This is a genomic window from Microcella frigidaquae, from assembly GCF_014200395.1.
Taxonomy (GTDB): Bacteria; Actinomycetota; Actinomycetes; order Actinomycetales; family Microbacteriaceae; genus Microcella; species Microcella frigidaquae.
The window spans coordinates 786,415-1,015,093 of the sequence record NZ_JACHBS010000001.1 but is presented as its reverse complement, the minus strand read 5'-3'; the positions used below and the strand labels follow the sequence as shown (position 1 = coordinate 1,015,093).

The window sequence follows — 228,679 nt, the reverse complement described above, 5'->3', positions numbered from 1 at the left end:
GCCGGCTTCGCCCACCTGCTCGGCGCAAGCAACGAGCAGATCGAGAACGCCGCCGAGATCGCCATGGAGCACTCGCTCGGACTCACCTGCGACCCCGTCGCCGGGCTCGTGCAGCTGCCCTGCATCGAGCGCAACGCGATCGGCGCGGGCAAGGCCGTCGCTGCCGCGCGCCTGGCGATGCACGGCGACGGCACGCACCTCATCAGCTTCGACACCGTGGTCGAGACCATGCGGCAGACCGGTGACGACATGTCGCGCAAGTACAAGGAGACCAGCGAGGGCGGCCTCGCCGTCAACGTGGTGGAGTGCTGAGGCGCCCGACGGCGTGTGGCGGTGAACCCCGGCGGACGGGCGACCCGCGGCGAGCATCCGCCCCTGCCACAATGGGGGCATGACCGACTCGCGCCTCGCCGTCGTCGTGCTCGCCGCTGGGCAGGGCACGCGCATGAAGTCGCAGACGCCGAAGGTGCTGCACCGGCTCGCGGGCGTTCCGCTGATCGGGCACGTGCTCGCCACGGCGCGAGCCCTCGACCCGGCGCACGTCGTCGCCGTCGTGCGGCACGAGCGCGACGTGGTCGCCGCGGCGATCGCCGAGCTGGATGCGCACGCGATCATCGCCGATCAAGACGAGATCCCCGGCACGGGACGGGCGGTCGAGGCGGCGCTCGCCGCGCTGCCCGCCGACTTCGACGGCGATGTACTCGTCGTCTCGGGCGACGTGCCGCTGCTCGACGCCGACACTCTCGCCGGCCTGCTCGCCGAGCACCGCGCTCGCACTGCGGCCGCGACGGTGCTCAGCGCTGAGCTCGACGACGCGACCGGGTACGGCCGCATCGTGCGCGGCAGCGACGGCGGTCTCGACCGCATCGTCGAGCAGAAGGACGCCTCCGACGACGAGCGCGCCCTCACCGAGGTCAACTCGGGCACCTACGTCTTCAGCCTCGCCCCACTGCGGCAGAAGCTCGCCCTCGTCTCCACCGACAACGCGGCGCAGGAGAAGTACCTCACCGACGTCATCGGCCTGCTGCGCGGCGACGGCCACGCGGTCGCGGCCCTGCCCGCCGGCCAGAGCTGGATCGTCGCCGGGGTCAACGATCGCGTGCAGCTCGCCGATGCGGCGCTGCGTCTCAACGCGATGATCGTCCGCGGATGGCAGCTCGCCGGCGTGACCATCAGCGACCCGGGCAGCGTCTGGATCGACCGCACCGTCACCCTCGAGGCCGACTCCGAGGTGCTGCCCGGCACGCAGCTGAAGGGCGCCACCACGGTCGCGACCGGCGCCGTCGTCGGCCCCGACACGACGCTCGTCGACACCGAGGTCGGCGCGGGTGCGCGCGTGAGCCGCACCGACGCGACGCTCGCGGTGATCGGGGCGGGAGCATCCGTCGGGCCCTTCGCCTACCTGCGCCCCGGCACCGTCATCGGCGACAAGGGCAAGGTCGGCACCTTCGTCGAGACGAAGAACACGACCCTCGGGGCGGGCGCGAAGGTGCCGCACCTGTCGTATATCGGCGACACGACGGTCGGTGAGGGCAGCAACATCGGAGCGGGCACCATCACCGCCAACTACGACGGGGTCAACAAGCACCGCACCGAAGTCGGAGCACACACCCGAACGGGGTCTCACAACGTCTTCGTCGCCCCCGTTACGATTGGCGACGGAGCGTACACGGGAGCCGGAACGGTCGTCCGCAAGGATGTGCCCCCCGGTGCCCTGGCGGTGAACGTCGCCCCGCAGCGGAACGTCGAACGCTGGGTGGCAGCCAACCGTCCGGGCACGGCGGCGGCGGAGGCGGCTGCGGCCGCATCCGACCCGGTACCGGATGGCGGCGCCGCCGGCGCCGCTCCCGACCCGCAGTAACGCGACCAGCACACGATCGTCGCCTCGGCGGCAGAAGGCGGGACCTCATGGCCAGCATCAAGATCACCGGCCAGAAGCGCCTCGTCATCGTGACCGGTCGGGCGCATCCCGCCCTCGCGGAGCAGGTCGCGGCCGAGCTCGAGACCGAGATCGTTCCCACCGATACCCGCACCTTCGCCAACGGCGAGATCTACGCCCGGTACGAGGAGAGCGTGCGCGGCTGCGATGCCTTCGTGCTGCAGTCGCACGCGGCGCCGATCAACGAGGCGCTCATGGAGCAGCTGATCATGGTCGATGCCCTCAAGCGTGCCTCGGCCAAGCGCATCACCGTCGTGGCACCCTTCTACCCCTACGCCCGCCAGGACAAGAAGGGGCGCGGCCGCGAGCCCATCTCGGCCCGCCTCGTCGCCGACCTGTACAAGGCGGCGGGCGCCGACCGCATCATGAGCGTCGACCTGCACGCCGCGCAGATCCAGGGATTCTTCGACGGACCGGTCGACCACCTGTTCGCCATGCCCGTGCTGCTCGAGCACTTCCGCGCCCAGCTCGACCCCGCGACCCTCACCGTCGTGTCGCCCGACATGGGCCGCGTGCGCGTCGCCGACATCTGGAGCGACAAGCTCGGTGCGCCGCTCGCCATCATCCACAAGCGCCGCGATCCGATGGTGCACAACCAGGTCTCCGTGCACGAGATCGTCGGCGAGGTCGAGGGCCGCGTCTGCCTGCTCGTCGACGACATGATCGACACCGGCCGCACGATCGTGAAAGCCGCCGAAGCGCTCAAGAAGAACGGCGCGATCGGCGTCGTCGTCGCCGCCACCCACGCCGTGTTCAGCGACCCGGCCTTCGAGATCCTGCAGAGCGAGGCGGTCGACCAGGTCGTCGTGACCGACACCCTGCCGGTGCCGGAGGACAAGCGCTGGGACCGCCTCACCGTGCTGCCGATCGCCCCGCTCATCGCGCGGGCGATCCACGAGGTCTTCGACGACGGCTCGGTGACCAGCATGTTTGATGGCGCTGCCTAAGGACAGCGCCCCGTTCGGACGTGCTGCGTAGCGGAGCGCACTCTCCGCCTGTTTCCCACCGGAACTGCTCACTGAGCGCGCACTGGCGGCCTCACTGCGTCGCTGTCGCGCCGGTACCCGGATAATTCCTCGGATATTGAGCGCTTGTTCACCATGCGTTCAGGTGATGCATCGTGCTTGGTCACGTGTGAGCGCACGGTGGGCAATGTTCTCGTTGCTTGATGGTTCTGTCGGCGGGGGACCAGGAGAAAACGAAGGGCGTCCATGTCGCGAGAAGACCGCATCATGTTCGTCGTCGTGCCCGCTGGCGGGCGTCAACACGTGTCGTGGATCGAGCACTCCGTCTCTGTTGTGGGGCACTCCGTACTCGGTGCTCCTCATTCCGGCAACGTCGTCGGCTGGCAGCTCGTCACGTCCAACGGCCGGTCGATCTGCCGGTCCGTCGCATTTCAGGCTGACTTCGATGGTGCACTCCGGGCGCTGGACGATCTTCGGGTGTCGATCGCTGAGCTCGACGTATCCGCGACGATACGGCCGTCTGATCACCTCTATGGGTGGTGGGCGCGGCTCGACGGTCGGCCGGCAATCGTGGGCGCTCGGTGGTACTCCTCGATCCGAGACAACCGCGCCGCCATCGAGGTGGCGCTCCGCTCTCTCGTGTCCGCCCGACTGGAGACGGGCAAGGCGGCTCTCGGTGAGACGGGTCATCACAACGAACAATCTCGTTCTCAGTCAGTTCCCGTTCATGTCGATGCCGCCGTGGATTCATCGCTGCCCCCAACTCTCGGAGCATCATGACCGCGGCACCGGGAAACGTCGAACTGGCGGACGATCGACCGATCGCCCTGACGGTTCATCGTGCGCGCCCTGACCGCATTTTTCGGCGTCTCGCCTTCGCAGGCGGCGTTTCGGTGCTCGCGATCATGCTGCTGGTTGGCATCTTCTTGGCGATTCGTGCGTCTGACGCGCTGTCCGTCGCCGGGTGGAGCTTTTTCACCGAGCAGGCCTGGGAGCCGGACACGGGCCGTTTCGGCATCGTCGCCATCATCGTCGGCACGATCCTGATCGCTCTCGTCGCGATCATCGTCGCGGTGCCGCTTGCCTCTGCTTGCGCGCTCTACATCACGCAGTTCGCTCCGCAGCGCATTCGGGGGACCCTGATCTCGTTGGTCGACCTCATGGCGGCGATCCCGAGCATCGTCTTTGGGCTGTGGGGCTTCTTCTGGCTGCAGGGTGAAGTAGTTCCGGTCGCCAAGTGGATCTCGCAGAATCTCGGCTTCATTCCGATCTTCGCCGTCCGCGGTGCTGACCCGAACGACCCCCTCGCCCCGACGACCGTCTTCACGTCCTCGACCTTCATCGCCGGTCTCGTGGTCGCGATGATGGTGACCCCCATCATCACCTCGATCATGCGCGAGGTTTTCGATCAGGCACCGATCGGCGAGCGTGAGGGTGCGCTGGCGCTCGGCGCGACGCGGTGGTCGATGATCACGTCGGTGATCCTGCCGTTCGGTCGCGCCGGGATGATCGGCGGAAGCATGCTGGGGCTCGGGCGTGCTCTCGGGGAGACGATCGCTGTGTACATCATCATCTCCCCCGTCTTCGAGATCCAGCCGCGCATCCTCGAGAACGGGGCTATGTCGGTCTCGTCCCTGATTGCTCTTCGCTACGGCGAGGCGACACAGTTCGGGATGTCCGCTCTCATGGCCGCGGGCCTCTCCCTGTTCCTGATGACTCTCGCCGTCAACTTCGCCGCATCGTTCATCGTCGCCCGCTCGCGATCGGGGGCGAGCAGCTGATGACCACGACACTCGAACGCCCGGCGGCGCCGGCGGCCGTGCCAGCCCCGGTCGAGGTGGCAGCAGTCCCCTCCGTGATTCGGGCGGAGGTACGCCGGCAACTCGGTGGCGCGCGACTCGGAGAGTTGTTCTCTCTCGTCGGCGCGGTCACCGCCTCCCTTGCGACGACCTGGCTTCTCTCCAGTCAGCTGCTTCCGATCACCGGTGTCCTGCCCGTGCTCCTCGTCGCGTACGTGCTGTTCCTCGTCTACTACGCGTTGCTGCTGTCATTCACCGAGCCAGCAATGATCGTGAAAGACGCGGTGGCCACGGCGGTCATTCAGACCTTCGCCCTCGTCGTCGTCGGCACGCTGCTGTTTATCGTCGGGTTCACGATCATTCGGGGTGCCGAGGCGCTGCGGTTCCCGAACTTCTTCGTACAGGACATGTCGCTGGCCGGGCCTCTCGATCCGCTGAGCCAGGGCGGCATCCTCCACGCCATCGTGGGCTCCCTCATCCAGATTACGATCGCGCTCGCCATCACGATTCCGCTCGGTATCCTCACTGCCCTCTACATGAACGAGATGCCCGGGCGCTTCGCCAGTTTCGTCCGCACCGTCGTCGAGGCGATGTCGGCGCTTCCCTCGATCGTCGCCGGCCTCTTCATCTATGCCACCGTGATCCTCATTCTCGGGCTCGAGAAGTCGGGCCTGGCTGCGGCCTTCGCCATCAGCGTGATGATGCTGCCGATCATGATCCGATCGTCGGACGTCGTGATCCGCATGGTGCCCGCGACCCTGAAAGAGGGAGCGATCGGTCTGGGTTCCGGCCAGTGGCGGACGGTGTGGCACGTCATCCTTCCGACAGCTCGGTCGGGGCTCACGACCGCGATCATCCTCGCGACCGCGCGCGGCATCGGTGAGACCTCCCCGGTTCTTCTCACGTCCGGTTTCACCGCCGCTCTGAACCTCAACCCCACCAGCGGCCCCATGATCTCCTTGCCGCTCGCGGTTTTCCAGTTCGTGAAGTCGCCCGAACCCACCATGATCGCCCGCGGGTTCGGTGCGGCTGCTGTTCTGATGGTGCTGGTGCTCGTTTTGTTTGCCGTCGCCCGCTGGCTCGGCGGTCGCACGATCGAGAAGCGCGAGCGTGCTCGACTTGCCCGCATCCGCCGGCGTCAATGGTGGGCCGCCGTGCTCGCCCCGTTTGGTCGTCTGCTGGCCCCTGTGGGTCGTCGTCTCGCCGCGGCAGGAAGAGCAGTGGGTGCCACATTCCGCCGAGCCGAGCCGCCACGGCGCGACAGCCTCATCCTCCGCGGGGTTGACATCGTCCGCGTTGCGCTCGTTCGGCTGAGCAGAACCCTCCGGGAATGGGTGCGACGCACATGGGTGGATGCCTCCAGCCGTGCATCCGAGCCCGACGCTCCACCTGCCCCTGCCGTCGCTACCGACGCTCCGCGTCCTGAAGGAGACAAGTCATGAAGCGCTGGAAAGCGAGTCTCGTTCTGACGCTGGTCGCCGCTGCCGTGCTCGCTGTCGGCTCCTCGCCGGTCGTTGCGTCGACCCCGGACGACACCAGAGCTACCTCGACCTCCAGCTCGTCAACCTCGTACGTTCCCATCAGCGGGGCCGGGTCGTCGTGGAGCGCCAACGCCATCGATCAGTGGCGTCGCAACGTGCAGCAGTTCGGCATGCGGGTGAACTACGCAAGTACGGGTTCCTCGGACGGCCGCAATCAATTCCGCACCGGCACGGTCGACTTCGCCTCGTCGGAGATCCCCTACGGACTGAGCGATTCCGGTGTCGTCGACACCCCCCCGAGTCGGAAGTTCGCCTACATGCCGATCGTCGCGGGCGGCACCTCGCTGATGTACAACCTCACGGTCGGGTCGCAGCGCATCACCAATCTGCGCCTCTCAGGAGAGACGGTCGCGCGGATCTTCACCGGCGACATCACCAGCTGGGACGACGCCGCGATCAAGGCCGACAACCCCGGGATCACGCTGCCGGCCCGCCGCATCGTTCCCGTCGTGCGGTCTGACGGCTCCGGGACTACCGCGCAGCTCACCGCATGGATGGCTTCCGAGCACCCGCGCATCTGGGATGCTTACTGTGCACGGGCGGGCCGTCCGACTCCCTGCGGTCAGACCTCGAATTTCCCGGTCATCTCCGGCACGGGTTTTGTGGGGCAGCCCGGATCGCAGGGCGTGTCGGGCTACGTTGCCCAGCGCGCGAACGTCGGAACCATCACCTACGTCGAGTACTCGTACGCGATCAAGACCGGTTACCCGGTCGCCAAGCTGCTCAACAAGGCGGGCTACTACGTCGAGCCCACCGCGTCGAATGTCGCGGTGTCACTCCTCGGCGCGCGGATCAACAACGACCCGTCCTCACAGGCCTACCTGACGCAGATCCTCACGGGCGTCTACCGCAACGCCGATCCGCGCACCTACCCGCTCTCGTCGTACTCGTACCTCATCGTGCCGACTGCCGTCGAGGGCAACTTCACGACCGCCAAGGGGTCGACTCTCGGCGCGTTCGCGTACTACTTCCTGTGCGAGGGGCAACGGCAGGCCGAGACTCTCGGCTACTCGCCGCTGCCGATCAACCTCGTCAAAGCGGGCCTCGAGCAGGTGCGCAAGATTCCGGGGGTCCAGGCCCAGTCGATCGACATCCGGAGCTGCAAGAACCCGACCTTCTCCTCCGATGGCACGAACACCCTCGCGAAGAACGCACCAATGCCGCCGGAGTGCGATCGCCGAGGGTCGACCGTGCAATGCTCCGACGGAACGGGCGGAGCGGCGGAGCAGCCGACGCAGCCCGGTCCTGGGGCCAGCGATGGCGGCGCGACCGACGGCTCCGGAACGGGCACGGACACGGGTGTCGACGGCTTGCCGGTCGACGGCGGAGGCATCGGAGGCGACGGGGGAGCGACCGGTGGTGGCCCGGCCATCTGCGAGATCGATACCGGAGCGTGTCAGACGGTCGCGGCGATCCCTGTCGAGATTGAGCGGGTCGACGCGGGATGGACCCGTGAGAGCACCTACATGGCACTCGCTCTCATCGCGGTGCTGTTGACAGCGCTCGCCCCGCCGGCACTCGCGCGCTGGGTGCGCGCCACTCGGAGCGGTTCGTGAGCGCCGCGCGTGCGCTCCGCTCGACGGGTCGCTTCCTGATGGTTGGGGGCATTGTCGCCAGCCTGGTCGGCGGGTGGGGCCTCAGCCTTCCGTCAGCGTCGGCCACGACCGACGACTCCTCGGTCACCGTCCGATGGGCCGACGCGCACCCGGGCGCCACGACGCCAGGGGCGGCAGCGCTGGAGAACCTCGCGGTCACCGTCAGCCAGACCCGTGACCTGACCAGCCAGGGTGTGCGGATTAGCTGGACAGGCGGCACGCCCACATCGCTCGGCGAGTTCGCGACCAATTACCTGCAGATCATGCAGTGCTGGGGTGATGACGTCGCCGGCCCCCGCCCCGACCAGTGTCAGTGGGGTGCAACCAGCCCGTCCATCGCGACCCTTCTGGGACTGCGCGCGGGAAGCCGCGATCTGGTGAGGAACGAGGACCCGGCGCAGGTCTACAACGCCGCTGTGCGCATTCCGCCGCCGCCGGATAACCCCTTCCAGAACGCCTTCCGAGTTCCCTTCCAGCCCGTCGAGGGTGCATCGACCTTCACACCGGCGGACTACTTCGATGCCAACACCTCCAACGAGATTTCCGCGGTGCGCACGGGTGCCGACGGCTCGGGCTCGATCGTTTTCGAGGTGCAGACCGCTCTGGAGGCTCCGCACCTGGGCTGTGGGGCGGCAACCGCGAGCGGCCCCCGCGGATGCTGGCTCGTCGTCGTCCCGCGCGGCGCGGTCAACCTCGACGGGCGCGACGCCGCGACGGCGACGGCCGCAGGTCGTGTGACGGGCAGCCCGCTTTCCGCCACCGCCTGGGCGCAGCGCATTGCCATTCCGCTCACATTCCAGTCGCTCGCCGTCTCCTGCCCGATTGGGCAGGACGAGGAGCGGGTCGCGGGCGCAGAGACCATCGCTGCTGCCATTGTGCGCTGGCAGCCGGTGCTGTGCGGCAAGGGTGTGACTCTCGGCTTCACGCAGGTCGGTGATGGAGAGGCGCGCCGGCTCATTGTGAGTGGGCGAGAAGGCGATTCAAAGCTCGCTTTCGTCACGCGACCGCTCAACGAGGAGGAGCGAGCCGACCAGGTCATCCGGTATGCGCCAGCCGCTCAGAGCGCTCTCGTCGTGGCCTACAACATCGATTACGCAGTGAACTCAGAGTCGCCTTTGGCCAGCCGCAACGGCACGCCCGTCAACGATCTGGTGCTCAACGCCCGTCTCGTCGCCAAGCTGCTGACGCAGTCATATCGCAACGACACTCCCGATGGTGGGGTGCTGGGTGGCATCACGAGCAATCCCGTGTCGATCGTGAAAGACCCGGAGTTCCTGCGTCTCAACCCCGACTTCCGTGATTTCGGTATCAATGCCTTCCCCCCGGGCATGCTCGTGACGCTCGGCGGTAGCGATGCCAACGCCCTGGTGTGGGAGTGGTTGCAGTCCGATCAATCCGCGCGCGGGTTCCTCGCCGGAATCCCCGACGAGAGCGGGATGACGATCAACCGGGCGTACCTGGCCCTCGAGCTGGCGACCACCCCGACGGATTCGTTTCCCAAGGCCGACCTGTCGACTCTCCAGCAAGACGGCGCGCCGCCGCCGGGGTTCGGGACGCTGGACATGCGCCCGTACATGAACGACTACGCAGAGGCGGCCCTGCGCGCCCTCCGCGGTGACGCGAACGCTCGCATCGTGTGGGACCCGACCCGGCTCCCACCGTCGTACGTGACGACCGGGGCGCAGCGACCCGGTGCCCGCTTCATGATCGCGCTCGTCGACGCGCCGAGCGCCGTGCGCTACGGGCTCAAGACCGCGCGCTTGGTCAACGCCGCCGGACAGCCGATCGCGCCAACCGCGGATGCCATTACAGCGATGCTCGCTGCTTCCCCCACAGACGAAACCACGGGGACCCGGTCTGTTGACCCGGGCCTTGTCACGGCCGGGGTCTATCCCTTGGCTTACCCGGTCTATGCCGCTGTGAACGTCTGCGATCTCGACGCAGAGACCCGGAGCAGCTACAGCACGGTTCTCAGCTACGCGACGACCGCCGGGCAGTCGCCCGGGAGTGCCGCCGGCGAGCTCCCCGCGGGGTTCGTGCCTCTCGCCGAGGCTGACCGCACGGCCGCGGCAGCCGTCATCGCGGGCTTGGGGTCTGCCTCCAAGGAATGCCCCACGGAGGAGGCCATGATCGAGGTCGTCGTCGACGAACCTGACGTCGAGTTCCCCGTTGATGATCTGCCTCCCGTCGATACCGAGGTGGCGCCGCCCTCCTTCCCCGAGATTGACAGCACCCGCGCTCTCTCGCCGGTGCCCGCTGGCATCGGCCCTGTCGGTTTCGGAGCCGTCCTGGCCGTCGGCGTGCCGAGCATGCTCGCCGGAGCCCTGCTCAATCGCCGCGCACGCCGCTTGATCGAGAGCGAGGAGGACTTCTTTCAGCCCGCCGCATAGTCCATTCACGTCTCCCCTGAACTCTTCACAATCCACGCCCCTGAGACGGGGCGCTTCATCGAAAGACGAGAAAACAATGCAGAACAGTCTTTTCGCCCGAGGGCTCGCACTGACGAGCATCGGCGCGATCCTCGTGGGTGCCGCCGTTGCGGCCCCGGCGGTAGCTGATCCCGCTGCTGACCAGTACGGCCAGCTCCGGATCTTCGGATCGGACACGACACAGGACGTCATGCAGGGGCTCGCCAACGCCGTGAACACGGCCGCGGATGAGAACCTGCTGGCCAACTACCTCGCGGTCGGCTCGTTGACCGTTCAGATTGACGCTGGTGGCACGATGGCGCCGCGCGCCAATGGCTCCAGCGCGGGTCGTGACTTCCTTCGGGTTGCCATCGGCCAGACAGCGACCGCGAACGTCGCGCGTCCCGGCGGTGCTGGCAACACGATCGCTGTGGGCTCCGACGCCATCGGCAAGATCGATGTCGCGCGCAGCTCGAGCGGTCCGGGCGCGAACGCGGCAGCTAACGGCGTCCTCGCTTACGTGCCGTTCGCCAAGGATGCCCTCACGATGGCGGTCAAGGACGGCAGCCCCCTTGCTGTCGTACCGTGGTACATCGGCAAGGGTGAGGACACCACATCCAAGCCCAATCTCGCCGCGGTCTACAAGGGCTCGGTCAAGTACGCGTACGTCGCCGGCTCCGTCGGCTCTTACACCTACGTCGGTGTTGGTCCGGATGCAACACTCCCGGTGGATGCCCCCGAGGGGACCGTCGCTTACCAGCTGCGCCCCGTCCTCCCTCAGGCCGGTTCGGGCACGCGTTCCTACTTCATCGTCGATGTGCTGGGCCTCGCGGACAACAACACCAGCATCCCGGCGGAGATCCGCAGCGCGTCGATTGTGATCGACGGTACGACCTACTCGGTGCAGGAGCACGACGGAACGGTCATGGGCCTCGACCAGACGGTCATCGGTCCGTTCTCGATCGGGCAGTACGTCGCATTCGCCAACAATGCGCCGGGTGTGACCGACCGCCGCAACGGCGCTGTCCTCCTGCCGCTCAAGGCGACGGAGGGAGCGACGGCCGCCGAGCCCTACGTGACTGTCGGTGACGGCCCGCTCGTCAAGGCGAACCCTGCTTTCACGGCCGCGACCCGCAATGTGTTCAACATCGTGCCGTCGCGACTGCTCGATGACCCCAGCACGCTCATCCACGAGGTCTTCTACGGTTCGACGTCGCTGCTCTGCGAGCAGACGGCGACGATCGAGCTCTACGGCTTCCTTCCGATCGGCTCTGAGTGTGGTGACGACAGCATCCGTGCGTACGCTCCCACCGCCGACAACACGAGCACCGTCACGTGGACCCCGCCGACCGCGATCGAGGTCGGTGCGTCCACTTCGGTTGAGGTCGTCGTCGACTCGAAGGTGCACCGTCAGGGTGGCACGGTCCGCATCCTGAACGGTGACACCGTCGTCGGGCAGGCCGCGGTCGCGCCGCACGTCGCGACGGCCACGGCCACTGTCCAGGTGCCGGTGACTGTCACGACGGATGCCACGAGTGCCTCGCTTCGCGCCGTCTTCATCCCGACCCTGCCCGGCATTGTCGGTTCGCAGACCGCCGTGGCGTCGGTGCCGGTTTCGGCCCCGACCGCGTCATTCGTCTCGACCAAGTCGACCGCCACCATCGGCGGCGTGATGACGGTCGTTGGATGGGTCACGGGCGCGGAGGGCGGCACCGTGGAGCTCTGGGACGGTGCTACGCGCCTGCAGGCCTACACCCTGGACGAAGGCGAGAACGGGTTCGGCTTCCGCGTCACGGCAGCCAAGCTCAGCTACGCGTTCCAGGTGCGGTACGTACCGCCGACGGGGAGCAACCTGGCGCCGAGCAGCTCGGTCGAGCGCCCGGTTACGGTGGCCAAGGCCACGCCGACCATCAAGGCATCTGCGGCGACGGTCAGCGCGGGTACCCGAGGCAAAGTCAAGGTCACGGTTGCCGCTATCAATGGTGTGACCCCCACCGGTCGGGTTGAGGTCTACCGCGGCAGCACGCGGGTCGGCTCAGGAACCCTCTCGCGAGGGGCCGTGACCATCACGCTCTCGTCGATTCCGCGCGGCACCCACACCCTGTCGGTCCGCTACCTGGGTGACACGAAGTTCAATGCGGTGCGCACCACCGCACGTTTCGTCGTCCGGTAAGGATCACCCTTTCCTCGCGGGTGCCATCCCCAGATCGTTGGGATGGCACCCGCGAACCCGATGCAAGAAAGTTCCCGGTGACCTCCACTCCTTCCGTATCGTGGCGCGATCGCGTCCGCGTGTCCGTGACGGCCACGCGCACCAGAATGCGATCAGCGGTGGCGGGTGCGCTCGATGCCGTTGCCCGCGAGTCGAGCGATCTACGCCCGGCGACCGCGTCGCGCGCGATTCCGGCTCTGACCCCGCTTGATCGAGCACGATTCGGGTCGACCGCGCTTCTGCTCGTCGGCTCCATCTTGCTGGGATTCGCGGCCTACCTCGTGATCGCGAGCCCTGTGACATTTCTGCGCGATCAGGCGCTGTTGCGCGAAGAGCTCCGATTCGAGCTCGCGAACTCCACGGCTCCTGTGTCGCAGTTTGAGAGCACTGGTGAGCTTCTCACTCCTGGCCAGCCAGTCGCCCTGCTCGAGATCGATGCGATTGACCTGAGCACCGTCATCGTGGAGGGCACCGATGCACGCGCCCTCCAGTCCGGTCCGGGTCATCGTCGCGACACGGTGATGCCCGGCCAGGTCGGTGCCTCGGTCATTTTTGGTCGCCAGGCAGCGTTCGGCGGCCCCTTCTCCCGTCTTTCCGAGCTGGACGAGGGCGATCGCATTGTCGTCACGACCGGGCAGGGTCGCTTCGTCTTCACGGTCGCAGGCGTCCGCACTGGCCAAGAAGCGCTTCCCGACCGCCCCGCCTCGGACAGCACGTTGACGCTTGTCACGGCAACCGGGATTCCCTACTTCGCGGAAGACGTGCTGCGGGTAGATGCGGTGCTGGCTGGCAACGCCGCCGAGGCCGGTGCTCGAGCTTTCGGCTACTCCGCGCTTCCTCGTGACGAATTGGCGATGGCGTCGCGATTCTCCACCGGTTCGGAGGTGGCGATCTGGGCACTGCTTCTTCTGGCCGCCGTTGCCGCGATGCCGGTCATGCGTCGCGCGTGGGGGCGGTGGCAGGCCTGGGCCGTGGGAGTGCCCACCACCGTGTTCCTCGGTTTCCTGTTGTTCCGCGATCTTTCGACCTTGCTCCCCAACCTCACGTGATTGGACCCCGATTGTGCTGACGACATCCGACGACAGGCAGCAACCCGTGACCACCGAGGCAATGGGCCTCGCTTCCCTCGACGCGCGCGGAGTGTCGGCGTGGTTCGGTGACCGCAAGGTTCTCGACCGCGTTGATCTGACGATGCACGCGGGAGAGGTGACCGCGCTGATTGGACCCTCCGGCTGCGGCAAGAGCACGTTCCTTCGCGTGCTGAACCGCATGCACGAGCTCGTGCCGGGCGCGAGTCTCGCTGGCTCCGTCAGCGTTGACGGGCTCGACATCTACGACTCGAGCATGCGCATCACGGATGCTCGCCGCGCGATCGGCATGGTCTTCCAGAAGCCCAATCCCTTCCCGGCGATGTCGATCGCCGACAATGTGGTCTCCGGACTCACGCTGACGGGCCAGAAGATCAGCAAGTCAGATCGCGCCGACCTCATCGAGGAGTCCCTCACCATGGCGGGCCTGTGGAACGAGGTGAAGGACCGTCTCTCGGCAGCCGGCGGCGGTCTCTCGGGAGGTCAGCAGCAGCGTCTCTGCATCGCACGATCGTTGGCGGTGAAGCCCCGCGTGCTGCTGATGGACGAGCCGTGTTCCGCTCTCGACCCCACGTCGACGCGTCGAATCGAGCAGACCATCCTCGAGCTCAAGGAGCAGGTGACGATTGTCATCGTCACCCACAACATGCAGCAGGCTCAGCGGGTTTCGGACCGTTGCGCCTTCTTCCTCGCGGAGGCGGGAACCCCGGGCCAGATCGTCGAGCACGGGTTCACCGAGCAGATGTTCTCCACGCCCGAAGACCCGCGCACTCTCGACTACGTGAACGGTCGGTTCGGATAGCCGTCGGCGCAGGAGGCTAGGCCCCGACGAGCTCCTTGATCGCCGCCTCGAACACGGTGTGGTGGGCATCCACGTCGGCCCGCGTCGTCATCGGCGCCATGAGAGCCATGTTGTGGAACGGCGTGAGCATGATGCCGCGGTTCGCGAGGTAGAGGTGCAGGAAGTCCTCGAGCTCCGCATCCGCCGCGGCCGCCGCCTCGGTGCCGTTCTTCGGGTACGGGCGCGCGAAGCGGTACTCGGCGCGCGCGCCCAGCTGGTTGATCGCCCACGGCAGGTCGTACCGGTCGAAGAGCGCGTTCACGCCGTCGGTGAAGTACGTCGCCGTGTCGATCATGGTCGCGAAGGCCTCGTCGGTGAGCACCTGCTCGAGGGTCGCGCGCATCGCCGCGACCGAGAGCGGGTTGCCGGCGAGGGTGCCGCCGACGCCGCCCATGTCGACGAGGTCGAGGTCGGTGCGCGCCAGCGCCCGCTCGGCGAACTCCGCCGACAGCCCGTAGGCGCCGGTCGGGATGCCCCCGCCGATCGCCTTGCCGATGACCACCAGGTCGGGCTCGATGTCGTAGGCGGTCGTCATGCCGCCGGGCCCGGCCGAGAAGGTGTGCGTCTCGTCGATGATGAGTAGCGCGTCGTACTTCCGGGTCAGCTCGCGCACGCCCTCGAGGTAGCCCGGCTCGGGCAGCACGATGCCGATGTTGGTCAGCGCCGGCTCGATGAGCACCGCGGCGACGTCGCCGTGCGCGAGCGCCCGCTCGAGGCCCGGCAGGTCGTTGTACTCGGCGGCGCGCGAGGTCTCGGTCACCGGCACGGGGGCGCCGACGTTGCCGGGGCGCGGCATGCTCTCGCCGTCCGGCCCGACGACGACGAGCGACTCGTCGACTGAGCCGTGGTAGCAGTACGAGTGGAAGACGATCTTCGACTTGCCGGTGATCGCGCGCACCAGGCGGATCGCCCAGCGGTTCGCATCCGTGGCCGTCAGCGAGAAGCTCCAGCGGTCCATCTTGAAGCGGCGCGACAGTTCTGCGCCGACCCACTCGGCGTCCTCCGTCGGCAGCATCGTGGTCAGACCGCCGAGCTCGCCGATGCGGCGCTGCACGGCCTCGACGACGGCGGGGTGCGAGTGCCCGGCCATCGAGCCGGTGTCGCCGAGGGCGAAGTCGATGTACTCGTGCCCGTCGATGTCCCACACGCGGTTGCCCTGCGCGCGGTCGAGGTAGATCGGGAAGGCGCCCGATTTCTTGTTCATCCAGGTCATCGGCACGCGGCCGAACAGGTGCTCGGCGCGCTCGTAGGCGGCCTTCGACTTCGGGCGGGCGGCGATGAACGCCGCGCTCTCGCGCTCGGTGAGCTCGGCGAGTCGGGTGCGATCGATGGAGATCATGATGGGGTCCTCACTGTTCGTCGACGATGCGGATGCGGGCTCCGGGTACGCCGGACGACCGCACAACGGCATCGGCCCCGCGCGGATAGGAATGCGACTGAGGTGACCGGAAGCGATGACGGCAACCACCGCTCCTCGACGGGTCACGCCGCCCGCGGGAGGAAACCCGGGGGCGCCGTTCGCATGCGCGGAACCCTTCCAGTGTGGCACGAGCCCCCGGGGGGCCCGCAACCGCGCGGCGCTGCGGTCAGCTCAGGCGCGTCGGCGGCACGAGCCGCGGCTCACCGGGGATCAGCCCGAGCACAGCGATCAGTACCTCACCGCCAGGGGTGGCGGCGTAGCAGGTCCACCCGACGGCTTCGGGCGACAGGAGCTCGAAGGCGACCCGGCTCGGGGTGCGCTCGCTGGCGACGGTGTCGACCGCGAGGCGGCACGACTGCTCGGCCGTCGAGCGGGCGAGCGCATAGGTGCTGAGGGCGCCCGGCAGCACCATCCCGACCAGCGCGATGAGGGCGACCCACCGCATGACGCGCGCCCGCCGCTCCCAGGAGGTCGGTCGCGCATCATCGCGTTCGTCGTCGGGCCACTCGCGCAGCTCGATCGGGTCGTCGTCGCTCATGTCATCTAGTGCGAGTCTTCGGCGCGAATCTCGGTGCGGTCGCCGCTCCAGAGGGTGTGGAACGTGCCCTCCTTGTCGACGCGCTTGTAGGTGTGCGCGCCGAAGAAGTCGCGCTGGCCCTGCACGAGCGCGGCCGGCAGACGGTCGGCGCGGAGGCCGTCGTAGTACGACAGCGACGAGGCGAACGCGGGGGTCGGGATGCCCGCCAGCGCCGCACCGGCGACGACGCGCCGCCACGATGGCAGCGCGCCGGTCACGGCCTCGGCGAAGTACGGCGCGGTGACGAGGGCGACGAGGCCGGGGTCGGCGGCGTAGGCCTCGGTGATGCGGTTGAGGAAGCGCGCGCGGATGATGCAGCCCGCCCGCCAGATCTTGGCGATGTCGCCCTTCTTGATGTCCCAGCCGTACTGCTCGGCGCCGGCGACGATCGCGTCGAAGCCCTGGCTGTAGGCGATGATCTTCGAGGCGTAGAGCGCGCGGCGCACGTCTTCGACGAAGGCGCCGCGGTCGGCAACCTGCCACTCCTGGGTGCTGCCGGGCAGGCTCGCGGCGGCCGCGCGCTGCGCGGGCTTCGACGACAGCGAGCGGGCGAACACGGCCTCGGCGATGCCCGACACGGGCACTCCGAGGTCGAGGGCGGTCTGCACCGTCCACGCGCCGGTGCCCTTGGCGCCGGCCTGGTCGAGGATCACGTCGACGAGGGGCTTGCCCGTCGTCGCGTCCACCTGGCGCAGCACCTCGGCTGTGATCTCGATGAGGTAGCTCTCGAGCTCGCCGGTGTTCCACTCGGCGAACACCTCGGCGATCGCGGCGGGCTCGAGGCCGCCGACGCGGCGCAGCAGGTCGTAGGCCTCGGCGATGAGCTGCATGTCGACGTACTCGATGCCGTTGTGGATCATCTTGACGAAGTGCCCAGCGCCGTCGGTGCCCACGTGCGTGACGCACGGCTCGCCCTCGGCGACGGCGGCGATCGACTCGAGGATCGGCTTGAGGGTGACCCACGCCTCAGCCGAGCCGCCGGGCATGATCGACGGGCCGTTGAGCGCGCCCTCCTCGCCGCCAGAGATGCCGGCGCCGACGAAGTTGATGCCCGTGGCGCGCACGGCCGCCTCGCGGCGGATCGTGTCGGTGAAGAGCGCGTTGCCGCCGTCGACGATGATGTCGCCCGGCTCGAAGACCTTCACGAGCTCGTCGATGACGGCGTCGGTGCCGCGGCCCGCCTGCACCATGATGATCGCCGTGCGCGGCTTCTGCAGGGCCGCGGCGAACTCCGCGTAGTCCTTCGTGGCGATGAAACCTGCCTCGGGGTGCTCGGTCACGAGCGTCTCGGTCTTCTCCCACGAGCGGTTGAAGACGGCGACGGTGTTGCCCTCGCGGCTGGCGAGGTTGCGCGCGAGGTTCGAACCCATGACGGCGAGGCCGACGACCCCGATGTTGGCGATACCGGTGGTGGCGGAAGACGTGGTGGTCATGGCCTCCAGCCTAGAGCGCGGCAGGGCCCGGACCTGCGCCCGGGTGAGTAGCCGCATCCGCCGAATTGAGCAACGGATGCTCAGCCGCGGTCGCGACCGCCCGCGAAGCATGGAGGCATCAGGTTCCACCCCGAACGCCACCACCCCGGCGACCACCGGCTCCACTGACAGGAAGGCACCACCATGAACATGTTCAAGTCGATGATCGACACGATCAACGCCGCCCCCGCCCTCATCGAGAGCGCGAACACTCTCGCCGCGCAGGCGCAGACGCAGGCCGCCATGGCCCCCACCGTCTCCGCCGGCTTCCCCGGCACGGTCGGCTCGCAGGCCGCCGTGAACCTCGCCAACCAGCAGGCGCACGGCGCCCCGAGCGCCGAGGCGCTCGCGCCGATCGCGGGCGTCAGCCTCGAGCAGTACGCGCAGGTCAGCAAGGGCATCGCGGCCTTCGGCTACGACACGACGAAGCTCGTCGATGTCGCCGCCGGCCTCGGCATCTCCGCCGCCGACTGGGCCGTGGCGCAGGAGGGCTGGGGCGCTCGCATCCAGGCCGACCGCGCGGTCGGCTCGCGTTTCAACGAGCTGTACACGGCGCTGTAGCCATGGGTGTGCTCACCAACCTCGCCAAGCTCACGGTGATGGGCATGGACAACCTGGCGACCATGAACGTCGCCGACCGACTGGCGCAGGCGCAGGCCACGATGGATTCGCTCATCGTGCAGAACGACCTCGCCGCGGCCGCCGCTGCGGGCGACTCCTCGCTCGCCCCAGCGACCGCGACGGTTACCGGGCTCGCCTCGACGGGCGTCATGGTGAACGACGGCGTGCAGGTCGTGCTCGAGCTGCTCGTCATGCTCCCGGCCGGTGTGCCCGCGCCGGTGCGGCACACCACGGTCGTGCCGATGGCCTTCCTGCCGCAGGTTCAGCCCGGTGCGAGCGTGTCGGTGCGCGTCGACCCGGCAACGCCGAGCCGACTGCTGCTGGTGCTCGGCTGACCCGCATCGGCCGCGACCCGAACGCGGTCTGCGCGGGGCTACGGTGGGCGGGTGAGTGATCACCCGCCCACTGCCGTCGGCAGCGTCGTCGTGTGCGGGGTCTCGGGTTCGGGCAAGTCGACCGTCGGCGCGGCCGCCGCGGCGCTCGCCGGAGTGCCGTTCATCGACGCCGACGACCTGCACCCGCCCGTCAACATCGCGGCGATGGCCGCCGGAGTCGCTCTCACCGACGCCGACCGGGAGCCCTGGCTGGCCGCGGTCGGAGCGGCGCTGCGCGACGCGGCCCCGTGCGTCATGGCCTGCAGCGCCCTGCGCGGCGCGTACCGCGAGCGGCTGCGGCGGGATGCTCCCACCGCGCGCTTCGTGCTGCTCGACGTGCCCCGTCCCGAGCTGGAGCGCCGCATCCGCCAACGCTCAGACCACTTCATGCCGGCGAGCCTGCTCTCCTCGCAGCTCGCGACGCTCGAGCTGCCCGACCCGGCCGAGGAGGTCGTCGTGCTCGACGCCACCCGGCCGCTCGACGAGCTCGCGGCCGCCGTCGCCGCGCTGCTCGGGCCTCGGGTAGACTGAGCGACTGTACTTCGGCGAGGGAGCGATTCGTCGCTCCGTGATCGACGCGGTGGGCAAGGCATCAGGTCTTTCCTCACGCGCTCGCGCGTTCGAGTTGACACCCAGACCGGGCCACCAGGCCCCCGACATCCCAGGAGATCCGTCATGGACGAGAACAAGCTCAGTGCCGCCAAGCGCACGTCGTTCGGAAAGGGCGCGGCCCGCAAGCTGCGTGCCGCCGGCCACATCCCCGCCGTCATCTACGGCCACGGCGGCGAGCCGCAGCACGTGAGCCTGCCCGGTCACGAGACCGCGCTGCTGCTGCGCAAGGCCAACCTGGTCATCACGCTCGACATCGAGGGCAAGAACGAGCTCGTGCTCGTCAAGGACGTCCAGAAGGACCCGGTGCGCCAGATCATCGAGCACGTCGACCTCATCGTCGTCCGCAAGGGCGAGAAGGTCACCGTCGACGTGTCGGTGCACGTTGAGGGCGAGTCGTTCTCGGGCACGATCGTCATGGTCGAGAACTCGACCGTGTCCGTCGAGGCCGAGGCCACGCACATCCCCGAGTCGATCACCGTCTCGGTCGAGGGCCTCGAGGAGGGCGCGCAGATCCACGCGCGCGACCTGGCGCTGCCGAAGGGCACCACCCTCGTCACCGACCCCGACGCGCTCGTCGTGCACATCACCGCCCCGCGCGGCTCGGCCTCGGGCTCGGCGGAGTCGGAGGGTGGCGAGGCCGCCCCGGCGGAGGCCGCTGAGGCCGAGTAGTCCGCGCGGCGCTGCGCGGGAATCCCGCGCGTCGCCCGCACGAAGCTGAACCGAGGGGGTCGCCCGTGGCCGGAATCTTCCGCCGCGCAGCGGCCCCTTCGGCGTCCGCGGCCGGCGCTGCCGGTGGAGCAGCCGATGCCGCCGGTGCGTGGCTCGTCGTCGGGCTCGGCAACCCCGGGCCGCAGTACGCGGGCAACCGGCACAACGTCGGCGCCATGGTCGCGGAGCTGCTGGCCGAGCGCATCGGCGCGCGCTTCTCGCGCCATCGCACCACGACGATGCTCGCCGAGGGGCGCCTGCGGCCGGGCGGCCCGAAGCTGATCGTCGCGCGGCCGCTCAGCTACATGAACACCTCCGGCGGACCCGTCTCGAGCGCCGCCGCGTACTTCGGCGTGCCGCCCGAGCGCGTCATCGTCATCCACGACGACCTCGACCTGCCGTTCGAGACCATCAAGCTGAAGGCTGACGGCGGCCACGGCGGGCAGAACGGCGTGCGCGACGTCATCAAGGCCCTCGGCACGCCCGAATTCGTGCGCGTGCGGGTCGGCATCGGGCGGCCGCCCGGGCGGCAGGACGCTGCCGACTACGTGCTGCGCGACTTCGGCGGTACCGAGAAGACGCGCCTGCCGTTCGTGCTCGACGACGCGGCCGACGCGGTCGAGCTCATCATCGAGCAGGGTCTGCTGGCCGCGCAGCAGACGGTGCACGCGCCGCGCGCCTGAGCCCGCATCCCTCGCCCCGCCCGCCTCTCGTGTCACAAATCACGGAACATCCGAGGTCGACAGCGCCTGCAGCCGCATGAACTCGTTCGCGTGAGCCGCAGACTCCGTGATTTGTGACACGTCGTCGGGGCTGAGCGCTCAGGGTGAGCGGCGTACGCTTGTGCGACGTGAGTCTCGAGCGGTTGATCCCGGCGCTGTCGCGCGCCCGCACGCTGTCCGACGCCCTCGAGAGCGCGCGCGGCTCGGCCGACTTCTCGGTCGTCGAGGGTCTGCGCGTGCCGCTGCTGGCGGCGGTGCTGGATGCCCGCCCCGGCCCGCAGTGCCTGCTCGCCATCGTCGCCACGGGCCGGGAGGCCGACGCGGTCATGGAGTCGCTCGCCTCGGTCGCGCCGGGCGCGACCGTGCTCGACCTGCCGGCGTGGGAGACCCTCCCGCACGAGCGGTTGAGCCCGAGCGCCGAGACCGTCGGACGTCGCATCCGCACGCTGCGGGCTCTGCGCGCCTGGGCCGATGCGCCCGCCGTCGACGCGAGCGGCACGCCCAAGCCCGACCTCGTCGTGGTCGCGTCGGTGCGGGCGGCGCTGCAGCCCCTGGTCGAAGGGCTGACCGACGTCGAGCCGGTCGTGCTCGAGCGCGGCGGTCGCGGCTACGACCTGGCGCAGGTGACGACCCGGCTCATCGAGCTCGCCTACACGCGCGTCGACATGGTGACGCGGCGCGGAGAGTTCGCGGTGCGCGGCGGCATCCTCGACGTCTTCCCGGCGGTGGCCGAGCACCCGGTGCGCGTCGAGTTCTTCGGCGACGAGGTCGAGCAGCTGCGGCCGTTCTCCGTCGCCGACCAGCGGTCTTTGCCGGGCGGGGCGGGGGAGGACGACGTCACCCGCGTCGAGCTGCCGCCGACCCGCGAGCTGCTGCTCGTGCCGAGCGTGCAGCAGCGGGCGCGCGAGATGCAGCACGAGTTCCCGAGCCTGGCGCCGCTGCTGGCGAAGATCGGCGAGGGGATCCCGGTCGAGGGCATGGAGAGCCTGGCACCGGCGCTGGTCGAGCGGCTGGTGCCGCTGACCGACTACTTGCCCGCATCCGCCGCCGTCGCGGTGCTCAGCCCCGAGCGGGTCGCGAGCCGCGCGGTGAACCTCGCCGAGACGAATCGGGAGTTCCTGACCGCCGCCTGGCACGCCGCGACCGCCGGCGCCGAGGCCCCGATCGACCTCGACGCGGGCGACTTCGTGACGGTGACCGGCCTGCGCGAGGCGGCCGGCGGGCGCGACTGGTTCACGATCAGCGCCTTCGACGCGGACGACCCCGACGTCGTGCGCATCGACGCCGCCGAGCCCCCGGGATTCGCGGGCCGCAGCGAGGGCGCCGTGCAGCACGTCGTCGACCGCGTGCGCTCGGGCTGGACGATGGTCGTCGTCGCTGCCGGCCACGGTCTGGTCGAGCGCGCCGCCGACGTGCTCGGCGAGCACGAGGTGGCCGCTCGGATGGTCGACGAGCTGCCCGAGACCCTCGAGCCGGGCCTGGTCTATCTCGTGCAGGCGCAGATCGAGCACGGCTTCGAGGTGCCCGAGCTGCGGCTCGGCGTGCTGAGCGAGACCGAGTTCTACGGCCGGGCCGTCGGCTACGACTCGCGCCAGCCGAAGAAGCTCGCGAGCCGCCGCACGAATGTCGTCGACCCGCTGCAGCTGAAGGCGGGCGACTACGTCGTGCACGCCACCCACGGCATCGGCCGCTTCATCGAGCTCGTGCAGCGCGAGGTCAGCACGGGCGGCCGCAACCCGGTGAAGAGCACGCGTGAGTTCCTGGCGATCGAGTACGCGCCCAGCAAGCGCGGCTACCCGGGCGACAAGCTGTTCGTGCCCACCGACCAGCTCGACCAGCTGAGCCGCTACGTCGGCGGCGAGGCGCCGCAGTTGAGCAAGATGGGCGGCAGCGACTGGGCGGCCGCGAAGGGCCGCGCCCGCAAGGCCGTGCGCGACATCGCCGTCGAGCTCGTGAAGCTGTACTCGGCCCGCATGTCGAGCAAGGGCTTCGCCTTCCCGCCCGACACCCCGTGGCAGCGCGAGCTCGAGGAGGCGTTCCCCTATGTCGAGACGCCCGACCAGCTGACCACCATCGAGGAGGTCAAGCGCGACATGGAGTCGCCGATCCCGATGGACCGCCTGCTCGCGGGCGACGTCGGCTACGGCAAGACCGAGGTCGCGGTGCGCGCCGCCTTCAAGGCCGTGCAGGGCGGCAAGCAGGTGGCCATGATCGTGCCGACCACCCTGCTGGTGAAGCAGCACCTGGAGACCTTCGCCGAGCGCTTCGCCGGGTTCCCTGTGCACCTGCGCGCGCTCAGCCGCTTCCAGTCGGACAAGGAGGCGAAGGAGACGCTCGACGGCCTCGCGCGGGGCACCGTCGACGTGGTCATCGGCACGCACCGCATCCTGAGCCAGGGGGTGCAGTTCAAAGACCTGGGCCTCGTGATCATCGACGAGGAGCAGCGCTTCGGCGTCGAGCACAAGGACGCCCTCAAGAAGCTCAAGACGAACGTCGATGTGCTCGCGATGTCGGCCACGCCGATTCCCCGCACGCTCGAGATGGCCGTGACGGGCATCCGCGAGATGTCGACCCTGGCGACCCCGCCGGAGGACCGCCACCCGATCCTGACCTTCGTCGGGCCCTACAGCGACAAGCAGGTGGCGGCGGCGATCCACCGCGAGATGCTGCGCGAGGGCCAGGTGTTCTACGTGCACAACCGTGTGTCGAGCATCCAGCGCGTCGCCAGCCACCTGGCTGAGCTGGTTCCGGATGCCCGCATCGCGGTCGCCCACGGCCAGATGAGCGAGTCGCTGCTCGAGCAGGTCATGGTCGACTTCTGGGAGCGCAAGTTCGACGTGCTCGTCTCGACGACGATCATCGAGACGGGCCTCGACGTCGCCAACGCGAACACGCTCATCATCGACCGGGCCGACAAGTACGGGCTCAGCCAGCTGCACCAGCTGCGCGGGCGCGTCGGCCGCGGGCGCGAGCGCGCCTACGCGTACTTCCTCTACGACGAGACCAAGCCGCTCACCGAGACCGCGCATGACCGGCTGCAGACGATCGCCGCGAACACCGACCTCGGCGGCGGCATGCAGATCGCGCTGAAAGATCTCGAGATCCGCGGCGCGGGCAACCTGCTCGGTGCCGAGCAGGCCGGCCACATCGCGGGCGTCGGCTTCGACCTCTACCTGCGCATGATCGGCGAGGCCGTCAGCGTGTTCCGCGGCGACGCTGCCGAGGAGCAGACCGAGCTGCGGCTCGAGCTGCCCGTCGACGCGCGCATCCCCGAGGACTACATCGCGAGCGAGCGCCTGCGCTTGGAGGCGTACCAGAAGCTGTCGACGGCGAGTGCGCCGGCCAGCGACGAGACGGCACTGGATGCGGTGCTCGAGGAGCTCGCCGACCGCTACGGCGACCCGCCCGCCCCGGTCGCGACCCTGCTGGCAGTGTCGCGCCTGCGCCGCCGGGCGCAGCAGCTCGGCCTCAGCGACGTCGTCGTCATGGGAACGAACCTGCGGCTCGTCGGGCCGATGCTGCCCGACTCGCGGCAGCTGCGCCTGCAGCGCATGTATCCGGGGTCGAAGTGGTTCGGGCAGCAGCGGGCCGCGACGGTGCCTCTGCCGACCGGAGCCAGCGACGACGACCTGATCGTCTGGGTCGGGCAGGTGCTCGACGCGCTCTACGCGCCCGAGGCGGCTCCTGCATCTGCTCCGGCCTCCGGGGCGCCCTCAGCCTGAGTCTCGGTCGGCGGCACGCGGCCGGTCAGCGGCTTCGGGAAGAGCACCGAGCCCGGTACCTCGTGCACGCGGTAGACCGCCATGGGGATGACGACGAGCGTGCGCAGGTCGAACAGGGCGTGCACGAGCATGGCGAGCCCGATGCTGCCGCTGACCACGTAGAGGGCCGTGAAGAGCAACCCGACGACGGTGGTGGCGAGCACCCCGACCCAGCCCTGGTACGCGTGGAGTGCCCCGAACAGCAGCGCCGCGAGCAGGAAGGCGCTGATCGGCTCGCCGGTCACCACCACGAGCAGTGCCGGCAGGGCGAGCCGGAAGAGCAGCTCCTCCACGACGCCCGCGTTGACCGAGAGCGCCGCGCCCCAGCCGAGCTCCGGGCGATTGCGGGGCAGCAGCGCGGCGATGTCGCCGACGATCACGATGCCGCCCTCGCGGCGGGCACCGCGCGCGCCGATGGCCGTGAGCACGGCGACCCCGAGCAGGGTGCCGAGCAGCAGGGTCGTTCCGAGGCCGCCGGCGAGAGCATCCCGCAGCCAGGCGATCGGCGGCAGGGCCTGCGTCGCGGCGAGCAGCGGCGTGACCACCGGCTGCACGAGCACCAGCAGCACGACGCTGGCACCGCCGAACAGCACGAGCGACTCGAGCAGCCAGCGCCGCATCATCGCCTGCCGTCGCGCCGTCGAGCGGTAGCGGCGGAACCGGCGGTACTCGCGCTGATCCTTCCGTGCCGCACGCACGATCAGCAGCACCACCAGCCCGAGGGCCAGCAGCGCTGCCGCCACACGCGGCACCCAGCCGAGTTCCGGGAGCATCCGGCTATGGTCGCACGCATGACCTCGACGACCGCCGTCGGCCTGCGCAGCGAGCGCGGCCCGATCCTGCTCGCGATCATGGTCACGACCGGCCTGGTCGCGATCGACGCGACGATCCTCGCCACCGCGGTGCCGACGTTGGTCGCCGAGCTCGGATCGTTCGAGCTGTTCCCCTGGCTGTTCTCGATCTACCTGCTCGCGCAGGCCGTCTCGACCCCGTTGTTCGCGAAGTTCAGCGACATGATCGGCCGCAAGCCGATCATCCTGATCGGCATCGGCCTGTTCCTGCTCGGCTCGATCCTGTGCGGTCTGGCCTGGAGCATGCCCGCCCTCATCGCCTTCCGCGCCGCGCAGGGCATCGGCGCCGGGGCGATCGGGCCCATGGCGATCACGATCGCCGGCGACATCTACACCGTCGAGGAGCGCGCGAAGGTGCAGGGCTACATCGCGAGCGTCTGGGCCGCCTCCGCCGTCATCGGCCCGACCCTCGGCGGCCTCTTCGCCGAACTCGACGCCTGGCGCTGGATCTTCTTCATCAACATCCCGCTGTGCGTGCTGGCGGCGTGGATGCTGATCCGCTCGCTGCACGAGACCGTCGAGCATCGCCCGCACCGGGTCGATGTGCTCGGGGCGCTGCTGTTGACGGCCTCGCTCGGGCTGCTGCTCGTCGGCGTGCTCCAGGGAGGCGTCTCCTGGGCGTGGGCCTCCTGGCAGAGCGCGGTGGCGTTCGGTGTCGGGGCGGTGCTGCTCGTCGCGTTCGTGGCGGTCGAGCGCCGGGCGGCCGAGCCGATCCTGCCGGGGTGGGTGTTCTCGCGGCGGCTGCTGCTGGCGACGACGCTCGCCTCGGTCGGGGTCGGGGCGATCCTCATCGGCCTGGCCTCCTACGTGCCGGTCGCCCTCGAGGGGTCGCTCGGGGTGTCGCCGCTCGTCGCCGGTCTCGCCCTCGCGGCGCTGACGATCGGCTGGCCGATCTCGGCCGCGCTCTCAGGCCGGCTCTACCTGCGGCTCGGCTTCCGCATCACGGTGCTGATCGGAATGGTGCTCGTGCTGGCCGGCACCGGCCTGCTCGCCGCATTCGCCTCGACCCCGTCGGTCGCGATCTCGGCGGTCGCCTGCTTCGTCACCGGGCTGGGGCTCGGGCTCGTGGCCACCCCGTCGCTCATCGCGGCTCAGGCCAGCGTCGAGTGGAACGAGCGCGGCGTCGTCACCGGCACCAACCTGTTCGCGCGCGCCGTCGGCCAGGCGGTGGCCGTCGCGATCTTCGGCGCCGTCGCGAACACCATCTACCGGGCCGCGGGCGGCGGGGGAGTGCTGGGCGAGGGCGCCGGCGCGGCCGTCGACCCGATCGCGATCGTCCCCGCCTCGCAGGCGGTCTTCGTCGGGGCGCTGCTGTGCACCGTCGCCACGATGGCCCTCGCCACGACCATGCCGCGCGACCGGCCGCGCTCCACCGCCCCCTCGGAGGCCACTCCGGCCGCCACAATGGGGGAATGACCGAACCCGCGTCGCCCGCGCTGCCGCCCGCCGAGCCCCATCCCCAGCTCGATCAGCTGATCGCGGTACTCGCTCACCTGCGCGCTCCGGGCGGCTGCGCTTGGGATGCGGAGCAGACCCACGAGAGCCTGACCCAGTACCTCGTGGAGGAGGCCCACGAGCTCATCGACGCGATCGAGCACGGAACGCCCGACGACGTGCTGGAGGAGCTCGGCGACGTGCTCTACCAGGTGCTCTTCCATGCCGACATCGCCGCCGCCCGGGGGGCCGACGGCTTCACGATCGAAGACGTCGCCGCGCGTTCGATCGCGAAGATGGTCGGCCGGCACCCGCACGTCTTCGGCGACGTCGTCGCCGACACGGCCGACGAGGTCGCCGCCAACTGGGACACCTGGAAGCGGCAGGAGAAGCCCGCCCGCACCTCGGTGCTCGACGGTGTGCCGCGCGGCTTGCCTGCGCTCCAGCGTGCCGAGAAGCTTCTCGGTCGCGCCGATGACGTCGGGTTCGCCCCTGTGCTGCCCGCGGTCGACGCGCCCGCCGACGAGCGCGTCCTGGGGGCCGAGCTGCTCGCCCTCGTCGCGGCCGCCCGTGCGCGGGGTCTGCAGCCCGAGCGGGCGCTGCGGCTGGCGCTTTCCGAACTCGAAGCGGACATCCGCCACGCCGAGCAGCGCGACGGGTCTGCTCGTGGCGGCGCCGACCTGCTTGACTGACCCTCATGAACTCCACCGCGGCTGAACCGACCGCACTCCCGTCCGCCCCTGCCGCCCCCGGCGCAGCCATCGAGGTCGAGGGGGTCGCCCGGTCGTTCGGCGACGTGCACGCCGTGCGCGACGCGAGCTTCACCGTGCAGCCCGGCTCGGTCACCGCGCTTATCGGGCCCAACGGCTCGGGCAAGACGACCCTGCTGCTGATGCTCGCCACCCTTCTGCGACCCGACACGGGCACGATCCGCATCGCCGGCCACGATCCGGTGGCCGATCCGCGGGCGGTGCGGCAGGTGATGGGCTGGATGCCCGACGTGCTGGGCTCGTGGGGCAGTGTCACCGTGCGGCGCACCCTCGAGATCACCGGGCGCCTCTACGAGCTCGGCCCCGAGCAGGCGCGGGCACGCGCCCAGCAGCTCATCGACCTGGTCGGGCTGGAGGCGCTCGCCGATCGCCCGACCCGCGTGCTCAGCCGCGGCCAGAAGCAGCGGCTCAGCTTGGCCCGGGCGCTCGTGCACCAGCCGCGCGTGCTGCTGCTCGACGAGCCCGCCTCGGGCCTCGACCCCGCCGCGCGCGTCGAGCTGCGCGTGCTCGTCCGCCGCCTGGCGAGCGAAGGTGTCGCCGTGCTCGTGTCGAGCCACGTGCTCGCCGAGCTCGACGAGATGGCCGATGCCGCCGTCTACCTCGACCGCGGGGCCACGGCCTCGGCCGAGCGCATCGAGCAGAGTCGTGCCCGGGTGCGCGACTGGCGCGTGCGCGCCATCGACCCGGTCGCTCTCGCCGCCGCGCTCGAGCGGCTGGGCGTCCCGGCCGGCGAGCCCGACCACCTCGGCACGACGGTCGCCGTCGCCGGCGAGCAGGAGGCCGCATCCGTGCTGGCCCGCCTCGTCGCCGAGAACGTGGCGATCACCGCCTTCGGCCCCGCCGTCGGCGAGCTCGAGGCGACCTTCCTCGACCTCGCCCGCAGTGCTGATGGCCGGGCTGACGGCACCGCCGACACGGTCCCCGACGCTGGAGCCGCCGGCGCTGGAGCCACCGACGCCGGAGCCGCCGACCCGGCATCCGCCCCGACGGAAGGGAGCGCGCGATGAGCCGCTACCTCGACACGCTCGGCACCATCGTCCGGCTCGAACTGCAGCAGCGCATCCGCTCGACAGCGTGGGTGGTGCTGGTGAGCGTCGTGTTCGTGCTCGTCGGCATCGTCACGGCGCTGCTCTGGGCATCCCTCGCCGCCTTCGACAACGGCGTCGCCGAGTCGGCCGGCGTCTACTCCACGATCATCTTCTTCGTGCTGCTGGTCGGCACCCTCGTCACCCCGGCCATCAGCGGCGCCGCCATCAACGGCGACCGCGATGCCGGAACCCTCGCGACCACGCAGGTCACCCTCGCGACGACGGGGCAGATCGTGCTCGGCAAGTTCCTCGCCGCCTGGACGGTCGCGCTGACCTTCCTGGCCGCGTCGCTGCCCGCCCTGCTGTTCACGCTCATCGCCGGGGGCGTGCGCGGTGACACCCTCGCCGCGTCGCTCGGGGTGCTCGTGCTCGAGCTCGGGGTCGTGGCGGCGGTCGGGGTGGGCCTGTCGGGCCTCATCACGCGGCCGCTGTTTTCGGTCGTCACGACCTACCTGGTCGTTGCGGCGCTCAGCATCGGCACGCTCATCGCCTTCACGCTCGGCGGCCTCGCCTTCCAGACCGAGCAGAGGCAGACCTACATCGGCATCGACTACTCGCAGGGCGGGGAGTTCGACCCGGAGACGGGCCTGCCGGAAGAGATCATCTGCGAGCAGCCGACGACCTTCACCGCCTCCGTGCCGCGATTCGACCTGGTCTGGGGCATCCTGGCCGCCAACCCCTACGTCGTGCTGGCGGATGCGGCGCCGACGACCTTCGACCGGTACGGGTTCCCCCAAGACCTGTTCGGGCAGATCGCCCTCGGCCCCCGCAGCGCCCAGCTGCCCGTCGAGAGCGAGGTCGTGTACGACGAGTGCGGTGCCGCGCTCGCCGGCGACCCGAGCCTCGGCTACCAGGGCGACACCCCGGAGGAGATCTTCGCGCGCACCGTGCCGAGCTGGTTCGTGGGCCTGGGCGTGCACCTGCTGTTCGCCGGTGCGGCCCTGGCGGCCGCGATCGCCCGCACGCGCACGCCGGCGGGAGCGCTGCCGACCGGCAGCCGCGTCGCCTAGCCGGGCCCGGAGTCGCGCCCGGCGCGGTGCGAGCGCCGCCCGCAGAACGTGAAGCGGGCGCCCTCCGACAACCCGAATGTCGGAAGGCGCCCTGCGCCGCGCGTCACTCGTGGAGGACGCGTGCGACGCACGGGTCGCGCATCCCCCGATGCGCAACCCCGTCGATGCCCGGCGGCCGTGCCGGGGCAGAGGGAGCGGGGCGTCAGCTGCCTCCGGTCGACCTCTCGGTGAGATATTACATAACAGTTGTTCTCATAGCAACCGTTTGTTATGTTTATTTCATGGCCCGTCGCACCGACCCCCACCGTAAGCCCGAGCTGCTCGCGGCGATCGTCGCGCACCTGCACGGGCATCCGCTCTCGGGTGTCACGTTCCGCAGCCTCGCCGATGCGCTCGGGGTCAGCCCGTTCACGCTCGTCTACCACTTCGGAACCCGCGATCAGCTCATCGCCGAGATCATCCGAGCGGTGGCGGCGCGGCAGGACGCGGTGATCGCCGCCGAGCTCGCCGACGCTCCCTCGCTCGAATCCCACCTCGCGGCCATCCGCGCCTCCTGGCAGGGGTTTCTGCAGCCCGACACCCGTGCGTTGCTCCGCCTCGAGTTCGAGGCGGCCCTCATGGAGGTGACCGACCCTGCGCTGCGTTCCGGGGGTCGCGACGTGCACGCGCGCTGGGTCGAGTGGGGAGCCGAGGCTCTCGAGCGCCTCGGCGTGGACTCCGTCGAGGCGCGCATCGAATCGCGCATCCTCGTCGATCAGCTCTACGGATTCCAGCTTGATCTGGTCGTCACCCGCGACGACGCCGGCGCCACCGCCGCGTTCGAGCGTGCCCTCGCCGCCTACGGTGAGCGCGTCGCCGCCCTGCTCGCGGCACCCGTCGCCTGAGTGCACCGTGACAGAATCGAGGGCATGGCCGCCCCCGTGACACCCCCGCGCGGCATGCGCGACATCCTGCCGGCCGACAAGGCCCGCCGCGAGCGGGTTCTGGCCCGCATCCGCTCGGTGTACGCCGCGCACGGCTTCGACGAGATCGAGACGCCGGTCGTCGAAGACACCGCGCGCCTGTTCTCGGGGCTCGGCGGCGACAACGAGAAGCTCGCCTACGCGGTCATGAAGCGCGGTCTGACGACGGATGATCTCCGGGCCGCCGCGACCCCCCTCGACCTCGCCGACCTCGGCCTGCGGTTCGACCTCACCGTGCCGCTCGCGCGCTTCTATGCGAGCAACCGCGGCGCGCTGCCGGGCGTCTTCCGCGCGATCCAGATCGCGCCGGTGTGGCGGGCCGAGCGGCCGCAGAAGGGCCGCTACCGCCAGTTCGTGCAGTGCGACATCGACATCATCGGCGAGCCGGGGGTCATCGCGGAGGCCGAGCTCATCACCGCGACGGCGGCGACGCTCGACGCCCTCGGGATCCCCGGCTGCAGCATCCGCCTCAATGATCGCCGGCTGCTCACCGCGTGGCTCACCGCCGCGGCGGTTCCCGAGGCCCTGCAGCCGAAGGCGCTCATCACCCTCGACAAGCTCGACAAGATCGGGCTCGATGCGGTCGTCGCCGAGCTGACCGAGCTGGGCGTGGCCGATGCGGCCGCGATGATGCGTTGGATCGACCTGGACGCCGATGCCACGGCTTCGTGGAGCATGCTCGAGCGTGTGCCGGGCGACACCGCGGCGGCGGTCGCCGACCTGCGTGCACTGCGCCGGGCCCTGCCGGGCATCCCGCTGCGGTTCGACCCGCTGCTCGTGCGCGGTATGGGCTACTACACGGGCCCGATCTTCGAGGTCGCCCACCCCGAACTCGGCTACTCGCTCGGCGGCGGCGGACGCTACGACGGGATGATCGGCCGCTTCCTCGGCGCCGACGTGCCCGCCACCGGCTTCTCGCTCGGCTTCGAGCGACTCATCGACCTCATCGATCTCGGCGACGACGGCCGCGCCGACATGGTCGCCCTCGTGCACGATGCCGACCTCGACCTCGGCAGCCTGATGACGCTCAAGACCGCGCTCGTCGCCGACGGCGCCCGGGTGCGGCTGCTGAAGCGCCCGAAGAACCTCAAGGCGGCGCTCGACCAGCTCGCCGCCGAGGGCTGCACGCGCTTCGCCCTCGTGCCCGCCGACAGCGCGGCCGATGTCGCCGCCCTCGACTGGCGTAGGCTCGACAGCGCTCCCTGACCGCCCCTGACCACCCCGGCGGTGTCCGCTCTGGAGCACCGACCACCACGTCTGTAAGGAGACCCCCATGGCTGCAATCGAGGCCGTTGGCGCCCGCGAGATCCTCGACTCGCGCGGCAACCCGACTGTCGAGGTCGAGGTGCTGCTCGACGACGGCACCGTCTCGCGCGCCGCGGTGCCCTCCGGCGCTTCGACCGGCGCCTTCGAGGCCTACGAGCTGCGCGACGGCGACGCACAGCGCTACCTCGGCAAGGGCGTGCAGAAGGCCGTCGACGCCGTGCTCGACGTGCTCGGCCCGGCCATCGAGGAGATGGACGCCAGCGACCAGCGGCTCATCGACGCCGAGCTGATCGCCGCCGACGGCACCGACAACAAGTCGAAGCTCGGCGCCAACGCCATCCTCGGCGTCTCGCTCGCCGTCGCCAAGGCTGCGGCCGACTCGGCCGACCTTCCGCTGTTCCGCTACCTGGGCGGCCCCAACGCGCACGTGCTGCCCGTGCCGATGATGAACGTCATCAACGGCGGCGCCCACGCCGACACCGGCGTCGACGTGCAGGAGTTCATGATCCTGCCGATCGGTGCCGAGACCTACAGCGAGGGCCTGCGCTGGGGCGTCGAGACCTACCACGCCCTCAAGGGCGAGCTGAAGAAGGGCGGTTTCGCCACCGGCCTCGGCGACGAGGGCGGCTTCGCCCCCGACCTGGCCGGCACCAAGGCCGCGCTCGACTTCCTCATGGCCGCCATCGAGAAGGCCGGCTTCACGCCCGGCACCGACATCGCGCTCGGCCTCGACGTCGCCGCGACCGAGTTCTACCGCGATGGCGCGTACCGCTTCGAGGGAGGCGAGCACAGCGCCGCGGCCATGGCCGCGTTCTACGCCGACATCGTGGGCGCCTACCCGCTCGTGACGATCGAGGACCCGCTGTCGGAGGACGACTGGGAGGGCTGGGCCGCGCTGACCGCCGACCTCGGCGCCAAGGTGCAGCTCGTCGGCGACGACCTGTTCGTCACCAACCCCACGCGTCTCGGAGACGGCATCGCCCGCCGCACCGCGAATTCGCTGCTGGTGAAGGTCAACCAGATCGGCACGCTCACCGAGACGCTCGACGCGGTGTCCCTCGCGCAGCGCAGCGGCTACACGGCGATCCTGTCGCACCGCTCGGGCGAGACCGAAGACACCACGATCGCCGACCTCGCCGTCGCCACCAACTGCGGCCAGATCAAGACCGGTGCCCCCGCCCGCAGCGAGCGCGTCGCGAAGTACAACCAGCTGCTCCGCATCGAGGAGGAGCTCGGCGACGCCGCGGTCTATGCCGGTCGTGGGGCCTTCCCGCGCTTCACCGCCTAGGTCCGAACGGCCTCGGGAGAGCATCCCGAACCGCACCGCGCCCGCCGCCCCTGCCCGGGGTCGGCGGGCGCGGCGCTTAAGCTGGGGGCATGGCCCGAGCACCGCGTCCGCCGGCGTCGCGCACCGCGCCCGTCGCGCTGCCCGACGGTGCTCCGGCGACGATGCCGTGGTTCCGGTCGCTGCAGGTCTCCGGCTTCACCGTCACGGTGCTGCTGCTGATCGTCGGCGCGCTCATCGTGCTCGCGCCCTCGCTGCGGGTGCTCGTCGAGCAGCAGAACGAGATCGCCGAGCTCGAGCGCCAGGTCGCCGAGCAGCAGGCGATCGTCGACGGGCTGCAGCGCGACATCGACCGCTGGCAGGATCCCGCCTACATCGAGGCGCAGGCCCGCGACCGCCTGCTCTACGTCTACCCGGGCGACATCACCTACCTGGTCGTCGATGATGGGCTGACCCTCGACGACGGCGACGGCACCCCCGTCAGCGACGAGATCCAGACCACCCGCGTCGACTGGACCCGGGCCCTGCTGTCGTCGATCGTCACGGCCGGCCTCACCGACCTGCCGGCCGACCAGCTGCTCGCGCCCGGGTTCGGGGGCGTCGAATGAGCCGCCCGCCGTTCGCCCCGTTCACCGATCGCGATGTCGAGCTCGTCAGCGCCCAGCTCGGCCGCCCGGCCCGTGACGTGATCGGCATCGCCGCGCGCTGCGTCTGCGGTGCTCCGACCGTGGTGGCCACGCGCCCGCGGCTCGCCAACGGCACGCCCTTCCCGACGCTCTACTACCTGACCCATCCGGCCGCGACGGTCGCCGTGTCGCACCTCGAGGCGAACGGGCGCATGGCCGAGCTCGCCGCCGAGCTCCAGGCGGATCCGGCGCTCGCCGAGCGGTACCGGGCCGCGCACGAACAGTACCTGGCCGACCGCGAGAGCGTGCTGGCGGTCGAGGAGATCACCGGCTACAGCGCCGGGGGCATGCCCACGCGCGTCAAGTGCCTGCACGCCCTCGTCGGGCACAGCCTCGCCGCCGGCCCCGGCGTGAACCCGATCGGCGACCGTGCTCTGGCCGAGTGCGGCTGGAGCCCCGAGGTCTGCGCGTGCGCGCCCGACCAGCGCGGCGCCTGACCGCTCGCCCTGCGGCGGCGCTCGCCGCCGCCCTCGCCGTCGCCGCGCTCGCACTGGTGCCCGCCGCGGCCCCGCCGCTGACAGCCCCCGCCGCGGCCGACGCGGTGCGCGACCAGCAGTACTGGCTCGACGACTACGGCATCCGCGAGGCCTGGCAGGTCACCCGCGGCGAGGGGGTCGTCATCGCCATCCTCGATTCGGGGGTGGATGCGAGCCACCCCGACCTCGCCGGCGTCGTGCTCGGCGGCACCGACGTCTCGGGTCGCGGCAACGCCACGGGCACCCTCCCGCTCGGCCCGGTCGGCATCACCCACGGCACCATGGTCGCCTCGCTTGCGGCGGGGCGCGGCAGCGGCCCCGCATCCGGGGTCATCGGGGCCGCCCCGGCCGCGGGGATCCTCAGCATCTCGCTGGCCTTCGGGCCGACCGAGCGCAGCGGCGACGACCAGATCGCCGAGGGCGTGCGCTGGGCCGTCGACAACGGGGCCGACATCATCTCGCTCTCACTCACCCGCAATCAGCTCGACTGGCCCGCGTCGTGGGACGACGCCTTCCTGCACGCCGAGCGCAATGACGTCGTCGTGATCGCTGCGGCCGGCAACCGGGGCAGCGGCACCGAGCAGGTGTCGGCGCCCGCCACGATGCCCGGCGTGCTCACCGTCGGCGGCGTCGACCGCTTCGGCCGGGCGAGCGGCGACGCGTCCTCCCAGGGCATCACGATCGGCGTGATGGCGCCGAGCGAGGCGCTGATCGGGGCGATCCCCGGCGGCGGCCACCGCTTCTGGCAGGGCACCAGCGGCGCGACCCCGATTGTCGCTGGCATCGCCGCCCTGGTGCGTGCCGCCCACCCCGAGCTCGACGCCGCCAACGTCGTCAACCGCATCATCAGCACCGCCCGACCGGTGACCGCCGCCGTGCCCGATCCGCTCTACGGCTACGGCCTCGTCGACGCGGCCGCTGCGGTCAGCGCCGACGTGGATCCGGTCGCCGAGAATCCCCTCGGCTCGCTCGCCGACTGGGTCGCGCTCAACCGCCGCGCCGAGGCCGAACCGCTCGCGGCTGCCCTGCCCGAGCTGCGCGCGGCCATCGGCCGCCATGCCGACCCGGCACCGTTCGGGATGCCCACCGCGGGCTCCGCCCCGCCCGAGCCGATCATCCCGATTGCCCTCATCGTGACCGGCGTCGGCACCGCGCTCGCGACCCTCGCGGCGGCCGGGGTGCTCCGGTTCGTGACGCGCACGCGTACCGAGTAGATTAGGGCAGTCCCCTCTACCACCTAGGAGAGCTTTTCCCGTGCCCAGAATCCTCATCGTCGGTGGCGGCTACGCCGGTTTCTACACCGCTCTGAAGCTCGAGAAGCACCTGCGCCGGGGCGAGGCCGAGGTCGTCATGGTCGACCCGCTGCCCTACATGACCTACCAGCCCTTCCTGCCCGAGGTCGCGGCCGGGTCGATCGAGCCCCGCCACGCGGTCGTGTCGCACCGACGGCACCTGAAGCGCACCACCGTGATCACCGCCCGAGTGACCGGCATCGACCACGCGAAGAAGACCGCGACGATCACGCCCGAGGTCGGCGAGCCCTACGAGCTCGAGTACGACCACGTCGTCGTGACCGCCGGCTCGGTGTCGCGCACCTTCCCGATTCCGGGGGTCGCCGACGAGGCCATCGGCATGAAGTCGATCGAGGAGGCCGTCGCCGTACGCGACCGCCTGATCGACAACTTCCACCGCGCGGCCCTGCTGCCGGCTGGCCCCGAGCGCGACCGTCTGCTGACCGTCGTGGTCGTCGGCGGCGGCTTCGCCGGCATCGAGACCTTCGCCGAACTGCGCAGCCTCGCCAGCTCGCTGCTCGCGCAGTACCCGGGCCTCACGATCGACGACACCCGCTTCCACCTCATCGAGGCGATGGGGCGCATCATGCCCGAGGTGTCTCTGAAGACCAGCCACTGGGTGCTGAAGAATCTCGCGCAGCGCGCCGCCACCGTGCACCTCGACACCCAGCTGACGAGCGCCGTCGGCGGCCGCATCGAGCTGTCGACCGGCGAGACCTTCGAGAGCGACCTCATCATCTGGACCGCCGGCGTCATGGCCAACCCGGTCGTGCGCAACACCGACCTCCCCGTCGAGGAGCGCGGTCGTCTGCGTGCCCAGGCCGAGCTGCGCGTCATCGACGAGGGCGGCGCCGTCGTCGAGGGTGCCTGGGCGGCCGGCGATGTCGCGGCCGTGCCCGACCTCACCGGGGGCGGCGTGGGCGGCTTCTGCGTTCCCAACGCGCAGCACGCCGTGCGCCAGGGCAAGCAGCTGGCGAAGAACCTCGCCGCCGCGGTGCGGGGCGAGGCGCCGAAGCAGTACATCCACAAGAACCTCGGTGCGGTCGCCGGCCTCGGCCTCTGGGTGGGCGTCTACCAGTGGCGCAACCTGGCCATCAAGGGCTGGATCGCCTGGATCATGCACCGCGGCTACCACGGCCTCGCCGTGCCGATGTGGGAGCGCAAGCTGCGCGTCTTCAGCGGCTGGATCGGCCACTTCTTCCTCCGCCGCGACATGGTGAGCCTCGCCGCGCGCGAGACGCCGAAGGCCTACTTCCAAGAGTTCGCCTCGCGCCCGAAGGCCTAGCGAGAACCCTGCGAGACTCCCGGTCGCCCTCGTGGCCCGGGGGTCTCGTGCATCCGGCCGCCGTAGGCTGGCGGCACGCCCCGGTAGCCCAATGGCAGAGGCAGGCGACTTAAAATCGCCCAAGTGTGGGTTCGACCCCCACCCGGGGTACGCGTGCACGCGCGTACGCAGCTGCCCGGCGCTGGTCATTCTCCCAGCGCAGGCCCTGTCGGCGCCGACGGGCCGGCCCTATGCTGTGGGGCATGGAAATCCTGGTGATCATCGGTGTGCTCGTCCTGCTCGTCGTCATCGCGGGCATCTACCTGTGGGCGACGTACAACTCGCTCGTCACGCTCAACGTGCGCGTCGACGAGGCGTGGAGTGACATCACGGTGCAGCTGAAGCGCCGCGCCGACCTGCTGCCGAACCTCATCGAGGCGGTCAAGGGGTACGCCGCGCACGAGAAGCAGGTGTTCGAGGCCGTGACCAAGGCCCGCGCCGAGACGCTCGGTGCGCAGGGCCCGGCCGACGCGGCCGTCGCCGAGGGGCACATGCAGCAGGCGCTGAAGAGTATCTTCGCCGTCGCCGAGGCGTACCCGCAGCTGCAGGCCAGCCAGAACTTCCTGCAGCTGCAGGGCGAGCTGGTCGACACCGAGGACAAGATCCAGGCCTCGCGCCGCTTCTACAACGGCGGCGTGCGCGAGCTCAACGTGAAGATCAAGCAGTTCCCGAACACGCTGTTCGTGCGCGGCCTGGGCTTCACGGAGCGCGACTTCTTCGAGGTCGCCGACGCGGCCGCGATCGCTGAGCCGCCGCGCGTGCAGTTCTGATCGATCCCACCCGGGCTCGCCCGGTCCTGTTCCGTCCGGCCCCGACCGGGCCGCGCTCGTCGACCCACCCGGAGGTCTAGGTGTATCGCGCCATCGCGGCGAACAAGCGCAACACGGTGTTCATCATCCTGCTGTTCATCGTCATCATCGGGCTGCTCGGCCTGCTCGCCGACTACCTCTACGGCGGCGGGTTCGGCATCTTCATCGGCACCCTGATCGGCGCCGGCGTGTACACGCTGTTCCAGTACTTCGCGGCGGGCTCGCAAGCGCTCGCCCTCGCGGGTGCGCATCCGATCACCAAAGCCGACAACCCGCGGCTGTACCGCATCGTCGAGAACCTGGCGATCACCGAGGGCCTGCCCATGCCGCGCGTGTACGTCATCGACGACCCGGCCCCGAACGCCTTCGCGACCGGTCGCGACCCGAAGCACGCGAGCGTCGCGGCGACCACCGGCCTGCTCGAGATCATGACCGACCGCGAGCTCGCCGGCGTCATGGCGCACGAGATGGGGCACGTCAAGAACTACGACATCCGGGTGTCGACCATCGTGTTCGGCCTCGTCGTCGCCGTGGGGTTCATCGCCGACATCCTGCTGCGCATGGCCTTCTGGGGCGGCAACCGCAACAACAACGGCAACCCGATCATGCTCGTGCTCGGGCTCGCCGCGATGGTCATCGCGCCGCTCGTCGCCGCTGCCGTGCAGGCAGCCATCTCGCGGCAGCGCGAGTACCTCGCCGACGCAACGGGGGCCCTCACCACGCGCGACCCCGAAGCCCTCGCGAGCGCGCTGCAGAAGCTCGGCGACTACGCCCGCCCGATGCGTCGCCAGAACTCGACCATGGCGCACCTCTACATCTCCGACCCGATGAAGCCGGGCGTCATGGACCGCATGTTCGCCACCCACCCGCCCATCCCCGAGCGCGTGAAGCGCCTCATCGAGAACTCGACGCGGTTCTAGGGCCAGGGCTGCCGCGCGGCACACGCGGCGTGCCCGCCGAGTGTGCCCGAAAGTGTCATGAGCGGTGAAACTTTTCACCACTCGTGACAGAAACGGTGACTATCGGGTGCGCGGCGGGCTACAGGGCCGCACGCACGGCGGCCGCCGCATCGCCCCAGAGCGGATCGGTGACTCGCACGTCGGCAAGGCCCTGCCAGGCGGCCGCGCTGCGCAGCAGTGGCACGAGCCGCTCGGCGAAGGCCTCGGCCGCCGTGGCCCCCGACCCGGTCGCCTCCGACCCGGCAACCGTCGATCCGGCGCCCGCGGGCGCCCACCCCGGCTCGACCCACGCGCTCTGCACGCGCAGCACTCCCGCCGCGCGGTCGCTCTTGAGGTCGACGCGGCCCGCGAGCGCGTCGTCGACGAGCACGGGCAGCGTGTAGTACCCGTACTGCCGCTTCGGCGCCGGCGTGTAGATCTCGATGCGGTAGTGGAAGTCGAACATCCGCAGGGCGCGGTCGCGGCTCCACACCACCGGATCGAACGGCGACAGCAGGGCGGTCGCCTCGATGCGGCGCGGGATGCTCACCCCCGGCACCACGAACGCCTCACCGTCGCGGCCCTCGCGCCCCCACCCCTCGACCTCGACCCGCTCGACCTCCCTGGCCTCGAGCAGCGAGCGGAGGGCATCCCGCGTCGGGGTGATCTTCAGGCGGTGGTAGTCGGCGATGTCGGCGACGGTGCCCACGCCGAGGGCCTGCACGCTGCGGCGCACGAGCTCGCGCTGGGCCTCGGCCCGCGGCACCGCCTCGGCGTGCAGGTCGGCCAGCCCGACCTGGTGGGGCAGCGCGTAGACCCGCGAGAAGCCGCGGCGCCCGCCGCTGACGACATCGCCGAACGCGAAGAGGTACTCGAGCCCCTCCTTCACGTCGCTCCAGCCCCACCACGGGCCGCGGCGCTCCTTGGCGACGTCGTGCTCGACGTCGGCGACCGTCATCGGCCCCTTCTCGCCGAGTTCGCCCAGCAGCCAGTCGAGCATCGCGGTGTTCTCGCGCACCCACGCGCTTCTCTCGGTGTAGCGGGAACGCAGGGCCTCGCGCTTCCAGTGCCAGAGCGGCCAGTCGTCGCGGCGGATGATCGCCGCCTCGTGCGCCCAGTACTCGGTGTAGCGGCCGCGGCGCGCGAAGAGCAGCGCGTCGAGCGCCGCCGACTCGTAAGCGCCGAGCCGCGCGAACACCGGCAGGTAGTGCGAGCGCGCGAAGACGCTGACCGAGTCGAGCTGCAGCACCCGCAGGCGGTCCAGCAGGTCGTTGAGCTGCCGGGTGCCGACGGCGGTGGGATGCGGGCGCGCGAACCCCTGGGCGGCGAGCGCGAGGCGGCGCGCCTGCGCAGCGGTCAGTCGGGGCACGGCCCCCACGCTACTGCCGAGCGCCGTCGTCGCTCGGCCGGCGGCCCCGTGCCGCGCGGTGCTCCGATGCGCGGCTCGCGGCGAGCATCCGTTGCCCTGACTTTCCCTCCCGTTCACCGAGCGCGACCCGGCGCGTCACCGAGCGTGCTTAGCGTGCGAGTCAGTCGCGGTTCCCCGAGCTCGGAACACAGCCAGAGCCGCCGCGGCACCACACGGAGGATTCGTGAACACCACACGCATCATCGGAGCGGTTGCCCTCGCAACGGCGGCCGCCCTGACGCTCGGCGCCTGCGCCGCGAGCGAGACCCCCGCCTCGGGCGTCGACGCATCGACCGCCACGAGCATCGCCGACTTCGGTTCGTTCGCCGAGCTCGAGGCCGCTGCCAAGGCCGAGGGTGCGCTGAACGTCATCGCGCTGCCGCGCGACTGGGCGAACTACGGTGAGATCCTCGACCTGTTCATCGAGCGCTACCCCGAGATCACGGTCACCGAGGCGGCGCCCGACGCCTCCAGCGCCGAGGAGATCCAGGCGGCCGAGAACCTCCGCGGGCAGGACACCGCGCCCGACGTCTTCGACCTCGGTCTGGCCGTCGCGCTGCAGAGCACCGACTACTTCGCGCCCTACTTCGTCGAGCGCTGGGACGACATCCCCGCCGAGCTGAAGCACCCCGACGGGCTGTTCTGGGCCGACTACGGCGGGTACATGGCCATCGGCTACGACCCCGACGCCGTGCCGGCGCCGACGAGCCTCGAGGATCTCCTCGGTGAGGAGTACCGCGGCAAGGTCGCGATCAACGGCGACCCGACGCAGGCCGGTGCGGCCTTCGCCGCCGTCGGTCTCGCCACCGTGCAGAACGGCGGCACGCTCGACGACTTCGGCGCCGGCATCGACTTCTTCGAGGAGCTCAACGCCGTCGGCAACTTCGTGAAGATCGACCCGACCCCCGCCACGGTTGCCTCGGGCGAGACCCCCGTCGTCTTCGACTGGGACTACCTGAACAACGGCTACGCCGCTGAGCTCGACGGCCAGCGCAACTGGGAGGTCGTCGTGCTGCCCGGCACCGGCTACGCCGGGTACTACAACCAGGCGATCAACGTGGACGCGCCGAACCCGGCCGCCGCGCGCCTGTGGATGGAGTTCCTCTACAGCCCCGAGGTGCAGAACCTCTGGCTGAAGGGCGGCGCCCGCCCGGCCCTCGAGGCCTCGATGGTCGCCAACGGCGAGATCGACCAGGCCCTCTACGCGGCCCTGCCCGCCGCGCCCGAGGACACGGTCGTTCCGACCGCCGCGCAGAGCGAGGCCGCCGCGGCCCTGCTCGGTGAGCGCTGGGCCGCCGCTGTCCAGTAGCACGCCCGCCGTGACGACGGCCGACCCCCGGGGCACCGCGCCCCGGGGGTCGACCCGCGCGGCCGGCTCCTCCGCCTCGTCGACCCGATCGCGGGTCGTGAACCCCGCCTGGGGCGTCGCCCCCTTCGCGCTGTACGTGCTGCTCTTCCTCGCCCTGCCGACCGCCCTCGCGATCGGCACCGGCTTCGTCGACGGCGAGGGCGCGTTCACTCTCGACACGGTCGCGGCGCTCGCCGACCCCTTCGTGGTCAGCGGCTTCACCACGTCGATCGTGCTCAGCGCGGTCACCGCCGTCATCGGGGCCGTGCTCGGCGCCCTCGTCTGCTACGCCCTGATCGGCATGCGCCCCGACGGTGCCCTCCGGTCGGGCATCGACGCGGTCAGCGGCGTGCTCGCCCAGTTCGGCGGTGTCATGCTCGCCTTCGCCTTCGTCGCCACCATCGGCATCCAGGGTTTCATCACCGTGCTGCTGCGCGACCAGCTGGGCATCGACATCTTCGCCGACGGGGTCTGGCTCTACGAGGCGCCTGGGCTCGTGCTGCCCTACATCTACTTCCAGGTGCCCCTCATGATCATCATCTTCATGCCCGCGCTCGAGGCGCTGAAGCCGCAGTGGGCCGAGGCCACCGCGACCCTCGGCGGCACGACGGCCAGCTTCTGGTGGCGCATCGGCCTGCCGGTGCTCGCCCCGTCGTTCCTCGGCTCTCTGCTACTGCTGTTCGCCAACGCCTTCTCGAGCTACGCGACGGCCGCCGCCCTGACCAGCCAGGGGCAGTCGATCGTCCCGCTGCAGATCCGCGGCGCCCTCACCAGCGAGACGCTGCTCGGCCGCGAGAACCTCGCCGGAGCCCTCGCTCTCGGCATGATCATCGTGATGGCGGTCGTCATGGCCCTCTACGCGCTGCTGCAGCGCCGCGCCGCCCGGTGGCAGCGATGAGCCGGATGCCCGCTGCGCCTCGCGCGGGAATCCCCGCGCCGCGCCCCCTCGCCCGCTGGACGATCCTCGGTCTCATCGGCGCCGTCTTCGCCGTGCCGATCATCGCCATGGTCGAGTTCACGCTGCGCCGCGGCCTCGAGGGCGGCTACGACGTCAGCCGCTGGATCACGGTGCTGACCTTTGACCTCGGCCCGGAGTACCGCGTGCTCGGGCAGGCGATCGTGAACTCGCTCGTGCTCGCGGCGGTCACCGTCGCGCTCATGCTGGTGCTGCTGGTGCCGACGATGATCGTCGTGCACCTGAAGCTGCCCCGCCTGCGGCGGGTGCTCGAGTTCGTGTGCCTGCTGCCGATCAGCATCCCGGCGATCGTGCTCGTGGTCGGCCTCGCCCCGGTCTACGGCGTGATCGCCCGCGCAGCCGGCAGCGGCGTCTGGACGCTCGCCTTCGCCTATGGCGTGCTCGTGCTGCCCTTCGCCTATCGCGCCGTGCAGTCGAACCTCGACGCCATCGACGTCGCCACGCTCACCGAGGCGGCCCGCTCGCTCGGTGCCGGCTGGCCGACCGTGATCGCGCGCGTGCTGCTACCCAACCTGCGCACCGGCCTGCTCGCCGGAGCATTCATCTCGGTCGCCGTCGTGCTCGGGGAGTTCACCATCGCTTCGCTGCTCAACCGGCAGAACCTGCAGACGGCGCTCGTCATCGTGCAGAAAGACGACCCCTTCATCGCCGTCATCGTCACCCTGCTGTCACTGCTCGTCGCCGTGCTGCTGCTGCTCGTCATCGGGCGCCTCGGCCACGGCACCACCCGGAGGACCTCATGAACGACATCGACCCCGCCGCCCCCGCTCCTGTCACAACGGTCGACGCTGACACCGGCGCCCTGCGCATCGCCGCGCCCGTCGCGTTCGTCGACGTCGTCAAGCGGTTCCCGGGCGGCACGACCGCGCTCGACGGCATCTCCCTCAAGCTCGCGCCGGGTGAGCTGGTCGCCCTGCTGGGCCCCTCGGGCTGCGGCAAGACGACGGCGTTGCGGGTGCTCGCGGGTCTCGAGCGCGCTGACGAGGGGCACATCCTCATCGACGGCGTCGACGTCATCGGCACGCCCACCAACAAGCGCGACATCGGCATGGTCTTCCAGTCGTACTCGCTCTTCCCTCACCTCACCGTGCTGCAGAACGTCGAATTCGGGCTCCGGATGCGCCGCATCGCCGCACCCGACCGCCGCCGCCGCGCGGTACAGGCGCTCGAGCTCGTCGGGCTCGACCACCACGCCGAGCGCTTCGCCCACCAGCTCAGCGGCGGGCAGCAGCAGCGCGTGGCGCTCGCGCGCGCCCTCGTCACTCGCCCGCGCGTGCTGCTGCTCGACGAGCCGCTGAGCGCCCTCGACGCGAAGGTGCGCGTGCAGCTGCGCGAGCAGATCCGCGTCATTCAGACTGAGCTCGGCATCACGACCGTGTTCGTGACTCACGATCAGGAGGAGGCGCTCGCCGTCGCCGACCGCGTCGCCGTCATGCGCGCCGGGCGCATCGAGCAGGTCGGAACCCCGGAAGAGCTCTACGCGCGACCCGCCACCGCCTTCGTTGCCGACTTCGTCGGGCTGAGCAACCGTGTGCCGGGCACGGTGGCCGACGGGGCGTTCACGATCGGTTCTCAGCGCGTGCCGCTCATCGACCCCTCAGCGCCCGCAGGTGCCGCCGTCGCCCTGATCCGCCCCGAGGACGTCGTCTTCGTCGCTGCTGGCCATGCGGATGCGCGCCCCGGCATCGTGCTGACCAGCGCCTTCCTCGGCTCCTTGCGGCGCACCCGTGTGCGCCTCGACGACGGCGTCGAACTGGTCGTGCAGCACGATGTGGGCCGTGACCCCGCCGCGGGGGAGGTCGTGCACCTGCGGCTCACCGGCCGACCGGTCGCGGTCGCCGCGTCCTGAGGGGCGTGTATGCCGGTGTGAGCATCCGACAGCCCGCGCCCATGAGCGCCTCGTAGACTGACGGAATGTTCTGGCGACCGAAGCCCGTAGCGCCGCCCCCCGCGGGCGACGACGCCGTCTCGCCCGGCATGCGCACGGCGGCCGCCTGGGCGTGGCGCTTCCTCGTCGTGATCGCCGCCGCCGGCGTGCTGGTGTGGATCATCATCCAGCTGCGGCTCATCGTCATCCCGGTGATCATCGGCGTGCTGCTCGCCGCGCTGCTCGTGCCCTACGCCGGCTGGCTGACGCGCCGGCTGCGGTTTCCGCGCTGGCTGGCCATCACGACGGCACTGCTGACCCTCATCGGCGTGGTGACCGCCCTGGTGTGGCTGGTCGTCGCCCAGGTGCGCGCCGGGTGGCCGAGCCTGCGCGACCGCTCGATGGTCGCCTTCGACGAGTTCTTGGCCTGGCTGAGCACCACCTTCGGCCTCAGCGAGTCGGAGATCATCGACTGGATCAACACGCTCGTCGGCGAGCTCGACTTCTCGACCGACGGGCCGCTGGTCTCGGGGGCGCTGTCGGTCGGCTCGACCGCGGCCGAGGTGCTGGCCGGCACAGTGCTCGTGCTGTTCTCGCTGCTCTTCTTCCTCATCGACGGCCCGGGCATCTGGCGGTTCGTCGTGCGGTTGTTCCCGCGCCGCGCACGCACCGCCGTCGACGGCGCGGCTCGCGCCGGGTGGATCACCCTGACCAACTTCGCCAAGGTGCAGATCTTCGTCGCCTTCGTCGACGGTGTCGGCATCGGGCTCATCGCGTTCCTGCTCGGGGTGCCGCTCGCGCTGCCGATCGGTGTCGCCGTGTTCCTGGCCAGCTTCGTGCCATTCGTCGGTGCGCTCGTCACCGGGGCGCTCGCGGTGCTCATCGCCCTCGTCTACAACGGCCCGTTCATCGCCCTGCTGATGCTCGCGGGCGTGCTGCTCGTGCAGCAGGTCGAGGGCAACGTGCTGCAGCCTCTCGTCATGGGGTCGGCGGTGCGGGTGCACCCGCTCGCGGTCGTGCTGGCCGTCACGGCCGGCGGTCTGCTCGCGGGCATCCCCGGCACCCTGTTCGCGGTGCCGGTGGTCGCCTTCGTCAACGTCTTCGTGCGCTATCTCGCCGCTGGGCGCTGGCGCACCACTCCGAAACCGACCCTCTCCGACGTGCTGCCACCACCCGACAGTCCGTCCTCCGCTGACCAGGAGCGCACATGACCGCCCCCCTCGCGATCGCCGGCCCCACCCTCGCCGAGGTCGAGGCCGCGCGCATCATCGTGCGCCGGGTCGCCGAGGTGACGCCCATGGAGACCTCGCGCTACCTCGCCGAGGTGCTCGGCGCCCCCGTGCTGCTCAAGTGCGAGAACCTGCAGCGCACCGGTTCGTACAAGATCCGGGGCGCGTATCACCGCATCTCGCAGCTCAGCGACGAGGAGAAGGCGCGCGGCGTCGTCGCCGCGAGCGCCGGCAACCACGCGCAGGGTGTCGCCTTCGCCGCCCGTGAGCTGGGCATCCCCGCCACGATCTTCATGCCCATCGGCGTCGCGCTGCCCAAGCTGCAGGCGACTCGGGCGTACGGGGCCGAGGTCGTGCTGCGCGGCCACACGGTCAGCGAGCCGCTCGCCGCCGCGCAGGAGTTCGCCGAGCGCACCGGCGCCGTGTACATCCCGCCGTTCGACCACGCCGACGTGATCGCGGGGCAGGGCACCCTGGGCCTTGAGCTGCTCGAGCAGGCGCCCGAGCTGCAGACCGTCATCGTGCCGATCGGCGGGGGCGGGCTCATCTCGGGTGTCGCGAGCGTGCTAAAGCGGGCGGCGGCCGAGCAGGGGCGCAGCATCCGGGTCATCGGTGTGCAGGCGGCGAACGCCGCCGCGTACCCGGTGTCGCTCGCGGCGGGCGCCGTCACCGAGATCACGATCTCACCGACGATCGCCGACGGCATCGCCGTCGCCAAGCCCGGCAAGCTCAACTTCGAGATCGTGCGGGATGCCGTCGACGAGGTCGTCACGGTCGACGACGACGACATCGCGCGCGCGATGCTCGTGCTGCTCGAGCGCGCCAAACTGGTGGTCGAGCCGGCCGGTGCCGTCGGGGTCGCCGCCATCCTCACCGGGCAGGTGGCACCGCAGGGCCCGACCGTCGTCGTGCTCTCGGGCGGCAACATCGACCCGCTCATCATGGAGCGCGTCATCGCCCATGGCCTGGCGGCCTCGGAGCGGTACCTGAAGCTGCGCATCCCGCTGCCCGACCGCCCCGGCCAGCTCGCCCGCACGAGCGAGATCATCGCCGACCAGAACGCGAACGTGGTCGAGGTGCTGCACACCCGCCACGGCACCGGCCTGGCGATCAGCCAGGTCGAGCTCGAGCTGCACATCGAGACGCGCGGCCCCGAGCATGCCGACCAGGTGCTGCAGGCCCTGCGCGACGAGGGCTACGACCCCCGCGTCGACTTCTGACGTTCGCGCGCAACGCTCGCGCGTTGCGGGGTATGACCCGCGCGTCGACTTCTAGCGAGTCGGCTCAGCCCGAGTACGTGGCGACGTCGACGATCGTGACCTCGATCGTCTTGCCGTTGGGGGCGACGTAAGCGACCGTGTCGCCCACCTTCGCGCCGAGGATCGCCTGCCCGAGCGGGCTGGCCTCGCTGTAGACGTCGATGTCGGAGGCGTCGCCGACGATCTCGCGGTTGCCGAGCAGGAAGCGCTCCTCGTCGCCGAGGATCGTCGCGGTGATCACGGTGCCCGGCTCGACGACGCCGTGCGCGGTCGGGGGCTCGCCGACGACGGCCGTGCGCAGCAGCTCGGTGAGGGTGCGGATGCGCGCCTCGATCTTGCCCTGCTCGTCCTTCGCGGCGTGGTAGCCGCCGTTCTCCTTGAGGTCGCCCTCCTCGCGTGCGGCCTCGATGCGCTTCGCGATCTCGGTGCGGCCGGTCGTCGAGAGGTGCTCGAGCTCCGCCGCGAGACGGTCGTGCGCCTCCTGCGTCAGCCACTGAGTGCCCGCGTCGTTCATGAGTTCTCCTCCCTCGATTCCCGGTGGGGCCGGTCGGCCCGACACAGCAGAACCGGCCACCTCGGGCCGGTTCGCGATTCCGGCGAGCCTACGTCAGCCAGCAGCGGTAGGGCAAACCGGTGACGGGCGGCTCGGCGGTGCGCAGCGTCTCGACGAGCACCCGTGTGCGCTCGGGGGATGCGGGCAGCTCGACGATCCGCCATCCCACGATGCCGAAGCTCTCGTTGAGGGCCTGCACGGCGCAGCTGACCGTCGTGCCGGGCTCGACCGAGACCTCCCACCGCACCTCGATCGAGGTGTCGGTGACGTTGGTGTAGCCGAGCTCGCGCACCTCGAGCTCGGCGTTGGTTCCCGAGAGGCCGCCCCACACCACCCAGGCGGTGAACACGGCGGCGAACACGATGCCGGCGATGATCATCAGCCGACGCGTGCGACGCTCGGCGTCGGGCGTGCGCCCGTAGCGATCGTCGAGCAGCTGCTGCGTGGTCGGCGTCGTGGTCATGCGGGCGAAGGCTCCTGCGGTCGGGGGAGTGCTGGTTCTCGAGAGCGGCGGGTCGTCGTGCTCAGCCGGGGTCGGTACCCTGGGGCCAGCGTAGAGCGCCCAGGTTGGGGTTCGCTCGACCCGCGCATCCGTGACCCGCGAATGGAGCATCCGTGATCTCGACCGCCCTCGCCGCACTCCTGCTGCCGACCGGCATCGGGCCGAACCCGGTGGACGAGCCGACCCTGCCGCCGGGCTTCGACCCGAACACGGTGACGCCCGGCGTCGAGGGATTCATCGCCATCGCGGTCGTCGCGATCGCCGCGATGTTCCTGATCGTCGACATGACGCGGCGCATCCGGCGCGTTCGCTACCGCGGCGAGCTGCGAGAGCAGCTCGAGGCCGAGCAGCAGATGATCGCCGAGGGGGGCCCGGCCGAGCCCGAGCCCGACGTCGAGCGGCTCGACGAGCCGAACGAGCGCTAGCCGCCCTGCCGCGCTAGCTGTAGTTCCTAGGGACGTTGTTCATGCCGCCGCGAGGACGGTCATGGGCGCCTTGTGGCCGAGGGAACCGTGGGGTCGCTGAGTGTTGTAGTAGCGCACCCATTCTGGCAGCACCGCTCGTCGGTGGTCACTGTCGCGGTAGGTCGCCGCGTACGCCCATTCCCGCAACAGCGTCTGGATGAACCGTTCGGCCTTGCCGTTCGTGCGCGGCCGGTACGGGCGCGTGCGAATATGCACCAGCCCCACCTCGGCGCACGTTGCCGCCCACAGCCGGGAGACATACGCGGACCCGTTGTCGGTCATCACCTCCTGCACGATCACGCCATGCCGGGCGAACCACGCGATCGCGCGGTGCAGGAACCCGACCGTGGTCGCAGCCGTCTGGTCAGGCAACACCTCCACGTAAGACAGTCGGGTCGCATCATCGACGGCGACATGCACCGCCTCCCAACCGGCTTTCCGACTGCGTCGGTCTGCTCCCTGGCCGAGGGCGCGTTTGCCGGGGCGGCGGAAGCGGCCCAACGTCTTGATGTCCAGGTGGATCAGCTCCCCGGCATGGCGACGGCAATACCGGTTCGCCGGCTCGACGGGCTCCAACTTCGACAGTCGGTTCAACCCGACGCGGGCCAGCACCGCGCAGACTGTCGAGACCGCCATCTGCAGGATCGCAGCGATCGTGGACGCCGTTTTGCGCAGTGTTCGCAGGCGCACGATGGCCGCTTCAACACTGGCTGGGGTCTTCTTCGGGGACGACTTCGGCCGTGACGACCGGTCAGCGAGGGTTTCGCCGGCATCGAACCGGGCCAACCATTCGTAGGCGCGACGTTCGCTGATCCCGCCCGCGAAGGCCGCGTCGGCGACCTTCCAGTTCAGCTCGCGAACGCGTCGACACAGCAGTCGTCGACCTTCAACAGACAAACGGGCATTAGCGTGAAGCTCCATCGGGCTCCTTCAGGTGAGAGCGACTAGACACCCTCAAGCCTGGAGGAGCCCGACCTGAACAACGTCCCTAGGAACTACAGCTAGCCGCCGAACGGCGGGTCGAGCGCGACGAGCAGCACCGCCGTCCAGTGGCAGAGGAACGCCACGACGGTGAGCGTGTGGAAGATCTCGTGGAACCCGAACACCCCGGGCACGGGGTTCGGCTTCTTGAGGGCGTAGACGATGGCCCCGGCGGTGTAGGCGAGGCCGCCGACGATGACGAGCACCATCATCGCGAGGTTCGCGTTCAGCAGGTCGACGATGTACAGCACGGCGGCCCAGCCGAGCAGCACGTACAGCGGCACGTACGCCCAGCGGGGCGCGCCGATCCAGAACACGCGGAACCCGATGCCGATAGCCGCGCCCGTCCACACGAGCACGAGCAGCAGGTAGCCCTTCTCGGGCGGCAACGCCATGATCGACAGCGGCGTGTAGGTGCCGGCGATGAGCAGGAAGATGTTGGCGTGGTCGAGCCGCTTGAGCATGACCCGCATCCGGTCGCTCCAGTTGAAGCGGTGGTAGGTCGCCGAGATGCCGAACAGCAGCAGCGACGACATCACGAACACCGCGCTCGACCAGCGCGCGGCGGGGTTGGCGCCGAGAGCGATGAGCACGATGCCCAGAATGATCGCGGTCGGGAAGGTGACGGCGTGGATCCAGCCGCGCCAGGTCGGCTTGACCTCGAGCGTGCGGTACTCGATCGAATCCTCGAGCAGGGGGATGTTCGGGATGTCGGCGGCCGGCTCACGCTCGGCGGCGGCCTCGGCGGCGGCTGGCTCGGCGGCGTCGGGGGTGGCGGGGGAGGTCATGTCGCGATGATACGTGAGCCACAGCATCCGGCCGCATCGATTGGATGCCCGCCACAAGCGATTCCGCGTCGACTACCGTAGCGGTGTGCGATCGTCGAGAACTCCGCGGGGTCGGGGGCCGCTGTACCGGCTCTACATGGGCCGCCTGCGCCGTCAGCTCGCGGGCGCCACGCACCCTCGCCACGTCGCCATGATCCTCGACGGCAACCGGCGCTGGGCGCGGCTGCGCGAGGGCACGACGGCCCACGGACACCGGGCCGGGGCCGAGAAGATCGTCGAGTTCCTGCGCTGGTGCGATGACGCCGGCATCGGCGTCGTGACCCTGTACCTGCTGTCGACCGACAACCTCACCGGCCGCGACAGCGATGAGCTGCGCGAGCTGATCGCGATCATCGGTGCGCTCGCCGGCGACCTCGCGGCGATCGACGACTGGCGCGTGCAGCACGTGGGTAGCCGCGACGGCCTTCCCGAGGGGCTGCTCGCCGAGCTCGACGCCGCGGAGGCGACCAGCGCCGCGAAGACCGGCCTGCACATCAACCTCGCGGTCGGCTACGGCGGGCGGCGCGAGATCGCCGACGCGGTGCGGGCGATCGTGCACCACCACGCCGAGAGCGGCGGAACGCTCGATGAGCTCGCCGAGCTGGTCACGCCCGAGAAGATCGCGGAGCACCTGTACACGGGCGGCCAGCCCGACCCCGACCTGGTGATCCGCACCTCGGGCGAGCAGCGGCTCAGCGACTTCATGCTGTGGCAGAGCGCGCACAGCGAGTTCTACTTCGTCGAGGCGCTCGGCCCCGACCTGCGCGAGGTCGACTTCCTCCGCGCGCTCCGCGACTTCTCGCGCCGCCAGCGGAGGTTCGGCCAGTGAGCCCGATGACGATCGACGAGTTCCGTGCCGGCTTCGTCGAGGAGCCCGGCTACCTCGACCACCCGCGCATCTCGCCCATCGGCGAGTTCGCTCTGGCCGAGCAGCGCGCCCACTGCGACCTGCTGTCGCGGGCCCGCTTCGGCTCGCTCGGCGCGCTCGAGGAGCAGGACGGGCGCGTCCGCACGGCCGTCGCCGAGCTGCTGCGCTTCCGCCCCGACCAGGTGGTCTTCCAGCCCAGTACGAGCCAGGCGCTCATGCACGTCATGTTCGGGCTCACGGGTACGGTCGCGGCCTCGCCCGACGAGTTCCCGGCCATCGGCTACGCGATGACCCGGGCGGCCCAGGCCCTCGGCGTGCTCACGCCCCACACGATCGTCGCCGAGCACGAGCGCATCACCCCCGCCGTCGTGAAGGCCCAGCTCGACAGCTCGGTCATGGCGGTGGTCGTCAGCCTCGTCGACTACCGCACCGGCTACCTCGTCGACCTCGAGGGAATCCGCCAGGTCATCGGCGACCGCCTCCTGATCGTCGACGCGATCCAGGGGGCGGGCATCGTGGATGCTCCCTGGGAGCTCGCCGACGTCATCGCCTCGGGCGGCCACAAGTGGCTGCGCGCGGGCCAGGGCACCGGGTTCCTCGCCCTGAGCGATCGGGCTCGCGAGCATCTGACACCCGTCTGGTCGGGGTGGCTCGCCCATGGCCGACCCGAGCTGCTGCACGAGGTCGTCGAGCCGGCCGCCGACGCGGGCGCCTTCCGGGTCGGGTACGCCGATGCCGCCGCCCAGGCGCGCCTCGCGGGGGCGGTCGAGGCGGTTCTCGACGTGGGCGTGCCGGCGATCCGCGACGCGATCCTCGAGCGCACCGCGCGACTCATCGAGGTTGCCGACGAGGAGGGCATCGAGGTGGTGTCGCCGCGGGAGGACGCCGAGCGGGCGGGCATCGTGTCGCTGGCTCCGCATCCGGAGTTCACGAGCGCGCTCGCGGCGGCCCTGCACAATCACGGGGTCTCGGCGACGGTGCGCGACGGCCGCGTGCGGCTCGGCGCGCACGTGTCGACCGGGGACGACACGATCGAGCAGTTCCGCGCGGCGCTGCGCGAGTTCGCATCGCTCGCGACTCCCCGACGAACGTGACGACTGCGTGTCGTGCGCGTGTCGCTGCCGCCGCGCGTCGCCCGCAGGCGTAGCGTCGCGCTCATCGGGCATCGCGCCCGATCGGGACGGCCGGCCAGATCGTCCTGCGACCTTCCGGCCGATCCGCTCACAACAGGTCCGGGGTCGCCCGCGTCCCCGGGGATGGAGCACCGGTGGCCGCTGCGAAGACCTCCCGTCAGAACACCTCGACCTCGACCGGCGGGAGGGATGTCGCGCAGCGCACGTACGTGCTCGACACCTCGGTGCTGCTGAGCGACCCGAAGGCGATGTTCCGCTTCGCCGAGCACTCGGTCGTGCTGCCGGTGGTGGTCATCGCCGAGCTGGAGGCGAAGCGCAACGACCCGGAGATCGGGTACTTCGCGCGCCAGGCCCTGCGCAACCTCGATGAGCTCCGCATCCGCCACGAGCGCCTCGACTTCCCGGTCGCGGTGGGGGAGGACGGCGGCTCGCTGCGCGTCGAGCTGAACCATTCGAACCAGTCGGTGCTGCCGAGCGGTCTGCAGCTCGGCGACAACGACTCACGGATCCTCGCCGTCGCCATGAACCTCGCCAACGACGGCCTCGCCGTGACGGTGGTGTCGAAAGACCTGCCGCTGCGTGTGAAGGCCGCCTCGATCGGCCTCGCCGCGGAGGAGTACCGGGCCGAGCTCGCCGTCGACAGCGGTTGGACGGGCATGGCCGATGTCACCCTCTCGAGCGAGCAGATGGCGCAGCTCTACGACCGCGAGGTGCTGCGCACGCCGGCCGTCGCCACGCTGCCGATCAACACCTCGCTCGTCATCCACAGCGACCGCGGCTCTGCCCTCGGGCGCGTGGTCGGTGACGACGAGATCGCGCTCGTGCGCGGTGACCGCGACATCTTCGGCCTGCACGGCCGCTCGGCCGAGCAGCGCCTCGCGATCGACCTGCTCATGGACCCTCAGGTCGGCATCGTGTCGCTCGGCGGCCGCGCCGGCACCGGCAAGTCGGCGCTCGCGCTCTGCGCCGGCCTCGAGGCGGTGCTCGAGCGGCAGCAGCAGCGCAAGATCATGGTCTTCCGCCCGCTGTACGCCGTCGGCGGGCAGGAGCTCGGCTACCTGCCGGGCGACGCCGGCGAGAAGATGAACCCCTGGGCGCAGGCCACCTTCGACACCCTCGGGTCGGTGGTGTCGCAGAACGTGCTCGACGAGGTCATCGACCGCGGGCTGCTCGAGGTGCTGCCGCTCACGCACATCCGCGGCCGGTCGCTGCACGACGCCTTCGTCATCGTCGACGAGGCGCAGTCGCTCGAGCGCAACGTGCTGCTGACGGTGCTGAGCCGCATCGGCCAGAACTCGAAGGTGGTGCTGACGCACGACGTGGCCCAGCGCGACAACCTGCGCGTCGGCCGCCACGACGGCGTGGCGAGCGTCATCGAGACGCTCAAGGGCCACGCCCTGTTCGGGCACATCACGCTCACCCGCAGCGAGCGCAGCGCGATCGCCGCGCTCGTGACCGAGCTGCTCGAGGGCAACGAGCTGGCCTAGGTCATCCCGTCGCGGGGTCGGCCGCGAGGCTCGACCGGTGGTCGACCTCGCGTCCGGTGCCGCGGTGGCTCCCGCGCCACGTTCGGAGCGGGCGAGGGGCGGCGAGCGTCAGATGCCGGGGGCGGCGACGGCGCGCAGCAGCTCGCCGATCGTGTGCGTGCCCTCGACGGGGTGCCGCAGGGGTCGGTCGAGAACGACCGTGTACCGGTTGCGCCGCCCGTCGCGGTGCTTCTCGAGGTAGCCGCTGGCCGTCAGCTCGGCGACGATGCGCTGCGTCGCACGCTCGGTGATGCCGACCCGCTCCGCGATGTCCCGAATGCGGAGATCGGGGTCGTCGGCGAGGCACACGAGCACGTGTGAGTGATTGGTGAGGAACGTCCACTCGGCCACGGGCCCACTGTACGCCGGTCTGCCCCGCGATGCGGACACGAATCGGGCGATTCGCTTTACATGACATGGATTGCGTGTATTGTGATGCGGGATAGGAGGTTCACCCATGACCCCGCTCGACCTCACCTGGCGCCTCGACCCGCTGGCGATCCTGCTGCTGGTGCTCGTCGTCGGCATCGCCGCCGCTGTGCTGCCCTTCGCCCACCGCTCGCTGCGCGGTGACCGCCGCGGCCGCGCGGTCACGATCGCGATCGCCGGCATGCTCGCCGCGACCGCCCTCCTCGTCGTCGCCGGTGAGCTCTGGATGCTCGCCGCAGCCTGGAGCCTCGCCACCGCCGCGACCCTCGCCGCGCTGGGGCTCGGCGGCGGGCGCCCCGCCCTGCGGCGGGCCGGCCCGTGGCTCGTGCTGGGTGACCTGGTGCTCTGGCTCGCCGTGGTGCTCGCCGCCACCGGTACCGCCGGTCAGGCGCCCGCCGTGCTGCTGGTCGTCGCGGCCGCCCTGCGCTGCGCCCTCCCGCCCGCGCACCCCTGGCTCGTCGACTCGCTCTACGCCCCGACTCCGGTGAGCGCCGCCCTGCACGGCGGCATCGTCAACGGCGGGGGCATCCTGGTGATCACCCAGTTCGCCCTCATCGCCGGCAGCCCGATCGCGGTCACGCTGCTCGCCGCGCTGGGCGCGGTCGCGATCGTCGCGGGGGTGCTCGCCGCGCTGGTGCGCACCGACATCAAGGGGCGCCTCGTGGCCTCCACGGTCGCCCAGATGGGCTTCATGCTGCTGGTCGCCGCGCTCGGTCTGCTCGCCGCCGCCCTCCTGCACCTCGTCGCGCACGGCTTCTACAAGAGCGCCCTGTTCCTCTCCTCCAGCGATGGCATCGACCGGCGCGCCGCCGACCGTCGCGCCCCGCGGCCGCTCCCGATCTCGGCGACCGAGCGCCGCGCGCGAGCGGCCGCGGGGGCACTTCTGCCGATCGCGGCCCTCGTCGCTGTCGCCCTCGTCCTGTATCCGGGCGGCCGCGGGCCCGCCGAGCTGCTGCTGCTCATCGTCATCGGCACCGCATTCGCCGCGGCCGGTGCGCGCGTGGCTGCGCTCGCGCCCTCCCGCCTCCGCGCCCTCGGCCTCACGGCCCTCCTCGCCGTCGGAGCGGTCGCCTTCGCGGGCGTCACCTCCGCCCTCACCGGGATGCTCGGCCTCACCCGCCCCGCCGACCTCGCCGCACAGCCGGTCGCCCTCGCGGTCGCCCTGCTCGCCGTCGTCGCCCTGGCCGGGCTCGCGGCGGTGCGCCGCTGGGCCCCGACCGGCCGGGTCGCCCTCGTGCTGCTCGCCCTCGGGCACCGGCTCGGCTCGGGCGTCGTGCGCGTCGAGCGGCCCCGCGAGAGCCGACCGGCTCCCGCGCCGAACCATGCCCCCCAGCCGCAGCCGCAGACGGCCTGACGCGCCGAGCCCCTGAACCCCGCACGACTCTCGAACGGAGCCCCGGCATGACTGCTACCCCCGCCGCCCAGCGCAGCGACACCGCGCGCGCCCTCCGCGTGCGCGCCCGCGCCGACCTCGCGGCCAACGTCGTCGCGCCGTACTACGGCCTCGACGCGGCGATCGCCGTCAACCCCGTGCTGCCCGCGCTCGGCGACGGCTTCGCCGCCGCGGTGTCGAGCGCCGCGCCCGCCCTCGGCGGCCGCGGGGTGCTGCCCGAGCACGAGTTCCGCGCGCACCTCGCCGCGGGGCGCATCGGGGCCGCCGAGCTCGCGGCGAGCATCCGCCGCCACCGCCCCGGCACGCCGGGCGACGATGCGGCGCTCGTCGCGCGCTTCCTCGCCGAGGCGCCCGCCGGCCCCGCCACGGCACGCGCCGATGCCGCCGACGCGGCCGCCGACGCTCCCCTCGACCCGATCGACGAGCTCGTCGCCGGCTGGTGCCGCGCCGCGCTCGCGCCGGAAGCTGCCGCCTGGCCGGTGCCCGTCGACCGCCTCGGCTTCTACGGCGCCTGGCGCGCCATCGCCCGCCGCGACCCCGCTCTGCCGCGCGCCGCTCGCGCCCGCATCGCCGAGCTGCCCGAGAAGCCCGACCTCGCCCTCGCGCGGGCGCTCGACCTGCTCGGCATCGCCGACGACGAGCAGCTGCCCGCCCTGCGCGCCCACCTCGCCGCGCTGCCCGGGTGGGCGGCGTTCATCCGCTGGCGCTCGATGACGAGCGGCGACGTCGAGGTGCTCGACCTGCTCGCCGTGCGGCTCGGCCTGGTGTGGGCGCTCGACGCCGCCCCGGTTCCCGCGCCGCGCCCTGCCGGTCCGACCGGCGGTGCCCTCGAGCGCGCCCTCATCTGGCAGGAGGCCTTCGAGGCGGCTCCGCACGCCGCCGTGCTCGCACAGCTGACGCCCGGCGCCGCTCCGACCCACCCGGCCGCCGTCGCGCACCTGGTGTTCTGCATCGACCCGCGCAGCGAGGGTCTGCGCCGCCACCTCGAGAGCCAGGGCGCCTACACGACCGCAGGCTTCGCCGGATTCTTCGGCATCGCCGCCGCCGTCGAACCGCTCGCCGCCGCCGAAGCCGCGCCGGCCTGCCCCGTGCTGCTCACGCCCCGCTACCAGGTCGCCGAGCGACCCGAGCCCGGAGCCTGGCGCGCGGCAGCCCGGCTCATCGACCAGCTCGCCACGCGGCGCGCCCTGCGCAGCGCCGTGAAGGCCCCCGACGCGGTCGCCGGTGCTCCGCTGGGCTGGGCCGAGGTCACCGGGTGGATGCTCGGGCCGAGCGCGATCGCCCGCAGCGTGCTGGCGGGCCGTGGCCTGCCGGTCGCCCGCCCCGACGAGGCCGCGGCGCCCACGCTCTTCGATCTCGACTCGGCACTGACCCTCGATGACCAGGTCGACACGGCCGAGGTGATCCTGCGCACGATGGGCCTCGTCGAGAACTTCGCCCCGGTCGTCGTGCTCGTCGGCCACGGCACGACCACGACGAACAACGCCTTCCGCACGGCGCTCGACTGCGGTGCCTGCGGCGGCCACCGCGGGGCGCCCAACGCGCGCATCGCCGCCGCGCTGCTCTCGGCGCCGGCGGTGCGGGCCGGGCTCGCCGAGCGCGGTATCCGCATCCCCGACGAGACGATCGTCGTCGCCGGCGAGCACGACACCGCCACCGACACCCTCACCGTGTTCGACCTCGAGAACCTGCGGGTCGACCGCCGTCTCGCCGTCGAGCAGCTCGTGCGCGACGCCGCGGCCGCCGGCCGCCGGCTCGCGGCCGAGCGCGCCGCCGAGCTGCCGGGTGCGCCGCGCGCGCCCCGGCCCGAGCGGGCCGCTGCGGTGGTCGCCCGCCGCGCCGGCGACTGGGCGCAGGTCTACCCGGAGTGGGGTCTCGCCCGCAACGCCGCCCTCATCATCGGGCCGCGCACGCTGAGCCAGAGCGCCGATCTGGGGCGCCGGGTATTCCTGCACTCCTACGAGGCCGCGCACGACACCGAGGGCATCGCGCTCGAGACGATCCTGACCGCGCCGCTCGTCGTCGCCCACTGGATCAACGCTCAGTACTACTTCTCGGCCGTCGACCCGGAGGTGTTCGGCGCCGGCACCAAGACCGTGCACAACCTGGTCGGCGGGGCCGGCGTCGTGAGCGGCCCGACCGGCGACCTGCGCCTCGGCCTGCCCTGGCAGTCGATCGGCACCCGCGCGGGCCTGCACCACGAGCCGGTGCGCCTGCTCGTGGTGGTCGACGCCCCGCGCGAGCGCATCGACCGCATCATCGCCAGCGCCGAGATCGTCGCCGACCTCGTGCACGGCGACTGGGTCACGATGGTTCGACCCGGCGACGCACCGCAAACCTGGGAGCGCCGCACCCGCGAGGGCTGGCAGCCGTACGCCCTGCCCAGCACCGAGACCACCACCGACATCACCCGCATGACCGAGGAGGACGCAGCATGAGCCGCGAGTCGCTGACCCGCATGACCAAGATCGAGGTCGTCGCCCGCACGGCCGACGCCGACGCGGTGCGCCGGCAGGTGGTCGCCGCCGGGGCCACCGGCTACACGAGCCTGCCCGCCGTGACCGGCCTCGGCCACCACGGCGCGCACGAGGGCCGCCAGCTCTTCAACGACCGCGACGCGCTGACGCTCATCATCACCGTCGTGCCCGACGACCGCGCCGACGACCTCATCGAGGGCCTCCGCGCCCTGCTCGAGGGAACGGCGGGCGTGATGTTCGTCTCCGACACCTACGTGAGCCGCCCGCACTACTTCCGCTGACGGATGCCGTGGGTCGCGGTTGCGACCCACGGAAAGCCCGGAGGAGTAGGGTGGGGCGCGGCTCGCGCCGGCGAGTGCTTCTCGAACCGGTGGTGCGGATCAGAACAGTCGGTTCCGGCGCGAGCCGCCTGCCCTCTGTGCGGCAGTCGGCGATCGTGGCCTCGATCGAGTGCTCCCTGAGTAAGCGTCGATTCTGCCTTGTCTTCCTATCTCGATATAGGTAGAGTCACGGGCATGCAGCCACTCACCCGGGTCACGGCGGCGACGCGCGATGTACTCGACGTTCTTCTCGAGCATCGCGATGCGTGCTGGGGGCTGATCGTCATCAAGCAGAGCGGCCGACCTCCCGGCACCGTCTACCCGATCCTCGATCGACTCGAGAACCTCGGCTGGGTCACGTCGTCATGGGAGGAGGCGAACGAGCGCTCGGGCCCTCGCCGCCGGTACGTGCGGCTGACCGACGACGGAGCCGTTCAGGCCGCCCATGTCGTCCGTACCTCGCGCAGCCAGGCCGCACGTACCCAGACCGCACGCACCGCAAGCCCGCTCTTCCCGATCAGCGGATCGGCGCGCGCGTGATCGGCGCCGGAGAGCAGGGCGGCACTCCTCCGATGCCCCGCACGGTGCGTCTGGCGCTCCGGATGCTCCCGCCGGGCGAGCTCCGCGAGCGGTATGCCGAGCAGTGGGCCGCTGACCTCCGCGACGCCGACGACGCCGGGATCCCGCGTCGCTCGATCGCAGTGGGCGCGCTTCGCTTCGCCCTGCTCGCGCGGGCGGGGTCGATCGGCGCCGACCCGCTGGAGCTCGATCGGCAGTCGTGGCGCCGCGCACGATGGGCAGCCGCGTTCATCGGAACCGCGGCTCTGGGCTCGACGGTCGGCTTCATCGGCATCGGCGGCCTTGCCGGTGTCGACGACGTGGCCACCGAGGCGCCGGCCCTCCTCCCAGTGGTCGTTGCGCCTGCCCTGATCTCGCTCGTGAGCGCCGTCGTCGGTGTGGCCCTGCTGGTCCTGGCGGCGACACGGCGGCCCCGCATCCGCTTCGGTTCGGTGCTGGTCGTTCTCGCGCTGTCCGTCGGCGTGCTGCTGGTCGCGGTGTGGCCGGTGCAGTCGGCGATCGTGCCCAGCACCGAACCGCTGCTGTACGGCCTCGGCCTGCTCGCGCTCGTTGTGGGGTCGGTGACCGCATTCATCGCGTGGGAGGTCACGCCTCGACCCCGGGAGACCCTCGCCCTCGCCCGGGCCCCTCGCATGACCCGGCCATCCTCGTCCACGATCGTGGCGGGGGGCGTCGTCGCGCTTCTTGCCGCGGTCGGCTTCGGCGCGGTCGAGGGTCTCGTGTGGGGGCCGCTCGATCAGACGGACAACGCCCTCACGATCGAGGAGCTGTACGCGGCACTTCTGCCGAGCGAGGTGATTTCCGCGATCATCGTGGTTGCGGTCTGGGCGGTCGGTGGCGTGATCCTCGCCGTCATCCTTCTGGCCGTGCAGCTGTGGATGCGACGACGGGGCACGCCGGAACCCGCTCGGCTCGCTGTCGTCGCGCCGATGGCGCTGCTCGCCCTGGGATTCGTCGTGCTGGGCCAGGGCTTCGCCACCTTCGGAATCGGCATGGCGATCGCCGACACGCTGCCGCCGTACACGGGGTCACGTTCGCTCGCCTGGACGGTCTACGCCGCGCTGGGTGCGACCGTGGGGTTGATCGGGGCATTCCTCGCTCTCGCCCCCCGCCATCGCCGCGCACCGGATGGCCTGAGCCTGGCGGCACTCGGCCGCCTGGCCTAGATGTAACGACCCGTGAGGTTGTGAACGCGGCAAGCGGGCGTGTGACCGTCGAGGGCGCTGTGGGGTCGTCGGCGATTGTGTATTCCTCGAGCCAGTCAGCGTAGGTCGCTGATCGGGCCTCGTTGGAGGTGTAGTTCGCTGCGTAAGCCCATTCGGCGGCCAGTGTGCGGTTGAAGCGCTCGACCTTGCCGTTGGTTTGCGGTCGATAGGGGCGGGTGCGGATGTGTCGGGCCTGTCCGACAGCGGCGGCGAAGTCACGGGATCGGTAGCAGGCGCCGTTATCGGTCATGACCGCCTTGACCTCGAAGCCGGCATCGGCGAAGAACTGGCGAGCACGAACCCAGAACGCGGCCGCGGTCTCTTTGCGCTCATCCGGAAGTTCTTCGGAATAGGCCAACCTTGTGCATCCATCGACGGCGTGATGCAGGAACGTGTAGCCGCGCGATGACGAGGCTCCGCGTCGGCCAGCGCGATCCCGGGCAGCACCGGCACGACGGTCTTGGGGTGACCCGCGACCATGAACATGCCACCCTCCACCGTCCGGGATACGACCGAGCTTCTTGATGTCAACGTGGACGATGTCCCCAGGGGCAGCCGCTTCGAACCGGACCGGTTGCTGCTTCCGAATCGGCAAGCCGGTGTTGCGGTCCAGGTGCGACAGCCGAGGCATTCGATAGCGGGCCAGCACTCGACCGACCGTCGAGGGGTTGAGCCCCAGATGCCACGCGATCCGACGCGCATCCCAGCGGCGCGTGAATCGCAACGCAATGATCCGTCGCTCCGTGCGCTGACTGAGGCGTCGGGGCGAGTGACGGGGTCGCGAGCTGCGGTCGGTCATTGGCTGGCCTGCTCGATATCGATCGGCCCACTTCTTCGCTGTTGCTGGCGAGCATTGAAACCGCTCCCCGACTCGAGCAAGACTCCACCCGTCGATGACGACGGCGCGAGCGACACGCAGACGCCCTTTCGGTGTCAGATCGGCATTAGCGTGAACCACGAAGACCTCCGGTCTCGATGAGAGTTGTCAGATACCCACATCGTTCCGGAGGTCTTCGCTACTTCACACGTTCACAACGTCCCGGGTCGTTACACCTAGAGGCCGGGCGCGGTCATCTTCAGCACGTCGAGCGCGCTGTCGAGCTGCTCGAGCGTGACCTCGCCGCGCTCCACGAAGCCGAGGTCGATGACGGCCTCGCGAATGGTCAGGCCCTTCTCCACCGAGTGCTTCGCGATCTTCGCCGCCGCCTCGTAGCCGATGACCCTGTTGAGCGGGGTGACGATCGAGGGCGAGCTCTCGGCGAGGGCGCGGGCGCGGTCGAGGTTGGCCTCGAGGCCGACGACGGTCTTGTCGGCGAGCACGCGGGTCGAGTTCGCCAGCAGGCGGATCGACTCGAGAAGCGCAGTGCCCATGACGGGGATCGCCACGTTGAGCTCGAACGAGCCCGAGGCGCCCGCCCAGGCGACGGTCGCGTCGTTGCCGATGACGCGCGCGCACACCATGAGCACGGCCTCGGGCACGACCGGGTTGACCTTGCCGGGCATGATCGACGAGCCCGGCTGCAGGTCGGGGATGTGCAGCTCGGCGAGGCCCGTGTTGGGGCCCGAGCCCATCCAGCGGATGTCGTTGCAGATCTTGGTCAGCGAGACGGCGAGCACGCGCAGCGCGCCCGAGGCCTCGACGAGGCCGTCGCGCGCGCCCTGCGCCTCGAAGTGGTCGAGCGCCTCGGTGATCGGCAGGCCGGTGGTCGCGGCGAGCTCGGCGATGACCTTCTGCGAGAAGCCGAGCGGGGTGTTGATGCCGGTGCCGGTGGCGGTGCCGCCGAGCGGCACCTCGGCGACGCGCTCGATGGTCGACTGCACGCGGGCGATGCCGAGGCGGATCTGCCGCGCGTAGCCGGCGAACTCCTGCCCGAGGGTGACCGGGGTGGCGTCCATGAGGTGGGTGCGGCCGGCCTTGACGGCGGTCTTCCACAGCGCGGCCTTCTCCTCCAGGGCGCCGGCGAGGTGCTCGAGCGCGGGGATCAGGTCGTGCAGCAGCGCGGCGGTGACGGCGAGGTGCACCGAGGTCGGGAAGACGTCGTTCGACGACTGGGAGGCGTTGACGTGGTCGTTCGGGTGCACCGCGAGGGCATCCGTCGACGCGAGGGTGGCGAGCACCTCGTTCATGTTCATGTTCGAGGAGGTGCCCGAACCGGTCTGGTAGGTGTCGACCGGGAACTGGTCGTGGTGGGCCCCGCCGATGATCTGGTCGGCGGCGGCGACGATCGCCTGCGAGCGCTCGGTGTCGAGGATGCCCAGCTCGGCGTTGACGATCGCGGCGGCGCGCTTGATCTGCGCGAGGGCGACGATCTGGCCGCTCTCGAGGCCGGTGCCCGAGATGGGGAAGTTCTCGACGGCGCGCTGCGTCTGCGCCCGGTAGAGGGCGCTGCGCGGAACGCGCACCTCGCCCATGGTGTCGTGCTCGATGCGGTACTCGGTCTCGGTGCTCACGGCGGTGTCCTTATGTCACGGATCGGTTGAGGGAGGGTCGCGGTGGCAGGCGGTCGGCTTCGGCGGGGCGGATGCCCGGCTAGAGCTGACCGACGACGACATCGGGCACGACCCGGCCTTCGCGCAGCCGGTAGTTCGCACCCACGATGGCCAGCGTACCCGCCGCGACCTCGTCGCTGATGAGCTCACTGGCCTCGAGCAGGGCGGCGACCGTGTCGCGCAGGTGCTCGCGGCCGACCTCCTGCGCGTCGATCGCGCCCGGGTCGGCGACGGTGGCGTCCGACTCCGAGCCCGGTGCGGCAGCCGCTGCGGCACGGCGCACGCGCTCGACGGCGGGCATGATCTGGTCGACGAGGCCGCGGATGTGCGCGGGCAGGGGCGGAGCATCCGAACTCACCGAGGTGATGGCGGCGGCCACGGCCCCGCATTCGTCGTGCCCGAGAACGAGGATCAGCGGCACCTTCAGCACGGCGACCGCGTACTCGAGCGAGCCGATGACGCTGTCGCTGATGACCTGGCCGGCGTTGCGCACGACGAAGAGGTCGCCCAGGCCCTTGTCGAAGATGATCTCGGCCGCGAGGCGCGAGTCGCTGCAGCCGAAGAGGGCGGCGTGCGGGGCCTGGAAGCGGGCGAGTTCCGTGCGCCGCTCGACGTCCTGCCGCGGATGCTCCGGCTCACCCGCGACGAACCGCGCGTTGCCCCGCTCCATCTCGCGCCAGACTTGGGCGGGCGTGCGACGGTCGGTCGGCATGAGGCTCCTGGGTGGACGCGGGGCGGGGTGCCTCTCGAGCGTAGTCCCGCGGGGCGCCGTCGGTGCGTTGCTCAGTCGGCCGGCAGCTCAGTCGGCGGGCAGTTCGGCGGCGACCGCCGTCGGTGCGTTGCTCAGTCGGCCGGCAGCTCAGTCGGCGGGCAGCTCGGCGGCGACCGCGGTGGCCAGCAGCTCAAGGTCGTCGTTGCTCGCCGTGCCGTAGAGCACGACGGTGCTGTCGGCGGTGCGGGTCACGAGCGCGACCTCGCGCAGGCCGATGCCGTCGACGCCGCGGCGGTCGTAGTACTGCCAGTCGCGCCCGGCGATCGTGACGGTCTCGCCCTCGCCGGGGTCGCGGAGGGCATCCCGTAGCCAGGTGCTCTCGTCGGTGAAGCCCTGCAGAACGGCCAGGAAAGTGTCGTCGGCGGTGATGAAGCCGATGGCCCACTCGTCGACGCCGGCGCTGCCGCCGAGTTCGGCGCGGTTGGCCTGCCAGGTGGGCGGCACGATGGGCGCGACGACGTCCGTGCCGAGGCTCGCCTCGGCTTCGGCGGCGGCCGCGAGGTGGTCGATCTCGAGCGGAACCGGGTCGGGGCGCACGACGACGAGCACGAGGAAGAGCACGATGCCGAGCGAGGCGACGAGCGAACCGATGAGGTTGCGCGTGGTCTGGTTCGCGCGTCGCTTGCGCCTCGCCTCAGCGACGCGGTCGGCCTTCTGCTCGGGGGTTTCCGTGCCGGGCTCGAACGAGCCGCTCGTGGGGTCGTTCATGCGGGTCAGCCCTCCGCGGCGGCGCGCGCCGCGTCGAGGCGCTCCTTGGCGCCGATCAGCCACTCCTCGCATCGGCGGGCGAGGGCCTCGCCGCGCTCCCACAGTGCGATCGACTGCTCGAGCGTGGCGCCGCCCTGCTCGAGCTCGGTGACGACGCGCACGAGTTCGTCGCGCGCCTGCTCGTAGCTGAGAGCGGCGATGTCGGCGTCTGAGGTCACGTCGTTCATGCTACGCAGGCCTTCCTTCGGGGGCGGTGGGAGACGGGGCGGTGGGAGACGGTTCGCGCGGGTCGGGCGCCGGGCCCTGCGCGGTGGCGGCGAGCCGGCCGTCGGCGAGCAGCAGGGTGAGGGCATCCCCGGCGGCGACGGCGGAGGCGGCGCGCACGACATCGCCGCCCGCGGTCTGCACGATGGCATAGCCGCGGTCGAGGGTGCGCTGCGGCGACAGCGCCCGCAGCTGCCCGCGCCGCTCATCGATCTCGAGGTGCGCGCGCTCGAGCAGCCGCGTGCTGAGCTCGGCGCCGCGGGCGACGAGGCGGGTCAGCTCGTCGGCGCGCGTGTCGGTGATCCACGCGGAGCCCGCGAGCACCGGCCGCGACCGGATGCTCGCGATGCGCTCGATCTCGGTGCCGATCAGCCCCGTCACGCGGGTCAGCAGCCGCGCGCGCGCCTGCTGCACGCGCGCGAGCTCGTCGCCGACGTCGGGCACGACGCGCTTGGCGGCGTCGGTGGGGGTCGAGGCGCGCAGGTCGGCGACCTCGTCGAGCAGGGGCCGGTCGTTCTCGTGGCCGATCGCGCTCACGAGCGGGGTCTCGCAGGCCGCGGCCGCGCGCACGAGGCTCTCGTCGCTGAACGGCAGCAGGTTCTGGAAGTCGCCGCCGCCCCGGGCGACGATGATGACGTCGACCTCGGGGTCAGCATCCAGTTGCCGGATCGCCGCCGTGACCTCGCTGACCGCGCGCTCACCCTGCACGGCGGCGTGCACGACCCGGAAGCGCACCGAGGGCCACCGCAGCTGGGCGTTGCGCAGCACGTCCTTCTCGGCGTCGCTGTCTTTGCCGGTCACGAGCCCGATGCATTGCGGCAGGAAGGGCAGCGGCTTCTTGCGCTCGGGCGCGAAGAGGCCCTCGGCGGCGAGGGCGGCGCGCAGGCGCTCGAGCCGCTCCAGCAGGTCGCCGAGGCCGACGCGGCGCATCTGCGACACCTGCATGGTGAGGGTGCCGCCCTTGACCCACCAGTTGGCCTTGACGAGCGCGGTGACGCGGTCGCCCTGGCCGAGCCCCTCGGGCAGCGAGGCGCGCACCGACGACCAGATGACGAACGACACCGTGGCGTCCTGCGCGACGTCTTTGAGCTTGCCGTAGACGTTGCCGCCCGAGATGCCCCACTGGGCGATCTCGCCCTCGACCCAGACCTGCCCGAGGCGGTCGATGTACTCCTTGAGCTTCGCCGACAGCTGGGCGACCGGCCAGGGGGAGTCGGGAGAGGACGGAGCGGGGGAGGAGGGGGCCGCGGGCGCATCCGTCACGGTGTGCCCTCCTTGCGTCGCGTGGTGTGCGTCGCCAGGGTAGTCGAGAGCGCCGACCCCGCGGCCTCGTTCTGCAAGGAGCCGCATGCGTACCGCCACCCCGCTCACCGTCGAGTCGTTGACGAAGGTCTACGGCGAGGTCACCGCCCTGCGCGACGTCTCCTTCACCGCCCAGCCCGGCCGCGTCACGGGCTTCCTCGGCCCGAACGGTGCCGGCAAGACCTCGACCTTGCGCATCCTGCTCGGGCTCAACCGCCCGACGGCGGGGCGGGCGCTCATCGACGGCCAGCGCTACCGCGAGCTCGATGCGCCCCTGCGCCGCGTCGGCGGCTCGCTGTCGAGCGACGTCTTCCACCCCGGCCGCAGCGGCCGCGACCACCTGGTGACGCTCGCGCTCGCCGCGGGCATCGACCGCGCTCGCGTTGACACGGTGCTCACCCAGGTCGGGCTCGCCGACGCCGGCCGCCGTCGCGTCGGCGGCTACTCGCTCGGCATGCGGCAGCGGCTGGGTCTCGCCGCGGCCCTGCTCGGTGACCCCGACGCGCTCGTGCTCGACGAGCCCATCAACGGCCTGGACCCCGACGGCATCCGCTGGATGCGCGGCCTGCTGCGCCACCTCGCCGACGAGGGCCGCACCGTGCTGCTCTCGAGCCACGTGCTGAGCGAGGTGCAGCAGACGGTCGACGATGTCGTGGTCATCCGTCACGGTCGCATCGCCTTCGACGGCCCGCTGGAGGCCCTCGAGGCAGGCAGCGCGCGGGTGCGTGTCGACGCCGCCGATCGTGACGCTCTGGCGGATGCCCTCCGCCGCGCCGGCGCCACCGTCGAGCCCGGCCCCGCGGGTCTGTCGGTGCTCGGCCTCGATGTCGCCCGTACGGGCGAGGTCGCCCTGGCCGCGGGCCTCGCGCTCACGCACCTCAGCGACGAGACCGACGGGCTCGAGTCGGTGTTCCTCGCGCTCACGGCGGATGAGGCTGAGGTCACCGCCGCCCCGGCCGACGCGCCCGGCGTCGCGACCAGCGCAGAGGGGAGCGCCGCATGAGCACCCTCACCGCCCTCGGCCGCGCAACGGCCGCCGAGCTCGCCAAGGTCTTCTCGCTGAAGTCGTGGTGGCTGCTCGGCCTCATCATGGTCGCCTACGTCGGCGTGACGGCCGCGGGCCTCGCGTTCTTCCTCAGCGACGCGGGCGCGCTGCTCGCCGGCGCGGCCGGAGGGGGAGCACCCGCCCCCGAGCTCGACCCCGTCGTCATCGCGAACCTCGTCTACAGCAGCGTCACGGCCGTGGGCCTCGTGATCCCGCTGCTGTTCGGCGCGCTCATCGTCACGACCGAGTACCGGCACGGCACGCTGACCCCGACGACGCTCGCGCAACCGCGCCGCGGCATCGTGCTCACCGCGAAGGCGATCGTCGCCGCGCTCATGGGCGCGCTGTACGGCGTGCTCGGCCTGATCGGCTCGGTCGGGCTCGGCGCTCCGGTGCTCGCGGCCCTCGGGGAAGACACCGCCCTGGGCGAACCCGAGGTCATCGGCGTGCTGCTGCGCACGCTCGTCGCCACCGCCCTCTGGTCGCTGCTCGGCCTCGGCCTCGGCGCCCTGCTCACCAGCCAGATCGCCGCGATCGTCATCGTGCTCGCCTTCACCCAGTTCGTCGAGCCGATCCTGCGGCTCGTCGCCGGCGTGTGGGAGTGGTCGGCACAGCTCGGCCGCTTCCTGCCGGGGTCGGCGACCGACGCGCTGGTCGGGGCGGGCATCCTGAGCTCGCTGAACGCGCTCGACCCCACGGTGCCGGTGGCGGCGGTGGATGCTCTCACCTGGTGGCAGGGAGGCCTCGTGCTCGGCGGCCTCGCCGCGGTGCTGCTCGTGGCCGCAGCCCTCACCACCGGACGGCGCGACGTGGAGTAGGCGAGAGGGTACGGCGAGAACACAGCGATGAGCAGGGTTCGCGCAGGCCACCCTCGTAGACTGACTCCGTGAGCACGATCACCAATGGCGCCCTCGGCACGACTCTGACGGCCCCCGTCATTCCGCAGCGGCGCGAGCGGCTGCGGCCGGTCGAGGTCGATGGTCCGAAGCGCGTGCTCCTCGCCGCCCCGCGCGGCTACTGCGCGGGCGTCGACCGAGCAGTGATCGCCGTCGAGAAGGCGCTCGAGCAGTACGGGGCGCCGGTGTACGTGCGCAAGCAGATCGTGCACAACGTGCACGTCGTGAGCGAGCTCGAGAAGCAGGGGGCGATCTTCGTCGACGAGGTCGACGAGGTGCCGCCCGGCTCGCACATCGTCTTCTCGGCGCACGGAGTGAGCCCCGCCGTCGTGCAGGGTGCGGCCGACCGCGACCTGCAGGCGATCGACGCCACCTGCCCGCTGGTGACGAAGGTGCACCGCGAAGCGGTGCGGTTCGCGAAGCAGGACTACCGCATCCTGCTCATCGGCCACGCCGGCCACGAAGAGGTCGAGGGAACGATGGGCCACGCGCCCGAGCGCACGATTCTCGTCAACGACCCCGACGAGGCCGACCGCATCGAGGTGCCCGAGACCGACGCGCTCATCTGGCTGTCGCAGACCACGCTGAGCGTCGACGAGACGATGGAGACCGTGCGGCGCCTGCGCGCGCGCTTCCCGCACCTGCAAGACCCGCCGAGCGACGACATCTGCTACGCCACGCAGAACCGCCAGGTCGCCATCAAGAAGGTCGCGCCCGAGGCCGACCTCGTGATCGTCGTCGGGTCGGCCAACAGCTCGAACAGCGTGCGCCTCGTCGAGGTGGCCCTCGAGTACGGCGCGAAGGCCGCCTACCGCGTCGACTACGCCAGCGAGATCAAGCAGGAGTGGTTCGAGGGTGTCGCCACCGTCGGCGTCACGAGCGGCGCGAGCGTGCCCGAGGTGCTCGTCGAGCAGGTGCTCGCCGACCTGCGCGACGCCGGCTTCGACGCGGTCTCCGAGGTCAAGACCGCGGAGGAGGACCTCCAGTTCTCGCTGCCGAAAGAGCTGCGCCGCGACGCGCAGGGCAACGTCGACGAACGGGCGCTCGGCGGGCGCATCCGCGACTGACCGGTCGAGACTGCGGGCGGAGACGGAGGCGGGCATGACCGTAACGGGCAATCGCCGATGACCGCCGTCGGGGTGCGCGGCGCTGGGCCTCGTCGCGTCGGGCTGCGCACCATCGGCCTGCCGCGGCCGGTCGCCGCCCGCGTCGTCGTGACCGGCCTGGCCACGACCCAGCGCGTGGTCGCCGCCATCGGCTCGCTGCTCGCCGCGGCGATCGTCGTCGACGCGCTCGTCGCGGTCGACGCGCTCGCGGCAGCCCCGCTGCTCGTCACGCCGTTCATCGGCGTCGGGATGCTCGCTCTCGTGCTGCTCTGGCGCCCGACCGTGCTCACCGCGGGGCTGTATCTGCTCGGCGGTGCCGTCTTCTCGGTCGCCGTGCCGGTGCTGATCCTGGATTCCGCCCCCGAGCTCGAATCCACCGGCCCGTACCTCTTCAACCGCATCGCGACCGCGCTCTGCCTGGTCGGTGCCATCGGCGGACGCGCCCTCAGCGGTGTTCTCTGGACGGCCCTGGCCTTCATCGTGGCGCAGGCGAGCGTGTCGATCGGGCTCACGCTCGCCGAGGCCACCGTGCGCACGGGTCTCGGCCCGCTCATCGTCGCTACCATCGCGGTTGCCGCCTACACGACCCTCGCAATCGCGCAGCGGCAGACCGAGCGCCGACTCGCGGTGCTGACGGCGACCGCGGCGGAGCAGTCGGAGGTCGACCGCCGCCGGTCGCTCGAGTTGCGCGCGGCCGCCGTCGTGCACGACACGATCCTCGCCGACCTCGCCCTCATCGCGCGGTCGCGCGGCCCGCTCGAGCCGCGCACCGCCGAGGTGCTCGACGAGCACCTGCAGACCCTCGCGAGCACGACCGTCGCCGACCCCGAGCCGGCCGCCCCGCGGTCGGGCAGCGCACTCGGCGCGGCGCTGCTCGAACTCGCGCGCGAGTACCAGTGGAGCGGTGTGCGGGTCGATGTGAGCGGCATCGAGCTGCTGCCCGAGTCGATGGCGTCGAGGGCCCGGCACGCCCTGCTCGGCGCCGCGCGCGCCGCCCTCGACAACGTCGTCGAGCACGCCGGCACCGACCGGGCCGAGCTCGTCGCCGGAGCACGGGGCGACGCGGTGTCGGTGCTCATCGTCGACGACGGGCGCGGGTTCGCCGCCGACGAGGTCGCCGAGGATCGCCTCGGCCTGCGCACCTCGGTGACGCAGCGCATCGAGCAGGTGGGCGGGTCGGTGCGCGTCTGGTCGGGCCCCGAGGGCACGACCGTCATGCTCACGGTGCCGCGGGGGGAGGGCGCGCGATGACCGCGGTCTCGTGGCGCCGTAGCCCCTGGGAGGCCGACCCGCTCAGCTGGTTCGTCTCCCCGAACCTGCCCCTCGCCAGCGCGGGGCTCGTGCTCGTCAACGGGGTGCTCGTTCTCGGGCCGGCCGGGCAGGCCGGCAGCCGGCCCCTGGTGCAGGCCGCGGCGCTCGCGCTCGCGGTGATCGCGCCGCTCTGGGTGCACGTGATGACGCGCCCGCGCCGTGGACCGCTCGGGGTCACCGAGGCGGCGGTCGGCGTGCTCTTCGCGGTCGCCGCCCTCGTGCTCTCGGCCGTCGGCTACATCGGCGAGCCCTTCGCCCTCGTGCTGTGGTGGGCGCCGCTGTCGGCGTCGCTGCTGCTGCTGGCGCTCGCCCCCTATCTGTCGGCGGCCCGCTTCGCCGCGCTGGGGTCGATTCCGCTGGTCGTCGGCGTGGTCATCACGCTGGGCTACGTCGTGCCCGACGACCCGACCTGGCCCCCCTTCTCGACCGTGGTCATCACCGTGTTCCCGTTGCTGATCGGGCTGCTCGGCGGGGTCGTGATGATCCGCTCCATCACGTTCAGCATCGCCCGCTGGAACGAGCGGCCGCTCGACCTGCCCGTGGTCGACGGCGCGACCGACGCCGAGATGGTGCGGGCGGTCGACGCCGCGACGACCGAGCGGATCGCCGCCGCCCGAGCGGTGATCGCGAGCGTGCTCGAGCGCGGCGAGGTCACCCCGGGCGACGCTGTGCGCGCCGCGGCGATCGCTGAGCGGCTGCGCGCCGAGCTGACCGGGGAGGTCGACCGCACCTGGCTCGAGCGGGTCGCCGAGGGTCGCGCCGTCACCATCGACGACCCCGAGCGGCTCGTCGAGCAGCTCGACCTCGCCCAGCGCACCGCCGTTCGCGCGCTTCTGGATGCCCTCCTGGGCAGCACGGAGGCGCCGGCCGGCTCGGCGCGGGTCGAGCTGCGCCGCACCGAGGCCGGATCGATCGCCGTGGCCCTGCGCATCCGCAGCGCCCTGCCGGAGGGGCGGCGCGAGACCTTCCTCGCTCCCTACTACGTGACCCTGCAGTCGACGGTCGACAACCTGCGCTGGCGCACCGGCGCGGTCACCGCCGTCGAGTTCGAGGTGCGCGGCGGCGCGAGCCGCCCGGCCCGCGTGCAGCGCACCCCCGAGCCGGGAACGCCCGGCGGCCCGGTCGCCCGCTAACTAGCGGCCCGAGTGTCCGGCCGAGCCGAGCTGTTGGGTCGCCTCGACGACGCGCTTGGCCATCGCCGACTCGGCGAGCTTGCCCCAGGCGCGCGGGTCGTAGATCTTCTTGTTGCCGACCTCGCCGTCGACTTTGAGGAAGCCGTCGTAGTTCTTCAGCACCGTGTCGGCCACCGAGCGGCTGAACGCGTACTGCGTGTCGGTGTCGATGTTCATCTTGATCACGCCGTTCTTGACGGCGGTCGCGATCTCGTCATCGGTCGAGCCCGAGCCGCCGTGGAAGACGAGGTCGAGCGGGAGGGCATCCGTGCCGTACTTCGCGGCGATGCCGGCCTGGATCTCGGCGAGAAGCTCGGGGCGCAGCTTCACGTTGCCCGGCTTGTAGACGCCGTGCACGTTGCCGAAGGTGAGGGCGGCCATGTAGCGGCCGTTTTCGCCGAGACCGAGCGCCTCGACGGCCTGCTCGACGTCGCCGAGGGTCGTGTAGAGGGCGTCGTTCGAGCCCTCGTGCTGCACGCCGTCTTCCTCGCCGCCGACGACGCCGATCTCGACCTCCAGGATGGCGTTGATGTTCTTCATGCGGGGCAGCAGCTCACGCGCGATCTCGATGTTCTCGGCGAGCGGCACGGCCGAGCCGTCCCACATGTGGGACTGGAAGATCGGGTTGCGGCCCGCCTTCACCTCGGCCTCGCTCGCGGCGATGAGCGGCATGACGAAGCCGTCGAGCGCGTCCTTCGGGCAGTGGTCGGTGTGCAGGGCGACCGTGATCGGGTAGTTCTTGGCGACCTCGGTGGCGAAGGCGGCGAAGGCGAGGGCGCCTGAGGCGCGGGCCTTCACGCTCTGGCCGGCGAAGTAGTCGGCGCCACCGGTCGTGACCTGCAGGATGCCGTCGGAGCCGGCTTCGGTCAGACCCTGCAGCACGGCGTTGATCGTCGACGACGACGACACGTTGATGGCGGGGTAGGCGAACCCGCCCTTCTTGGCCTTGTCGAGCATCTCGGCGTACTGCTCGGGGGTGGCGACGGGCATGGTTCTCCTCCTGCTGGGGGTGTGGTGGACGCGGTGTCGAGTCTAGCCAGCGGCCGTCGCCCCGATACTCTGGTCGTGCGCTGACCTACCACCCGGCGCGTCCTGCTGAACGTTCTATCGAGCATCCCGTCATCGACGAGGGAAAGGACGCCACCCGTGGTGACCACCGAGACCGGAACCCTGTTCCTGCACCCCGACCGCAACCTCGCCATGGAGCTCGTGCGGGCCACCGAGGCCGCGGCCATCCGCTCGGCGCCGTTCATCGGCAAGGGCGACAAGCTCGCCGCCGACGGGGCGGCCGTGGATGCGATGCGCAAGTTCCTCGGAACGGTCAACTTCAGCGGGGTCGTCGTCATCGGCGAGGGCGAGAAGGACAACGCCCCGATGCTGTTCAACGGCGAGCAGGTGGGCACGGGCAACGGGCCGATGTGCGACATCGCCGTCGACCCGATCGACGGCACCTCGCTCACCGCCGCGGGCCGCAGCCACGCGATCTCGATGATCGCCGTCGCCGACCGCGGCACCATGCTCGACGCCTCGAGCGTGTTCTACATGGAGAAGATGGTCGCCGGGCACGAGGGCATCGGGGTGCTCGACATCCGCCAGCCGATCGGCGAGAACATCCGCGCGCTCGCCGCCGCGAAGGGCAAGCCGGTCGAAGACCTGCGCGTGGCCGTGCTCGACCGCCCGCGGCACGAGCAGCTCATCGCCGACATCCGCGCCACCGGGGCCGGCACGCGGCTCATCCTCGACGGCGACGTCGCCGCGGGCATCAACGCCGCTCGCCACGACAGCCGCATCGACCTGGCCGTCGGCATCGGCGGCAGCCCCGAGGGCGTCGCCACCGCCTGCGCGGTGAAGGCGCTCGGCGGGTTCATCCAGGGCAGGCTCGCCCCCGGCAGTGATGCCGAGCGCGAGCGCGGTGCCGCCGCGGGCCTCAAGTTCGACCACGTCTACGAGGCGAACGAGCTGGTCAGCAGCGACAACACCTTCTTCGTCGCCACGGGCGTCACCGACGGCGAGCTCGTGCGCGGCGTGCGGCGCGAGGGCCGCATCATCACGACCGAGTCGATCGTGCTGCGCTCGCGCTCGGGCACCATCCGGCGCGTGACGGCCGACCACCTCGTCGACAAGTGGTTGGACCACTAGCCAGCGCTGGTCGCACGGCACCTGTTCGCTGAGGGCGGCACGCTCGGTGCGAGCATCCAGCGCTGACGGGTGAAGAATGAGCAGGCCATGCTCGCTTCTCTGCTCGGCCGCTATCTGCGGCCCTACGTCGGCCTGATCGTCGGCGTCATCGTCTTCCAGCTCGCGCAGTCGATCGCCTCGCTGTTCCTGCCCGCGCTCAACGCCGACATCATCGACAACGGCATCGCCCGCGGTGACACCGGCTACATCCTGATGGTCGGGGCGGGGATGCTCGCCATCACCCTCGTGCAGATCGCCTGCGCCATCGCTGCCGTCTACGTCGGAGCCCGCGTCGCCATGGCGTTCGGCCGCGACCTGCGGCAGGCCGTGTTCGACCACGTCGGCACGTTCTCCGAGCGCGAGGTGACGCGCTTCGGCGCCCCCTCGCTCATCACGCGCACGACGAACGACGTGCAGCAGGTGCAGATGCTCGTGCTGATGACGAGCACGATGCTCGTGAGCGCGCCCATCCTCGCCATCGGTGGTGTCGTCATGGCGCTGCAGCAAGACCTCGCGCTGTCGCTCATCATGGCCGTGGCCATCCCCGTGCTGCTGCTCTCGGTCGGCGCGATCATCGTGCGGACGGTGCCGCTGTTCCGCGTCATGCAGGAGCGCATCGACACCGTCAATCGCGTACTGCGCGAGCAGCTCACCGGCATGCGGGTCGTGCGCGCCTTCGTGCGCGAGCGGCACGAGGTGGCGCGCTTCGCCGACGCGAACGCGCAGCTCACCGAGACCGCGCTGAAGTCGGGCCGGCTGTTCGCGCTCATGTTCCCGATCGTGCTGCTCGTGCTCAACGCCTCGAGCGTCGCCGTGCTGTGGTTCGGCGCCGGGCGCATCGAGAGCGGCGCGATGCAGGTCGGCGCGCTCACCGCCTTCCTCACCTACCTGATCCAGATCCTCATGGCCGTGCTCATGGCCACGTTCATCGCCGTGCTGCTGCCGCGGGCGGCCGTCTCGGCCGACCGCATCGGCGAGGTGCTCGCGACGCCCTCCTCGGTGGTGCTGCCGAGCAGCCCGGTGACCCCGCGCGACGCGAGCGGGCACGTCGAGCTGCGCGACGTGGTGTTCGCGTACCCCGGGGCGGAGCATCCGGTGCTCGACGGTGTCAGCCTCACCGCCACGCGCGGGCGCATGACCGCCATCATCGGCAGCACCGGCGCCGGCAAGACGACCCTCATCAGCCTGCTGCCGCGGCTCATCGACGTGACCGGAGGCGCCGTGCTCATCGACGGCGTCGACGTGCGCGAGCTCGAGCCCGAGCAGCTCTGGAGCCGCATCGGCCTCGTGCCGCAGCGCCCCTACCTGTTCTCGGGCACCATCGCCAGCAACCTGCGTTTCGGTAAGCCCGACGCCACCGACGACGAGCTGTGGGCGGCGCTCGAGACCGCGCAGGCCGCCGACTTCGTGCGCGCCATGCCCGACGGCCTCGACACCGCGGTGGCCCAGGGCGGCACGAGCGTGTCGGGTGGCCAGCGGCAGCGCCTCGCCATCGCGCGCGCCCTCGTGAAACGACCACCGATCTTCGTCTTCGACGACTCGTTCTCGGCCCTCGACACGGCGACGGATGCGCGCCTGCGCGCCGCGCTGCGCCGTGACGCCGCCGACGCCACCGTCATCGTGGTCGCCCAGCGCGTGGCCACCGTGCTCGACGCCGACGAGATCATCGTGCTCGAGCAGGGCCGCGTCGTCGGCCGTGGCACCCACGATGAGCTGCTCGCCTCGAGCGAGACGTATGCCGAGATCGTCAGCAGCCAGCAGCGGGTGGAGGTGGGGTCATGAGCGGCGCACCGGCCCGCCCCGCGGGCCCTCCCGGTGGAATGCGGCGCGGCCCCATGGGCGGCCCGATGGGCGGCGGCATCGGCCTGCCCGCCGAGAAGGCGGCGAGCTTCGGCCCGTCGGCCCGCCGACTGATCGGCCGGCTGCGCCCCGAGCTGCGGCTCGTCTGGGTGGTCATCGTGCTCGGCGTCGTCAGCGTCGTGCTCTCGGTCGTCGGGCCCGCCCTGCTCGGATTCGCGACCAACGTGATCATCGACGGGGTCTTCGGCGAGGGCGCCTTCGTGGGGGGTGCGGTCGACGCGAGCGCCGCATCCGGCATCGATACCGACCTGCTGCACCTGGTGCTCGGCGGCGTACTGCTGGTCTACGTCTTCTCGTCGGTGTTCGCCTGGCTGCAGGCCTACCTGCTGACCGGGGTCACCCAGCGCGTCGTCTACCGGCTGCGCGAGGAGGTGCAGCGCAAGCTCGACCGCCTGCCGCTGACCTACTTCGACCGCGTGCAGCGCGGCGAGGTGCTCAGCCGCGTCACCAACGACGTCGACAACATCGCTCAGACGCTGCAGCAGACCCTCAGCCAGCTGCTGACCTCGCTGCTCACGGTCATCGGCGTCATCGTGATGATGGTCGTGATCTCGCCGATCCTCGCCCTCGTCTCGCTCATCACCGTGCCGCTGACGCTCGTCATCACGGCGATGATCGCCAAGCGCTCGCAGCCGCTGTTCGCGGCGCAGTGGGCGCACACCGGCGAGCTCAACGGCCAGATCGAAGAGACCTTCACCGGCCATGCGCTCGTCAAGGTGTTCGGGCGGCAGCGGGAGGTCGCGCAGCGGTTCCGCGAGAAGAACGCGCAGCTGTTCGACGCGAGCTTCGGCGCCCAGTTCGTGAGCGGCATCATCATGCCCGCGATCATGTTCGTCGGAAACCTCGTCTACGTCGCCATCGCCGTCGTCGGCGGCCTGCTCGTCACGAGCGGCTCGATGACCATCGGCGGCGTGCAGGCGTTCATCCAATACTCGCGGCAGTTCACGCAGCCGCTCAGCCAGCTCGGCTCGATGGCGAACCTGCTGCAGTCGGGGGTGGCGAGCGCCGAGCGTGTGTTCGAGCTGCTCGACGCCGACGAGCAGAGCGCTGACCCGCATCCGGCGGCCACGCCGCAGACCGCGACCGGGCGCCTGGTGTTCGACGACGTGTCGTTCCGCTACGCCCCCGAGGTGCCGCTCATCGACGGGCTGTCGCTCACCGCCGAGCCGGGCCAGACGATCGCGATCGTCGGGCCGACCGGCGCCGGTAAGACCACCCTGGTCAACCTGATCATGCGGTTCTACGAGCTCGACGGCGGCCGCATCACGCTCGACGGCGTCGACATCGCCACGATGACGCGCGACGACTTGCGCTCGCGCATGGGCATGGTGCTGCAGGACACGTGGCTGTTCGCGGGCACCATCCGCGACAACATCGCCTACGGCCGACCGGATGCGTCGCTCGACGACATCGTCGCCGCGGCCCGCGCCACCAGCGTCGACCGGTTCGTCGGCGCCCTGCCCGACGGCTACGACACCGTGCTCGACGACGACGGGTCGAACCTCAGCGCGGGGGAGAAGCAGCTGCTGACGATCGCGCGGGCGTTCCTCGCGCAGCCGAGCGTGCTGATCCTCGACGAGGCGACCAGCTCGGTCGACACCCGCACCGAGGTGCTCGTGCAGCACGCCATGGCCGCCCTGCGCCGCGACCGCACGAGCTTCGTCATCGCGCACCGCCTGTCGACCATCCGCGACGCCGACCTGATCCTCGTGATGGAGGCGGGCCGCATCGTCGAGCAGGGAACGCACGAGCAGCTGCTCGCCGCCGGCGGCGCCTACGCCCGGCTGTACGAGGCGCAGTTCGCCGCGCCTCTGGGCGAGGCGTAGACCAGCACAGTGCGGCGTCCCTTGGCGACGCGTAACCGTTGCACGAACGACGACGGGGGCAGGGCCGCGCGGCCCTGCCCCCGTCGTGCAACCTCGGCTAGAGCAGGTTCGGGATCTTCTGCTCGGCGGCCGTGTTCGCCCGACGGAACCAGATGGTCACGAAGGTCGACACGATCACGATGAACAGCGAGTACAGCGCCGGAACGATCAGGATGAGCCCGACGTTCGGGTCATCGGCGAACGACGCGAGCACGATCGCGATCGCGAGCGGGCCGTTCTGGATGCCCGTCTCGAGCCCGATCGTGCGCGCATTCGCCGGGTGCAAGCGAATCGCCCGCGCGATGCCGTACGCGATGAAGATGCCGAACAGGCCGAGTCCGATCGCCACCAGGTAGGTCTGCCATGGCGTGCTCGCCAGCAGGTTCCAGTTGCGCGGCACCCAGGTGGCCATGAGGAACAGGATGAAGAACACCCCGACCAGGCCCCCGAGCAGCTCCATCACCGCGCCGACGTTGGCGCTGTAGCGGCGCAGGATCATGCCGAGGATGACGGGCAGCAGCAGCATCAGCACGAGCGTCGCCACGATGTTGGTGAACGGGATCGTCAGCTGCGAATCCTGGGTGAAGATGAACGAGCCGTAGATCGCCAGCGCGAGCGGCGTCATGAGAACCGCCCACAGGGTGGAGTTCGTCGTCATGATCACGCTCAGCGCGAGGTTGCCCTTCGAGAAGTACGTGAAGATGTTCGACGTCGTTCCGGCGGGCACCGCGCCCATCAGCAGGGCGCCGAACGCGACGGGGATCGCATAGGCCGGGTCGAGCTGGAACAGGAAGAGCATGATCAGTCCGAACGCCAGCAGCGGCATGATGCCGAACTGGGTGACGAAGCCGATGATCAGGCCCTGCGGGCGCTTCAGCGCGAGCTTGAAGTCGCGCGGGGTCAGCCCGGCGCCCAGGCCGAACATGATCACGAAGACCATGATCAGCAGCAGGGTCTGCTCGAAGTCGGTGACGACTTCGTCGGGGTTCACCTGCGTCTGCGTGACGAAGGTCTGCGTCGCAAGGTTCTGCGCGGAGACGATGGGCGACGTGATCACGACAGTTCCCTTCCCTGGGTCTCGATACTGGCGGTGGCGGAGGTGACCGCCTCGGCCCGCAGCTCGCGCCGCAGGATCTTGCCGATCGGACTCTTGGGCAGCTCGTCGACGAACCGCACCGACTTCGGCACCTTGTAGGCGGCGAGGGTCTCGCGGCAGTGCGCGAGCACCGCGGCCTCGGTCGGAGCATCCGTGCCGGCCACGATGTAGGCCCGCACCGCTTCGCCCGACTTGTCATCGGGAATGCCCACCACGCCGACCTCGAGAACGCCGGGCAGGGCGGCGATGCGCTCTTCGACCTCGTTCGGGTACACGTTGAAGCCGCTGACCAGGATCATGTCCTTCTTGCGGTCGACGATGGTGAAGAACCCGTCGGCGTCCATCTCGGCGATGTCGCCGGTGCGGAACCACCCGTCGACCACGTTCGCCGCGGTCTCGTCGGGTCGGTTCCAGTACCCGAGCATGACCTGCGGGCCCTTGGCGGCGATCTCACCCGGCGTGCCGGGGGCGACCTCGTTGCCGGCGTCGTCGATGCACTTCAGCTCGGTCGACGGCACGGGAATGCCGATCGTTCCGGGCTTCTCGTTCGGGCCGAAGGGGTTGAAGCTGAGCACGGGCGAGGTCTCGGTGAGTCCGTAGCCCTCGACGATCGGCGTGCCCGTGACCTCCTCCCAGCGCACGTTGACGGCTTCGTGCAGCGCCATGCCGCCCGCGGCCGAGGCGCGCAGGTGGCGCGGGGGGCTGTCGAGGAACCACCGCTCGTTGAGCAGCGCGTTGAACAGCGTGTTGACGCCGGTCACCCAGGTGATCTTGTAGTTCTCGAACGCCCGCTTGAGGTTGCTCGGCGGTCGCGGCGAGGGAATCAGGATGTTGCGCGCGCCGAGCTTGTAGAAGCCGAGCAGATTCACCGTGAAGGCGAAGATGTGGTAGAGCGGCAGGGCCGTCATCGCCACCTCGACACCGGGGCGCATGTACCCGCCGCACATCTGGATCATCTGCAGGGTGTTCGACACCAGGTTGCCGTGCGACAGCATGGCGCCCTTCGAGGCGCCGGTCGTGCCGCCGGTGTACTGCAGGGCGGCGACGGTGTCGTGCCCGATGCCGGCGAGGTAGCCGGGGAGGGCATCCGCCGACTTCTTCGCGCGCCCCGCGGAGAGCGCAGCCTGGAACGCGGTGTGCGGCACAGTCACCTTCGGCAGCGTGCGGTTCCAGACCTTCTGCACCATGCGGATGATGCCGGCGACGACGGGTGGGAAGAACTCGCTGATCTTGACGGTGACCACCGTTTCGATGCTCGTCTGGGGCAGCACCTCGGGCAGTCGGTCGGCGAACATGTCGATGACGACGAGCGCCTTCGCGCCGGAGTCGGTGAACTGGTGCACCATCTCGGTCGGCGTGTAGAGCGGGTTGGTGTTGACCAGAACGAGTCCGGCCTTGAACACGCCGAAGGCGACCACCGGGTAGGCGAGGCAGTTCGGCATCTGCACGGCGACGCGGTCGCCCTGTGCGAGGCCGACGACCTCGCGCAGGTAGGCCGCGAAGTCGTCCGACAGAGCGTCGACCTGCGCGTAGGTGAGCGAGCCGTTCATGCCGTTGGGCATGCACTGCGTGAACGCGATCGTGCTCGCGTACTCGTGGCCGGATGCGCGCACCATGTCGGGCAGGTGGGAGAAGGTCACCTCACCCAGGTCGGGCTCGACATCGTCGGCGTAGTGGGGAAGCCAGGGGCGTTGGGTCATCGTTGATCTTTCGCCGAAGGGGGCACCGTCGGCGGGAGCACCGACGATGGTGAAACGCATTTCATGATATCCCGCGTCACCCATTCGGCACGGAGGTCTGTCGGAGCCCTCCAAAGAGACTGGTGACGGCAGCGCCGTCAGAGGGCGTTCTGCAGCACCGCGATGATGTTGCCGGCGGGGTCGGTGCACCAGGCGATGTCGGGGCCCTGCCCGGCCTCGATGCCCCGCACGATGCCGCGCTCGTCGTGGTCGAAGCCGGGGTATCGCGTGAACGCGACACCGCGGGCGGCGAGCTCGTCGACGGCGGCGTCGATGTCGGCCACCTCGAGGTTCAGCACGGTGTAGGTCGCCGGCACGTGGTCGGGCTTCGGGTAGATGAGCGCCCAGCCGCCGCCGGGGAGGTCGAGCGAGAGCTGCCCCATGCCCTCCACGGTCACCTCGAGCCCGAGCGTCTCGCGGTAGAAGCGGTGGGCCGCCTCGATGTCGGGCACCGCGAAGCCGGCGAAGGCGAAGGTGTACTCGGGCATGGCCCGCACGCTACTCCGGTGCGGGGCCGTCGTCGAGGGCGCTGTCGAGGGCCTCCGTCAGCTCCGCGGCGGTGAGTTGCCGCGGCTGCTCCTCGATGATCCGCGGAGCGGGGATCACCTTCGACTCGTCGAGGTTCTCGAGCCGGCGGGCCGTGACCAGCACCCGGGTCTCGAGCGAGCTCGCGAACTGGTTGTAGGCCTTGACGCTGCGCTCGATCGCCCCGCCGAGGGCGTCGGCGTGCTCGGCGAGTTTCGCGACCCGCGCGTACAGCTCTTTCGAGAGGTCGAACAGCTGCTTCGCCTCGTCCGTCAGCACCTCCTGCTGCCAGGTGAAGGCGACCGTCTTCAGCACCGCCCAGAGGCTCACCGGGCTCGCGAGGGCGATGCGCTTGCTGAAGGCGTACTCGAGCAGCATCGGATCCTTCTCGAGCGCCGCCGCGAGCAGCGGCTCGTTCGGGATGAACGCGATCGTGAACTCGGGGCTCGCCTCCAGCCCCGTGAAGTAGTTCTTCGCCGACAGCTGGTCGACGTGCGCCTTGACGCGCTTCGCGTGCTCGGCGAGCAGGCCCGCCTTGCGCGCCTGCTCGGCCGGGTCGGCGGTCGCCGGGATCGCACTGGCCTCGATGTAGCTGTTGTAGGGCACCTTCGCGTCGACCGCGATCGCCTTGCCGCCCGGCAGCGTCAGCACCATGTCGGGGCGGCGCGCGCTGCCGTCGGCGTCGATCGACTGCTGGGTCAGGAAGTCGACACGGTTGATGAGGCCCGCCGACTCGACGAGCGACCGCAGCTGCGTCTCGCCCCACACGCCGCGGGTCGCATTGTTGCTGAGCGCGCTCGCGAGCTGCTCGGCCGTCGCGCGCAGGCGGTCCTCCGCCTCGGTCGCCGCACGCAGCTGCTGGCTGAGCTCGCCGTGCTGGCGGCTGCGCTGCTGCTCCAGCTCGTCGACCTTCTGCTGCATGGCGCGCAGGGTCTGGGCGACGGGCGCCAGCGCCTCGAGCACGCGGCCCTCCTGCTTCTCGCGCGACTCGCGCTCCGCATCCCGCTGCCGGGCGAGGGCGAGCTGCTCATCGAGGGCGATCGCGCGGGCTTCGGCCTGCGCGACCCGCACCTCGGCGGCGGTCAGCTGCTGCCGCAGCGCGTCGTGCTCGGCGGCGGCGACCCCGCCGCTCGTGCCGCGCCGCCCGACCAGCAGGCCGACGACGGCCCCGAGCAGTGCTCCGACGACGAGACCCAGCAGCAGCGGTGTGAGGAACTCCATGCGCCCAGTGTCTCAGCCGCCCCCGACACCCGCCGGTGTCACAAATCACGGAATGTCGGGGGCGCGACTGCCTGCGCATGCGGAGGCGCGGGTGTCGAGGCGGCCGAACTCCGTGATTTGTGACAGGGGCGGGCGGCCTACGCTGGGCGCATGACCGCTGGGCCCGAGCCGCACGAGGTGAGCGCCGACGACCTGCGCTACCTGCTCGCGGTCGCGCGCGTCGGGCGGCTCGTGGCGGCCGCCGCGCTGCTGGGGGTCGACCACACGACCGTGCGGCGGCGGCTCGACCGGCTCGAAGCCGCCCTCGGCGCGCGGCTGCTCGACCGCGGCGCCGACGGCTGGCAGCTGACCGAGACCGGCCGCGCAATCGTCGAGAAGGCCGCCCCGCTCGAGGGCATCGTCGAGCAGGTGGTCGCGGCGGCCTCGGGCGGCGACGCCGTGCGCGGCACCGTGCGGGTCGCGGCGCCCGAGGGCTTCGGCTCGCTCTTCGCGGCCCCGGCGCTCGCGCGGGTGCGGGCCGAGCATCCGGGAATCGCGCTCGAACTGGTCACCTCGACCCGCCCGCTGAGCCTGCGCGGCTCGGGCTTCGACCTCGCCGTCACGGTCGGCTCGCCGGCGGGCGCCCGCGTGCGCGCCGAGCTGCTCACCGAGTACGCGCTGCGGCTCTACGCCGCGCCGAGCTACCTGGCCGCCCGGCCGGCGATCCGCCGCCTGGCCGACCTCGAGGGGCACGACCTGGTCTTCTACGTGGATGCTCTGCTCACGGTGCGCGAACTCGACCTCGCCGCCGAGCTCGAGGGCATGCGGCTCGGGTTCGGCTCGACGAACGTGTTCGCCCAGCTCGAGGCGACGCGGGCCGGAGCGGGCATCGGCCTGCTGCATGCCTTCATGGGCGAGGGTGCGGCGGGCCTGACGCCGGTGCTGCCGCGCGAGGTCGACTTCCGGCTGCCGTTCATGCTCTCGACCCGGCCCGACAGCCCCGCGGTCGATGCCGTGGCGATCGTGCGCGACGCCCTGCGGGCCGAGGTCGCGTCGCGGCGGGGCGAGCTTCTGCCGCCGCGCTGAGCGGCGCGGGCGGCACGGCGGGCGCTATCTGCATAATCGCACATCCCCTGTGCGCCGATGTCGCTTGAACGCAGAGCGCGCAGACCCCAGACTGAGCACGAACCCCTCGAGAAGGAGCCCCCATGTCTGTTGTGCAGCACTGGGTCGGCGGCGCCGCGTTCGCCGGCGCATCCACCCGCACCGCCCCCGTCTACAACCCCGCCACCGGCGTCGCCCAGCGCGAGGTGCTGCTCGCCACGACGGCCGACGTCGACCACGCCGTCGCCACCGCAAAGGCCGCGTTCCCGGGCTGGTCGGGCACCTCGGTCGCGAAGCGCCAGGCGGTCATGTTCGCGTTCCGCGAGCAGCTCAACGCCCGCAAGGACGAGCTCGCGGCGATCCTCACCAACGAGCACGGCAAGGTGCTGAGCGACGCCGGCGGCGAGATCGCGCGCGGCCTCGAGGTCGTCGAGCTCGCGTGCAGCATCCCGCAGCTCATGAAGGGCGAGTACAGCGAGAACGTGTCGACCGGTGTCGACGTGTACTCGATCCGCCAGGCGCTCGGCGTGGTGGGCATCATCAGCCCCTTCAACTTCCCGGCCATGGTGCCGCTGTGGTTCTTCCCGCTCGCGATCGCGGCCGGCAACACGGTCGTGCTGAAGCCCTCGGAGAAGGACCCGTCGGCCGCCATCTGGATGGCCGAGCTGTTCAAGCAGTGCGGCCTGCCCGACGGCGTCTTCAACGTCGTCAACGGCGACAAGGAGAGCGTGGATGCTCTGCTCGAGCACCCCGACGTCGCGAGCATCTCGTTCGTCGGCTCGACGCCGATCGCCAAGTACATCTACGAGACGGCCTCGAAGCACGGCAAGCGCGTGCAGGCGCTCGGCGGCGCGAAGAACCACATGCTCGTGCTGCCCGACGCCGACCTCGACCTGGTCGCCGACTCGGCCGTCAACGCGGGCTTCGGCTCGGCCGGTGAGCGCTGCATGGCCATCTCGGTCGTCGTCGCCGTCGAGCCGGTCGCCGACGCACTCATCGAGAAGATCCAGTCGCGCATGGCCACGCTGAAGGTCGGCGACGGGACCCGCAACTGCGACATGGGCCCGCTCATCACCGACGTGCACCGCGACAAGGTCGCCAGCTACCTCGAGATCGCCGAGCAGGACGGCGCCGAGATCGTCGTCGACGGCCGCGGCATCGAGGTCGACGGCGATCCGAACGGCTTCTGGCTCGGCCCCACCCTGATCGACAAGGTGCCGACCAGCTCGAAGGTCTACACCGAGGAGATCTTCGGCCCGGTGCTGTCGGTCGTGCGCGTGAAGAGCTACGACGAGGGCCTCGCGCTCATCAACGGCTCGCAGTACGGCAACGGCACCGCGATCTTCACGAATGACGGCGGTGCCGCCCGGCGCTTCCAGAACGAGGTCACGGTGGGCATGGTCGGCATCAACGTGCCCATTCCCGTGCCGGTCGGCTACTACTCGTTCGGCGGCTGGAAGAACTCGCTGTTCGGTGACGCGAAGGCGTACGGCACGCAGGCGATCCCGTTCTTCACCCGCGAGAAGGCGATCACCTCGCGCTGGCTCGACCCGAGCCACGGCGGCATCAACCTGGGCTTCCCGCAGAACTAGCGGACAAGCCCCGAGCGCCCGTGAGCCCCAGATCTGGGGCTCACGGGCGCTTTGTGTTGCTCAAGCCGCCGTTTCGGAGTCAATCTGCGGGCGAAGGCGCGGCTGTGCGGAGTCCCACCGCCGAGCCGCAAAGGTATGATGTATCGCATGACCACGGCCGTTCATGCCCCGCTCGTGATGCACGACAGCATCGACGAGTACTTCGTCGCCCAGTACGCCCGCGACGGCTACGCGATTCTGCGCGGCGCGCTCACCCCCGCCGAGGTCGACGCCGTCAATGCCGAGGCCCTCCGAATCTGTCGAGCAGGGCTGAATCCGGTCGACGGCGCGGGCGACGCGGTGGCGGATGCTCACCCGGGCCAGTCCGACGCCGACGTGCTGCGGCAGTACCTCTGCATCCACCACCCGCACAAGATCAGCGACGTTGCCCGGCAGATCATGCGGCACCCTCGGATCGTCGACGGCCTCACGCGGGTGATCGGCCCGAACGTCAAGGCCATGCAGTCGATGCTGTTCATCAAGAGCGAGGGGAAGCCGGGGCAGGCCTGGCATCAGGACGAGCACTTCATCCCCACGCGCGACCGCTCGCTCGCCGGGGTCTGGATCGCCCTCGACGACGCGACGACCGACAACGGCTGCCTCTGGGTGCTGCCCGGCTCGCACGCGCGCGGCGTGCTCTACCCCGACCGCGAGCAGACCGACGAGCGCTTCGACTGCACCGACGAGGCCTACGGGTTCCCCTACACCGACGATGACGCGGTCGCCGTCGAGGTGCCGGCCGGCGCGGCGCTCTTCTTCAACGGCTACCTGCTGCACCGCTCGCTCGAGAACAGCGGCACGCACGGCTACCGGCGCGCGCTGGTGAACCACTACATGAGCGCCGAGTCGCTGCTGCCGTGGCAGAACAGCGAGGGGCGGTACTTCGCCGAGTACGACTTCCGCGACATCGTCATGGTGGCGGGGGAGGACCCCTACGCCTACAAGGGCCTGCGCGACCTCAGCGTTCCCGGTTCACGCGCCGACAAGTCGGGCGGCTGCGACCGCTGAAGCCGCATACTGTGTTGCGCTTCGTGACGCCGCGTGACGCCCCGTGACGCGCCGCGACGCCGTGTGACGGGCGGGGTCGACGGGGCGGGCATCCCCTCGTACCGTCGCCCTCATGACTCTTCTCACCGCACCCTCCGCCTCCCCGTCCGTTCCCGAGGTCAGCGCCGACGAGCGCGCGGCTCGACTCATCGAGGCGGGTTCCGCCTGGGGCGCGCGCATCGGCGCCGACCCGACCACCGCTCAGCTCACCTACCGTGTCAGCGGCGAGGGTGAGGGCTCGGTCGCCTCGAGCATCCGCGCCGGCAAGCACACGTTCCTCGTCGACGAGCCGGGCGCCCTCGCGGGCGACGACGTGGCCGCGAGCCCCGTCGAGTACGCGCTCGGGGCGCTCATCTCGTGCCAGATCGTCGTCTACCGCCTCTACGCGCAGGGGCTCGGCATCGAGGTCGACGACATCCGCATCGACGCCGAAGCCGATCTGGATGCGCGCCGCCTGTTCGGCATCGACGAGACCGTGCGGGCCGGCTTCAGCGACGTGCGGCTCACGATCACGATCACGGGCCCCGAGAGCGACGAGCGCTACCAGCAGCTGCGCGAAGTCGTCGACGCGCACTGCCCCGTGCTCGACCTGTTCGCCAACCCGACGCCCGTCAGCGCGGTCGTGCGCACGGCCTGAGCCGCCCGTTCTTGCGCGGCCCTAGGCCAGCGCGGCCGGCCGACGGTCGGCCGCCTCGGCCTCGGCCGCCACGCCGGTGCGCCCGACGGCCGTGCCGCATGCCCGCGCCAGGTCGGCCAGCTCGGTCACGTCGTGCCGCTTCGCCGCGTGCACGATGATCGCGGCGCACGCCTCGGCATCGGCGAGGGCGTCGTGGTGCGGGAAGTCCTCGAAGCCCGCGGCCATCGCCGCCACGGGCAGCCGGTACGAGTCGAGGTGGTACGTCCTACGGGCGACCCGCAGGCTGCACACGTACGACAGGCTCGGCACCGTGAGCCCGCTCGCCTGCTGCGCCGCGGTCAGCACGCCCATGTCGAACCCCGCGTTGTGGGCGGCGAGGGTGTCGCCGTCGACGAACTCCAGCAGAGCATCCACCTGATCGGCCCACAGGGGCGCGTCGACGATGTCGGCCGCCGTGATGCCGTGGATGCGGGTGTTCCACTCGAGCATGTCGTCGAAGCCGAACGGCGGGCGGATCAGCCAACTGGCCGTGTCGACGACGCGACCCTCGCGCACCTTCACGAGCCCGACCGAGCACGCCGAGGCCGCGTGGTTGTTGGCGGTCTCGAAGTCGATCGCGGTGAAGTCCAGCGGCACCCCTCGATGGTGGCACGGGCCGCCGACGCCGCCCTCCCGGCGCGCGGATGCGCGGGCTCGCGCGCGGGGGAGCGGATGCATGACGGCTCTAGCCTTGACGGGTGCACCTGCTCCGCCGCTACTCGCCCGCCGTGCTCGCCCAGCTGTTCTGGGCGATGAACTTCGTCGTCGGCGACCGCGTGATCGCCGAGTTCACCCCGCTCGAGCTCACCTTCTTCCGCTGGCTCGGGGCGTTCCCGATCCTGCTCGTCATCACGCTGTGGATCGAGCGCGACCAGCTCGACAAGTGGAAGCTCGCGGCGAAGGAGTGGTGGATCCACATCGTCCAGGCCGTGCTGGGCATGGTCGGGTACACCCTGCTGCTCTATGCAGCGCTCGACACCACCTCGGCGGTCAACGCGAGCGTGATCAGCGCCATCAACCCCGCGGTGATTGCGCTCGCGGCGGTCGTGGTGCTGGGGGAGCGCATCCGTCGCGGGGGTGTGCTCGGCATCGCGATCTCGTTCGTCGGCGTCGTCATCGTCGTGCTGCTCGGCGGCCCGGCCGGCCCCGCCGGGGTGACCGTCGCGATCGGCGACCTGCTGATCCTCGGCGCGATCCTCGCCTGGACGGCCTACGTGATCATCAGCCGCCGCATCCAGACCCCGCCGATCACGGCGACGACCGTGCAGGTCGGCATGAGCGCCCTCATGCTCGCTCCCGTCATGGCACTCGTGGGCATCCAGGCGCAGCCCTCGACCGAGGGCTGGTGGGGGCTCGCGATCATCATCGTCTTCCCGAGCGCGCTCGCGTACCTGCTCTGGAACGTCGCCGTCACCCAGCTCGGCCCCTCGCGCACGGGCGTCTTCCTGAACCTGCTGCCGGTGTTCACCGCGGTCATCGCGGTCGCGCTCGGCGACCAACTGACGATCTGGCAGGTGATCGGCGGCCTCATCGTGCTGGCCGGCGTGTACCTGACGACGCGGCCGGGGGCGACGATTCCGGGGCCCGTTCGGTCCGGGCCAGCGCTGTCCGCGTCGGATGCGGCTGCCGAGGCGCCCGCGCGGGAATAGTTCTGCATGCACACGCATTGACCCGAGCATGACGAAGCTGGGGTTCCTGTCGTTCGGCAACTGGATGGGTGTCGCCGGATCGCGCACGCGCTCGGGCGCCGATGCCCTGCTGCAGGGCATCGAGCTCGCGGTGGCGGCCGAGGAGGTCGGCGTCGACGGCGCGTACTACCGCGTGCACCACTTCGCCCAGAACCACTCCAACCCCTTCCCGATGATGGCGGCCGCGGCTGCTCGCACGAGCCGCATCGAGCTCGGCACCGGCGTCATCGACATGCGCTACGAGAACCCCTGGTCGCTCGCCGAGCAGGCGGGCGCGACCGACCTCATCAGCGGCGGCCGCCTGCAGCTCGGCATCAGCCGAGGGTCACCCGAGACGGTCGTCGACGGCTGGCGGTACTTCGGCTATGAGCCGGCCGACGGGCAGACGGATGCGGACATGGCCCGCGAGCACACCGACCTGTTCCGCCGCGCGATCGACGGCGAGGGCTTCGCGCCGGGCAACCCGCGCATGATCGGCACCGACCGCCCGCAGGCGGTCACCCCGCAGTCGGAGGGTCTATACGACCGCATCTGGTGGGGCGCCGGCACCCGCGCGACCGCCGTGTGGACGGCCGAGCAGGGCATGAACCTCATGAGCTCGACCCTGCTCACGGAGGACACCGGGGTTCCGTTCGATGAGCTGCAGGCCGAGCAGATCGCGATGTTCCGCGAGACCTGGGCGACCCGCGGCTGGACGCGGGAGCCCCGCGTGTCGGTCAGCAGGAGCATCCTGCCGATCATCGACGAAGAGACCGCCTACTACTTCGGCGTGCAGGCGCAGGGCGAGCAGCGCGACCAGGTCGGCATGCTCGATGGCGCGCGCTCGCGCTTCGGCCGCTCGTACATCGGCGAGCCCGACGTGATCGCCGCGGAGCTGGCGCGCGATCAGGCGGTGCGGGATGCGGACACCCTGCTCGTCACGGTGCCCAACCAGCTCGGCGTCGAGTTCAACGCCCGCATCCTCGAGGCGATCGTGCGCGACATCATGCCCGTGGTCGACGCGGAGGTCGTGCCCTCGCTCGCGTAGGGAGCGGTCGGGTCAGGCGGGGCGCACGCTGAGGGCGAGGCCGTCGGCGCGCGCCGTGTCGAGCGGGATGCCCGCGGCAAGCTCGGCCGCGGAGACTCGATGCTCGGCGCCGCTCCACTCGTCCCGCACGATCCACGCGTCGACCGCCGCCGATCCGCTCGCGTCGAGCGCGGGATGCCACCGCACGACCTGCCCGATCCCGACGTCGGAGACCGCGAAGGCGGCGAGCTGCGCGCCGTCGGGCCGGGGGCTGTAGGCGAGTCCGGTGACGCCGGCCGCCGAGCCCCACACCCCAGCGGGAGGGCCCGAGAGCACGGGTGGCACCGCGCGAGCATCCGTCGCCGCGGTGCGCCAGGCGCGGTAGATCTCGACACCGCGCGCGATCGTGTCGCGGTGCTCGGCGCTCCAGCCCGGCAGGTCGCCCATGAGGATCCAGGGGCCGCCCACGAGGTAGGGCGCGAGCTGCGCGCGCAACGGCAGGTGCGGCTCGTCGCCCATGTACTTGCTGGTCCACGACGACGGTAGGTACGTGCCGAGGCCGAGGGCCGCGAGCCGGTTCTCTTCTGACCGGCACCAGTCGTCGCCGATCGTCGTGTCGTGGTGGGCGATCATCTGGAGGTCGAGGGGCTTGCCGCCGTTCCAGCAGTTCTCGATGAGCAGGTGCGGGTGCCGCTCGCGCAGCGTCGCGAGCACGTGGTACCAGCCGCTCACGCCCGCCGCCTCGCCCGCGCCGGGGTCGTGGGTGTGGTGGTCGGCGTCGCAACGGCTGATCGTCTCGAAGTCATGCAGCAGCCAGTCGACGCCGTCGCGCACGAGGCGGTCGAGGCAGGCGAGCACGTGGTCGCGCGCGGGCTCGTGCCCGAGGCATAGCGAGTGGGTGCGGTGCGACACGATCTGCGGGCGGCCGTTCCAGGTGGCGAGCCAGTCGGGGTGCGCCGTCGCGACCGCCGAGTCGGGAGCCGCGTTGCCCGCGCCCACCCACAGCCCGAGCTTCATGCCGCGGTCGTGCGCGAGCGCGGCGATGCCGGCGACGCCGCCCGTGTAGCCGGCCTGGGCGTTCCAGTCGCCGACGTGGTCCTCCCAGCCCTTGTCGACCGTCACGACCTCGACGCCGAGGTCGGCGGCGACGTCGAAGAACGCCGTCACCCTCTGAGGGTCGATGTCAGTGCCGAAGCCCCAGGTGTCGGCGATGAGCGGCGGCGACATGTCGGCGGCGCGGTTCGGGATGCTCGCCGCGAGCAGCGCGCGCAGCCAGCCCTCGGCAGCCTCGTGGTCGCCGAGCCCGTGGCGCACGAGCAGGCCCGGGAGGGCATCCGTTGCCGGGAGCTCGGCGGGCCGGAAGGTCTGCCAGGGCAGGCGCGTCTGCACGGTGAGCCCGTGGTCGTCGGCGAGCAGGTCGAGCAGCACGCAGTCGCTGCGGTCGAGCGCCGTTGCGAGGGCGACCGGCCGGCCGTCGGCGTCGCGGCCGGCGGCGGTGCACCAGCCGGCGGCGTCCTGGTAACGCTCGTGCGGCTCGGGGGAGTGCCCGACCGTGCGGTAGAGCACGCCGTCGTGCCGCTCGCCCTCGGGGAAGTCGAAGGGGGTCAGGGTGCCGCGCACGTCGTCGTGGTTGAGCACGGCGGCGTCGGCGACCGAGTAGGCGCCGCTCACGAGGGTGCGCGGCCTGGCCGGGGTGACGGCGAGCTCGTCGATGCGGAAGCCGCGGAACTTCGCGTCCCACGTGAAGGGGTGCAGCACCCGCACGGTCACGTCGTGCCAGTCGTCGAGCCGCAGGCGGGCGGCGATCGTGTCGCCGGGCAGCGCGCCGATGCGATCTCCGGAGTGGGCAGGACGCTCGGGGTGCGCGACGATGCGCTCGAAGCCGTGGGGCATGAGTTAGATCATACCTTTGAGGGTGCTCGGCCGCGGTGGCGAATGTTCTGCTGAGCCAATGTGCCTCCCGCGGCACGTGCCGCGAGAGGCACATTGGCTCCAGAGGAAAGGCCCCTGGGCTGATCGCGGCTCAGCGGCCCGCAGCGTAGCCCTGGTGGCCCCGCGAGTTGGCCGCGGCGAACATCCACCCTCGATCGGGGTCGATGCCGACGGCACTGAGGCGGCCGAGGCTCCACGGGCCCATGACGGTGACGGCGTGCCCGCGGGCCCGCAGCTCGTCGATCACCGCGTCGCCGAGTCGCGACTCGACCGTCAGCGACGCGGTCTGCACGGTGCGCGGCTCGAACGAGGCGACCATGGCGTCGGTGTGGAACATGGGCGCATCGATCGCCTGCTGCGGCTCGTAGCCGCCGACGATACGGCGCAGCAGGTAGAGCAGTTGCCACTGGTCCTGCTGGTCGCCGCCCGGCGTGCCGAGCGCCTCGACCACGCGCCCCTCGCGCGCGAGAATCGTCGGCGACAGCGTGCTGCGGGGGCGGATGCCCGGCTCGAGCGCCGACGGAGACGCGGCGTCGAGCCACATCATCTGCAGGCGCGTGCCCAGGGAGAAGCCGAGCGCGGGGATCGTCGGCGACGACTGCAGCCAGCCGCCCGACGGCGTCGCCGAGATCAGCGTGCCGTGGCAGTCGACGACGTCGAGGTGGCAGGTGTCGCCGCGCTGACGCCCCGCGCGGTCGAGCGTCGGCTCGCCCGAGCCCGGCAGGGGAGCGGCGGCGGTGCCCGCCTCGCGCACCGGCGGCATCCAGGGCTCGCGCCCGCCGGGGCGACCGGGTCTCACCTCGCGTGAGGCGGTCTCGCCGATGAGGGCGGCACGCTCGGCGGCGTAGGCCGGGTCGAGCAGGTCGGCGAGCAGTGAGGCGGGGTCGATCCTGCGCGCGACGAGTGCAGCGGGGTCGGCGAACCAGGCGTCGCGATCCGCGAGCGCGAGCTTGAGCGCCTCGGTGATCGTGTGCACGCCGAGCGCCGTCGAGGGGTCGAGCCCCACGTCGCCCCGCTCGGCAGCGACCGCGTCGAGAATCGCGAGCGACTGCAGCAGGGCCGGCCCCTGCGTCCACAGACCGGCCTTGAGCACCTGCACGCCGCGGAAGGTCAGCGACGCCGGCTCCTCCTCGGCGGGCGCGTACGCCACGAGGTCGGCGGCCGTCAGCACGCCGGGCAGCTCGCCGCCGATCGAGTGCCGCACGGGCGTCCCCACGAACTCTTCGACCGCCTCGCCCACGACCTGCGTCCAAAGCGTGATGGCCGCGTGCACGCGGGCCTCGCGTGTGCCGGCGGGGTCGCCCGCAGCCGTGAGGCGCTCGAGCAGGGCGGCCCAGGGGGCGTTGGTGATCATGTCGCCGGGCTCCGGGATGCGGCCGGAGGGCATCCACTGCGCCGCGGACGTCGGCCAGTGCTGCTTGAACAGCGGCGCGACCGCGCGGATCGTGCGCACCACGTTCTCGTGCACGGGGTGCCCGTCGCGCGCGTAGCCGATCGCCGGGGCGAGCACGTCGCGCAGCTCCCAGGTGCCGCGCGTCGCCAGCAGGTGCAGCCAGGCGACGACCGAGCCGGGCACGGCGGCGGCGAGCGGCCCCGCGCCCGGGATCTCGTCGAGCCCCAGCCCGCGGTAGTGCTCGATGGTCGCTGCGGCAGGGGCGGCGCCCTGACCGGCGAGCACGAACGGATGCTCTCCCGCGGGCGCCACGATCGCCGTCAGGTCTCCGCCCGGTCCGTTGAGGTGCGGCTCGACGACGTGCAGCACGAACGCTGCGGCGACGGCGGCGTCGACGGCGGTGCCGCCGCGCTCGAGCACCGACTGCGCGGTCGCGGTCGCGAGCCAGTGCGTGCTCGCCGCCATGCCGAACGTGCCGCGCAGCTCGGGGCGGGTGCGGTCGGCGGGCGGCGAAGTGAAGTCGGCGGAGGCGGTGGAGCTCATGCCCCCACGCTAGCCACGCCCGCTCCACCCACCCGCCCGCCGTCCCGCCGGTAGGCTGGTCCCTCGTGGCTCTCACTATCGGCATCGTCGGCCTGCCCAACGTCGGCAAGTCCACCCTCTTCAACGCGCTCACGCAGAACGACGTGCTCGCCGCGAACTACCCGTTCGCGACGATCGAGCCCAACGTGGGCGTCGTCGAGCTGCCCGACCCGCGGCTGAAGGTGCTCGCGGGCATCTTCGGCAGTGAGCGCATCCTGCCCGCCACGGTGTCGTTCGTCGACATCGCGGGCATCGTGAAGGGCGCGAGCGAGGGCGAGGGCCTGGGCAACCAGTTCCTGGCGAACATCCGCGAGTCCGACGCGATCGCGCAGGTGGTGCGCGCCTTCACCGACAGCGACGTCGTGCATGTCGCAGGCCAGGTCGACCCGGCCAGCGACATGGAGACGATCAACACCGAGCTGATGCTTGCCGACCTGCAGACGCTCGAGAAGGCGATCGTGCGGTACGAGAAGGAGGTCAAGGGCAAGAAGGTCGACCCCGCCGTGCTGCAGACGGCGCTGGATGCTCGCGCCCTGCTCGAGGCCGGCACCACCCTCTCCTCCGCGGGTTTCGACGCCTCGCCGATCCGCGAGCTCGGCCTGCTGAGCGCGAAGCCGTTCATCTACGTGTTCAACGTCGACGAGGGCGTGCTCGGCGACGCGGGCCGCATGGCCGAGCTGGCGGCGATGGTAGCCCCCGCCAAGGCTGTCTTCCTCGACGCGAAGATCGAGAGCGAACTCATCGGCCTCGACCCGGAGGACGCTGCCGAGCTGCTGGCCTCGACCGGCCAGACCGAGAGCGGCCTCGACCAGCTGGCCCGCATTGGCTTCGACACGCTCGGCCTGCAGACGTATCTGACGGCCGGCCCGAAGGAGTCGCGCGCCTGGACGATCGGCAAGGGCTGGAAGGCCCCGCAGGCCGCCGGCGTGATCCACACCGACTTCGAGAAGGGCTTCATCAAGGCCGAGGTCATCGGCTTCGACGACCTCGTCGAGTGCGGCTCGGTCGCCGAGGCCCGCGCGCGCGGCAAGGCGCGCATCGAGGGCAAGGACTACGTCATGCAGGACGGCGACGTGGTCGAGTTCCGCTTCAACGTGTAGCAGAGGATGAGCCTGCGCGATCGCTTCGACGACCGCTCGATGCTGCTGGCCGACCTGCTCTTCGAGTACGACCTTCTCGGGGTCTACGACGACGCAGACATTCGCCCGGATGACGACGAGGAGTACGACGACCTCGTCAGCACTCTGCGTGACGGTCTCGATGGCGGCCTGTCGTCTGCGGAGCTGAGTGAGGTGTTCGCAGCGGCGCTTCGCTCGCACTACGGACTGGACAGGGCGACCGCGGCGGATGAGTTGCCATTCATCGAGCGAGTCCACGCCCGCTGGCACCAGACTGCATAGTCCTCTGCTGCAATGTGCCTCTCGCGGCACGTGCCGCGAGAGGCACATTGCAACAGCGCGATTCGGCACCGCGGTGAGGGCGAGGTGTCCACGCACACCCGAGTACGAGTAGGCATGGCACAGCGCATCATCTGGTGCTAATCTGCGTGCATGAGAACGACGGTCACGCTCGACGACGACCTGCTCGCGAAGGCGGCTGAGCTGAGCGGGACGACCGAGCGCACTGCGCTGCTCCGCGAGGGTCTCACCGCGCTGATCGAGCGCGAGAGCGCTCGTCGACTCGCTCTTCTCGGCGGCAGCGACCCGTCGGCGAGCGCGGCACCGCGGCATCGCGACGTCGCCTGAGTCGTGATCGTCGTCGACACGTCGATCTGGATCGACCACCTCCACCACTCAGAGCCAGCCCTGGTCGATGCGCTCGGTCGCGGCGCCGTGCTGCAGCACCCCATGGTTATCGGAGAGCTCTCACTCGGGACCCTGCGCGACCGCGACACCGTGCTGGGGATGCTCGCGAACCTGCCAGCGTCACCGGTGGCCAGCCACGGCGAGGTCGCGCGGTTCGTCGATGCGCACGAGCTGTATGGCCAGGGGTTGAGCCTCGTCGACGTTCACCTGCTCGCCTCGGTCACGCTGGCGCCGGGGGCGACCCTCTGGACTCGAGATAAGAGGTTGCAGCGCGCGGCCGAGCGACGTGGTCGCTCACACGGCAGCTAGGACGCGAGCTCCTCGCGCAGACGCGGCTCGACCCGGTGCTCCGGGCGCACGCCCGACTTGTCGGCGTAGAACGCGCGGATCACGGTCATGTCGGCAGCGACATCCCCCGTCAGCTCGATCGTCGGCCCGAGGCCGGTCGTCATCGTGGTGCGGTCGACGTAACCGAGCGTGACGGGCAGGCCCGCCTCGCGCGCGATGCGGTAGAAGCCCGACTTCCAGTGCGTGTGGCCCTTGCGGGTGCCGTCGGGGGTGACGACGAGGCCGAAGATCTCTCCGGCGCGGATGCGCTCCAGCACCTCCCCGACGACCGCAGCCGGCGACTCGCGGTCGACGGGGATGCCGCCGAGGCCGCGCATGATCGGCCCCCGCCAGCCGCGGAACAAGCTCTTCTTGCCGAGCCAGCGGAAGCGCATGTCGAGCTTCCACGCGATGCCGAGCATGAACACGAAATCCCAGTTCGACGTGTGCGGGGCACCGATGAGCACCGTCGGGCGGTCGGGGGCCGGCTCGCTCACCAGTCTCCAGCGGCTGAACGTCCAGAAGATGCGCGCGACGAAGCGACGGAAGACCATGCGACAACAGTACGTCGGCGCTGCCCGGGGGTCGGAACGGACGAGAACGCTCTGCCGGGCTACGCCCGCGCGGGCGCGGCGAAGCGCGTGCGGTAGCTCTGCACGAGGCTCCGCATCCCGATGCCGCAGACGCCGACGAGCTCGTCGCCGCGGTAGTACTCGAGCACGCACTCGTCGTCGAGCGCGCCCGCGACGAGCTCGCTGCGGTCGGCGAGGTACGTCATGCCGAAGGCGAGAACGTGGGCGTCGTATTGGTCGCTCCAGAACGAGGGCAGCGGGGCGAAGCCCTCGGCGACGAGCGGTGCGCAGTCTTGGCCGGCGAGCTGCGCGGCGAGGATCGCGCCCGCGCGCTTGCCCGTCTCGGTCGGCAGGTTCCAGTGCTCGACCCGACGCGGAACGTCGTCGAACAGCGGGTTCGCATAGCGGGCGACATCGCCGACGGCGACGATCTCGGGGTGCACGGTGCCATCGACACCGATGGCGCGCAGGCCCGCGTCGACGAGCACACCGTCGGTCGCGTCGAGACCCGAGCCCTGCAGCCACTCGGTGTTCGGGTCGCTGCCGATCGCGACGACCAGCACGTCGCACTCGAGCATCACGCCGCTCGTCAGGATGACGCGCTCGACATCGGGTTCGCCGACCAGGCCGAACAGCGACTCGCCGCAGAAGAAGCGCACCCCGTGCGCCTCGTGCCGTCGCCGCATCTCGGCGCCGAGCTGGGCGCCGAGCGCGCGCTGCAGCGGCACGCGGCTCTGCGACACTATCGAGACGTTCGCGCCGTTCTTCGCCGCCGTCGCCGCGATCTCGCAGCCGACGAAGCCCGAGCCGAGAATGACGACGTTCGCGCCCGGTCGCAGCGCGGCCCGCAGGGCGACGGCGTCGTCGAGCGTGCGCAGCACGTGGATGCCGCCGAGCCCGTGGGTTTCGATCGGCAGCGGCTTCGGGCGCAGCCCCGTCGCGATCACGAGCGCGCGGTACGGATGCTCCTGCCCGGTCTCGTCGACCACCACGCGCTGCTCGACATCGAGCGCGGTGGCCGCCCGGCCGAGCACCCACTCCACGCCCTCCTCGAGGGCCGAGCGGATCGGGAAGGCCACGTCGGCGTGACCCTGCCCCTCGGTCTGCAGAAGCTCCTTCGACAGCGGCGGCCGGTTGTACGGCGCGTGCGCCTCGGCCCCGAGGAAGGTGATGGGCCCCGCATAGCCGGCGCGCCGCGCACCCTCGGCGGTGCGCAGGCCCGCCATCGAGGCTCCGACGATCAGCAGCGGAGCATCCGTCATCGCCGACTACTCCTTGGTGAGGAAGATCGCCTGCATGGGGCAGACGTCGGCCGCCGACTCGAGGTCGGCGAGCATGTCATCGGGCGCCTCGGCCTGGTACTCGAGCTTGTCGTCGGCATTCAGCTGGAACACCTCGGGAGCCTCGAACACGCACTGGCCGTAGTGCTGGCACTTGTCCATGTCGACGTAGATCTTGATCATCAGTTCTTCTCCTCGGTGCTGGCTTCCTCGATACGGGACGGGTACAGGTCTTTCGACGGGGTGCGGATGCCGCGGAACTCCCAGTCGCCGCCGAGCGCGGTCGAGACGACCTCCTCGCTCGAGGTCGGCTGGGCGCCCACGTCGGTGCGGATCGGCTCGGGGCCCTCGACGACGTGGTTGGTGAGGCGGCCGAGGCCGTCGACCTCCACCTCGACGATGTCGCCCGGCTGCACCGGCCGCGAGTTCGCGGGCGTGCCCGAGTAGATCATGTCGCCCGGCACGAGCGTGATCGTGCGGGCGAGGTCGGCCACCAGGTAGTGCATGTCCCACTCCATGGTGTCGGTCGAGTCCTCCTGGACGACCTTGCCGTTCACGAGGGTGCGGATCGTCTTGCCGCGGAAGTCCCAGTCGGTCACGAGCCCCGGCCCGACGGGGGCGAGCGTGTCGCTGCCCTTGACGCGCAGCATCGAGCCCGCATCCGTGTCGCGGAAGTCGTGCAGACCGAAGTCGTTGCCCACGGAGTACCCGGCGATGTAGTCGCCCGCCTCGGCGGGGGAGACGTTGCGGCAGGTCTTGCCTATGATGATGACAATCTCGCCCTCGTAGTTGAGCCACTGGCAGCCGCGCGGACGCACGACGGCGCCCTTGTGGCTGTTGAGCGCCGTGATCGGCTTGTGGAAGTACGTGGGTGCCGGCGGCAGCTTCGTCATGAACTCGTCGCTGCGGCTCGGGTAGTTCAGGTGCACCGCGATGATCTTGGTCGGCTCGGTGGGCGGCAGGTGCACCGCCTCGTCGACCCCGACCGTGCGGCCATCGGATGCGCGCAGCTCGTCGCCGTGCCGCACCACCTGCACGGCCGCCCCGTCGAGGAGGATGCGGCGGTACTCGGTCACGCGGCACCCGCCTCGACAGAATCGTCGCGCGACAGGGTGACGTCCTTCGGCAGCGGGAAGCCGCCCTCCGGCTCGGGGAAGTAGATGTGCACCTGGCCGGTGCCGATCGAGTTTTCGTACTCGGAGTACATGACGCCCTTGGCCGTGTTGGCCTCCTCGCCGGTCGCGCCGGCCATGGTGAGCCAGTGGCTGAAGTTGGCCTCGGGCTTGAACTTCTTGAACTCGTCCATGGTGTCGAGGATGCGCTTGTGGTCGCCGGCCTTCATCCGCTCGATGCGCTCGAGGTCGGCCTCGCGCGCCTCCGGGCTGTAGATGTGCTTCGGGTCACTGGCCTCGTGCTTGCGCAGGTCGCGCAGCTTGTAGAAGGTGTGCGACAGCGCGCCGGAGGCGAGCAGCAGCACCTTGCGGTCGCTGTCGCGAATGGCCTCGCCGAGCGCACGGCCGGCCCGCAGGAAGTCGTCGGTGGTCGCCGTCTGGCAGACCGACATGCTCACCCAGCGCTTGTCGAGCCCGCGCCCGAGGTAGTGCCAGAGGTTGACGGTGGCGTAGAAGATCGGCAGGTGCGGGTCGCTGATCGGCGTGACCCAGGTGCCGTTCTTCTCGTCGTAGTTCGCGACGGCGCGGGCGAGCTCGGGGTCGCCCTTGAAGGCGTAGGGGATCTGCGACATGCCGCGCGGCAGCTCCTCGCTCGTGAAGAGCCCGCTGCGCTCTGCCTGCGCGGTGATGACGAACTCGACCGTGGTCGCCCAGTGCGAGTCGAGCACGACGACGGTGTCGTAGTCGAGGGTCTCCATGACCTCCGCGCGCAGGCGCTTGAGACCGGGAACGAGAGTGATCTCCTTGCCCTCGTTCAAGTCGTACCGCACGTCCTGCGGCAGCATGATGGTGGGCACGTGCGCGAGGATCGCGGCGCCGACGACCTTTCCCATGACTTACTCCTTCCACCCTGCGGGTGCGTAGACGGTGTTCTTGACGTCGGCGTAGAAGTCGAACGACCACACGCCGCCTTCGCGGCCGATGCCGCTCTTCTTGCTGCCGCCGAAGGGGGCGGCGAGGTCGCGGACGAAGAAGCAGTTGACCCAGATGGTGCCGGCGACGAGATTCTTCGTCAGCCGTTCGGCGCGCTCGCGGTCGCCGCAGACGACGACGGCGGCGAGGCCATACTCGGTCGCGTTGGCGACCTCGACGGCCTCCTCGTCGGTGGCGAAGGTCTGCATCGCGAGTACGGGGCCGAACACCTCGGCGGTGAGGATCTCGCTGCCCGGCTTCGCGCCGGTGATGAGGGTGGGCCGGAAGTACAGGCCGCCGAGATCGTCGTTGGGCCCGCCCCCGAAGGCGATCTGCGCCCCGTCGGCCTGCGCGCGCTCGACGAAGCCGGCGACCCGCTCGAGGTGCACGCGGTGGATCTGCGGGCCGATCTGCGTCGCCTCGTCGCGCGGGTCGCCCTGCACGATCTGCGCGGCGCGGGCCGCGACGCGCTCGGCGAAGGCGTCGGCGATCTTCTCGTGCACGAGCAGGCGCGTGCCCGAGAGGCACACCTGGCCGGCGTTGTCGTACTGCTCGATCGCCAGATCGACGGCGAGGTCGAGGTCGGCGTCGTCGGTGACGATGAACGGGCTCTTGCCGCCGAGCTCGAAGCTGACGGGGGTGAGGTTGTCGGCCGCCGAGCGCATGATCGCCTTCGCGGTCGGCACCGAGCCGGTGAACGCGATGCGGGCGATTCCGGGATGCGCCACGAGGGCCGCACCGACCTCGGCGCCGTAGCCCTGCACGACGTTGAACACGCCCGGGGGCATCCCGGCCTGCTCGGCCAGATCGGCGAAAACGCTCGCGGTCAGCGGCGTCCACTCCGCGGGCTTCAGCACGACCGTGTCCCCGGCGGCGAGGGCCGGGCCGATGCGCCAGGTGGCGAGCATGAGCGGCGCGTTCCAGGGGGTGATGATCGCGGCGACGCCCGAGGGGTCCCACGTGACGACGTTGTCGTGCCCGCGGGTCTGCCAGACCGGGTGCTCGAGCCTCTGCATCGCCCAGTCGGCGAAGAAGCGGATGTTCATGGCCACGCGCGGCATGACGCCGCGGCGGTGGCTGCGCAGCAGCGATCCGTTGTCGAGGGTCTCGAGCTGCGCGAGCGGCTCGATGTTCGCCTCGATGAGGTCGGCGAGTCGGTGCAGGATGGCGCCGCGACTCTGGGGGCCGAGGTCGCGCCAGCCGGGGAACGCGTTGCGGGCGGCCCAGACGGCGGCGTCGGCCTCGCCCGCGCCGCCGCGGGCGACATGGGCGAGCACGGTGCCGTCGATAGGGGAGATGCTCTCGAACGTCTGCTCGCTCGCGAACCGCTGGCCGCCGATGTAGTGCCGGGTGTCGACGGTGAGGCCGGCCAACTCAACCTGATGCACGCGGTTGCTCCCTTGCTGTCGCGAGTCGTTCGGATACGAACGTTCTGGGCGATACTAACCGACCCGGGGTGTCGAGCGGTAGGGGATCGGTACGACCCCAGCGCCGCATCCTGAAGCGGATGCGCTACCGATCGTTCTCGGCGATGTGCGTGATCGCCCGCAGCATGTCGGCCAGCTCGCGGCGCTGAGCGCTCGAGAGGCTGCCGGTCAGCGTCGACTCGTGCTGGTTGAAGGCGGGGAAGAGGGTGCTCATGAGGGCGCGACCCTCGGGGGTCATCGTCACGTCGACCAGGCGGCCGTCGCGCTCGCTGCGCGCCCGCAACAGGTAGCCCTTCGCTTCGAGGGTGCCGAGCACCCCGGTGAGAGTCGCCTTCGAGAAGCCGCCCTCCTCGGCGATCTGCCGGGTTTCGATGGGCTCCCAGATCCAGGTGACCCAGAGCACGACGAAGGCCGTCCACGACAGGCCGCTCGCGGCGAGCACGCTGCGCTCGAGGTAGTTACGGGTCGCGTTGGCGGCGCGGAACAGGTTGGAGATGACCGCCATCGCCTCGACGTCGAGCGGCAGGCTTCCGACCTTGCCGGCGACCTGCTCCTCGGTCTCGGCCAGCGTGTGCGGACTCGGCATCTCTGCTCCCCTCGGTGCGGCCGTGCACGGCCGCGATCCCGGGCTCTATCCTCACTCATTCGGGCCCGAAGCACGCTGAGGCTCGACTCGCGCGCCGAAGTTCGTTAGCATCCGAACAAATCGCTTCCTACGAAAGCAGGCGCCCATGTCGACCACGACCGCTCTCACCCTGGCCGATCTCGATCTCTTCGCTCACGGCGCACCCTGGGGCGTCTTCGACGAGCTGCGCGCGACGCCCGGTCTCCACTGGTCGACCGAGGAGTCGCCCAACCACGGGTTCTGGTCGGTCATGCGGTACCACGACATCGTGCGCGTTCTGCGTGACCCCGACACCTTCACCTCGACGAAGTTCACCAACCTCGAAGAGGTCGACCCGGGGATGCAGGACCAGCGCCGGTCGCTGCTCGAGACCGACGGCCTGCGCCACCGCGCGCTGCGCCGCATGCTGCAGGGCCAGTTCACCCCGCAGGCGGTCGCCAAGTACGAGACCTTCTTGCGCGGCATCACGGCGAAGACCCTCGATGCGGCGCTCGCGAAGAAGGAGTTCGACTTCGTCGACGAGGTCAGCGCCGACTTCCCGATCCGCGTGCTCGCCCGCCTGCTCGGCGTGCCCGACAGCGACACCGGGCAGCTCATCGACTGGGGCAACCGCATGGTCGGCAACACCGACCCGGAGCACGCCGACCTTCTCATCGACTCGGCCGAGAGCGAGGAGTACAAGCACGTGCCGTTCCGCTCGCCGGCCGCGATCGAGGTCTACGAGTACGGCAAGCACCTCGCCGCCGAGCGGCGCGGCAAGGGCGGCACCGACCTGGTGACGCTGCTCGCCGATGGCGAGCCGAGCGACGGGCAGAAGCTCACCGAGCACGAGTTCAACACGAACTTCCTGCTGCTCGTCGTCGCGGGCAACGAGACCACGCGGCACACGATCACCCACACCATGAAGAACCTCATGGCGAACCCCGAGCAGCTCGACATCCTGCGCAACGACCCCTCGCTCATCCCCTGGGCGGTCGAGGAGTTCCTGCGCTACGCCTCGCCGGTGTACCACTTCCGTCGCACGGCGACGAAGGACGTCGAGTTCTCGGGCACGCAGATCGCCGAGGGCGACAAGGTCGTCGTCTGGTTCGCCTCGGGCAACCGCGATGACGCCGTCTTCGACGAGCCCTACCGCTTCGACGTGACCCGCAACCCGAACGAGCACATGTCGTTCGGGCGCGGCGGCCCGCACATGTGTCTCGGCAACGCTCTGGCCCGCATCGAGCTGCGCATCATGTTCGAAGACCTGCTGACCCGCGACGTCACCCTCGCACCCGCCGGCGACGTCGACTTCCTCCGCAGCAACTTCGTGCACGGCATCAAGCGGATGCCCGTCCGCGTGGTCTGAGCCGCCACCGCAGGGGCGCCGCGTCCTGCTGGTGCCCCCGCGTGCGCTCCGCAGCGTCGATCGGTCACTCGTTGCGGTTCGTACTCGTCGACGGCGCAACGAGTGACCGATCGACGCTCTCGAACGAGTGGGGCGGGATGCTCGCACGGCGCCGCGATCGCGAGCACGCATCCCGCGCCCCGTGTCGCGGTGCCGCGGCAGGGGTGTGCGTTGTCGGGTTCGCTGCGCGCTGCCGTCCATGTCGACATCCCCGCCTATCGGTCACTCGTTACGGTGTCGCCGCCGAGCAACGCCAACGAGTGACCGATCGGCGCCCTCGACGACGGTCAGGCGCGGGGGAGGAGCCCCGCGACGTCGGTGAGGAAGGCGTCGACGAGCGCGAACGTGCGCGCGCGGGCCGCCGCGGCGGTCGCGACCGTCTGCGCGAGCATGACGTCGGGGTCTTGACCGTCGTCGCGCACCTTGGATGCTCCTCCCCAGTCGAGCCACCCCCGCAGCCCCGCCGCATCGAGCTCGGGGTGAAACTGCACGGCCAGCGCGCGCTCGACGACGAAGGCCTGCGAGGCCGACGGCGTGCGCGCGATCTCGACGGCGCCGGGCGGCACGACCCAGCGGTCGTAGTGGAACTGGAACCACGGGCCCTCGCCGACCAGGGCCGGCTGGTCGCTCCAGATGGCGGTCCACCCGATCTCGCCGCGCGGGCCCGGCGCGACCGAGCCGCCGAGGGCGCGCGCGAGCAGCTGGCCGCCGAAGCAGATGCCCAGGACGGGCATCCCGCTGCGAACGGCGTCGCCCAGCCACGCGACCTCGGGCAGCAGCCAGCGGCCGATGCAGGCGTCGTCCCACGCGCCCCAGGGGGCACCGAGCGGGATGAGCACGTCGTAGTCGGCGGCGTTCGGGAAGGCGGTCTCGATGTTGGGGTTCGCGAACGAGCCCTCGGGCACGACCAGGTGCGTGTCGATCTCGAAGCCGTGGTGGGCGAATCGCTCGCCGACCGGGCCCAGCGGGCTCACGTGATCGTGCTGGATGAACAGAGCGCGCATCAGACCTCCCCATCGAGTCGGTCGGTAGTCTACTATCTCGTTTGAGTCCGAACGATTTTCGTTCGAGCCGCCTGCGGGCCATCCGCGCCAACACCAGTGCCACGAAGGAGTCGCACATGAGCCACAGCCTGTCCGCCCTGCAGAGCGAGCTGCTCTCGGCCAAGATCGACGTGCTGCGCGTCATCTACGCCGACATCATCGGCACCGTGCGGTCGAAAGACCTGCTCGTCAGCGAGCTCGACAAGATCAGCCACGGCGGCCCGGCGTTCTGCCAGGGCGTGTGGGTGACGACGACGCAGGGCGGCGTGCTCGACGGTGCCGACGTGCTCAGCAACGGGCTCGAAGACTTCATCAGCCAGATCGTTCCGGGCAGCTGGCGCGCCCTGCCGTGGGAGCCCGGCGTGGCCTTCGTCGTCGCCGGCGCCAACAACCCCGACGGCCAGCCGAGCCCGCTTTCGCCGCGGGTGCTGCTCGAGCGCATCGTGGGCGAGTACGCGAAGCTCGGCTACACCCCGCTCGTCGGCCCCGAGCTCGAGTTCTACATCGCCGACCGCAACCCCGAGGGCGGCTTCAGCCGGGCGCTCACGCAGCCCGGCCGCGTCTACACGACGGGCGCGACGGTCGACCCCAAGGGCACCTTCCTGCACCTGCTGCGCATGCTCGACCAGCTGCGCATCGGCGTCTTCGCCGGCAACCACGAGTTCAGCCCGAGCCAGTACGAGATCAACATCTGGCACGGCGAGGCGCTCGACGCCTGCGACCGAGCCTTCATGCTCAAGGCTGGTGTGAAGGACGTCATCGCGCGCGTCGGCCAGGCGGCGACCTTCGCCGGCAAGCCGTGGAGCGACGAGGGCGGCAGCGGGTTCCACCTGCATATGTCCCTCGTCGACGCCAAGGGCGAGAACCTCATGCACGACGGAGACAAGCTGAGCGCGCTCGCCCAGCACATGATCGCGGGCATCGTGGAGCACGCCGCGGCCCTCACCGCCTTCTGCAACCCGACCATCAACGCCTTCAAGCGCCTCGGCCCCGACACGCTCGCGCCGTACCGCGCCAACTGGGGCTACGACAACCGCAGCGCGATGCTGCGCGTTCCGCCGGAGCGCGGCGGCGGCACCCGCCTCGAGATGCGCCTCGGCGACGGCGCGGCCAACGCGTACCTCATGACCGCGGCCCTGCTCGCCGCCGGTCTCGACGGCATCCGCCGCCAGCTCGCCGCCCCGCCGGCCGCCGTCGGCTACAGCTACGAGGACGAGTCGCAGGCCGTGCTCCCCATGTCGCTGGGCGAGGCTCTGGATGCCCTCCGCGCCGACAGCGCCCTCATCGAGCTGCTCGGCGGCGACCTCGTCAACGTCTTCGAGGTCATGAAGCGCGACGAGATCGAGCGCTACGCCGCAGAGGTGCCCGACCCGACGACCCGCGACGTCACCCCGTGGGAGGTGCGGGAGTACTTCCTGGATCTCTGAGCCGAGAGGCGCAGCGCTCCCTCGCGCTCCTCGCGTGCGCGCCACAAATCACGGACTTCGAGCCGTTCGCCCCCTTTTCGTTGCGGATGCGCGGCAGAGAAGGTGCCCTACATCCGTGATTTGTCACGCAGCAGCGCGGGCCCCGACTGGCCCGGGGGCTTACACGGTCGGGTTCGACCGATCCGCGACGAGCTTTCCGCCGTTGAACGTCACGCCGACCTCGCGGTAGTACGCCGCGATCTTCTCCTGCACGGGCAGGATCGACGCGAGCTCGTCCCAGGGCGAGTCGTGCAGCTCGAGCTCGAAGTCGCCCACCCAGGTGGCGCCGATCTCGGCGTCGACGCCCCCCATGGTGATGAGCTGGTCGAGGCTGTTGCCGGCACCGGGGGTGATGGAGGGCATCCACCGCGAATGCAGCATCGCGTGCCCATTGACGAAGCCGTTCGTGTCGCTCGGCTCGCGCAGGGTCACGACGAGCGAGGCGAGGCGGTGGTCGTAGGCGGCGAGCGAAGCGCCGAGCTTAGCGCCGGGCTCGAGGCGCGGCGCCGCGCGGCCGACGTTCATGACGCGCGTGACGGCCATCGACCCGAGCTTCTTGGGGTAGCCCTGGAACCACCCGCGGGCGATCGCGAAGTCTTTCGTCACCCAGATGGCGACGCATCGCGAGTAGGTGACGCCCTCGTGCTTGACGCGCACGACGGCGAAGGTCTCGAGGTACTGCGACCGCTGCGGGTCGAGCAGCTCGGCGCCGGAGGCCGAGCACGACTGCCAGTCGGCCCAAATGAGCGCGACGGCGCCCGGGTCGTCATCGGCGAGCTCGAGACCCTCGGGCAATAGGGCGGCGACGTTGGCCGGGTCGGTGCGGTACTCGGCGGTGAGCAGCGTGCCCGAGTAGTACCAGGGCATGTCGGGCACGATCGCGCTCGCGCCGCTGGGGGTCTTCGGGGCGAGGAATCCGGTGAGGTCAGCCATGCGGCCAGGTTACCGAATCATTCGTGAACAAACGATAGGCAGTTTCGGGATGTTCGCCCCGCGCCGATCGGGCACCCCCGGTGCTTGACGCGCGCGGGCACGTGCGCCACCCTGAACGAAGGTCGTTTCGACACGAACGATTCACCCCAACTCAATGAGGAGTTCCGGATCCATGACTGACACCCCCCAATCGACCCTTCGCAAGGGTCGTCTCGGCGTCATCGGCGTCGTCTTCTTCGTGGTCGCCGCGTCGGCCCCGCTCGTCGGCATCACCGGTGCCGTGCCCGTCGCGATGCTCGTGGGCAACGGCGCGGGCACGCCCGGCGCCTACCTCGTCGTCGGCCTGACCCTCCTGCTGTTCAGCGTCGGCTACGCGACGATGAGCCAGAAGGTCACCAACTCGGGCGCGTTCTTCGCCTACGTAGGCAAGGGTCTGGGGGTGAACGCCGGTGTCGCATCGGCATTCGTGTCCGTGCTCACCTACGTGACGATCCAGCTCGCCATCTACGGCTTCTTCGGCGGTCTCGTGTCCGGCACGATGGCCGAGCTCGGCGTCGACCTGCCCTGGTACGTCTGGGCGTTCATCGCCTGGCTCCTCGTCACCGGCCTCTCGCTGCTCAGCGTCGACATCGGCGCAAAGGTTCTCGGCGTGCTGCTGGTGCTCGAGATCCTGTCGCTGCTCATCGCCGCGATCGTCATGCTCGCCAACGGCGGCCCCGAGGGCTGGAACCTCGCCGCGTCGTTCAGCCCCGAGAACATCTTCGCCGGCGGCTTCGCGGGCGGGGCGGGCATCGCCCTCGCCTTCGCCCTCGCCAGCTTCATCGGCTTCGAGGCGACCGCCATCTACGGCGAGGAGTCGAAGGACCCGAAGCGCACCGTGCCGCTCGCCACCTACATCGCGATCTCGACCATCAGCATCCTGTTCGCCATCGTGTCGTTCGGCATGGTGACGGGCATGGGCGCGAGCGGCATCATCGACCAGGTCGTCGAGCGCTCGATGGATGCCGATGGCAACGTGCTGGCCAACCCGGCCGGCGTGCTCTTCAGCCTCACCGAGCAGTACGTCGGCTCGTGGCTGGTGACGATCATGACCATCCTCGTCATCACGAGCCTGTTCGCCGGCCTGCTGGCCTTCCAGAACGCGGCCTCGCGGTACTTCTTCGCCCTCGGGCGCGGCGGCGTGCTTCCGGCCCGTGCCGCGGTGACCAACGGCGCCGGCGCCCCGGTGGGCGGCGTCGTCATCACCTCGGCTCTCGCCGCCATCGTGATGATCGTGTTCGCGGTCGCGGGTCTCGACCCGGTCGGCAACCTGTTCTTCTGGATGAGCTCGATCACGGCGATGTCGGTGATCGTCGTCGAGATCCTCGTCTCGATCGCGGTCATCGTGTACTTCCGACGCGAGGGCGGCGGGTCGCTCTGGAAGACGGTCATCGCCCCGGCGGTCTCGATCGTGCTTCTGGCGATCGGTCTCTACCTGGTGATGTCGCGCTTCAACCTGCTGGCCGGCACCGTGCCCGACGGGGTCGACCCGTCGCTGCCCGAGTCGGCGTGGCTCCTGAACCCGCTCGGCTGGTTCCTGGTGCTGCTGCCGTTCATCTTCCTGGTGATCGGCTACGTGGTGGCGCTCATCAACAAGAAGGAGAACGAGAAGCTGGTCAAGGACTTCGCATCCTGATCCGCTGACTCCTGCGGGGCGGTCGTCACGGCGGCCGCCCCGCGCTCCACGGGAACCACCCGCTTCATCGGCACGACCCGAACCGCCCGCACGCTCGAACGGAGACCCTCATGCGCGACGACGACTTCGACCTCGATGTGATCGCGCACGCGGATGCCCGCCACGAGCAGGTCGTCGCCGCACTCGACCGCTCCGCCCTCGAGCGGTCGGTCGCCGCCCTGCCGCACGACCTGGTTGCCGCCGCCACCGGCGTGCTGCTGCAGGGCCGCACCTACAGCGACGTGAGCCAGGAGCTCGGCATCCGCCAGCCCGAACTCGTCCGCGCCCTCCAGCGCGCCCGCGCCATCATCGCCCGCGAGCACGGCCACGGCGCCGACGCCGACGGCGGTACCGCGTGACCGTCGCCATCGGGCTCAGCACCTACCTCGAGCACACCGAGATGGGGCTGTGGAAGCGCTCCGCGACGGTGCTGCCGAAGGTTTACACCGACTGCGTCATCGCGGCGGGCGGCGTCGTGCTGGCCCTGCCGCCCCAGCCGCCGACTCCCGCCGCGGTGGCCCGCGTGCTCGACGCCGTCGACGGGCTCATCATCACCGGCGGCAAAGACGTCGATGCGCGGCTCTACGGTCAGGAGCCGCATCCCGAGAACGACGCACCGCGCCCCGACCGCGACGCCTGGGAGATCGCCCTCGTTCGCGCCGCCATCGAGCGCGACCTGCCCTTCCTCGGCATCTGCCGCGGCCTGCAGGTGCTCAACGTGGCCCTCGGCGGCACGCTGATCCAGCACCTGCCCGACGTCATCGGCTCGACCCGCTACAGCTACGGCAACGCGACGTTCGCCGACAACCCGGTGCACACTGTGCCGGGCACGCGCATCGCCGGGATGCTCGGGCCGGAGCTGACCGTCAAGAGCTACCACCACCAGGCCGTCGACCGGGTCGCCGACGGGCTCACCGTCAGCGCGCGCGGCGACGACGGCGTGGTGCAGGCCGTCGACATCGACGGCGCGCGGTTCGGGGTGGCCGTGCAGTGGCATCCCGAGGAGTCGCCCGACGACCTGCGGCTGTTCGCGGCCCTGGTCGCGGCCGCGGCGCGCTGAGCGGCCACGCCGCTCGCGGCGGCTAGGCGGCCGAGCCGGGGCCGCGCGGCACGCCGCGCTCGAGCAGCTCGTCGACCTCGGCCATGCCGCTCGGAGCCGTCGCCTCGCCGGCCAGCGGGTTCACGAGGTCACCGCCGACGCGGTCGAGCAGCGCGTGCAGCATCCCGACCGCATCGTCGACGATCTCGGTCGAGCGCTGGTCGGCGCCATGCAGCAGCCAGCGGGCCAGCTCGAGCTCGGCGGCGAAGGTCGCCCGGCGCGCGATATCGCGGTCGTGCACCCCCCGCGCCTGGTGGTAGGCGTCGAAGGCCACCTCGGGCACCTCGGAGTCGTCGGCACCGAGCAGCCAGAACAGGTCGCGCGCAGGGTCGCCGACGTGCAGGCGCGCCCAGCCGAGCAGGCCGGTGACCGAGTCGCCGACGCTGAGGAACGAGCTCGCCGAGAGAGCGCCGTTGACGACCGTGGGGGTGAACTGCCACAGGGCCGCATCGTCGGCGGCGAGCTCCCAGCGCTGCAGCAGTCCGGCGGGCACGAGTCCGGTCGCGGCGGCACGATCGAGGGTCGTGACGGCCTCGCGCATGACGTCGATGGCGCGCAGCTGCGGCAGACCCACGTCGGCGACAACGTTCGTGGGCAGGGCGTGGATCGCCGCGATCGCCCGGCCGATCGAGGCGGCCAGACCGGGTGTGAGCTCGCCGAGGCGCACCGGCACGCCATCGACGAACTCCGAGACGATCGCGCGGGTGCCGTCGACGGGAGCCTGCCCGACCATGCGGGGCACCCCGAACGGCAGGCGGGCCCGGACGCCGTCGCTGAGAGCGCGCACCGCGACCAGGTCGGCCGACTGCTCGCTCTCGGCGGCGGGCGTGCGCGGCACGCGGATCACGAGCGTGCGGCCGTCGCTCGCCGTCAGCAGGGCACTGTCGACGTCACCGCCCGTGCCGCCCAGCGGGGCGGCGCTCGTGACCGCGAGACCGGGCACGGCCGAGGTCGCGAGCGCGGCTAGAGTGAGAGGCGAGCGGCGGACCATGCCTTCAGGGTAGGTCGCCACCGCCCGCCAGGGCCCCGCGCCACGCGACGGGCGGCAGACGCCGCTCTCCGCCGCCACCGTTCGCCGCCGCCGTCCGCCGCCACAGCCGAGAGGGTCGCCGATGCATCGCTCGCTCACCGCGAGTCTGCCGCTGTCGCGGTACCGCATCGATCGCGACGATGTGAGCCGCGCCCGGCCCGGACTGTTCGACGAGCTCGCCGCCGACCCGACCGCCCGGGTCATCGCCGTCTGGCGGGGCGAGGTGCTGCTGGCGGCTCCGGATGGGGGTGCGGGTGCGGATGCGGCCCCTGCCCCCGCCCTCGCGTTCCTGCCCTGGTCGGCCGTGCCCGCCGGGGTGGAGCGCGTCTACCTGGGGCGCACGCTCGAGGCCGAGGGCGGGGTGTCGGCAGGCGCCGCGGTGACCGCCGTGCTGCTGGGCGACGAGAGCGGCCCCGCCCTCGAGCCCGATGTCACCCGCTGGGGCTCGCCTCGCACGCTCGGCCACCGGTTGGGCGACCGCGACGCGGGGCTCGCGATCGAGGCCCTCGGCATGGCCAACTGGCACGCCACCCACCAGTTCTCCCCGCGCACCGGCAACCCCACCGTCTCCGGCCGCGCCGGCTGGGTGCGGGTCGACGTCGAGACCGGGGCCGAGCTGTTTCCGCGCACCGACGCCGCGATCATCGTGGGTGTCACCGATGCCGACGACCGGCTCGTGCTGGGCAGCAACGCGCTCTGGGAGTCGAACCGCTTCTCGCTCCTCGCCGGCTTCGTCGAGCCGGGCGAGTCCCTGGAGGCGGCGGTCGTGCGCGAGGTGCACGAGGAGGCGGGCCTGCGCGTCGTCGACCCCGTGTACGTCGGGTCGCAGCCGTGGCCGTTCCCCGCATCCCTCATGCTCGGCTTCCGCGCGCGCCTCGACCCGGCGCACGCCGGCGAGCTGCGGCCGGACGGCGCGGAGATCCTCGATCTGCGCTGGTTCTCGCGCGCCGAGCTCGCCGACAGCCTCGGCGAGGTGCTGCTGCCCGGGCGCACCTCGATCGCCCGCGCCATCATCGAGGACTGGTACGGCGGGCCGCTGGACGCCCCGTGACCGGTGCTGAGCGCCTCCTCGCCGCCCTCGACGAGAACCAGCGGCAGGTGGCCGAGTCGCTGCTCGGCCCGGTCTGCGTGCTCGCGGGCGCCGGAACGGGCAAGACGCGGGCCATCACGCACCGCATCGCCTACGGCGTCGCCACCGGCGCCTACGACCCGCGGCGGGTGATGGCGCTGACGTTCACGACCCGCGCGGCCGGTGAGCTGCTGGGCCGGCTGCGGGCGCTCGGCGCCGAGGGCGTGGCCGCCCGCACGTTCCACGCCGCCGCGCTGCGGCAGCTGCACTACTTCTGGCCGACCGTCGTCGGCGGAACCCCGCCGCGCGTGCTCGACAGCAAGGGCGCCCTGCTGGGCCAGGCCGCGTCGTCGCTGAAGCTCGGCCTCGACACGGCGGCGCTGCGGGATGCCGCTGCCGAGATCGAGTGGCGCAAGGTCTCCCGGCTCTCGATCGAGGCCTACACGCGCGCGGCCGCGAGCCGCCCGATGCCCGGCCGGCTCACGATCGACCAGATGGCGGCCCTGCAGAAGCAGTACGAGACCCTGAAGGACGAGCGCCGCCAGATCGACTTCGAGGACGTGCTTCTCGCGACGGCGGGCATGATCGAGAACGAGCCGCGCGTCGCGGAGGAGGTGCGGGCGCAGTACCGCTTCTTCGTCGTCGACGAGTTCCAAGACGTCTCGCCCCTCCAGCACGACCTGCTCATGCTCTGGCTCGGCGGTCGCCGCGAGCTGTGCGTGGTCGGCGACGCCTCGCAGACCATCTACTCGTTCGCGGGGGCGACGAGCGACTACCTGGTGCGGTTCGGTACCGCGTATCCGGATGCCCGCATCGTGCGCCTCGACGAGAACTACCGCTCGACCGGCCCGATCATCCAGCTCGCGAACCGGCTCATGCGCGGCCGGCCGGGCGCGCTCACGCTGCACGCGGCGGGGGAGGGGGCCGAGCGCGGGCCGACGCCGTCGATCTCCCGCCATGCCGACGATGCCGCCGAGGCCGAGGCGGTCGCCGCGGCGATCGCCCGCCGCATCGCCGACGGCACTGCGCCCGAGTCGATCGCCGTGCTGTACCGCATCAACACGCAGTCCATCGCGCTCGAGTCGGCGCTCTCGCGGCACGGGGTGCCGGTGCAGTCGCGCGCCGACAGTCGCTACTTCGACCAGCCGGAAGTGCGGCAGGCGATCATGCTGCTGCGCGGCGCGTCGATATCGATCACCGACGAGCCGCTGTTCAAGAGCGTCAGCGACGTGTTGCGCGGCGTCGGCTGGCGGCAGGACCCTCCGGCTGGCGGCGGCGCGGAGCGCGCTCGGTGGGAGGCGCTCAACGCCCTGCTCACCCTCGCCGAGGAGGCGCCCGCGGGCACAACCCTGCCCGACTTCGTCCGCGAGCTGCAGCGGCGGCAGGAGCAGAAGCATGCCCCGACGCGCTCGGCAGTGACCCTGTCGACGATCCACGCGGCGAAGGGCCTCGAGTGGGACGTCGTGCACCTCGTCGGCCTCGGCGAGGGCCAGCTGCCGATCGTGTTCGCCCAGGGGCTCGAGGCGATCGACGAGGAGCGCCGCCTGCTCTACGTCGGCATCACCCGAGCCCGGCGAGAGCTGGCGCTGTCGTGGGCGCAGCGGCCCGCGCCGACGCGGGCCGAGCGGGCGCCGAGCCGGTTCCTCGACGAGCTGCGGGCGCCGCGCGAGAGCTGAGCTCGCGGCAGCCGCACGCGGGGTGGGGGCTCCACTCGGCGGAGGCTGTCGCTCCCGTCAGGGCGTCGATGCACAGGCTCGCGCCGGCCGGGCCTGTGCGCAGCATCCCGCGCACGGCGAGGCCGGCGGCGAGGGCGGTCGTCGCCGTCTCGGCGGCGGCAGGGCGGCCCCAGAGCTGGGTCGCGAGCACGGTGCGCGCCGGATCCTCGCTTGCGCGCCACTGCTCGACGCACCGCAGGCAGGCCGTCTCCCCCGGGATCACCACGGGGCCGACCGTGACGGCCACCTCGCCGAAGACGACGGGCAGGTGCGGGCGGTCGCGCCGCAGCCAGCGGGCGTGCTCGAGCGGGTCGATGACGTGAGTGCTCACCAGCACGCCCACGCGCGTACGGCGGGCGAGGGGTGTGCCGGGCGCCATGAGGGCGACGGGATGCCCGCTCTCGGCCAGCACCGCCGCCACCCGCTCGGCCCCGAGCCCGTGACCGACGACGGCGATCGGTTCGGCGCTCGCCGGGTTCTGCGGCGCCGGTTCGAGGGCCGGGGCGAGACGGGTGAGCATCCTGCCGACCAGCTCGCGGGGCACATCCAGGTGCCCCGCGAGGCCCTCCAGGCGCTCACGGGTGATCCCGACCGCGAGCGCGTCGACCAGCCGCAGCTCGGCGCCGTCGACGCCCTCGAGCACGGCGAGGGCCGGGTCCATGCCGATCTGCAGGGTGGTCGGGTCGCGCCACAGGATGCAGCGGCGCGGGTCGAGACGGAGCACGGCGGAAGCGGTGGGGTCGGTCATGCCGCACATGATGGGCGGCACCGCGGCGGAGGGTGCGGGGCGTCCACAGTGCGGCGCGCCGCGCCGCGCCGCGACACTTCAGCCGGTCGGCTCGGCCGGCCCGTCCTGATCGTCGGGACTGTCGGAAGCGTCGGGCTCGGCCGGCGCCTCGCCCGGCCCGCGCTCGATCGGCCGATCGCCGGTCTCGTCGGCGAGTAGCGCACTGAGCGCCTCGTCGAGCGCGTCCGGAGCGGCCGTCGTGTCCCCGGCGAGCACGGCGAGCACCCGGCTCGGATCGTCGATGTCGTCGGCGGTGGGCAGCAGATCGGGGTGGGCCCACAGGCTGTCGCGGGCGTCGGCCCCCGCTTCGTCGGTGATCCGCGCCCAGAAGGCGGCGGCCTCGCGCAGTCGGCGCGGGCGCAGCTCGAGGCCGACGAGCGTGGCGAAGGCGCTCTCGGCCGGCCCGCCAGCGGCGCGGCGACGCCGTACCGTCTCGGCGATCGCGTCCGCCTTCGGCAGGCGCGCCGTCGCCCGCGCGGTCACGACGTCGACCCAGCCGTCGATGAGGGCCAGGGTGGTCTCGAGGCGGCCGAGGGCGGCGAGCTGAGCATCCGTCTTCGGCGGGATCAGCGCGCCGCTGGTGAGGGCCTCGCGCAGGCTCTCGGGGTTCGCGGGGTCGAACTCGGCGGCGAGCGACTCGATGCGGGAGGTATCGATGCTGATGCCGCGGGCGTAGTCGGTGATGGCGCTGACGAGGTGCTGCCGCAGCCAGCGGGCGTGCCGGAACAGACGGGCATGCGCGAGCTCGCGCACCGCGAGGTACAGCTGCACCTGATCGGCGGCGATGTCGAGGCCGACCCCGAACGCCGACACGTTCTGCGGCAGCAGGGCGGCCTGCACGTCGGTGTCGTCGCGGCCCGGCAGCAGCGGGATGCCGATGTCGCCGCCCGAGACCACCTCGGCCGAGAGCTGCCCGACGACGTGGCCGAGCTGCAGCGAGAACAGCGTGCCGCCGAGCGAGCGCATGACCTGGCCGGCGTTCGCCACCATGCCCTTCAGCTCCTCCGGCACCTGCTGGTCGAGGGCGCTGGTGAGTGAGGCGGCGATGGAGTCGGCGACCGGCTCGGCGAGCTGCGTCCACACCGGCAGAGTGAGACGCGCCCAGTCGGCGCGTGTGATGAGGGTGGGCTCCGCCGTCAACTGCGTGATGCTCGTGGCCTCGTCGAGCCACAGCGCGGCCACGTTGAGGGCCTGGCGCAGCTGCTCCAACTCGGCCGCGCTGCTGCGGATCGACCCCTGGGCGGCGATGCGCCCGGACTCGTCGCGAGCGAGCGACCAGTCGACGCCGTCGCCGCTGGCGTTCATCGCCTTCTGCAGCTGGCCCAAGAGCCGCGCCACCATGAGCGGGTCAGTGGGGAGCCCGGCCGCGCCCGCGAGCTTCGCCGGGTCGAGGTCGCCCTGCCCGGAGAGGAAGCGGCGCAGCAGCTCGCGGAACTCGTCGTCCGGCCCGCCTAGGGGATCCTCAGCCATGGCTCCTACGCTAACGGGCATGCCTCGGTGCCCGATGGGTTTTCGCCTAGGCTGACCCCCGCGGCTCTGCGCCGTGGGCGAACACCCGCCCGAGGCCCGTCGAGGCCCCGCAGAGCCCTCGAGAGGAGCCCGGTGAGCCTGTTCACCGTCGATGCCCGCGGCGACGCGCTCGACCCCGACGACGACCCCGTGGTGCTGGATGCGCGTCAGCGGGGCCGCCGAGTCGGCTGGCTGCTGCTCGCGCTCACCCTGTTCGGTGTCTTCGGCCTCGCGGTGCTGCCCTCGCCGTACGTCATCGAGCGGCCCGGCCCGGTGTTCAACACCCTCGGCTCCGTCACGGTCGGGGAGGACGAGCTGCCCCTCATCTCGATCCCGGGCGAGCCCACCTACGACACCCCCGGTTCGCTGAGCCTGACCACGGTCAACATCTACGGCAACCGGGAGCAGCCGCCCTCCTGGTTCGAGGTGATCCGGGCCTGGGTCGACCCGAGCCAGGCCGTCGTGCCGATCGACGCGGTCTTCCCGCCCGGGGTGTCCTCCGAAGACCGCCGCGAGCAGAGCCGCATCGACATGGAGAACTCGCAGCAGGAGGCCGTGGCCGCCGCGCTGCGCGCCCTCGGCGAGCCCTACGAGAGCCAGCTGCGCGTGGTCGAGACGCTCGACGACAGCCCGGCGACCGGCCTGGTGCGGGCCGACGACATCATCCTCGCCGTGAACGACGAGCCGGTTCGGGATGTCACGGCGCTCCGCGCCGCGATCGCCGACAACGGCACGGCCGACTCCGCGTCGCTCCTCGTGCTGCGCGGCGGGTCGGAGCGCACCATCGAGGTCGTCCCGCGCCTCAGCGACGTCGAGCCGCGCGTGCCGGTGATCGGGGTGCTCATCGCGGGCGAGTACGTCTTCCCCTTCGAGGTCGACATCGAGCTCGAGAACGTGGGCGGCCCGAGCGCGGGCATGATGTTCGCCCTCGGGGTCATCGACAAGCTGACGCCCGGCTCGCTCGCGGGCGGTGCGGAGGTCGCCGGCACGGGCACGATCGCGGCCGACGGCACCGTCGGGCCGATCGGCGGCATCGTGCAGAAGATGCACGGTGCGGTCGGGTTCGGTGCCGACTGGTTCCTGGCGCCTGTCGACAACTGCGACGAGGTTGCGGGGAGCATCCCGAACGGTCTGGAGGTGTTCGCGGTGGCGACCCTCGATGAGGCCATCGGCGTGCTGCAGGCCATCGCCGACGACGAGGGGCTCGACGAGCTCGCGCGCTGCGAGCGCTGACGGCGAGCGCTGACGGCGAACGCTGACGGCGAACAGAGCCCCCGGTCGAGGGTGCTTCCAAGACTCGGCCCGATAGTCTGACGGGGTTCGCCCGCCGACTCTGGGAGCCCCCGTGACGACCACCGCAGCGCCGCCCGCCAACCGTTCCCGTTCGACCCTCGCGATCTCCGCCGCCATCCTCGGCGCGCTGGTCGTGCTGTTCTTCGTCTTCGCGAACGTGTACACCGACATCCTCTGGTTCGACCAGCTCGGGTTCCTTCCCGTTCTGACGACGCAGTGGATCGCCACCGGCGCCATGTTCCTCGTCGGCTTCCTCGGCATGTTCCTGCCCGTGTGGGCGAGCCTCCAGATCGCCTACCGCTCGCGACCCGTCTACGCGAAGCTCAACTCGCAGCTCGACCGCTACCAGGAGGTCGTCGAGCCGCTACGCAAGGTCGCCATGCTAGGTATTCCGGCGGTGCTCGGCCTGTTCGCCGGTGTCACCGCGGCCGGGCAGTGGCAGCTCGTGCTGCAGTGGTGGAACCGCACGCCGTTCGGCCAGACCGACCCGCAGTTCGGCCTCGACGTCTCCTTCTTCGTCTGGGAGCTGCCCTTCTGGCGCGGCGTCGTGGCCTTCGCCTCGGCCGTGATCCTGCTCGCCGGCCTGGCGGCGCTCGCCACGAGCTACCTCTACGGCGCGATCAGCGTCAACGGGCGCGAGATCCGCATCTCGCGCACGGCGCGCATCCAGCTCGCCATCCTCGCGGCGCTGTATGCGGCCCTGCAGGGGGTCAGCATCTGGCTCGACCAGTACGCGACCGTGATCCAGCCCAGCGACGGCTTCCTCGCGATCGGTGCGGGCTTCACCGAGGTCAACGCGACGATCCCGGGCCGCGCGATCCTCGCCGGCATCGCGATGCTCGTCGCCGTGCTCTTCCTCGTCACGGCGGTCATCGGCCGCTGGCGCCTGCCGATCGTCGGCACCGCCCTGCTGGTCATCAGCGGCCTGCTGATCGGCAGCGTCTACCCCTGGATCGTGCAGCGCTTCCAGGTCGAGCCGAGCGCCCGCACGGTCGAGGCGCCCTACATCGAGCGCAACATCGAGGCCACGCGCGACGCCTACAACGTCTCCGGCATCGAGGAGATCAGTTACGACGCGGTCACCGACGCCGAGCAGGGTGCACTGCGGGAGGACGCGGAGACCACGGCGAACATCCGCATCATCGACCCCGCCCTGGTGAGCGACGCCTTCGCGCAGCTCGAGCAGTTCCGGCAGTACTACCAGTTCCCCGAGTTCCTCGACGTGGGCCGCTACGAGATCGACGGCCGCACGCAGGACACGGTCATCTCGCTGCGCGAGCTCAACCCCGCCGGCCAGACCTCGCAGAACTGGTACAACAACACGATCGTGTTCACGCACGGCTACGGCGTGGTCGCGGCCTACGGCAACCAGCGCACCGACGACGGCCGACCGCAGTTCCTCGAGGGCGGCATCCCCGCCAACGGTCTGCTCACCGACGAGCTCGGCGAGTACCAGCCGCGCATCTACTTCGGCGAGTTCTCGCCCACCTATTCGATCGTGGGCGGCGGCGACAACCTCGAGCTCGACTTCCCATCCGAGGGCAGCGCCGATCAGGAGGGCAACGCCACCTACACCTTCACCGGTGACGGCGGCCCGGCGCTCGACAACGTGTTCAAGCGCCTGCTGTACGCGATCAAGTTCCAGTCGGAGCAGATCTTCCTCTCGGAGGCGGTCACCGACGAGTCGCAGATCCTCTACGACCGCAACCCGCTCGACCGTGTGCAGAAGGCGGCGCCGTACCTGACGCTCGACAACGACCCGTACCCGGCGATCGTCGACGGGCGCATCGTCTGGGTGGTCGACGGCTACACGACCACGGCGAACTACCCGTACTCGACGACGGTGGCGCTCAGCGAAGCTATCGCCGACACGTACACCCCCGCCCCGGCGTTCCCGCTCGACCAGATCAACTACATCCGCAACTCGGTGAAGGCGACGGTCGACGCGTATGACGGCAGTGTGACCCTGTATGCGTGGGACACCGAGGATCCGATCCTGCAGACCTGGCAGAAGATCTTCCCGACCACCCTCGAGCCGGCGTCGGAGATGAGCGAGCAGCTGCTGTCGCACGTGCGCTACCCGGCTGACCTGTTCAAGGTGCAGCGCAACATCCTCGGCGCGTACCACGTGACCGACCCGGGCTCGTTCTTCTCGACCGACGACGAGTGGCGCACGCCGAACGACCCGACGTCGCTCGCGGCCGCGCCGACGCTGCAGCCGCCGTACTACCTGACCATGCAGGTGCCCGGCGCTGATGCTCCCGGCTTCACCCTGTACTCGACCTTCATTCCGCGCACTGCGAGCGAGAACGAGCGCAACGTTCTCACCGGCTACCTCGCGGCGAACGCGGATGCGGGGGAGGACTACGGCAAGCTGACGCTGCTCACGCTCCCGTCGCAGACGATCCCCGGCCCCGGCCAGGTGCAGAACCAGTTCAACTCCGACACCGAGGTGGCGAACCAGCTGGCGCTGCTGCAGCGCGGCGAGACCGAGGTGCTGCAGGGCAACCTGCTGACCCTCCCGGTCGGCGGAGGCTTCCTGTACGTGCAGCCGGTCTACGTGCGCTCGACGGGTGAGACGAGCTTCCCACTGCTCCGCAAGGTGCTGGTGGCCTTCGGCGAGCGGATCGCCTTCGAGGACACGCTCGACGAGGCGCTCGACGTGCTGTTCGGCGGCGACTCGGGGGCGAACGCCGGCGACGGCGACGTCGACCCCACGGACCCGACCGACCCGACCGACCCGACCGACCCCACGGAGCCGACCGACCCGACCGAGCCCGGTGTCGAGATCTCGGCTGAGCTGGCAGCGGCGCTGCAGGATGCCCGCCAGGCTCTGCTCGAGCGCCAGCAGGCGTACGCGGACAACGATCTGGTCGCGGCGGCCGAGGCCGACCAGCGCCTCCAGGAGGCCCTCGAGCGGGCTCTCGCGCTGAGCGAGTAGCCCGACCGAGGAGGCCGACCGGCAGGCGATCCGACTCCGCCCATGGCGCAGACCGACGAACCCGAGTGGGCCCGGCTCAACCGGGCCCACTGGGATGCCGTCGTGCCCGTGCACGTCGCGAGCGACTTCTACGACCTGACCCCGCTGCGCGAGGGGCGCGGGCGGCTCTACCCGATCGAGGAGGCCGAGCTGGGGCGCATCGCGCCCGACGGCTGGGAGGGACTCCGGGTGCTGCACCTGCAGTGCCACTTCGGGGCAGACACGCTCGTGCTCGCTCAGCGCGGCGCCGCGGTCGTCGGGCTCGACTTCTCGATGCCCGCGGTGAAGCAGGCGCGGGCGATCGCCGACGAGCTCGGGTTGGGCGACCGCAGCCGCTTCGTCTGCGCCGATCTCTACGACGCCCGCCACGCCCTGCCCGATCCGGAGGGCTTCGACGTCGTGTTCACGACCTGGGGAACGATCGGCTGGCTGCCCGACATCGCCGAGTGGGCGCGCATCATCGCCTGGTTCCTGAAGCCCGGCGGGCGGCTGTACTTCGCGGACGGGCATCCGTCGGCCTTCGTCTTCGACGAGGTGCCCGAGGGCGCCCCCGCGGCCCTGCTCGACGGCGGCCCCGCGCTCTTCCCGGCGCCGCGGTTCTCGTACTTCGAGACGGCCCCGCTCGAGATCGATGAGGCGGGCGATTACGCCGATCCGGATGCGGAGCTCGCGATCACCCGCACCATCGAGTTCATGCACCCGCTGGGGCAGACGCTGACCGCCCTCATCGACGCCGGGCTGACCCTCGATTTCGTGCACGAGCACGATGCGGTGCCGTACCGGATGTTCGAGGCTCTCGAGCCGCGCGGCGACGGGCTCTGGCAGTGGCCCGGCACGCGCTGGCTGCCACTCGGCATGAGCCTCGGCGCGACCCGCCGAGGCTAGCCCGCGCAGTGCGGGGGGAGACCGCCCGGTGTGTCCCCCATTCGGGGATGCCCTCCTCGGGGGATGACGCGCCGTCACCTTTCCGCCCTACCGTGGACGGTGAAGGGGGGCTTGGAAGGAAGCCTCGTGTCGGCACTATCTGCCGCTGCACTGCACATCGCCCGTCCGGCCATCGCCGAGTGGGCTGAGCACGCTACGCGCGCGTTCGCTGCTGAGCCGCGCCCGGTCGACCAGCCGCGCGCGGTCGCCGACGGCCCTGCCGCCGACCGCATCCTCCTCGTCGGGGGCGGTGCCGCCGTCGGTCGCGGGCAGACCTCCCACGACCTCGCACTTCCCGGTGCCCTGGCTCGCGCACTGCGGGCGCGCACCCGCCGCGGCGTCGTCGTCGACGTGATCGCTGACCCCCTCATGACGATCGCCGGGCTCGCCGCCGTGCTCACCACGGTCGACCTCGGCCGCTACGACGCTGTCATCACCACCGTCGGTGACGTCGATGCCCTGCGCGGCATCGACCGGTCGGAGTGGCGTGAGCGTGTGGCAACGGTCGTCGATGTGTGGCGAGCGCGGGTGGGCGACAGCCGCGCCCTGCTCATCACCGGAATTCCCTCCTTGCGGGACGAGCCGGGTGTCGGCGTCGCTCACGGCCGGCTCGTCGACGCGTTCTCCCCCTCCCTCAACGCGATTACCGACGAGGTGGTGGAGGAGGCCGTCGGGGTCCGTGATGCCTCGCCCGCCTGCGGGCAGCTGACCGTACTCACCTCGGTTCTGCCGCTCGCCCAGCGTGCCGCTGGCCGCGTCACGACCGAGACGCACACGCTCTGGGCCGGTCAACTCGCCGCCGAGCTCGTCGAGCACCTGCCCGCGCCGCTGCGCGACGGCGAGAGCGGGCGCGCTCCCGTCGAGCGGCTCACCTCCGGGGTCGACGACGCTGAGCGCATCGCTGGCATCCTCGACGAGCGCGCGCCGAGCCTCGAGCGCATCGTCACGATCGCCGCCGCCGCACTCAACGTGCCCACCGCCGTCGTCACCGTGCTCGGCCCCGACACGCAGTGGCATGTCTCCCGGTTCGGTCTCGACCTCGAGTCGGTGCCGATCGAGCAGTCGTTCTGCGCCGTCGCCGTGCGGCAGGAGGACGGCATGGTGGTTCCGGATGCTCCGCACGACCCGCGCTTCGCCGCGAACCCGCTCGTCACCGATGCCGGACTGCGCTACTACGCGGGAGTGCCGATCGAGGACGAGTTCGGTCGCCGCATCGGCGCGCTGTGCGTCATCGATACGAAGCCGCGCAATCACACCAGCGCCGACGAGCTGGCGACCCTCCGCCGCCTCGCGGAGAAGGTGGAAGAGGTCCTCCACACCCAGTCGCTCGCCGTGCCCACCTGGATCGCCGGTGCGCCCACGAGCCCGGTCATCGCCAGCCCTGCGACGGCGTCGACGGCGAGCGCGGCGGTGGCCTCGGTCGTGGCCTGATTCGCGGCCGCCCCGCCGGGCCTGCTACCCTGGAAGCACGCCGCGGGGTGGAGCAGCTCGGTAGCTCGCTGGGCTCATAACCCAGAGGTCGTAGGTTCAAATCCTGCCCCCGCAACCATGTCCTGTCTCAGGACATAGGAAACCCTCGAACCTATTGGTTCGGGGGTTTCCTTCGTTTCTGGGGGCCTTTCGGTCGTCCGGTGGGCTGATAGTCGCGGCTGGTGTCGATGGTGAGCTCGCGCAGCAGCTCGCCGGTTGCGGCGTTGATCACGGTGACGTCGAGGTCGTTGACGAGCACGAGAACGTGGGTTCCGGTGTGGGTTCGTCCGATGCCGATGTGGTGCAGTCTGCTGGCGATGCGCAGGGTGATGCAGCCGGTCTTGTCGATGCGGTCGTGGCGGATGCGCGTGTGGTGGTCGGCGTCTCGTGCGCCGGGGGTCGGGGAGGCTTTCGGTAAGGCTTGGTAGCGGGCTGCGGGGGTCGCGTGGTGGGGCAGGGACCGATGCGGGCGGCGAAAGTTGTATTCCTCGACGAACTCATCCAGCAGCTGTTGCAGCTGCTGAAGCGTCGCCGGTTGCGGGGTCTGCGCTCGGAGCCAGTTCTTCATCGTCTGCTGGAACCGTTCGACCTTGCCCTGCGTTTGCGGGTGCGAGGGGGAGCCGTTCTTCTGCACGATGTTCCGGTTGCGCAGTTCCGTTTCGAAGGCGTTGCGGCCTCCTCGGCGCCCGTATCCGGAGTGCTTGACGGTGAAGATCATGCCGTTGTCGGTCAGCGTTGACGCGGGATCGCCGTGCTTTTCGGCGGCAGCTCGGAAGGTGGTGACCACGATCGGGGTGGTGACCGCCTGGTGGGCGGTCACCGAGAGGGCGAGGCGGGTGCAGTCATCCAGCCAGGTCAGGATCTCGGCGTTCGCGCCGTCGCCGTCGCCGTCGCCGTCGAGACGATAGTGGGTGACGTCGGACTGCCAGCGTTCGTTGGGCAGCGCGGCTTCGAAGCGGACATAGGAGGACTTGGGGCGTTTCTTCGGTTCGGGCTCGATGAGGCCTTGCCGTTTCAGGGTGCGCCAGATCGTCGCCGGCGATACGACCGTGTCGTGGTGGTGGTGCAGGTGCCAGGCGATGGTGTGGGCGCCGGCGTCGAGACCTTTCCGCGTGAGCTGCTCGCGCAGCTGCACGATCAGCTCAACAGTGGTCGGAGGGATCGCGTTCGGGGTGGTGCGGGGGCGGCGGGAGCGCGGCTCCAGCGCCGCGTCGCCGTCGATGCGCCAGCGGGCCATGAGTTTTGACACCCATCCGGGTGAGACGCCGTAGGTGCGGGCTGCTTCGGCTTGCGACAGGCCCTGGATGGTGATGGCGGTGATGATCAGGCGCGCTTTGGACACGTCCTTGAGGGTGTCGGGATGTTTCCTATGTCGTGAGACAGGGGTTTCCTATGTCCTGAAACTAGACACTGCCCCCGCAACCAGTCGCCGGTCATCCGGTGAGCGAAGGCCCGGTCGTCAGACCGGGCCTTCGCCGTTTCCGCGGCCGTTCCCCGTGCGCCATCGCCGGCGGTCATGTTCGCAGAGCGAATCCCCGGGGTTCCGCTCGGTTGCTGGCAAGACCAGCGAGAGCGACCATGGAGGGGCCGGGTTCGGGGACCCGCCCCGGCGTGCGAACGCCCCCCTTCAGGTCAGTGAGAGCACGCCGCCCGGCACGGTCGATGCCCCGAGCCATTCGGGTTGGCTCAGGGCATCGACCACCTCCGTCGGATGCGGAGGCAGCACCGCTCGCGAAACAGAGTGCGCACGACAGCAGGGCCGCGCGAACAGCGGTTCTGCTACAGCAGCAGCATCTCGTCGATGCACATGAACATCGTGCTCGCGTGGTCGCCCGTCAGGGTGAACGCGACCACGCCCCCCGTGCTCGAGCGCCCCACCAGGACGTCCGCGGGGAAGTAGGCGGCGTAGTCGCCCGCCCGGTACTGGTCGATCGTCGCCTCGGGCAGCGCGAAGTCCCAGGTCGCCGTCAGATCGACGATGTAGTCCGCCTGCAGGGCCGCGTCGTCGGGCGAGAGGTCCTCCGAGAAGCTGGAGGCGGCGATGACGACCCGGATCGGGTCGGTCGCCCAGCTGGCCAGCGCGGCCGTGTTGCCGCTGGAGATGCTGGCGGCGAGCGACTCGCGGGCGGCCGCGACCGCCGCCGGGTCGACTTCCGGCGCGCTGGGCGTGGGGCTCGCGCTCGGTGTCGCGCTCGCCGTCGTCGGCTCCGGCGAGGCCACGGGCGACGCGCTCGGGGCGGGGGCCGCCGGCGAGCATCCGGCCAGCAGCCCGATGGTCATGAGTCCGCTCGCGAGGGCGAGCATCACCGGTCGGTGCGGGTGATGCGTGATCATCGTCGGATGCCCCTCTCCTCCGGCCGCCGCGTCAGCTGGCGATCGCCGGGATGATCGCGCCCGAGAACACCTGCCAGGCCAGCGCCGTCTTCGCCACGAGGCTCAGCGTGATGTAGCTGCGCTCGCCCTGCAGGTAGCTCTTCCACTTGCCGACCTGCTTGTACTGCAGCCACTGGTTGATGGCGAAGGTGTTGAAGAACACGAAGAGCGAGATGACGATGCCGATGACGAAGCCCGGGGTCTCGACCTCGCTCTCGCTGCCGATGCGCAGGAAGTAGACGAGGATCACGAGCCAGGGCACGAGGCCCACCATCGACCCGAAGATGAACGGCAGCAGGCCGCCCGAGCCGGGCTGCTCGTACTTCTCCTGCAGCGCACCGAACAGGATCATCGCCGCGTTGACGGCGAACACGGCCATGAGCGCGCCGACGTCGGTGACGCCGTTGATGGCGAGGATCAGCCAGATCATGATCGACGAGCTGAGCGCGTACTCCGTCCAGCGGAAGTAGTTGCGGTTGGCCAGCAGCCCGTTCTTGTAGCGCGGGTAGAACCACGGGCTCGAGATCAGGAAGTGGAAGAAGGCGCTCAGCGCGAGGAAGGCGACGACGCCGACGCCGATGTTCACCTCGAACAGCGTGACGCGCTCGGGCGGCAGCGGCACCCCGGGAGGGCCGGCGAGGTAGTCGGCGGTGACCGCGAACAGCACCTGGGTGCTGAGCATCGTCAGGATCACCGCGAAGCCGATGGCCTGCAGCAGGTGCAGGCTGCCCGCGACGATGTTGTAGATGCGCAGCCGGTCGATCTGCTGCTCGGGGGTGTAGACCTTCTTCGCCATGCCGTCACTCCTTCGTGCGCCGGATGCTCCCGACGGGTTGCGTCACGGTAGCACCCGCACGCTCGCGGGCGGCAGGGCCGAAGGGCCTTCGCTGAGCGGCGGGGTCAGTCGCGCGGCGGCTGTGCGCCGAGCCACTGCACCGCGGCGGCCCCGGCGGCCACGCCGCGCTCGACCGCTGCTGAGAGGCTCTCGCCGTCGGCGAGGGCCGCGGCGAGGGCGCCGGCGAAGGCGTCGCCGGCCCCGGTGGTGTCGACCACCGTGACGCGGGGCGCGGCCTGGTGCCCCGCATCCGTCTGATCGGCCCAGACGGCGCCGTCACCGCCGAGGGTGATGACGACGCTGCGGCAGCGCTCGCGTAGCGCGGTCGCGGCGGCGCGCGCCTCGTCGACCGAGCCGACGGGCAGGCCGGTGAGGTCGTGCGCCTCCGCCTCGTTGACGACGAGCGGATCGCACAGCGCCAGCAGCTCGTCGGGCACCGCGCGGCTGGGGGAGAGGTTGAGCACGGTGCGGCCCCCGAGCTCGGCGATCGTCTCGGCACCGATGCGCACGGCGGCGAGAGGGATCTCCAGCTGGGCGAGCAGCACGGTGCCCGTGCCGCCGACCGCGCGGATGTCGGCCTCGACCTCGTGCGCGTTGACGCGGCCGTTCGCCCCGGCGGCGACGACGATCGTGTTCTCGCCGTCGCGCGAGACGGTGATGAGGGCGATGCCGGTGGGGGCATCGTCGACGACTGCGACGCTGGAGACGTCGACGCCGCCCGAGCCGAGGGCGTCGAGCAGCTGCCGACCGTTGCCGTCGGCGCCGACCGCGCCGAGGAAGACCGGCATCGCGCCCGAGCGGGCCGCGGCCAGTGCTTGATTGGCTCCCTTGCCCCCGGTCGCCACGACGAGCTCGTCGCCGAGCAGCGTCTCGCCGGGCAGCGGGTGCCGGTCGACGAGCACGGTGTAGTCGGTGTTGGCAGAGCCGAGGACGATGAGCGAGGCGACCATGTGCCTATCGTGGCAGAGCGGTCATTCCGGCCGCGCGCGGCGCGTGCGCGACTCGCGCCATGCCCGCCACGCGCCCGTCGACCACAGCGCCCAGGCGACGAGCACCGGCTGGAACAGCAGGCGGATGCCCCGGGCCAGGTCGGTGTCGAGCCCGAACCCGTCGCGGCCCTCGGTGAACTGGGCGATGTTGCCGGGGAAGATCGCGAGGAAGAACAGCGCCACTGCCCAGCCGACCCAGACTCGGGCCCGCCCCCGCGCGATCAGCAGGGCCAGGCCGAGCGCGATCTCCACCACGCCCGAGGCCACGACCACGAGATCGGGATCGACCGGGAGCCACGGCGGCACCTGGGCCAGGAACTCGGCCCGGGCGACCGTGAGGTGGCTGGTGCCGGCGAACAGCAGGGCCGCGCCGAGCAGCCAGCGCGCGATGCGCTGCGGCCAGGTCGCGCCAGCGGCGGAGGTGTCGGCGGTCATGCCCTCAGTGTGGCGGAGGGGCCGCGGCGTACGCTGGGAGGCGTGAGCTCCGCATCCGTCGCCGTCGCCCAGTTCGCGCCGGGCGCCGATCGCACCGCGAACCTGGCCGGGATGCGCGCCCTCGCCCTCCGCGCCGTCGAGCAGGGCGCCGACCTCGTCGTGTTCCCCGAGTACGCGTCGTACTTCACGCCGACGATGGGCGCCGACTGGCTCGCCGCGGCCGAGCCGCTCGACGGCGGCTTCGTCGCCGGGCTGGGGGACATCGCGGCCGAGGTCGGCGCGATCATCGTGGCGGGGTTCATCGAGGTCGGCACCCGCGACGACCGGTTCCGCAACACGATCGCGGCCGTCGGGCCCGATGGTGGGCTGCTCGCCGTCTCGCGCAAGCTGCACCTGTACGACGCGTTCGGCGCGACCGAGTCGGCGTGGGCCGAGCCGGGAGCGATCGAACCGCCGCAGCTGTTCGCGCTCGGGCCCCAGGGTCTGCGCGTGGGCATCCAGACCTGCTACGACCTGCGGTTCCCCGAGGTGACCCGCCGCCTGGTCGATGCCGGGGTCGAGCTCGTGCTGGTGCCGAGCGAGTGGGTGGCGGGTCCGCACAAGCGGCACGCCTGGCGCACCCTCGTCACCGCGCGCGCGATCGAGAACACGGTGTATCTGGCCGCTGCCGACCACCCGCCGCCCGTCGGCGTCGGGGCGAGCATGATCGTGGATGCTCGCGGCGAGCTGCTCGCGGCACTCGACGACGAGACCGACGCCGTCGTGGCCGTGCTGAGCCGCGAGCATCTCGACGAGGTCCGCGGGGTCAACCCGGCCCTGCGGCTGCGGCGGTTCCGAGTCGAACCGGGCGCGCCTGCCTAGCGGCGGTGCTGCTGCAGCCGCCGCGCCGCCTCGGCGATCGAGGCTTCGGGCTTGCAGAACGCGAACCGCAGTGCGGTGGGGCTGACCGGCCCGCCCGGGCGGCCGAAGGCGCTGAGCGGGATCGACACGACCCCGGGGTCGGCCGCGAGCGCCCGCGCGCTCGACGCGGCGTCGCCCAGCCCGAGAGCGGCTGGCGGCTCGGCGACGATGAAGTACGAGCCCGCGGTCGGGCTGATGGTGAAGCCGGCGTCGACGAGCCCGGCGGCGAGCAGGTCGCGCCGGTGCTGCAGGGTGGCCTGCAGGGCGGCGAAGGTGTCGTCGGGCATCCGGAGGCCGGTCGCGACCGCGCCCTGGAACGGCGCACCGTTCACGTAGGTGAGCCACTGCTTGACGCCGATGACCGCCTCGATGAGCGCGGCCGGACCCGTGACCCAGCCGATCTTCCAACCGGTGACGGCGAAGGTCTTGGCAGCGCTCGAGATCGTCAGGGTACGGTCAGCGGCCCCCGGATAGGTCGCGACGGGCACGTGGCGGCCACCGTCGTAGACGAGGTGCTCGTAGACCTCGTCGCTGACGATGACCGCGTCGTGGCGGGCGGCGAGAGCGATGATGCGCTCGACGTGCTCGGCGGCGAGTATCGAGCCGGTCGGGTTGTGCGGCGAGTTCAGCACGATGACGCGCGTGCGGTCGGTGATGGCCGCGTCGATCGCGGTGGCGCTGGGCTGGAATCCGGGCTCGCTCAGCGGGATCGTGACGTGCCGAGCGCCGGCGAGCCCGGTGACGGCCGCGTAGGCGTCGTAGAACGGTTCGAGCGTGACGACGTCGTCGCCGGGGCCGGCGAGGGCGAGGAGGCTCGCCGCGAGCGCCTCGGTCGCGCCAGCGGTGACCAGCACCTCGCGCTCGGGGTCGAGGGTCAGGCCGTAGAAGCGCTGCTGGTGCTCCGCGATCGCGTGGCGCAGGTCGGCGATGCCGCGCCCCGGAGGGTACTGGTTGACGCCGGCCTCGATCGCCGCGACCGCGGCCTCGAGCACGGCGGCGGGCGCACCATCGTCGGGGAATCCCTGGCCGAGGTTGATGGCGCCGTGCTCGGCGGCCAGCGCCGACATCTCGGCGAAGATCGTCGGCCGCGCGGTGTCGTCGTCGTCGAGCAGTCCCGCCGCGCGGGCGGCGCGCATCCACGGCCGGTCGGCAGCGGCCCCGTCGACTGTCATGGCGCCAGCGTAGCCGGGGGATCGTTCGCCCCCGAAAGGTGAAACATCACGGGCAGTTGTCGCAATGCGTACATCCCTCCATGTCCCCCATTTGGCGAACATTGACGCAAAGCGCACACTGGAGAACCGGAGCACCTCGCGACGGACAGCTCACCTACCCGAACCCGGAGTCGACGCACCGTGACCAACCACTCTCCCGAGCGTGAAGCACAGCCATGATGCCGCTCGCCTACGAGAAGTGGCACGCGCTGACCGATGGCGGCGATTCGCATCCCGTCTTCCGTGCACTGCACGCTGCCCGGCTCGATAGCTTCCTCGCCGACAGCCAAGACGACGGCGTCATGGTCATCGATGCCGAGGGCGTCATTGTCGACGGCAACCTCGCGCTCAGCCGTCGAACCGGATACAGCCGGAGTGAGCTCCTCGGCCGACCGATGGTCGATGTCGTCGTGCCTGCCCAACGTCGCCGAATCCGGGCAGCGATCGACGACATGCTCGCGGGCGACGGGGTGCGGGCGCGTGCCGACGGCATCAAGCGCTCGGGCGAGCCGTGTGACCTCGCGATCACCTTCGTGCCGCTCTTCGACGACGATCGCACCGTCGTCGGGGCCCTCGTTATCACGCAGAACCTCAGCGAAGCATCCGAGGCCGAGCGCGACCGCCAGCGCGACACTGCCCTGTTGGAACTCGCGAGCCGGGTCGCCGGAGTGGTGGGCTGGACACTGGACCTCGCGACCGGTGCACTCGGCTGGTCCGGGGAGCTTCCTGAACTGCGCGGGCGCACACCGCATGATCTCGTCTCACTCACGGCCATGCTCAACAGGGCGGACGCAGCCCGCCTGGCGCGCTCGCTGGAGCGGTGCGCCCGGGAGCAGCGCACCCTCGACATCACGGTTGCGCTCGTCCTGGAAAGAGGACGCACCCCTGCAGCGGGCCCATTGCTCCCCGGCGGTGCCTCCACGGGCACCGAACGTCACCTGCGGCTCGTCGGACGCGTCTCCTCCAGCTCGCCCGACGGAAACCGCGTCATGAGCGGTGCCGCGCACGATGTGACTGCGGTTGTCGTCGAGCAGCGGCAGCGCGTCGCCGTCGAGGAGCTGCTGTCGAGCACGGTCAACGCCATGACCGACGGCTTCGCGGTCATCGATGAGCAATGGCACGTGAGCTTCGTCAACGACCGGATGGTCGAGTTTGTCGGCCGCGACCGCGCCGCCATCATCGGCGAGTCGCTGTGGACCGTGATGCCCGAGATCGTCGGGAGCGAGTTCGAGCGACCGTTCCGCGATGCGGTCGAACAGTCGTCGACCGTGCAGGCGCGGGGCTGGTGGGCCGAGCGCGGCATCTGGATCGACGTCACGGCGTACCCGACCGGCCAGGGCCTCGCCGTGCACCTGCGCGATATCACGGAGACCGAGCTGGCGCGGCAGGCCTACGAGAAGGCGCAGGAGGAGCTGGCCACCCTGGGTGGACTTCTCGACATCTCGAGGGATGCCATCATCGTGCGCGATCTCGAGCACCGCATCCGCTACGCCAATGCTGGCGCGATCGCTCTCTACGGCTGGGATGCCGACACCGTGATCGGCGCCACTGCAGACCAGCTGCTCAACGTCGATCGCGAACGGCGCGCGCAGGCGACCGAGGCCGTCCTCGCCCATGGTCACTGGTCCGGCCACATCGCGGTGCGAACCCACGACGGCCGCGATCTCATCATCGCCTCGCGTTGGCAGCTCATGCGCGACGAGTCCGGTGCGCCGGAGTCGATCCTGTCGGTGAGCGTCGACGTCACTGAGGAGCTCGCTCGTGAGGAGGCCCTGCGTCGGGCGGAGCGCCTCGAGTCGCTCGGCACCTTCGCCGGCGGTATCGCGCACGACCTGAACAACGTGCTGACGCCCATCACCCTGGCGGCGCAGCTGCTCCGGCAGACGCTGGCGGGCAGCCCCGAGGCAGACACTGCCGAGATGATCGAGACGGCCGCCCGGCGCGGGGCGGGGATGGTGCGGCAGGTGCTCACCTTCGCGCGCGGGGTCGAGAGCGGCACCGACCGCGTCGACGTCGTGGCGCTCCTTGCCGAGCTCGAGCGCATGGTTGGCGAGACCCTTGCCGACGGCGTCGCGCTCACGGTCACGCCTCCGCCCGCGGGCACCGTCGTCATCGGTGACGCCACGCAGCTTCTGCAGGTTCTCGCGAATCTGATCAGCAACGCCAACGATGCCATCACGGCGCCCGGCACGATCATGGTGGATGCGCGCCTCGAACCGCGGGAGGACGCCAGCGGCCGCTCTCTGGTCGTCGATATCGTCGACACCGGGCACGGCATGAGCCCCGACGTCATGGCCCGCCTGTGGGAGCCGTTCTTCACCACCAAACCCGTCGGCAAGGGCACCGGGCTCGGCCTGCCCATGGTCGCGGCGATCATCCGCGCCCACGGCGGCTCGATCGACGTCGACAGTGACGGTCGCACGGGCTCGCGATTCACGCTCACGCTGCCGGTCGATGAGGTGGCGGCGCCTTCCACCCCGATCGCGGTCGATGCCGAGTCCGCGCGCGGCGACGGCCGCACAGTGCTCGTCGTCGATGACGAACCGGCGATCCGTGGGCTCGTGCGCCAGCTGCTCGTCGACCACGGGTATCGCGTCGTCGTCGCCTCCAGCGGCGACGAGGCGCAGCGTCAACTGGCGGCCGCTCCACCGGTCGATGTGGTGCTCAGCGATGTCACGATGGCCGACGGCGACGGTGTCGACCTCGTCCGATGGCTGATGGCGACGGGAGCATCCCAGCCGGTCGTGCTGATGAGCGGCCGCGAGGATGCCGGATCGATCCCCGAGGAGGTGCGCGCGCGATGCTCCGGATTCCTCGTCAAGCCGCTCACCACGTCGGCGTTGCTCACGGCACTGCACACCGCTTTCGACCGCGACCCGAGAGGAGTCCGCGCATGACCGATCGTTCGCCTAGCTGCTGGCGGATCCTCGTCGTCGACGACGACGCGCTCATCGCCGCTCTTGTCGGTGACGGGTTGCGCCTTCATGGTCATGACGTTGTCGTCTCCTCGTCGCCCGACGAGGCGCGACTTGTGCTCGGCGATGTCGATCCGCACCTGCTGATCTGCGATCTCAACTTCACCGACGGACAGTCGGGTGCTGCGTTCATCAGCGAGGTACGGGGGCAGCGCCCCTGGGTCGCCTGCGTCGTGCTGTCGAACCACCGGTCTCCTGAACTCGCCGTCGCCGACGGAAACCTGTTGCCGAAGGATGTCGTCTACCTCGTGAAGTCGATGGTGCGGTCGGTCGACCAGATTGTCGATGCTGTTCACGCGGCTATGACCGGCTCTGAGCTTGAAGCGTCAGAGCACGATGATGAGGCGGTCATCATCATCAATGCGGCCCAGGCGCAGGTGCTGCGGATGCTCGCCGCTGGCGCGACGACGCGGGCCCTCGCCGAGGCGCGCGGCACCTCGGTGCGCGCCGCCGAGAGCCTTCTTGTCCGTCTGTACGCCGTGCTCGGCCTTGACACCAGCCGCGACTCCAACCCGCGGGTCGAGGCGATTCGGCTCTGGCAGTCTGGCCGTATCCGCGTGCGCAGTTCCAGCAGGGGGGAGGCCAGTCTTGTATCGTGACCGCCTGACCCAGAACCGCTCGCGCGAGCTCGTCGCGGCATTCCTCGATGATTTTCTCGCGCAACGCGGGTGGTGGGCTGCGCGCGCTGCCTGGGTCGATGAGCGCGGTATGGTCATCGATCCCTGGCGGGTGTCCGATGCGGCACCTTCCGCCCTTGACCCCTTGCGCCGGCACACCGACCCGGTCGACCCCGTCGACCCGGGGACGGAACGGTATCCCGCTCCCGCGATCGTCCCGGTGTCAGAGGTGCGCTGCACGCGCGCCATCGCTGACGACTTCGCCGCCGCCGGTGTGGACGAGCTGATCGTTGTCGATGTCGCCGGGGTCGGACCGTTCGACCTCCGTCTGGTCTTCGCGGTCGATTCGACCCAGCGCCGTTCACCCGACGGCATCGAGGCGCTGCGCACCGGCGCGGCGCTGCTGCCGACCCTGATCCGGCAGGAAGGGGAGCGCGACGCCTTGCGGCTCGGAGCCCTGCGCGACCCGTTGACCGGGCTTCTCAATCGCGCTGGGCTCGAGGAACTGGCTGCTCAGCGGCCGACCGGGTCTCAGCTGCGAGCCGTTGTCTACCTCGACCTCGACGGGTTCAAGGCCGTCAATGATGCGCACGGTCATGGTGCTGGAGACGAGGTGCTGGTCGGGGCCGCACAGCGGCTCATCGCCCAAGTGCGACCCCATGACCTCGTTGCCCGACTCGGCGGTGATGAGTTCGTCATCGTCGCCGAACAGGTTCTCGACGAGGCCTCGGTGGTGTCGCTGTCGCAGCGGGTCATCGGCGCCGTCTCGCACGACCTCGTGCTCGAGTCGGGCGCGGTCGTGGCCGTCGCCGCGAGCGCCGGCGTCGCGCTGTGGCCGGAGGGCGAGACCCTCGAATCGATCATCGCGACCGCCGACGGTCTCATGTACGAAGCCAAGCGCATCGGCGGCGGCATCGCCATGCAGGATGCCGGCGGTCGTATTCTCGTCCGCGACCCGCTCGACGGCCGCGCGGTTCCTGAAGAGGTCGAGCGCGGACGTGCCCCCGTACGTGCACTGCCGCTCGTGCCGCTCAGCGATGCCGTCGACGCCGGCGCGCACGTGGTGCTGCGCGGAGAGCTCTGCACGGCCCACGCTGGGGAGGCGGCCGACACGGTTCTCGATGCACTGCGAGGGATCGACCGCGAGCGCCCCGCTGTGCTCGTTCTCGAACCGCGCGGCCGCGGGTGGGCCCGCGATGGTGTCCTGGCTGAGCTCGTCGATGCGCTGCGCGAGCGGCAGCCCGCATCCAGCATCACGCTGCTCGTCGATGCCCAGCCCTCGTCCCTCGAACTTCGACTGGTGGCGGACGAGCTGCGGGCGCTCGGTCTCGTCACCGTTGCGCTCGGTGGTATCGGTGCCGGACACGCCGGCGACCTGCGGATGATCGCGCAGGTCGCCCCGACCCTTCTCTGTCTTGACCACGAGGCCGTGCTGAACCTCACCCGTACCAGCCCCGCCGGCCTGGTCGCCCGACTCGCCGCGGCTCTGGCTGAGACCGCCGCCGCCCCGCTGGTGATCGTCGAACCCTCCGCCGAGATCTCTGACGACACCCTTCGCGCGTGGGGTGCAAGTGCGGTCGTGCGGGCTCTCGACCCCGGCTGACCCGACCCGCCGTTCCCGCCGTCCGAACCCGAGAAGAGAGTTACGCCGATGATTTCCTCCCTCCGCCTCATGGCCGCCACGACCGTCGTCGCCCTGGCACTCGTCGGGTGCACCTCGAACGCCGAGCCAGCGCCAGAGCCGTCGAGCGAGAGCGCCTACGGCGGTTTCGCCGTCGACCCACCCGCGACCGATGAGGTTGTGCTGACGATCGAGGGCGGCACGACCGTTGACTTCACCTACGGTGAATTGCAGGATCTCGCAACCGTCGAGATCGACATCGTCGAGCCGTTCGTCGAGGAGCAGCAGAGCTTCACGGGGGTGCCGCTCGCCGACCTGCTGTCCGCCGCCGGCATTGCGGCGGACGCCCGCATTGAGACGATTGCCCTCAATGATTACCGGTACGCCGATACGGTCGCTCAGTGGACTGAGAACGGTGCTCTCCTTGCCGTTCTCCGCGATGGTGAGCTCATACCGATGGACCAGGGCGGGCCGATCCGCATCGTGTTCGCCGCCGACTCTCCCGCTTTCGATCTGCTCGACGCGTGGAACTGGAGCCTCCGCACGATCGCCGTGGTCGACTAGGGGATCACATGGAATCCGGGGGCGGAGAGAACACGGTGTCGGGCAGGCGACTTCTCGGTCTGAAGCGGCGACAGTACGGCCTGCTCGCCGTGCTCATGGCCGCGGTCGTGGCACTCTTCCTGACCTCGGTCATCTCCGTCGCGGCCCACGATGACGAGCTGCAGGGGCTGTACAGCGAGGAGGCCGACGGCACGGCAATGACCTTCGTGCAGCGCGAGTCATTCGGGCTCATCATCGAGCTCGACCGGTGGTCGCGCGGCGATGCCACCGCACGCGACGTGCAGATCGCGCGGGCGCTCCTCGGTCAGCGGTTGCAGGTGCGTACGGCGTCTGAGGTCACCACATACGAGCTCACCGACGAACCTTTTCGCGCGAGTCTTGCCGCGATGGACGACCTCGTCCGTTCGCTCGATGATGTCCCCGTCGAGCAACGGGTCGATCAGCGCCGCGCAGCCGATGATGTCGTGGACGCGTTCGAAGTGCGCACGCGCGAACTCAGCACGGTCTTCCAGGAGATCACCCGCGCACGTGCGGCCGAGGCCATCAACCGTCGAGCGATCACCGAGCAGACCCAGGCCCTCCTCGCGGGCATCATCATCCTGCTCGGGGTGGGCCTGGCCGGGTGGATCGCCTCTGACATTCGGTCCACATACCGCGAAGCCACCGAGAGGCTGCGGGTCGAGACGGCCCGGCTCGACCAGGCCCGTCGCCGACTCGAGCTGCGTCAGCGCCTCGCCGACCTCTCAGGAACCTGGAGTCAGTCGGTGGCAGCGGGCGTCGACACCCCGTCCATCATGAGCACGGCGCTCGCTGACCTGGCGGAGCTGGCACCCGGCTTGACCGTGCGCGTCGTGGAGACTCCCGGTGCTCCCGCGCGCATCGAGCGCGTTGCCGCGGACTCTCGGTCCGCCCCCACGGGGACCTCAGCGGACGGGGATGCCCACGTGATCGAGGATGAGGATGCTCTCGCCGCGATCGATCGCGTCAATGAGATCCTGCACCTCGTGCACGTGCGTGACCACCAGGAGCAGGCGCTTGACCGGGCTCGTCGGTTCGACCCCCTCACGCAGCTCCCTAACCGCCAGCACCTGCAACCTGCGGTGGCCGCCGCGACCGACAGGGTTCGCCGCAGTCGATCACCGCGTGTCGTCACTCTCGCTCTCGTCGACATGAATCGATTCGCCGACTTCAACCTCGCCTACGGCGCCGCCGAGGGCGATCGTCTACTCGTCGCCGTTTCCCGCATCCTTGTGCAGCACAGTCGACCTGGAGGGGAGGTCCTCCGGCTTTCCGCCGACGAGTTCGCCGTGGTCGGAACCCATGCGACCACCGCTGCAGCCGAGCGCGCCGTCGCGGCGCTGTCGGCCGCGCTGACGCGCACGCACGAGGTCGTCGGTGAGCAGGTGGCCGTATCGGCGACGATCGGCGCCGTCATCGACGGGGCGGCAGACCAGCAGCCGGATGCCCTCGTGCAGCGCGCCGCCGCGGCACTCGCTGCGGCGCAGGCGACCGAGCCGCGACCGGCCGTGCGGTACTTCATCGCCGACCGAGACGCTCACCTGCTCGACGCGATGCGCGAGGAGTCGGCACTGCGTTCGGCGCTCCGCTCGGGGGAGTTCGTCACCCATGTGCAGCCGATCATCGACCTCGAATCGGGGGCGATCGCGGCGTGCGAGGCTCTGGTGCGCTGGAACAGGCCCGGAGTCGGGCTCGTGCGCCCGGACGAGTTCCTGCCCGCGATCGCGCGTGCGGGGCTGACGGTCGAGCTCGGGTGGCAGATCATCGACGGAACGCTGACGGCCTGGGGTACTGAGCGGGCCGCGGCCGAGGGCGCACTCGACGGGCTTGCGGTGTCGATCAATCTCGACGCCGCCCAGCTGGCGGTTCCGACGCTCTCCGACTACCTGGTCAACGCCGCTGAACGCAATGGTCTCCCCCTGACCTCTCTCGTGGTCGAGGTGACGGAGCACGCGCTGCTCGTCGGGGAGGGGGCGCTCACCCAACTGGAGAAGCTCCGGGCGCGCGGCGTGCGCGTTGCCCTTGACGACTTCGGCACCGGGTATTCGAGTCTCGCGCAGGCGAACGCGCTGCCGCTCGACGTGCTGAAGCTCGACCGCAGCTTCCTGCCCGACCCGCAGCTCGACGCTCAGCAGTCGGCGATCATCCGCGACATCGTGTCCATCGCGAACACACTCGGCTTGGCGGTGACGGCGGAGGGGATCGAGACGGAGGAGCTCGCCGAGCAGTTGCGCAACCTGGGCGTGCACTACGGCCAGGGGTGGTGGGCGGCCAAGGCGATGCCGATCGATGAGCTCCCGACGTGGGCGGCAAGCAGAGCGGCGATGCTCAGCGGCCGCTGACGGGCACTCTCGAGCTGCGCAGCGACTGCGACCGTGCGCGCTCCCGTGACCCTGGGGTGTGCACGACAGCCCCGTAGCGCGCGAGCCAGGCCGTGTGACTCCAGTCGGCGACACCGCCGACGCGCAGGAGCCCTCCGCTGACGGCGGTGACGTTGCGAACCTGGAGCTGGCCGCTCACGCGCTCTCCGCGGTCGAGCATCAGCTCGATCGGCACCCGCTGGTTCAGCGCAACTTCTGCCGAACGAGTGAGGAAGGCCGCCCCGCCGATGCTGACGTCGACGCAGGTCGAGTCGCTCGCCCCGACTATCGCCGTGAGGTTCACCGGTACGCGGGGAGCCCGCCGCGTCCACACCCGGTTGCGGGCCTGGTACGGCTCGACCACGTAGCAGTGCTCGCTCACAGAGTCGCGCGATGCGTCGTCGTGCCAGACGACCGGTCCGCCGATGCGCAGACGCGCGCCCGAGGGTCCGACGGCAGCGCGAGAGGTGATGGTCAACACGCCGCGCGCCGTCGCGGGCCCACCGGTGACCGAACGGCACTCGACCTCGAGCTCGACGGAGGTCGCGAACTCGGCGGCGGCGCGGTCGACCACCACGGCAGCGCCGCGCTGGTGCAGATCGACACACTGCCCGACGAGGCCCTCGACGCGCGCGGGCAAGGAGACGGGAAAGCGCCACAGTGTGCGGTGCTGGCGGCGACGGTGCGCGCGCACCGCCAGCTGCACCGTCACCGCGATATCGAGCACGCTGAAGACGCTGATCACCGCGAACGCCCCGAGTGATAGCGGCGGTAGTACGGCGGGCCCGCCAAGCGCGATCCCCACCGTGTCGACTCCGCGCGCGACGAGCACCGCGAGAAGGGTGAGGGCGACGATGAGCGGCAGGCGCACGAAGCGCACGGCCTCCCAGCCGCCGAGGTCGGGCTCGTTCTTCGGGGTGACGTGGAAGCGCATCGGGCGCCGGGTGATCAGCGCCGGCAGGGCGCGCAGGTGCGGCTCGAGCGACAGCATCAGCGAGCGCACGCCTTCGACCCGCCCGGTCACCCCCCGATGCAGCGCGGTGGCGGTAAGACCCGCGATGAGCATCCAGGCCGCCCAGAAGGCGACGCCCTCGATGCCGGGCATCGCGACGGGAACGAGTCCGTAGGCGCCGACGAGCACGACATAGACGGCAAACGTCAGGCGCTGCACCGGAGTCAGGTAGTGCAGGAGGGTGCCCACGTACGAGAGTTTCTGCGAAGCGCTCACGCCTCGCCCGAAGGGCATGCGAAGCCGCCAGTGGAAGGCGGAGAGCGTGCCCTCGGCCCAGCGGGCGCGTTGAACCGTGTACGCCGCCAGGTTGTCCGGCGCGAGCCCCTGGACCAGATGCTCGTTGTGGTACAGCAGGGTGTATCCGGCTTTCTGGAGCAGCAGGGAGGTCTCGAAGTCCTCCGTCGAGGTCACCGTCGCGATGCCGCCAACCTCGCGCAGCGCGCTGAGCCGGATGACGGCTGCCGAGCCGCACCAGAAGACCGATCGCAGGCGGTTGCGGCCGGGAAGCAGCACGTCGAAGAACAGCGACTGCTCGTGTCGGCCCGACTCGTGGTGCATGACGGAGTTGTGATTGCGGAACGAGTGTGCGGACTGCACGAGCGCCACACGATCGTCGGCGAAGTAGCCGGTCATCGCTTCGAGGATGTCGGGCGCGGCGACATGGTCGGCATCGAGCACGAGCAGCAGCTCACCCTGAAGCCGGGGCAATACGGCGTTGATGTTGCCCGCCTTGGCGTGAGAGTTGTCGGGCCGGGTGACGTAGACCGCGCCGAGGCGCTCGGTGAGGGCACGCATCTCGGGGCGACGTCCGTCATCGCAGAGGTAGACGGTGGTGCGACCGCGCACGGCGAGCGCCCCGATGAGGGTCGGCTCGACGATGTCGAGCTCTTCGTTGTAGGTCGCGATGACGATGTCGACGGTCGTGTCGAGTGCGGGCGGACGCGGCGTCGGGGGCAGTCGCCAGGTCTCGACGACCATGATGACGAAGCTGGCATACCCGACGGCCTCGGCTGCGAGTAGCGGCCAGAACAGCCAGGGGTCCACCCCGGTCGACGTCACGATCACCCTCCACACGAGGTACGTCGCACCGAGGACCGTGGCAACGGCCGCGAGCGCGCGGGCCACCCCGTCGTGGCGCTGGAACCAGCTGCCGAGCCGAACGGAGGTGCGCGTTACCGAGGATGGGATGGGGGCGTAGGGCCCCGACACGACGGTTCCGCGCGGGATCATCGGTTGCGTCCTTCCGACGTCGCGGTCGGGCCACGCTGGCCGAGATGCGAACGTCTCGTCCATGGTCGCGCTTTCACGAAGCCCGTTCGAGATCGCCCGCTCGTCCACTGACGCAATGCGAACAGCGTTCGTGCCGGCCGTTTGCCCGTTCTGCCTGTCACCCTCACCCTGGTACTGGCACGCCGCCCCTCCATCCCCCCCAGAGCGGGTCGTGCGGTGCCGGCGGCCGGTCGTTTCTCGGCCGGCCGCCGGCGCATCCACACAGGCGTGCCGGCTGCACACGATGTTCGAGGAGACCACGATGGACACCACCACCAGCTCGATCGACTGGATCAACGCGGGAACGACGTCGTCGGTGGACGCGCTCGTGCTGCGTTTCTCGGTCGTACTGAATGGCCTCTATGAGCACGTGGGTAGTGCCGGAGGCTCGTGGTTCCTCGTCGATGTCGCTGGCCGTCTTGTCGACTGCGGTGCTGACGGCGCCGCACCGCTGCTCGGAGCCCCCGTCACGCGCCTGGCCGGAGGGCTCGCGGCGGCCGAGATCGAGTCGGCGTGGCACCAGGTGCTCAACGGGCGGACTCAGACCGTCTGGCCGTGGCACGGCGGTCGTGCCAAGGCGGCTGTCCGATCGATCGAGCTGCACCCTCTGCGCGACACCCTCAGCGACGCTCGCCCGATCATCGGAGCCCTCGTGGTCATGGTCGACGCGACGTCGAGCGCACTGCGGCTCTCGACGGCGGCCTAGCTCTCGCTCTTCGGCAGGGTCAGCCGGGTCGCCCAGTCGTAGAAGACCGTCTTGCCCGGTGTGGTGTCGTCGACGTCGGCGTCGACCCCGCGCGAGAGCAACGTTGAGAGCCCGTCGATGATGAGCCCGAGGTCATCGTGTGGCGCTGTCAGGGCGAGGCCTGCAGAGCACACGGACAGGATGCTCGAGATCTGCCGCGAGTCGACATCGGCCCGTACCATGCCGGCCGACTGCAGCGCCTCGATGAGCTCCCCCCGGATGCCGATGGTCGGCGTGTAGGTGTAGCTGCTCGAGTTGCGCATGATCGAGTTCAGCGCCTCGCGGTCGATCACGAACAGCGTCTTCGCGAGCGGCCGCTCGTACACCGCGCTGAGGATGTACGTGTACATACGCGACAGCAGCCCGCCCCGCGGATCGCGCTCGATGTTCTCGACGATCAGCCCGTACATGCCGTGGAACTCGCGGTTCAGCATCGCGACCATGGCGTCGTTCGCGCTCGGGAACATCTCCTCGACCTGCTCGACGGTGAGACCCGCTCGTAGGGCGATCGACGGCAGCGAGACCGCCGCGTAGCCGTCGTTCTGGATGATGTCGCTGGCGGCGTCGAGGATCGTCTCGACGTCGGTCAGGTGGGGCTGCGTCATTGGAGGTGCCCTTGGGTGGTGGTAGGACGGTGGTCTCGTCAGTGTAGGCGGCCACCAGACGATTCTGTGCACCCCGTCTTCGGGGGACGGGATTCGGGGTACAGAACGGCCCCCGGGGCAGTGTGGAGAGGGTGTGGACAACGGGCACGGGATGCGCGCTCTGGTCCTACCGTCGGTGCAATGCCGCGCCGTCTCCGCCTCGCCGTCGCCCCGCTCGTGCTGCTCATCGCGGCCCTCAGTGCCTGCGCCGAGCCGACCCGCCTCCCGCCCCCGGAGGAGCCCGCGGCCCGCGCTCCGCTCTTCGCCTCTGACGAGGAGGCGCTCGCCGCGGCCACGGAGGCGTACGAGGAGTACCTCGCTGTGTCGAATGCGGTACTCGCAAAACCGCCTCGCGATCTCTCTGTCCTGAAGTCCGTTGCAACGACGGACTTCGTGGAAAACGAGAGGCCGATCGCGGAAAGGCTGAATGCAAACGGGTGGACCATCGAAGGCCGATCGCTCCTCGTCGGTGTTGAGCTTCAGCAGTGGTTCCAGGAGCCGAACGGTTCGGTCGCTGTGACCATCTACGCGTGCTTGGACGTCACCGGAACCCGGATAGTGGACGAAGATGGCGTCGACGTGACACCCGCTGATCGCTCCCCAGCGGCCACGCTGGAAGTTGAACTGACCGGCGCCACTGAGGAAGAACTACTGGTAAGTCGGAGTGAGCTGTGGGCAAACAGCATTACTTGTTCCTAGCTGCCTGCCTCGCTACGGCCGCCCTCCTCCCCGACCCTCCTGCGAGCGCGACAACTCCCGAGCAGTGTTCTGGGACGGCTCTGGAGCTTGGCTGCCCGAACGTCGGCGGCAGCATCGAGGGCGACAGCGCGCTGCTGAACGGCGATCTCACGCTCGTCGGCGCGCCGGGCGGCTCCGCGGGCGGGTCCGGTGGCTCGGCTCCCGGGGGCGGCAACGGCGCCGGCTCCCCGCTGCCCCCGATGCCGTGCGAGGAGGTCTTCGCGGGGCTCTGCTACGGCGAGGGCCAGGACAAGCCGGGGGACGGCACGGTGAGTCCGAGCATCCCGCCCCTGACCCTCAGCGACGTCGCCGCCTTCCGGCCGCAGGCGCCACGGCAGTCGATGCAGCCAGACGGCTGGATGGTCGTCGGGCTGCCCACCAACATCTACGCGCGCACCGGAACGCACATCGTTTCGGGCACCCTGCTGGGCTTGCCTGCCGACGTGCGCTTCACGCCCGTCGGGTATCGCTGGCGCTACGGAGACAGCTCGGCGGCGCGTCTCACCACGCCGGGCGCGACCTGGCAGGCGCTCGGGCTGCGCGAGTTCGACGCCACCCCCACCAGTCACACCTATCGCGCCGCCGGCACCTACGTGATCGAGCTCGACGTCGAGTTCGCCGCCGAGTACCGCTTCGCCGGCGGAGCGTGGCAGGGGCTCACGGGGGTTCTCGTCGTGCCCGCCAACGACCTCGTCGCCGTCGCTGGCAGCGCCGTCACGGTGCTCGTCGATCGCGACTGCGCCACGGCGCCGCACGGGCCGGGCTGCTGACCAAGGGAGGGTTGAGCGAAGGGTCGGATGCCACCAAGTCGCGGCAAATAGAATGCACAGGTTTGCGGAGGACGCTGACAGCGGCGAAAGGAGCCCTCCCATGACCACCAGCCCCGAGACCCCCGCGGTGCCGGAGCCCGACGTCGACCCCGTTTCGGCCGACACTCCCGCGCCGACACCGCCTGCCGCCGAGCCCGGTGCATCCGAGCTGGCCGCCGCGCCCGCCGAGGAGCCTGCTCCGGCACTTTCCGAGCCCGCTCCCGCAACCCCGACCCGCAGCCGGCCAGCCCTCGCGCCCCTGCTCGGCATGCTGACCGTCGGCGCCCTCATCGGCGGCGTCGCCGGCGGCGGTGTCGTCGCCGCGGTGCTCGCCAGCCAGCCCGGCGCCGTCTCCGGTGTCCCCGCCGCGCCCTCCACCATCACCGTCAACGACCCGGGCGACGCCACGATGGTCACCGCCGTGGTCGCCAAGGCCATGCCCGCCGTCGTGACGCTGACCGTCGGCGGCGGCGGAACGTCGGGCAACGGCTCCGGCGTGATCCTCTCCGAAGACGGCTACGTGCTGACCAACAACCACGTGGCCACCCTCGAGGGAGCGACGCTCGAGCCGAGCATCCGCGTGACCCTCTCCGACGGCCGCATCTTCCCCGCGACCCTCGTCGGCAGCGACCCGATCGCAGACCTCGCGGTGGTCAAGCTCGAGGGGGCCGAGGGACTTCCGACCATCGAGTTCGCCGACTCCGACGCGCTCAATGTGGGCGACCGCACGGTCGTCATCGGCGCCCCGCTCGGCCTCGCCGGCTCGGTGTCGAACGGCATCGTCTCGGCGCTCAACCGGTCCATCACGGTCCGCTCCTCCGCCGTGCCCGGGCAGCAGCTCGATGTCGCGCCCGAGCCGGATAACGGCCAGGATGCCCCCTTCGACTTCTGGGACTTCGACGTTCCCGGCACCGAGGGGACCGACCCGCGCCCGCTCAGCTCGGGCACCGTCTCGCTGCCCGTGATCCAGACCGACGCGGCCATCAACCCCGGCAACTCGGGCGGTGCGCTGCTCGACGACGAGGGCCGGCTGATCGGCATCGTCGTGGCCATCGCGACCGCCGGCGGCGGCCAGGGGCAGTCGGGCAGCATCGGCGTCGGCTTCTCGATTCCGGCCAACTTCGCGCAGCGCATCGCGACCGAGCTGATCGAGAACGGTACGGCCAGCCACGGCCTGCTCGGCGCCACGGTCACCGACGCCCTCAACGACCCGCGCAGCGAGGTCGCCGGTGCGCTCATCGACAGCGTCGTGCCCGGGGGAGCGGCCGAGGTCGCGGGCCTCCGGGCGGGCGACATCATCACCGAGTTCAACGGCGTGCCGATCGCCGGCAGCGTCGACCTCACCGCACAGGTGCGGGTGCTGCCCGGCGGCGCGAACGCCGAGCTTGTCTACGTGCGAGACGGAGCCGCACAGCGTGTCGAGGTGACGCTGGGCGAGCTGCAGTAGCCCGGGCGACGTCAGAAGCCGCGCCGGTCCCGGTCGAGCACCCCACCGCAGAGGGGGCTCGGCCGGGGCCGACGTCTCGGCGGGCGAGGCAGTAGCCTCGAGAGCTATGGGCACGGCCGCAGCGACGCATCCCGCCGTCAGCTACGTCATGCCCGTCTACAACGAGGCCGCCTACATCGAGGCCGCCATCGACAGCGTGCTCGCCCAGCGCTACGAGGGGCCCCGCGAGCTGGTCGTCGTGCTCGGCCCCTCGACCGACGGCACGACCGAGCGGGTCGCCGCACGGGCCGCCGCCGACCCGCGCATCACGATCGTCGAGAACCCGCAACTGTCGATCCCGGTCGGCCTCAACCGGGGCATCCGGGCCGCGGCGCACGACATCATCATCCGCGTGGATGCCCACACCGAGCTCCCCGCCGACTACACGTCGCTCGGGGTGGCGAGCCTGCAGCGCACCGGCGCAGCGAGCCTCGGCGGTCTCATGGTGGCGACCGGGCGCGGACGGGTGCAGACGGCGGTGGCCCGCGCCTACAACAGCCGGTTCGGGCTCGGGGGCGGCGCGTACCACGGCGCCGCATCCGAGGGGCCTGCCGAGAGCGCCTACCTGGGCATCATGCGCCGCGGCCCGCTCGAGCAGGTCGGGCTCTACGACGAAGGCCTCAAGCGCGGCGAGGACTGGGAGCTCAACTTCCGGCTCCGCGCGGCGGGTCATCTGGTCTGGTTCGATCCGGCACTGCGTGTCGCCTACTGGCCGCGCGACACCTGGAGCAAGCTCGCCCGGCAGTTCCGCGCGACCGGCATCTGGCGGGGCGAGCTCGTGCGGCGCCTCGGCGGTCGCAACTCGCTGCGCTACTTCGCGCCACCCGCGCTCGTGCTCTCGCTCGTCGCGAGTCTCGTGCTGCTCGTCCTCGAGCTGACCGGCGTGGTGTCGGGCTGGCCGGCGTGGCTGCTGTCGCCCGTCTATCTGGGCCCGGTGCTGTACCTCGCCCTGCTGCTCGTGCTGCTGGTGCGGCGGTCGAGCGGCGAGCGGTTCGCCGACCGCCTGACCTTCGTCGGCGTGATCGTGGTCATGCATCTGAGCTGGGGGGCAGGGTTCCTGCGCGGGGTCGCTGTCGGCGCGCGCGACGCGGTCGACCGGTCGCGCATCGAGTCATAGCGCGCCCCACGCGCGGCGCGGGCTCCGATCACGCCGGCGGCAGCATCCCCTCGGCGAGGATGCGCGCCACGACCCGCTCGGCGGCCCGACCGTCATCGTGCGGGGTGAAGCGCTCGCGCCAGCGCAGCAGCGCGGGGGTTGGGCCTGCGGGCGCCGCAGCCGCCGCACCATCCCCTGCCGTCGCCGCCGTCGCGAGGCGCGCCAGCTCGGCCAGCACCTCGGCGCGGGTGCGGGCGACCGGCGCGGGCGCTTCGGCCAGCAGGTCGAAGTAGAAGCCGCGGAGCTCGCGCCGGTAGTGCTCGAGGTCGGGGGTGAACAGCACGAGCGGGGTGTCGACGGCGGTGATGTCGAACATGAGCGAGCTGTAGTCGGTGATGACCACGTCGGCGGCCGCGAGCAGGTCGGTCATGTCGGGGTAGGTGGTCACGTCGATGAGGCCCGCGGCGTCGACGTCGCGCCCGTGGCGCAGCGTGCGGCTGTGCCCGCGCACGAGCACGACGTGCTCCCCGGGGAGGTCGGCGAGGGCCGCGGGCAGCCCGGGCAGGTCGAGGTAGTCGACCATGTGGGCGGTGTCGTCGCGCCAGGTCGGGGCGTAGAGCACGGCGCGCTGCCCGGGCCGCACTCCGAGCCGGGAGCGCAGCGACTCCCGGTCAGCCGCGCTCAGAGTGGTGAGCACGTCGTCCCGCGGGTAGCCCTCGATCCATACCGGGCCGTGGAACGCGTAGGCCCGGCGGAAGATCGCGGCGGCGTAGTCGTTCTGCGCGAGCATGACGCTCCACCGGCGGCTCTCGAGCCGCACGGCGATGCGCGTGCGCAGGCTGACGCCCTCGCGGTCGAGCGCGAGCCGCTTCAGCATGGTGCCGTGCCAGGTCTGCAGCACGGTCTGGTGGGGGCGGGGCATCCACCGCTTGCGCAGCCAGTCGTTGACGACCAGCAGCCGGGCGTCGGCGCGCACCCGCCACCACTCGGCCGAGCCCTCGACGAGCGCGATCGCACCCTCCGGCACCGCGATCGAACGATCGACGACCGACCAGTACCGGGTCACGTCGGGGCGCACTCGCGCGAGCTCGCGGTCGATCGCGAGCGGGTTGCAGGCGACGGTCTGGCTGTAGAAGCTCTCGAAGAACACGGCGTTCTCGGGTGTCGCGGGGCGACGCCGGTACGCCTTCTCGAGGCGCTTCTGGGCGGATGCCCCCCGCTCGTCGTCCGCGAGCGGCGGCTCGACGCGCAGCACGAGGGTGCCCGCGTCGGCGCGCAGCTCGGCCCGCAGCCAGTCGGTGCGGAAGGCAGGGTCGAGCGATGCCACGACGGTCGCGCGCGTGCTCGGGCGCTCGTCGCCCTCGAACAGCACCTCGAGGCGGTAGTCGTCGCTGCGGGGCGGGAGGTCGGCGATGCCCCAGCGCTCGCCGAACAGGCTCGCCCCGGCCGAGAAGCTGTTGCCGACCTGGTCGTGCTGCAGGGCGATCGTCTGCCGTGGTCCGACCAGTGAGATCCGGGCGATGCGAGCCGGAGCGGTGCCGCGAAACGCGACGGTGGTGTGGTCGACCTCGGCATAGTCGACGATGAGCCGCCGTGCGGCGCGCGTGATCGCGCCCGAGTCGTTGTCCGCGGCGGGTACCGGCTCGCCGAGCACCCCGAGGATGGCCGCGTGCACGCGCTCGGTCGCACGGCCATCGAGGTGGTCGACGAGCTCGTCCCGCAGCCAGCGGGCGTGCGCGAGCGCGGCCTCCCGGCCCGGGCCGTCGAGCGCGGCATCGATGCGGTCGAGCGTCTCGGCCCACGTCGTCGCGGGCTCGCCGCCGCTGAACTCGCGGTAGGGCTGGTACAGCCCGCGGGTCGCCAGGTACTGCGGCAGGTCGGGGGCGAAGAAGACGCTGGGCACGTCGGCGATGGCGGCGTCGAAGGCGATCGAGCTGTAGTCCGTGACGACGAGGTCCACGGCCGGCAGCGCCGGGGTCACGTCGGTGAGGGCATCGCGGCCGAGCAGCCGGATGCGCGGCGAGCGGGCGGCGCCCTCCGCATACGAGCCCTGGCCGAGCGGGTGCGAGCGGATCAGCAGCGTCGCGCCGGTGCGGTCGGCCCAGGCCGCGATTGCCTGCCACTCGGCGGGGGAGGGGATCGCGGCATCCACCGCGCCGTCGCGCCAGGTCGGGGCGTAGAGCACGACGGGGCCCGCATCCGGCAGCGCGTCGCCGCCCGACGCGCACAGGGCCTCCGAGACGAGAGCACGGGCCGTCTCCCGCCGTGACTCCGCGGTGCCGCGCAGCAGCACGTCGTCGCGCGGGTCACCGACCGCGATCACCCGCGACGCCGGCAGGCCGAACGCGCTGCGGATGCGCGCTCCGACCCGATCGGAGGCCACCGGGAACAGCGCGATCTGGGCCCCCGCACGGCGGTACAGCGCCGCCATGAGGCGGGTGACGCCCGGCAGGCGCCCGATGAGCGGAAGGCGCAACGCGGCGCCGGTGTCGAGGTGGAGGCGCTTCAGCGGGATGCCGTGCCACAGCTGCACGACGCGCGCGCCGCTCACGCCGAAGCGGTTGACGTCGCCGAAGCCGTGCGTCACGACGACCACGCCCGCGCGCAGCGTTGCCCAGAGGCCGCGCGGCCCCCGCTTGGGCAGAGCGCGCATGCCGCGCGCCCGCGCCGCCGCGAGCTCGGTGCGGCTGGAGGCGAGCCAGGTTAGGTGCCGTGCGGGGTCGACGGCGCGCGCATGATCGTGCAGCGCGAGCGCTCCCTCGCCGAGCCCGATGCCCGAGGCCAGCACCCAGCGCCGCGGGCTCCGCGGCACGAGCAGCGCGACCAGCGCCCCCAGCGCGTAGAGCGGGGCGCGGGCGAGAGCGCGCGCGTTGCCGGCGCTGAACGTGAAGCGGGCCATCGCGCCCGATTCTGTCACCTCGTCGTGTCGTGTGAACAAGTCGGTAACGGTGTCGCCGTTTGGTCGGGCCGGTCCGGAGCCCGCTGGGAGAATCGTGGGCGTGAAGATCGTGGGCCAGTACAAGACCGCGCGCCGCATTGTGCGCGACCTGATGCGCTCGCGCCGCAACCGAAACCTGCTCGCCCGGCGGCTCGAGAACGAGACCCCGCCCGCCCCCGGCAGCATCGAGATCGCCGTCTACTTCGCCGACACCCGGGTGAACCTGTACCAGATCCGGCAGTGGTACGCGCCGCTCGCCGAGCTCGCCCGGGAGCATCCGGTCGCGATCATCAGCCGCAGCCCGGGCACGATGATGACGTTGCTCGACGAGGCCCCCGTGCCCGCCGTCTACCTGCGCAAGGTGACCGACCTCGAGCGCTTCGTCGCCGAGCAGCCGCTGCGCATCGTGTTCTACGTCAACCAGAACACCAAGAACTTCCAGATGTTCCGCTATGGCCGCATGTGGCACGTGTTCATCAACCATGGCGAGTCGGACAAGATGTACATGACCACCAACCAGTACAAGGCGTACGACTACGCCTTCGTCGCGGGGCAGGCGGCGCGCGACCGCCTGGCGCGCAAGTTGTGGTCGTACGACGTCGAGCACCGCACTCTCGAGATCGGGCGCCCGCAGGCCGACCACTTCGCCGGCGAGACGCCCTACGCGGCGGACGACCGCACGGTCGTGCTCTACGCCCCCACCTGGGAGGGCGACCGCCCCGCCGCGGCGTACGGCTCGATCGCCAGCCACGGCGAGGCGATCGTGGATGCTCTGCTCGCGACCGGCCGCCACCGCGTGATCTATCGCCCGCACCCGCGCAGCGGGGTGGTGAGCCGCGATTACCGCGACGCGAACCGGCGCATCATCGCGGCTCTGGAGCGCGCCAACGCCGCCGACCCGTCCGCGCAGCACGTGCACGACACGGGAGCCGCGCTCGGCTGGCAGCTCGCCGCCGCCGACGTCGCCATCACCGACATCTCGGCGATGGTCTACGACCGGCTCGCGACAGGCAAGCCGATCCTGATCGCGCGGCCCGCGTCGCCCGAGGCCGAGATCGACGACACCGGGTACCTCAGCGATTGCGAGTGGGTGGCGGCGGAGGATGCCGCGCAGATCGTTCCCGCCATCGACCGCGTGCTGACGAGCGCCGAGGCGCACGAGAAGCTCACCCACTGGGTGACGCGCTACTTCGGCGACACGACGCCCGGGGCCGCGACGGCGCGCTTCCATGCCGCCGTGGATGCGCTGTACGCCGAGTGGGAGCGCGTGGCCGCGCAGCACGCCGGCGACCGGATCACGTCGGAGTCGAATCCGTTCGACGACGAGGACGACGAGGACGAGGCGCCGACCGGGGACTGAGCGCCGCCAGCTCGGCCGGCCATGCGCTCGGTGCGGGCCCGAACGCTGCCTGCGCGCTGCGCACCACCTTGGTGCCGATGATGCGGTTGCCCGCGCCGCCGATGACCGCGCCGATGCCGAAGGGCACGAGGCGGCCGGCCATGCTGCCGCCCTGCTGCACGGTGAGCCGCTTCACGAGCTCGTCGCGCAGCCGCTTGTTGAGCATCGTGACGAGCGCCTTGGGCATGCCCGCGGTGATCGACTCGCCCCAGTACTGGGTGCGGTCGGGCCCGACGCCCGTCGCCTGGCCGATGAACTGCTGCACGAGGTCCTTGCCGGGGCCGCCGAGCATGAGCGCCATGACGAGGTTGTGCGCGCGCTCCTCGTCGTCGACGACGATGCCGTGGATCTCGGCGACCGACTGCGCGAACAGCGCCGTCATCTCGAAGAACGCGACGGTCTCGACGCCGATCACGGTGAGGCCGACGACCGTGCCGACACCGGGGATGAGCGTGGCCGCCCCGCTGCCCGCGCCCGTCAGGGTGACGCTGGTGAGGAACCGCCGTTCGAGGATCCGCACCACCTGGTCGGGCGTCGCGTGCGGGTACTGCCGCCGGATCGACCGGATGTGGGCGAGCACCGCCGGGCGCTGTGCCGACATCGCGGCCCGCAGGCCGCGGACGAGCAGCGGGTCGGGCTCGTTCGGAACCAGAGTCATGGGCGGCCTCCCGGGGGTCGTCGCCCCCAGTGTACGAGAGGGCTACTCCGCGACAGCGGTGCCGCCGTGGTCGCGGTTGTACGCGGCGAGCACGTCGCGGATCGGGGCGTCGAGCACGAGCGCGCCGCCGTCGAGGTAGAGCCCGCGGGTGCAGAAGCGCTTCAGGTCGCGCTCGTTGTGTGAGACGAAGAACAGGGTGCGCCCGCCGCGCAGCAGCTCGTCGATGCGCGCGTAGCACTTGTCGCGGAACGCCTTGTCGCCGACCGCGAGCACCTCGTCGACGAGAAGGATCGGCTCCTCCAGCCGCGAGATGACCGAGAACGCCAGCCGCACCTTCATGCCGCTCGACAGGTGCTTGTAGGGGGTGCCCACGAAGTCGCGCAGCTCGGCGAAGTCGATGATCTCGTCGTACCGGGCGTCGATCTCGTGCTTGGCCATGCCGTGCAGCCCGGCGGTCAGGTACACGTTCTCGCGCACGGTGAGGTCATCGACGAAGCCGCCGGTGATCTCGATGAGCGGCGCGACGCCCCCCGTCACCTCGACGGTTCCCTCGTCAGGCAGCATCACGCCTGCGACGAGTTTCAGCAGCGTCGACTTGCCCTGACCGTTTCGCCCGACCACGCCGATGGCCTCACCCGCACGAACCTCGACGTCGACGCCGCGCAGCGCCCAGAACTCGCCGGGCCGCGACCGACGGTTGCGGCCGGCGAACAGGTCTTTGAACGAGCGGCGACCGCGTCGATTGCGGCGAAAGCGGATGCCCGCTCCGCTCACCCGGATCACGACCTCGGCGCCCACGGTGCCGGACTGCTGCTCGCCCATCAGACCTCCTTCAGCACGGCGCGCACCATGCGGCGGAAGACGAGGATGCCCACGCCGAGGATGACGAGGCTCATGGCGGCTGCGATCAGCACGGCGCGCGCATCCAACTGGTCGGGGAAGAATGCCGCGCGGTACAGCGAGATGATGCCGGCGAGCGGGTTGAACGAGGCCCACAGGTCGAGACCGGCGGGGAGGTCGGAGAGGCCGTAGATGATCGGCGAGGCGTAGAACAGGAAGCGGAGGATGAGCTTCACCGCCCGCTCGAGGTCGCGGAAGAACACGACGAGCGGCGCGATGATGAGGCCGAGCCCGACCGTCAGCACGGCCTGCAGCAGGATCGCGACCGGCAACCACAGCACGCCGATCGTGAGCTCGGCGCCGAAGATGACCGCGAAGATCGCGATGACGGGGATGGCGGCGAGGAACTCGATCCCCTTCGACAGCACGATGCGGTTCACCCAGACCGTGCGGGGGATGCGCGTCGAGCGCACGAGCTTCGCGTCCTTGATGAATGCCCGCGTCGCGTCGCCGACCGCGCCGTTGAACCACATCCAGGGCAGCAGTCCGGCGAGCAGGAAGACGATGTATGGAGCTTCCCCGACGGTACGCCCGACAATCTCGGTGAAGATGAACCAGTAGATGATGGCCATGACCAGCGGGTCGAGCACCGACCACACGTAGCCGAGCCACGAGGTGGCGTAGCGGACCTTGAGGTCGCGCGCGGTCAGCAGCCACAGCGACTGCCGGTAGACCTGCGCGGGGCTGCGCGGGGGTCGCGGCGGCGGAGCGGTGGTCACGAGGCTCAACGCTAGCGCGCGGTGCACCCGTTCGCCCGTCAGTGGCTGACGGTGCGGGTGGATGCGCGCGCAGCGCGCAGGCTAGACGTGCAGGTTGGCGCGCTCGAGGTCTTCGGCGAAGTCGATCTCGACCGCGTACAGGTCGCTGATGTCCACCGGCTCGACGCGGATGCCGTCGTGCTCGATCGCGAGCTCGAGGCCGCGCTCGAAGTAGTCCTGGTCGCCGCAGCGCGTCAGGTGGTGGATCAGGACCGCCTTGTCGGCGCTCGAGATGTAGTTGATGCCCACGGCCTCGCCGAGGCCGCCGACGACCGTCTTCGACAGCGAGTGGATGTACCCCTCGGCGTCGACCGTGTACTTGACCTCCTCGTCGCTGACCGCAGAGGTGTTGACGCTCACGAACGAGCGGTCGGCGTGCACGAGGCCCGCGACGCGCACGAGAACCTGCGGGTCGAACACGACGTCGCCGTTCATCCACAGCACGCCGTGCTTGCCGGTCGCCTTGAGGGCGCGCAGCAGGCTCTTGGAGGTGTTGGTCTGGTCGTACTGCTCGTTGTAGACGTACTCGACCTCGGGGAACGCGTCGATGATGTGCTCGAGCTTGTAGCCGACGACGGTGGTGATGGCGACGTCCGTGCCGAACGCGGCGGCGATGTTGTCGTGCTGCTGCTGCATGATGGTGCGCCCGTCGCTCAGCTCGGTGAGCGGCTTCGGCAGTTCGCGGCCGAGGCGACTGCCCATGCCGGCGGCGAGGATGACGACCTGCGTAGTCATGTGGGGCTCCTGATGTGTCGGGGAAAGAAGGTGGACACACCGTTGTGCTCCTCAAGGCTAGCCGGGAGGTCGTGCTCCGGTCACGTTCTGTTCACCATTCGTTTCCGAACCGTGACCCGGCTCCGCGGGCCGCCGACGGGCGGATGCGGGCCGTTGATACCGTGGACGCGTGGAATCCTCGCCCGCCTCGCCCCAGCGCTCGGGCAAGCCCGCCCGCTCGTCCGCATCCGGTCGCCCCGCTCGATCGGGGTCGCCGCTGCGCAAACCGGCCGCGGCGGCGCAGCGGACCGCCCCGGAGAAGGCGGCATCGGTCCCCGTGCCAGACGCGCCCGTCGTGCTCGAGATCGACGGGCTGCGCAAGGCCTTCGGCCGCGCGGTCGCGGTCGACGGGGTGAGCCTCGCGGTGCGGCAGGGCAGCCTGTTCGGCTTCGTCGGCCCGAACGGCGCCGGCAAGACCACGACGCTGTCGATGGCGGCCGGGTTGCTGCGTCCCGACAGCGGTGCCGTGCGCGTGCGCGGCGTCGACGTGTGGGGCGAGCCGCAGAAGGCCAAGAGTCTTATCGGCGTGCTGCCTGACCGGATGCGCCTCTTCGACCGGCTGACCGGAGCCCAGATTCTCTACTACACCGCCGTGCTGCACGGCCTCGACCGCGCCTCGGCGCGGGCGCGGGCCGACGACCTGGCACAGGCCCTCGGGCTCGACGGGTCGCTCGAGCGCCCGGTGCGCGACTACTCGGTCGGCATGGTGAAGAAGGTCTCGCTCGCCGCGGCGCTCATCCACTCACCGGCGCTGCTGGTGCTCGACGAGCCTTTCGAGTCCGTCGATCCCGTCTCGACCGCGCAGTCCGTCGACCTCCTGCACCGCTACGCCGCCGCGGGGGGAACCGTCGTGCTGTCGAGCCACAATATGGACCTCGTCGAGCGGGTGTGCGATGCGGTCGCGGTCATCGTCGACGGCGGCATCCTCGCCGCCGGAACCCTCGACGAGGTGCGCGACGGGCGCAGCCTGGAGGAGCGCTTCGTCGAGCTGGCCGGCGGACGCGTCGCCGTGGAGGGTCTCGAGTGGCTGACCACGTTCTCCGTCTGAAGTTCGCGCTGCTCGGCTCGGCGCTGCGCCCCGGCCGCGACCTGGCGCGTGCGCTCCCGGTGCTCGCGCTCGCCATCGGGATCGGCACGGCGGTCATCGCTCTCGCGCTCGTGGTCGACCCCGGGCTTCCCGAGCACCGTGCGGCGATCGTCATCGTGGCCGGCGCGCTCTCGGTCGGCATCGCCGTCGCGCCGCTGAGCGCCGGTCTCGGCTCCGCGCTCGAGCCGCGGCGCTTCGCCGCATTCCCTCTCGACCCCCGTCGCCTCGCGCTCTCGCTCGCCGCAGCCGGCGCGGTCGGGCTGCCCGGCGTGCTCGCGGTGGTGCTCGGCATCGGGCTCGAGCTGGCCTGGGCGGGAACCCCCGCCGGCGGTGCCGCCATCGTCGCGGGTGTTCTCGGGGCGCTCGCGATCATCCTGACCTCGCAGTACCTCGTCGCAGTCGGCGCTCAGCTGGGGGTGTCGGCCGCGGCCCGCCGGGCGGTCACCGCCGTGGCGCGCGTCGTGGTCGTGCTGGCGCTCGCCGCCGCGCTCGTCACGGTGCTCGTCGTCGGCGACCCCGAGTCCGCCGAGGCGCTCGTCGCCGTCGGGGCGGGGCTGGCGAGCACGCCGATCGGCCTGCTGTGGGCCGCGCCCGGCAGCGAGCTCGCAGAGCTGCTGGTCCGCCTGCTCGGCGGCGTGGTCATGCTCGTCGTCCTGTCCCTCGGCTGGGGCTGGGTGGTCGCCCGACTGCTCGAGACCCCGCAGCGCACACAGAAGGAGTCGTCCACCACCGGGCTCGGCCTGTTCGACGTCGCTCCCGCCAGCCCGGCCGGGGTGATCGCCGTGCGCAGCCTTCTCTATTGGCTGTGTGACCCGCGCTACGGGCTGGTGCTGCTCGTCCTGCCGCTCGCGCCCGTGCTCATGATGCTCACCCTCGGCGTCGCGGGGTCGCCCCTGCCGCCGCTCTGGCTGCTGCCTCTCCCGGTGCTCGCCCTCTTCCTGGGCTGGTTCCCGCACAACGACGCCGCCTACGACGGCACGGCTCTGTGGGTGCACGTCGCGGCCCCGGTGCCGGGCATCGCCGACCGCTGGGGCCGCTGTGTGCCACCGTTGCTGATCGGTCTGCTGCTGCTACCGCCCGCGCCGCTCTTCGTGCTCTGGTCGGGCGTTGAGGGCGCGCTACCCGCCCTCCTGGGTGTCACGGTCGGCCTTCTCCTCACCGGCCTCGGCGTCTCGTGCGTGACCTCCGCCGTCGGCGCATACCCGACCGCGCGGCCCGGCGCCGGACCCTTCGACCAGCCGCCCGCGCTCGGCGCCCGCGCCGGCTGGACCCAGGCGCTCGCGCTTCTCGCCACCCTGGTGCTCATGGCTCCGGCGCTGATCACCGCCGCATGGGGCTTCACCGACCCGGCGTGGTTCGCCGTGAGCGGCATCGCGGGCTTCGCAACCGGCATCGGGATGCTGCTGCTCGGTCTCGTCGCCGGCGGCCGGGCCTTCCGGCGCCGGGCGCCCGAGCTGCTCGACCTCGCCCTGCGCTCGTAGCTGGGAGGTCGGGATGGGTGCCGGGAGGGCGGCCCGGTGCGGGCATCCGTCGCCGCCGTAGACTGAGCGCATGGCGACTCTCGATGAACCGGGCGGCCCCGGGCAGGACGGCGGTGCGGGTGTCGACGTGCTCGACCGCGAGCTCGAGAAGCTCCTGAACGAGGAGCAGCTGGAGGACGGCGACCACGAGCGCTTCTCGCACTACGTGCCGAAGGACAAGATCATCGAGTCGGCGCTGACCGGCAAGCCCGTGCGCGCCTTGTGCGGCAAGAAGTGGATTCCGGGCCGAGACCCCGAGAAGTTCCCGGTCTGCCCCGACTGCAAGAAGATCTACGAGCGGTTGCGCGACGCCTGAGCTCAGGGCCAGATCTGGCGCGTGTGGGTGCTATTCCCTCACAGTGCGCCGCTCGAGTGGCCAATCTGACAGTTGTCAGGCCGCCCCATCTGGGCGGCTCGTTGACCGCAAGGGTGTCGCGCATGCCTCGCACTCCTCACCCACTCCCTGACGCTGCGGTCGGCGAATCGCTTTCGACGGCTTCTGCCCGCGCTCTCGGCATCAGCCCGGATCGTCTCCGTCGTGCGGATGTTCACCACCCTTTCCGCGGCGTGGCGACGTTCACGATCCGTCCCTCGACTGTCGTCGACCGCGCGTGGGCCTACACCCAGGTCATGCACCCCGCGGCGTGGTTCTCCTGCATCACCGCGGCTTCGCTGCGGGGCCTCCCCGTGCCGCGGGCCGCGACCGATGGCCCGTTGCACGTCGTCGTTCCCCGAGGCGTGCATCCACCCCGATCTCTCGGAGTCGTCGGCCACCAGCGCGACCTCGAACCGCCTGTCGTCGAACAGATTCTGTGCCCGCTGTCGACAGGAGAACTCGTGCCGCTCCGCACCGGCACGATCGGGTCCGTGCTGCTCACGGCCGCCTCGCATCTCTCGCTTCCCGACCTCGTTGCGCTCGTCGATGCGGCGCGCCTTGCGGACGAGGGGGGCACGGTGATGGAGACCGAGAGGATGCTGACGCGAAGCTCCCGCCGTGCAGGGTCCGCGGCTCTCGCCGAAGCGCTCCTGCTGTCGCGCGCCGGTGTCCGTTCGCGGCCTGAGACGCATCTGCGCTTGCTCATCGCGCGAGCAGGTCTTCCCGCGCCGGAGGTCGCGCCCGGTGTTAGCACGCCCCTCGGTAACCTCCACCCCGACCTCGGCTGGCCCGAGTATCGCGTTCTGGTCGAGTACGAGGGCGACGGCCATCGCACGGACGACCGAGTGTTCGCGAGCGACCTCCGCCGGTTTGACGCCTACGCCGATGCCGATTGGAGCGCCGTGCGGTGCAGCAAGGCCGATCTCTATGGAGATCCTCGCCGGGTGCTCGAATCGGTGGCTCGGCGGTTGCGGGCACGCGGCTGGAAGTCTCGCGCTCGACGGGGTGCGGGCATCCGGCCAATCGCTGTGCCCTGATGCTCCTGGAACGGGGCGGTGGCCCCAGATTTGCCGCCTCGGGGCGGATCCCCGCCGGGATAGCGCCCACAAGCGCCAGATCTGGCACAGCGAACCGGCGAAGTAGGCTGGGTGCATGGCTGAGCGCGGATGGTCCCTGGGCGGCGCCCTGCGCGGGCTGTTCACGAGCCCGACCATCGACGAGGGCACCTGGGACGACCTCGAGACGGCACTCCTGGGCGCCGACTTCGGCCCCGACCTCACCGATGAGCTGCTCGACGAGCTGCGCGCGAAGGTCGCGCAGTTCAAGACCACCGACCCCGCCGACCTCAAGCGGATGCTGCGCGAGGCCCTCGAGGAGCGGCTCGCCGCGCACGACCCGACCCTCACCCTGAGCAACCGCCCCGCGGTCGTGCTGGTCGTCGGGGTCAACGGCGTCGGCAAGACGACGACGATCGGCAAGTTCGCGAAGTTCCTGACCGGATACGGCCGCACGGTCGTCGTCGGCGCGGCCGACACGTTCCGGGCCGCGGCGGTCGACCAGCTCGCGACGTGGGCCGAGCGCGCGGGCGTGCAGGTCGTGCGGCCGCAGCACGCCGGGCAGGACCCGGCGAGCGTCGCCTACCAGACCGTGCAGTTCGCGATCGACAACAACATCGACATCGCCATCATCGACACGGCCGGCCGCCTGCAGACGAAGGCGGGCCTGATGGATGAGCTGGGCAAGGTCACCCGTGTCATCGAGAAGCTCGCGCCGATCGCCGAGACCCTGCTCGTGCTCGACGGCACGACCGGGCAGAACGGCGTCGCGCAGGCCGAGGCGTTCTTCGAGAGCGCCGGCGTCACCGGGCTCGTGGTGACGAAGCTCGACGGCTCGGCGAAGGGCGGCTTCGTGCTGCGCGTTCAACAGCAGACGGGCATCCCGATCAAGCTCATCGGGCAGGGCGAGGGCATCGGCGACCTCACGGGCTTCACGCCGCACGTCTTCGCCGCGAGCCTGGTGCCCTAGGGGGTCAGCCCTCGTCGAGCGCGGCGTGCTCGGCCGCGAGCATGAGGTACGTCTCGGCGTTGCGGCGGATGCCCGCCACCTCGTCATCGCTCAGCTGGCGCCGCACCTTCGCAGGCACCCCGGCCAGGAGCGAGCGCGGCGGCACGATCGTGCCCTCGAGCACGACGGCGCCCGCGGCGACGAGCGACTCGCGCCCGATGACGGCGCCGTTGAGCACGGTGGCGCTCATGCCGATGAGGCAGTCGTCCTCGATCGTGCAGCCGTGCAGCATCGCGTTGTGCCCGACGCTGACCCCGCGACCGACGATCGTCGGCTTGCCGGGGTCGCCGTGCACGGTCACGTTGTCCTGGAGGTTCGAGCCCTCGCCCAGCTCGATCAGGTCGCGGTCGGCGCGCAGCACGGCTCCGTAGAACACCGAGGCGCGCGGGTGGATGCGCACCTGGCCGATGAGGGTCGCATTCGGGGCGACCCAGGCCTCCGCATCCACCTGGGGCTCATGACCGAAGATCGCGCGACGCATGGTTCCTCCTCGAATGCGGTGCCGGTGCGGCCCCGAGGCCGTGGGCCCAGTCAACCAGAGCCCGCCGCCTAGAATGGGGCCACTATGGCGACCTTCGGCACCCTCTCCGACCGGCTGACAGCGACCTTCAGCGCCCTGCGCACGAAGGGCAAGCTGAGCCCGGCCGACGTCGACGGCACGGTGCGCGAGATCCGCAAGGCGCTGCTCGACGCCGACGTCGCCCTGCCGGTCGTGAAGGACTTCACGGCCGCCGTGCGCGAGCGCGCCCTCGGCGACGAGGTCAACAAGGCGCTGAACCCGGCGCAGCAGGTCGTGCAGATCGTCAACGACGAGCTCATCGGCATCCTCGGCGGGCAGCAGCGCCGCCTGCAGTTCGCGAAGAACCCGCCCACGGTCATCATGCTCGCGGGCTTGCAGGGTGCCGGAAAGACGACGCTCGCCGGCAAGCTCGCCCAGTGGCTGAAGGCGGATGGCCACACCCCGCTGCTCGTCGCCTGCGACCTCCAGCGCCCGAACGCCGTGCAGCAGCTGCAGGTGGTGGCCGAGCAGGCCGGCGTGGCCGTGTTCGCGCCCGAGCCCGGCAACGGCGTCGGCGACCCGGTGCGGGTCGCGAAGGACGCCGTGAAGCACGCCGCCACGGCCCTGCACGACGTCGTCATCGTCGACACGGCGGGCCGCCTCGGTGTCGACGCCGAGCTCATGAAGCAGGCCGGCGACATCCGGAAGGCGATCGACCCCGATGAGGTGCTGTTCGTCATCGACGCGATGATCGGGCAGGACGCGGTCGCGACCGCCAAGGCCTTCCAGGAGGGCGTCGACTTCACCGGCGTCGTGCTGTCGAAGCTGGATGGCGACGCGCGCGGCGGTGCCGCGCTCAGCGTCGCGAGCGTCACCGGCCGGCCGATCATGTTCGCGAGCACGGGCGAGGGCCTCGGCGATTTCGAGCCGTTCTACCCCGACCGCATGGCGAGCCGCATCCTCGACCTCGGCGACATCCTCACCCTCATCGAGCAGGCGCAGAAGGCCTTCGACGAGGAGGATGCCCGCAAGACGGCCGAGAAGTTCGCGACCGACAGCTTCACGCTCGAGGACTTCCTCGTCCAGATGCAGCAGCTCAAGCAGATGGGCTCGCTCAAGGGGATGCTCGGCATGCTGCCGGGCGCCCGGGGCATGCGCGAGCAGCTCGACAACTTCGACGAGCGAGAGCTCGTGCGCACGGAGGCGATCATCCAGTCGATGACCCTCGCCGAGCGCCGCATGCCGAAGCTGCTCAACGGCTCGCGCCGCCTGCGCATCGCCAAGGGTTCGGGAACGACCGTCACCGAGGTGAACGCCCTCGTCAATCGCTTCGAGCAGGCCGCGAAGATGATGAAGACGGTCGCCAAGGGCGGCGTGCCGCAGGTTCCCGGAATGGGTCCGATGCCCGGCATGGGCGGCGGGGGTGGTGCCGCCTCGCTGCGCAAGGCGCAGGCGAAGAAGAAGGGCAAGGGCGCCTCGCGCTCGGGCAACCCGGCGAAGCGCGCGGCCGAGGAGGCCGCTCGCGCGCAGGGTGTGAAGCCGGCGGGGGCGGGCGCCTCCGGTGCCGGGTTCGGTCTCGGCGGGGGAGGCGCCGCCGGTGCGCAGCCGACGCCGGAGGACCTCGAGACGATCCAGCGGCTGCTCGGCCGCTGAGCCCTCGTTCGGCACCCGCCGCATCGCGTGGGCTGGGGCGCGCGGCCGTCGTAGGGTGAGGGCATGACCCTCCCCAGCGCTGCGGAGCCAGCCGCGCCGACCACTCCGTCGACCGCCACCCAGACCGCCGCCGCCGTGCGCGCCGGCACCACGACCGCCGTCGCCGAGACCCGGGCCGCGCTCGACCGCATCGCGGCGCTCGACCCCGCGCTGGGCGCCTTCCAGGTGGTGCGCGCCGAGGCGGCGCTCGCCGAAGCCGCGACGTTCGATGCGGCTCTGGCCGGCCGTCTCGCGGCGGGGGAGGACCTGCCCCTGGCGGGCGTGCCGATCGCGATCAAGGACAACGTGCCGGTCGCCGGCGAGCCGATGCGCGAGGGCAGCGCGGCGACGAGCGCCGCTCCGCGCGAGGCCGATCATCCCGTCGTCGCCCGGCTGCGCGCCGCCGGGGCGATCGTCATCGGCATCACCCGGGTTCCCGAGCTGTGCGTGTTCGGCACGACGGACTCGGTCTACGGCACGACCCGCAATCCGTGGAACCCCGAGCGCACCTCGGGCGGCTCCTCGGGCGGTTCGGCCGCTGCTGTCGCGAGCGGCATGGTCGCCGTCGCGCACGCCGCCGACGGCATGGGGTCGATCCGCATCCCCGCCGCCAACTGCGGCCTCGTCGGCGTGAAGCCCGGCTCAGGGCTGGTCCCCGCCGACATGGGCGCTCACAGCTGGTTCGGCATGAGCGAGAACGGCCCGCTCGCGACCACGGCGGCGGATGCGGCGCTGCTGCTCTCCGTGATGGCCGGGGCTCCCGCGCTCGCGCTCCCGAGCCTGCCCGACCGCCCGCTGCGCGTGGGGCTCGCGACCGGCATCCCGACCCCGCTGGCGCGCCTCGATCCGCGGTGGAAGGCCGCCGCCGATCGCACCGCCGACGTGCTCCGGTCGCTCGGGCACGAGGTCGTCGACCTCGCCCTGCCCTACCCGGCCGACCCGGTGCCGGTGCTCGCCCGCTGGTTCGCCGGCGCCGCCGACGATGCGGCGCACGAGGGGCTGGCGCCGCGCGATCTCGAGCCGCGCGTGCGGGCGCACGTGCGCGCCGGGCGCGTGCTGCGGCGCCTCGGGGCGCTGCGTTCCGGGCCCGTCGACCGGCTCCGTTCCCGCATGGATGTCGCGACCTCCGGGTTCGACGTCATCCTCACGCCGGGCCTCGCCCAGCCGGGCCCGGTCGCCGAGGGCTGGCACCGCCGCGGCTGGGTGGCGAACCTGCGCGCCAACATCGGCTACGCGCCGTATGCCGCCCTGTGGAACCTGCTCGGCTGGCCGGCGGCCATTGTGCCCGCGGGCTGGCACGAGGGCGCCCGGGTGCCGCTCGCCGTGCAGCTCGTCGCGCGGCCAGCGGTCGACGGCGCGGGGGAGGCTCTGCTGCTCGGGCTGGCCGCCCAGCTGGAGGGCGCGGCGCCCTGGCCGCGCACCGCGCCGGCTCCGGCCGCGTGACCCCCGCGGTGTCGGGACGGGCATCGACTCCCGCCGTAGGCTCGGAGGCATGACTCCTCGACCCGTGCGCCTCGGCGTGCAGCTGCGGCCCCAGCACACCCCCTACGAGCGCATCCGCGACGCGGCCGCCGAGCTCGATGAGCTCGGCGTCGACGTGATCTTCAACTGGGACCACTTCTACCCGCTCTACGGCGACCCCGACGGCCTGCACTTCGAGTCGTGGACGATGCTCGCCGCGATCGCCGAGCAGACCACGCGCGCCGAGCTCGGCGCGCTCGTCAACTGCAACAGCTACCGCAACGCGAACCTGCAGGCCGACATGGCACGCACCATCGACCACATCAGCGCCAAGGGCGGCACCGGCCGCTTCGTCTTCGGAACCGGCTCGGGCTGGTTCGAGCGCGACTACGTCGAGTACGGCTACGAGTTCGGCACGGTGGGCGGGCGGCTGGATGCCCTCGCCGAGAACCTGCCCGTCATCCGCGACCGCTGGACGAAGCTGAACCCCGCGCCGACCCGCGACATCCCGATCCTCATCGGTGGCGGCGGCGAGAAGAAGACGCTGCGGATCGTCGCCCAGCATGCCGACATCTGGCACTCGTTCGCCGACGTGCCGACGCTCGAGCGCAAGCTCGGCATCCTCGCCGAGCACGGCGCCGCCGTGGGTCGCGATGTGAGCGAGATCGAGATCTCCGTGGAGATCCGCGAGCGGTCGATGGCCGAGGCCGACGCGCTGCACGCCGCGGGCGCGACCCTCTTCACGCTCGGACTCGAAGGGCCCGCGTTCGACATGGCCCCCGTGCGCGAGTGGCTGAGCTGGCGCGACGGGCACCGCTAGGCCCCCGCATCCGGCCGCGGCGGCGCGGGGTGCGAAAGTCTGCCAGAATGGGAGATCGAGCGCTCGCACGCCCGACCCTCTAATCAGGCGCCGCGAGCACCGCTCACGAGCTTTCGCGTCGATGTGCCCCACGCAACCGACCGCGACTCAATCCGTTCACACATCTCTGGAGAACCGTGGCTGTCAAGATCCGCCTCAAGCGCATGGGCAAGATCCGTGCACCGTACTACCGCATCGTCGTCGCCGACTCGCGCACCAAGCGCGATGGTCGTGTGATCGAGGAGATCGGCAAGTACCACCCGACCGAGGAGCCCTCGTTCATCGAGGTCGACTCGGAGCGCGCGCAGTACTGGCTGGGTGTCGGCGCGCAGCCGAGCCCGCAGGTCCTCGCGATCCTGAAGCTCACCGGTGACTGGGGCACCTTCAAGGGCGAGAAGGGTGCCAAGAGCACCGTCAAGACCGCCGAGCCCAAGGCCGCCTTCGTCATGGACGAGAAGAAGAAGCCGGTGCTGAAGCCCAAGGCCGAGAAGCCGGCCGAGAAGGCCGCGCCCGCCGCCGAGGAGGCTCCCGCCGCCGAGGTCGCTGACGAGGCCGTCGAGGCCCCCGCGGCCGAGGTCGTCGAGGAGGCCGCTGAGGCGCCCGCAGCCGAGGAGGCCGCTGAGGCACCCGCCGAAGCCGCTGCCGACGACGCCGAGGCCGAGAAGGCCTGACCCCCGTGCTCGCTGACACGCTCGAACATCTCGTCAAGGGGATCGTCGATCACCCCGATGATGTCGCCGTCGTCGCGCAGAGCTCCGCTCGCGGCGAGGTCCTCGAGGTGCGTGTGCACCCCGAGGACCTCGGCCGCGTGATCGGCCGGGGCGGTCGCACCGCCAAGGCCCTCCGCACCATCATCACCGCGCTGGCCGACGGCCGCCGCGTGCGCGTCGATGTCGTCGACACTGATCTCGACGACTCTCGCCAGCAGTGACGGCGCCCGCTCCCCAGCTGCGGGTCGGTCGTCTCCTGAAGGCGCACGGACTCAAGGGCGCCCTCAAGGTCGAGCTCTACACCGACGACCCCGACCGTCGCTTCGTGCCCGGCGCCGAGTTCACCCTGCAGGTGCCGACCGAGTCGGTCTGGCACGGCAAGACCCTCACCCTGACCGAGCTGCGCTGGTACAACGGCCAGCCCGTCGCGTTCTTCGAGGGGGTCGTCGATCGCACCGCCGCGGAGAGCCTGGTCAAGGCGATCCTCTGGATCGAGCAGCCGACGGATGAGCCGGACGAGCCCGACGCCTGGTACGACTACCAGCTGGTCGGCCTGCGCGCGCTCCGCGACGGCGTCGAGGTGGGCACCGTGGCACGTGTCGACCACCTGCCCGCCCAGGACCTCCTGGCGATCCGCACCCCCGAGCGCGAGGTCCTCGTGCCCTTCGTCAGCGCCATCGTGCCGCTCGTCGACATCGCCGCCGGCACCGTCACCCTCACACCTCCCGCGGGGCTCTTCGAAGACCTCCCCGACGACGAGCCGGTGCCGGATGCGCACGGCGCCGGTCCCGTCGACGACACCCCCTCTGCCTAGACTGCAGAGCGTGCGCCTCGACATCGTCACGATCTTCCCCGCGTTCTTCGGGGTGCTCGACGTGTCGCTGCTCGGCAAGGCCCGCGCGAGCGGCCTCATCGAGGTCGGGGTGCACGACCTGCGCGACTTCACGCACGACCGGCATCGCACGGTCGACGACACCCCCTACGGCGGTGGCGCGGGCATGGTCATGAAGCCCGAGCCCTGGGGCGAGGCGCTCGACAGCGTCGTCACCCCGAGCAGCGTGCTCATCGTGCCGAGCCCGGCCGGGCATCCGTTCACGCAGGCGACCGCCCGCGAGCTCGCCACCCGTGAGCACCTCGTCTTCGCCTGCGGTCGCTACGAGGGAATCGACCAGCGCGTCGTCGAGCACTACTCTGAGCGCACGGAGGTTCGCCAGCTCAGCGTCGGCGACTACGTGCTCAACGGCGGGGAGGTGGCGACGATGGCGATGATCGAGGCGATCGGGCGCCTGGTTCCGGGCGTGGTCGGCAACCCCGAGAGCCTGACCGAGGAGAGCCACGAGGACGGCCTGCTCGAGTACCCCAGCTACACCAAGCCGCCCGTGTGGCGCGATCTCGCGGTGCCCGAGGTGCTGCTGAGCGGCAACCATGGCGCGATCGCCGCCTGGCGGCACGAGCAGCAGCTCGCCCGCACGCGCGCCGTGCGCCCCGATCTGCTGGGCACCGCCGACAGCATCGAGGAGCGATGACCGCGGGGGAGCGGATGTGGCTCTGGTCGCAGCCGCTCGTCGCCGCGCTCGCCGCGCTCGCCGGTGCGGGAGCCTGGTACCTGCAGCTGACGAACAACGTGAGCCCGCTGCCGACCCTCCAGGCACTCATCACCGGCTCGTTCGTGCTGCCGGGGCTCGCGCTGTCGCTGATCATCAACCACGTCGCGGTGATGCTCCGCCGCCCGCCGCAGCTGACGGTCGGCGAGAAGCTGCTGCTCATCGTGGAGTACGTGCTCGTGATCGCGATCATCGCCATCTCGCCGAGCCCCGACCTGCTCTTCCTCGGCTACCTGCTGTGGCCGCTCCTCATCGGTGTGGCCGCCACGGCCTTCGCGACGATGGTCTCCACGACGATCCGCTCACGCCGCCCGACGGCGGAGCACGTCGAGCCCGACGGGGCGTCGCGCGAACCCTCGTCCGTTCGCTGAGCGGGCTCAGTCTCGCGCGGTCAGCACGATCGGGCCGTCGGCCGTGATCGCGACGGTGTGCTCGGCGTGGGCCGCGCGGGTGCCGGTGCGGCTCTTCAGCGTCCAACCGTCGGCATCGGTGTAGATCTCGTCGGTGTCGGGGATGAACCACGGCTCGATCGCGAGCACGAGACCCGCCTTGAGCTTGAGGCCCCGCCCGCGCCGGCCGTCGTTCGGCACGTGCGGGTCGCCGTGCATGGTGCGCCCGACCCCGTGCCCGCCGAAGTCGAGGTTGACCGGGTAGCCGGCACCCTCGGCCACGTCGCCGATCGCGGCGGAGATGTCGCCCATCCGGTTGCCGACCCGGGCCTGCTGGATGCCCGCCGCGAGCGCCCGCTCCGTCGCCTCGATCAGCGCGAGGTCCTCGGGCCGCGGCGTGCCGACCACGATCGTGACGGCCGAGTCGCAGACCCACCCGTCGACCGAGGCCGCGAAGTCGAGCGACAGCACGTCGCCGTCGCGCAGCCGGTAGTCGTGCGGAAGGCCGTGCAGCGCGGCGTCGTTGACGGAGGTGCAGATGACCTTGCCGAAGGGCGACCCGCCGAACGAGGGGTGGTAGTCGATGTAGCAGCTCTCCGCACCTTCGGCCCGGATCATCTCGTGCGCGAGTGCATCGAGGTCGAGCAGGTTCACGCCGACGTCGGCCGCGGCGCTCGTCGCACTGAGCACGCTCGCGACGAACCGGCCCGCCGGTCGCATCTGCTCGATCTCGGCGGGCGTACGGAGCTCGATCATCTAGGTCCTCGGCAAGGGGATGTGGGTGCGGAGGTAGCTGCCGCACAACTCGCGGGTCGCTTCGATGAAGCGCGCATCCCCATTCTTGTCCAGCTGGAAGGCCCGGGTGAGCAGGCCGCTCGCGATCTCGATCGCCACCTCGAGGTGGAAGATCAGCTCGTCGTCGGGCTGGAAGCCGTAGGTGCGACTGACCTGCTCCGCGAAGGCGCGGGCGAGCATCGCGTTGTTGCTGAGCTCGGGGCTGAGAAAGCGCTGGTCGATGACGTCGCCGAACCGCAGGGCTCGGAAGCCGGGCTCGTTGCGGGTCATCTCGATGAAGGCGTCCAGGGTCGAGTCGAACGACGACCACGCCTCCGGCGGCGAGTTCTCCACTCCCTCCCAGACGCGCTCCAGATAGCGCTCCATGTTGCGGGCGGCGAGAGCCCGCAGCAGCGACTGGATGTTCGGGAAGTAGCGGTACACGACCCCCACCGAGGAGCGGGAGCGCTTCGCGACGGCGCTGGTGGTCACGCCGTCGATCCCGGTGTCGTCGATGAGCGCGGCAGCGGCGTCCAGCAGCAGCGTGATGCGCTCGGCGCTGCGCTGCTGCACCGGCTCGGTGCGCATGATGACCTTGTCGGTAGCAAGGACCGGCGATGAGTTCATAGTGTGATGCACCCCCTCGAGTCATCCCCCGATGACCCGGCTCGTTCTCTCCATCGTGCCACTGATTGGGCGTGGGGCGCACACTGTGGCATCATTTCTCTTTGTGCCTCGGCGCGTCTCTGCCACAGGGGAGCCGTGATTCTGCGGGGCACGCGCGAATCTGAGACTGTCCCCAGAGCCGCGATCGACCTGTGGCGGTCGCAGAGAGCGAATCACTCATGCACATCCTCGATCACGTCGACGCCGCCTCGCTGCGCACCGACATCCCCGAGTTCCGCCCCGGCGACACCGTCAAGGTGCACGTGAACATCATCGAGGGCAGCCGCTCCCGTATCCAGGTCTTCCAGGGCGTCGTCATCGGCCGCTCGAACGAGGGCATCCGCGAGACGTTCACCGTCCGCAAGGTCAGCTTCCAGGTCGGTGTCGAGCGCACCTTCCCGGTGCACTCGCCGGTCATCGACCACATCGAGGTCGTCACCCGCGGTGACGTGCGCCGCGCCAAGCTCTACTACCTGCGCAACCTGCGCGGCAAGAAGGCGAAGATCAAGGAGAAGCGCGACAGCTGAGCCTGCCGCTCCACCCTGCTCGAGGGCCCCGTCGACGTGTCGGCGGGGCCCTCGGCCGTTCGGCCCGGCTGCGCCCCTAGACTGGCGGGGAGCACCTGGGGAGTCATGACTGAGCACACCGCGCCCGCCGACGGCGGAGCATCCACCGGCCGTCGGGCATCCCGCGGCTCCGCGGGGCGAGGGGTCCTGCTCTTCCTGCGCGACGTCGTGGTGATCGTCGCTGCCGCGCTCGTCATCTCCTTCCTCATCAAGACCTTCCTGATCCGATCGTTCTACATCCCGTCGGAGTCGATGGAGTCGACGCTGCTGGTCAACGACCGCATCATCGTCAACCAGCTTGTGCCCGAGGTCATGCCTCTCGAACGGGGCGACATCGTGGTCTTCCGTGATCCGGGCGGCTGGCTGACGGCCGTGCCGACCACCCCGCGCACCCCGCTCGAGGAGGCGATCGACGGCGTGCTCACCTTCGTGGGCCTGAGCGCGGGCGACAGCGACGAGCACCTCATCAAGCGCGTCATCGGCTTGCCCGGCGACCGCATCACCTGCTGCAACGACCTCGGGCAACTGAGCATCAACGGGGTTCCCCTCGACGAGCCGTACGTGCTGCTGCCTCCCGACAGAGTGGCGGTCAGCGGGCAGGACTTCCAGGAGGATGTTCCGGAGGGAACCCTGTGGGTGATGGGCGACAACCGCTACGACTCGTCCGATTCACGCATCAACGGCGTCGTGCCGATCGCGGATGTCGTCGGTCGCGCCGTTGTCATCAGCTGGCCCTTCAACCGCTGGCAGTGGCTCGACAACTATCCGCTCGTCTTCGACGGCGTCGAGCGCGCGGAGTGAGGTCGCGGCGGTGACCGCGGCGCCGACCCTCGACGTCGAGCGCTCACTGCTCGCCGAAGGCGCGTCGGCCGTCATCGGTGTCGATGAGGTCGGTCGGGGCGCGATCGCCGGGGTGGTCGCGGTGGGCGCGTGCGCACTGCTGACGGTGACGGATGCTCCGCCCGAGCGCCTCCGCGACAGCAAGCTGCTCAGTCCGGCGCGGCGGGCCGAGGTCGAGCCGCAGGTGCGGGCCTGGGCGGCCGCGGTCGCGGTGGGGGAGGCGGAGCCGGCCGAGATCGACGACCTCGGCATCGTCGCCGCGCTGGGCCTCGCCGGGCGGCGCGCGCTCATCGCCCTGCACGAGGCCGGGGTGCCGGTCGCGGACGCGACGGTGCTGCTCGACGGCAGCCACGACTGGTTGACGCCCGCGTTGAGCCTCCCGCCGCGCATCGTCACCCGGGTGAAGGGCGACCGCGACTGCGCGAGCGTGGCGGGGGCATCCGTCGTCGCCAAGCAGCACCGCGACGCTCTCATGGCGGCCGACCACGAGCGATGGCCGGTGTACGGCTGGGCCGGCAACAAGGGCTACGGCAGCGCCGAGCATCTTGCTGCTGTCGCCGCGCACGGTGCGTCGCCGCGTCACCGGGTCACCTGGCTGCGGGGGCCGACCCTGCTCGACGGTCTAGACTCGTGACGCCATGGACGACGAGGATTTCGACGACTACGACCGCGAGGTCGAGCTCGCGCTGTACCGCGAGTACCGCGACGTCGTGTCGCAGTTCCAGTACGTGGTCGAGACCGAGCGCCGCTTCTACCTCGCGAACGAGGTCGAGCAGGTCGTGCGCGACATGGGCGGCGACTTCTACTTCGAGCTGACCCTCACCGACGTCTGGGTGTGGGACGTCTACCGCGCCGACCGCTTCGTCAAGAGCGTGAAGGTGCTGACCTTCAAGGACGTCAACGTGGAGGAGCTCGGCAAGAAGGAGCTCAAGCTGCCCAAGGAGCTCGCGCTCGACGAGTAGCGGTTTCCGGCAGCATCTCGTTCCGCTCCAGGTATTCGTCATACGTCAGAGACAATCTCGGGTTAGCATTCGGTGACCGCGCCGACCCGACGGCGCCCCGGCTCGAGGCTGATAACCATGGTGGCTCCCCTCTCACGTCTCCGCCGCGCGCTCATCGCGACTCTCGTGCTCGTCCTCGGGCTTTCCGGCGCCGTGGTCGTCACCTCGACCGCGCAGGCGGCCGTCAGCGCGCCGATCCTCTCGCTGGGCTCGCTCATCGGCAACACCACGAACTTCACGACGGCGAATGTCTTTGTCGAGGACGGCGTCGACATGGAGGTCTCCGTCTGGTACCTCGAGCCCGGTGTCAGCGATCCGGCTGCGCGCCAGTTGTTCTGCACCATCACGGTCACGGCCGCTGGTCCGGCAGGCGGCAACTGCGGCGGCACGGTGCCGAGCGGCGAGCTCGGGATCTACACGTTCTTCGCGACGGCCGACGACGGAACGGGGGAGAGCCCGGCGAGCCCGCTGAGCTCGTTCCGCTATGGCGAGTCTGCCAGCAGCGTTCCCCTGGTGGTGGATGGCCCGCTCGGGAGCGGCGGATCGCTCACGCTCGAGACACCCACCGTGGAGATCAGCGGCACGGCACCCGCGATGAGTCGGGTGGAGGTGCGGGCCACCTCCGTCGATCCGCTGACCTTCGCCATCATCTGCGTCGTCGATCCGGTGCCGGTCTCCGGTGAGTTCTCCTGCTCCGCTGCGCTGCCGCTCCCCACCTACGGGCAGTGGACGGTGACGGCCACTGCCCGCGACGTGAACTTCGCGCTCGCGGCGGACCCGCCGAACTACCCGTACACGGTTGTCATTGCGCCGCCGGAGCCGCTCGTCGCGGCAGCCGTCACGGCAGAGACCCTGACGGCAACGGTCGACGGCGCGCCCGGTTCGAACGTCGGCGCCGAGATGCTCCTCAACGGGTTCGGCACGTCGACCAGCGCAGGGTTCTGTCCCGCGACCTGGACCGGGAGCCCTCTGACACCTCCGACCGACGGCCCCACCGTCGCCTGTACCTTCACGGGGCTGCCCGCGGGAGTTCACATTCTGGAGTCCGCACACTTCCTCAACGCGACCGCGACACTGGGTCGTGAAGACGCGATATACGTTCCGGCGACGCCGACTCTCGCCGTCGAACCGGTGCCGGGTGGGGCGATCTTCCGCGGCACGGTTGATCCGCTCAGCGACCAGCTCACCATCGCCAGTGCTCGGCTCGACGCCCTCGAGGTCGTCGTTCGCGACGCGGCCGATCAGGTCGTCTGCACCGCGGATGCTGACCTGAGCACCGGCGCCTGGGAGTGCGGTGCGGAGCTCGAGTCGGGAACAGACAGCTTCTCTGCCGAAGCGCGCGCGGTCGGCTTCGGCTTCAACCCGGACGCGTTCGGCGAAGTCGACGGCTACATCGGCGGCACCTCGTCCGCGACGCCCTCCGTGGCGACGAGCATCCCGGCGGCGACGGGCGTGGCGACGCCGGAGGTGACCTACGAACTGGGTGCCGCATCCATCTCGGTGGACGCGGTGGGCCTTCCCAACAGCGCGATCCAGATCGATCTGTACCGGGTCGAGGTGCCGCCGGGTGATGAGTACCAGTACGGGGCGTCTGTTGGCCGTTGCGGACTGCAAACCGAGGATGTCGGTGAGGGCGGGCCCATCGGTGGCATTCCCCCGACGAGTCCGTCGGTGGTCGATGACTGCGCGTTCACCGGGCTCGAGCCGGGAATCTGGAACATCTACGGGCTCCAGTACTACTACTACGACAGCAGCGGGTACATCGACCACTACGTGATGATCCCTGAAGCGCCCTCCCTGACCGTGATCCCGAGCGGGCCGGGCCAGGTCGTCGCGAGCGGCACGGGCGATCCGGGATACCGCGTGCAGGTGCGTCAGCTCGGCGGGGCGGCCGCGTGCGCCACCACCGTCACAACCGGCGGAACGTGGAGCTGCACAGTCACCGGCCTCGCCGGCGACGTCCTCCTGCGGGCGCAGCAGCAGTCGCAGGGCTTCGTTGCCGATCCGCCGACGTTCTTCGGCGCGCTGGCGTCGTACGACGGCTTCTCTGCCTGGACGGCTCCCCGTGCGGTGACGGTTCCGGTCGCCGGGCTGCCCGCCGTCGATTCCGGTCCGCTGGTCTGGATCCTCGAGGGCTATGACGGGGGCGATCTGACGCCGGGGCAGCAGCTCTCGCTGCGAGCCCGCGGACTTCCCGTCGGCACCGACGTCGTGATCGAGATCCGGTCCACTCCGCAGGTGCTTGGCAGCGCCGTGGCCGACGCGCTCGGCGAGTTCGCCCTGGATGTGACGGTGCCCGAGGACCTCGCGCCGGGCGAGCACACGCTGGTCGGCATCGCCACCCCGCCCGGCGGCGTGGCCTCTGTCATCGAGATCCCGGTGACGGTCGTCGCCCCCGCATCCACCGATGACGACCTCGGTTCCGGGGCTCCGGACGATGACGAGCCCGTCGCCGCGCCGGATGGCGCCGGGACCAGCGCCGGTGACCGCTCCGACCCGGCCGCGCCGTCGGCCATCACCTCGAGCATCCCGACTCTGCAGCGACTGTTCGACGACCCCTGGGTGTTCGCGGCGGGTGGGGGACTCGCTCTTGCGTTGCTGCTGCTCGTGGCCTTCCCCGCCGAGCTGCTCAACAGCACGTTGTCGTCGAACACAGGCCGTCTGGGGCGCTGGTTCGTTGCGATCGAGCGCCGCGCCGAGCGGGCGACCGAGTGGTTCACCCGCGTCTCACGCACTCGCGCGCTGGCCGCAGCGGTGCTGGTCGGCCTCACCTCGCTGATCTTCGGCTTCGTGGACCCCGAGTACGGGTTCGACCCGGTCTCGGTGCGGATGACCGTCTCCCTCGCGATCGGCCTGTTCCTCATCACCTACGTGTCGGCGTGGATCAGCGGCGCGATCGCCCGCCGGGCGTGGGGGCTCGAGACGCAGGTCACCCTGCAGCCCGTCGCCCTGCTCTTCGCGGTCGTCGGCGTGGTCGTCGCCCGCATCCTCGAATTCTCGCCCGGATTCCTCATCGGTCTCGTCATCGGTCTCGATCTTCTGAGCCGTGTCGACGCCGCGGTGCGGGCGCGCGTCGTGGTGCTCAGCACGAGTGTGACGGTCGGCATCGCGGTGGCCGCGTGGTTCGGGTTCTCGGCCCTGACGGCGCTGTCGAGCGGGACGCCGGGCTGGGTCGAGCTCCTGATCAGCGACGCGCTGGTGGCGACGACCGCCGAGGGCCTGACGGCGGCGATGGCTTCGCTGCTGCCGCTCGGCTTCCTGGCCGGGCACGAGGTGTTCCGGCACTCCAAGCCGCTGTGGGCCGGCACATTCATCGTGGTCGCGATCCTGTTCGCCCTCATCGTTCTGCCGACTGCGGCCGGCGAGACCGCCGCGGTCGAGGACATGGCGTTCTGGATGCTCGTCATGGCGATCTTCGCTGCCGTGACCCTCACGCTGTGGGCGCTGCTGCAGTTCACGGGCAATGGCTCTCGCGACGGCGATGAGGAGGGTGTCGAGGACGGCGCCGAGGAGGAGGCCGCGACGGCTTCCGCCCGCTAACCGGTCGGGCCGCGCGGTTCTCACCGTGCGGCTCGGGATGCTCGCACCGCGCCACCCGGGTGTCCTCCCCAGCGCAGCAGCGTGTCACGGAGCCGCACCGCTCACGCCCCCGCAGCCCGCCCCGGCCCTGCCATGCTTCACGCTCTCCCGCGGGAGGCGACATGGCACGCAAAGACGATCTCGGCCGCGCTGGTGAGCAACGGGCGGTCGAGCATGTGACGGCGCTGGGCTGGCGGGTGCTCGACCGCAACTGGCGGTGCCGCGAGGGCGAGCTCGACGTCGTCGCGCTCGATGGCAGCACGACGGTCGTGGTCGAGGTGAAGACCCGATCGAGCCTGGCGTTCGGGCACCCGCTCGATGCGATCACGCCGCGCAAGCTGGCGCGGCTGCGGCGCCTCGCCGGCGCCTGGTGCGCGGCGCATCCCGTCGGGGCGTCCGCCGCTCGCGCGCTGCGCATCGACGTGATCGCCGTCGTGGCCGGCCCTGCCGGCACCACTCTCGACCATCTGCGGGCGGTCGGCTGATGGCTGTCGCTCGCACGCTCGCGATCGCCCTGCACGGCATCGACGGCGCGCTCGTCGAGATCGAGGCCGATCTCGCCAACGGCCTGCCCGCCTTCACGATCATCGGCCTCCCCGACGCGGCGCTCGGTGAGGCGAAAGACCGGGTGCGCGCCGCGGCCGTGAACTCCGGATGCGATCTGCCGGCGCGAAAGGTGACCGTCAATCTTTCGCCGGCCTCGCTGCCCAAGCACGGCTCGGGGTTCGACCTCGGCATCGCGGTCGCCGCGCTGGCCACGACCGGCATCATCGATGCGGCGGCCATCGACCGGATCGTCCACGTCGGCGAGCTCTCGCTCGACGGGCGGCTGCGTCCGGTGGCCGGCGTGCTGCCGACCGTGCTCGCCTCCCGTCGCGCGGGAGCCGCCGCGGTCGTCGTGCCGAGCGGCAATGCCGACGAGGCGCGGCTCGTGCCGGGCATCCGCATCATCGCGGCCGCCTCGCTGCGAGACGTGCTCATCGGGCACGGTGCCCGGCTCGAACCGGTCCCGGTCGATGCCCTCGAACCGCCCGTGTCGGTCGCCCCGCGCGTCGAGACCGGTGACCTGGCCGACGTCGTCGGGCACCCCGAGGCGGTCGAGGCGCTGCAGGTGGCCGCGGCCGGAGGTCATCACCTGCTCATGCTCGGGCCGCCCGGTGCGGGCAAGACCCTGCTCGCGAGCCGTCTGCCCGGTCTGCTGCCCGACCTCGACCCCGACTCCGCCGTCGAGGTCAGCTCGGTGCGCTCGCTGGCGGGCCTGCCGATCGGTCCGACGCTGCAGACCCGTCCGCCACTCGAGGCACCTCACCACAGCGCCACCATGGCCGCCCTCGTCGGCGGTGGCAGTGGCCTGGTGCGCCCCGGGGCGATCTCGCGAGCGAGCCACGGTGTGCTCTTCCTCGACGAGGCTCCGGAGTTCTCGGCCAGCGTGCTCGACGCCCTGCGGCAGCCGCTCGAGACCGGCGAGATCACCATCCACCGCGCCAGGGCCGTAGCGCGCTTCCCCGCTCGATTCCAGCTGGTGCTCGCGGCCAATCCCTGCCCCTGCGGTCAGGGCGGAGGGGATGACTGCACCTGCACGTCGCTCATGCGCCGCCGCTATCTCGGGCGGCTCTCCGGGCCGCTGCTCGACCGCATCGATCTCCATGTGACGGTCCGTCGGGTCGGTGCCGCGCAGCTGACCGAGAACGGACCGTCCGCGATGACGACGGCGCAGGCGCGGCAGCGGGTCGTCGCCGCCCGTGCCCGGGCCGCCGCGCGGTGGGGTCAGGAGGGGTATCCGGTCAACGCCCTGGTGCCCGGAACCCTGCTGCGCTCCGATCGCTGGCGCCTGCCGGCCGCCGATCGGGCGACGCTCGACCGGGCTCTCGAGCGCGGAGCTCTCACCATGCGCGGCTACGACCGCGTGATTCGAGTCGCCTGGACCGTGGCGGATCTCGAGGGCGACGAGCGCCCGGGCGCGGATCACGTCGGTCGTGCTCTCTACCTGCGGAAGGGAATCTGATGGGGTTGTGGACGATCGACGACGACCGGCTCCGTGCCGCCCTGCTGGCCGTGCGCCCCGACGACACGGCCCTCCACGACGAGGAGGATGCCGGTCACCTCGCGGAGCTCGTCGCTCGAGTCGTGTGGAGCGTGCTGATCGAGCCCGGCGACCGGGTCGCCGGGCTCCTCATCGAGCGGCTCGGCGCTGTCGAGCCCGCCCGGGTGGTTCTCGACGGCGCGAGCGGCGCCGTCCTCGCCGCGCGGCTGCCCGGGGAGCTCGGGGCCGATGAGCTCGAGGCCGCCCTCGCCCGGTGGCGCCCACGAGCACGCTGGGCGGACATCCTGCGCGCCCTCGAGGGTGCCGCTCGCTGCGGTGCCCACCTCATCGTGCCGGGCGACCCGACATGGCCCGAGTCCTTCCTCGCGCTCACCGACAGCCCGCCAGCGCTGCTCTGGGCGCGCGGCGATGCGAGCCTGCTGCGCCGCCCGTCGATCGCCGTCGTGGGGGCTCGCGCCGCGACCGGGTACGGCGAGCATGTCGCCATGGAGCTCGCCGCCGGACTCGCCGCGCGCGACGCGGTCGTGGTCTCCGGCGGAGCGTACGGGATCGACGGCATGGCGCACCGTGCGGCCCTCGCAAGCGGCGGCGCCACCATCGCGGTGCTCGCCGGGGGGCTCGATCGCCTCTACCCGAGCGGCCACGAGGCGCTGCTCACCCGCATCGCCGAGCAGGGCCTGCTCCTCTCCGAGGCGCCCTGCGGCTCCGCGCCGACGAAGTGGCGCTTCCTGCAGCGCAACCGGCTGATCGCGGCGCTCGCCGACGCCACCGTCGTGATCGAGGCCGGTCGCCGGTCGGGCGCGCTCAGCACCGCCGGCCACGCCCTCGGCATGGGGCGTCCCGTCGGGCTGGTCCCCGGACCGATCACCAGCGCGGCCAGTGCGGGGTGCCATCACTTCCTTCGCGCCTTCGAGACGACCCTCATCACCAGCGCCGCCGATGTCATGCGCCTCGCCTACGGCGATGACGGCGTACTGCCCCTCGACGAGGCCGGAGAGGAGTCGACCCGGCCCACGGGCCAGAGCGCCCTGCACACGCGCGTGCTCGACGCTCTGCGGCCGCGACGCGGCATGGGCGTGGAGGAGATCGCCCGCGCGGTCGGCGAGAGCCCGGCGACCATCCGAGGCGCGCTCGGGTCGCTCGAGCTCGACGAGCGGGTGCAGCTCGGTCACGACGGCCTGTGGCGGCGGGCGGGGAGTCGCGCGAGCGAGCGCTCCGCATCCTGATAGCGGTTCACCGTCGGCGGGTACCCTGTCGCCATGACGCAGATGGGACAGTACCCGCCGGCCAGCCACGTGATCGCGCACATCTCCGACACGCACCTGCTGGGGGAGGGGCGGGCGCTCTATGGCAAGGTGCCCGTCGAGGAGCGCCTGGCCGCGGCTCTGCGCCGTCTCGAGGCCGGGCCGGTCCGGCCCGATGCGTTCGTCTTCACGGGCGACCTCACTGACCTGGGTGAGCCCGATGCATACCGCCGGCTCCGCGCGGCAGTCGAACCCGTCGTGCAGCGCATGGGTGCCGAGCTCATCTGGGTGATGGGCAACCACGACGAGCGTGCCCCCTACGCTTCTCTGCTGTTCGACGAGCCCGAGACCGACGCACCCCAAGACCGCGTCCACGACATCCGCGGCCTGCGAGTGATCTCGCTCGACAGCACGGTGCCCGGGTATCACCACGGTGAACTGACCCGCGCCCAGCTCGATTGGCTCGCCGGTGTGCTCGCCGAGCCCGCGCCGCACGGCACCGTGCTCGCCCTCCACCACCCGCCCGTGCCGACGCCGCTCGAGGTGATGGCCGTGCTCGAGCTGCACGATCAGCCGGCGCTCGCCGAGGTCCTGCGCGGCACCGATGTGCGGGTGATCCTCGGCGGCCACCTCCACTACTCGACGCACAGCACCTTCGCGGGCATCCCCGTCTCGGTCGCCGCCGCCACCTGCTACACCCTCGACCTGGGTGCTGATGCCGAGCGTCTGCTGAGCGGCGTCGACGGCGGTCAGTCGTTCGACTTCGTGCACGTGTACGACGATCAGGTCGTCAGCTCGACGATCCCGGCGGCGAGCTTCCCCGAGGTGACCGGGTTCTCCGTCGAGTACCGGCCGATGATCGAGGCGATGCCCGCGGATGTCCGCCACGAGCAGCTCTCGAGCAAGGCGTCGCCGCTCAACCTCAACGAGGCCGCGGCGAGCGAGGTCTAGTCCGCGCGCCCCGCCAGCGGGGTGTTCTCCGCGCCCTCGGGCCGCTTCCAGGAGCGGAGCCGGTCGGTATCGCCCGCATGTCCGCGGTACGCCTCGACCACCGTGCCGAGGTAGCGCACGATGATCTCCTGCTCCTCCGGCGGGAGGTCGCGGATCGCCTGGTCGACCGCCGTCACCATCGGCACGATGCGGCGCATCGCCTGTCCGACCGATGCCGGGGCGGGCACCACCAGGGTGCCGCGGCGATCCTCTGGGTTCGGGATGCGGTGCGCGTGCCCGGATGCCTCGAGCCGGTCGATCACGGTGGTGACCGCCGCCGTCGAGAGCTCGAGCCGCTCGGCGAGGGCGGTCGGGCTCAGCGGTCCGGATGCGATGAGGTGCTCCATCGCCGAGAGGTCGGTGGGGTTGACCGAGAGCTCTGCACCCAGCGCCCGCTCGAAGTCGTCGGTCACGTCGATGAGCTCGCGCAGCAGGAGCGTGGCGGCATGCGAATCCCCGAAGCTGGGAGTCTGCTGGGCCGATTCGCTCACGGGTCGAGTCTACCGCTACTTTGTTCGATGGTCGAATGATTCGATGATCTGACGACTTGTCCTGCATCCCGATCACCCGCAGAGGAGCCCCGTGAACGCGATCACGCGTTTCATCACCGCCGCCCGAACGTCCTGGATCGTCCTCGTCGTCGGCATCGCCGCGACGGCCGGTCTGTTCGTCGCCGCCGGCTACCAGTCCGCCGACTCGGCACCGCCCGTCGGGCTGCCCGACTCGGCCGAGTCGGTGCAGGCCGCCGAGCTCGCCGAGCAGTTCGCCGACGAGGGTGCCACCAGCGCCTTCCTGATCTTCGGACGCGAGAGCGGCGAGCTGACCGACGATGACATCGCCGCGATCACCGAGCGCACCGTCGAACTGGCCGACATCTCACTGGAGGGCTTCGTTCCGCCGCCCACCGTGTCGGAGGACGGCACCACCGCGCTCGTGGTGCTGCCGCTCGAGGTGGAGGACCGCGTCTCGGTGCAGGCCGAGCGCGCCGACGAGATCCGTGCCCTCGCCGTGGACGGACTGCCCGACGGCGTGCAGGTGTGGTTCACCGGGGCCGAGGGCTTCGCGGTCGACTTCGCGGCGGTGTTCGAGGGTGCGAACTTCCTCCTGCTGGGAATCACGGCGCTCGTGGTCGCGCTGCTGCTGATCATCACCTACCGCAGCCCCATCCTCTGGATCGTGCCGCTCGCCGTCGTCGGCGTTGCCGACTTCATCGCCGGCATCGCGGCCCGTCTCGTGGCCGACGCGGCCGGCATCACTCTCGACGGTTCGGTGACGGGCATCCTCTCGGTGCTCGTGTTCGGTGCCGGTACCAACTACGCCCTGCTGCTCATCGCGCGCTACCGCGACGAGCTGCGGCTCAACCTCGACCGCCGCGTCGCGATGGCCATCGCTCTGCGCGGCGCCGGTCCCGCGATCATCGCAAGCGGCTCGACCGTCGCGCTCGCGCTCGCGACCCTGCTGTTCGGCGAGCTCTCGGGCAACCGCTCGCTCGGTCTCGCCGGTGCGGCCGGCATCGTGGTGGCGATGGCCTACGCCCTCCTCGTGCTGCCGGCGGCGCTGGTCGTGTTCGGCCGCTGGCTGTTCTGGCCGCTCGTTCCGCGGTACGGCTCGGCCGACAAGGTGTCGCGCAGCCCGTGGGGCAAGCTCGGCCGTGCGGTCAGCAAGCGCCCCGTCATGGTCGCCATCGTCGGCTTCGTCGTGCTGGGCGCCATGGCCTCCGGTCTGGCCACGGTCACGGTCGGTCTCTCGCAGAACGACCGCTTCATCGTCAAGCCCGAGGCCGTCATCGGGCAGGAGCGCCTTGCCGCCGCCTTCTCGGCGGGCAGCTCGGCCCCCGCGACCGTCATCGCCTCGGCCGACACGGCGGAGGAGGTCGTCGAAGGCATCCTCGACATCGACGGAGTCTCCGAGGCGACCATCGGCGCGCAGAACGACGACATCGCGAGCATCAGCGTGATCCTCGACGCTGACCCCGAGAGCGAGGAGGCGTTCGCGCTGATCCGCGACCTGCGGCTCGCGCTCGACGACCTCGGCGACGGGCAGGCGCTCGTCGGCGGCAACGACGCGGCGGCTCTCGACCAGCGCGACGCCCAGGCGCGCGACCAGAACCTGGTCATCCCGCTCGTGCTCGTGCTCGTGCTGCTCGTCCTGATCGTGCTGCTCCGTGCTCTCCTGGCGCCGCTGCTGCTGCTCATCGCCGTGGTCGCGAGCTTCTTCAGCGCCGTCGGCATCGGCTCGGTGCTGTTCACGACCGTCTTCGGGTTCCCGGGCATCGACACCACGGTGCTGCTGTTCAGCTTCATCTTCCTGGTGGCGCTGGGTGTCGACTACTCGATCTTCCTGGTGACCCGGGCGAAGGAGGAGGTGCCCACGCTCGGCACCTCGGAGGGCATGATCCGCGCCCTCGCGGCGACCGGTGGCGTCATCACCAGCGCGGGCATCCTGCTCGCGGCGGTCTTCGCGGTGCTCGGCGTGCTGCCGCTCATCGCCCTGACCCAGGTCGGCGTGATCGTCTGCATCGGTGTGCTCATCGACACCCTGCTCGTGCGCACGGTCATCGTGCCGGCGCTCACCTTCATCGCGAAGGACCGCTTCTGGTGGCCGCGTCGTCCCGAGCTGACGGATGCGGAGGCCGCCGCCCGCGGCGCCAACGGGCAGGCCGAGCGCATGCCCGACGAGCTGCCCGAGACGGACACGCGCGAGAAGGAACCCGTCGGCGCGTAGCCCGAGGGCGCATGCTGGAGGGGTGCAGCACCCCGACTCCGTGCGGGAAGCCCCGATCGCTCGGGATTCCCGAACCGCTCTGAGCGCAGCGGCCGCCGACTACCGGCGGTCGCTGCAGCTCGAGCGCGGGGCGAGCCCGCACACCCTGCGGGCCTACGCCGGCGACCTCGCCGCCCTCGAGGAGTACATCGAGCAGCGCGGGGCCGAGCCCGACCCCGCGCTGCTCGACCTCGAGCTGCTGCGCGAGTGGGTGTGGAGCCAGGCTGACGCCGGCCTCGCCGCCTCGACGCTGGCGCGTCGGGTCTCGACCGTGCGCGGCTTCACCGCCTGGCTCGCGCGCACGGGGCGGGCAGCTGGCGATGCGGGGGCGCGGTTGCGGGCCCCGCGCCCCGACCGGCACCTCCCGCGCGTGCTATCGCGGGCGCAGGTCGACGCCCTGCTGGCCGGGCTGGAGGCGCGTGCCGGCAGCGGCGACCCCGGTGCGCTGCGCGACCTCGCCGTCGTCGAGCTGCTTTACGCGAGCGCGCTGCGGGTGAGCGAGCTCGTCGGCCTCGATGAGGGCGACATCGATGTCGAGCGCCGGGTGGTGCGCGTGCTCGGCAAGGGAGCGAAGGAGCGCGTCGTGCCGTTCGGGGTGCCCGCGGCGCGGGCGCTCTCGACCTACCGCGACCGCGGCCGCCCGGCTCTGGTCGGGGAGGAGGCGACGACCGCGGTCTTCCTCGGTGCGCGCGGGGCGCGGCTCTCGACCCGGGCCGTGTACGGACTCGTCGCCGCGATCCTCGCGGAGGTTCCGGGCAGCGGACCGTCCGGCCCGCACGCCTTCCGGCACACGGCCGCCACGCACCTTCTCGATGGCGGTGCCGATCTGCGCGCCGTGCAGGAGATCCTCGGCCACGCCAGCCTCGGCACCACCCAGATCTACACGCACGTCAGCGCCGAGCGGCTCGCGGCGGCCTATCGCACGGCCCACCCGCGCGCCTGACGCGGCCGACCCGCGGCGCACGGCGCGCGGCTGAGGGCCCCCGACTCAGGGCGTCAGCGGCAGGAGCACCGCCCGCTGCAGGCCGCCCAGGTACAGCAGCGGCGACACGTACTCGCCGGCCAGTCGCACCCCCAGGTGAACGCAGGGCGCGGCGCGCGGCGCGGTGGCGCAGTGCCCCGGCAGCAGATGGCCGATCACCTGGCCCGCCGCGACCCGGTCGCCCTCCGCGACGATCGGCTCGACCGGTTCGACGGTCGCGAGCAGCTGCCCGTCGCGAACGGTGACGACCGGGCGGTCGACGACCACGCCCGCGAAGTGGATCACCCCCGCCATGACCGCCCGCACCTCCGCCCCCACCGCCGGCGCGCGGAGGTCGACGCCGCGGTGCCCGGGCGCCCACGGTTGCGCGGGAGCGAGGAAAGGGCGCTCGACGACCCGCGGGCCGTCGACCGGCCACACCCAGCCGGCGGCGTGCGGCCCGGGCACGGAGGCGGCCGCGGGAGCGAGCGGGGGAGGCAGGGTCAGCAGGGTCATCGAGAGCAGGGCGACCAGCGCGGTCGAGACGGTGCGTCGCATGGCGCCAGGATGCCCGCGGCGAGCATCCCGCCCCCGCCAGGGTGCCGCCCCGGTGGCCGGCAGCCGCGCGCGGAGACCGGGGAGGGACCGGTGATATGCTGGGCGACGCAGTCGTGCGCGTCACGGCTGACTTCGCGTGCCCACCGCATGGCGCACACTCCCATCAGTCCGCAGCCGCCCGAGCGATCGGGGTCGAGGCCTGCCGGTCGGGAGCAGCGCCGGGCACCAGGGCCCCTCCCGTCGGGCGGGGCGACAACTGAGAACAGAAGGAGTACGGCCATGGCCGTCGTCACCATTCGCCAGCTGCTCGACAGCGGCGTGCACTTCGGGCACCAGACCCGCCGCTGGAATCCGAAGGTCAAGCGCTTCATCCTGACCGAGCGCAGCGGCATTCACATCATCGACCTGCAGCAGTCGCTCGCCTACATCGACAAGGCCTACGACTTCGTCAAGGAGACGGTCGCCCACGGTGGCACCATCCTCTTCGTCGGCACCAAGAAGCAGGCGCAGGAGTCGATCGCCGAGCAGGCGACCCGCGTGGGCCAGCCCTACGTTAACCAGCGCTGGCTCGGTGGTCTGCTGACCAACTTCCAGACCGTGTCGAAGCGCCTCGCTCGCATGAAGGAGCTCGAGGAGCTCGACTTCGACGACACGACCAAGGGCTTCACCAAGAAGGAGCTCCTGATCAAGAAGCGCGAGCTCGACAAGCTGCACAAGTCGCTCGGCGGTATCCGCAACCTCACCAAGACCCCGAGCGCCATGTGGGTCGTCGACCCCAAGCGCGAGCACCTCGCGATCGACGAGGCCAAGAAGCTGGGCATCCCGGTCATCGGCATCCTCGACACGAACGCCGACCCCGACGAGCTGGCGTACCCGATCCCGGGCAACGACGACGCGATCCGCTCGGTCGCGCTGCTGACCCGCATCATCGCGGATGCTGCTGCCGAGGGCCTGATCCAGAAGCACCAGAAGCCCGGGGCCGAGGGCAACGTCTCCGCCGTCGAGCCGCTGGCCGAGTGGGAGCGCGAGCTGCTCGAGCAGAGCGCCGCCGCCGAGGCCGCTCCGGCCGCCGAGGTCGTCGCGGAGGAGGCGCCCGCCGTCGAGGCCGCTGCGGAGGAGGCCCCCGCCGAGGAGGCCGCCGCCGAGAAGCCGGCCAAGAAGGCTCCCGCCAAGAAGAAGCCCGCCGCCGAGGCTGACGCCCCGGCCGCTGAGACCGAGTAAGGAACCCCTATGGCGAACGTCAGCCTGGAAGACATCAAGATCCTGCGCGAGCGCCTCGGCACCGGCATGGTCGACACCAAGAACGCCCTGGTCGAGGCCGAGGGCGACATGGAGAAGGCCACCGAGATCCTCCGTCTCAAGGGTGCGAAGGGCAACGCGAAGCGTGCCGACCGCTCCACGAGCGAGGGCCTCATCGCCGCCCACGAGGGCGCCGGCGCGACCACCATGATCGAGCTCGCCTGCGAGACCGACTTCGTCGCCAAGGGCGAGAAGTTCGTCGCCCTCGGTGAGCGCGTGCTCGCCGCGGTCGTCGCTGCCGGTGCCGCAACGGTCGAGGCCGCCCTGGCCGCGCCGGTCGACGGCACGACCGTCGGCGCGATCATCGACGAGGAGGCCGCGATCATCGGCGAGAAGTTCGAGCTGCGCCGCGTGGCGCGCCTCGAGGGCTCGCAGTTCGCGGTCTACCTGCACCGCACCAACAAGGACCTGCCCCCGCAGGTCGGTGTGGTCGTGTCGTACGAGGGTTCCGACGCCGAGACGGCGCGCAGCATCGCGCAGCACATCTCGTTCGCCGACCCGCAGTTCCTGACGCGCGACGAGGTTCCGGCTGAGACGGTCGAGAACGAGCGCCGCATCGTCGAGGAGATCTCGCGCAACGAGGGCAAGCCCGAGGCCGCCCTGCCGAAGATCGTCGAGGGTCGCGTCGGTGCCTTCTTCAAGCAGGTCGCCCTGCTCGAGCAGGACTACGCCCGCGACAACAAGCTCACCATCGCCCAGGTGCTCAAGGATGCCGGTCTGACCGTGACGGGCTTCGCCCGCTTCAAGGTCGGCGCCTAGTCGCCGACGTGCGTCGACGGGGTCCGGGATGCTCGCATCCCGGACCCCTTCTGCATGCTCCGCGCCCACTACGCTGAACACGCCCCCACGACACCCCACGAGGAAGATCGAGGCTCATGACCGCTGACCGCCGCCGCCGTGTTCTGCTGAAGCTCTCGGGTGAAGCGTTCGGAGGGGGATCGCTCGGCGTCAACCCCGACGTCGTGAGCGCCATCGCGCGCGAGATCGCCGAGGCGGCCGCCGACGTCGAGGTGGCGATCGTGGTCGGCGGCGGCAACTTCTTCCGCGGTGCTGAGCTCAGCCAGCGCGGCATGGACCGCGGGCGGGCCGACTACATGGGCATGCTCGGCACCGTCATGAACGCGCTCGCTCTGCAGGACTTCCTCGAGCAGGCCGGCGCCCAGGTGCGCGTGCAGTCGGCGATCCAGATGACCCAGGTCGCCGAGCCGTACATCCCGCTGCGGGCCGAGCGGCACCTCGAGAAGGGCCGCGTCGTCATCTTCGGCGCCGGCGCGGGGCTGCCGTACTTCTCGACTGACACGGTCGCGGCACAGCGCGCTCTCGAGATCGGGGCGGTGGAGGTTCTGGTGGCGAAGAACGGCGTCGACGGCGTCTACAGCGATGACCCGCGCCGTAATCCCGATGCCCGCAAGCTCGATGCGGTCACGTATCAGGAGGCCCTGGTCTCGGGGTTGAAGGTGGTCGATTCCACCGCGTTCTCGCTCTGCATGGACAACGGCATGCCGATGGTCGTGTTCGGGATGGAGCCCGCGGGCAACATCGCGAAGGCGATCCGCGGCGAGGCGATCGGCACGCGCGTCTCGAACTGAGCTCATCCTTGGTCGAATAGGTATGATGTAAAGGACGCGACCGCGTCGCCCGCCGACGACCTGCCGGGAGAGCATCCATGACCGACGCTGTCACGATCGCGACCGGAGTGCCCGGCATCAGCGTGCGGCTCCTGCCGACCGAGCGCTTCACGTTCGGCAGCTTCGTCGACTGCAACATGGCGACGGCGTGGGTCGGTGACCGGTTCCGCATCTTCCCCGGCAAGTACGGGGAGGACCCGGTCTGGGGTCAGGCGAACGAGCTCAAGCACGCTGACGGGGCAACCGTCGCCGAGGCCTTCTCGCGCCGCCCGGAGGAGTTCGTCGAGCCCGCCATGCCGCCGAACACGCCGCCGGGCACACCGGGGCTGCACGGTGCGGTGTGGTTCGAGACCGTCTACCAAGACCCGTCCGACGCCACCGGTCGCACCCTCTACGCGCTCTACCACAACGAGAACTACCCCGAGACGCTGCCCTACGACCCGGCGACGGGGGAGGGGCTGCGGGCCGACGACTGGCCGCCCGGGCTGACCGGGCCCGAGTCGGTGCAGGCGGTGCCGCGCATCGGCATCATGACGTCCCTTGACGGCGGGCTCAGCTGGGAGAACCGCGGCATCCTGCTCGAAGACCGCGATGAGCGGATGATCCGCCTCCCGGTCAACCGCAACAACTGCTTCCCGGGCGGGGTCGGCGACCCGAGCGCTGTCGCCTCCGGCGACCACCTCTACGTCTTCTACGGCGAGTACGCGTACCCCACGGCGTGGAGCGCCGAGACCTGGGATCGCGAGACCGAGGCCGCCGCGCAGTGCGTGAGCGTCGCACGGGTGCCGCTGTCGGCGCTGGACGACCCGACCGGCGCTGCGCGGCGCTGGAGCGGCACCGCCTTCGATGCGCCGTGGGACGGCGTGGGTCAGCCGATCGCGAGCCTCCGCATCCCGACCGCCGAGGGCGGTGGCGCCGTCTCGCAGGGCGACGAGCTCTACTACTGGGGCCCCTCGGTCAGCTGGAACGAGCACCTCGAGTGCTGGGTCATGCTGCTGGGCCGCGTCGACGGCAGCTTCTGGGTCGGCGACAGCCTGTTCCTGTCGGTCAACCCGCACCGCGACCTCGGCGAGGGCGACAACGCCCAGCAGTGGTCGACCCCGGTGCGCATCGTGCACCGCCCCGGCCACACGCTCTGGTACCCCTCGCTGCAGCCGACCGACTCGCCCGAGGATCTCGCGGCGAAGCGCACCTGCCTGCGGCTCGGGCGCGAGGCGCGGCTGTTCTTCAAGGACATGAAGGACGACCAGCACGTGTACATCAGCGACTTCCGCGTGGAGTTCGTGCGCGAGGAGCGCTGAGCGCGCGCTCTAGGCTGAGCCGGTGACCGCCGCCCTCCTGCTCATCGGGGCGACCCTCGCGCACGCCGCGTGGAACATCGCCCTGAAGAGCGCCGGTGCGCGCGGTGCCGGATTCCTCGCCGCGACCCTGCTCGTCGGCGTCGTGGCCTTCGCCCCGATCGGCCTGCCCGCCCTGCTGGCGGGTCTGCCGTCGACCGGCGACGGCCTCGCTCTCGCCGGGCTCCTCGTCACCGGCAGCGCGGCACTGCAGGTCACGTACTTCCTGCTCCTCCAGCGGGCGTACCGCGTCGCCGATGTCGGGGTCGTCTACCCGGTCGCGCGGGGCACCGGGCCGCTGCTGAGCATCCTCGGGGCGCTGCTGCTGCTCGGCGAGCGGCCGGGGCCGATCGTGCTGCTCGGTGGCGCCTTCGTCGTCGCCGGGGTCGTCGTCATCGGGCTCGCCAGCGCGCACGGCGCGGGAAGCGACGGCGCGCCGGGCGCGTCGCGGGACGGGGCCGCGGCGCAGCGGCGGGTGCGCGGCGTCCGGGCGGGCGCGCTGGTGGGTGTCGTCATCGCCGCGTACTCGCTGTGGGATGCGGCCGCTGTCACGCGCGCCGACCTGGACCCCATCGGCTACTACTGGGCGAGCATGGTCGTGCAGCTGCTCGTCTTCGGCGTGCTCGTGGCGCGCCGGCCCGTCGCCCTCGCGGATGCTCGGGCGCACGCCTTGGCGGATGCTCGGGCGCACCCGTGGGCGGTGCTCGTCGTGGGCATCCTGTCGCCGCTCGCCTATGTCGCGGTGCTCGCCGCCTACCAGCTCGCCCCCGTCGCGGTCGTGGCGCCGGCGCGCGAGGCGAGCGTCGTGCTGATCGCCCTCGCCGGCTGGCTGATCTTCCGTGAGCCGCACCCGGCGCGGCGCCTGCTCGGCAGCGTCGTGGTGCTCGCCGGCATCGCCCTGCTCGCGCTCGGCTGAGCCGACGGCGCGCCGGGACAATCGGGACCTTCGGCCTGCTGTGCGACGCCTGAACGCCCTGCTATTGTTCGGAACTGAATGCGTTTCGCGCATCCCCGCCCCTGAACCAGAAAGTCCCGACATGACTGTGTCCCGCACCCGCCGCATCTCCGCTGCGGCGCTCGCCCTGGCCCTCGGTACGGCCGGCATCCTCGCTGCCACTCCGGCGAGCGCCGTCACCGAGCGCGTTCTCACCACCGACTGGTGGTGGTCTGACGTCACCGATGAGGGCATGATCGGCGATGCCTTCCCCTTCTACGAGGACTACCTCGGCAGCGGTGTCGACGTCGAGGGCTTCACCGACGATGCCTTCGACGACTTCCTCCAGATCTCCGCGGACGTCACCTACGGCGTGACCACGCTGCCGCTCGACTACGCCGGCGTGTCTCGCGCGACGGTCGGCGGGCTCACCACGATCGTGGCGAGCGCCACCGCCGACTTCGGCGACGGGGTCTCGGTCGTCGTGCAGCGGACGCTCGAGCTGCAGGGCTCGTTCGCCCGGTGGAGCTGGACCGTGACGCCGACCGGTGCGACCGCTGCCGAGTTCACGATCGTCGAGGACGGCAACCTCGGCTCGGATGAGGACTCGGTGTTCCTCGGCAGCGGCGCGACGCGCGTCTCGTACGAGGATGGCGGCAACGACCCGATCATCGGCTACAGCTTCGCCAACATGAGCCCCACCGTGGCCGATGGCGACGACGACGTGGTCGTCACGTTCACCGGTGACCAGGCCGCGGTGCTCACCGTCGCGCTCTGGGACTTCGACCCCTGCTCGTTCGACGCGGCGCTCGCGGCTGCCCAGGCGGCCCTGCCCACGCTCGCGGCCGACTTCGGTGACGCTCTCGGCTCGTTCTACGCCGAGGACTGCCTGACCGTCGAGACCCCCGCCCTCGTGAGCGGTGCGACCGACCAGCGCCTCGACATCATCGAGTCGGCCGACCTCGAGTCGAACTGGGACTACCTCTACGGTGGGGCGATCGCCGACCCCGAGGACGGACTCACCTTCGTCGTGCTCGACGCTCCGGCGGGTCTCTCGTTCTCCCTGGTGGCCGACGACGTCGACAACGATGAGCCGCAGCTGCGGATGACCGGCAGCCCGACGACGGGGGGTGAGGTCCGCCTGCTCTTCTACTACACCGATGGCGACAACTTCTACCCGCTCGAGGTGGCCTTCGACGTCGAGGTCGGACTCGCCGCGACCGGGCCGAGCGACGTGGCTCCGGCCGTGCTGGGAGTCGCCGCCGCATTCCTCGGCGCGGGCGCCCTGCTGCTGGTGGCCCGGCGCCGCTTCGCGCGGCGCTGACGCCCAGCCGGACACCTCTCGGGGGTGCGCGCCGACCGGCGCGCACCCCCGAGCCGTCCGCACTAGACTCGGGCTCGACCCACTGAAGGAGCAGCACATGATCGCCGACGTTCTGGCCGAGGCCACCGAGAAGATGACGAAGGCCGTCGAGGTCGCGAAGGAGGACTTCGCGACGGTTCGCACCGGTCGTGCCAACCCGCAGCTGTTCCAGAAGATCATGGTGGAGTACTACGGCACGCCCACGCCGCTTGCGCAGCTCGCGAGCCTGCAGAACCCCGAGGCGCGCACCATCATCATCACGCCCTACGACAAGAGCGCCCTCAAGGAGATCGAGAAGGCGATCGTGAACTTCCCGAACCTCGGCGCGAACCCGAGCAACGACGGCGAGATCATCCGCGTCACGATGCCCGAGCTGACGGAGGACCGTCGCAAGGAGTACGTGAAGATCGTCAAGCAGAAGGCAGAGGACTGCAAGGTCGCCATCCGCAACGTGCGTCGCAAGGCCAAGGACGACCTCGACGCCCTCAAGAGCGAGGTCGGCGATGACGAGGTCGCCCGCGCCGAAAAGGAGCTCGAGGCGATCACCAAGCGCGCCACCGACGCGGCCGACGAGGCGTTCAAGAAGAAGGAAGCCGAGCTGCTCGAGGTCTAGATGGCCGACACCGAGAACTCTCCTGAGCGCCCGCGTCGCGGACGCGCGGCGTCGGCGCGCGACGAGGTCGAGGCCGCCATCCACGACATCGAGACCAAGGTGCACGATCTCGAGGCGAAGGCCCGCGAGATCGACGCGCGCATCGAGGCGCGTGCCGGCCGCAACCTGACGAAGGCGATCTTCTTCGGCCTCGTGCTGGGCTTCTCGCTGCTGTTCAGCCTCATCGTGGTCAAAGAGCTGTTCATGCTGTTCGCGGGGGCCCTCGTCGCCTTCACCGTCTACGAGCTCGCCAGCGCCCTGCGCTTCGCCGGCCGCGACATCCCGCGCGTTCCGCTCGTGGCCGTCTCGCTCGGCATGGTGCCGGCCGCCTTCTACGGCGGCGCCGCGGGCCTCTGGTGGGCGTACCTCGCGGCGGTCGGCATCGTCAGCCTGTGGCGCATCGTCGAGACCGTGCGGCCCGCGATGCGGCAGCCGAGCGTCTCGCTGCGCACCGACCTCGCGGCCGGCATCTTCGTGCTCAGCTACGTGCCGCTGCTGGCCGGGTTCGCCGTCGTCATGACCGCCCGCGACGGCGGGCAGTGGTGGGTGCTCGCCTACCTCATCGTCGTCATCGCGATCGATACCGGCGCGTACGCCTCGGGCATCCTCTTCGGCAAGCACCCGATGGCGCCGCGCATCAGCCCCAAGAAGACCTGGGAGGGCTTCGCCGGCTCGGTCGTCGCCGCGACCATCGCGGGCATCCTGCTCGCGGTGCTGATGATCGGTGCCGAGTGGTGGGTGGGGCTCGTGCTGGCGCTGACCCTGGTCGGGGTGGCGACCCTCGGCGACCTGACCGAGTCGCTCATCAAGCGCGACCTCGGCATCAAGGACATCTCGACCTGGCTGCCCGGGCACGGCGGCTTCCTCGACCGCCTCGATTCGATGCTGCCGGCGACGATCGCCGCGTACGTGATCTTCAGCCTCCTCGGCTGACCGTGCACGCGCGCGCGCGACTGCGGCAGAATGGGGCTGTGACCTCGACCTTCCCGCTCGCCCGCTCCGGAAAGCCCGGCTACGACCAGGCCGAGGTCGACGCGTTCCTCGACCGGGCCCGCGAGGCCTTCGCCGCGACGGCAGCCGATGCCGGGATGTCGAGCGATGACATCCGCCACACCGCCTTCCGCGTCCGGCGCGGCAAGGGGTACTCCGCCCGGCACGTGGATGCTGCGCTCGAGCGCCTCGAGGAGGCCTTCGCCGCGCGGGAGCGGGAGCGGGAGCTCGCGAACCGGGGCACGGAGGAGTACCACGCCGAGATCCGAGCCCTTGCGCAGGAGATCATCGATCGACTCGCCCGCCCGGACGGGGCGAAGTTCCGCCGGGTGAACCTGTTCGCGCGGGGCTACCACCCGGCCGATGTCGACGCCTTCTCCGCCCGGATCTCCGCCTACGTGCAGGAGGGGCGCGCCCTCCCGGTGGAGGTCGTCCGCACCATCGCGTTCCGGTCGCGGTACCGCGGCTACGACGAGGCGCAGGTCGATCTGCTGCTCGACGCGGTGGTCCGCGTCATGCTCGCGCTCCGCTGACCCCGGGGCTCGGCCCGGGCATCCGGTAGACTCGACCCACTGTGGGCAGGCATGCAGCGGCGACGACGCGCCCCACTGCACAGCAGACGCGACGCGGGGGCGCTGCTCAGCGACCCCAGGCGGCGTCTGTCGAGCGCCATGTCCGGCGGCCCTGGTCGCTGCCCCTCTTCGCCTCCGTCGCCTCGGCCGCGCTCGTCCTCGCCGTCATGACCGACCACTCGCCCGTCATGGCGATGGAGGTCTCGGCGCCCGGTCCGCAGGCTCCCGGGCAGGAGGTCCTGGCGACCGATGACTACGTGAGCAGCATCGATCGCGGCGAGTGGAAGACCTCGCAGCTGGTCGCCTACGGCGTCGCACCCGCCGCGGGCACGCCCGACCCGGGTTCGGCGAAGGCGATCGCTCGCGAGATGGTCGAGGCCCGCGGCTGGGGCTCCGCGCAGTACGACTGCCTCGTGGCGCTGTGGAACAAGGAGTCGGGCTGGAACGTCTACGCCCACAACAAGAGCTCCGGCGCCTACGGGATCCCGCAGGCGCTGCCCGGTAGCAAGATGGCGGTGGCCGGCGCCGACTGGGCGACCAACCCGCGCACCCAGATCACCTGGGGTCTCGCCTACATCACGGGCCGGTACGGCAACCCCTGCGGCGCGTGGGAGCACAGCCAGCGCGTCGGCTGGTACTAGGCGCGGCGCCATGCCCCGCAGCAACCGGCCCCGTAGCCGCCGTGGCGCCGATCGCCCGGACGAGCCGCTCGACCTCGATCGGATCACCGCCGGACTGCGGCGGGTGGAGACCAAGCGCTCCGGCAGCTGGAACGTGCAGCAGGTCGGGCAGGCAGCGGCTCAGAAGGTCTACCGCTGCCCCGGGTGCGCGCTCGACGTGCCGATCGGTCAGGCGCACATCGTCGCCTGGCGCGCCGACGGACTGATGGGCGAGGCGGCCGACCTGGCCGATCGCCGACACTGGCACAGCCACTGCTGGAGGATGGAACCGTGAGCGAGGAGATCCGCAGCGCCACTCTGCTGCCGGCGGTGCGCACCGACATCGAGCTGCGCACGAGCGACGGGCTGACGCTCGTCGGCGAGCTCGCGGTGCCCGAGAGCCACGACCCGGTGGCCACCCTCGTGTGCCTGCACCCGCTGCCGACGGCGGGGGGATTCATGGACTCCCATATCATCCGCAAGGCGGCCGCCCGCCTGCCGGCGATGGCCGACCTCGCGGTGCTGCGGTTCAACTTCCGCGGCGTCACCTCGGCGCGCGGCACGAGCGAGGGCACCTTCGGCCACGGCGATCTGGAGCGTCTCGACCTCGAGGCCGCGATGGCGTTCGTCGCCGAGCGTGGGCTGCCGGCCCCCTGGCTGCTCGGCTGGTCGTTCGGAACCGAGGTGGCGCTCAAGCACGGCCTCGAGCATCCGGTGGTCGGGGCGATCCTGCTGTCGCCGCCCCTGCATCGCACGCGCGAGGACGAGCTCGCGGCGTGGGCCGGCAGCGGCAAGCGGCTCGTGGTCGTGGTGCCCGAGCTCGACGATTACCTGCGCCCGGCCGAGGCGCTGGAGCGCTTCGCCGTGGTTCCCGAGCGCGAGTTCGTCGCGGTCGAGGGCGGCAAGCACCTCTGGGTGGGGGAGAACCAGACGGTGCGCGTGCTGAGCGAGATCGTCGCGCGCCTCAACCCCGCCGTGCTGCCCCTGCCGACCCACTGGCCGTGAGGCCCGCGGCCCGGGCCGCGTTCAGCGCTCGTCGAGCTTCGGGACGATCACCTGGTCGATGACGATCAGGATCGACGCGGCCACCGGGATCGCGATGAGCGCTCCCAGGATGCCCAGCAGCGTGCCGCCGATGAGCGCGGCGATGACGACCACGACGCCGGGCACCTTCACGGCCCGATTCATGATGTTCGGGCTCAGCACGTACGCCTCGACCTGCATGTAGACCAGGTACCAGACGGCGGCGGCGATGACGGTCGCGATCGACTCGGGGTTCACGAGCAGCTGCGTGAGAACGATGAGGATCGAGCCGGAGAGGGTGCCGACGAGGGGCACGAGCGAGAACAGGAACGCGATGAAGGCGAACAGCGCCGGGTAGGCGGCCCCGATGGCGCTCAGGAAGATGAAGCTCGCGACGCCGTTGATGAGCGCGAGGCCGACCTGCCCGACGACGTAGCGGCCGACCGCGTGCGAGACCTGCTCGGCGATGTCGATGAAGGTGTCGCGCCGCGACCGCGGCACGAGGCGGTACAGGGCGCGCTTCATCGAGCCGAGCGAGGCGGTGAAGTAGAGCGTCAGGATGAGGATGATGAGCGCGCCGAACACGCCGGTCGCGATCGAGACGCTCACCGAGAGCACCCCGCCACCGATCTGCGCCAGGTTGTCCGGGTCGGTGAGGTAGGCGAGCACGGCCTGCGCCGCCTCGCGGATGTCGAGCACCTCGACGGGGATGACCGCCTGCACCTGCGCCAGGAGCTCGTCGAGGAGGCGCGGCGTCGTCACGTAGCGAGTGATCTCGGCGATCAGGCGCGACGACTGCTCGAGCACCACGGGGATCAGCGCGAACACCAGGCCCGTGAACAGGCCGAGCACCCCGATCAGCACGGTCACGAGGGCCGCCCAGCGCGGCCACTTGCGCGATTCGAGCCAGGAGATCAGCGGGTCGAGGCCGAGCGCGATGAAGATCGCCGCCCCGATGTAGGTGAGGATCGTCGCCAGTGATGCGAACGCCCCGCCGATGAGCAGGGCGACGAGAACGCCCAGACCGCCGAAGATGCCGAGGCGGAACGCGTTGTGGATCTTCACCGGATGCCCTCTCCCGGCCGCGCGGGGGACCTACTCGTCCCGGCTCGTTACGGCCTCCGCCTGCGACAGTACCCCGCGCAGGCTCTCGAAGTAGCCCGCCACGGCATCGCGCTCGACCCGGATGCGCGCGAGACGCTCCTCCGCGTCGGCGACCATGTCCGCCGTGCGCTTCTCGGCATCCCGCAGCAGCTCGGCCGCGCGCCGCTCGGCGTTCTCGAGCACCTCCCGCGCGGTCGCGTCGGCGGCGGCGCGCTGGGCCTCGGTCGCGTCCTTGGTCGAGCGCTCGAGCTCCTCGGCCTCGGCGCGAACGGTGGCGGCACGCTCCTGCGCGGTGGTGAGCTGCGCGGTGGCCTCGTCGAGGTAGCGCTGCGTCTGCGCGACGGCCTCCTGCTGGCGCGACAGGTACTCGCGCTCGGCCTCGTCACGGCGCGCGGTCAGTTCGACGTCGAGGTCGACCCGGGCCTGCTGGGCCTCGCGAGCGAGGCGGGCGCGGTGCTCATCCTGGTCGTGCTGCAGCTGCGCGCGCGCCTGCTCCGCCTCATCGGCGAGCTGACGCCGCTGGCGTTCGGCCTCGCGCTCGAGCGCGGTGCGCTGCTCGGCCGCGGCGGCGGCACCGGCGGCGCGCAGTTCCGCGACCTCGCGCTCGGCGGTGGCGCGCAGCTCGGCGACCTCGCGCTCGGCCGTGGCGCGGGCATCGGCGACCTCCTGCTCGAGCGCCGCGCGGGTGCGGGTCTCGAGCGCGGTCAGCTCGGTGCGGCGACGCTCCTCCTCCTGCTCCCACTCTTGCTGACGGCGCGCCAGCTCGCTCTCCACCGTCTCGCGCTGCGCGGCGAGCTCGGCGGCGAGGTCGGCGCGGGCGTTGCGGATGTCGTCGTCGAGCTGCGCGCGACGCGTGGCGTCGTCGCTCTCGAAGGTGGCCCGGGCGAGCTCGGTCTCGCGGGCGAGGGCGGCCGCGGCCTCGCGGGCATCGGCGGTCTCGCGATCGGCGACCACGCGCAGCTCGGCGATCTCGCGCTCGGCCTCGGCGCGCTGGGCGGCGATCTCGCGCTTCGCGGTCGCGCGGGCCTCGGCCGCCTCGGTGGCGACGGCGCCGCGGATCGCGGCGGCCTCGCGCACGGCCTCCTGCACGAGATCGTCGGCCTCCTGCCGGGCGCGGGCGATCGTGCCCTCCGCCTCCCGGGCCGCGGTGTCGGTCAGGTGACGAGAGCGCTCGGCGGCCTCGTCGACCATGCGCTGCGTGCGCTCGGCGGTCTCCGCCTGCAGGCGCTGCGCCTCGGTCTGGGCCGCTGCCCGCAGCCGCTCGGCGTCGATGTCGGCCTGGCTGATGAGCCGCGTCGACTGCTCCTCGGCGACCCGCAGGGTCTGCTCGAGCTTGGTCCCCAGGCCCGAGTACGTGGGGCGGCCGACCTCGTCGAGCTCGGCCTGTAGGTCGTCCACGACCGCCTGCAGCCGCGCGACCTCCTTGGCGGTCTCGGCCCGGTCGGTGTTCGACTTGATCAGCTCGCGCCGGATCTCCTGGAGCGCCCGGTCGACCTCCTCGCGCTTGTAGCCGCGCATCTCGGTCCCGAAGTCGTACTCAGTCTCAGCCACGTGCCGTCTCCCGGTGGTCGGTGGGGGGAACGTGTCGAGTGTAGTCGGCGCGAGGCGCGCGTTTCCGGGCCGATCGGCCCCGGATGTGCGCGATCTCGTCACGTCGACCGGGCTCCGGGCCCGCATCCGCTATTCTGGAATGTCTTTGTTCTGCTGGACGCCCGTTCGTCACCGACGGGAAACGCCCGATGTCGAGCGCAGGAGCTCGGCGCACCGCGCCGACGTATCGCACCGCATGCTCACCGTTTCGGGCCCGCGATCACCTGGGATTGCGGCGCCAGCATGAGAGGAGTGGACCCGTGCGATTCATCGCCGCGATCGTGTTCTTCGTCGTCGCCGTCGTCGGCGTCGGGCTCGGCGTCGCGCAGCGCACCGTCTGGGCGCCGCCCGACCGCGTGACGGCCGACCTCGTCATCGAGTCGCCCGCGCCGGTCACCATCATCACGGGAGAGGCGCTCAACGCATACGAGGGCCGGCAGACGTTCGCCGTCCAGGGCGGCGTCACGGCCGCCCCGCTGCCCGAGCCGGAGCCGTCCGAGACGCCGGTCCTCGGCGAGAGCCCCGCGCCCTCGGCCGACCCTGACGCACCGATGGAGACCACGGCCATCAGCGCCGCCTACGGGCGGTCCTCCGACGTCATGGCCTGGGTCGGCGACGCGGCCCACAACCTCGTGACCTGGGATGCGGAGAACGGGGTCTTCGTCACCGAGACGATCGCCGGCACCGAGACGACGGTGCCCGAGCCCTTCGGCGGCGACCTCTGGTACGGCGACTTCCAGGGCGAGGGCACGCTCGGCTTCACGGTGAACGTGCCGGACGACGTCGCGGTGCTCATCGTCTCCGACGGCACGCTGCCGGCACCGCAGGCGTTCTCGATCACCTGGCCGCTGGATTCGAGCACGCCGTTCTCGACCGTGCTGATCCTCATCGGGGTCGGTGCGCTCGTCATCGGCCTGCTCCTGCTCCTCTGGGCGCTCATCCACATGCGCCGCCAGCGCGGACCGCGCCGGAAGTCGCCGAAGATGCCGAAGGTGCCGAAGCCGTCGCGCTACCGCCCGATCTCGGCGCGGCCCCTGCTCGGCCGCCGCCCGAAGGGGCGCCGCGCCGCCGGTCGCATCGCGCTCGTCCCCACGCTTCTCATCGGCGGCCTGCTCCTGACGGCCTGCACGGGCGGCTCGGCGGTCATCGTCAGCTCTCCGACGCCCGTTCCGACCGACGTGGTCGAGACCCCGGAGACCGCGGTCACCGAGAACCAGCTCTCGCGGATCATCACTCGGGTGGGGCAGACCGTCGCCCAGGCCGACGGTGAGCTCAGCAGCGCGATCGCCGAGACGCGCCTCGCCGGCCCGGCCCTGGCGCTGCGGACCGCCAGCTACACCGTGAAGGACGACGAGTCCGACTACCCGCTGCTGCCCGAGTTCCCGACCGAGTCAGTCGTGCTCGCGCTGCCCGAGCGCCTGCCGGCCGAGGGCGACACCTGGCCGCGGCGCGTGTTCGCGATCGTGCGGGCGCCCGCGACGGTCGACGACGAGGGCGTCGAGACCCAGGCGCCGCCGCTCGCCATGGTGCTCGTGCAGGAGGACCCGCGCAGCCAGTACAAGGTGCACTACGCGGTCACCGTCACCCTGCCGGAGGACGCCCCGCGCCCCGAGGTGGCTCCCGCTGAGCTGGGTGCCCCGCTGCTGCCGCCGAACACCCCGCTGCTTGCCGTGACCCCGGAGGCCGTCGCGGCCGCCTACAGCGACGTGCTGCTGAACGGCGACGAGAGCGAGTCATATCCGCTGTTCCAGACCGAGGGCGATCCGCTGCTGGCGCAGATCGGCGCGGCGGCGAAGGCGGAGCGCCAGGCCGACCTGCCCGATTCGGCGCGCCTGTCGTTCTCGAACGCGATCGGCGAGGCGGAGATCTTCTCGTTCGTCACGACCGACGGCGGTGCCCTCGTCATGGCCTATCTGCTCGAATCGGAGACCGTGCGGCCGACCGAGGCCGGGGCCGCCGTGAACGCGCCCGACTCGGTGGCCGCGCTCGCCGGCCGCTCGCAGAGCACCACGGGCATCCGGGCCACCTACGGCATCCAGGTGCTCTTCTCGGTGCCCGCCGTCGGCATCGAGGGGCCGGTCGTCATGCTCGGCTACACGCAGGGTCTCATCGCCGCTCGGGAGGTCGACTGATGTCCGATCCGTCTCTCGGTCCGTCCGCGCTCCGCGGCGCGGTCGACCTCTCGGGGCTCGTGCGCGCCGCGCAGCAGCCGGCCCCCGCCACCTCCGGTGCTCCCGCGCCCGGCGGCGTGGTGCGCGAGGTCGACGAGCAGTCGTTCCCCGCCGTCCTCGAGCTCTCGCGCACCGTTCCGGTGATCGTCGAGTTCTACGCCGACGGCATCGCCCCCGCGCTCGGCCCGCTCGTGATCTCCTACGGCGGCCGGCTGCTGCTGGTGACCATCGAGGGCAATCGCAACCCGCAGCTCGCGCAGGCGTTCCAGATCCAGCAGGTTCCCGCCGTGGTCGCGCTCATCGGCGGCCGTCCGGTCCCGCTCTTCCTCGGTATGCCGAGCGAGCAGGAGGTGCGGGGGGTGCTCGACCAGGTGCTCGAGGCCGCCGCGCAGAGCGGCGTCACGGGTACGGTGCCGCTCGACGGCGCCGCTGACGAGCCGGCGGACGAGCCGCTGCCGCCGCTGCACCAGGAGGCCTACGACGCGATCGCCGCGGGCGACTACGCGGCCGCCGCGCAGGCCTACCGCACGGCGATCGCCCAGAACCCGCGCGACCAGCTCGCCGTCGCCGGCCTGGCCCAGGTGCAGCTGCTGCAGCGCCTCGAGGGTGCGGTAGTCGCCGACATCCGGCAGGCGGCCGCCGCCGGCCCCGATGACGTGGATGCGCAGCTCGCCGTCGCCGACCTCGACCTCTCCGGGGGCCACGTGGAGGACGCCTTCGCGCGCCTGCTCCGCGTCTTCCCCGGCCAGGCGGCCGAGGGGCGCGCGGCGATCCGCACCCGGCTGCTCGACTACTTCGAGATCGTCGGCGCGGAGGACCCGCGCACGGTCGCCGCACGCCGAGCGCTCACCGCGCTGCTCTACTGAGTCGGTCGCCGCGCGGGCGGAGCCCGGCGCGCACCGGCGTCAGCCGCGCTGCAGGTACAGCCCGGCGAGCGGCGGCAGGGTGAGCTCGACCGACGCCGGCCGCCCGCCCCAGGGGGTGTCGGTGGCCTGCACGCTGCCGTAGTTGCCGACGCCCGAGCCGCCGAACTCCTCGGCGTCGGTGTTGATGAGCTCGCGCCAGGTCCCCGCCTCCGGCAGCGGCAGGCGGTAGGGGCCCACCGGGTTGCCGCTGAAGTTGAAGACACCGACGAGCGACCCGCCGTGGGCATCCTTGCGCTCGAAGGCGATGACGTTGTTGCCCGCGTCGCCGCCCTCCAGCCAGGCGAACCCCGAGGGGTCGTTGTCGCGCTCCCAGAGGGCCGGCGTCTCGCGGTAGACGCGGTTGAGCTGGCTGACCAGGCGGTGCAGGCCGCGGTGCACGGGCTGGTCGAGGATCCACCAGTCGAGCCCGCGCTCCTCGCTCCACTCGCTCGGCTGCCCGAACTCCTGCCCCATAAACAGCAGCTGCTTGCCGGGGTGCGCCCACATGAACGACAGGTAGGCGCGCACGTTGGCGAGCTTCTGCCACTGGTCGCCGGGCATCTTTCCGAGCAGCGAGCCCTTGCCGTGCACGACCTCGTCGTGGCTGATCGGCAGCATGAAGTTCTCGCTGAAGGCGTAGAGGAACGAGAAGGTGATCTCGTTGTGGTGGTGCGAGCGCCACATGGGGTTGCGGGCCATGTAGCTGAGGGTGTCGTGCATCCAGCCCATGTTCCACTTCAGGCCGAAGCCGAGCCCGCCCTCGCTCGTGGGCTTCGTGACGCCCGGCCACGAGGTCGACTCCTCGGCGATCATGACGATGCCCGGCACGCGCTTGTAGGCGGTCGCGGTGACCTCCTGCAGGAACGCGATGGCCTCGAGGTTCTCGCGCCCGCCGAGGACGTTGGGCAGCCACTGCCCGTCGGAGCGCGAGTAGTCGAGGTAGAGCATGCTCGCGACGGCGTCGACCCGCAGGCCGTCGATGTGGAACTCCTCGAGCCAGTACAGCGCGTTGGCGACGAGGAAGTTGCGCACCTGGTGCCGGCCGAGGTCGAAGATGTACGTTCCCCAGTCGGGGTGCTCGCCGCGCCGCGGGTCGGCGTGCTCGTAGAGCGGCAGGCCGTCGAACCGGCCGAGGGCCCACTCGTCCTTCGGGAAGTGCGCGGGCACCCAGTCCATGATCACGCCGATGCCGGCCTGGTGGAGGCGGTCGATCAGGTAGCGGAGGTCATCCGGATGCCCGAAGCGCGAGGTCGGCGCGTAGTAGCCGGTGACCTGGTAGCCCCAGGAGGGGCCGTAGGGGTGCTCGGCGAGCGGCAGGAACTCCACGTGCGTGAAGCCGAGCTCGGTCACGTAGGCGATGAGCGGGTCGGCGAGATCGCGGTACCCGAGGCCGGGCCGCCACGAGCCGAGGTGCAGCTCGTAGACGCTCATGGCGCCGTCGTGCGGGTTGCCCGCCGCCCGGCGGGCCATCCAGTCGCCGTCGCCCCAGGCGTAGCCGGTGTCGCCGACGACCGACGCGGTGGCGGGCGGCGTCTCGGTATAGCGCGCCATCGGGTCGGCGCGCGTCACCCAGGTGCCGTCGGGGCCGAGCAGCTCGAACTTGTAGGTCGATCCGGCACCGAGGCCGGGCACGAAGAGCTCCCACACGCCTCCGTCGTCAAGGCGGCGCATGGCGTGGCCGACCCCGTTCCACTGGTTGAAGTCGCCGATGACGCGGGCGGCCTGCGCGTGCGGCGCCCAGACGCTGAAGCTCGTGCCGTCGACGCTCTCGTGCGGGCGGTGGTGGGCGCCGAGCACCTGCCACAGCTGCTCGTGGCGGCCCTCGGCGAACAGGTACAGGTCGACCTCTCCGACGCTGGGCACGAAGCGGTACGGGTCGTCGGCGTGCCAGTCGGGGCCGCCGTCGTACGTGGTGCGCACCGTGTAGGCCTGACCCTCGTCGAGGCCCCCGGGGAGGAGGCCGTGCCAGAGGCCGTCGGCGTCGTGCGTGAGCGCGTGCTCGGTGCCGTCGGCGCGGATCACCGTGACGGTCGCCGCGAGCGGGCGGATCACCCGCACCAGCCAGCCGCCCTCGACGTGCCGCTGGCCGAGGGCGTCGTGCGGATGCGGATGCCGACCCTCGACGAGCGCCCGACGGTGATCGGGGTGCAGCGGGGGAGGTCCCGCCGGTGCACCGCCGCGCGACGTCGCGTCGCCGCTCGGGCCGGCGGTCGCGCCGCTCCCGGTGGTCGAAGCGGCCCTGTTCGGAGCGTCCTTCTTGCCGGCCATCACACGCCCTTCGGGTAGTCGATGCGCAGGATGTGCGCCGGCTCGACGAAGGCGTCGAGCCGCACGTAGTTGTCGGGGCCCCACTGGTATCGCTCGCCGGTGATGAGGTCGGTGACCCCGAACCGGGTGTCGAGGGGGAGGCCGAGCGCGGGCAGGTCGAGGTGCACGGTCGTCTGGCGGGCCGCGTGCGGGTCGACGTTGGCGACGACGATGATGCCGTCGGGCCGGCCGGCGCGCACGGCGCTCGCCGGCAGCGTCTTCGAGTAGACCAGGATCGCGTCGTCGTCGCTGTGGTGCACGACGAGGTTGCGCAACTGCCGGAGCGCCGGATGCTCGGCCCGGATGCGGTTGAGCCGGGTCAGGTAGGGCGCGATCGACCGGCCCGCCTTCTCCGCGGCCGCGAAGTCGCGCGGCTTGTACTCGTACTTCTCGTTGTCGATGTTCTCCTCGCTGCCCGGCCGCGCCACGTTCTCGATGAGCTCGTAGCCGCTGTAGACGCCCCAGGTCGGGCTGGCCGTCGCGGCGATGGCCGCGCGCACCTTGTAGGCGGGCACCCCGCCGAACTGCAGGTACTCGGTGAGGATGTCGGGGGTGTTCACGAAGAGGTTCGGGCGCAGGAAGGCGCTCGTGCCGTGGCTGAGCTCGGTGAGGTAGTCCTCGAGCTCGTGCTTGGTGTTGCGCCAGGTGAAGTACGTGTACGACTGCTGGAACCCGGCGCCGGCGAGCGCCTGCATCATCGGCGGGCGCGTGAAGGCCTCGGCGAGGAACACCACGTCGGGGTGCTCGGTGTTGACCTCGTGCAGCAGCCACTCCCAGAAGTGCAGCGGTTTGGTGTGCGGGTTGTCGACGCGGAAGATGCGCACGCCGCGGTCGATCCACAGCCGCACGATCCGCAGGATCTCGCGGCTGAGCCCCTCGTAGTCGTTGTCGAAGTTCAGCGGGTAGATGTCCTGGTACTTCTTCGGCGGGTTCTCCGCGTAGCGGATCGTGCCGTCGGGCAGCGTCGTGAACCATTCGGGATGCTCGCGCACCCACGGGTGATCGGGCGCGCACTGCAGCGCGAGGTCGATGGCCACCTCGATGCCGTGCTTGGCGGCCGTCGCGACGAACGCCTCGAAGTCGGCGACGGTGCCGAGGTCGGGGTGCACGGCGTCGTGGCCGCCCTCGCTCGACCCGATCGCCCACGGGCTGCCGGGGTCGTTCGGCCCCGCGGTGAGGGTGTTGTTCGGCCCCTTGCGGTTGAGGCGGCCAATCGGGTGGATCGGCGGCAGGTAGACGACGTCGAAGCCCATGGCCGCCACGGCGGGCAGGCGCTTGGCGGCGGTGGCGAAGGTGCCGCTCACCCACGAGCCGTCCTTCTTCTGCTTGGCGCCCTCGCTGCGGGGGAAGAACTCGTACCAGCTGCCGACCCCGGCGCGGGTGCGCTCCACCCGCAGCACGAGCTGCTCGCTGAGCGTCGTCAGGCTCCGCAGCGGGTGCGCGGCGAGCGCGGCCACGACGCGGGCATCGGTCGCCACGGCCAGGCGCGCGGCCGGGGTGAGCGTGGTGGTGCCGAGGGCGGTGCGGGCATCCGCCAGCACGGTCGCGGCGGTGCCGCGCGCCGAGGCCGCCGCGCGCTCCAGCAGCAGCGCGCCCTCCATGAGCATGAGCTCGACGTCGACGCCCGCCTCGATCTTCACGGTGGCGGCGTGCAGCCAGGTGCCCCAGTCGTCGGCGTAGGCCTCGATGTGCCAGCGGTGCTCGCCGGCCTGCTCGAGCAGCACCGCCGTCTGCCAGCGGTCGGTGCCCGCGCCGTGCTGGGCGAGGGCGTGCCGGGCGACGGTGCCGTCGGGCAGGGTGAGCACGAGGTCGGCGCCGAGGCGGTCGTGGCCCTCGCGGAAGACGGTGGCCGCGAACGGCACGAGCTCGCCGACGTAGGCGGTGCTGGGCCAGCGGTTCTCGGGCTGCTGCGGGCTCAGCCCGCGGATGGGGATGCGCCCGATGCGCGGGACGAAGGGCGGGGTCTGCGTCGAAGCCACCCTTCGACCCTACGCTGGTGGGGCATCCGAGACGGTGTCCTCCCTTATGCGGACAAAATGTCCCCCGGCCGGGGTACGTGAATTCTCATCAAGACTTGGTCGGTGTCGGACCGCCGTCCTATTCTGATGTTCGGAAAGCGAACCGCGGGCAGACCCGAAGCCCGCGGAGCGCACCGACTGTTTGGAGCAACCCGAATGCTCCGAAGCACAGGGCCGAGCCTCGCATCCCCCGATCGCGAGACCGGCCCTGTTCGTCGTTAACCGCTGTTCGTCGTTAACCCCCGGGTGTCCCGCCTGGAACCGGTTCCCGGCATCGCGCGCGCTCGCCTAGAGTGAGAATCCCGGGGCTCCTCCACCACGCCCCGGTCGAGGAGTGATGAGCGTGAAGGCGATCCGCCGCTTCACCGTCCGTACCGTGCTGCCCGAGGCACTCGACGCCGTCGCGGCGCTCGCGGCCAACCTGCGCTGGTCGTGGCACGAGCCCACCAAGGCGCTCTTCGCGCGCATCGACCCCGAGCGCTGGGAGGCGCTCGGGCACGACCCCGTCGCCCTGCTGGGCGCCGTCGAGCCGCAGCGCCTCGACGAGCTCGCCCACGACACCGGCTTCCTCGCCGAGGCTGCCGCTCTGCGCGACGACCTCACCGCCTACCTCGAGCAGCCGCGCTGGTACCAGTCGCTCGCCGATGCCCCTGCCCGCATCGCCTACTTCTCGCCCGAGTTCGGCATCGCCTCGGCGATCCCGCAGTACTCGGGCGGCCTGGGCATCCTCGCCGGCGACCACCTCAAGAGCGCGAGCGACCTCGGCGTGCCCCTCATCGGCGTCGGCCTGTTCTACCGGGCCGGCTACTTCCGCCAGGCGATCGACGCCGAGGGCTGGCAGCGCGAGAGCTACCCGCTGATCGACCCCGACGGCCTGCCGATGCAGCTGGTGCGCGAGCTCGACGGCAGCGCCGCCCGCATCTCGCTGAGCCTGCCCGGCGGCGAGGCCCTGCACGCGCACATCTGGCAGATGCAGGTCGGCCGGGTCGTGCTGCTGCTGCTCGACACCGACATTCCCGACAACAGCGATGCCCTCCGTGGCGTGACCGACCGCCTCTACGGCGGCGGCGGCGAGCACCGCCTGCTCCAGGAGCTCCTGCTCGGCATCGGCGGCGTGCGGGCCATCAAGCGCTACGTCGCGATCAGCGGCACCCCCTCACCCGAGGTCTTCCACACCAACGAGGGGCACGCCGGATTCCTGGGCCTCGAGCGCATCAGCGACCTCGTCGCCGGCGGCCTCAGCTTCGCCGAGGCGCTGCAGGTCGTGCGCGCGGGCACCCTGTTCACCACCCACACGCCCGTGCCCGCCGGCATCGACCGCTTCGAGGCCGCGCTCATCGAGCGGTACCTGTCGACCGACCTGCTGCCCGGTGTCGCCGCCGCCGACGTGCTTCCCCTCGGAGCCGAGGACTACGAGGGCGGCGACCCCGCCGTCTTCAACATGGCGGTCATGGGGCTGCGCCTCGCGCAGCGCGCCAACGGCGTCTCGCGCCTGCACGGCGATGTCTCGCGCGGCATGTTCGGCGCGCTCTGGCCGGGCTTCGATCAGGATGACGTGCCCATCACCTCCGTCACGAACGGCGTGCACGCCCCCACGTGGACCGACCCGCGCATGGTCGAGCTCGCCCGCACCAAGCTCGGAACCTTCGAGACGGCGGCCTGCGACTGGAACTCGCCCGCCATCACCGACGCCGACCTGTGGTCGGTGCGCCGGGCGATGCGCGAGCAGCTTGTCGCCGACGCCCGCGCCCGGATGACGGCGGCGTGGGCCGAGCAGAACCCCGGCATCGCCGCCCCCGCCTGGATGGCGGAGCTGCTCGACCCCGACGTGCTCACCATCGGCTTCGCGCGCCGCGTGCCCACGTACAAGCGCCTCACCCTGATGCTGCACGACCCCGACCGGCTGCGGGCCCTGCTCACGCATCCCGACCGCCCGGTGCAGCTCGTGGTCGCCGGCAAGTCGCACCCCGCCGACGACAGCGGCAAGGCCCTCATCCAGAAGCTCGTGCGGTTCGCCTCCGAGCCCGAGCTGCGCCGCCGCATCGTCTTCCTGCCCAACTACGACATCGGCATGGCGCGGCTGCTCTACCCGGGCACCGACATCTGGCTGAACAACCCGCTGCGTCCGCTCGAGGCGTGCGGAACATCCGGCATGAAGGCGGCCCTGAACGGCTCGCTCAACCTGTCGATCCTCGACGGGTGGTGGAACGAGTACTACGACGCCGAGAACGGCTGGGCGATCCCCACCGCCGACGCCGCGGGCGACGAGGCCGAGCGCGACAAGCTCGAGGCCGAGGCCATGTACGACCTCATCGAGCACCAGATCGCGCCGCGGTTCTACGACCGTGACGCCGACGGGTTGCCGCGCCGCTGGCTGCAGAGCATCCGGCACACGCTCGCCACCCTGTCGCCCGAACTGTCGGCCGACCGCATGGTGCGCGAATACGTCGAGCGCCTCTACGTGCCCGCCGCGCACGCCCACCGCGCGATCGCCGCCGACGACCACCGTCCGGCCCGCGACCTCGCCGGCTGGAAGGCCCACGTCGCCCGCGAGTGGCCGCACGTCGCCGTCACCCATGTCGAGTCGGGCGGCGTGCAGTCGCCCCAGGTCGGCGACCAGTTGAAGGTGCGCGCCCACGTGCAGCTCGCGGGGCTCAGCGCCGACGACGTGCTCGTCGAGGTGGTGTTCGGCCGCGCCCGCAACGGCGACGACCTCGCCGACGTGCACCGGCAGCCGCTCGAACTCGCCGACCACGAGCTGGGGCAGCCGGCGACCTTCACGGGCACCGTGCCTCTCGACCGCTCCGGGTCGTTCGGCTACAACGTGCGCGTGACCCCGCGGCACCCGCTGCTGGCCAGCCCGGCCGAGCTCGGCCTCGTCGCGGTCGCGCACTAGCGCCGCGCCGATCGCCGCTGCTCTGAATCAGGGGGTCAGCGGGCGATGTCGGCCAGCTGCCCGCCGGTGAGGCGCAGCAGGTCGTCGGGCGCGAGCTCGATGTCGAAGCCGCGCCGGCCGCCCGAGACGAAGATCGTGTCCCAGAGGGTCGCGGTCTCGTCGAGTACCGTCGGCAGCGCCGTCTTCTGCCCGAGGGGGGAGATGCCGCCGACCACGTAGCCGGTCTTGCGCTCGGCCACGGCCGGGTCGGCCATATGGGCGCGCTTGGCGCCGACGGCGGCGGCGAGCGACTTGAGATCGAGCATCCCGGTCACCGGAACGATGCCGACGACCAGGCGGCCGTCCGCCTCGGCCAGCAGCGTCTTGAACACGCGATCGGGGTCGAGCCCGAGAGCGTGCGCGGCCTCGAGGCCGTAGTTCGTGGTGGCCGGGTCATGCGCGTAGGTGTGGGCGGTGAACGGGATGCCCGCCGCGACCAGCGCCACCGTGGCGGGCGTTCCCGGCCCGCTAGCCATCGCCCTCGGCCGGCCCCTCGGCGCGGAACAGCAGCATCGACGCCGGTCCGACGGTGAGCCGCTCGCCGGGCGCGTGCACGGGCTCGTGCGCGTCGAGGCGGTCGTGGGCACTGTCCCACAGCAGGGTGTAGGCCTCGACGCCCTCGTGGGCGGGCAGGGTGACCTCGACCGGCTCCTCCAACCCGTGCACGATCAGCAGGATGCGGTTGAACGCCTCGACCTCGGGCGTCGACGCGGCCAGGTACTGCAGCGTGCGCTCGGCCGGTGAGTCCCAGTCCTCCATGGTCATGGCGGCGCCGTCCTTGTTGAACCAGTCCATCTGCGTGGCGTGGGGCACCGTCTCGCCCCAGCGCCCGTACCGCTGGGGGCGGAGGGCGGGATTCTCGCGTCGCAGCTGCAGCAGTCGCTGCACGACCCGGCGCAGGTCATGCTGCCAGCCCTCGAGGTGCCAATCGATCCAGGTCAGCTCGCTGTCGTGGCAGTAGGCGTTGTTGTTGCCGCGCTGCGTGCGGCCGATCTCGTCGCCCGCGGTGAGCATCGGCATGCCGGCGCTCAGCAGCAGCGTGCCGAGCAGGTTGCGCATCGCCTTGCGGCGGTCGAGCGTGATGCCGGGGTCGTCCGTGGCCCCCTCGACGCCGAAGTTGTACGAGCGGTTGTTGTCGGTGCCGTCGCGATTCTCCTCGCCGTTGCCCGCGTTGTGCTTCGTGCCGTAGGCCGTGAGGTCGGCGAGGGTGAAGCCGTCGTGCGCGGTGATGAAGTTCACGCTGGCGAGCGGGCCGCGCTCCTCGGCGAAGACGTGCGCACTGCCGGTCATGCGGCGGGCGAGCGATCCGATGCCCTCCGGCGCGGTGCCCTGCGCGCGCGCCGCACCGAGGTCGGTGAGCCAGAACGCGCGCGCCCGATCGCGGAATCCGTCGTTCCACTCGTGGTACCCGGCCGGGAACCGGCCGACCTGCCAGCCGCCCATCCCGACGTCCCACGGCTCGGCGATCATGGTGACGCCCTGTAGCTCCGGGTCGTCGAGGATGGCCCGGAGCAGCGGGTGCTCCGGGTCGAACACGGCAGCGGCATCCCGCCCCAGCGTCGCCATCAGATCGAAGCGGAACCCGTCGATCTGCACCTCGTTCGCCCAGTAACGCAACGAGTCGAGCACGAGCCGCTGCGCGACCGGCTGCGAGAAGTCGATCGTGTTGCCGCAGCCCGTCGTGTCGATGTACCGGCCGTCGTCGGTCTGCCGGTACCAGGTGGCCGCATCGAGGCCGCGGAAGCTCGTGGTCGGGCCGTCCGCGCCCTCCTCGGCGGTGTGGTTGTAGACCACGTCGAGCACGACCTCGAGGCCGGCCTCGTGCAGCAGCTTGACCATGCCCTTCACCTCGCGCAGCACGGCGCCGGTGCCGCCCGACTGGGCCGAACGTGTGGCGTAGGCGGCGTGCGGGGTGAAGTAGTTGAGCGTGTTGTAGCCCCAGTAGTTGACGAGCCCCTGACCCTGCAGCCGCTGCTCGCTGACGAACTGGTGCATCGGCAGCAGCTCGACGGTCGTCACGCCGAGGTCGAGCAGGTAGTCGATGGTGGCCGGGTGGGCGAGGCCGGCGTAGGTGCCGCGCAGCTCCTCCGGCAGCTCGGGGGCGAGCTTCGTCAGACCTTTGACGTGCGCCTCGTAGAGCACGACGCGGTCGCGCGGCACCCGGGGCTTGGCGACGCCTCCCCAATCGAAGGAGTCGTCCTGCACGTACGCGCGCCAGCCGCCGTCGGGCGTGCGGGCGAGCCCGCGGGCGTAGGGGTCGAGCAGCAGCCGCTCGCGGTCGAAGGCATGTCGCGGCCCCTCCGGCCCGTCGGCGCGCAGCGCGTAGCGGGCGCCCGGGCGCAGGGAGGGGGTGCTCGCCTGCCAGATGCCGCCACCGACCGGCTCGAGGTCGATGGTCTCCGCCACCCACGTCGGGTCGTCCTCGGCGAACAGGCACAGCTCGATGGCAGTGGCGTGGGCGCTGAAGACGCGCAGGTCTCCGACCCCGTCGCTGAGGTGCACGCCCAGACGGTCGAGAGGATCGTTCACGGGCATGCGTCTTAGGCTAGGTCACCGCCGGGGAGGGAGCCGCTCATGATCTACCTGGACCACGCCGCCACCTCGCCGATGCCTGCCGTCGTGCGATCGGCATACGTGGCCGCGCTCGAGGTCGTCGGCAATCCCTCCTCGATCCACTCGGCCGGGCAGCGCGCCCGCGCTCTCGTCGATGACGCCCGCGGCCGCATCGCCGCGACCCTCGGCGTCGACCCCATCGAGGTCACCTTCACGGGCGGCGGCACCGAAGCGGTCAATCTGGCCATCAAGGGGCTGTACTGGATGCGGAACCAGGGCGCGCCGCGTGCAGGCGCCACGGCCGGCTCCGCGCCGGTGCCTCGGCCACGCATCCTCGTGCCCCGTGCCGAGCACCACGCGGCCCTGGACGCCGTCGAGTGGCTCGCCGCCCACGAGGGCGCCGAGCTGCGCTGGCTCGAGGTCGACGCGCTCGGGGCGCTGCGGCTCGACGCGCTCGCCGACGCGCTCGGCGACGGCTCGGGCGTGGCCCTGCTCACGATGCTCGCGGCGAACAACGAGGTCGGCACGCTGCAGCCGGTCGCCGAGGCCGCCGCGCTCGCCGCGGCCGTCGGCGTGCCCGTGCACGTCGACGCGATCGCGGCCTACGGGCAGGTGCCGCTCGCGCCGCTGCCGCACGGGGTGTCGGCCGTCTCGGTCTCCGCGCACAAGGTCGGCGGCCCGGTGGGGGTCGGAGCGCTCGTGCTGCGGCGCGACGCCGACGTGGTTCCACTGCTGCACGGCGGCAGCCAGCAGCGCGCCCGCTCGGGAACCATGGACGCCGCCGGCGCCGAGGCCTTCGCTGTCGCGGCCGAGCTCGCGCACGCCGAGCTCGCCGACCGCGCCGCGCACAAGCGGATGCTGCGCGCCCGGCTGGCGGAGGGCATCCGTCGCCGCGTGCCGCAGGCCGTGCTGCGCGGCGCCGCGGGCGCGGCTGCGGTCGCCGATGACCCGGCGCGGGCCGCCGAGCTCGACGCGCTCGCGCTGCCCGGCACGCTGCACCTGACCGTTCCCGATGCGGAGGGCGACTCGCTGCTGATGCTGCTCGACGCCGCGGGCATCGCCGTCTCGACCGGGTCGGCGTGCCAGGCCGGCGTGCCCGAGCCGAGTCACGTGCTGCTCGCGATGGGGCTCAGCGAGGCCGAGGCGCGGGGTGCCCTGCGCATCACGCTCGGGCCGTCGACGACCGAGGCCGAGGTCGACGCGCTGCTCGACGCCCTGCCCGCGGCGGTCGAGCGCGCCCAGGCCGCGGGGCTCGCCGCCCGCACCCCCCGCCTCGGCCGCTGACGCTCGCAGCGCTCGTGACGGTGCCGACGGGCTGCGTGTCACAAATCACGGAACTCCCGCCGATCGGGCCCCTCGTTTCCGCACGGCGGGAAGCGTCACCGACCAAATCTCCGTGATTTGTGACAGCGCGGGGGGGCTCGCAAGCCCGCGTACCCTGGAGGGGTGCGGGTTCTGGCAGCGATGAGCGGTGGCGTCGACAGCGCCGTCGCCGCTGCGCGCGCTGTGGATGCGGGCCACGAGGTCGTCGGCGTGCATCTGGCGCTCAGCCGCATGCCGGGCACCCTGCGCACCGGCAGCCGCGGCTGCTGCACGATCGAGGACAGCCTCGATGCGCGTCGCGCGGCCGAGCGCCTGGGCATCCCGTTCTACGTGTGGGACTTCAGCGAGCGCTTCCGCGCCGACGTCGTCGACGACTTCATCAGCGAGTACGCCGCTGGCCGCACCCCGAACCCGTGCATGCGCTGCAACGAGCGCATCAAGTTCGCCGCGGTGCTCGAGAAGGCGCTCGCGCTCGGTTTCGACGCGGTCGTCACGGGGCACTACGCGCACATCGTCGAGGGCCCGCACGGCCGCGAGCTGCACCGGGCGAGCGACGAGGCGAAGGACCAGTCGTACGTGCTCGGTGTGCTGACGGCCGAGCAGCTCGCGCACGCGTGGTTTCCGCTCGGCACGACCCCGTCGAAGGCGGTCGTGCGCGCCGAGGCTGCCGAGCGCGGCCTCACCGTGGCGCAGAAGCCCGACAGTCACGACATCTGCTTCATCCCCGACGGCGACACCCGCGGCTGGCTCGCCGACCGCATCGCCCCGGCGACCGGCGCGATCGTCGACCGCGATGGCACGGTCGTCGGCGAGCACGACGGTGCGACGAGCTTCACGGTCGGCCAGCGCCGCGGCCTGAACCTCGGCGTGCCCGCGCCCGACGGCCGCCCGCGCTTCGTGCTCGAGGTGCGCCCCCGCACCAACGAGGTCGTCGTCGGCCCGCGCGAGGCGCTCGCCATCGCCGAGCTCGCCGGACGCCGCTACACCTGGGCCGGTGCCGACCCGGTCGCGAGCGGCGTGACGAGCCGCGACCCCTCCGCTGCGGCGGGGGTGGATGCTCTCCGCCCGTTCGACTGCCACGTGCAGGTGCGGGCGCACGCCGACCCGGTGCCCGCATCCGCGGTCGTCGCCGGCGGCGAGCTCGTCGTGCGCCCGGTCGAGCCGCTGCTCGGCGTCGCGCCCGGCCAGACCGCGGTCGTGTACGTCGGCACGCGCGTGCTCGGGCAGTGCACGATCGACCGCACGGTCGCGGCCGATCTGCTCGTGGCCGCGCCGTAGGCGAGCGCCCGCCCGCGCGCTCGCTCGCTCCCTAGACTGGCGCGGTGACCGCAGTGCCGCCGGCTCGAGACGAGCACCCCGCAGCCCTGCTGCGCCTCGACGACGCACCGTCCGCCCGCCCCGGCGCCGACCCCGCCGCCCACTGGCCGCGGCTGACGGCCGCGACCACGCACCTCGACCCGCCGCTCGGCGTGATCGACCGCGCCGCCCTCGCGTACAACGCCGCCGACCTCGTGCGGCGCGCCGGGGGAGCGCCGATCCGGGTGGCGAGCAAGTCGATCCGGGTGCGCGGGGTGCTCGAGGCGGTGCTCGCGCGCCCCGGCTTCGCGGGCGTGCTCGCCTACACGCTGCCCGAGGCGCTGTGGCTCGCCGACTCTCGCGGGCGCGGGGGCAGCGACATCGACGACGTGGTCGTGGGCTACCCCTCGACCGATCGCGCGGCCCTCGCGCGGCTCGCCGCCGACGAGCAGCTGGCCGCGCGCGTGACGCTCATGATCGACGATGTCGCCCACCTCGATCTGATCGACGCGGTGGCGGCGCCGGGCTCGCGGCCGAGCATCCGCGTCGCCCTCGAACTCGACGCGAGCTGGAGGGCGCCGCTCCTCGGCCACGTCGGGGTGCGCCGCAGCCCGCTGCACACGCCCGAGCAGCTCGCCACGCTCGCCCGCACGGTCGCCGAGCGCCGGGGCTTCGTGCTCGACGGCGTCATGGCGTACGAAGCGCAGCTCGCCGGACTCGGCGACGCGCTGCCCGGGCGACCGCTGCGCAGCGCGCTCATCCGGGGTATCCAGCGTGCATCGCGCACCGAGCTCGCCGACCGGCGCGGGCGCGCCGTCGCTGCCGTGCGCGCCATCGCCGACGCTGCCGGGGCCCCGCTGCGCTTCGTCAACGGCGGCGGCACCGGTTCGCTCGAGTCGACCGCCGCCGACGACAGCGTCACCGAGCTCGCCGCCGGCAGCGGCCTGCTCGGCCCGCACTTGTTCGACACCTACCGTGCCTTCAGGCCCGCGCCCGCCGCCGCGTTCGCGCTCCCGGTCGTGCGGCGACCCGCCGACGACATCGCGACCCTGCTCGGCGGCGGCTGGATCGCCAGCGGACCGCCCGGCCCCGACCGCCTTCCGCAGGTGGTCTGGCCCCAGAGGCTGCGGATGCTCAGCACCGAGACCGCGGGCGAGGTGCAGACGCCCCTGCGCGGGCCGGCCGCCGCGGGCCTGCGCGTCGGCGACCGGGTCTGGCTGCGCCACACCAAGGCCGGAGAGCTCGCCGAGCACCTCGACCTCTACGCCGTGGTCGACGGCGACCGGGTGGTGGGCGAGTTGCCGACGTACCGCGGCGAAGGGAAGGTGTTCCTGTGAGCACGGCACGAACGAGCACGGCAGCGACCGGGTCGCGCGCGTGGCAGAACTGGGCCCGCACCGAGCAGGTGACCCCCGCCCGCGTCGAGCGCCCGTCGACGCCCGACGAGGTGGTCGCGGCGATCGCCCGCGCCCGCGCGGACGGGCTCGCCGTCAAGCCGATCGGTGCCGGCCACTCGTTCACGGGTATCGCCGTCGCGCCGGGCGTGCAGCTCGACCTCACCGGCCTCGCCGGTGTGACCGCGGTCGACGCCAGCACCGGGCTCGTGACCCTCGCCGCCGGAACCCGCCTGCACGCCGCATCAGCGCTACTGCACGAGCACGGGCTCGCGTTCGAGAACCTCGGCGACATCGACGTGCAGTCGATCTCGGGCGCCGTCAGCACCGGCACCCACGGCACCGGCCGCGCCTTCGGCGGTCTCGCCACCCAGCTGCGGTCCGTCACCCTCGCCACCGCTGACGGGCGCCTGCTGTCGATCAGCCCGACCGAGAACGCCGAGCTGTGGCCCGCAGCGCGCCTCGGGCTCGGCGCCCTCGGGGTGCTCGTCGACCTCACGGTGCAGACCGTGCCGACGTTCGTGCTGGCGGCGGACGAGCATCCGGAGCCGCTCGACGACGTTCTCGATGACTGGCCGACCCGCTCGGCGCAGTCCGACCACGTCGAGTTCTACTGGTTTCCGCACACGCGGCTCGCGCTCACCCGCAACAACACCCGCCTGCCGGCGGATGCGCCGCGCACGCCCTCCGGCCCGGTCAAGAAGTGGTTCGACGACGAGCTGCTCGGCAACGGGCTCTACGAGGTGCTGTGCCGCCTCGGCTCGGCGCTGCCCAGTACGGTGCCCGGCATCAATCGCCTCGCCAGCCGCGTCGCCTTCACCCGCCAGGCCGCCGACTACTCGCACCGCATCTTCGCCACCGAGCGCACGGTGCGGTTCCGCGAGCTGGAGTACTCGGTGCCGCTCGATGCCGTCGGCCCCGTGCTGCGCGAGCTCGACCGCGTCATCGAGCAGAACGGCTGGAAGGTGACCTTCCCGGTCGAAGTGCGGGCGACCGCCGCCGACGACGTCTGGCTGTCGACGGCGTACGGGCGCGAATCGAGCTACATCGCGGTGCACCGCTACATCCGGGATGACCACACCCCGTACCTCGCCGCCGCCGAGGCGATCCTGCGCGCGCACGACGGCCGCCCGCACTGGGGCAAGCTGCACAGCCGCGCGGCCGACGACCTGCGGCCGGCCTACCCGCGCTTCGACGACTTCGTCGCCGTGCGCGACCGGCTCGACCCCGACCGCGTCTTCACCAACCCCTACCTCGATCGCGTTCTCGGAGCCTGACCCCCGCCGCGCTGTCTCCATCCCCGCCGCCCGACGGTGGTGTCACAAATCACGGAGTTTCGCGGTGCGCCGCGACTGCTCAGGCCCGAGTGGGCCTGTCACCCGGTCGAAAGTCCGTGATTTGTGTCAGGTGCCGCGGGTCAGGGCGCGCTCCTAGACTGTGCGCGTGGCTGACACCCCCGACGGCATCACCGACGACCGCGGCACGCTGGCGGACCGCTACGTGGATGCCCGCGCCATCGACGAGCTGACTCGCGACGAGGCGCGCGCCGAGGTCGAGCGGCTCACCAGCCGCATCCTCGAGCTGCGCGACGCCTACTACGGCCGCGACACCGTGCTGGAGGACGACGCCACCTACGACGCCCTGGTGCGCCGGCTCGAGCTGATCGAGCACGCCTTCCCCGAGCTGCAGAGCCAGGACTCGCCGACCCAGACGGTCGGCGGCGGGGTCGAGAGCACCCTGTTCGCCCCGGTCGAGCACGCCGAGCGCATGCTCAGCCTCGACAACGTGTTCAGCGCCGAGGAGTTCGCCGACTGGGCGGCGAAGGTCGAGCGCGACGCCGGGCGCCCGGTGCGCTGGCTGTGCGAGTTGAAGATCGACGGGCTGGCCCTCAACCTGCGCTACGAGCGCGGCGTGCTGGTGAGCGCGGCGACGCGCGGCGACGGACGCGTGGGCGAGGACGTCACGGTGAACGCCCGGCTCGTGGCGGGCATCCCGCAGCGGCTGTTCGGCGGCCCCGGGCAGCCCGCCACCGCCGACGACCTGCCCGACCTGGTCGAGGTGCGCGGCGAGGTGTTCATTCCGACCGCGCTGTTCGACGAGCTCAACGCGCTGCAGCGCGAGGCGGGCGAGCGCGAGTTCGCGAATCCGCGCAACGCCGCGAGCGGCAGCCTGCGCCAGAAGGCGGAGGGCAAGAGCGACGAGCAGCTGGCGCGCATGCACGACCGGCTGAGCCGGCTGCGGATGCTCGTGCATGGCATCGGCGCCTGGCCGAACCCGCCCGTCACCGCGCAGAGTGAGGTCTACGGCCTGCTGCAGGGCTGGGGCCTGCCGATCAGCAGCCACGTCCGCGTGCACGCGAGCGCCGCCGAGGCGGCGCAGTTCATCGCCTTCCACGGCGAGCACCGGCACGACGTCGAGCACGAGATCGACGGCGTGGTCGTGAAGGTCGACGAGCTGGCCCTGCATGACGAGCTCGGCGCGACGAGCCGCGCGCCGCGCTGGGCGATCGCCTACAAGTACCCGCCCGAGCAGGTGAACACGCGCCTGCTCGACATCGTCGTGAGCGTCGGCCGCACGGGCCGCGCGACCCCGTACGCGGTCATGGAGAAGGTGCGCGTCGCGGGCAGCGAGGTGCGGCAGGCCACCCTGCACAATCAAGACGTCGTCAAGGCCAAGGGCGTGCTCATCGGCGACACGGTGGTGCTGCGCAAGGCCGGCGACGTGATCCCCGAGGTGCTCGGCCCGGTGGTCGAGCTGCGCGACGGCACCGAGCGCGTCTTCGTCATGCCGACCAACTGTCCCGAGTGCGGCACCGAGCTGCGGCCGGCGAAGGAGGGCGACGTCGACCTGCGCTGCCCCAACGCCCGCAGCTGCCCGGCCCAGGTGCGCGGCCGCGTCGAGCACATCGGCAGCCGCGGTGCCCTCGACATCGAGGGCCTCGGCGAGATCGGTGCCGCCGCCCTCACGCAGCCCGACGTGCCCGAGGAGCCGCCCCTGCGCACCGAGGCCGGCCTGTTCGCCCTCACGATCGACGACCTGCTGCCGATCGAGGTGGTGGTGCGGGATGCCGAGACCGGGCTGCCCAAGCTCGAGGCCGACGGCACCGCACGCCGCCGGTCGCCCTTCCGGCGCAACCCGACGGCCGCCGAGAAGAAGCAGGGGCTGGAGGGCCCGCAGCCGAGTGCGGTCGCTCTGACCCTGCTCGACGAGCTCGAGAAGGCCAAGACCAAGCCGCTCTGGCGCCTGCTGGTCAGCCTCAACATCCGGCACGTCGGCCCGGTGGCCGCGCGGGCGCTCGCCGACTGGTTCGGCTCGCTCGACGCCATTCGCGCGGCGAGCCTCGACGAGCTCGCCGCCGTCGACGGCGTCGGCGCGATCATCGCCGAGGCCGTGCAGGAGTGGTTCGCCGTCGACTGGCACGTCGAGATCGTCGACCGCTGGGCCGCCGCCGGAGTGCAGTTCGCGACCCCCGGCCACGCCGGCCCGGGTGCCGCGGCCGCCGCCGGGGGAGTGCTCGCCGGGCTCACGGTCGTCGCAACGGGCACACTCGACGGCTTCACGCGCGAGGGAGCCCAGGAGGCGATCATCGCGGCCGGCGGCAAGGCCGCCTCGAGCGTCTCGAAGAAGACCGACTTCGTGGCGGCCGGGCCCGGCGCCGGCTCGAAGCTGCAGAAGGCCGAAGAGCTCGGCGTGCGCATCATCGACGCCGCCCAGTTCGCGATTCTCGTGCGCGAGGGGCCCGACGCGTTGCGTGTGAGCGACCCCGACGCGGGCTGATCGGCGGCCTGCGCATCCGGTATGCGCATTCGACCGACGCTTCATGTCGGCTGTGTAACGGGTTGGTGTGAGTCGAGAGGAATGTCCGTTCCACCCCCCAAAAGGGGCGCACTTTCGCCTAGCATGGCCTCACGCCGGTGGGACCGCTTCGGGGGATGCCCGGCCCGCCGGTCGTGAGGGGAATCCGGCGTGCTGCTCGACGCGACAGCAGTAGTGATCGCCTCGCTCACCGTAGCCGCGGTGGCGGGGCCCGTCACCCTGCCCGGCGCGCCCCCCGTCACCCCGATCACCAGCATTGCCGCACCGGCGATGTCGGCCCCTGACCGCCCCGCCCTCGAGCGGGCCATCGACCTGCCCACCAGCACGCAGCACGACGCCGCGGCCCTGGCTCCCACCACCCCCCTGACGGTGGAGAGCTTCGAGAACCTCACCGGTGTCGACCTGCTGCACGCTCTCGCCGCGGCTCCCCCGGCCGTATCGGCGACTGCACTGGAGTCGAACCCCCACCGACTCCAGGCCCTGCTGGCTGCACCACCCGGAGCTCCTCAGGTGAGCGGCTGGTGGGCGGGCCTCGACGCTCGGGCGCAGCGCGCGTTGCTCAGCGCTGCGCCCGAGCTCGTCGGCAACCTCGACGGCATCCCCGTCGCCGTGCGCAACGCCGCGAACCGCGACGTGCTGCGCTCGACGATCCGCGAGCTCGAACTCGAGGGGCTGCGCGCCGGCCGCACGATCGCGGCGCAGAACCAGCAGCGTCTCGAGATGCTCTACGGGGTCGCCGACGCGCTCGGGCCGGCGACCGCGAACCCGCCGCGCACCCTCCTGCAGCTCGACACCCACGGCCAGGGCAAGATGGCGATCGTGCTCGGCGACCTCGAGACCGCCGACTACGTCAGCTACCTGATGCCGGGCATGTTCATCTCGGTCGGCGGCAACGCCGTCGAGTGGACGGATACCGCCGCGCGGCTGTACGACGAGCAGGTGTCGTGGCTCTCGCTGCTGGCCGAGGCGGGGGCGACCGACGAGGTCGAGACCGTCGCCACGGTCGCCTGGATCGGCTACCAGACCCCCACACTGCTCAACGTGGGCAGCCTCGATCTCGCCTACGAGGGGCGCGATGCCATCGCGCGCGCCATCGACGGGCTGCAGGCGATCCGCGGCACCGACCAGCCCTACATCGCGCTGCTGTCGCACTCCTACGGCTCGACCGCGGCCATGCTCGCCCTGCAGCAGAGCACGACGGTGGATGCTCTCGCCATGATCGGCTCACCCGGCGCCCCCGCATCCAGCGTCGACGAGCTCAACGTGCGCGGCGACGTGTTCGTCGGCGAGGCCGCGTGGGATCCGATCCCGAACAGCGCCTTCTTCGGGCGAGACCCGGGCAGCGCCGAGTTCGGCGCTCGCGTCATGAGCGTCGCCGGCGGGGTCGATGTCATCACCAACCAGGTGCTGACCGAGTCGATCGGGCACAACTACTACTTCGCGGCGGGCACCGAGTCGCTGCGCAACCTGGCACTCATCGGCATCGACAAGGGCGAGCTCGTCACCGACGGCTCGCAGCGCGACGAGGGTCGCACGCTCGCCCTCCTGCTCTGAGCGGGGGCGTAGCCTGACAGCCATGGGCCGACGCCGAGGGGTGCTCGCCGCCGCGATCGCCGCAGGGCTCGGCGGAGCGGTGGCGCTGACGCTCGCGGGGTGCGCCGTCGTTCCCGTCACCGGGGTCACCGATTCGGAGGCCCGCGACCGGTTCGCCGCGCTGCTCGACGACACCCAGCGCATGGTCGGCGGCGACTGGCAGGTGCACGACGACCCGACGCCGCGCGAGTGCGTCATCCCGCTCTGGGTCAGCGGCGAGCAGTACCCCGCGCTGCGCATCGGTGACGCCTCGGCGGCTCCTGCTGCCGCGGCCGAGCGGGTCTCGCGGGCGTGGACGGCGGAGGGCATCCGCGTCACCCGCACCGAGGTCGGCGACGTCATCGAGGTGTCGGGCGAGACCGCCGACGGCGAGCTCATCGTGCTGCGCGTGAGCGCGAGCGCCAGCACCCTGCTCGGTGAGAGCGAGTGCCGCCCGCTCTAGCCCTTGGTCAGCCCTCGATGAGCAGGTCGAACTCGAGCCGCACCCCGCCGCCGAACAGCGCCATCGTGTCATCGTCGATGCGCAGGCCGCTCTCGACCGCGGCGAGAGCGGTCAGGTAGCGGGCCTCGAGCTCCATCACGCCCTCGCCCGTGCACGCCATCTCGGTCTGGAACAGCGCACCGATGCTCACCGGCCGCTCGTCGGTGGAATCGAGGCCGCCGCTGACCGTTCCGCCGTACTGGTTGCAGGCGGCCGTGCCCGAGAGCGTGCTGCCCTGCACGGTCAGCGTCACCTCGGCCGGGCTCAGGTCGAACGCCCCCGTCGGATCCTCCGCCGCCACGAGCACCCACTCGCCCTGCATCTGAGCGCCGTCGCCCCCGCCGAGAAGGGCGCACGCCGAGACCAGGCCGGCGAGGGCGCCGCCGAGCAGAGCGGCCGCGCCGCGGCGGAACGTGCGGGACATCATTCTGGACATCGTGCCTCCCTGCGGGTCGGCGGTGCGTACCGCCCTCATCCTCTCAGACGATCGGGAGGGCCGAACGGTTGGGGAGCGCTCAGTAGACTGGGGCATCCCCCGCCGACGGCCACCTTGGGAGCCCCATGTCTGAAATCACGCCCGAGCGCGTGGCGTACCTCGCCCAGCTCGCGCGCATCGCGCTGACCCCCGACGAGATCGAGACGCTGACCGGCGAGCTCGGCGCGATCGTGGACGCGGTGGCGACCGTGCAGCAGGTGGCGACGCCCGACGTGCCGGCCACGAGCCACCCGATTCCGCTGACGGGCGGCATGCGCCCCGACGTGCCGGGCGTCACGCTGACGACCGAGCAGGCGCTGGCCGGCGCCCCCGACCACGACGGCAGCCGCTTCCGCGTCACCGCGATCCTGGGGGAGGAGCAGTGAGCGCCGCCGCGAACAGCGCGGACCTGACGCGCGCCACCGCCGCCGACCTCGCCGCGCGCCTCGCCGCGGGCGAGGTGTCGAGCGTCGAGGTCACGCAGGCGCACCTCGACCGTATTGCCGCCGTCGATGGCGACGTGCACGCCTTCCTGCACGTCAACGCCGCCGCCCTCGAGACCGCCGCGCAGGTCGACGCCGACCGCGCCGCCGGGGTCGCGCTGCCCGAGCTGGCGGGTGTGCCGATCGCGATCAAAGACGTGCTGTGCACGCTCGACATGCCCTCGACCTCGGGCTCGAAGATTCTCGAGGGCTGGGTGCCGCCCTACGACGCCACGGTCGTCGCGCGGCTGCGGGCCGCCCGCATGATCCCGCTCGGCAAGACGAACATGGACGAGTTCGCGATGGGCTCGAGCACCGAGCACTCGGCCTACGGGCCGACGCGGAATCCGTGGGATCTCGAGCGCATTCCCGGTGGGTCGGGGGGTGGCTCGGCCGCTGCGGTGTCGGCCTTCGAGGCGCCCGTCGCGCTCGGCAGCGACACCGGCGGCAGCATCCGTCAGCCGGCCGCGGTGACCGGGTCGGTCGGCGTCAAGCCCACCTACGGCGGGGTCAGCCGGTACGGCGCGATCGCGCTCGCCTCGTCGCTCGACCAGGTCGGGCCGGTGTCGCGCACCGTTCTGGATGCGGCGCTCGTGCACGACGTCATCGGCGGGCACGACTCCCGCGACGCCACGAGCATTCCCGACGCGTGGCCCTCGATGGCCGAGGCCGCGCGCCGCGGCGCCCGGGGCGACGTGCTGAAGGGATTGCGCGTCGGCGTGGTGCGCGAGCTGCGCGGCGAGAGCGGCGGCTTCCAGGCCGGCGTGAAGCAGCGCTTCGAGGAGACCCTCGACTTGCTCGCCGGCGCCGGCGCCGAGATCGTCGAGGTCAGTGCCCCGAACTTCGAGTACGCCGTCGCGGCGTACTACCTGATCCTTCCGGCGGAGGCGTCGAGCAACCTCGCCAAGTTCGACTCGGTGCGCTTCGGCCTGCGGGTCGAGGTGCCCGGCGGAACGGTGGAGGACGTCATGGCGGCGACGCGCGAGGCCGGCTTCGGCCCCGAGGTGAAGCGCCGGATCATCCTCGGTACCTACGCGCTCTCGGCCGGCTACTACGACGCCTACTACGGCAGCGCGCAGAAGGTGCGCACGCTCATCCAGCGCGACTTCGCGGCCGCGTTCGAGAAGGCCGACATCCTCGTCTCGCCGAGCGCACCGACCACGGCGTTCCGCTTCGGCGAGAAGCTCGCCGACCCGCTGGCGATGTACCTCAACGACGTCACGACGATTCCGGCGAACCTCGCGGGCGTGCCCGGCATGGGCCTGCCGATGGGGCTCGCGCCGGAGGACGGCCTGCCGACGGGCCTGCAGCTCATGGCCCCGGCGCGCGAAGACGCCCGACTCTACGAGGCGGGCGCCGCGATCGAGGCGCTGCTCGAAGCGCACTGGGGTGGGCCGCTGTGGGCGCAGGTGCCCGCACTGTCTGGTTCTGCTTCGGACGGAGGGGCCCGCTGATGGCACGCGCAGACCTCATGGACTTCGACAAGGCCCTCGAGCTGTTCGAGCCGGTGCTCGGCTTCGAGGTGCACGTTGAGCTGAGCACGACAACGAAGATGTTCAGCGACGCGCCGAACCCGGCGTTCAGCGCCAACGAGGTGACCGACGCGAACACGGCGATCACGCCCGTGTGCCTCGGCCTGCCGGGCAGCCTGCCGGTCGTCAACGAGCAGGCCGTGCGCTACTCGATCTCGCTGGGCCTCGCGCTCGGTTGCCAGATCGCGCCCATGAGCCGCTTCGCGCGCAAGAACTACTTCTACCCCGATCTCGCGAAGAACTACCAGATCAGCCAGTACGACGAGCCGATCGCCTTCGAGGGCACGCTCGAGGTCGAGCTGGAAGACGGCACGCTCGTGCAGGTGCCGATCGAGCGCGCGCACATGGAGGAAGACGCGGGCAAGCTCACGCACGTGGGCGGCTCGACGGGCCGCATCCAGGGCGCCGAGAGCTCGCTCGTCGACTACAACCGTGCCGGCGTGCCGCTGGTCGAGATCGTCACCAAGCCGATCTTCGGTGCCGAGCACCGCGCGCCCGAGCTGGCGAAGGCCTACGTGTCGACGATCCGCGACATCGTGCGAGCGCTCGGCATCAGCGAGGCGCGAATGGAGCGCGGCAACCTGCGCTGCGATGCGAACGTGTCGCTGCGGCCCCGTGGCGAGCAGAAGCTGGGCATCCGCACCGAGACCAAGAACGTCAACTCGCTACGTAGCGTCGAGCGGGCCGTGCGCTACGAGATTCAGCGCCAGGCCGCGATTCTGGCCAAGGGTGGCACGATCACGCAAGAGACCCGTCACTGGCATGAGGACACCGGCACGACGTCGCCCGGCCGCCCGAAGAGCGACGCCGACGACTACCGGTACTTCCCCGAGCCCGACCTGCTGCCGGTGGTTCCGTCGCCGGCGCTGATTGATGAGCTTCGGGATGCTCTGCCCGAGCCGCCCGCGGCCCGCCGCCGTCGCCTGAAGGAGGAGTGGGGGTTCACCGATCTCGAGTTCCGCGACGTCGTGAACTCGGGACTGCTCGTCGAGGTGGCCGACACGGTCGCCGCCGGCGCGTCACCGCAGCAGGCCCGCAAGTGGTGGACGGGCGAGATCGCCCGCATCGCGAACGCGCAGGATGCGGAGCCGTCGTCTCTCATCAGCGCGAGTGACGTCGCCGCCGTCGTCGAGCTCGTCGAGTCGGGCGCCCTGACCGACCGCCTCGCCCGTCAGGTGGTCGAGGGTGTCATCGCGGGGGAGGGCACGCCGGCGCAGGTCGTCGAGGCCCGAGGTCTGCAGGTCGTCTCGGACGACGGTGCCCTCATCGCCGCGGTCGATGCGGCCCTGGCCGAGCAGCCCGACGTGCTCGAGAAGATCCGCGAGGGCAAGGTGCAGGCCGCCGGCGCCGTGATCGGTGCCGTCATGAAGGCGATGGGCGGCAAGGCCGATGCGGCTCGCGTGCGGGAGCTGGTGCTGGAGCGGGCGCAGGGGTAGACCTAGCTCAGCCCATAATGCTGCAGTGGCCGCAGCGAGGGTGGCCACCGGTTCCTGACAACCTGTTGTGGGCCGGCATCTGCTGCCCGCTTGAGCAGTTGCTGTGGTCGTGGTAGACATCCGGGTCGGACGGGTTGCTTGAGTGATGAGCCGTGGTCTTCATGGTTTCTCCTTCGCCTGGCGGTCGAGTGCTCAACCCGATCTATTGAGCGTCTCTCGGGGCGCCGACATTGAGACAGTCACAATTGACGACATGGCAGAGTTTCCTGAGCAGAAGTCGATACGGTTGCCGATATGGATCTGACTCACTCCTACAAGGAAGTCTTCTCCGAGCCGCTGCTTGGCAAGTACACCTGGCTCGAGACACGCAATGCGGCGGCGATCATGGGTGCGAGCAACTCAGCCCTGCTGACAGACCTCTCGGATGTGCTGTCAGAGTTCTTCCTCTACGACACGGACATCCTGGTTGCAGGGGGCAATCGCGGGCCCGTCGCGATTCGACTCGATACTGCGTTCTTCGAACGGGGCTGGAGTGCAGTTCGCGTCAACACCGAGTTCAGGCTTGTGGGGCAGAAGAAAAAGACCTTAACCAGTCGGGCTTACGAGGAGAACTTTCTCGCGACCACAGTGAGTAACGACGGCTTCGAGGTAGACAACATGAAGGGCCGGGTAGCGATTGATGTTGAGTGGAACGCCAAAGACGGGAACCTTGACCGTGATCTCGCTGCGTATCGGGCGCTCTATGACTTAGGGCTGATCGATCTGGGTGTGATCATCACCAGGGATCACCAAGGAATACGCGAACTTGCTGGTCAGGAACTCGGCAGCGAGGACGCCTTTAGGCGGCTAGGCACCACGACCACCACCAACATGGTCAAGCTTGAGCCACGGATTACTCGGGGAGACGCTGGCGGGTGCCCAATCCTCGCGATTGGAATCACGAAGTCGACCTGGGCGGGACTCGGGGTTGTTGCCCCTGCCCTTGATGTTGCCGTCGAGTTGGCTGACCACGGCGATGAAGGCGCGGAGTGATCCACGCGTCCGACGAAGACCGGCGGTGCGCCCTAGCGCAGTCGGAGGCCTGAACTAGAGTCGGTGATCATGGCCACGCCACTTCGAGCAGACACACTTGCTACGCCCCCTGACCCGCTCCCGGTAGTCGAAGGTGGCTTTCAGACGGTGCTGGCTGACCCGCCCTGGAGATTCGCCAATCGCACCGGGAAGGTCGCCCCTGAGCATCGTCGGCTCGACCGTTACGACACCATGGATTTGGACGCAATCAAGAACCTGCCGGTCGGTTCCCATGCTGCGGAGAATTCTCACCTTTACCTTTGGGTTCCGAATGCCCTTCTCCCTGAGGGGCTAGCCGTCATGGAATCCTGGGGCTACAGGTATGTGTCGAACATTGTCTGGGCAAAGAGACGTGCGGACGGTGGCCCGGATGGTCGAGGCGTCGGGTTCTACTTTCGGAACGTCACGGAACTGATACTTTTTGGAGTAAGGGGTCGAATGCGGACTCTGCCTCCGGGTCGTTCGCAGGTCAACATGTTGGAGACTCGGAAACGAGAGCACTCACGAAAGCCGGACGAGCAATACGACCTCATTGAGGCTTGCTCTCCCGGTCCTTACTTGGAACTATTCGCTCGGCACCCCAGGCCGGGGTGGCACGTATGGGGAGACGAAGCGACGACAGATCAAGTTCGCGGTCAGGTGCATAAGGGGTATCAGGGTGGTCCAATAGCGCCAGTCGTGGTTTCGGCTTAGGTCTTTGCGGATCAGCTGACCCTGACGCCGCCTTGAGGCAAGGTAGCTCTTGTTGGACTCCTCTGCGGTCGTTATCTCCAGGGCTCTCCTTGCGCTGGGCCCCATTGGATGACTCGCTCGCCAGGCACTCGAGCGTGTCAACGCTAGGGTCCGCAGGTCGAGTCATTCGTGGCGAATGGGCTCGAAGCATTTGCTCTTGCAATTGTGCGCCGGTTGCCACAGCCGATGCTGCGTTGGCGCGACATCCCGACGCGCTCGAGAAGACCCACGAGGGCACGGTGCAGGCAGGCAGAGTGGTGGCGTCCCCTGGGTTGCCTGAGTCCCGTGGGGTGGTGGACTTTCCGGTCCTGAGCGTCGTGTCGTTGACGTGAGGGGCCACCGTGCGATGGTCAGTGAGAACGACCAAGTTACTCACGACAGGAGATCGCACGATGGCCCTCAATCAGTCTGCCCTGCTTCAGCTGCTCGCCGAGCTGAAACTCACCGACACCACCGACCGCATCCGTCAGATGACCGAACGGCTCTACCAAGAACTGATCGACGCCGAAGCCGCGTCGGTGATCGGCGCCGGACCCTACGAGCGCACCGCCGAGCGCGTTGCGACTCGCAACGGGGCGAGGTTGCGCACCCTGTCGACCACTGCGGGAGATCTGGAGTTGCGGATCCCGAAGCTGCGGGCCGGCAGTTTCTTTCCGTCGTTGTTGGAGCGGCGCCGCCGGGTCGATCAGGCGCTGTTCGCCGTGGTGATGGAGGCCTACCTGCACGGCGTCTCCACCCGCAAGGTTGACGATCTGGTCAAGGCGCTCGGCGCCGACACGGGCATCTCGAAGTCCGAGGTGTCTCGCATCTGCGCCGGCCTGGACGCGACGGTTGCGGCATTCCGCGACCGATCCCTGTCTCAGATCGCCTACCCCTACGTCTTCTTGGACGCCACCTATTGCAAGGTTCGCATCGACGGGCGGGTGGTGTCTCAAGCGGTTGTGGTCGCGATCGGGATCACCGCTGACGGGCACCGTCAGGTGCTCGGCTTTGACGTGGGCGACAGCGAAACGGAGGAGTTCTGGAAAGCGTTCCTGCGATCGTTGAAAGCTCGAGGGCTTTCCGGGGTGAAGCTGGTGATCTCCGACGCGCACGCGGGTTTGAAAGCAGCTATCGCGGTGGTGGTGCAGGGAGCGGCCTGGCAGCGGTGCCGCGTGCATTTCATGCGCAACGTGCTCACCGTCCTGCCTAAGGGTCGGCAGGAGATGGTGGCCTCGATCATCCGCACGATCTTCGCCCAACCCGACGCTGAGCATATTGACGCGCAGTTCGAGGAGGTTGCTCGCATGATCGACCGCGTTCACCCCAAGGCTGCCCAGATGCTCCACGATGCCCGAGCCGACGTGCTGGCGTTCAAGCACTTCCCCGCCCGGCATTGGCGGCAGATCTGGTCGACGAATCCGCTGGAACGGCTGAACCGTGAGATCAAACGTCGCACCGACGTCGTCGGAGTGTTCCCGAACACTGCCAGCCTGCTGCGCCTGACCGGCGCCGTTTTGATCGAGCAGCACGACGAATGGGAAGCTGGCGACCGCCGTTACTTTTCCGAAGCGTCCATGGCCGAACTCACCGCCACCAGCTCGGTCGAGGACGCGGTGATGCTGCCCGAGATCACGGCCGCCTAGACTGCAGCCAGCTGATCATCGCGTGGAAACGAAAGACCACCACTCAGCGGGACGTGGCCGAATTGCGCGATGACTCACACAGACCCAACCCACAACCCATCGCGGGCGCGGGTCATCCCGACGTACAACTCCCGCCGCGCAATCTCGCGCGCTTCAGCCGCTCCGTCGTCGAGCCCCTCGGCAACCGGGGCCAGCAGCGACCCATCGACTCGCGCCAGCAGCACCTGCTTGAACTCGAGGCCCTTGGCGCGCTTGATCGTTCCGACCTTCACTAGGGGAGCGGGGGCGCCCGCGTAGCTCTCGAGCTCGATGACGCCGAAGTCGGCGGCGCGCAGCGCGGCGAGCAGGGAGAGAGCATCCCGATTCGTGGCCGTCAGCACGCCGATGTCACCGGGGTCGACGCCCGAAGCGACCAGCGTGCGCACGTGCGAGATGAGGGCGGCGTCGTGCGCGGCGAGCGACGAGAACGAGTGCAGCGCGGGTGACGGGCCGGTGCGGATGACCTCGGCGGCAGCATCCGCCCGGCCGGGCAGCGCGGCGCTACAGTCGGGCCGTGCTGACTTCTGAGCTTGTGCGGCTCTATCCGTTCCTGTTTCACACGGCGGTCGACGGAAGCTGGCCTAGCATTCGGGAGCACGGGCTGCTCAGCACGGCGGCCGTGCTCGATAAGTGGGAGGTCGACGACGCTCGACGGCGTGAGCTGCTGACCACTGTGCGGGCGGAAGGCACGGTGCTTGAGCATCCCGTTCTCGGGTCGGCTGTCGTGCGCGATCAAGGGCCGCTCAACGAGACGTCGTTGAGAGACAGCCTCACCGACCTGACGGTCGAGCAGTGGCTGCAGACGCTCAACGAGCGGGTGTTCTTCTTCTTGCAGCGTGGGCAGGTTGATGGTCTGGTCGGGGCTCGGCGGTACCGCAGCACTCCGAGCCTGGTGCTGGTGATCGACACGGCCAGCCTCGTCGCCGTGCACGAAGATCGGATCGAGCTGTGCCGCATCAACTCTGGCTTCGCGCAGCCGCACAGCAAGACGCCGCGCGGCAGCGACACGTTCGTGAAGATCGCCGACTACCCGCATCCGCATCGGGCGGCACCGGTGAGGGCCGACCGGCCTGACGTGAAGGAGTTGACCGTGCTCGGGAGTGTGCCCGACATCGTGCGGCACGTGCGAAGCGTCGAGCGCGTTGTCGGCGGGGAGGTTGTCGAGCATCTGCCGGTTGGCTGACGTCATCAATAGCGGGAGGCGCCGCGCAGCCTCGGATGGCCAGCCTTAGGCTGGGACCATGACGACTCGCGAACGTCCGCAAACCGCGATGGGTCTGACCTACCACAAGCAGCAGCGGCGGGCCTGGTTCGCCAGCATGATCGGATTCGGACTAGCGGTCTGGCCCGCTGTGATTCTGACCGACGGGCTGCCGATAGAACAGAGGCTGCTGTGGATCGGAGGCGCGGTTCTTCTCGTCACGGCCATTTTCGGATCGATCTTCGAGAGCAACTCTGGCGAGCCCTTGAGCCGCAACTCTCTGCTGGCTGCAGAGAAGGCCGTGGCTGAAATGGTCGGGGAGCCTGCGGTGATCGTTGCCATCCTCAAGGCTCCTGATCTCGAACAAACCCTGGCTGCTGCCCAGAACGTCTCAACCCTGACCGTACCGCCAGCCGCGATCCTTGCCGTCGGGCCCAAAGGGCTTTGTGTGGGTCCATCCCGACCGGGCCGCGGGGTTATGCAATTCATTGACCGTCGCAGAGTTCTCGACGCGGCCGTCGGCGAAACGCCGACTTATCAGGAGTGGCCGCCTATTGACGTTGCGGTTCTGTCTCACCGGGGAGTCGTCGGGAGTCTCCAGTTCTTTCCCACGACGCGAGCCCCTTTGCGTCTGTTCGAGCCTCGATCTTTGCGCACCCCGGAGGCGGATGAACGTGAAGTCAAGGGAATCGTTGCCCTTATGCGCGATGCCCTAGGCCTGGACACCTGAAGCGCGGTGGGACCGGTGCGAACACGTCGCCGGCGTCAGTGAGCAGTCGACCCAACCCACAGCCCATCGCGAGCGCGGGTCATCCCGACGTACAACTCGCGCCGCGCAATCTCGCGCGCTTCGGCCGCTCCCTCGTCGAGCCCCTCGGCAACTGGGGCCAGCAGTGACCCGTCGACCCTGGCCAGCAGCACCTGCTTGAACTCGAGGCCCTTGGCCCGCTTGATCGTTCCGACTTTCACTAGGGGAGCGGCGACACCCGAATAGCTCTCCAGCTCGATGACGCCGAAGCCGCTGGCGCGCAGCGCGGCGAGCAGGGGCCTGAGTCCCGTGGGGTGGTGGACTTTCCGGTCCTGAGCGTCGTGTCGTTGACGTGAGGGGCCACCGTGCGATGGTCAGTGAGAACGACCAAGTTACTCACGACAGGAGATCGCACGATGGCCCTCAATCAGTCTGCCCTGCTTCAGCTGCTCGCCGAGCTGAAACTCACCGACACCACCGACCGCATCCGTCAGATGACCGAACGGCTCTACCAAGAACTGATCGACGCCGAAGCCGCGTCGGTGATCGGCGCCGGACCCTACGAGCGCACCGCCGAGCGCGTTGCGACTCGCAACGGGGCGAGGTTGCGCACCCTGTCGACCACTGCGGGAGATCTGGAGTTGCGGATCCCGAAGCTGCGGGCCGGCAGTTTCTTTCCGTCGTTGTTGGAGCGGCGCCGCCGGGTCGATCAGGCGCTGTTCGCCGTGGTGATGGAGGCCTACCTGCACGGCGTCTCCACCCGCAAGGTTGACGATCTGGTCAAGGCGCTCGGCGCCGACACGGGCATCTCGAAGTCCGAGGTGTCTCGCATCTGCGCCGGCCTGGACGCGACGGTTGCGGCATTCCGCGACCGATCCCTGTCTCAGATCGCCTACCCCTACGTCTTCTTGGACGCCACCTATTGCAAGGTTCGCATCGACGGGCGGGTGGTGTCTCAAGCGGTTGTGGTCGCGATCGGGATCACCGCTGACGGGCACCGTCAGGTGCTCGGCTTTGACGTGGGCGACAGCGAAACGGAGGAGTTCTGGAAAGCGTTCCTGCGATCGTTGAAAGCTCGAGGGCTTTCCGGGGTGAAGCTGGTGATCTCCGACGCGCACGCGGGTTTGAAAGCAGCTATCGCGGTGGTGGTGCAGGGAGCGGCCTGGCAGCGGTGCCGCGTGCATTTCATGCGCAACGTGCTCACCGTCCTGCCTAAGGGTCGGCAGGAGATGGTGGCCTCGATCATCCGCACGATCTTCGCCCAACCCGACGCTGAGCATATTGACGCGCAGTTCGAGGAGGTTGCTCGCATGATCGACCGCGTTCACCCCAAGGCTGCCCAGATGCTCCACGATGCCCGAGCCGACGTGCTGGCGTTCAAGCACTTCCCCGCCCGGCATTGGCGGCAGATCTGGTCGACGAATCCGCTGGAACGGCTGAACCGTGAGATCAAACGTCGCACCGACGTCGTCGGAGTGTTCCCGAACACTGCCAGCCTGCTGCGCCTGACCGGCGCCGTTTTGATCGAGCAGCACGACGAATGGGAAGCTGGCGACCGCCGTTACTTTTCCGAAGCGTCCATGGCCGAACTCACCGCCACCAGCTCGGTCGAGGACGCGGTGATGCTGCCCGAGATCACGGCCGCCTAGACTGCAGCCAGCTGATCATCGCGTGGAAACGAAAGACCACCACTCAGCGGGACGTGGCCGAGCAGGGCGAGAGCATCCCGATTCGTGGCGGTCAGCACGCCGATGTCACCGGGGTCGACGTCGGAGGCTACCAGCGTCCGTACGTGCGACACGAGCGCCGCGTCATGAAGAGCGAGCGACGCGAACGAGTGCAGCGTGGGTGACGGGCCGGTGCGGATGACCTCGGCGGCAGCATCCGCCCGGCCGGGGCCGCCTTCGAGGTCGACGAACTCGTCGCCCTCCACGACGGCCGAGGCGAAAAGAGCGATCTCGCGCGTGTTGCGGTAGTTGGTGGCGAGCACGACGCCGCGGCCGGCCACCGAGATGCCCGCCTCGGCGAGGGAGTATCCGCCGGGGTAGATCGTTTGCTGGCCGTCGCCAATCAGCGTCAGGCCGTCGGGGCGATCGCCGACAACAGCGTGCAGCATGCGCAGCATCGCGCACGAGAGGTCTTGGGCCTCGTCGATGATGACGTGGTCGACGCCCTGCATCGGGGTCTCACGCAGCGAGGCCTCGGCGCGCAGGATGAGGTCTTCGAAGTCGACCAGGCCGCGCTCGCGCAGCGCCCCCTCGTAGGCGAGATGCAGCTGCCACACCGCCCGGCGCTGCTCGATGCGTAGCGGGCGGCGGCGCCCGGCACGCGGCAGGTCGGCGTACTGCTCAAACGTCGACAGCCCGCGACCCTTGATGACCTTCGCGATCTCGTCGCGCCAGTAGCGGCTGTTCGGGTCGAGCTCGCCGAGGGGGCCGTCTTTGCCCGCGCGGTTCCAGGCGTAGTTGAAGGCCTGGTTCGCCGCCCCGAGGTCGAGGCTGACCCGCTGCCCGCGCTCGCGCAGCACGCGCACCGCAAAGGAATGCACGCCCGTGAATTCGACCCGCTCGACCACGTCGGGCGCCAGCCGGTGCAGCAGCGAGCCGAGCACCGCCGGCAGCGTCTTCACGAACGTCGTCACCACCACCCGGCCCGTGGATGCTCGCGCCAAGTACGCCGCCCGATGCAGCCCCACCACCGTCTTGCCGGTTCCCGCGGCGCCGCGGATTCTCGCCGGCCCCGAGAAGCTGCGCCGCACGAGCCGCGCCTGATCGGGGTGCAGAAAGGCCATCCACTCCTCGATCGGGGCGGCGAGCATCCCGGCCAGGAACGTCTCGGCCACCTCATCGACGGTCAGCAGGGCCGGCTCGTCGAGCACCGGCTCGGCAACGCTCAGGTCGAGCGGCACCGGCTCGTCTCCGAGCACGGGGAAGTGCGCGTTGACAGCACCCAATACGACGGCGAGCTGCCGCTCGGTCAGTCGCCCGCCGAAGCCGTTGATGAACGCGGATGCCCGCCGCTCGCCGACCACCACCAGGCCGCCCAGGCTCGCGAGCGGCACGGGGTCCATCGCCGACCCCGCGAGCACCACGACGACGTGCACCTCACCCGGAGCGAGCCCCAGCTCGGCGAGCACCCCCTCGGTGCCCACCCCCACGTCGGCGAGCCCGCTCAGGTCATCGGTGACGTCGGCCTGCCCGCGGAAGATGCGGCCTCCCGCCACGGTCACGTCGCGCCAGCTCTTCGTGTCGACGATGAACACGCCGCCCGGCCCGACGAGCACGTGGTCGATCTGGCTGCGGCTGCCGCGCCGCGCGCCCGGCCAGCCGCGGTCGTGCAAGAACGTGTAGCCGCACGCGGTCAGCGGCGCGAGCGTGCCAGCCACCTGCCGCTCGGTGCGGTGGGCGATCATCCACCGTTCGGCCGCTGCGCGCGCTTCGGCGGCGCGCCTGTCGAGTTCGGTCGCCAGTGCGCTCTGGCGACGCGCCTCGACGCCGGCTGATGCGCCTGCCTGTCCCACGATCCCCCTTGCACGGCGTGCTCGGGCACGCGCCTCACCCCATTCTGGCGAGGGATGCTCACGCAGTGTTACCCCCTGACCGGGTGTCGTGACCGCCGGTCAACGCGCGGGCACCGCGTCCGCCCTATCGCGGGGCGCACGCCGCAGCGATCGCGGCGATGTGGCGGTCGTCGGTGCCGCAGCACCC

Annotated in this window: 205 protein-coding genes, 2 tRNA genes and 1 pseudogene (2 of these 208 running past the window's edge); 143 read left to right on the top strand and 65 right to left on the bottom strand. The window is 71.0% G+C overall.

Features of this window, described 5'->3' with window-relative positions; translation table 11 throughout:
• The 11 genes from BJ959_RS05010 to BJ959_RS04960 all read left to right on the top strand — a co-directional run.
• Positions 1-312: the 3' end of an L-serine ammonia-lyase gene (locus BJ959_RS05010; RefSeq protein WP_341800024.1), read on the top strand. It extends 1,176 nt beyond the left edge of the window; the window shows 312 of its 1,488 coding nt (coding positions 1,177-1,488); its start codon lies beyond the left edge, outside the window; its stop codon occupies positions 310-312.
• A 79-nt stretch (positions 313-391) separates the two neighbouring features.
• Complete coding sequence (gene glmU, locus BJ959_RS05005) at positions 392-1,861, top strand: bifunctional UDP-N-acetylglucosamine diphosphorylase/glucosamine-1-phosphate N-acetyltransferase GlmU (protein WP_153982642.1); 1,470 nt, start codon at positions 392-394, stop codon at positions 1,859-1,861.
• 47 nt (positions 1,862-1,908) lie between these two features.
• On the top strand, positions 1,909-2,886 hold the full coding sequence (locus BJ959_RS05000; protein WP_153982641.1) for a ribose-phosphate diphosphokinase: 978 nt from the start codon (positions 1,909-1,911) through the stop codon (positions 2,884-2,886).
• Positions 2,887-3,171: 285 nt separating this feature from the next.
• Positions 3,172-3,684, top strand: a complete 513-nt coding sequence (locus BJ959_RS04995; protein WP_153982640.1) for a hypothetical protein — start codon at positions 3,172-3,174, stop codon at positions 3,682-3,684.
• Positions 3,681-4,685 (top strand): phosphate ABC transporter permease subunit PstC, encoded by a 1,005-nt coding sequence (pstC, locus tag BJ959_RS04990; protein ID WP_153982639.1) that lies wholly within the window; start codon positions 3,681-3,683, stop codon positions 4,683-4,685. Before BJ959_RS04995 ends, pstC begins: the two co-directional genes overlap by 4 nt.
• A 125-nt stretch (positions 4,686-4,810) precedes the next feature.
• On the top strand, positions 4,811-6,145 hold the full coding sequence (gene pstA, locus BJ959_RS04985) for a phosphate ABC transporter permease PstA (RefSeq protein ID WP_243739015.1): 1,335 nt from the start codon (positions 4,811-4,813) through the stop codon (positions 6,143-6,145).
• Positions 6,142-7,800: a phosphate ABC transporter substrate-binding protein PstS gene (pstS, locus tag BJ959_RS04980; protein ID WP_153982637.1), complete on the top strand. Its 1,659-nt coding sequence runs from the start codon at positions 6,142-6,144 to the stop codon at positions 7,798-7,800. Before pstA ends, pstS begins: the two co-directional genes overlap by 4 nt.
• Positions 7,797-10,229: a hypothetical protein gene (locus BJ959_RS04975; RefSeq protein WP_153982636.1), complete on the top strand. Its 2,433-nt coding sequence runs from the start codon at positions 7,797-7,799 to the stop codon at positions 10,227-10,229. Before pstS ends, BJ959_RS04975 begins: the two co-directional genes overlap by 4 nt.
• Positions 10,230-10,305: 76 nt before the next feature.
• Complete coding sequence (locus tag BJ959_RS04970; protein ID WP_153982635.1) at positions 10,306-12,420, top strand: Ig-like domain-containing protein; 2,115 nt, start codon at positions 10,306-10,308, stop codon at positions 12,418-12,420.
• A gap of 77 nt (positions 12,421-12,497) precedes the next feature.
• Positions 12,498-13,508, top strand: coding sequence for a sortase domain-containing protein (locus tag BJ959_RS04965; RefSeq protein WP_153982634.1), 1,011 nt, complete (start codon positions 12,498-12,500; stop codon positions 13,506-13,508).
• 61 nt (positions 13,509-13,569) lie between these two features.
• Positions 13,570-14,349 (top strand): phosphate ABC transporter ATP-binding protein, encoded by a 780-nt coding sequence (locus tag BJ959_RS04960; protein ID WP_153982679.1) that lies wholly within the window; start codon positions 13,570-13,572, stop codon positions 14,347-14,349.
• A 16-nt stretch (positions 14,350-14,365) separates the two neighbouring features.
• Here BJ959_RS04960 and BJ959_RS04955 read toward each other — a convergent pair whose 3' ends face one another.
• From BJ959_RS04955 to gndA, 3 genes are all read right to left on the bottom strand, one after another.
• Complete coding sequence (locus BJ959_RS04955) at positions 14,366-15,727, bottom strand: transaminase (RefSeq protein WP_153982633.1); 1,362 nt, start codon at positions 15,725-15,727, stop codon at positions 14,366-14,368.
• A gap of 247 nt (positions 15,728-15,974) precedes the next feature.
• Complete coding sequence (locus BJ959_RS04950; protein WP_153982632.1) at positions 15,975-16,346, bottom strand: hypothetical protein; 372 nt, start codon at positions 16,344-16,346, stop codon at positions 15,975-15,977.
• Positions 16,347-16,351: 5 nt separating this feature from the next.
• A complete protein-coding gene (gndA, locus tag BJ959_RS04945) occupies positions 16,352-17,818 on the bottom strand; it encodes an NADP-dependent phosphogluconate dehydrogenase (RefSeq protein ID WP_153982631.1) in 1,467 nt (488 codons plus the stop codon).
• 183 nt (positions 17,819-18,001) lie between these two features.
• On the opposite strand from gndA, the gene BJ959_RS04940 reads away from it, so the two are divergent.
• The 6 genes from BJ959_RS04940 to mfd all read left to right on the top strand — a co-directional run bounded on the left by BJ959_RS04940 (position 18,002) and on the right by mfd (position 24,616).
• Positions 18,002-18,418 carry a DUF6620 family protein gene (locus tag BJ959_RS04940; RefSeq protein WP_153982630.1) on the top strand — a complete coding sequence of 139 codons (417 nt, stop codon included), beginning with the start codon at positions 18,002-18,004 and terminating at the stop codon, positions 18,416-18,418.
• Between the two features lie 2 nt (positions 18,419-18,420).
• A complete protein-coding gene (locus BJ959_RS04935; protein WP_153982629.1) occupies positions 18,421-18,813 on the top strand; it encodes a hypothetical protein in 393 nt (130 codons plus the stop codon).
• Between the two features lie 51 nt (positions 18,814-18,864).
• Positions 18,865-19,383, top strand: coding sequence for a gluconokinase (locus BJ959_RS04930; RefSeq protein WP_341800023.1), 519 nt, complete (start codon positions 18,865-18,867; stop codon positions 19,381-19,383).
• A 144-nt stretch (positions 19,384-19,527) separates the two neighbouring features.
• Positions 19,528-20,133, top strand: a complete 606-nt coding sequence (locus BJ959_RS04925; RefSeq protein ID WP_153982628.1) for a 50S ribosomal protein L25/general stress protein Ctc — start codon at positions 19,528-19,530, stop codon at positions 20,131-20,133.
• A gap of 65 nt (positions 20,134-20,198) precedes the next feature.
• Positions 20,199-20,855: an aminoacyl-tRNA hydrolase gene (gene pth, locus BJ959_RS04920; protein WP_341800022.1), complete on the top strand. Its 657-nt coding sequence runs from the start codon at positions 20,199-20,201 to the stop codon at positions 20,853-20,855.
• Between the two features lie 167 nt (positions 20,856-21,022).
• Complete coding sequence (gene mfd, locus BJ959_RS04915; protein WP_153982627.1) at positions 21,023-24,616, top strand: transcription-repair coupling factor; 3,594 nt, start codon at positions 21,023-21,025, stop codon at positions 24,614-24,616.
• Here mfd and BJ959_RS04910 read toward each other — a convergent pair.
• On the bottom strand, positions 24,559-25,428 hold the full coding sequence (locus tag BJ959_RS04910; protein WP_153982626.1) for a CPBP family intramembrane glutamic endopeptidase: 870 nt from the start codon (positions 25,426-25,428) through the stop codon (positions 24,559-24,561). The genes mfd and BJ959_RS04910 overlap by 58 nt on opposite strands.
• A gap of 18 nt (positions 25,429-25,446) precedes the next feature.
• Here BJ959_RS04910 and BJ959_RS04905 point away from each other — a divergent pair, with 18 nt between their 5' ends.
• The 14 genes from BJ959_RS04905 to BJ959_RS04840 all read left to right on the top strand — a co-directional run bounded on the left by BJ959_RS04905 (position 25,447) and on the right by BJ959_RS04840 (position 38,828).
• Complete coding sequence (locus BJ959_RS04905; protein WP_153982625.1) at positions 25,447-26,922, top strand: MFS transporter; 1,476 nt, start codon at positions 25,447-25,449, stop codon at positions 26,920-26,922.
• Positions 26,919-27,632: a nucleoside triphosphate pyrophosphohydrolase gene (locus BJ959_RS04900; protein ID WP_153982624.1), complete on the top strand. Its 714-nt coding sequence runs from the start codon at positions 26,919-26,921 to the stop codon at positions 27,630-27,632. The genes BJ959_RS04905 and BJ959_RS04900 overlap by 4 nt, the downstream gene beginning before the upstream one ends.
• Positions 27,633-27,637: 5 nt before the next feature.
• The gene (locus tag BJ959_RS04895; protein WP_153982623.1) at positions 27,638-28,717 is read left to right on the top strand and encodes an ABC transporter ATP-binding protein; all 1,080 of its coding nucleotides are present in this window, start codon (positions 27,638-27,640) and stop codon (positions 28,715-28,717) included.
• Entirely contained in the window at positions 28,714-29,808 is a 1,095-nt protein-coding gene (locus tag BJ959_RS04890) for an ABC transporter permease (protein ID WP_153982622.1), read from the top strand. The genes BJ959_RS04895 and BJ959_RS04890 overlap by 4 nt, the downstream gene beginning before the upstream one ends.
• A 281-nt stretch (positions 29,809-30,089) precedes the next feature.
• Entirely contained in the window at positions 30,090-30,692 is a 603-nt protein-coding gene (locus BJ959_RS04885; RefSeq protein ID WP_153982621.1) for a TetR/AcrR family transcriptional regulator, read from the top strand.
• Positions 30,693-30,716: 24 nt separating this feature from the next.
• On the top strand, positions 30,717-31,976 hold the full coding sequence (gene hisS / locus BJ959_RS04880; RefSeq protein ID WP_153982620.1) for a histidine--tRNA ligase: 1,260 nt from the start codon (positions 30,717-30,719) through the stop codon (positions 31,974-31,976).
• 67 nt (positions 31,977-32,043) lie between these two features.
• Positions 32,044-33,324 (top strand): phosphopyruvate hydratase, encoded by a 1,281-nt coding sequence (eno, locus tag BJ959_RS04875; RefSeq protein WP_153982619.1) that lies wholly within the window; start codon positions 32,044-32,046, stop codon positions 33,322-33,324.
• Positions 33,325-33,413: 89 nt separating this feature from the next.
• Positions 33,414-33,929, top strand: coding sequence for an FtsB family cell division protein (locus BJ959_RS04870; RefSeq protein WP_153982618.1), 516 nt, complete (start codon positions 33,414-33,416; stop codon positions 33,927-33,929).
• Positions 33,926-34,444, top strand: coding sequence for a DUF501 domain-containing protein (locus tag BJ959_RS04865; protein ID WP_153982617.1), 519 nt, complete (start codon positions 33,926-33,928; stop codon positions 34,442-34,444). The genes BJ959_RS04870 and BJ959_RS04865 overlap by 4 nt, the downstream gene beginning before the upstream one ends.
• On the top strand, positions 34,417-35,697 hold the full coding sequence (locus BJ959_RS04860) for a S8 family peptidase (protein WP_341800021.1): 1,281 nt from the start codon (positions 34,417-34,419) through the stop codon (positions 35,695-35,697). Before BJ959_RS04865 ends, BJ959_RS04860 begins: the two co-directional genes overlap by 28 nt.
• Before the next feature lie 40 nt (positions 35,698-35,737).
• A complete protein-coding gene (locus tag BJ959_RS04855; protein ID WP_153982616.1) occupies positions 35,738-37,060 on the top strand; it encodes an FAD-dependent oxidoreductase in 1,323 nt (440 codons plus the stop codon).
• Between the two features lie 77 nt (positions 37,061-37,137).
• A tRNA-Leu gene (locus BJ959_RS04850) sits at positions 37,138-37,210 on the top strand.
• A gap of 92 nt (positions 37,211-37,302) precedes the next feature.
• On the top strand, positions 37,303-37,869 hold the full coding sequence (locus tag BJ959_RS04845; RefSeq protein WP_153982615.1) for a LemA family protein: 567 nt from the start codon (positions 37,303-37,305) through the stop codon (positions 37,867-37,869).
• Positions 37,870-37,949: 80 nt separating this feature from the next.
• Positions 37,950-38,828 carry a M48 family metalloprotease gene (locus BJ959_RS04840; protein ID WP_153982614.1) on the top strand — a complete coding sequence of 293 codons (879 nt, stop codon included), beginning with the start codon at positions 37,950-37,952 and terminating at the stop codon, positions 38,826-38,828.
• Positions 38,829-38,946: 118 nt separating this feature from the next.
• Here BJ959_RS04840 and BJ959_RS04835 read toward each other — a convergent pair whose 3' ends face one another.
• Positions 38,947-40,215, bottom strand: coding sequence for a DNA glycosylase AlkZ-like family protein (locus tag BJ959_RS04835; RefSeq protein WP_153982613.1), 1,269 nt, complete (start codon positions 40,213-40,215; stop codon positions 38,947-38,949).
• Positions 40,216-40,438: 223 nt separating this feature from the next.
• Here BJ959_RS04835 and BJ959_RS04830 point away from each other — a divergent pair, with 223 nt between their 5' ends.
• The 6 genes from BJ959_RS04830 (at position 40,439) to ilvA (ending at position 46,894) form a co-directional block, all read left to right on the top strand.
• Positions 40,439-41,563, top strand: a complete 1,125-nt coding sequence (locus BJ959_RS04830) for an extracellular solute-binding protein (RefSeq protein ID WP_153982612.1) — start codon at positions 40,439-40,441, stop codon at positions 41,561-41,563.
• A gap of 10 nt (positions 41,564-41,573) precedes the next feature.
• Positions 41,574-42,500 (top strand): ABC transporter permease, encoded by a 927-nt coding sequence (locus BJ959_RS04825; RefSeq protein WP_424960752.1) that lies wholly within the window; start codon positions 41,574-41,576, stop codon positions 42,498-42,500.
• Positions 42,501-42,505: 5 nt separating this feature from the next.
• A complete protein-coding gene (locus BJ959_RS04820) occupies positions 42,506-43,321 on the top strand; it encodes an ABC transporter permease (protein ID WP_153982611.1) in 816 nt (271 codons plus the stop codon).
• Positions 43,318-44,427, top strand: coding sequence for an ABC transporter ATP-binding protein (locus tag BJ959_RS04815; protein ID WP_153982610.1), 1,110 nt, complete (start codon positions 43,318-43,320; stop codon positions 44,425-44,427). Before BJ959_RS04820 ends, BJ959_RS04815 begins: the two co-directional genes overlap by 4 nt.
• Positions 44,428-44,492: 65 nt before the next feature.
• The gene (locus tag BJ959_RS04810; RefSeq protein WP_153982609.1) at positions 44,493-45,656 is read left to right on the top strand and encodes an AI-2E family transporter; all 1,164 of its coding nucleotides are present in this window, start codon (positions 44,493-44,495) and stop codon (positions 45,654-45,656) included.
• Entirely contained in the window at positions 45,653-46,894 is a 1,242-nt protein-coding gene (ilvA, locus tag BJ959_RS04805; RefSeq protein WP_153982608.1) for a threonine ammonia-lyase, read from the top strand. The genes BJ959_RS04810 and ilvA overlap by 4 nt, the downstream gene beginning before the upstream one ends.
• Before the next feature lie 64 nt (positions 46,895-46,958).
• Here the strand turns inward: ilvA and greA are convergent, their stop codons facing one another.
• Positions 46,959-47,447 (bottom strand): transcription elongation factor GreA, encoded by a 489-nt coding sequence (greA, locus tag BJ959_RS04800; RefSeq protein ID WP_153982607.1) that lies wholly within the window; start codon positions 47,445-47,447, stop codon positions 46,959-46,961.
• 88 nt (positions 47,448-47,535) lie between these two features.
• Positions 47,536-47,949, bottom strand: a complete 414-nt coding sequence (locus tag BJ959_RS04795; RefSeq protein WP_153982606.1) for a DUF4307 domain-containing protein — start codon at positions 47,947-47,949, stop codon at positions 47,536-47,538.
• 152 nt (positions 47,950-48,101) lie between these two features.
• On the opposite strand from BJ959_RS04795, the gene BJ959_RS04790 reads away from it, so the two are divergent.
• Positions 48,102-48,413, top strand: coding sequence for a hypothetical protein (locus tag BJ959_RS04790; RefSeq protein ID WP_341800020.1), 312 nt, complete (start codon positions 48,102-48,104; stop codon positions 48,411-48,413).
• Positions 48,414-48,452: 39 nt separating this feature from the next.
• Here BJ959_RS04790 and BJ959_RS04785 read toward each other — a convergent pair whose 3' ends face one another.
• The gene (locus BJ959_RS04785) at positions 48,453-49,373 is read right to left on the bottom strand and encodes an IS481 family transposase (protein ID WP_183321834.1); all 921 of its coding nucleotides are present in this window, start codon (positions 49,371-49,373) and stop codon (positions 48,453-48,455) included.
• 80 nt (positions 49,374-49,453) lie between these two features.
• On the bottom strand, positions 49,454-50,221 hold the full coding sequence (trhA, locus tag BJ959_RS04780) for a PAQR family membrane homeostasis protein TrhA (RefSeq protein ID WP_153983136.1): 768 nt from the start codon (positions 50,219-50,221) through the stop codon (positions 49,454-49,456).
• 136 nt (positions 50,222-50,357) lie between these two features.
• On the opposite strand from trhA, the gene BJ959_RS04775 reads away from it, so the two are divergent.
• The 3 genes from BJ959_RS04775 to phoH2 all read left to right on the top strand — a co-directional run bounded on the left by BJ959_RS04775 (position 50,358) and on the right by phoH2 (position 53,748).
• Positions 50,358-51,089: an isoprenyl transferase gene (locus BJ959_RS04775; RefSeq protein WP_207949381.1), complete on the top strand. Its 732-nt coding sequence runs from the start codon at positions 50,358-50,360 to the stop codon at positions 51,087-51,089.
• A gap of 5 nt (positions 51,090-51,094) precedes the next feature.
• Positions 51,095-52,222, top strand: coding sequence for an aminotransferase class V-fold PLP-dependent enzyme (locus BJ959_RS04770; RefSeq protein WP_153983137.1), 1,128 nt, complete (start codon positions 51,095-51,097; stop codon positions 52,220-52,222).
• Positions 52,223-52,395: 173 nt separating this feature from the next.
• The gene (gene phoH2 / locus BJ959_RS04765; protein WP_153983134.1) at positions 52,396-53,748 is read left to right on the top strand and encodes an RNA 5'-3' helicase PhoH2; all 1,353 of its coding nucleotides are present in this window, start codon (positions 52,396-52,398) and stop codon (positions 53,746-53,748) included.
• Positions 53,749-53,856: 108 nt separating this feature from the next.
• Here phoH2 and BJ959_RS04760 read toward each other — a convergent pair whose 3' ends face one another.
• On the bottom strand, positions 53,857-54,138 hold the full coding sequence (locus BJ959_RS04760; protein WP_341800062.1) for a helix-turn-helix transcriptional regulator: 282 nt from the start codon (positions 54,136-54,138) through the stop codon (positions 53,857-53,859).
• Between the two features lie 106 nt (positions 54,139-54,244).
• On the opposite strand from BJ959_RS04760, the gene BJ959_RS04755 reads away from it, so the two are divergent.
• From BJ959_RS04755 to BJ959_RS04735, 5 genes are all read left to right on the top strand, one after another.
• Complete coding sequence (locus tag BJ959_RS04755) at positions 54,245-55,570, top strand: proton-conducting transporter transmembrane domain-containing protein (protein WP_153983132.1); 1,326 nt, start codon at positions 54,245-54,247, stop codon at positions 55,568-55,570.
• Between the two features lie 47 nt (positions 55,571-55,617).
• Positions 55,618-58,047: a putative inorganic carbon transporter subunit DabA gene (locus BJ959_RS04750; protein ID WP_153983131.1), complete on the top strand. Its 2,430-nt coding sequence runs from the start codon at positions 55,618-55,620 to the stop codon at positions 58,045-58,047.
• Positions 58,044-58,367 carry a P-II family nitrogen regulator gene (locus BJ959_RS04745; RefSeq protein WP_153983130.1) on the top strand — a complete coding sequence of 108 codons (324 nt, stop codon included), beginning with the start codon at positions 58,044-58,046 and terminating at the stop codon, positions 58,365-58,367. The genes BJ959_RS04750 and BJ959_RS04745 overlap by 4 nt, the downstream gene beginning before the upstream one ends.
• 234 nt (positions 58,368-58,601) lie before the next feature.
• Positions 58,602-58,946: a PadR family transcriptional regulator gene (locus BJ959_RS04740; RefSeq protein ID WP_153983129.1), complete on the top strand. Its 345-nt coding sequence runs from the start codon at positions 58,602-58,604 to the stop codon at positions 58,944-58,946.
• Positions 58,943-60,151, top strand: a complete 1,209-nt coding sequence (locus tag BJ959_RS04735) for a hypothetical protein (protein ID WP_153983128.1) — start codon at positions 58,943-58,945, stop codon at positions 60,149-60,151. Before BJ959_RS04740 ends, BJ959_RS04735 begins: the two co-directional genes overlap by 4 nt.
• Here BJ959_RS04735 and BJ959_RS04730 read toward each other — a convergent pair.
• The 6 genes and pseudogenes from BJ959_RS04730 to xseA all read right to left on the bottom strand — a co-directional run bounded on the left by BJ959_RS04730 (position 60,148) and on the right by xseA (position 65,687).
• A pseudogene (locus tag BJ959_RS04730) lies at positions 60,148-61,148 on the bottom strand (IS481 family transposase). The gene BJ959_RS04735 and the pseudogene BJ959_RS04730 overlap by 4 nt on opposite strands.
• A 95-nt stretch (positions 61,149-61,243) precedes the next feature.
• Positions 61,244-62,641 carry an aspartate ammonia-lyase gene (locus tag BJ959_RS04725; protein WP_153982886.1) on the bottom strand — a complete coding sequence of 466 codons (1,398 nt, stop codon included), beginning with the start codon at positions 62,639-62,641 and terminating at the stop codon, positions 61,244-61,246.
• A 79-nt stretch (positions 62,642-62,720) separates the two neighbouring features.
• The gene (locus BJ959_RS04720) at positions 62,721-63,392 is read right to left on the bottom strand and encodes a carbonic anhydrase (RefSeq protein ID WP_153982885.1); all 672 of its coding nucleotides are present in this window, start codon (positions 63,390-63,392) and stop codon (positions 62,721-62,723) included.
• A 147-nt stretch (positions 63,393-63,539) separates the two neighbouring features.
• Positions 63,540-64,160, bottom strand: a complete 621-nt coding sequence (locus tag BJ959_RS04715) for a DUF4245 family protein (RefSeq protein ID WP_165879051.1) — start codon at positions 64,158-64,160, stop codon at positions 63,540-63,542.
• Between the two features lie 5 nt (positions 64,161-64,165).
• Positions 64,166-64,387: an exodeoxyribonuclease VII small subunit gene (locus BJ959_RS04710; RefSeq protein WP_153982883.1), complete on the bottom strand. Its 222-nt coding sequence runs from the start codon at positions 64,385-64,387 to the stop codon at positions 64,166-64,168.
• 1 nt (position 64,388) lies between these two features.
• A complete protein-coding gene (gene xseA / locus BJ959_RS04705; RefSeq protein WP_341800044.1) occupies positions 64,389-65,687 on the bottom strand; it encodes an exodeoxyribonuclease VII large subunit in 1,299 nt (432 codons plus the stop codon).
• Positions 65,688-65,772: 85 nt separating this feature from the next.
• Here xseA and BJ959_RS04700 point away from each other — a divergent pair, with 85 nt between their 5' ends.
• The 5 genes from BJ959_RS04700 to BJ959_RS04680 all read left to right on the top strand — a co-directional run bounded on the left by BJ959_RS04700 (position 65,773) and on the right by BJ959_RS04680 (position 71,217).
• Positions 65,773-66,729 carry an ATP-binding cassette domain-containing protein gene (locus BJ959_RS04700; protein WP_153982881.1) on the top strand — a complete coding sequence of 319 codons (957 nt, stop codon included), beginning with the start codon at positions 65,773-65,775 and terminating at the stop codon, positions 66,727-66,729.
• Positions 66,726-67,589: an ABC transporter permease gene (locus BJ959_RS04695; RefSeq protein WP_153982880.1), complete on the top strand. Its 864-nt coding sequence runs from the start codon at positions 66,726-66,728 to the stop codon at positions 67,587-67,589. The genes BJ959_RS04700 and BJ959_RS04695 overlap by 4 nt, the downstream gene beginning before the upstream one ends.
• A gap of 104 nt (positions 67,590-67,693) precedes the next feature.
• Positions 67,694-68,734, top strand: coding sequence for a 4-hydroxy-3-methylbut-2-enyl diphosphate reductase (locus BJ959_RS04690; RefSeq protein ID WP_207949342.1), 1,041 nt, complete (start codon positions 67,694-67,696; stop codon positions 68,732-68,734).
• 57 nt (positions 68,735-68,791) lie between these two features.
• Positions 68,792-70,024: a sensor histidine kinase gene (locus tag BJ959_RS04685; RefSeq protein WP_153982879.1), complete on the top strand. Its 1,233-nt coding sequence runs from the start codon at positions 68,792-68,794 to the stop codon at positions 70,022-70,024.
• Entirely contained in the window at positions 70,021-71,217 is a 1,197-nt protein-coding gene (locus BJ959_RS04680; protein ID WP_153982878.1) for a hypothetical protein, read from the top strand. The genes BJ959_RS04685 and BJ959_RS04680 overlap by 4 nt, the downstream gene beginning before the upstream one ends.
• Here BJ959_RS04680 and fbaA read toward each other — a convergent pair whose 3' ends face one another.
• Complete coding sequence (gene fbaA / locus BJ959_RS04675) at positions 71,218-72,246, bottom strand: class II fructose-bisphosphate aldolase (RefSeq protein WP_153982877.1); 1,029 nt, start codon at positions 72,244-72,246, stop codon at positions 71,218-71,220.
• A gap of 210 nt (positions 72,247-72,456) precedes the next feature.
• Here fbaA and glpX point away from each other — a divergent pair, with 210 nt between their 5' ends.
• The 3 genes from glpX to BJ959_RS04660 all read left to right on the top strand — a co-directional run bounded on the left by glpX (position 72,457) and on the right by BJ959_RS04660 (position 77,120).
• Entirely contained in the window at positions 72,457-73,395 is a 939-nt protein-coding gene (gene glpX / locus BJ959_RS04670; RefSeq protein WP_153982892.1) for a class II fructose-bisphosphatase, read from the top strand.
• Between the two features lie 87 nt (positions 73,396-73,482).
• Positions 73,483-75,216 carry an ABC transporter ATP-binding protein gene (locus BJ959_RS04665; protein WP_153982876.1) on the top strand — a complete coding sequence of 578 codons (1,734 nt, stop codon included), beginning with the start codon at positions 73,483-73,485 and terminating at the stop codon, positions 75,214-75,216.
• Entirely contained in the window at positions 75,213-77,120 is a 1,908-nt protein-coding gene (locus tag BJ959_RS04660) for an ABC transporter ATP-binding protein (RefSeq protein WP_153982875.1), read from the top strand. Before BJ959_RS04665 ends, BJ959_RS04660 begins: the two co-directional genes overlap by 4 nt.
• A 97-nt stretch (positions 77,121-77,217) precedes the next feature.
• On the opposite strand, the gene BJ959_RS04655 is transcribed toward BJ959_RS04660, so the two are convergent.
• The 4 genes from BJ959_RS04655 to BJ959_RS04640 form a co-directional block, all read right to left on the bottom strand.
• Positions 77,218-78,216, bottom strand: a complete 999-nt coding sequence (locus BJ959_RS04655) for a bile acid:sodium symporter (RefSeq protein WP_207949334.1) — start codon at positions 78,214-78,216, stop codon at positions 77,218-77,220.
• The gene (locus BJ959_RS04650; protein WP_153982874.1) at positions 78,213-79,955 is read right to left on the bottom strand and encodes an AMP-binding protein; all 1,743 of its coding nucleotides are present in this window, start codon (positions 79,953-79,955) and stop codon (positions 78,213-78,215) included. Before BJ959_RS04650 ends, BJ959_RS04655 begins: the two co-directional genes overlap by 4 nt.
• A gap of 137 nt (positions 79,956-80,092) precedes the next feature.
• On the bottom strand, positions 80,093-80,482 hold the full coding sequence (locus tag BJ959_RS04645; RefSeq protein ID WP_153982873.1) for a VOC family protein: 390 nt from the start codon (positions 80,480-80,482) through the stop codon (positions 80,093-80,095).
• Positions 80,483-80,492: 10 nt separating this feature from the next.
• Positions 80,493-81,740, bottom strand: coding sequence for a DNA recombination protein RmuC (locus tag BJ959_RS04640; RefSeq protein ID WP_153982872.1), 1,248 nt, complete (start codon positions 81,738-81,740; stop codon positions 80,493-80,495).
• 150 nt (positions 81,741-81,890) lie between these two features.
• Between BJ959_RS04640 and BJ959_RS04635 the strand changes: the two genes are divergently transcribed.
• From BJ959_RS04635 to BJ959_RS04620, 4 genes are all read left to right on the top strand, one after another.
• Positions 81,891-82,805, top strand: a complete 915-nt coding sequence (locus BJ959_RS04635; RefSeq protein ID WP_153982871.1) for a LysR family transcriptional regulator — start codon at positions 81,891-81,893, stop codon at positions 82,803-82,805.
• A gap of 122 nt (positions 82,806-82,927) precedes the next feature.
• Positions 82,928-84,415, top strand: coding sequence for a CoA-acylating methylmalonate-semialdehyde dehydrogenase (locus BJ959_RS04630; RefSeq protein WP_153982870.1), 1,488 nt, complete (start codon positions 82,928-82,930; stop codon positions 84,413-84,415).
• A gap of 147 nt (positions 84,416-84,562) precedes the next feature.
• Complete coding sequence (locus BJ959_RS04625) at positions 84,563-85,462, top strand: phytanoyl-CoA dioxygenase family protein (RefSeq protein WP_153982869.1); 900 nt, start codon at positions 84,563-84,565, stop codon at positions 85,460-85,462.
• Positions 85,463-85,574: 112 nt separating this feature from the next.
• Positions 85,575-86,138, top strand: coding sequence for an OsmC family protein (locus tag BJ959_RS04620; RefSeq protein ID WP_153982868.1), 564 nt, complete (start codon positions 85,575-85,577; stop codon positions 86,136-86,138).
• A 21-nt stretch (positions 86,139-86,159) separates the two neighbouring features.
• Here BJ959_RS04620 and BJ959_RS04615 read toward each other — a convergent pair whose 3' ends face one another.
• Complete coding sequence (locus tag BJ959_RS04615; protein WP_153982890.1) at positions 86,160-86,774, bottom strand: exonuclease domain-containing protein; 615 nt, start codon at positions 86,772-86,774, stop codon at positions 86,160-86,162.
• 101 nt (positions 86,775-86,875) lie between these two features.
• Here BJ959_RS04615 and BJ959_RS04610 point away from each other — a divergent pair, with 101 nt between their 5' ends.
• Both BJ959_RS04610 and BJ959_RS04605 read left to right on the top strand, forming a co-directional pair.
• Positions 86,876-87,826: an EamA family transporter gene (locus tag BJ959_RS04610; RefSeq protein ID WP_153982867.1), complete on the top strand. Its 951-nt coding sequence runs from the start codon at positions 86,876-86,878 to the stop codon at positions 87,824-87,826.
• A 28-nt stretch (positions 87,827-87,854) separates the two neighbouring features.
• A complete protein-coding gene (locus tag BJ959_RS04605) occupies positions 87,855-88,892 on the top strand; it encodes an LLM class flavin-dependent oxidoreductase (RefSeq protein WP_153982866.1) in 1,038 nt (345 codons plus the stop codon).
• 12 nt (positions 88,893-88,904) lie between these two features.
• On the opposite strand, the gene BJ959_RS04600 is transcribed toward BJ959_RS04605, so the two are convergent.
• Both BJ959_RS04600 and BJ959_RS04595 read right to left on the bottom strand, forming a co-directional pair.
• Complete coding sequence (locus BJ959_RS04600; RefSeq protein ID WP_153982865.1) at positions 88,905-90,764, bottom strand: glycoside hydrolase family 36 protein; 1,860 nt, start codon at positions 90,762-90,764, stop codon at positions 88,905-88,907.
• Between the two features lie 130 nt (positions 90,765-90,894).
• The gene (locus tag BJ959_RS04595) at positions 90,895-92,739 is read right to left on the bottom strand and encodes a gamma-glutamyltransferase family protein (protein WP_153982864.1); all 1,845 of its coding nucleotides are present in this window, start codon (positions 92,737-92,739) and stop codon (positions 90,895-90,897) included.
• A gap of 65 nt (positions 92,740-92,804) precedes the next feature.
• Here BJ959_RS04595 and ychF point away from each other — a divergent pair, with 65 nt between their 5' ends.
• The 4 genes from ychF (at position 92,805) to BJ959_RS04575 (ending at position 94,892) form a co-directional block, all read left to right on the top strand.
• Entirely contained in the window at positions 92,805-93,878 is a 1,074-nt protein-coding gene (ychF, locus tag BJ959_RS04590) for a redox-regulated ATPase YchF (protein ID WP_153982863.1), read from the top strand.
• A gap of 6 nt (positions 93,879-93,884) precedes the next feature.
• Positions 93,885-94,178: a hypothetical protein gene (locus tag BJ959_RS04585; RefSeq protein ID WP_153982862.1), complete on the top strand. Its 294-nt coding sequence runs from the start codon at positions 93,885-93,887 to the stop codon at positions 94,176-94,178.
• A gap of 150 nt (positions 94,179-94,328) precedes the next feature.
• Positions 94,329-94,523: a type II toxin-antitoxin system VapB family antitoxin gene (locus BJ959_RS04580; RefSeq protein ID WP_153982861.1), complete on the top strand. Its 195-nt coding sequence runs from the start codon at positions 94,329-94,331 to the stop codon at positions 94,521-94,523.
• 3 nt (positions 94,524-94,526) lie between these two features.
• Positions 94,527-94,892, top strand: a complete 366-nt coding sequence (locus tag BJ959_RS04575) for a PIN domain-containing protein (RefSeq protein WP_153982860.1) — start codon at positions 94,527-94,529, stop codon at positions 94,890-94,892.
• Here BJ959_RS04575 and BJ959_RS04570 read toward each other — a convergent pair.
• From BJ959_RS04570 to BJ959_RS04540, 7 genes are all read right to left on the bottom strand, one after another.
• Positions 94,889-95,464 carry a 1-acyl-sn-glycerol-3-phosphate acyltransferase gene (locus BJ959_RS04570; RefSeq protein ID WP_153982859.1) on the bottom strand — a complete coding sequence of 192 codons (576 nt, stop codon included), beginning with the start codon at positions 95,462-95,464 and terminating at the stop codon, positions 94,889-94,891. The genes BJ959_RS04575 and BJ959_RS04570 overlap by 4 nt on opposite strands.
• Before the next feature lie 59 nt (positions 95,465-95,523).
• Complete coding sequence (locus BJ959_RS04565; RefSeq protein WP_153982858.1) at positions 95,524-96,744, bottom strand: NAD(P)/FAD-dependent oxidoreductase; 1,221 nt, start codon at positions 96,742-96,744, stop codon at positions 95,524-95,526.
• A gap of 6 nt (positions 96,745-96,750) precedes the next feature.
• Positions 96,751-96,945 (bottom strand): ferredoxin, encoded by a 195-nt coding sequence (locus BJ959_RS04560; RefSeq protein ID WP_153982857.1) that lies wholly within the window; start codon positions 96,943-96,945, stop codon positions 96,751-96,753.
• Positions 96,945-97,838, bottom strand: coding sequence for a fumarylacetoacetate hydrolase family protein (locus BJ959_RS04555; protein WP_153982856.1), 894 nt, complete (start codon positions 97,836-97,838; stop codon positions 96,945-96,947). The genes BJ959_RS04560 and BJ959_RS04555 overlap by 1 nt, the downstream gene beginning before the upstream one ends.
• The gene (locus BJ959_RS04550; RefSeq protein ID WP_153982855.1) at positions 97,835-98,767 is read right to left on the bottom strand and encodes a DODA-type extradiol aromatic ring-opening family dioxygenase; all 933 of its coding nucleotides are present in this window, start codon (positions 98,765-98,767) and stop codon (positions 97,835-97,837) included. The genes BJ959_RS04555 and BJ959_RS04550 overlap by 4 nt, the downstream gene beginning before the upstream one ends.
• Before the next feature lie 3 nt (positions 98,768-98,770).
• Positions 98,771-100,234 (bottom strand): aldehyde dehydrogenase family protein, encoded by a 1,464-nt coding sequence (locus BJ959_RS04545; protein WP_153982854.1) that lies wholly within the window; start codon positions 100,232-100,234, stop codon positions 98,771-98,773.
• 124 nt (positions 100,235-100,358) lie between these two features.
• Positions 100,359-100,859: a MarR family winged helix-turn-helix transcriptional regulator gene (locus BJ959_RS04540; RefSeq protein ID WP_153982853.1), complete on the bottom strand. Its 501-nt coding sequence runs from the start codon at positions 100,857-100,859 to the stop codon at positions 100,359-100,361.
• A gap of 145 nt (positions 100,860-101,004) precedes the next feature.
• On the opposite strand from BJ959_RS04540, the gene BJ959_RS04535 reads away from it, so the two are divergent.
• A complete protein-coding gene (locus BJ959_RS04535) occupies positions 101,005-102,246 on the top strand; it encodes a cytochrome P450 (protein ID WP_153982852.1) in 1,242 nt (413 codons plus the stop codon).
• 326 nt (positions 102,247-102,572) lie between these two features.
• On the opposite strand, the gene BJ959_RS04530 is transcribed toward BJ959_RS04535, so the two are convergent.
• Complete coding sequence (locus tag BJ959_RS04530) at positions 102,573-103,289, bottom strand: type 1 glutamine amidotransferase (RefSeq protein WP_153982851.1); 717 nt, start codon at positions 103,287-103,289, stop codon at positions 102,573-102,575.
• 116 nt (positions 103,290-103,405) lie between these two features.
• Here BJ959_RS04530 and BJ959_RS04525 point away from each other — a divergent pair, with 116 nt between their 5' ends.
• On the top strand, positions 103,406-104,755 hold the full coding sequence (locus BJ959_RS04525; protein ID WP_153982850.1) for a glutamine synthetase family protein: 1,350 nt from the start codon (positions 103,406-103,408) through the stop codon (positions 104,753-104,755).
• 159 nt (positions 104,756-104,914) lie between these two features.
• Here BJ959_RS04525 and BJ959_RS04520 read toward each other — a convergent pair whose 3' ends face one another.
• Positions 104,915-105,727 (bottom strand): acetoacetate decarboxylase family protein, encoded by an 813-nt coding sequence (locus BJ959_RS04520; protein ID WP_153982849.1) that lies wholly within the window; start codon positions 105,725-105,727, stop codon positions 104,915-104,917.
• Between the two features lie 172 nt (positions 105,728-105,899).
• On the opposite strand from BJ959_RS04520, the gene BJ959_RS04515 reads away from it, so the two are divergent.
• The 3 genes from BJ959_RS04515 to BJ959_RS04505 all read left to right on the top strand — a co-directional run bounded on the left by BJ959_RS04515 (position 105,900) and on the right by BJ959_RS04505 (position 108,501).
• Positions 105,900-107,402, top strand: a complete 1,503-nt coding sequence (locus BJ959_RS04515) for an APC family permease (RefSeq protein ID WP_243739039.1) — start codon at positions 105,900-105,902, stop codon at positions 107,400-107,402.
• Positions 107,403-107,512: 110 nt separating this feature from the next.
• Complete coding sequence (locus tag BJ959_RS04510; RefSeq protein ID WP_153982847.1) at positions 107,513-107,800, top strand: hypothetical protein; 288 nt, start codon at positions 107,513-107,515, stop codon at positions 107,798-107,800.
• The gene (locus BJ959_RS04505; RefSeq protein ID WP_153982846.1) at positions 107,797-108,501 is read left to right on the top strand and encodes a gamma-glutamyl-gamma-aminobutyrate hydrolase family protein; all 705 of its coding nucleotides are present in this window, start codon (positions 107,797-107,799) and stop codon (positions 108,499-108,501) included. Before BJ959_RS04510 ends, BJ959_RS04505 begins: the two co-directional genes overlap by 4 nt.
• A 22-nt stretch (positions 108,502-108,523) precedes the next feature.
• On the opposite strand, the gene BJ959_RS04500 is transcribed toward BJ959_RS04505, so the two are convergent.
• Positions 108,524-109,531 (bottom strand): phosphotransferase, encoded by a 1,008-nt coding sequence (locus tag BJ959_RS04500; RefSeq protein ID WP_165879050.1) that lies wholly within the window; start codon positions 109,529-109,531, stop codon positions 108,524-108,526.
• Between the two features lie 121 nt (positions 109,532-109,652).
• Between BJ959_RS04500 and nudC the strand changes: the two genes are divergently transcribed.
• Together nudC and BJ959_RS04490 are read left to right on the top strand one after the other, a co-directional pair.
• Positions 109,653-110,621, top strand: coding sequence for an NAD(+) diphosphatase (gene nudC / locus BJ959_RS04495; protein WP_153982844.1), 969 nt, complete (start codon positions 109,653-109,655; stop codon positions 110,619-110,621).
• Positions 110,618-112,315: a UvrD-helicase domain-containing protein gene (locus tag BJ959_RS04490; RefSeq protein WP_183321876.1), complete on the top strand. Its 1,698-nt coding sequence runs from the start codon at positions 110,618-110,620 to the stop codon at positions 112,313-112,315. Before nudC ends, BJ959_RS04490 begins: the two co-directional genes overlap by 4 nt.
• Here the strand turns inward: BJ959_RS04490 and BJ959_RS04485 are convergent.
• Entirely contained in the window at positions 112,200-113,102 is a 903-nt protein-coding gene (locus tag BJ959_RS04485) for a TOMM precursor leader peptide-binding protein (protein WP_165879049.1), read from the bottom strand. The genes BJ959_RS04490 and BJ959_RS04485 overlap by 116 nt on opposite strands.
• A 78-nt stretch (positions 113,103-113,180) precedes the next feature.
• A complete protein-coding gene (locus BJ959_RS04480; protein ID WP_153982842.1) occupies positions 113,181-114,611 on the bottom strand; it encodes a zinc-dependent metalloprotease in 1,431 nt (476 codons plus the stop codon).
• A 132-nt stretch (positions 114,612-114,743) separates the two neighbouring features.
• Between BJ959_RS04480 and BJ959_RS04475 the strand changes: the two genes are divergently transcribed.
• The 5 genes from BJ959_RS04475 (at position 114,744) to BJ959_RS04455 (ending at position 121,396) form a co-directional block, all read left to right on the top strand.
• The gene (locus tag BJ959_RS04475) at positions 114,744-115,883 is read left to right on the top strand and encodes a YlbL family protein (RefSeq protein WP_341800043.1); all 1,140 of its coding nucleotides are present in this window, start codon (positions 114,744-114,746) and stop codon (positions 115,881-115,883) included.
• Positions 115,884-115,995: 112 nt separating this feature from the next.
• Positions 115,996-118,884 (top strand): UPF0182 family protein, encoded by a 2,889-nt coding sequence (locus BJ959_RS04470; RefSeq protein WP_183321874.1) that lies wholly within the window; start codon positions 115,996-115,998, stop codon positions 118,882-118,884.
• A 42-nt stretch (positions 118,885-118,926) separates the two neighbouring features.
• On the top strand, positions 118,927-119,808 hold the full coding sequence (locus BJ959_RS04465; protein ID WP_153982841.1) for a class I SAM-dependent methyltransferase: 882 nt from the start codon (positions 118,927-118,929) through the stop codon (positions 119,806-119,808).
• 126 nt (positions 119,809-119,934) lie between these two features.
• Complete coding sequence (locus BJ959_RS04460) at positions 119,935-121,278, top strand: GAF domain-containing protein (RefSeq protein ID WP_165879048.1); 1,344 nt, start codon at positions 119,935-119,937, stop codon at positions 121,276-121,278.
• Between the two features lie 41 nt (positions 121,279-121,319).
• Positions 121,320-121,396: transfer RNA gene (locus tag BJ959_RS04455), tRNA-Met, on the top strand.
• A 33-nt stretch (positions 121,397-121,429) separates the two neighbouring features.
• On the opposite strand, the gene BJ959_RS04450 is transcribed toward BJ959_RS04455, so the two are convergent.
• The 5 genes from BJ959_RS04450 to BJ959_RS04430 all read right to left on the bottom strand — a co-directional run bounded on the left by BJ959_RS04450 (position 121,430) and on the right by BJ959_RS04430 (position 125,949).
• Positions 121,430-122,659, bottom strand: coding sequence for an IS481 family transposase (locus tag BJ959_RS04450; RefSeq protein ID WP_183321872.1), 1,230 nt, complete (start codon positions 122,657-122,659; stop codon positions 121,430-121,432).
• Positions 122,660-123,096: 437 nt separating this feature from the next.
• On the bottom strand, positions 123,097-123,651 hold the full coding sequence (locus tag BJ959_RS04445; protein WP_153981553.1) for a hypothetical protein: 555 nt from the start codon (positions 123,649-123,651) through the stop codon (positions 123,097-123,099).
• 31 nt (positions 123,652-123,682) lie between these two features.
• Positions 123,683-124,486 carry a heliorhodopsin HeR gene (gene heR, locus BJ959_RS04440; RefSeq protein ID WP_153981554.1) on the bottom strand — a complete coding sequence of 268 codons (804 nt, stop codon included), beginning with the start codon at positions 124,484-124,486 and terminating at the stop codon, positions 123,683-123,685.
• 104 nt (positions 124,487-124,590) lie between these two features.
• Complete coding sequence (locus tag BJ959_RS04435; protein WP_153981555.1) at positions 124,591-125,475, bottom strand: ribokinase; 885 nt, start codon at positions 125,473-125,475, stop codon at positions 124,591-124,593.
• 21 nt (positions 125,476-125,496) lie between these two features.
• Complete coding sequence (locus BJ959_RS04430; protein WP_153981556.1) at positions 125,497-125,949, bottom strand: DoxX family protein; 453 nt, start codon at positions 125,947-125,949, stop codon at positions 125,497-125,499.
• 42 nt (positions 125,950-125,991) lie between these two features.
• On the opposite strand from BJ959_RS04430, the gene BJ959_RS04425 reads away from it, so the two are divergent.
• A complete protein-coding gene (locus tag BJ959_RS04425; RefSeq protein ID WP_153981557.1) occupies positions 125,992-126,810 on the top strand; it encodes a nitrilase-related carbon-nitrogen hydrolase in 819 nt (272 codons plus the stop codon).
• On the opposite strand, the gene BJ959_RS04420 is transcribed toward BJ959_RS04425, so the two are convergent.
• Positions 126,807-128,021, bottom strand: a complete 1,215-nt coding sequence (locus BJ959_RS04420) for an aminotransferase class I/II-fold pyridoxal phosphate-dependent enzyme (RefSeq protein ID WP_153981558.1) — start codon at positions 128,019-128,021, stop codon at positions 126,807-126,809. The genes BJ959_RS04425 and BJ959_RS04420 overlap by 4 nt on opposite strands.
• Before the next feature lie 215 nt (positions 128,022-128,236).
• Between BJ959_RS04420 and BJ959_RS04415 the strand changes: the two genes are divergently transcribed.
• The 5 genes from BJ959_RS04415 to BJ959_RS04395 all read left to right on the top strand — a co-directional run bounded on the left by BJ959_RS04415 (position 128,237) and on the right by BJ959_RS04395 (position 136,197).
• Positions 128,237-130,957 (top strand): PAS domain-containing hybrid sensor histidine kinase/response regulator, encoded by a 2,721-nt coding sequence (locus BJ959_RS04415; protein WP_153981559.1) that lies wholly within the window; start codon positions 128,237-128,239, stop codon positions 130,955-130,957.
• A complete protein-coding gene (locus BJ959_RS04410; protein WP_165879028.1) occupies positions 130,954-131,634 on the top strand; it encodes a response regulator in 681 nt (226 codons plus the stop codon). The genes BJ959_RS04415 and BJ959_RS04410 overlap by 4 nt, the downstream gene beginning before the upstream one ends.
• A gap of 109 nt (positions 131,635-131,743) precedes the next feature.
• On the top strand, positions 131,744-133,255 hold the full coding sequence (locus BJ959_RS04405) for a GGDEF domain-containing protein (RefSeq protein ID WP_165879029.1): 1,512 nt from the start codon (positions 131,744-131,746) through the stop codon (positions 133,253-133,255).
• Between the two features lie 48 nt (positions 133,256-133,303).
• Entirely contained in the window at positions 133,304-133,837 is a 534-nt protein-coding gene (locus BJ959_RS04400) for a molybdopterin-dependent oxidoreductase (protein ID WP_153981562.1), read from the top strand.
• An 8-nt stretch (positions 133,838-133,845) separates the two neighbouring features.
• Positions 133,846-136,197, top strand: a complete 2,352-nt coding sequence (locus BJ959_RS04395; RefSeq protein ID WP_153981563.1) for a putative bifunctional diguanylate cyclase/phosphodiesterase — start codon at positions 133,846-133,848, stop codon at positions 136,195-136,197.
• On the opposite strand, the gene BJ959_RS04390 is transcribed toward BJ959_RS04395, so the two are convergent.
• Entirely contained in the window at positions 136,184-138,457 is a 2,274-nt protein-coding gene (locus tag BJ959_RS04390) for a glycosyltransferase family 2 protein (RefSeq protein ID WP_165879030.1), read from the bottom strand. The genes BJ959_RS04395 and BJ959_RS04390 overlap by 14 nt on opposite strands.
• Positions 138,458-138,758: 301 nt before the next feature.
• Here BJ959_RS04390 and BJ959_RS04385 point away from each other — a divergent pair, with 301 nt between their 5' ends.
• Positions 138,759-139,202 carry a hypothetical protein gene (locus tag BJ959_RS04385; protein WP_153981565.1) on the top strand — a complete coding sequence of 148 codons (444 nt, stop codon included), beginning with the start codon at positions 138,759-138,761 and terminating at the stop codon, positions 139,200-139,202.
• Here BJ959_RS04385 and BJ959_RS04380 read toward each other — a convergent pair.
• Positions 139,199-139,846, bottom strand: coding sequence for a TetR/AcrR family transcriptional regulator (locus BJ959_RS04380; protein ID WP_153981566.1), 648 nt, complete (start codon positions 139,844-139,846; stop codon positions 139,199-139,201). The genes BJ959_RS04385 and BJ959_RS04380 overlap by 4 nt on opposite strands.
• Positions 139,847-140,026: 180 nt before the next feature.
• On the opposite strand from BJ959_RS04380, the gene BJ959_RS04375 reads away from it, so the two are divergent.
• From BJ959_RS04375 to BJ959_RS04360, 4 genes are all read left to right on the top strand, one after another.
• A complete protein-coding gene (locus tag BJ959_RS04375; protein WP_153981567.1) occupies positions 140,027-140,584 on the top strand; it encodes a hypothetical protein in 558 nt (185 codons plus the stop codon).
• Complete coding sequence (locus BJ959_RS04370) at positions 140,557-141,393, top strand: hypothetical protein (protein ID WP_153981568.1); 837 nt, start codon at positions 140,557-140,559, stop codon at positions 141,391-141,393. Before BJ959_RS04375 ends, BJ959_RS04370 begins: the two co-directional genes overlap by 28 nt.
• Positions 141,394-141,493: 100 nt before the next feature.
• A complete protein-coding gene (locus tag BJ959_RS04365) occupies positions 141,494-142,879 on the top strand; it encodes a S1C family serine protease (RefSeq protein WP_165879031.1) in 1,386 nt (461 codons plus the stop codon).
• Between the two features lie 106 nt (positions 142,880-142,985).
• Positions 142,986-144,035 carry a glycosyltransferase family 2 protein gene (locus BJ959_RS04360; protein WP_153981570.1) on the top strand — a complete coding sequence of 350 codons (1,050 nt, stop codon included), beginning with the start codon at positions 142,986-142,988 and terminating at the stop codon, positions 144,033-144,035.
• Positions 144,036-144,063: 28 nt separating this feature from the next.
• Here the strand turns inward: BJ959_RS04360 and BJ959_RS12590 are convergent, their stop codons facing one another.
• On the bottom strand, positions 144,064-146,913 hold the full coding sequence (locus tag BJ959_RS12590; protein WP_243738986.1) for a CDP-glycerol glycerophosphotransferase family protein: 2,850 nt from the start codon (positions 146,911-146,913) through the stop codon (positions 144,064-144,066).
• A gap of 100 nt (positions 146,914-147,013) precedes the next feature.
• Between BJ959_RS12590 and BJ959_RS04345 the strand changes: the two genes are divergently transcribed.
• The gene (locus BJ959_RS04345) at positions 147,014-148,312 is read left to right on the top strand and encodes a CDP-glycerol glycerophosphotransferase family protein (protein ID WP_424960750.1); all 1,299 of its coding nucleotides are present in this window, start codon (positions 147,014-147,016) and stop codon (positions 148,310-148,312) included.
• Here the strand turns inward: BJ959_RS04345 and BJ959_RS04340 are convergent.
• From BJ959_RS04340 to BJ959_RS04325, 4 genes are all read right to left on the bottom strand, one after another.
• A complete protein-coding gene (locus BJ959_RS04340; protein ID WP_183321870.1) occupies positions 148,248-149,009 on the bottom strand; it encodes a hypothetical protein in 762 nt (253 codons plus the stop codon). The genes BJ959_RS04345 and BJ959_RS04340 overlap by 65 nt on opposite strands.
• 42 nt (positions 149,010-149,051) lie before the next feature.
• Positions 149,052-149,831 carry an ABC transporter ATP-binding protein gene (locus BJ959_RS04335; RefSeq protein ID WP_153981571.1) on the bottom strand — a complete coding sequence of 260 codons (780 nt, stop codon included), beginning with the start codon at positions 149,829-149,831 and terminating at the stop codon, positions 149,052-149,054.
• Positions 149,831-150,628 carry an ABC transporter permease gene (locus BJ959_RS04330; RefSeq protein WP_153981572.1) on the bottom strand — a complete coding sequence of 266 codons (798 nt, stop codon included), beginning with the start codon at positions 150,626-150,628 and terminating at the stop codon, positions 149,831-149,833. The genes BJ959_RS04335 and BJ959_RS04330 overlap by 1 nt, the downstream gene beginning before the upstream one ends.
• 81 nt (positions 150,629-150,709) lie before the next feature.
• Positions 150,710-151,402: a phosphocholine cytidylyltransferase family protein gene (locus BJ959_RS04325; RefSeq protein WP_153981573.1), complete on the bottom strand. Its 693-nt coding sequence runs from the start codon at positions 151,400-151,402 to the stop codon at positions 150,710-150,712.
• 169 nt (positions 151,403-151,571) lie between these two features.
• Between BJ959_RS04325 and BJ959_RS04320 the strand changes: the two genes are divergently transcribed.
• The 5 genes from BJ959_RS04320 (at position 151,572) to ftsY (ending at position 156,449) form a co-directional block, all read left to right on the top strand.
• A complete protein-coding gene (locus BJ959_RS04320; RefSeq protein WP_153981574.1) occupies positions 151,572-152,489 on the top strand; it encodes an ATP-binding cassette domain-containing protein in 918 nt (305 codons plus the stop codon).
• Positions 152,465-154,009, top strand: coding sequence for a hypothetical protein (locus tag BJ959_RS04315; protein ID WP_153981575.1), 1,545 nt, complete (start codon positions 152,465-152,467; stop codon positions 154,007-154,009). The genes BJ959_RS04320 and BJ959_RS04315 overlap by 25 nt, the downstream gene beginning before the upstream one ends.
• A 70-nt stretch (positions 154,010-154,079) precedes the next feature.
• Positions 154,080-154,364 carry a DUF3039 domain-containing protein gene (locus BJ959_RS04310; protein ID WP_153981576.1) on the top strand — a complete coding sequence of 95 codons (285 nt, stop codon included), beginning with the start codon at positions 154,080-154,082 and terminating at the stop codon, positions 154,362-154,364.
• Positions 154,365-154,615: 251 nt separating this feature from the next.
• A complete protein-coding gene (locus BJ959_RS04305) occupies positions 154,616-155,461 on the top strand; it encodes a hypothetical protein (RefSeq protein WP_153981577.1) in 846 nt (281 codons plus the stop codon).
• A 115-nt stretch (positions 155,462-155,576) separates the two neighbouring features.
• On the top strand, positions 155,577-156,449 hold the full coding sequence (ftsY, locus tag BJ959_RS04300) for a signal recognition particle-docking protein FtsY (RefSeq protein WP_153981578.1): 873 nt from the start codon (positions 155,577-155,579) through the stop codon (positions 156,447-156,449).
• 4 nt (positions 156,450-156,453) lie between these two features.
• Here ftsY and BJ959_RS04295 read toward each other — a convergent pair whose 3' ends face one another.
• On the bottom strand, positions 156,454-156,969 hold the full coding sequence (locus tag BJ959_RS04295) for a gamma carbonic anhydrase family protein (RefSeq protein WP_153981579.1): 516 nt from the start codon (positions 156,967-156,969) through the stop codon (positions 156,454-156,456).
• An 84-nt stretch (positions 156,970-157,053) separates the two neighbouring features.
• Here BJ959_RS04295 and ffh point away from each other — a divergent pair, with 84 nt between their 5' ends.
• From ffh to BJ959_RS04255, 8 genes are all read left to right on the top strand, one after another.
• The gene (gene ffh / locus BJ959_RS04290) at positions 157,054-158,640 is read left to right on the top strand and encodes a signal recognition particle protein (RefSeq protein ID WP_153981580.1); all 1,587 of its coding nucleotides are present in this window, start codon (positions 157,054-157,056) and stop codon (positions 158,638-158,640) included.
• 63 nt (positions 158,641-158,703) lie between these two features.
• Positions 158,704-160,122 carry an amidase family protein gene (locus tag BJ959_RS04285; RefSeq protein WP_153981581.1) on the top strand — a complete coding sequence of 473 codons (1,419 nt, stop codon included), beginning with the start codon at positions 158,704-158,706 and terminating at the stop codon, positions 160,120-160,122.
• A gap of 49 nt (positions 160,123-160,171) precedes the next feature.
• On the top strand, positions 160,172-160,960 hold the full coding sequence (locus tag BJ959_RS04280) for an LLM class F420-dependent oxidoreductase (protein ID WP_153981582.1): 789 nt from the start codon (positions 160,172-160,174) through the stop codon (positions 160,958-160,960).
• 176 nt (positions 160,961-161,136) lie between these two features.
• Positions 161,137-161,670: a 30S ribosomal protein S16 gene (gene rpsP, locus BJ959_RS04275; protein ID WP_153981583.1), complete on the top strand. Its 534-nt coding sequence runs from the start codon at positions 161,137-161,139 to the stop codon at positions 161,668-161,670.
• A gap of 5 nt (positions 161,671-161,675) precedes the next feature.
• Positions 161,676-161,930 (top strand): RNA-binding protein, encoded by a 255-nt coding sequence (locus BJ959_RS04270; protein WP_153981584.1) that lies wholly within the window; start codon positions 161,676-161,678, stop codon positions 161,928-161,930.
• Positions 161,927-162,523: a ribosome maturation factor RimM gene (gene rimM, locus BJ959_RS04265; protein WP_153981585.1), complete on the top strand. Its 597-nt coding sequence runs from the start codon at positions 161,927-161,929 to the stop codon at positions 162,521-162,523. Before BJ959_RS04270 ends, rimM begins: the two co-directional genes overlap by 4 nt.
• 10 nt (positions 162,524-162,533) lie before the next feature.
• Positions 162,534-163,235 carry a tRNA (guanosine(37)-N1)-methyltransferase TrmD gene (trmD, locus tag BJ959_RS04260; RefSeq protein ID WP_153981586.1) on the top strand — a complete coding sequence of 234 codons (702 nt, stop codon included), beginning with the start codon at positions 162,534-162,536 and terminating at the stop codon, positions 163,233-163,235.
• Positions 163,232-163,684: a hypothetical protein gene (locus tag BJ959_RS04255; protein WP_153981587.1), complete on the top strand. Its 453-nt coding sequence runs from the start codon at positions 163,232-163,234 to the stop codon at positions 163,682-163,684. Before trmD ends, BJ959_RS04255 begins: the two co-directional genes overlap by 4 nt.
• 6 nt (positions 163,685-163,690) lie before the next feature.
• On the opposite strand, the gene map is transcribed toward BJ959_RS04255, so the two are convergent.
• Both map and BJ959_RS04245 read right to left on the bottom strand, forming a co-directional pair.
• On the bottom strand, positions 163,691-164,458 hold the full coding sequence (gene map, locus BJ959_RS04250) for a type I methionyl aminopeptidase (protein ID WP_153981588.1): 768 nt from the start codon (positions 164,456-164,458) through the stop codon (positions 163,691-163,693).
• A complete protein-coding gene (locus BJ959_RS04245) occupies positions 164,459-165,064 on the bottom strand; it encodes a TetR family transcriptional regulator (protein WP_243738987.1) in 606 nt (201 codons plus the stop codon). It lies immediately after the preceding gene.
• Between the two features lie 257 nt (positions 165,065-165,321).
• Here BJ959_RS04245 and rplS point away from each other — a divergent pair, with 257 nt between their 5' ends.
• The 9 genes from rplS to BJ959_RS04200 all read left to right on the top strand — a co-directional run bounded on the left by rplS (position 165,322) and on the right by BJ959_RS04200 (position 175,367).
• On the top strand, positions 165,322-165,669 hold the full coding sequence (gene rplS, locus BJ959_RS04240) for a 50S ribosomal protein L19 (protein WP_153981590.1): 348 nt from the start codon (positions 165,322-165,324) through the stop codon (positions 165,667-165,669).
• Between the two features lie 105 nt (positions 165,670-165,774).
• Positions 165,775-166,509: a signal peptidase I gene (lepB, locus tag BJ959_RS04235; protein ID WP_153981591.1), complete on the top strand. Its 735-nt coding sequence runs from the start codon at positions 165,775-165,777 to the stop codon at positions 166,507-166,509.
• 10 nt (positions 166,510-166,519) lie between these two features.
• The gene (rnhB, locus tag BJ959_RS04230) at positions 166,520-167,182 is read left to right on the top strand and encodes a ribonuclease HII (RefSeq protein ID WP_341800008.1); all 663 of its coding nucleotides are present in this window, start codon (positions 166,520-166,522) and stop codon (positions 167,180-167,182) included.
• Positions 167,183-167,186: 4 nt separating this feature from the next.
• Positions 167,187-167,510 carry a DUF2469 family protein gene (locus BJ959_RS04225; protein ID WP_047567403.1) on the top strand — a complete coding sequence of 108 codons (324 nt, stop codon included), beginning with the start codon at positions 167,187-167,189 and terminating at the stop codon, positions 167,508-167,510.
• A gap of 117 nt (positions 167,511-167,627) precedes the next feature.
• Complete coding sequence (locus BJ959_RS04220) at positions 167,628-171,089, top strand: hypothetical protein (RefSeq protein WP_153981593.1); 3,462 nt, start codon at positions 167,628-167,630, stop codon at positions 171,087-171,089.
• A 161-nt stretch (positions 171,090-171,250) separates the two neighbouring features.
• Positions 171,251-171,613: a YraN family protein gene (locus BJ959_RS04215; protein ID WP_153981594.1), complete on the top strand. Its 363-nt coding sequence runs from the start codon at positions 171,251-171,253 to the stop codon at positions 171,611-171,613.
• Positions 171,613-173,133, top strand: coding sequence for a YifB family Mg chelatase-like AAA ATPase (locus tag BJ959_RS04210; protein ID WP_153981595.1), 1,521 nt, complete (start codon positions 171,613-171,615; stop codon positions 173,131-173,133). Before BJ959_RS04215 ends, BJ959_RS04210 begins: the two co-directional genes overlap by 1 nt.
• A complete protein-coding gene (gene dprA / locus BJ959_RS04205) occupies positions 173,133-174,398 on the top strand; it encodes a DNA-processing protein DprA (protein WP_153981596.1) in 1,266 nt (421 codons plus the stop codon). The genes BJ959_RS04210 and dprA overlap by 1 nt, the downstream gene beginning before the upstream one ends.
• 33 nt (positions 174,399-174,431) lie before the next feature.
• The gene (locus BJ959_RS04200; protein ID WP_153981597.1) at positions 174,432-175,367 is read left to right on the top strand and encodes a phosphodiesterase; all 936 of its coding nucleotides are present in this window, start codon (positions 174,432-174,434) and stop codon (positions 175,365-175,367) included.
• Here the strand turns inward: BJ959_RS04200 and BJ959_RS04195 are convergent.
• Complete coding sequence (locus tag BJ959_RS04195) at positions 175,364-175,897, bottom strand: MarR family winged helix-turn-helix transcriptional regulator (RefSeq protein WP_341800010.1); 534 nt, start codon at positions 175,895-175,897, stop codon at positions 175,364-175,366. The genes BJ959_RS04200 and BJ959_RS04195 overlap by 4 nt on opposite strands.
• 91 nt (positions 175,898-175,988) lie before the next feature.
• On the opposite strand from BJ959_RS04195, the gene BJ959_RS04190 reads away from it, so the two are divergent.
• On the top strand, positions 175,989-178,130 hold the full coding sequence (locus tag BJ959_RS04190; protein WP_183321868.1) for an MMPL family transporter: 2,142 nt from the start codon (positions 175,989-175,991) through the stop codon (positions 178,128-178,130).
• A gap of 22 nt (positions 178,131-178,152) precedes the next feature.
• Positions 178,153-179,112, top strand: coding sequence for a tyrosine-type recombinase/integrase (locus tag BJ959_RS04185; protein WP_424960751.1), 960 nt, complete (start codon positions 178,153-178,155; stop codon positions 179,110-179,112).
• A gap of 45 nt (positions 179,113-179,157) precedes the next feature.
• Here the strand turns inward: BJ959_RS04185 and BJ959_RS04180 are convergent, their stop codons facing one another.
• Positions 179,158-179,688 (bottom strand): peptidoglycan DD-metalloendopeptidase family protein, encoded by a 531-nt coding sequence (locus BJ959_RS04180; protein ID WP_153981599.1) that lies wholly within the window; start codon positions 179,686-179,688, stop codon positions 179,158-179,160.
• 279 nt (positions 179,689-179,967) lie between these two features.
• On the opposite strand from BJ959_RS04180, the gene rpsB reads away from it, so the two are divergent.
• The 12 genes from rpsB to BJ959_RS04120 all read left to right on the top strand — a co-directional run bounded on the left by rpsB (position 179,968) and on the right by BJ959_RS04120 (position 190,127).
• Positions 179,968-180,909, top strand: a complete 942-nt coding sequence (gene rpsB / locus BJ959_RS04175; RefSeq protein ID WP_153981600.1) for a 30S ribosomal protein S2 — start codon at positions 179,968-179,970, stop codon at positions 180,907-180,909.
• A 9-nt stretch (positions 180,910-180,918) separates the two neighbouring features.
• A complete protein-coding gene (gene tsf / locus BJ959_RS04170) occupies positions 180,919-181,746 on the top strand; it encodes a translation elongation factor Ts (protein ID WP_153981601.1) in 828 nt (275 codons plus the stop codon).
• Between the two features lie 116 nt (positions 181,747-181,862).
• Positions 181,863-182,576, top strand: coding sequence for a UMP kinase (gene pyrH / locus BJ959_RS04165; RefSeq protein WP_153981602.1), 714 nt, complete (start codon positions 181,863-181,865; stop codon positions 182,574-182,576).
• Positions 182,577-182,653: 77 nt separating this feature from the next.
• Complete coding sequence (locus tag BJ959_RS04160) at positions 182,654-183,916, top strand: hypothetical protein (RefSeq protein ID WP_153981603.1); 1,263 nt, start codon at positions 182,654-182,656, stop codon at positions 183,914-183,916.
• A gap of 22 nt (positions 183,917-183,938) precedes the next feature.
• Positions 183,939-184,868, top strand: a complete 930-nt coding sequence (locus tag BJ959_RS12965; protein ID WP_153981604.1) for an EamA family transporter — start codon at positions 183,939-183,941, stop codon at positions 184,866-184,868.
• A 121-nt stretch (positions 184,869-184,989) separates the two neighbouring features.
• Positions 184,990-186,210 carry a hypothetical protein gene (locus BJ959_RS04150; RefSeq protein WP_153981605.1) on the top strand — a complete coding sequence of 407 codons (1,221 nt, stop codon included), beginning with the start codon at positions 184,990-184,992 and terminating at the stop codon, positions 186,208-186,210.
• A gap of 97 nt (positions 186,211-186,307) precedes the next feature.
• Positions 186,308-186,862: a ribosome recycling factor gene (frr, locus tag BJ959_RS04145; RefSeq protein WP_153981606.1), complete on the top strand. Its 555-nt coding sequence runs from the start codon at positions 186,308-186,310 to the stop codon at positions 186,860-186,862.
• Positions 186,863-187,834, top strand: a complete 972-nt coding sequence (locus tag BJ959_RS04140; protein WP_153981607.1) for a phosphatidate cytidylyltransferase — start codon at positions 186,863-186,865, stop codon at positions 187,832-187,834.
• Between the two features lie 38 nt (positions 187,835-187,872).
• On the top strand, positions 187,873-188,424 hold the full coding sequence (locus BJ959_RS04135) for a DivIVA domain-containing protein (protein ID WP_153981608.1): 552 nt from the start codon (positions 187,873-187,875) through the stop codon (positions 188,422-188,424).
• Between the two features lie 41 nt (positions 188,425-188,465).
• The gene (locus tag BJ959_RS12960; RefSeq protein ID WP_341800011.1) at positions 188,466-189,104 is read left to right on the top strand and encodes an aggregation-promoting factor C-terminal-like domain-containing protein; all 639 of its coding nucleotides are present in this window, start codon (positions 188,466-188,468) and stop codon (positions 189,102-189,104) included.
• Positions 189,105-189,114: 10 nt separating this feature from the next.
• Positions 189,115-189,417 (top strand): hypothetical protein, encoded by a 303-nt coding sequence (locus BJ959_RS04125; protein WP_153981609.1) that lies wholly within the window; start codon positions 189,115-189,117, stop codon positions 189,415-189,417.
• Complete coding sequence (locus BJ959_RS04120) at positions 189,414-190,127, top strand: alpha/beta hydrolase (protein WP_153981610.1); 714 nt, start codon at positions 189,414-189,416, stop codon at positions 190,125-190,127. Before BJ959_RS04125 ends, BJ959_RS04120 begins: the two co-directional genes overlap by 4 nt.
• A 21-nt stretch (positions 190,128-190,148) precedes the next feature.
• Here BJ959_RS04120 and BJ959_RS04115 read toward each other — a convergent pair whose 3' ends face one another.
• Complete coding sequence (locus BJ959_RS04115) at positions 190,149-191,210, bottom strand: AI-2E family transporter (RefSeq protein ID WP_153981611.1); 1,062 nt, start codon at positions 191,208-191,210, stop codon at positions 190,149-190,151.
• Between the two features lie 30 nt (positions 191,211-191,240).
• Positions 191,241-192,800 carry a DivIVA domain-containing protein gene (locus BJ959_RS04110; protein WP_341800012.1) on the bottom strand — a complete coding sequence of 520 codons (1,560 nt, stop codon included), beginning with the start codon at positions 192,798-192,800 and terminating at the stop codon, positions 191,241-191,243.
• 299 nt (positions 192,801-193,099) lie between these two features.
• On the opposite strand from BJ959_RS04110, the gene BJ959_RS04105 reads away from it, so the two are divergent.
• Both BJ959_RS04105 and BJ959_RS04100 read left to right on the top strand, forming a co-directional pair.
• Positions 193,100-194,971 carry a DUF8094 domain-containing protein gene (locus BJ959_RS04105; protein WP_153981612.1) on the top strand — a complete coding sequence of 624 codons (1,872 nt, stop codon included), beginning with the start codon at positions 193,100-193,102 and terminating at the stop codon, positions 194,969-194,971.
• Entirely contained in the window at positions 194,971-195,876 is a 906-nt protein-coding gene (locus BJ959_RS04100) for a tetratricopeptide repeat protein (protein ID WP_153981613.1), read from the top strand. The genes BJ959_RS04105 and BJ959_RS04100 overlap by 1 nt, the downstream gene beginning before the upstream one ends.
• A gap of 39 nt (positions 195,877-195,915) precedes the next feature.
• Here the strand turns inward: BJ959_RS04100 and glgB are convergent, their stop codons facing one another.
• Together glgB and BJ959_RS04090 are read right to left on the bottom strand one after the other, a co-directional pair.
• Positions 195,916-198,183, bottom strand: a complete 2,268-nt coding sequence (gene glgB, locus BJ959_RS04095; RefSeq protein ID WP_153981614.1) for a 1,4-alpha-glucan branching protein GlgB — start codon at positions 198,181-198,183, stop codon at positions 195,916-195,918.
• The gene (locus BJ959_RS04090; protein ID WP_153981632.1) at positions 198,183-200,150 is read right to left on the bottom strand and encodes a maltotransferase domain-containing protein; all 1,968 of its coding nucleotides are present in this window, start codon (positions 200,148-200,150) and stop codon (positions 198,183-198,185) included. The genes glgB and BJ959_RS04090 overlap by 1 nt, the downstream gene beginning before the upstream one ends.
• Positions 200,151-200,583: 433 nt before the next feature.
• Between BJ959_RS04090 and glgP the strand changes: the two genes are divergently transcribed.
• A complete protein-coding gene (gene glgP, locus BJ959_RS04085; protein WP_153981615.1) occupies positions 200,584-203,136 on the top strand; it encodes an alpha-glucan family phosphorylase in 2,553 nt (850 codons plus the stop codon).
• 35 nt (positions 203,137-203,171) lie between these two features.
• Here glgP and ybaK read toward each other — a convergent pair whose 3' ends face one another.
• Positions 203,172-203,651 carry a Cys-tRNA(Pro) deacylase gene (ybaK, locus tag BJ959_RS04080; protein WP_153981616.1) on the bottom strand — a complete coding sequence of 160 codons (480 nt, stop codon included), beginning with the start codon at positions 203,649-203,651 and terminating at the stop codon, positions 203,172-203,174.
• Positions 203,644-205,710, bottom strand: a complete 2,067-nt coding sequence (glgX, locus tag BJ959_RS04075; RefSeq protein ID WP_153981617.1) for a glycogen debranching protein GlgX — start codon at positions 205,708-205,710, stop codon at positions 203,644-203,646. Before glgX ends, ybaK begins: the two co-directional genes overlap by 8 nt.
• Before the next feature lie 39 nt (positions 205,711-205,749).
• Between glgX and BJ959_RS04070 the strand changes: the two genes are divergently transcribed.
• The 7 genes from BJ959_RS04070 (at position 205,750) to BJ959_RS04040 (ending at position 215,592) form a co-directional block, all read left to right on the top strand.
• Entirely contained in the window at positions 205,750-207,012 is a 1,263-nt protein-coding gene (locus BJ959_RS04070; protein WP_153981618.1) for a cysteine desulfurase family protein, read from the top strand.
• Positions 207,013-207,174: 162 nt separating this feature from the next.
• A complete protein-coding gene (mnmA, locus tag BJ959_RS04065; RefSeq protein ID WP_341800013.1) occupies positions 207,175-208,329 on the top strand; it encodes a tRNA 2-thiouridine(34) synthase MnmA in 1,155 nt (384 codons plus the stop codon).
• An 86-nt stretch (positions 208,330-208,415) separates the two neighbouring features.
• The gene (locus tag BJ959_RS12580) at positions 208,416-209,684 is read left to right on the top strand and encodes an alanine racemase (protein ID WP_153981634.1); all 1,269 of its coding nucleotides are present in this window, start codon (positions 208,416-208,418) and stop codon (positions 209,682-209,684) included.
• Entirely contained in the window at positions 209,681-211,018 is a 1,338-nt protein-coding gene (locus BJ959_RS04055) for a D-arabinono-1,4-lactone oxidase (protein WP_153981619.1), read from the top strand. Before BJ959_RS12580 ends, BJ959_RS04055 begins: the two co-directional genes overlap by 4 nt.
• Positions 211,019-211,226: 208 nt before the next feature.
• Complete coding sequence (gene ligA / locus BJ959_RS04050; protein ID WP_207949278.1) at positions 211,227-213,518, top strand: NAD-dependent DNA ligase LigA; 2,292 nt, start codon at positions 211,227-211,229, stop codon at positions 213,516-213,518.
• A 189-nt stretch (positions 213,519-213,707) separates the two neighbouring features.
• Positions 213,708-215,111 (top strand): alpha/beta hydrolase, encoded by a 1,404-nt coding sequence (locus BJ959_RS04045; RefSeq protein ID WP_153981620.1) that lies wholly within the window; start codon positions 213,708-213,710, stop codon positions 215,109-215,111.
• Between the two features lie 22 nt (positions 215,112-215,133).
• On the top strand, positions 215,134-215,592 hold the full coding sequence (locus tag BJ959_RS04040; RefSeq protein WP_153981621.1) for a hypothetical protein: 459 nt from the start codon (positions 215,134-215,136) through the stop codon (positions 215,590-215,592).
• A 7-nt stretch (positions 215,593-215,599) separates the two neighbouring features.
• On the opposite strand, the gene BJ959_RS04035 is transcribed toward BJ959_RS04040, so the two are convergent.
• Entirely contained in the window at positions 215,600-216,058 is a 459-nt protein-coding gene (locus tag BJ959_RS04035; protein ID WP_165879032.1) for an META domain-containing protein, read from the bottom strand.
• Between the two features lie 134 nt (positions 216,059-216,192).
• On the opposite strand from BJ959_RS04035, the gene gatC reads away from it, so the two are divergent.
• From gatC to BJ959_RS04005, 6 genes are all read left to right on the top strand, one after another.
• Positions 216,193-216,492 (top strand): Asp-tRNA(Asn)/Glu-tRNA(Gln) amidotransferase subunit GatC, encoded by a 300-nt coding sequence (gatC, locus tag BJ959_RS04030; RefSeq protein ID WP_153981623.1) that lies wholly within the window; start codon positions 216,193-216,195, stop codon positions 216,490-216,492.
• Entirely contained in the window at positions 216,489-218,042 is a 1,554-nt protein-coding gene (gene gatA, locus BJ959_RS04025; protein ID WP_153981624.1) for an Asp-tRNA(Asn)/Glu-tRNA(Gln) amidotransferase subunit GatA, read from the top strand. The genes gatC and gatA overlap by 4 nt, the downstream gene beginning before the upstream one ends.
• Positions 218,042-219,556: an Asp-tRNA(Asn)/Glu-tRNA(Gln) amidotransferase subunit GatB gene (gene gatB, locus BJ959_RS04020; RefSeq protein ID WP_153981625.1), complete on the top strand. Its 1,515-nt coding sequence runs from the start codon at positions 218,042-218,044 to the stop codon at positions 219,554-219,556. The genes gatA and gatB overlap by 1 nt, the downstream gene beginning before the upstream one ends.
• Before the next feature lie 294 nt (positions 219,557-219,850).
• Positions 219,851-220,588: a BglII/BstYI family type II restriction endonuclease gene (locus BJ959_RS04015; protein ID WP_153981626.1), complete on the top strand. Its 738-nt coding sequence runs from the start codon at positions 219,851-219,853 to the stop codon at positions 220,586-220,588.
• Between the two features lie 69 nt (positions 220,589-220,657).
• Positions 220,658-221,320 carry an MT-A70 family methyltransferase gene (locus BJ959_RS13065; RefSeq protein WP_153981627.1) on the top strand — a complete coding sequence of 221 codons (663 nt, stop codon included), beginning with the start codon at positions 220,658-220,660 and terminating at the stop codon, positions 221,318-221,320.
• A 431-nt stretch (positions 221,321-221,751) separates the two neighbouring features.
• Positions 221,752-222,984 carry an IS256 family transposase gene (locus BJ959_RS04005; RefSeq protein WP_183321849.1) on the top strand — a complete coding sequence of 411 codons (1,233 nt, stop codon included), beginning with the start codon at positions 221,752-221,754 and terminating at the stop codon, positions 222,982-222,984.
• A gap of 74 nt (positions 222,985-223,058) precedes the next feature.
• On the opposite strand, the gene BJ959_RS04000 is transcribed toward BJ959_RS04005, so the two are convergent.
• A complete protein-coding gene (locus BJ959_RS04000) occupies positions 223,059-223,409 on the bottom strand; it encodes a 3'-5' exonuclease (protein WP_165879078.1) in 351 nt (116 codons plus the stop codon).
• Between the two features lie 128 nt (positions 223,410-223,537).
• Here BJ959_RS04000 and BJ959_RS03995 point away from each other — a divergent pair, with 128 nt between their 5' ends.
• Positions 223,538-224,206, top strand: coding sequence for a DUF7002 family protein (locus tag BJ959_RS03995; RefSeq protein WP_153983189.1), 669 nt, complete (start codon positions 223,538-223,540; stop codon positions 224,204-224,206).
• A 58-nt stretch (positions 224,207-224,264) separates the two neighbouring features.
• On the top strand, positions 224,265-224,954 hold the full coding sequence (locus tag BJ959_RS03990; RefSeq protein WP_153983190.1) for a hypothetical protein: 690 nt from the start codon (positions 224,265-224,267) through the stop codon (positions 224,952-224,954).
• Positions 224,955-224,989: 35 nt separating this feature from the next.
• On the opposite strand, the gene BJ959_RS12820 is transcribed toward BJ959_RS03990, so the two are convergent.
• Positions 224,990-225,193 carry an ATP-binding domain-containing protein gene (locus BJ959_RS12820; protein WP_341800067.1) on the bottom strand — a complete coding sequence of 68 codons (204 nt, stop codon included), beginning with the start codon at positions 225,191-225,193 and terminating at the stop codon, positions 224,990-224,992.
• A 195-nt stretch (positions 225,194-225,388) separates the two neighbouring features.
• On the opposite strand from BJ959_RS12820, the gene BJ959_RS03980 reads away from it, so the two are divergent.
• Positions 225,389-226,621 carry an IS256 family transposase gene (locus BJ959_RS03980; protein WP_183321849.1) on the top strand — a complete coding sequence of 411 codons (1,233 nt, stop codon included), beginning with the start codon at positions 225,389-225,391 and terminating at the stop codon, positions 226,619-226,621.
• Here BJ959_RS03980 and BJ959_RS03975 read toward each other — a convergent pair.
• The gene (locus BJ959_RS03975; protein WP_153982477.1) at positions 226,618-228,492 is read right to left on the bottom strand and encodes a UvrD-helicase domain-containing protein; all 1,875 of its coding nucleotides are present in this window, start codon (positions 228,490-228,492) and stop codon (positions 226,618-226,620) included. The two genes, BJ959_RS03980 and BJ959_RS03975, sit on opposite strands and share 4 nt — an antisense overlap.
• 124 nt (positions 228,493-228,616) lie before the next feature.
• Positions 228,617-228,679 carry the 3' end of a homocysteine S-methyltransferase family protein gene (locus tag BJ959_RS03970; protein WP_153982478.1) on the bottom strand. It continues 876 nt past the right edge of the window, so only the last 63 of its 939 coding nucleotides appear in the window; the start codon falls outside the window, past its right edge; it ends in the stop codon at positions 228,617-228,619.

Excerpts from the sequence above, each read along its gene's own strand:
- glmU (WP_153982642.1), top strand. The coding sequence starts at position 392 with ATGACCGACTCGCGCCTCGCCGTCGTCGTGCTCGCCGCTGGGCAGGGC.
- BJ959_RS05000 (WP_153982641.1), top strand. The coding sequence starts at position 1,909 with ATGGCCAGCATCAAGATCACCGGCCAGAAGCGCCTCGTCATCGTGACC.
- BJ959_RS04995 (WP_153982640.1), top strand. The coding sequence starts at position 3,172 with ATGTTCGTCGTCGTGCCCGCTGGCGGGCGTCAACACGTGTCGTGGATC.
- pstC (WP_153982639.1), top strand. The coding sequence starts at position 3,681 with ATGACCGCGGCACCGGGAAACGTCGAACTGGCGGACGATCGACCGATC.
- pstS (WP_153982637.1), top strand. The coding sequence starts at position 6,142 with ATGAAGCGCTGGAAAGCGAGTCTCGTTCTGACGCTGGTCGCCGCTGCC.
- BJ959_RS04970 (WP_153982635.1), top strand. The coding sequence starts at position 10,306 with ATGCAGAACAGTCTTTTCGCCCGAGGGCTCGCACTGACGAGCATCGGC.
- BJ959_RS04960 (WP_153982679.1), top strand. The coding sequence starts at position 13,570 with ATGGGCCTCGCTTCCCTCGACGCGCGCGGAGTGTCGGCGTGGTTCGGT.
- BJ959_RS04955 (WP_153982633.1), bottom strand. The coding sequence starts at position 15,727 with ATGATCTCCATCGATCGCACCCGACTCGCCGAGCTCACCGAGCGCGAG.
- BJ959_RS04950 (WP_153982632.1), bottom strand. The coding sequence starts at position 16,346 with ATGAGCGACGACGACCCGATCGAGCTGCGCGAGTGGCCCGACGACGAA.
- gndA (WP_153982631.1), bottom strand. The coding sequence starts at position 17,818 with ATGACCACCACGTCTTCCGCCACCACCGGTATCGCCAACATCGGGGTC.
- BJ959_RS04940 (WP_153982630.1), top strand. The coding sequence starts at position 18,002 with ATGAACATGTTCAAGTCGATGATCGACACGATCAACGCCGCCCCCGCC.
- BJ959_RS04935 (WP_153982629.1), top strand. The coding sequence starts at position 18,421 with ATGGGTGTGCTCACCAACCTCGCCAAGCTCACGGTGATGGGCATGGAC.
- BJ959_RS04925 (WP_153982628.1), top strand. The coding sequence starts at position 19,528 with ATGGACGAGAACAAGCTCAGTGCCGCCAAGCGCACGTCGTTCGGAAAG.
- BJ959_RS04910 (WP_153982626.1), bottom strand. The coding sequence starts at position 25,428 with ATGCTCCCGGAACTCGGCTGGGTGCCGCGTGTGGCGGCAGCGCTGCTG.
- BJ959_RS04905 (WP_153982625.1), top strand. The coding sequence starts at position 25,447 with ATGACCTCGACGACCGCCGTCGGCCTGCGCAGCGAGCGCGGCCCGATC.
- BJ959_RS04900 (WP_153982624.1), top strand. The coding sequence starts at position 26,919 with ATGACCGAACCCGCGTCGCCCGCGCTGCCGCCCGCCGAGCCCCATCCC.
- BJ959_RS04895 (WP_153982623.1), top strand. The coding sequence starts at position 27,638 with ATGAACTCCACCGCGGCTGAACCGACCGCACTCCCGTCCGCCCCTGCC.
- BJ959_RS04890 (WP_153982622.1), top strand. The coding sequence starts at position 28,714 with ATGAGCCGCTACCTCGACACGCTCGGCACCATCGTCCGGCTCGAACTG.
- BJ959_RS04885 (WP_153982621.1), top strand. The coding sequence starts at position 30,090 with ATGGCCCGTCGCACCGACCCCCACCGTAAGCCCGAGCTGCTCGCGGCG.
- hisS (WP_153982620.1), top strand. The coding sequence starts at position 30,717 with ATGGCCGCCCCCGTGACACCCCCGCGCGGCATGCGCGACATCCTGCCG.
- eno (WP_153982619.1), top strand. The coding sequence starts at position 32,044 with ATGGCTGCAATCGAGGCCGTTGGCGCCCGCGAGATCCTCGACTCGCGC.
- BJ959_RS04870 (WP_153982618.1), top strand. The coding sequence starts at position 33,414 with ATGGCCCGAGCACCGCGTCCGCCGGCGTCGCGCACCGCGCCCGTCGCG.
- BJ959_RS04865 (WP_153982617.1), top strand. The coding sequence starts at position 33,926 with ATGAGCCGCCCGCCGTTCGCCCCGTTCACCGATCGCGATGTCGAGCTC.
- BJ959_RS04845 (WP_153982615.1), top strand. The coding sequence starts at position 37,303 with ATGGAAATCCTGGTGATCATCGGTGTGCTCGTCCTGCTCGTCGTCATC.
- BJ959_RS04820 (WP_153982611.1), top strand. The coding sequence starts at position 42,506 with ATGCCCGCTGCGCCTCGCGCGGGAATCCCCGCGCCGCGCCCCCTCGCC.
- BJ959_RS04815 (WP_153982610.1), top strand. The coding sequence starts at position 43,318 with ATGAACGACATCGACCCCGCCGCCCCCGCTCCTGTCACAACGGTCGAC.
- BJ959_RS04810 (WP_153982609.1), top strand. The coding sequence starts at position 44,493 with ATGTTCTGGCGACCGAAGCCCGTAGCGCCGCCCCCCGCGGGCGACGAC.
- ilvA (WP_153982608.1), top strand. The coding sequence starts at position 45,653 with ATGACCGCCCCCCTCGCGATCGCCGGCCCCACCCTCGCCGAGGTCGAG.
- greA (WP_153982607.1), bottom strand. The coding sequence starts at position 47,447 with ATGAACGACGCGGGCACTCAGTGGCTGACGCAGGAGGCGCACGACCGT.
- BJ959_RS04795 (WP_153982606.1), bottom strand. The coding sequence starts at position 47,949 with ATGACCACGACGCCGACCACGCAGCAGCTGCTCGACGATCGCTACGGG.
- BJ959_RS04785 (WP_183321834.1), bottom strand. The coding sequence starts at position 49,373 with ATGGAGCTTCACGCTAATGCCCGTTTGTCTGTTGAAGGTCGACGACTG.
- trhA (WP_153983136.1), bottom strand. The coding sequence starts at position 50,221 with ATGACCTCCCCCGCCACCCCCGACGCCGCCGAGCCAGCCGCCGCCGAG.
- BJ959_RS04775 (WP_207949381.1), top strand. The coding sequence starts at position 50,358 with ATGGGCCGCCTGCGCCGTCAGCTCGCGGGCGCCACGCACCCTCGCCAC.
- BJ959_RS04770 (WP_153983137.1), top strand. The coding sequence starts at position 51,095 with ATGACGATCGACGAGTTCCGTGCCGGCTTCGTCGAGGAGCCCGGCTAC.
- BJ959_RS04755 (WP_153983132.1), top strand. The coding sequence starts at position 54,245 with ATGACCCCGCTCGACCTCACCTGGCGCCTCGACCCGCTGGCGATCCTG.
- BJ959_RS04750 (WP_153983131.1), top strand. The coding sequence starts at position 55,618 with ATGACTGCTACCCCCGCCGCCCAGCGCAGCGACACCGCGCGCGCCCTC.
- BJ959_RS04745 (WP_153983130.1), top strand. The coding sequence starts at position 58,044 with ATGAGCCGCGAGTCGCTGACCCGCATGACCAAGATCGAGGTCGTCGCC.
- BJ959_RS04740 (WP_153983129.1), top strand. The coding sequence starts at position 58,602 with ATGCAGCCACTCACCCGGGTCACGGCGGCGACGCGCGATGTACTCGAC.
- BJ959_RS04720 (WP_153982885.1), bottom strand. The coding sequence starts at position 63,392 with ATGCCGACCGACCGTCGCACGCCCGCCCAAGTCTGGCGCGAGATGGAG.
- BJ959_RS04715 (WP_165879051.1), bottom strand. The coding sequence starts at position 64,160 with ATGAACGACCCCACGAGCGGCTCGTTCGAGCCCGGCACGGAAACCCCC.
- BJ959_RS04710 (WP_153982883.1), bottom strand. The coding sequence starts at position 64,387 with ATGAACGACGTGACCTCAGACGCCGACATCGCCGCTCTCAGCTACGAG.
- BJ959_RS04700 (WP_153982881.1), top strand. The coding sequence starts at position 65,773 with ATGCGTACCGCCACCCCGCTCACCGTCGAGTCGTTGACGAAGGTCTAC.
- BJ959_RS04695 (WP_153982880.1), top strand. The coding sequence starts at position 66,726 with ATGAGCACCCTCACCGCCCTCGGCCGCGCAACGGCCGCCGAGCTCGCC.
- BJ959_RS04685 (WP_153982879.1), top strand. The coding sequence starts at position 68,792 with ATGACCGCCGTCGGGGTGCGCGGCGCTGGGCCTCGTCGCGTCGGGCTG.
- BJ959_RS04680 (WP_153982878.1), top strand. The coding sequence starts at position 70,021 with ATGACCGCGGTCTCGTGGCGCCGTAGCCCCTGGGAGGCCGACCCGCTC.
- fbaA (WP_153982877.1), bottom strand. The coding sequence starts at position 72,246 with ATGCCCGTCGCCACCCCCGAGCAGTACGCCGAGATGCTCGACAAGGCC.
- glpX (WP_153982892.1), top strand. The coding sequence starts at position 72,457 with ATGGAGCTCGTGCGGGCCACCGAGGCCGCGGCCATCCGCTCGGCGCCG.
- BJ959_RS04665 (WP_153982876.1), top strand. The coding sequence starts at position 73,483 with ATGCTCGCTTCTCTGCTCGGCCGCTATCTGCGGCCCTACGTCGGCCTG.
- BJ959_RS04660 (WP_153982875.1), top strand. The coding sequence starts at position 75,213 with ATGAGCGGCGCACCGGCCCGCCCCGCGGGCCCTCCCGGTGGAATGCGG.
- BJ959_RS04650 (WP_153982874.1), bottom strand. The coding sequence starts at position 79,955 with ATGACCCAACGCCCCTGGCTTCCCCACTACGCCGACGATGTCGAGCCC.
- BJ959_RS04645 (WP_153982873.1), bottom strand. The coding sequence starts at position 80,482 with ATGCCCGAGTACACCTTCGCCTTCGCCGGCTTCGCGGTGCCCGACATC.
- BJ959_RS04640 (WP_153982872.1), bottom strand. The coding sequence starts at position 81,740 with ATGGAGTTCCTCACACCGCTGCTGCTGGGTCTCGTCGTCGGAGCACTG.
- BJ959_RS04635 (WP_153982871.1), top strand. The coding sequence starts at position 81,891 with ATGACCGCTGGGCCCGAGCCGCACGAGGTGAGCGCCGACGACCTGCGC.
- BJ959_RS04630 (WP_153982870.1), top strand. The coding sequence starts at position 82,928 with ATGTCTGTTGTGCAGCACTGGGTCGGCGGCGCCGCGTTCGCCGGCGCA.
- BJ959_RS04625 (WP_153982869.1), top strand. The coding sequence starts at position 84,563 with ATGACCACGGCCGTTCATGCCCCGCTCGTGATGCACGACAGCATCGAC.
- BJ959_RS04620 (WP_153982868.1), top strand. The coding sequence starts at position 85,575 with ATGACTCTTCTCACCGCACCCTCCGCCTCCCCGTCCGTTCCCGAGGTC.
- BJ959_RS04605 (WP_153982866.1), top strand. The coding sequence starts at position 87,855 with ATGACGAAGCTGGGGTTCCTGTCGTTCGGCAACTGGATGGGTGTCGCC.
- BJ959_RS04600 (WP_153982865.1), bottom strand. The coding sequence starts at position 90,764 with ATGCCCCACGGCTTCGAGCGCATCGTCGCGCACCCCGAGCGTCCTGCC.
- BJ959_RS04595 (WP_153982864.1), bottom strand. The coding sequence starts at position 92,739 with ATGAGCTCCACCGCCTCCGCCGACTTCACTTCGCCGCCCGCCGACCGC.
- BJ959_RS04585 (WP_153982862.1), top strand. The coding sequence starts at position 93,885 with ATGAGCCTGCGCGATCGCTTCGACGACCGCTCGATGCTGCTGGCCGAC.
- BJ959_RS04580 (WP_153982861.1), top strand. The coding sequence starts at position 94,329 with ATGAGAACGACGGTCACGCTCGACGACGACCTGCTCGCGAAGGCGGCT.
- BJ959_RS04570 (WP_153982859.1), bottom strand. The coding sequence starts at position 95,464 with ATGGTCTTCCGTCGCTTCGTCGCGCGCATCTTCTGGACGTTCAGCCGC.
- BJ959_RS04565 (WP_153982858.1), bottom strand. The coding sequence starts at position 96,744 with ATGACGGATGCTCCGCTGCTGATCGTCGGAGCCTCGATGGCGGGCCTG.
- BJ959_RS04560 (WP_153982857.1), bottom strand. The coding sequence starts at position 96,945 with ATGATCAAGATCTACGTCGACATGGACAAGTGCCAGCACTACGGCCAG.
- BJ959_RS04550 (WP_153982855.1), bottom strand. The coding sequence starts at position 98,767 with ATGGGAAAGGTCGTCGGCGCCGCGATCCTCGCGCACGTGCCCACCATC.
- BJ959_RS04540 (WP_153982853.1), bottom strand. The coding sequence starts at position 100,859 with ATGCCGAGTCCGCACACGCTGGCCGAGACCGAGGAGCAGGTCGCCGGC.
- BJ959_RS04535 (WP_153982852.1), top strand. The coding sequence starts at position 101,005 with ATGTCGACCACGACCGCTCTCACCCTGGCCGATCTCGATCTCTTCGCT.
- BJ959_RS04530 (WP_153982851.1), bottom strand. The coding sequence starts at position 103,289 with ATGCGCGCTCTGTTCATCCAGCACGATCACGTGAGCCCGCTGGGCCCG.
- BJ959_RS04525 (WP_153982850.1), top strand. The coding sequence starts at position 103,406 with ATGAGCCACAGCCTGTCCGCCCTGCAGAGCGAGCTGCTCTCGGCCAAG.
- BJ959_RS04520 (WP_153982849.1), bottom strand. The coding sequence starts at position 105,727 with ATGGCTGACCTCACCGGATTCCTCGCCCCGAAGACCCCCAGCGGCGCG.
- BJ959_RS04515 (WP_243739039.1), top strand. The coding sequence starts at position 105,900 with ATGACTGACACCCCCCAATCGACCCTTCGCAAGGGTCGTCTCGGCGTC.
- BJ959_RS04510 (WP_153982847.1), top strand. The coding sequence starts at position 107,513 with ATGCGCGACGACGACTTCGACCTCGATGTGATCGCGCACGCGGATGCC.
- BJ959_RS04500 (WP_165879050.1), bottom strand. The coding sequence starts at position 109,531 with ATGGTCCGCCGCTCGCCTCTCACTCTAGCCGCGCTCGCGACCTCGGCC.
- nudC (WP_153982844.1), top strand. The coding sequence starts at position 109,653 with ATGCATCGCTCGCTCACCGCGAGTCTGCCGCTGTCGCGGTACCGCATC.
- BJ959_RS04485 (WP_165879049.1), bottom strand. The coding sequence starts at position 113,102 with ATGACCGACCCCACCGCTTCCGCCGTGCTCCGTCTCGACCCGCGCCGC.
- BJ959_RS04480 (WP_153982842.1), bottom strand. The coding sequence starts at position 114,611 with ATGGCTGAGGATCCCCTAGGCGGGCCGGACGACGAGTTCCGCGAGCTG.
- BJ959_RS04465 (WP_153982841.1), top strand. The coding sequence starts at position 118,927 with ATGGCGCAGACCGACGAACCCGAGTGGGCCCGGCTCAACCGGGCCCAC.
- BJ959_RS04445 (WP_153981553.1), bottom strand. The coding sequence starts at position 123,651 with ATGATCACGCATCACCCGCACCGACCGGTGATGCTCGCCCTCGCGAGC.
- heR (WP_153981554.1), bottom strand. The coding sequence starts at position 124,486 with ATGGCGAAGAAGGTCTACACCCCCGAGCAGCAGATCGACCGGCTGCGC.
- BJ959_RS04435 (WP_153981555.1), bottom strand. The coding sequence starts at position 125,475 with ATGGTCGCCTCGCTCATCGTCCTCGGCTCTGCCAACACCGACTACACC.
- BJ959_RS04430 (WP_153981556.1), bottom strand. The coding sequence starts at position 125,949 with ATGACCGCCGACACCTCCGCCGCTGGCGCGACCTGGCCGCAGCGCATC.
- BJ959_RS04420 (WP_153981558.1), bottom strand. The coding sequence starts at position 128,021 with ATGACAGTCGACGGGGCCGCTGCCGACCGGCCGTGGATGCGCGCCGCC.
- BJ959_RS04415 (WP_153981559.1), top strand. The coding sequence starts at position 128,237 with ATGATGCCGCTCGCCTACGAGAAGTGGCACGCGCTGACCGATGGCGGC.
- BJ959_RS04410 (WP_165879028.1), top strand. The coding sequence starts at position 130,954 with ATGACCGATCGTTCGCCTAGCTGCTGGCGGATCCTCGTCGTCGACGAC.
- BJ959_RS04405 (WP_165879029.1), top strand. The coding sequence starts at position 131,744 with ATGGTCATCGATCCCTGGCGGGTGTCCGATGCGGCACCTTCCGCCCTT.
- BJ959_RS04400 (WP_153981562.1), top strand. The coding sequence starts at position 133,304 with ATGATTTCCTCCCTCCGCCTCATGGCCGCCACGACCGTCGTCGCCCTG.
- BJ959_RS04395 (WP_153981563.1), top strand. The coding sequence starts at position 133,846 with ATGGAATCCGGGGGCGGAGAGAACACGGTGTCGGGCAGGCGACTTCTC.
- BJ959_RS04390 (WP_165879030.1), bottom strand. The coding sequence starts at position 138,457 with ATGATCCCGCGCGGAACCGTCGTGTCGGGGCCCTACGCCCCCATCCCA.
- BJ959_RS04385 (WP_153981565.1), top strand. The coding sequence starts at position 138,759 with ATGGACACCACCACCAGCTCGATCGACTGGATCAACGCGGGAACGACG.
- BJ959_RS04380 (WP_153981566.1), bottom strand. The coding sequence starts at position 139,846 with ATGACGCAGCCCCACCTGACCGACGTCGAGACGATCCTCGACGCCGCC.
- BJ959_RS04375 (WP_153981567.1), top strand. The coding sequence starts at position 140,027 with ATGCCGCGCCGTCTCCGCCTCGCCGTCGCCCCGCTCGTGCTGCTCATC.
- BJ959_RS04365 (WP_165879031.1), top strand. The coding sequence starts at position 141,494 with ATGACCACCAGCCCCGAGACCCCCGCGGTGCCGGAGCCCGACGTCGAC.
- BJ959_RS04360 (WP_153981570.1), top strand. The coding sequence starts at position 142,986 with ATGGGCACGGCCGCAGCGACGCATCCCGCCGTCAGCTACGTCATGCCC.
- BJ959_RS12590 (WP_243738986.1), bottom strand. The coding sequence starts at position 146,913 with ATGGCCCGCTTCACGTTCAGCGCCGGCAACGCGCGCGCTCTCGCCCGC.
- BJ959_RS04340 (WP_183321870.1), bottom strand. The coding sequence starts at position 149,009 with ATGACTCTGGTTCCGAACGAGCCCGACCCGCTGCTCGTCCGCGGCCTG.
- BJ959_RS04335 (WP_153981571.1), bottom strand. The coding sequence starts at position 149,831 with ATGGGCGAGCAGCAGTCCGGCACCGTGGGCGCCGAGGTCGTGATCCGG.
- BJ959_RS04325 (WP_153981573.1), bottom strand. The coding sequence starts at position 151,402 with ATGACTACGCAGGTCGTCATCCTCGCCGCCGGCATGGGCAGTCGCCTC.
- BJ959_RS04310 (WP_153981576.1), top strand. The coding sequence starts at position 154,080 with ATGGCGACTCTCGATGAACCGGGCGGCCCCGGGCAGGACGGCGGTGCG.
- ftsY (WP_153981578.1), top strand. The coding sequence starts at position 155,577 with ATGGCTGAGCGCGGATGGTCCCTGGGCGGCGCCCTGCGCGGGCTGTTC.
- BJ959_RS04295 (WP_153981579.1), bottom strand. The coding sequence starts at position 156,969 with ATGCGTCGCGCGATCTTCGGTCATGAGCCCCAGGTGGATGCGGAGGCC.
- ffh (WP_153981580.1), top strand. The coding sequence starts at position 157,054 with ATGGCGACCTTCGGCACCCTCTCCGACCGGCTGACAGCGACCTTCAGC.
- BJ959_RS04285 (WP_153981581.1), top strand. The coding sequence starts at position 158,704 with ATGACCCTCCCCAGCGCTGCGGAGCCAGCCGCGCCGACCACTCCGTCG.
- BJ959_RS04280 (WP_153981582.1), top strand. The coding sequence starts at position 160,172 with ATGACTCCTCGACCCGTGCGCCTCGGCGTGCAGCTGCGGCCCCAGCAC.
- BJ959_RS04255 (WP_153981587.1), top strand. The coding sequence starts at position 163,232 with ATGACCGCGGGGGAGCGGATGTGGCTCTGGTCGCAGCCGCTCGTCGCC.
- map (WP_153981588.1), bottom strand. The coding sequence starts at position 164,458 with ATGATCGAGCTCCGTACGCCCGCCGAGATCGAGCAGATGCGACCGGCG.
- BJ959_RS04245 (WP_243738987.1), bottom strand. The coding sequence starts at position 165,064 with ATGCGCACCGAGCCGGTGCAGCAGCGCAGCGCCGAGCGCATCACGCTG.
- rplS (WP_153981590.1), top strand. The coding sequence starts at position 165,322 with ATGCACATCCTCGATCACGTCGACGCCGCCTCGCTGCGCACCGACATC.
- lepB (WP_153981591.1), top strand. The coding sequence starts at position 165,775 with ATGACTGAGCACACCGCGCCCGCCGACGGCGGAGCATCCACCGGCCGT.
- BJ959_RS04225 (WP_047567403.1), top strand. The coding sequence starts at position 167,187 with ATGGACGACGAGGATTTCGACGACTACGACCGCGAGGTCGAGCTCGCG.
- BJ959_RS04220 (WP_153981593.1), top strand. The coding sequence starts at position 167,628 with ATGGTGGCTCCCCTCTCACGTCTCCGCCGCGCGCTCATCGCGACTCTC.
- BJ959_RS04215 (WP_153981594.1), top strand. The coding sequence starts at position 171,251 with ATGGCACGCAAAGACGATCTCGGCCGCGCTGGTGAGCAACGGGCGGTC.
- BJ959_RS04210 (WP_153981595.1), top strand. The coding sequence starts at position 171,613 with ATGGCTGTCGCTCGCACGCTCGCGATCGCCCTGCACGGCATCGACGGC.
- dprA (WP_153981596.1), top strand. The coding sequence starts at position 173,133 with ATGGGGTTGTGGACGATCGACGACGACCGGCTCCGTGCCGCCCTGCTG.
- BJ959_RS04200 (WP_153981597.1), top strand. The coding sequence starts at position 174,432 with ATGACGCAGATGGGACAGTACCCGCCGGCCAGCCACGTGATCGCGCAC.
- BJ959_RS04180 (WP_153981599.1), bottom strand. The coding sequence starts at position 179,688 with ATGCGACGCACCGTCTCGACCGCGCTGGTCGCCCTGCTCTCGATGACC.
- rpsB (WP_153981600.1), top strand. The coding sequence starts at position 179,968 with ATGGCCGTCGTCACCATTCGCCAGCTGCTCGACAGCGGCGTGCACTTC.
- tsf (WP_153981601.1), top strand. The coding sequence starts at position 180,919 with ATGGCGAACGTCAGCCTGGAAGACATCAAGATCCTGCGCGAGCGCCTC.
- pyrH (WP_153981602.1), top strand. The coding sequence starts at position 181,863 with ATGACCGCTGACCGCCGCCGCCGTGTTCTGCTGAAGCTCTCGGGTGAA.
- BJ959_RS04160 (WP_153981603.1), top strand. The coding sequence starts at position 182,654 with ATGACCGACGCTGTCACGATCGCGACCGGAGTGCCCGGCATCAGCGTG.
- BJ959_RS04150 (WP_153981605.1), top strand. The coding sequence starts at position 184,990 with ATGACTGTGTCCCGCACCCGCCGCATCTCCGCTGCGGCGCTCGCCCTG.
- frr (WP_153981606.1), top strand. The coding sequence starts at position 186,308 with ATGATCGCCGACGTTCTGGCCGAGGCCACCGAGAAGATGACGAAGGCC.
- BJ959_RS04140 (WP_153981607.1), top strand. The coding sequence starts at position 186,863 with ATGGCCGACACCGAGAACTCTCCTGAGCGCCCGCGTCGCGGACGCGCG.
- BJ959_RS04125 (WP_153981609.1), top strand. The coding sequence starts at position 189,115 with ATGCCCCGCAGCAACCGGCCCCGTAGCCGCCGTGGCGCCGATCGCCCG.
- BJ959_RS04100 (WP_153981613.1), top strand. The coding sequence starts at position 194,971 with ATGTCCGATCCGTCTCTCGGTCCGTCCGCGCTCCGCGGCGCGGTCGAC.
- glgB (WP_153981614.1), bottom strand. The coding sequence starts at position 198,183 with ATGGCCGGCAAGAAGGACGCTCCGAACAGGGCCGCTTCGACCACCGGG.
- ybaK (WP_153981616.1), bottom strand. The coding sequence starts at position 203,651 with ATGGCTAGCGGGCCGGGAACGCCCGCCACGGTGGCGCTGGTCGCGGCG.
- glgX (WP_153981617.1), bottom strand. The coding sequence starts at position 205,710 with ATGCCCGTGAACGATCCTCTCGACCGTCTGGGCGTGCACCTCAGCGAC.
- BJ959_RS04070 (WP_153981618.1), top strand. The coding sequence starts at position 205,750 with ATGATCTACCTGGACCACGCCGCCACCTCGCCGATGCCTGCCGTCGTG.
- BJ959_RS04040 (WP_153981621.1), top strand. The coding sequence starts at position 215,134 with ATGGGCCGACGCCGAGGGGTGCTCGCCGCCGCGATCGCCGCAGGGCTC.
- BJ959_RS04035 (WP_165879032.1), bottom strand. The coding sequence starts at position 216,058 with ATGATGTCCCGCACGTTCCGCCGCGGCGCGGCCGCTCTGCTCGGCGGC.
- gatC (WP_153981623.1), top strand. The coding sequence starts at position 216,193 with ATGTCTGAAATCACGCCCGAGCGCGTGGCGTACCTCGCCCAGCTCGCG.
- gatB (WP_153981625.1), top strand. The coding sequence starts at position 218,042 with ATGGCACGCGCAGACCTCATGGACTTCGACAAGGCCCTCGAGCTGTTC.
- BJ959_RS04015 (WP_153981626.1), top strand. The coding sequence starts at position 219,851 with ATGGATCTGACTCACTCCTACAAGGAAGTCTTCTCCGAGCCGCTGCTT.
- BJ959_RS13065 (WP_153981627.1), top strand. The coding sequence starts at position 220,658 with ATGGCCACGCCACTTCGAGCAGACACACTTGCTACGCCCCCTGACCCG.
- BJ959_RS04005 (WP_183321849.1), top strand. The coding sequence starts at position 221,752 with ATGGCCCTCAATCAGTCTGCCCTGCTTCAGCTGCTCGCCGAGCTGAAA.
- BJ959_RS03990 (WP_153983190.1), top strand. The coding sequence starts at position 224,265 with ATGACGACTCGCGAACGTCCGCAAACCGCGATGGGTCTGACCTACCAC.
- BJ959_RS03980 (WP_183321849.1), top strand. The coding sequence starts at position 225,389 with ATGGCCCTCAATCAGTCTGCCCTGCTTCAGCTGCTCGCCGAGCTGAAA.